Here is a 229,419-nt window from a genome sequence, read left to right on the forward strand (position 1 = left end):
ATGCGCCAATGATAGTGTGAGGTCTCCTCATGTGAAAGTAGGTCATCGCCAGGGTTTTATTAGTAAGAAAGCGGCTTTTTAGCCGCTTTTTTTTTGATTTATAAAAACAAAAATTAATGTTTTTATTGAATTCCTTGTCCTAAATATTTCATACATTATTTGCATTTGGATTTTCTTCCACATCTCCATTTAATTATTATTAAAACCACGCAGCTCGATCATTATTAAATCTCGGGTTACACTGAATTTAAAATATTCAGGTAATATTCCTATGAAAAAAAATTTTATTATTTACGGATCTTATGGGTATACAGGTAATTTAATTGCGCGACATGGCATAGAGCAAGGATTAAAACCCATTCTAGCGGGTAGAAATGAAGAGAAATTAAAACATCAGGCTAATCTACTCGATTTAGATTATCGAGTGTTTGATGTCCTTGATCTCGAGCAAACGAAAAGAGCACTACAGGATGTTATTGCCGTAATTCACTGCGCAGGACCTTTCAAGCACACCTTTGAAAATATGGCAAAGGCATGTCTTGCTGTTAAAACTCATTATGTGGATATCACTGGTGAGGTGAGGGTAATCGAAAAACTCATGCAATTAAATGATCAAGCTAAAAAAGCAGGGATTATGTTATTGCCTGGTGCTGGTTTTGATGTAGTCCCTAGTGACTGCTTGGCTTTGTATTTGCTTCGTCACTTACCCGATGCAAAAAAGTTAGTTCTTGCCATTAGTGGCTTTCAAAAAGACAGTAATGTGTCTATTTCCCATGGTACAGCTAAAACGATGATTGAAGATATGCCTGAAGGATCTCTGATACGGAGCAATGGGAAATTAAAAAAGGTTCCCTTTTGTTGGAAAACTCAGACTTTTGATTTTGGCTCTTCAAAATATCGAGTATGTGGCATCATATCATGGGGCGATTTGGCTTCGGCATGGTGGTCTACCAAGATCCCGAATATAGAAACTTACATGGCCCTTCCTAAGGGATTAATTCGATTTAGAAGATTAATTAATCTCTTTAAAAATGTTTTGTATTGGGCTCCCCTAAAAAATTACATCCTACATAAAATAGATAAATTACCTCCGGGTCCTAATGATCAACAAAGACAGAATGCAATAGTAAAAATTTATGGTGAGGTCACGAATGATTCAGGAAAAAAGACAATAGCATTAATGACAACCCCTAATGGATACACTTTAACCGCGCTGACCACTATCATTATTATAAAACACATATTGGCAGGTCATGCGCCAAGTGGCTTCCAAACTCCAGCTCAAGCCTACACCGAAGATTTAATTATGAATATCCCTGAAGTGACTCGAGTTATAATAATTGATAGTATTCCCTAACTTATTGGCTGAAAAATAGATATAATTTGTTTTTTCTCGCCAAGAAGTCTAAAAAATTTAAGACAGTTTTAAGGAATAAAAAATGTTAGAAAAAAGGCTGGATAATATAGAAGCAGAGATTAAAAGTATTGGTCTCATTAAAGCTGAGTTAGATGAAGTGAGCGGTCGTTTTCAAGCAATTATTGAACAAATGGAAAAACATCTAGATAATCTTGAAAAAAAAATAGATTTAGCCGAAGTTAAAAAAGTAGAAAATAATAATGGAGAGTTGCTAAGTACTTATGGGATTTTGAAACGTACTCAAAATCAAGAGGAATATTCTGATAAATTGTCAGGACGTCTCGAAGTATAATATTAAAGGTTTAAGGAATTAAATATTTATAATGCCAATGAAGATTCATGATACATTGGCATTTTTCATTAATGAAATGCAATAAGATTATTTAAGTTCGTTTTGGATTTTTTCCCCTTGATCTAAATGCATTTGGATGTGTGAGCGTGTAGATTCTACAAAACTTTTTAAAGTGGGATTAGATACATTAGGTAATATTTTATTATCTACCATGTTTAAAACATCAGTATGACCTTTCACCATGGCTTTCATATAGGCTTTATCAAAATCTTTCCCATTCAAAGAAGACAGTTTATGCAACTCTTGTTCTCCTTTCTTTTGCAGAGATTTAGCTTTGTCATTTTTTATGGGAGTAATCCCTAGTTTTTTAGCCAGTTTTGATCCTTCATTTAGATTTTGAGTGTGTTGTTTTTTTAGCATTTTCGCGTAACTTTTTACTTGAGGATTTGAAGATTTTTTCATAGCTAATTCTGCAGCAGCTATTTCGTTTTTATTGACCACACTTAAAGTACCTAAAATTTCCCCTTCTTTTTTGTTTGGCTTTTGCATATGTTCTGAGGACATATTTGTAGTGTTTTCGGCATAAGAACCTTGAGTGAAAATTAAGGCTCCAACGAAAAAATAAAGAAAGAACGATAAATATTTTACTGATTTCATAATGCATTCCTTTGTTAAATGGGTCATGTAGAAATATCTCAAATAGAGCAGGGATATTCTAGAATAACTTTATAATGAAATACACTATAATTTGATATTAAGGTTACTATGTAGATACTGGATTTTAAAAAGAAAAATTATCAGTTGCTATAATAAAAGAAAGTAATCAATTGAGCTTTTCAAATGAAAAGTAATAAGGAAATTGCAAATCATCTATACCAGTTTTCGGAATTGCTTGAAGCTTCAGGGGCTAATCCTTATCGAGTTCGTTCCTATAGACGCGCTGCCCATGTTGTCTTAAATTTAGAAAAGCCGCTTGTGACATTGGTTCAAGAACATTTTAATATGACTTCTCTTCCCTGGATAGGAAAAGGGATTGCAGAGGTTCTCAATAAAATTATTCATACCGATGAAGAGCCAATCTTAAAAATACATCCAGAAAAGAAAAGTATAAGCGAGTTAAAAGCAATACCAGGGTTAGGTGAAAAGCGAATTGAACTCCTTAATAAAAAATACAATATCACAACCAAAAGAGAGTTACTAAAAGCTCTGCAATCCAATCAGCTAAACGAATTAAAATGGATGAATAAAAACCTAATCGATGCCATTAAAAGTAAGGTTCCAGTCACTCGGGCAAAGAGTTTCATTAGGCTTTATCATGCCATACCTATTATCGAATTGTTAATGAAACATTTAAAGGAACTTCCAGGAGTCAAAAACATTGAGTGGGCTGGAGATTTGCGTCGAAAGAAGGAAACTTTTGAACAAATAGATATTCTCATAGAAGCGAACCAACCTTCTAAAATGATACAGCAGTTTATCAATTTCCAGGAAGTTTCCGATGTTTATTTTATTAGAAGTCATTTTATTAGCGTGAAGTTATGGTCCGGTATGAAAGTTAACTTACATTTCGTTTCCAAAAAATCGTTTGGATCTGCTTTAATTCACCTAACTGGAAATATCATTCATGTGCAACAATTAGAACAATTGGCCTTAGAGAGACAGTATCGCTTGACTCCTAAAGGCCTTTTTAGAGATAAAAATTATATTGCAGGTGAACAAGAGATAGATGTATATCAAAAACTTGGTTTACCTTTTATAGAGCCCGAATTAAGAGAAGGGACGGATGAAATAATCCAGGCTAAAAAAGATAAATTACCCAAGCTCATTAGTTCCAATGATATAAAAGGCGATTTACATTCCCATACTACCGAAACAGATGGCACGGAAACATTAGAAATGATGGCTAAAGCAGCTGAAGAAATGGGTTATGAATATTTTGCAATTACGGATCACTCGCAAAATCTTGCTATTACTAATGGGCTTAATAAAAGACGTTTACTTCAACAAATAAAACAAATTGATAAATTAAATTCCAAATCAGATAGGATTCTGATTCTTAAATCCATTGAGGTGGACATTCTCGAAGATGGTTCATTAGACTTGCCAAATGAGGTATTAAAAGAATTAGACATTGTAGTTTGCTCTATCCATTCCAAATTCAAACTTCCAGAACAAATACAAACAGAACGCATTTTGAGAGCCATGGATAATCCCTATTTTAATATACTGGGACATGCCACAGGGAGACTGATTCGATCCCGTCCCCCATATGCTATAGATATGGAGAAAGTTTTGAACAAAGCCAAAGAAAATGGGTGCTTTATCGAGGTAAATTCGCAACCCTATCGATTGGATATCAATGATATTTATTGCAAAATGGCTAAGAAGAAGGGGGTTAAAGTAGCAATCTCCAGTGATGCGCACAGCATCCGTGGCCTTAATTTCATACAATGGGGTGTATATCAGGCACGACGCGGATGGTTAGAAAAAAAAGATGTCCTCAATACTTATCCCTGGGATACATTGAAAAAAATACTGAGAAGAGATTAAGGACGCTCCCAGCTTATAATGCATTCCCATCACAATTAGTGAGCTCTTCTTTCTATAGGATGTTCTAGCTTACTCTTGTGAGATACATGGGAGGAAGGTATTTTTTCCTTCGTTTCGTTAGCGGCTTTTTTGGCGTTTTTCAAATCTTCTTCTAATGAGTCTGCCATATTTCTCAAAATTTTAATTAGCCGTTTCTTTTGTGCGTTTGTAGAAATATTCCATTCTTCTTTGTTTGCCCGCTCATGGGCCAGTTTAAATTTAAATCCATGCATTTCAGTAGTATAATCATTTGCATTTAATTTCTCTACCACTTGATCCGCCAATATATACCAATGGTATTTAGTGCCCACTGGAACTCCAGATCCCTCGGGAGCATGGCCTTTTCTCCTTTTTGTTACTGCATAATGAATTTCCCATTTGTCTGGAGTGATCTTGGTTTCTTTCCATTGTCCTTGATCATAGAGCCATGAATGGCTACGTCCCACTTTCATTCCCGTATAAACATGACCATGAAATTCTTTAAATTGATTGTAAGATTCTGGTGGTTTTTCAGTGGATTTTGTCTCTTTCTTCATTTTATTTCCCCTTCATATTTTGTTCTCTCATAGAGAAATAATCGGGCATTCGTTTCAAATGATATTCATACTAATACTATTAATATTAGTTCAAAATAGATAGAAACCAGGTATAAGGCACACAAATGATTTAAATAAGAGGTTCCAAACTATTGGACCACTCTTGACATTGTTGGGCCACCACTTGATGCAAAGAATTTGTTGTGTGATAAATATCAATTAATTGCTTCGCATCGTTATCTCTTGTGGAAACATCATTTTTTAATAATTCGAGAAAGGGAGCATTTTGTAATTGATGCGCGTATTTTTTTATTTTTCCTAAAGTTGTTAAAATATCTTCAGCGATGAATCGATGCCGTTTGGTAAAAGGATTGATAAATCGGCCTTTAAATCCATACCTGCTCGATTGAAAACGATTATAATTATATAGCAAGTATAAATCTTGATTTATTTTTAAAGGCTTTTCTTTTAATAGATATAGGGATAACGTTTGTATGTAAGCACCGAGCAGAATAGCTTTTTTTAAAGTGAGTGGGGTATCACAAACCCTAATTTCAACGGTTCCTAAATGCGGCCTTGGTCTGATATCCCATAAGAAATCATTCATATTTTTAATAACACCTAAGCGTTTCATTTTATGGAAATACTGGGAAAAATCCTCCCAATTTAATAATAAAGGTACTACGCCGCATAAAGGGAAAGTATTAAAAACTGTTGTTCGGGTTGAAACAAAACCTGTTTCTACACCCAAATAGAAGGGAGAAGAGGCGGAGATGGCAATGAAGTGAGGTACAAACCGAGCCAGTGCATGTGTTAGGTAAAGTGCATCTTCAGCATCTCTGCATCCTATGTGAATATGCTGTCCAAATACAGTCGCTCTCTTTGCAAGATAAGTGTATTCTTTTGCAAAATTAATGTTTGCTTTGGTAGAGTAAATCTCCTGGGTAGTCCAAGATTGGAACGGATGCGTTCCTCCACCACAGAAAGATATATTTAAATCCAAAGCCTTTAAAGAAAGAAAATTATATATTTGATGTAATTCGATATACATACTTGTAAGATCATGATGCACCGAAGAATTGATTTCAATCATGCTTTGGGTTAGCTCAGGCTTAATTTTTAGCCGATATTTAGTCCCTTTAATATGAGATAAAACTTCTTTAGCGCATGAAGATAAGGAAAATGATGATTTGTCGATAATTTGAAATTCCAATTCTATGCCAATGGATACTTCTGAGGATTCGTTGAATGATAATGCTTTCATATTAACTTTCTCAAAGAGCTTTCACGTAGATGATTTACTATTTAATGTAAATACTATTATCGACTTTCATTTTTATAGAATGGAGACTGCTTATTTTCTAGATTCTATTCTTTAATAAGCAGTCCTAGAGCTAACGCTTTTTTCGATTAGCCTCTAATTTTAGCCCATAAATAACCAATTCCAGCAGCAATTAATACAGAACCTAGCGGTTTTTCTTTTATTTTTCCTGCTAAATTATTGGCAAAATCTTCGAGTGATTGTTCAAATTCGGATGCTTTGTCCATACCCTCATCATACATTTCTCTAGCTTTTCTTTTACCTTCATCAATGAGTAAATTTGATCCTTGCTTTAAATGATCCTTTGCTCTATTTACGGATGGATTTTTAGCAAAATCGTCCATGATGTTCTCCTAAAAAAGTAGTCAAATTAATCTATCGCTTATAATTAGTAAGCATGAAAAATAAAATTAATACTATAAATATTTCTTATAAATTTTAAAAAATATACATAAATTTAAGAAAAAAAGCCACATATGTGGCTTCTGAATAATTCAATTTATTTTTTTAAAAAAGTAGATAAAAGATAGCCTATACCCCCAGCTATTAGTAAGGATGTTAAAGGTTTTTCTTTTACTTTTTCAATAAATACTTGGGCATATTCTTCGACATATTCTTCTAAATGATTTAATTTTTCTTTCCCTTCTTCGTACATTTCGCTAACTGATTCTTTTACTTGTTCCTTCATATTTTCGGACTTTTCTTTTAAATTTGAATTCATATCGTTAAATTTATTTTTTAAATTGTCCTTATCCATATTTAAATTATCCATTTTTTTCTCCAAATCATTATTGAAATATCTTATTGCACCATATAAAGCGTAGCCGTATATTGATTTTTGTCAAAATTTTAAAAGACCTCCCATGGATCATGGAATAAAATATTTGTCTTAAAATAAAAACAGGAATAGCGAACTATAATATAAAGAAAAATAGTATTTTGTAATCTTGAGTATGACCTTGATTTTTCTATTTAAAAAGGAGATTTGCCATGAGTAAAGGTGATAAATCCAGTTATACAGACAAACAAAAACGTCAAGCAAAACATATTGAAGATTCCTATGAGAAAAAAGGCGTCTCAAAAAAAGAATCAGAAGAACGTGCCTGGCGTACAGTGAATAAACAAGACCACGGTGGAAAAAAGAAATAAATCATTCAAAAGGCCTTGGATAAAAAGGCCTTTTTTATACTAAGGCTTATTTGATATACGGGTATAAGCAAGATTGATACGAAATAATTAAATCATTCATATCTGTAGGACAGTCCAGTAGCAATTAAAATTTACAATTAAGACTAGAAGTGTTTAGGGAAAGTATTTATAAAAATGAGTTCTTCCTGTAGCATAGATAAGGATAATGATAAAATTATAAAAAATAATCTCTTAAGTTTTTTTGAAGAAAAATAGATACATTTGAATTAAAATTAAAAAAGGAATTTAAATCTCTAATAAATTATCTAATGCGATGAATCATTTTAAGGGGACTTGCTCGTTCTAAAATTTAATATTTCAAGATTATTTAATTAACAGGATTTAAGATGAATCAACAGGAATTGAAAACGCTAATCTCTTTTTTAAAGTTCAACCATCTAAAATTAAGTACAGCGGAATCCTGCACTTCCGGGTACATTATTCACCTTTTAAGTAAAGTCCCTAAAAGTGGTGAAGTTTTAGATACGGGGTTTGTGGCTTATTCTGAAGAAGCCAAACTAAAAATTTTAGGGGTTAAAAAGAAAACAATAGAGCAATTTAATTTAACCAGTGAAGAGGTAGCACGAGAAATGGTCCAGGGTGCACTTCAATATACAAGTGCAAACATTGCTGTGGCTACTACTGGTATTGCTGGTAATAAACCCATGGATGGGATAACTCCAGGAACAATTTGTTTTGCTTGGATGATTAAAAATAATTCTAAAAAAATTCTCTTTTCTGAAACAATTGTATTTTCAGGTTCAAAATCGCAGAAGCAAAAATTAGCTGCTTTTTATGCTTTAGAACAGATTCCTTTTTATTTTAATCAATTTGCCGGGAACCACCAATGAAAAAAACCAAGTTTTTAAGCCGCCTTGGTCCTGGGCTAATTACTGGTATTTCTGATAATGATCCCTCTGGAATTGCAACATGTGCCCAATCGGGCGCAAAATTTGGTTTTGGCCAATTATGGTCTGTTTTGCTAATGGTTCCCCTTATGGTTGCGATTCAAGAAATCTGTGCACGAATTGGCGCAGTTAAAAATAAAGGTATAGCATCCATTATTCAAAAGTATTACGGTAATAAAATCCTAATACCCTTAGCTATATTATTGTTTACAGCAAACACTATCAATTTAGGAGCTGATTTAGGGGCTATGTCCGCATCTCTGAGCCTTATTATTCCTGTAAACAATATTTTTGCCTTAAGCTTTTTTACGTTAGTAATCCTTTTTTCTATTATTTACTTTCCCTATAAGAAATACGTACAAATTTTAAAATGGCTATGCCTATTTATTCTGGTTTATCCGGTTTCTCTTTTTATCGTGAAAACACCGTGGTTAGAGCTTATAAAAAGTACATTCATTCCGGGAATCACTTTTTCCACTGATTATTTTATGATGTTAACCGCATTATTTGGTACATCAATTTCCCCCTATATGTTTATTTGGCAAGCTTCTCAAGAGGCAGAAGAAAATCACAGAATGAAAATTCCTCAATCCAATGGTTTGGCGCGTATTTCTAATGTTAGACTCTATTCCTTGAGGAAGGATAATTTCATCGGAATGGTCCTATCTCAAATTTGTACTTGGTCTATTATTGCTGTTATTGCTATTACTTTACATACTCATGGCATCCAGAATATTAATACTGCAGCTGACGCAGCAAAGGCGTTAGAACCTATTGTCCAGGGCTTTCCCTATGCTGGATATATCGCAAAATTCATCTTTTCATTAGGCGTAATTGGACTTGGACTACTCGGTGTTCCTGTCTTGGCTATTTCTTCTTCTTATGCTCTAACCATAATATTTAACCGCAAGACAGGCCTTTTTCATGATTTTAATGAAGCAAAATGGTTTTATGGAATTATTATTTTATCGACGTTAATAGGTTTGGCTATGAACCTATTAAAAATAAATGTAATTAAAGCGCTCATTGTTTCTGCGGTAATAAACTGTATTGTCGCGTTGCCTCTTATCATTATCATCCTCCTCATAGCCAATAATAAAAAAATTATGCAGCAATTCACAAATACCTTATTGTCCAATGTTTTTGGATGGCTCACTTTTTTTTTGATGGCTTTTTCTACATGTCTGATGTTTTATTCTTTTTTCTCTTCGTGATCTATAAGACCAATTTGACGCGTTTTAGGTAAATATTCGGAGTATTTTTCTCGTAAAATATTAAAAAAATCTTCACGAAGTTCAGCCCGAAAATCTGAAATTTTTTCACCATGGGTGGTGCTTACCTGGACGCGAACCTGAACTGAATTTTCATTGAGTTTGTTCACTAAAATTTTTTTAATGTTTCCATCCCAATAAGTGGAGTGATTTAAAACTTCATCCAATTCTTGTCGTAGTACTGATATGGGAAGCATGTAATCAACATAGAAATAAATACTGGTAATTAAACTATTTTCCTTCCTTCCTAAGCTTTCCACTTTATTTTCTAAAAAATAGCTTATAGGCATGATCAAATAGTGGTTGTCCTTCATTCTTAGCCGAACATTTGTTAAGGTAATTTCCTCAACGATTGCCCACTTATCCTGGATAAATAAAGTATCCCCAATTTTTATGGAACCATTTAAAATAATCCAAAATCCCGAGAATACCGCACTTAATGTTTTTTGACCTGCGAATCCTATGATGGCAGTTATAAACCCTGCAGATGCCAAAAGGCTCAACCCCATACTCCGCACATTACTAAAACTCATTAGAATCGCTGCTAGGGCAATAATTCCAATCACTATAAAACCAATGTTTTTAAGCATATGGGTTTTTGTATAGATTTCCGTGATATGGATCCGTGTTTCTTCTGATAAAGACAGCATTTTCTGTTCATAAAATTCTTCAAGCGTATTCAAAATTTCTATTCCAACCCAGCTTATGGACAAAATAAGAGATATTGTAAAAATTTTATTGGTATACATAAGAACATTTTTTGATGGTATCGCAATGGAAAATAGAATATTTCCCCAAATAAGAATAAAAATAATTTTTGCACTTTCTCTAAAGCTTTGTAAGATGAGTGCAATAGGCGGATTGGACAATCCTACTTTTTGCATATAAAAAACACAGGTAAAGACTAGAATATTATAAAATGCTAATAAAACTGAAGTAATTAGCAATATATTTGCCAATTTTGCACTGCCAATCACTACAAAATACCACCCGGGTAGCATGGAATAGAAGTCTTGAAGACTTACAAATAAAAAAAGTAAACTCGCACATACCAGCATGATCGGCCATTTTATCGACCGCCATATAATTCGTTCTCTTAAATTCTTTTTCTTGATAATTGTTTTCATATTTTTTTTATAATCTAATCAAAAACATTTAAGTAAATAACGACTTAATAAAATTATAGGCTTTAAATGTTAAAAATAGAGCGGTACGTAAAATATAATAAAGAAAGCATAGGTAAATAATTATCAGAACAAGTGCGCCAAAGATAAGCAATGCATCTCTTTTAATTATACCCATAGATAAAATGATAATGGACGAGGAAGAAACTAAATCGACGTAAGGAATTGGAAGCATTAGCAAAATACTTAAAATTAAAATAAATAAGATAAAAAAATACTTCATGTAGTAAGAACTTACCCATAGACCTCTTTTTTTTATGTATTTTTCCAAATACGCTACATAGGGTATTATTTTTAATATTCCTTTTTTAAGGTTATTTGGTACTTTTTGTTTTGTAAGCTTTGCGGGGAACCACATCTTATTTTTTCCAAGGAATAGCTGAATACAAATCAAAGCAATACAGGCTCCAAAAAGAGCAGAAAAGCCCGGGATAAATGATAATGGCGTGGCAGGAGGAATAGCCAACAGGATTATTAAAAAGAAATTATCTTTTTTATGAAAATCGTGTAATAGCTGATCAAATGTAACTTCTCTAGTTATTTTTGATGATAAATTTTTTAACCGCGCTGATATTTTCAAAGTAATCACCTACGATTTGATTTATATTTTTTGAATTTGGAAAAAATCATTAATTAAATGAATCTTAATAGTAATTTATTAAATTATTAAAAATATAATATCTGATAGTGATATCAGTGATTTATATGGATTTATTAATTTTTTTTTCATTATTTTTATTAAAGTTTAGACAATAACTTATTAATAAACTAAGAAAATTTATAAATATTTTATGTGGTTCATAGTCTACTTACTTAAGTTAATCTATTATTAGGAGAGATGTATCTTATTAGTTTATTTTTAAAAGGAATTGATTATGAATTTACTTCTTCTCATTGTTTTAATTGTGATTCTTTTAGCTGTTTTGCCTACATGGCCCTACAGTTCTGGATGGGGTTATTATCCAAGTGGAGGAGTTGGGCTAATCCTTCTTATTTTAATCATCGTATTACTTACCCGAGGTGCTTAACAAAAACCTCTATATATATAACGGGAGATGAATATGGAACATTTCAACATTGTCAAAACAGAAGATGTGATAGGGAAAGAAGTAAAATCTCCTGAACTGGAATCTTTAGGTGAAATAAAAGAAATAGTGATGGATAAACTTTCCGGCCAAACTCGCTATGTGGTTTTGGCTTTTGGAGGCTTTTTAGGTATGGGGAGCGAGTATTTTGCTTTTCCATGGAAAAGTATAAGTTACAATGAAAACGAAGATTGTTTTATTCTTAATGTGGATAAATCAAAATTAAAAAGAGAATATGGATTTGATAAAGATCATTGGCCTGACATGGCAACCTGGCCCACCACGATTGACAGCTATTATGATCGCTTATCCTAAGAAGTATTCCTTTTTGACCTTTTAAAAGCACTGATTATTTCAGTGCTTTTTTTAATTCCTGAGAAAATTACCCTTTGAAATATTAATTTCATTTTTATAAGTTTCATTCAAATCGACAGTCCAGAAACTAGGATTGTTGGGGGGAAATATTTTTAGATTTCCTTTATACATTTTTGGTTCTGGAAACCTCGGAATCTTTCCTAAAGGGTTTATAATATCCACTCTGGGTGAGCATAAATGATAGGTGAGCAGGCACATTGTACTTAGAGGATTCACAGATAACAATGGGAGGAATCCAGGATTTAATTTATTATGAATGATGTTATTTATAGTTCCTTTATTTAAAGGGAGCGAAATGGAGATTAATTTCTCGGTGTTTAATACAAATCGAAGTTCACTGAATTTTTTCTGGTTATCCCAGGCCAAATGGCACCAAAAACCATATAAAAAATTATCACTCCATTTTAAATCAGGTGTTTCAATATAAATGGACCATTCTGGAAGTGAATAAAACAAAGATTCATTTAAATTATTTTTTTCACTATGTTCGGTAATTTTTTCATAAAAATTTTTGTTAAATCGGTAAATTCCTTGAGTGTAACGCCACGTACCTACTGCGGCTAATAAAGAAGCTTCTTGTTTTTGGTAGGGTTTTAAATAAGATGTATTATATTCTCTCGAAATAATTCCTTGCCATGCATCATTGGGAAGAAAACACCAAGAAGGCCATTCGCATTTGAAATAGTTTTGCTCCCTGAATTGCGTGATTAAATTCCATGCGTTTGGAAACTTTTGAGATAGGTTTATTAAACAGTCATGAGGTTCCATTTTTTTTATCCTTAATCTCATCCTGATAAGTTAAGTATAAAATAAATTAATTTTTTGTTCGAAGTTTTGAGATTTTATTTAATAAATTCTTTTGAATTATCTTAACCCACATGCAGATGATTATTTGATGCAGGTTGAAAAGTGTACTACTTTATCTAGGTGAGCAATTAATGCTCTTTAACTTCAAAGGAGATGATGAATATGAAAACACAAAATAAAAACATGAAGGGCGGAAACAAAGGCGGCACTACAACACCACATAAAAGTGCATCTAAAGGGCATCATTTAACTGATGCTGATCGTAAAAAAGGAGGGGAACATTCTCGTGGCAAGTAGCAATCAGCTCAAAGCAGGGTGTATTAACACACCCTGTTTTCAAGAAAATTATTGGGATTCTAGAGCTACTAAAACTCAATTTTCATATGTGAATGGTGTTTTTTATAATTTATTAATTGTTCAATTAAGACTTGATTAAAATCTGGAATATCTTCTGGTTTTCTGCTGGTAACTATATTTCTGTCTTGGACTACAGAACGATTAATCCAGGTTCCACCTGCATTAATTAAATCTATTTTTATTGAAGGCCAGGAAGTCAGACGTCTTGCATTGATTATTTTTGCATTTATAAGAAGCCATGGGCCATGGCAAATAGCACCAATTACTTTGTGATGTTCATGTATGTTTTTAATAAAATCTATTGCTTCAGGAATTGTGCGTAATGTATCAGGATTCCTTACTCCGCCAGGTAACAGTAAGGCATCATATTCATTAGGATTTGCATTTTCCAAAAAAACATCCACTTTAAAAAAATCTGCTTTTTCTGTGTGATTCCATCCTTGCACGGATGCCTTATTTGAAATGAGGAAGGTTTGGGCTCCCAAGCTTTGTAAGGCCTCTCTTGGTTTTACCATCTCGACTTGTTCAAAACCATCGGTTAACAGAATAGCTATTTTAAGACCATCAAGTGACGCCATAGTTTCAATCCTTGTAAAGTTTATAGAGCACCATCATGACCAATTATGATTCAAGCAATAATTTAAATATTACACTATAAAATGAAGGAATTTCGTAAATCGATCGAATTTCTGTTGACCAAAGTTGAAATTATTCTATTATTTTTTCATAAATTTATTTATTTTATTTAAAAAAGGTACTGATTTTTATAATATATTTTTTTAATTTTCTTTAGAAAGATTTAATAATTTCTATCACAAAAAGAGAATTTTTTGTCTCGAATAACTCTAATATTTTCATTTAAATAGTGAAAAAAATATTTTCTATAACAACCTTGTTTTGGCTTCTAATTAAACTAAACTTAGTTAAAGCTGGAATAACTCAGGATTAATGGAGAATAATCATGAAAGCACTATGTTGGCATGGAAAGCATGATGTAAAAGTGGAGAGTGTTCCTGAGCCTTATCTTATAAATAAGCAGGATGCAATCATTAAAATTACTGCGACAGCAATTTGTGGGTCAGATTTACACCTTTATGATGATTTAATGCCTACAATGGAGTCAGGAGATATCTTAGGCCATGAATTTATGGGTGAAGTGGTCGACCTTGCTAAAGGAAATAAAAAATTAAAAATAGGGGATAAAGTTGTAGTCCCATTTACCATTTCTTGCGGCCAATGTTCCTTTTGCAAAAGAAAATTATTTTCTTTATGTGAATGTTCTAACCCTAATAATGAATTGGCAAGACAACAATTAGGACAATCTCCTGCAGGATTATTTGGGTATTCTCACCTACTTGGAGGATATCCAGGCGGCCAAGCTGAATTTGTTCGAGTTCCTTATTCGGATATAGGACCTATTAAAGTACCCTCTGATATACCAGATGAGCAGGTTCTGTTTTTAAGTGATATCTTACCCACCGGTTATATGGCGGCAGAAAATTGCCAAATTAAAGATGGTGATACTGTTGCTATCTGGGGTTGTGGTCCGGTAGGACAATTTGCAATACAGAGTGCCTGGATGCTAGGAGCTGGACGAGTCATTGCGATTGATTGTGTTGCAGAACGCTTAAGGCTTGCTCAAACTTATGGGCATGCAGAGACAATCAATTTTAAAAATGAAGATGTTTATGATGCATTAATGGTAATGACTAAAGGGAAAGGGCCAGATGCATGTATTGATGCAGTAGGGTGCGAAGCCCATGTAGGTCCTACCCTTGATTCTATTATGGATCGGGTAAAACAGGCAACATTTTTAACTTCGGGACGAGCCCATGTCCTCAGGGAAGCTATAGAGTGTTGTGCCAAAGGAGGCACAGTATCCGTACCCGGAGTTTATGTAGGAAATTTAGATAACATTCCTTTTGGGACTGCGATGAATAAAGGATTGACTTTCAAAATGGGTCAAACTCATGTCCCCCGCTATACAGAGCTTCTGTTAAACAAGATATTGGAAGGTGATATAGATCCTACAAAGATTATCACTCATCGGATTAAATTAAAGGATGCCCCTCGAGCTTATGAATTATTTAATGAAAAATCAGATGGTTGCATCAAAGTTGTCATGACACCATAAAGGGAGATGAGTTATGGATATCTATAAATATTTAAAATTAGACCATGAGCATGTAAACCATTTATTTAAACAATTTGAAGATTCGGAGGTTCTGGAACGTAAACAGCAAATTGTTTCTTTAATTTGTCAAGAGCTTCTTGTACACGCTCATTCGGAACAGGAAACTTTTTATAAAGCATTAAAAAATTATGATACCACTCAAGATGAAGCCAACCATGGATACAAGGAGCATAAAGAAATAGAAGACCAGATTGGTCTCATTCTCCACTCAAAAGAATTTGGTTCTTCCTGGATAAAAAAAGTTGAAAAATTAAAAGAAATTGTACAACACCACGTCCATGAGGAAGAGGGTACTATGTTCTCTAAAGCTCAAAAAGTATTGTCTGATGAGGAGGCTTATGTATTGAAAGAACAAATGCATTATTTAAAACAACATCTTTTACTCTCGTTACAAAAAGAAAAACCAGCAAAAAAGGCAGCAACAAAACCACAAAAAGCAAAAATTAAAAAAGCGTCTCAAAAACATATGGTGAAAAAAGATGACTCACGGTCTAGACTTCATCATTGAAGTTCCCAGAAGGATTTTGAAATAATGATTGAAAGAGATAATTTAAAAAAATCTGATAATTATGCGATAAAACAAGGAGAGTATGATGCAAAATTCCAATTCAAATTTATTTAATAAAATGAACCACCCCCTAAAGCAAATTGCTGAATTAAATGTGAAAACATTTCAGGACATGTTTAATCCTGAAGAGCTCACATCAGCCCATGATCCCAAATCATTCATGGAACGCAATGTCCAAATGTTTATAAGTAACGGCCATAAAAGTTTGGATTACATGTCACAGCTCTTTAACATTTTTGAAGATTCATGGATGAATATATCTTCTGAAGCAAATCAAAGAGCACAAGAGTTTTCCCAACAATCAAAAAAAATGACAAGCAATATGGCAAGCAACATGGAAAGGTCCATGAAAAATAAATCTCAAAGTGCCTCTGGGAGTGGATCTTCGTCTGCTTCTAGTAGAGGATCTTCCAGAGGTACTTCTTCTTCATCTGGAAAAGGAGCCTCAGCTGGAAGAGGATCTTCATCAGGTAAAAATCAATCGAATGAATCCTCAAAAAGAAATTTCTCCTCAGGTGAAAACTCCAGTCAGAATCAAAAAGGCGATGGGAGTAGATAAAGAACACTCATGATATTGAACAATTTAAATCCAATAAAAAATCTAATCATTTGATTCATCTGAAATGATTAGATTTTTTTAGTGAAAGTGATTTACCTGCATACATTTCGCAGTACAGTTCCATGCTGTCTTTCCTGGAATTGTATTGATGGATAGCGTGGGTAATTAGGCTAATCGATATAATTTAATTGGATTATCGCGATGTTTCAGAATGGCATTCCCTACAAATACCCCTTGAATATGAGGTACTTCTTTCATTGCATCTTCTGAGATGAGCACATGAGAATGATAGGTTTTATTTAACTGTTCTATATGGGCAGCTGAATTGACTACATCCCCAATGATTGTATATTCTTGACGTTTTTTTGTACCAATAGTGCCTGTCACCGCATAACCAAAGTGTAAACCAATTCCTAATTTTAAATCAGGTAAGTTCCCCTTTTTTATTTCCTCTTCAGTACGTTTTATTATTTCCATTGCAGCAGTTACAGCATTAGCGACATCAGTTCCACTCGAAAGAGGGGCACCAAATACGGCCATGAAACCGTCCCCCAAGAATTTATTTATAATTCCTTTATTATCTTGAATGATTTTGACCATATGTTTAAACAATTGATTTAAATAATTGACGACTATAGAAGGGTCGTTTTGCTCAGAGAAATGAGAAAAATTTCTAATATCTAAAAACATAATGCAGACAGGGATGTATTCACTGGATTTACCATCCTTAGATAACAATTTAGCAGCAACTTCAGGTGAAACATGCCGGCCAAATATGCTTTCAATTCGATCCCTTTCTTTTTGTGCATCAAAAGAAGCAAACAGCTGTTTTTTGATTTGAGTTGTAACAAAACCAGTAACAAAACCACTTATCAATATAATAAATCCGCGTGATGTGAATGCAAATCCTGCTACTAAATAATAAGGAATATTATGGATATTTGTATACTTTAAGACGTAATAGGACATGCCCCAATACTCAAGAGCTGCAACCATCCCGGAAAAACGGCATATCCATTCGTTCAATGTTAAGGAAGAAAGAATAATAAAAATAAAATAGAGCAAAACAGGCGGCATCAAAAGGACATATACAGGGGTTTGGAAGTTACAAGCTATGATGATTCCTAAAGTCGGAATATTTATTTCAATAAATGCATCAAAATAACGCAAGATTATAGGTAAATTTTTTTTATGGACAATATATTTGTTAATGACAATGCGCATTAGAAGAAAATAGAGGGCTGCACTTGATAAATAAGCAGGTAAAAGTAAGGCAAATAACCTGTCATTTTGAAAAAACACCTCTGGGTAAAATAAAATAAAGATTAGCCACATGAGGGATAAAAGTGTAAAAACAATAAATAAAATTGTCGTTCTTAATCTTTCTGTTTTTAAAATTTCTTCTTCCAAAGGTGTTTGCATGAAGTGATCCATTGTTTTATTATTTCTTATATTTTAGATCAAAAATTAACCAATCGATTTCCGGGAATTTCAAAGAATTAAAGCCCAAGTAGAGAATACTTAGTATTTTCGGATTGAATTTTATAGCCATCTTTCTTAACTCGAAAAAAGATAACTTGAAATGAGGAACAAAGATTTTTTTAAGAATTACAATGAGGCCAAATACTTGTCTTTAATACGAACATAGTGATGCGCTGAATACTCAAGCGACTCTAGTTCCTTATCTGTCAATGTCCTTATCTTTTTAGCTGGGTTACCAAGGTATAAATAACCACTTTCCAACACTTTACCAGGAGCAACTAACGATCCAGCTGCAACCATGACATGGTGCTGAATGTGTACTTTATCCAAAATTAACGCCCCCATACCAATAAGACAGAAATCATCAATGGTACAGGCGTGTAATACTGCTTTATGGCCTATAGTTATACCTTGACCCAATGCTAGAGGCTGACCTCCTGGAGTATAGGGGCCATCGTGCGTCGCATGCAAAATTGCGCCATCTTGAATGCTGCATGCATGGCCAATTTTAATTGAATTCACATCTCCGCGTAAAACAGCCATAGGCCAAACAGAAACATCATCACCTAATAAAACATCGCCAATCACCACGGCTTTAGGATCTATATAGACTCTCTGACCTAAAATCGGAGATTTACCTTGAAAATGTCGAACCGAATCATTCATAGTCAAACCATAGTTACCAATTCTTCAGCACTCGTAGGATGTATGGCAACTGTATTATCAAAATCTTTTTTACAGGCACCCATTTTTACCGCCACACCAAAACCCTGAAGCATTTCATCTGCTGCAATTCCAATAATATGCAGGCCTATTATTTTCTCTTCTAAACCCAGAGTCACTAATTTCATGACGGTAGGTGTTTTTTCTTTCGCAAACGCGTCGAACATTGGTGTAAAACGGGTTTGATAAATTTTAATCTGCTCTTTACCATACTTTTCTATAGCTTCTTGTTCACTTAATCCAACAGTCCCTATAGGTGGATGACTAAAAATAACAGTGCAGATATTCTCGTAGTCTAGACGTGCTTCAGGCTGGTTTCCAAAAAGGCGATCTGCCAGTCTACGTCCTGCTGCAATGGCTACAGGAGTAAGAGCAGGTGCATCAGTCACGTCTCCAATAGCATAAATACCCGCAATGCTGGTATTCTGAAATGCATCGACTAAAACCAATCCCTCAGTATTCGTATTCACATTAATTTTGTCTAAGTTTAACCCTGAAGTTCTTGGTTTTCTTCCCACTGCGGTAATGATGATGTCAATATCTTGAATGATAGAGCCATGGGTACAGACAATGGATTTTTTCCCATCACTGTGTAAGTTAATTTCCTGAGCCTTATGATCGGGGTGAATATGAATCCCTTGCTGTTTCATGATTTCCAATAAAGTATCGCCCAAGATAGAATCAAAACGGGATAACGGTCGAGAGCCTCTCATGAGTAAATGGGTTTCACTCCCTAAGCTGTTTAGCACCCCAGCCAATTCCACCCCGATGTATCCGCTGCCAATTATGGCTACTTTTTCGGGTTGTTTCGTTAAGGCAAAGAAACCGTCTGAATCAATTGTATGCTGTCCGCCGTGTATCGTGGATTGAGAGGGTTCTCCGCCAGTGGCAATGATGATATGTTCTGCCTGGTATAACACATGATTGACCTGAATTGTATGGGCATCCTGAAAACTGCCAATTCCCTTGACTAAGGATATATTGAATTGGTTGAAACGCTTTGTGTAATTCTCTCTGAGTCGCTCTATATAAGCATTGCGCTTACTGACCAAGGTATTCCAATCAAACGAAGATGAACTTAAGTTAAATCCATATTCAGGGGCATGATGGATGTATTCCATTATCATGGAGGCATTAAACATGACTTTTTTAGGGACACAACCCAAGTTAACGCAGGTACCCCCTAAGTTACTGGACTCTATTACAGCGACCTTGGCACCATATTTTGCTGCCCGCACAGCACTGGCAATACCGCCGCTGCCGCCTCCGAGCACAATAAGATCAAATTGATTTTTTTTCATAGACAATTTTTAATAAATAAGTTTATATTATCAGGAACCGTCCAACTAACCAACCTATATAAAAAGTGCCTAGATAAAATCTAACCAAATGGCTTTCTGCTGATATCTTGACAGGCTCTAGTGTTCATTTGTACTAAAACATCTTTTCAAATTGCTTTGATTAAAAAGTTTTCTCTGTTCTCTTACTTACGCCATATCTGATGTTTCGGAGTTAGATTTGAAGTCGCTATTTAGCATTACCTACATTTTTTGTTATAGAAAAGAGTTTTTGTCTGCGAGCTTGAATAAGGAGATTCATATGTCTGCGTCGATTAAGATTCGTCATTTAGTTTTCCTGGGAGATAGTTTAAAAAAATCTCAAGTCCAGAGGATTATATTCTTAAATTAGGTCATGCTGTTTCTAAAAATCTTAATGCTCAGAAACTGCTAGCACATTAATTTAATGTCAAAATGAAGCAAATTCATGGGAACCCGAAATTTGCTTCATTCCATAAAGTTATTCTATTGTCACCTTAAATTCCACATCCACATTGCCGCGAATTGCATTAGAGTAGGGGCAAACCTCATGAGCTTTGGCTACTAAATCTTCTGCCTCTTTCTGACTTAATCCAGTCAAATGAGTATGCATTTCTACGCCCAATTTAAAACCTTTCTCAGGTGTGGTGTAAAGAGAAACTTGAGACAGAATGGATGCATCTTTCAATGGAATTTTTTGTAAACTTGCAACATGACGCATTGCACTCTCAAAACATGCAGCATAACCTGCAGCAAATAATTCTTCAGGATTTGTACCTCCACCTTGGCCTCCTAATTCTGCTGGTTTTGCTAAATCTAACCTTAATAAACCATCAGAAGTTTCTATGTGCCCATTTCTTCCACCATGTGTCCGTGCTGTAGCGGTATAGAGTGCTTTCATTTTTAGATCCCTTAAAAGTAAAAAATACCAAAGTTAGAATTGATTAATCCATTTGTCAATTAGGGAGAAATGTTATAAATAGTTTGGCACTCATGTTTTGGCACCTTGGAACTGGTTACCCCATAGAAAGAACCTTTATTCAAAAAATGACATATTTTTTTGGTATCCCATTGATTGAGACACTGGGATAATATTTGGTGCTGACAAGAAGGAAAAATAGCATTGGGTGCTTTAATCGCATGGTATTGCAGGTTTTTCCATTGGTTAGTATCCTTGGTGTAATAAGTAGAATAATCTTTTATTCTCATATTATTCCCCATATGAAATATTTTCATCCCTGGATAATTATGATGGATACGGCTAATAGCTGGAGTAGAAAAAGCATAAACATTCGTTCCATCATTTAATTTTAATCTTCTGATCTCATCCATGTGGGTATGTCCTGTAAGAAGGGTAATTTCCTTAAAAGATTTTTTATTGGAATTTAATATTTTAATAAACTCTTTCAAATATGCTTTATGCCATATGGTCTCACCCCTATAGGAAGTGCCAGGCGGTTCATGCATGGCAATGAGCAGTTGTTTTGAATGAAGTTTTTTTAATTGCTGGTTTAACCAAGAAAGTTGAATGGATGCATCATGTTCTTGATGAGGATATCTTGCAAGTATCGGTGTATTTGTCCATTGGGTTGCATTGAGAACGATCAATATAATATTTTTATTTCCAGGGATTACATAGCTGGAATAATATCCATCGTGATACATGTGGCTTTTATCTATTATTAATTCTTTGCAATAAGCACAAGCTCCATTCCATTTTGACGTTAAATTTAAGGGAGAAACACCATTTCTTTCAAAGGGTTGATAATTTCCAAGCAAGGAATCATTATTTCCTGGAATATAAAATAAAGGTTTCTGAGCTTTATCATGATGGTATAATTCTGCAAAGACTGTTTTTTCGAAGGCTTCTTTTTGTGGGAAATTCCATAATGAGTGTGTCGGTAAATCGCCCAAGCAAAGAATAAAATCTACTTGTTTGCTTAATGTCTTAAACTTATTCATTGTAATTTCTAGAAACTCTGTTCCCGTATCTTCTCCATCGCGAGATAAATTATTGTTCCCATAATGGATGTCACTTATTGTTAAAAAACTAGGTGCAGCCAATACAGTATTAAAAAAACAAAAAATCAATAAAAAAAATACCACAAATAAATGCAATGGGATCTCCAATTTAATCTTCTGGCCATTTATGCCCCAGGTAAGAGCTCTTTAAAATTTTCTTTAAGCTGCTTCACGAATACTCCAGATTCTGTGATTGCTATCCAAAATATCGGATGTTTGCAACCATAAAAGGGTAGGGCTTCCAGAAAGATTTATGGGGATCGACTGGGCGGACAAAAGCACTGCAAAAGGATATTTTTTAATTACAGCTTGTAATGCGGACCACACTTTATGCGGGTCAGCCTGATTGTCCTTTACTATAAGCTCATTATTTCTATAGACAACATGCACAGGTTGTTCTTTAAGTGCATTTCGTATTGCGGATTCCAAGCGTCTCCATTTAGCTTGATGTGTTTTTTGCTTATCAGATTGTGTAGGATTTAACTGAAAACTGATACGTTGATGTGGGGAAAAAACACGGCTCAATCGGCTGCTTTCTGGACTTTTCTTTAAGAAATAGGTGCATAATGCATCTAATATAGGTCTGCCCGGACCAGATGCTTTACCTGGTTGTCTATTGACATAGAGTGCAAAAGCCAAAGTATGGCCATTTGCGGCATATAAATAACCTGATAAACTATTGATACCAGTCATGGTACCGGTTTTTGCCCGTACAAAGCCCTGCTGGGTGGGAATACGAAATCTTTTTTGTAAAGTTCCATCCCGTCCAGATATAGGTAATGCAGAAATATATTCATAGGACATTGGAAAACGTTGGTACAGAAATTTTAAAAGAGATATGGTTTGTTCAGGAGTCACTAAACTGTAGCGGGATAACCCTGAACCATCTGTAAAAATGGCATTAGAAAAATCAATTCCAGTTTGTGATTGTAAAAAATTTTTTATGAGCGGTTGCGCTTCTCTCCAGTTGACTGGTGCTCCATTAATTTTTTCCGCAGCATGCAAATACAAGCTGTCTGCATAGAGATTATCAGAAGGTTTTAAGGTATCTGCCATCAATTGGGATACGGGTTTAGAGTATTGTGTGGCAATGATTAAAGAACCCGGAGGGGTCTTACCTAATTGTACCTCGCCATTGATCTGAATATGGGTTTTTGCGAGTTGATCTCGAATCATGGCTTGAGCATACAATAAAGGGTTTTTTATCGCCAAACGTTGTTGGATAGCCCATTGCCCAATCCCAACACATCCTCGAACGGTTAAATGATTGTCTTTATCCAAACTAAAACCTACCCCACAGCCTTTGGTATTATTGTTGGTTGTCGCCTGATTATTTAAAAGAATTCCACCGCCGCCATCATCTACTTCTACTACTGCAGGATCGCCCGCTTTAACGCCAGGATTTACAGTGACAGTCAAACGATTAGAATCAACCATAACAGGAGCATTTGGTGCACCATAACTGTAGGATAAATCCGTTATGAGCCAACCAGGCGGGTAGGGATCAACTTCAGCCAAACTGCTGTCGATGAATACGTTTCCTTGAATGGTATTGATATCCCATTCCTTTAATGTAGAAAGTAATGTTTTTAAATCGTTGCGGTTGAATGAGGGATCGCCGCTCAACTTCACATAAACATTTCCTTGAAGTATGCCCTGTTGTATTTTTCCTCCGCTCACGCTTAATTGGTTTTTGAAACGATAATCTGGACCGAGAACCATCAACGCTGCTGCTTCCGAAAATAATTTGAGATTACTCGCTGGAATATACAAACGTTGGGGATTCCGGCTGTAAAGCGTCTGTCCCGAAGTCAGGTCAAAAACTACTGCGCCCAGATTCACATTAGGGTTAATATGCTTAATTAATTTATCCACTTCTCCCTGAATACTTATTCCATGAGATAAGGTCGATAATGCCAATAAAAACACGCCAGTTAATGTGCTTTTCATCGTTGCCATTCCTTTTTTTTGAGCCTATCCTGAGTAAATATGGAGAAATATCGCTTAATCATAACGTAAGCCCAATCGCTCCAAAAGTCCTGCAAGAGTGTCATTATTAAAAAATTTTACTTGCAACCACCCTCCATCACCTTCATTGACTATTTGTACAGGTGCCCCTACCTGCTCTGCCAAAATGGTCTGTAATCGCTCAATATCCCGATCATTTTTGGAATTTTGCGAAGGAACAGATGCTTTATTTTTGTGGGTTTTTACAGCATATTCTAATTGCCGTACGGACCATTGTTCGGTGATAGTTTGCCCTGCAAAATATTCCTGTTGCGCTGGATTTAATCCTACTAGAACACGGGCGTGCCCAAGAGATAAGCTTTTATCACAAATCATATTTTTTATATTGTTACTTAAGCTCAATAAACGAATAATATTGGCAATGTGGCTACGCGACTTCCCCACTAATGTGGCGAGCTCATCTTGATGATAATTAAATTCATCAATAAGACGGCGATACGCACTAGCCTCTTCGATTAAATTTAAATCTTCCCTTTGAATATTTTCAATCAAAGTGAGTGCACAAGCTTGCTTGTCAGTATAGTGCCCAATCAGGCAAGGAATGGTTTTCAATCCTGCCATTTTCGCAGCGCGCCATCGCCTTTCTCCAGCGATGATTTCATAACTCTGCTTTGCAATTATTCTTACGAGGATTGGTTCAATTAAGCCGTGGGATGCAATGGATTCGGCGAGTTCTTTTAATGTTGTCACATTAAAATCCTGCCGTGGTTGATATTGCCCTGCTTGAATATTTTCTATGGGTATATGATGAAGTTCAACGTGCATCGAAAATAGTATTGGATTGAATGGGTGTAAATTGTTTCATATTTTATTGTGAATAGAAATAGAGTTGTAACAATGCAGGAGCTTTAAACACTTCAAGCATCGATGATTGGGCAAAAATCTCTCTCCCAGGGGGGGGAGAACTATAACATAGATGTGTCATCTCCCTCTCCCGCTTCGAGAGAGGGTATTGAAAAGCTTTTTTCTTTAAAACAAACCATAAAGAATTGCGGAAATAGCAATAATCCCAATACAAGTAGTAAATAGATTACTCGCCCGATCGGATTGATATTTTTTCATGGCAGGAATTTTAGCAATCGCATACATCGGCATAATGAAAAGTAAAATTGCAATAATTGGACCACCAAGCGTTTCAATCATTTTTAAAATATTGGGATTAATGGTGGCAACAATCCAACACGTTAAAACCATAAAAATTTCTATAATCAACTGTAATTTATCTTTACTTATTGTTTTTCCTGTGGGTTTTAACATATTGACAATAATACTTCCTAAACCTTCCTTAGCCCCTAAATAATGTCCCAAAAAGGATTTGGAAATCGCAATAAAAGCGATAACAGGAGCAATACAGGCAATTAAAGGGGTTTTAAAATGATTCGCCAGGTAGGAAAGGATAGAAATATTTTGTTGTTTTGCCTGTAGAAGATCTTGAGGGGAGAGACTAAAAACACAGCTAAAAACAAATAACATCACTGAAAAAACCATTAGTAAATGGCTGTAACGCATGATGGTGGTACTGTTACGTTCCGCATGCATACCATGTTTTTCTTTTTGATTGACTGCAAACGAGGAAATAATTGGGGAATGGTTAAAGGAAAAGACCATCACGGGAATGACCAACCATAGAGTCATGAGAAGGCCGTGTCCACCGTTAGCCTGCAATGAATTGCCTTGTTGCAAGATAGCACTATTCCAGTTGGGAATTAAATAAATAGATAAAAATAATAGGATACTGGCGAAGGGATAAACCAAAACAGACATCGACTTGACGATGATTTCCTGCCCAAAACGAATGATGATCATCAGTGCAAGAATAAGTAGGATGGAGAGAACTACTCTAGGAGGTGCAGACATACCCAATTGATTCACAATGAAACTTTCAGTGGTATTGGTAATGGCGACACTGTACATCAACAAAATCGGATAAATGGCAAAAAAATATAAGCCGGTCAGTATCCTTCCTGAAAAAGTGCCAAAGTGTTCTTCAACAACTTCTGTAATATCTTTTTGAGATGAAGAACCTGATAACACAAAGCGGCATAATGCACGATGTGAGAAATGAGTCAAAGGAAAGGCCAGCACAGCCATAATAATTAAAGGCCAAATCCCATTAAGTCCCGCATCTATGGGAAGAAAAAGAGTTCCTGCACCTACAGCAGTACCGTAAAGACTTAACATCCACACGGTATCATGTTTTGTCCATGAATCCTTTTTATTTAATGCATGAGATGAAAGTATCGCTGCAGATTCTTTTGATGACATTTATACATCCTTTATAATCCAAATTGTACAATATTAACACTGAGAATTTATTATTTCAACAAATAATGAGGCTCAGGGTATGCTTCGCGAGTACTTTATACCATTTTGGGCTTAATATTCCAGTTTTGTGCCGTAGAGTCGATCACCTGCATCACCCAAACCGGGTATGATATAACCTTTTTCATTGATTTGTTCATCAATTGCTGCGGTGTAAATGGGAACATCAGGATGCTCCTCATGAAATGCAGCGATTCCCTCAGGAGCGGCCAACAAACAGAGAAATTTGATGGATTTGGGTTCGATTATTTTAATTTCTTTAACTGCAGCAATGGCAGAGTTTCCTGTAGCCAACATAGGATCAACGACAATAACATCTCTATCACGAGTATGTTCTGGAAGCTTGATATAGTATTCCACAGCCTCTAAGGTTTTAGGATCACGATACAAACCAATATGACCAATCCTTGCCGTAGGTACCAACTGAAGCATGCCATCGACCAAGCCATTGCCTGCGCGAAGTATTGAAACAAAAACCATTTTTTTCCCTTTTAAAACAGGCGATTTCATTACAGCGAGCGGTGTTTCTATTTCTTGATATTCCATTTCCAAATCACGGGTGATTTCATAAGCGAGAAGCATACTGATTTCATGCATCAAGCTACGAAATTTTACGCTGCTTGTGTCTTTTAGGCGCATAATCGTGAGTTTATGCTGAATTAAGGGATGATTTACTACAACAACTTGCTGGTTATTCATTTTAACTCCAACTGCGGTTAGATAAAAATTTGGCTTATTTAAAAAACTGTTCCATCACTAATAATTTGTATTGGTGGAATACCCTGGGGACGTTTTTGCTTTGCAATCCTTCGCCCTGCTTCCCAAGTACCGCCTTGCAGGATTTTAGCCAAAGGAAGAGCTTCGGTGTTTTTTTGCAGTTTCTTTCGAATTAACAAAGATAATTCATCTAATAAAGCGATGGTTAAAGCTCGCCACTCCACAATAATTTCTGAATCAGGGGTAAATGCTTTGCTGAGGTTGTTGCTATTTTTTACCTGAAGCAATCCGCAATCAATGAATAAACCTCCATTTCGATATTCTGGTAATCCAGTGAGATCATCCAGGTCGGTTACTGTAATTTTTGCTTGTTCTAATGGTTCAATTAAAGAATAGGTTAACCATTGAGACAACTTATGGAAGGGCACAAATTCAGATCCTGGATCATCAGTTTTTAGGGGTGGATACAGCCATACATCTCCTAAGGGAACTCCCTGAAATAAAGTTCTGGCAGGCCATATTTCATTAAAAGTATTGAGTACTTCTTTAAAAATTTGCAATGTACTCAACGTGTTATTCACTGCCAAAGAGCAGATATAGGAAAAAAAGTTACCTAAGCGCCCCTCTTGTCCGAATAGGCTTTCTTTTTTTAAGATTAAGTCTCCAAGACGATTGAGCAGAGTGACTCGTCCTGTAATACCTTCCAAGGGATTCCGGGGTGTAATTTGAAAAGTTTCAGCTAAATCATTTTGGTTAAAAGACACTAATTTTGTTGCATCGACCCTTAATGGTTCTGCAGGATTTGCACTTAAAGTCCCTTTTTGATAGAGAGACAAACTTGCCAGAGCAAGTCCCTCCGAGCGAGAATATTCAATGCCAGTCTCAGAGTCTAGATACCGCCAATGTTGTCCGGCACCAGCATCAAGAAGCACACTGATGATAACCAGTTCATAAAGAATTTTCCCTCGTTCTTCTGCAGGTAAAATTCCGAATGGTTCTATCATTTTTTGTATTCGATTCCTGCCTCCCACTTCGAAATGACGCCAGCGGCTGTGATATGGAATATCGAGGTTTGGATAATTATCTTCGATGACTTCAATCACAAAAGAAGCAGTACTGGTCATCTTTTCAGGATCTAAAGCAAAATTGAGTGATTGATTGTGTTTTACGCGTTCCAAAATAGCCTGAGCCCGTGCACGAATGGTATGGGGATTTTTTAAAACAGCCAATACTTGTTCTATTTCCTGTTCATTACTCATTAAGATCACGTCCTTTTGTTTTTGCAAGTTCATTAATGTCTACAATCCGATCAGGTGAATAATAACCTGCAGCTCTTTTGGCATACATTTCTACTTGGGCATCAGGGGGAATGAGGTTCTCAGGAATCGTCACTCGTTCTGTAACCTGAATTCCAGATTTAAGCAGTGCATCATATTTCATATTGGACATGGAAACAAAGCGGTGAATTTTGGTTATCCCAAGCCAATGTAACACATCAGACATAAGCTCCTGGAAACGCATGTCTTGAACTCCTGCAACACACTCTGTTCTTTCAAAGTATTTTGCTGCAGTATCTCCACCTTTTTGTCTTTTTCGAGCGTTATAAACTAAAAATTTGGTCACTTCACCTAAAGCGCGTCCTTCTTTACGATTATATATAATTAAACCGGCTCCGCCTTTCTGGGCTGACTCAATGGATAATTCTATTCCATGGACTAAATAAGGCCTACAGGTACAAATATCTGAACCAAAGACATCAGAGCCATTGCATTCATCATGTATCCGGCAGGTGAGTTCTATTTTTGGATCATGGATGGTGGTGACATCACCAAAAAAATAGGCGGTTAGACCTCCTATTGGAGGTAGAAAAACATCCAAATCAGAACGGGTGACCAGTTCTGGGAACATCCCAGCTGTTTGTTCAAAGAGAGTGCGGCGCAAAAGAGATTCAGAAACGCCAAAACGCTCAGCGATACCAGGTAAATACCAAACAGGTTCCAGGGCCGCTTTAGTAACCGCAACATCACCAGATTCTTTTAGGATTTTTCCATCGGGGATAAGCCGGCCGTTTTGAATTGCGTTTTGCATCTCAGGAATATTGATATGCGCTTTTGTCACCGCAATTGTAGGACGAATATCATAACCCGCTCGAATTTCATCAGCGAAGACCTCGGCTACAAGATGTCCCCAAGGATCTAGGGAAACTATTCTTTGTGGATCGCACCACTGAGGGTGAGGTCCTATAGCCACGGGAGGTGTCGTATCTGTCAGGTCAGGAACATGCTCAGGATCCAAGACTCCCGCAGCCACAGCCAGAGCTCTATAAACGGAGTATGATCCAGAATGGGTACCCACAGCATTACGGTTTTTTATATTGGTCAAAGATGCGATAACCGGTCCACGTTCCTTAGGATTTTCTGCCGCCCATTTTATTTTTAAAGGTGCAGCAGTATGTCCAGAAGGATGGGAGGATAATACGATATGTCCTTTGGATTTTTTTTTTGATTCTTCTTGTACCATGGTATTAATCCTTTAAGTGACGACACTTGATTAATCCATCATAGCAGAAGAAATTATCAGGTAGAAAGTACTATTTTCCTTATTATTTAGATAGGTAAACAAGACTCATTGTACTGGAATAATATTCTGGTTATCATGCTTTGTTTTTAAAATGCTCTTGAAAGAATGGTTGGATCCTATATTGGAAGGGAGCGTTATTTTGGTCTGCTGATAGCACCTGGTTTTAATCTGAAATCATATTAAGGAAAAGTATCATGAATATTTTAATTGGTTGCTTAATTGTTGCCATTTTAATTCCCTATGTACTCAAAATGGTGGTTGCCCATTTTATGCAAAAAGAAGGAAAATACGACAATCATTATCCTCGGGTTCAACAAGCGAGATTACAAGGCATGGGCGCACGGGCGGTTGCTGCGCATCAAAACAGTTTTGAATCATTGCTTCTTTTTGCAACTGCAGTATTAACTGCTATGGCTACCAAGCACACCGGGGCTACCATACAGCTTTTAGCTATTATTTTTATTCTGACGCGAATTATATATAGTTATTTTTACTTAGCCGACAAATCCACTTTAAGATCAGCGACTTGGTTTGTAGGTTTTATTTGTTGTTTGGCTATTTTGGTATTTTGTATGATCTAAAACAATTTAAAAATCATAAGCACTGTCATTAATTTAAAGTTAGGGCTTTGAATGCATAAAGAAAAAGAGGTTCCGCAGGTTTCTTTACAACCATTATTGATTTTTGTCGTTTTAATGCTCATGGTTTTGATGCAAATGACTACAGATCAATACATCCCCTCATTACCTGCAATCACAAAAATATTTCATAGCAGTGAAGCATCCAGTCAATTAACTCTATCTCTTTTTATGCTGGGGTTAGGTATGTCCCATGTGTTTTATGGGCCTTTATCCGATAAAATAGGACGCAAACCACCGCTTATGTTTGGTGTAGGACTCAGTATATTGGGTAGTTTATGTTGTTTTCTCGCTCCTACAGTTTTAGTCTTAATCATTGGTCGCTTTATACAAGGTTTTGGAATTGGGTGCTGTGGTTCCGTGGGGCGCTCTTTAGTCCGTGATCTTTTCACTGATAGAATATTATCAAAAATAGGATCCTATGTTGGTATTGTGAGCGTTTTTATTATGGTTGCCTCACCAGTTCTTGGCGGATATATTCAGGAACATTTCGGTTGGCGTTTCAATTTTTTATTTTTATTCATTTTTGGTATCGGTATCTGGATTTTAGCATGGTGCACATTACCAGAAACAAACCATCATCTTAACCCTGACGCTATTAAATTTAGAGTCATGCGAGAAAATTACTCTATTCTTTTAAAGTCAAAAGTATTTTTAGGTTATGCATTGTGTGCGTGCCTTGCTTCTGCTGGTTTGATTGGCTATTTAGCAATAGCCCCATTTCTTTTTCAAGATGTATTAGGTCTCAGCCCTATTGAATTCGGACAATTGACCATTTTTATTGCAGGAGCGATTTGCATCAGCGGAATTATTAACAGCCAAATGGTCATGAACAAGGGTGTATCTTACATGGTATTCTTTGGAATTGTGTTCATGCTAATGGGTGGTTTTATTTTGCTGATTCTCGCGATTTTAGGATTGCAAAATGTGCTTTCTATCATGATACCCGTTTCAATATTTAGTATGGGGTTAGGCTTTACTTTTATTAATGCATTTGCAGGAGCATTTCATCCATTTCCTAAAATGGCTGGAACAGTAGGGGCTTTATATGCGTGCATGCAGGATTTAAGTGCCGCATTATCCAGTGGCATTATTGCATTTGGTAAATGGTATGACCAACTCTCCTTAGCGATTATTTTGATTATTTTAGGCCTTGGTTCTTTCGCCTCATGGTATTATCTTGCTTCAAAAGATGTTTAAAAGGGTGTTGTATTATGAAAATTACTGATGTTGAATTAAAAAATATTATCTCCAAATTGTCTGGTTCCAAACCTGAAGAAATTCATGACGAAACAGCATTAATTGAAGATCTGCACTTGGATTCTTTAAAAATTGTCGAGTTATTAGCCGTTTTGGCTGAAGAATATAATTTAAATGTCACTGAAGAAGATGCAATGAATTTCCATACATACAGGGATTTATTTGTTTTTACCCAGACACAGGATTGATTTGCTGTTGTGATTTACAGGACTTATAGAAATTAAAAATTCTCTGGGTGAGGAATCTTTAATCCGGGTTCCAGCGCATGCTTTCACCCAGATTTGAGAAAGAATCAAACATTAAAATTTAAATATAGGATTTAAATTATTTTCTTTATCCAACTGGGTGAAATAGGATAGAAGCATGTAAAGGACTAAAGCACCTGTGATCACACTTCCACCAAATAGCATCATATTCTTTGAAGAATAATTAAGGTCAAATTTCTTTTTGGGTACAGGTAGGGCGACTTTATACCATTCATGATCAGAAGAAAACAAAGCGGCGGAAGGATCTATCTTTTGATAACGATTTAACAAGTGTTCCCATTGTGTTCTATGGATTTTTTGTTGCGATACCGCTTCTTCTTTTAATAAAACACTACTACTTTTTTGAAGATCGGATTGCTTTAAAAATGTTTCATATTTCTTATGCAATGTTAATATGGGGGTTGCAAACTCCTCATCGCAGTAGCGAGTTGTGGCATTCTTTTTTAATATAATCCGTGCATGAATGGGAATAGTGGAGGGAAGCTCCATATCGGGATTTTCTTTAATGCTTTTGGCTAAATCTAAAATATGTAACGCAATGGCAGCACTGTCGTATTCACATTGCTCCTGGACTTTACTTTTTGGTCTGGAAGGGGTAGAGCAATCAATTTGTGCTGCTTCTCCTATTTTATTCAGTAGCGCTAATTGCTCTGCTACTCTCTCTTTCACTCCAGAATGAATATTATTTTCGGAAAGAAGCCATCCTGCATAGGCTCTCACATATTCCTGTTCCATATAAAATTTGGTTTGGTCTAAGAGAATTTTAAAATGATGTTGATCTTCAGCACCTTGTTTTGGATTGTCTATTAATTCAAGAAGTTGTCTTGCAAATTCCAATAATTCATTCACTTCATTAAAAACTAGTTTTGCATTGAGACGTGCATCTGGACCTACACCTAATGTGGCTAATGAGACATATTTTTTAATTTGAACATCAATTAATTCACATAAAAATTCAAATAATTCTTTCTTTTCTTTCATCATTCTATCCATTATAAAAGTAGGTGACCTAGGTTATTCGATGATTTCCATCGATGCAAATAAAACATGTATTTTCTTCCTTCTCATATCCTTCTTTTCCTTTATTTCAGTCAAACAGATATATAATAAAATAAGAAGGCGCTTCTCAGGAGAAACATGGAAACCAATCGTGGCTTATCGGTAACAACCCAGTCATTTGAAGTCATAGAAAGCATCAACCATTTTCATCAACACGTTTTAGGAGCTGGTAAAGAACCTCATTTGATATTGGATGCTGTGAAAAATTACCCCGGTAATTTTCTTCTGCAGGTTTATGCTGCTGCTTTTTTTCTTTATGGCCAAACTGATATTGCCACAACAATGGCTAATGATCATTTAACTGAAGCTGAAAAATTAATGCATCCAGTGAATTTAAGAGAGAAATTGACTTATCAAGCAGTAAAAGCTTGGATGAATTTAGAATATGAAAGTGCCTTAACTATTTTTACCGCTTTGACGGAGCTTTATCCGCGAGATACTTTAGCTGCAAAATTTGCAGAATGGTTATTTTATTGTGCTGGTCAAGCTTATAATGGGCACTCCTATTTGCATTTTTGTGATCGCATCTCGGCACATAATCAAGATGAATCCCATTTCATTGCGATGCATTCGTTTGCCGCGGAATTATCAGGACATTTCACCCAATCGCTTCGTTTGGCAGAAAATGCTTTGTCCCTTGAACCACTAACCCCTTGGGCGCACCATACCCTTGCTCACATTTTTCTCAATACAAATAATAGTGACAAAGGGATAGCCAATTTAGAAACATTTCGAAGTAGTTGGGATAACATTTCTTCACTACTTCGTGGACATAATTGCTGGCATCTTGCGTTATTTTATTTGTCATTACGCCGGGAAAAGAAAATTATGAAGTTATATTCCTATATTTTTGGTAACACTCCCGAATTGATAACAGAACAAATTGATGCCATCTCTTTACTATGGCGCATGGATATGGCAGGTTTACCACAATTGGAGAAATATAGGGTTCTTGGAAGTTATTTGGATGAAATCCCTCCTATGCAATATACCGGGTTTAATACAGTGCACTATATTTACTGTCTTTCTCGTTTGGGGCAGCAAGATAGAGTGCAAAAATGCCTTCAACTCATTGAAAATTATGGAATGAACCTTCCAAGAGGATATAAACAAACACTCTGGCTTACCGTTATTCTCCCTTTGAGCAAGGGGATTCATGATTTTGTGTATCAGGATTTTAAATCCGCTTGCGAATGGATCACTCCCTGTATCTCGAGATATACGGAAATTGGTGGGAGCGATGCACAATCAGAAATTCTGGCACAAACTTATTTGCTTTGTCTTCTCAAGAGCGATAAAAAGAGCGAGGCAAAAAAATTTTTTGATTTTCATCTGGCACATTATCAAGCAAGCGCCCTTGCAGAATATTGGTTCAGTTCCTATTGATCTGAATACCTGGCACAAATATGAGTTTTTTGGAAAAACACAACAGAAGTGGATCCTCCATGCTTCAAATGACTTCCAAAAGTGCACAAGCGGCAATTCCCCCTCCGCCAGCTGCAACGAGCAAAACTTTATCTTCTGCTTTGATGTTTGCATTGATGCGAAGATAATCTAAAGCGATGCCAACGCTCGCCCCAGAAGTATTTCCGGTTTCTTCCACAGTTTTGATGAGACGATCTTCAAAAAAACCCAGTTGCTTCGCAACAGATAAAATCAAATTTTTATTCCCCTGATGAGGTACTAACCATTGGATATCGGCGGTGCTGAGATTTATCGACTTTAAAAACTGTTTCGCTCCATCGACCATCCCATGCACCGCTTTAACAAATAAAGCGGTGTTTTCCTTAATCGTAATGTACAATTGTTCTGGATTTTTGCATTGATTAGCCGGCAATCTTGAGCCTCCAGCAGGTGTCGATACGGTATCACTGACTTCACCATCGGCAAATAAAGCAGAAGCAATAATTCGAAATTCTGCACCTTCCTTTTCGGGGGATATAATACAGGCAGCGGCTCCATCTCCAAAAAGGACGCTGGTCGCAAAATTAGTTTTATTTAAAAATTTTGAACGTATCTCACTTGCAATTAATAAAACAGAGCTTGTACTTGCTTGAGCTAATGCTGTGCTTGTGTGCAAACCCACAATGAACCCTGCGCATGCTGCGCCAATATCAAAAGCGCCAGTATTTTGTAATCCCAAACGATGCTGGACCAAAGGACTTGTAGGAGGCGCCAGATAATCACCCGAAATTGTAGCCAAAATGATTTGATTGATTTTATTTTTTTCCATAGGCTTTGCAGCAAAAAGTTTTTCAGCTGCAAGAACAGCTAAATCACTACATGCCTGTTCTTCATTAACCCAACGCCTGGTTCTAATTCCTGTCGAGAAACTGATTAATGCTGGATTTTGCGAGCTCTTCATCCAATCAAGTATGTCTTGGTTACTTATCACCCGTTCTGGCAGAGCGCTAAATGGACCTTTGAGATAAATATTCTTTTCAGTACAGAGTAAATTCATGATGAGAACATTCCTTCGGAACGCAGAAGTGGTAAACCCCCGCTGACAGTGATTACGGATCCCGACATAAATGAATTGGGTGATAATAAGGGATCTAATGCTTCTGCAATTTGTTCTGCTTCTCCCATTTTGCCCTGAGGAATTATTTGTTCCATTCTTTTTTGATATGCGGGTTTGCTCCAGAATTGCTCTGTTCTTGAGGTTTTCACCAACCCCACACGCACAATATTTGATAAAATATTGTTGGCGCTATAATCTACTGCAAGATTAAGAAATAACCCTTCAAGCGCTGCTTTGGTGGCACAATAAGCACCATAGCGACTGGTGCCGGATATTGCTGAAAGACTGGAAATAAGAATCAAGCGTCCAAATTGGTTGGATAGAAAAGCAGGTAATAATTGATGAATGAGCCAGAGGTTGCCATGTAAATTATTATCTATATAGCTTCTTAGTGCAGGATAAGGCAGTGCATGTAACTTGCGAAGATGGCTGACACGGGTAAAGGCATTGAATATGACTCCATCTAAAGGTTCTTGTAGCAAATTCTCAAGATCTTCTTTGCTGCTTTCGGGATTGGAAAAATGATAAACAAGACCTCTAACCTGCATCTCTTGTTGGTGGTATTTATTTAATGTCTTGGTAAGACTTTCCTGACTGGAGCTGGTGATAATAATCTTATCTCCAAATTGTACTCGTCTTTTGGCTATGGCCATACCGATATCGGATGAACCACCTGTAATCAAAATATTCATTGTGCTCCCAATTCAATTAAATGCTTTTCTAGCGTGGCAATAGACTCATAGTGTTCTTTAATTAAAGGTATCACTGGAATTTTAATTTGAAACTCTTGTTCCAGTTCAATGATAAGTAAAGCCAACATCAGACTATCTAAACCTCCTTGTTCCAGTGACGCCTCTTTCTCATGGGGAAGATGAGCCAGGCCAATTTTTGATAGCGTATTGTAAATTCTTTCAGTGAGCATCTCATTCTTCCTTATGGGTTAAAACCAGAGTTTTTCTGTCCAGTTTTCCGTGGGGATTACGGGGCAATTTATCAAATAATTGTGCTTTTATCGGAAGTTTTTTAGGCAAAAAGTAATCTTTTATTTGTACTGTAAGCATTTCTTCTGTTGTATTGGATGGAAAATGATTTTTTTCAAAACAAGCCAATAATCGTATGCCATATAGTTCGTCGACCAAGGGGATTACCAGAACTTCTTTCATTCCCTGGAGATCACAAATTGTACGCTCTATTTCAATTAAATTGATTTTTTCACCTGCAATATTGACGATGTAATCCAATCGCCCTTTGATAGCTATCAAGCCTGAAGACAATTGCTCTGCCAAATCCCCAGTATAAAACCAACCGTCTTTCGTCAGAGCTTGTTCTTCACCAAGATAACCTAACATCAATTGTGGGCCCTTAATGAGTAATTCATTTTCTTTAGATAGATTGACTTGCCAATCACCTATTGGATAGCCAGCAAAGTCTGTAAGAAAGAGAGGATCTTGACTGGAATAAGTTAATACTCTCGGTGAAGCTTCTGTCAAACCGTAATTATTATAAATGATTGCTTTGGGAAAAGTTTGCATCAAACGATCACGCATCGAGACATTCAATGGAGCTCCAGCAGAGACAATCGATCTGATTTTGGCTGCACTTTCGGGAAAGAGCATTGCCATTTTTTGAATAGCGACCCAATGAGACGGTACCCCGCTCCACATTTGAGGGATTGAGCTTGTTTCTAACACATTTTTAATATCGGTAAACTGGGTCATTATGTGTGTTTTTATGCCTGCGCATAAGCCAGGTAATAATTGGCCAAGCAAGCCGAAAGAATAAGACAATGGTAAAAATAGTAATTGATCCTTGATTCGGGAAAATTCCAGGGCTTGAATCACCGCATTACAATTAGCCATAATGTTTTTAAGCGAAAGCTGCACTGCTTTCATTGATCCCGTACTGCCTGAGGTAAAAAGTACCAGGGCAAGATCAGGATGATGTTGGATCAAATGATCTTCTTTCATTTCCAGAAGTTCCCCTTGATCGTCAACAGTCATACTCCGGCCTAGAATGTCTCTTTTGCTCTTTTCAGAATCACCAACAGTCATAAGCGCTACCGGTTTATTGATATTCAAAGCCGCTAATAATTGAATGATGAATATTGAATTCGGTTGGGCTGTTAATACCAAAATTCCAGAAGGCAATTTTTTAAGTGCCAATTCCATTTTGAGAACTGCTGTTTCTAAATCGGCAAAGCTGAAACATTGATCCCCAAATTGTAAAGCGATTTTATACTTACGATCGTGAGAGAAAAACTGCATGATTTTAATCCTTAACCTTCTTCAGCTGCCAGGAAGATATTATCGGCATTGTCTCATCCAATAAATTATTCTTGCAGAAATTACGGCGTATTTTCCCACTTGTGGTGTAGGGAATTGTTTTGATGGGTATTAGAATAATATGATGAATTTCTAGCTGATGAGCATGATAAACCAGTTCGAAAATGGTATTAAATAAAATATCTTGTTCCTCAACGCTCATAAAACGGTTTTTTACTTCACATAAAACGGTGAGTTCATATTCATGTTGGCTTTGAATGACAAAAGCAGCGCATTTACCAAGAATGTTTTGAATTGGGGCATTTTGAATCGTGTATTCAATATCCTGGGGATAATGATTTTTACCATAGAGTATGATCAAATCTTTAATGCGACCAGTCACATATAATTCATTATCGTGAATAAAACCTAAATCACCAGTCCTTAGATAGAGTTGATTGCTGTCATCATTGGCTATTTTACCATGGAAGACAAATTGTGTTTCTTCCTCTTGTTGCCAATACCCTTGTGCAATACTGGCACTTGATACCCATATTTCTCCTATTTGATCTTCTTCACAAAGTGTATTTTTATCCGGATCAACAATTTTCACTGTTTGTATGAACTGGCCGCAACTCACCAAACTGAGGTTGTCTGCACTTCCTTCTGCAGCAAAACTTACCCGATGGTTCTGATACGATTCTTTAGCTAAGCTAAGGGAGCGATAGGAGGTATTTGGTATCGAGCCTGTAACTAATAAAGTAGCTTCAGCAAGGCCATAGCATGGAAAAAAAGATTCTTTTCGAAATCCATAATTTTTAAATGCCTGATAGAAATGTTCCAAGGTTTCTTTTCTAATCGGTTCTGCTCCATTAGACGCAATTTGCCAGCAGCTTAGATCCAGATCTTTTTTCTTCTCCTCCTTAATACGTTTGACACAATAATCGTAAGCAAAATTAGGGCTACCGCTTATGGTGGCTTTATAGTTGCTAATATTTTGTAGCCAGGAAAGAGGATTTTGTAAAAAGGAAAATGGAGACATCAAATAGGCAGGAACACCTGCATAGATGGGAGTTAAAATATAACCGATTAACCCCATATCATGATGCGGGGGAAGCCAGCTAAAGGATATGGATTCTTCATTTAATCTAAAAACGGTATCTATTTTTTGGATGTTATCTACTAAATTATTATGAGTCACGATGACCCCTTTGGGATGCATTGTCGATCCAGAGGTGTATTGTAGAAAAGCGACATCATGCCCACGAATTTGCGGAGGTTGCCATAAAGAGCTCATTTGCAACTGTATAGTCTCTATCGCGAAGCAAGGAACTTGGTGAAAATGAGTATTTCCATTTTGATCTGTCTTGGCAAATTTATTGAAGTGATGCTCAGTCATCATCGCTAAAAAAGGGTTTGCATTTTGGATAATCCTGAATGCCTTGTCGATTAATTTAGTTTGAGCAGGGGGATAAATAGGAACTGCAATACATCCTGCATAAAGACAGCCAAAAAAAGCCTGGATTAAAGGTAATCCAGGTGAAAATAGTAATAAAATTCTATCACCAGGTTTTGCCCCACTCAATTGTAAATACGCTGCAATAGCCTTTGCATGTTCATCCAGCTCCGCATATGTCATTTTTTCTTCTTGTTCTTTATTGATGAAAGTACAAGTAAGTTGATTTGAAGTATGAATCGCTCGATATTGAACTGCGTCCACTAAAGAGGCATTGTCATAAAACTTTTTATACATTGGACTAGATATCCTATTTTTTTTGAAAATGCAGAATTTGCCCTGCATAGGAGAGGCCTCCTCCCACACTGAACATCAGTATTTTCCCAGATCGGTGAAACATTTTTTCTTCAACTGCTCTAGCCAGGGAATAGAGAATGGAAGCGCCGCCAATATTTCCAATCTGGTCGGAATCCCAAATAACTTCTTTATTGCTCAACCGGTTTTCCTGGAGAACCTGCATCATCAATTTACGATTCACCTGATGGGGGATAATCCAGGTAATCTCATCACGGTCTTCTATCGTGGGTAGTAAATGAGTCAATATCTGCTGATATTTGGCATAAGCGAGTTCTTTCATGAGTGTTTCATCACCAATCAAGTGATACCCTATAGTGTCAATTTGTTCTTTGGTGGGCGGAAAAACACCTTGTGTGGTGAAAGCTTCTACATATTTCCCATCCGTTGAAAATAAGGTTTTTTCTACTGTGAAAGAACCTGTTTCTTTTTTTTCCAGGAAGAGGGCTGCTGCCCCATCTGCCAAGCCAATCCATGTTTTTTCGTTTTCAGGATCTATGACTTTGGATAAGGTCTCAGCGCAACTGACAAGAATATTGCGGTATCCTAAAGCCATTAATGCATAGGCAAGATGAAGCGTTGCTAGAGAAGTGGAACATCCCGTTTTTAAATCATAAGCAGGGGCTTCGATTCCCAAACTGCCAAGAACCGCAGCAGCCTGCGATCCTGTAAAGCGCTTGTTCGTAGTGGAGCCTAATAAAAAAGCATCTATTTTATGGTGGGAAATTTTTTTAATGAGTTGTTCCACTGCCTCTGTTGCTAATGATTCTGCTGTTGAATTTCTTGATTGATTAAGACATTCCCAAGGTTTATGGCACCAATATCTGGAATAAAAACCAAATTCTTCACCAATTTTTTCTGCAAATTTCTCTAAAAAAGATAAAGGGTAATTCGATGTTCTTGGGAAATTTTGTAAAATTTCCAAATTGGTCACGGGAGGGGAATCAGGAAGAACTCGTGCTGCAGCATGGATGTCAAAACGAATGTTGGGATGTAAAATGTCCATACAACTACCTTTTTTATACTCTTTTTATTCAAAGTATGTGATTGGAAGAAGTGCCTATTATAACCATTTTTAAAGAAGAAAATTGACCCTAGTAACTACGAAGTGTATATTTTATGTAAATTTATTAAAAAAATGAGTAACCAATGTCTTCATCGTCTGTTGATAAAACCACGATGAAATGGATAGAAAATTTTGTTGATAAACACAGTTTTCTTCCTTTACTTTCCGATCAAATGATTCAGCAACCTCTTTTACAATACGGGGCTGAAGTCATCACGGGTTTAGCTAAGGTCAACAACAGGCCCGTTGCGGTCTATGCCCATGATAATTCGGTGAATCGCGGCTATATTACGAGCTATGGAGCAAAAAAAATTATCCGGCTTATGGATCGGGCAAAAGACTTACGTATACCCATTATTGCATTTTTAGCGTCCCCAGGTATTTCTTTAGAAGAAAATTTGCTAAGTGGCGATGAATATACCCATATTATTACTCGTAACATTATGTTGTCTGGCATGATTCCGCAATTCGCTGTTCTAATGGCACCCACCTTGGGAGCACCTGCTTATTCTGCAGTATTGATGGATTTGCTTTTTTTTAACAAGCATCGGAGTTATTTGATGGTTACGAGTCCTATGGTGGTGCAGCAGGCCATAGGTGAAAAAGTCAGTATGGGTGAATTAGGCGGTTCTTCCATGCATGCAAGCATTACCGGTATCGCTGATTTTGTGGATGACAGTATTAGTGCGCAAATGAATCATGTCAAAGCCATGCTTCAATTTTTTCCCTCACATCATGAGGAATGCCCACCAATTCATCAGGTTTTAGAACCTTCCCAACCATTACCCGCTATTCCTTCTGATCCAAGGATTCCTTTTAATATGCTGGATCTTGTCCAAGCCATTGTAGACAACTCGGAGGTATGGCAATACAAAAGCATGTATGGCCAAGCCATGATCTGCGCTTTTGTACGCATTCATGGGCATGCACTAGGTATTATTGCAAACCAGAGCATTCGCTTTAGTGGCGCCATTGATTCAGATGCAGCTCAGAAATCCGCTAAATTTATTCGAATATGTGATGCGTATCGTATTCCTGTACTCACATTAATTGATGTTCCAGGATTTATGCCCGGTAAACGAGAGGAGCAGAAAGGATTATTACAGCACGGTGCCCGATTATGCAGTGCAATGCAAACACGGGTACCGAGAATGAGCGTGATTGTGCGGAAATGTTACGGGGCAGCAGCATTTCTGATGATGCAAACCTCATCCCAAAAGGGGGATTTGGTGTTGGCTTTGGAAACGGCCACTTTGGGGGTTATGGGCAAAGAAGCGACCCAAAAAGTCAAAAAAAATGATAGGAAAGATGCTGGAGAGGAGAAACGCCAAATCACCGATTTATCATCCATAGACCCTTCTTTGATGGAGGCTTATGCATCTGGTTTAATTGATGAAATAATTACTCCGCAGCAAATACGCGGTCGATTAGCTCAGCATATGGAGTTTTTATATCGAAAACTAAATAATTCGACGAAAGTCCACCGCTCTCTTATCGAGTGAAGAAATTTATGGCTTCTTATCTTGATTTACAGCAATTAATTCATTCATTCGAAGACCATTTAGGAAATCCTGCCGATCAAAAAAATCTGATAAATTTTCAAGAAAGCTTACGCTTCGATGAACAAGAGGCGCTTGCTTGGCCACAAATTCAGATGATTCAGCAATGGGGCTTTATGGAGCATTTAATACCAAAGTCTCTTGATGGACACTTTATATCACTCGATAGCGCTTATTTATTAGTGAAGTCTATGAGTAGGCGTGATTTAACCCTCGGCATTGCCTTAGGATTGCCCTTTCTCGGCGCTTTGCCAATTTGGATAGCAGGTAACGAAAGTCAGAAAAAAGATTTGGCTGCATCCCTTCGACGTGGGGAGATTATAGCTTGCGCTTTAACTGAAGAAGAGCATGGCTCCGACCTTATGGCAAATGAGGTGTTTGCAAAACCTTGCAAGTCAGGTTGGAAATTATCTGGAAGAAAATGGTGCATTAATTTTGCTACCCAAGGGCATCGAGTGACGATTCTTTGCCGTACTCATGAGCGAGGAGGGCCTTTAGGTTTTTCCCTCTTCTCTTTAGATAAATCGAAAATTGAATCGGGTTTTATGCCCCTACCCAAACTTCCAACTCATGGTGTTAAAGGGCTAGATATCAGTGGTTTTACTTTGGATAAAGTTTTTTTACCTCAAAATGCATTAATTGGTCATGAAAAACGTGGATTAGAAATTATTTATAAAACTTTGCAGGTGTCACGAACTTTATGCGCTTCCTTTTCAGTAGGTGCTGCAGACACTGCTTTGAGGTTCGCACTGGATTTTTCTAAAAAAAGGCAACTGTATGGTCATTCTGCCTATGAAATCCCTGTTGTCAGACAGCGCCTTGGAGAACAGTTTATCCTATTACTCATTGCCGATTGTACCGCTTTGAGCGTTGCGCGTGCGGCTTCTGTCAATCCCGAAAAATTATCCTTCTGGTCTGCGATTATTAAATTTCTCGTTCCTAAAATATCAGAACGTGTGGTCAATGAATGTGGCGTAATATTGGGGGCGCGCTCTTATTTACGCACCACAGAATGGGCCATATTCGAAAAAATAAGGCGTGATATTCCAGTAGTAGGTTTATTCGACGGCAGTAGCGAAGTCAATTTATCGGTAATTGCAGGCAGCCTCTTACCTCAAGCAAAGATGAGAGGGAGTGGTCTTGCAAGTAATTCACAAAAATTAGAATCTATTTTTAATCTTAACTGTGTTTCCCCAGAATTTCTTATGACAGGTTTAGGATTATTCACACAAACTGAAGATGATATTGTAGCTGGCTTATCTGCTTTAAAATCGAAGAAAATAGAGTCATTAGTTCAGGCAGTTTGTACTGAATTAAATCGCTTGGATGCACAAGTATTAAGTTTGCATCAAGACAAACAATTCGATCCACGCAGTCTTACAGCATTTCGCCTTGCAGAAGACTATTGCTGGATTTTCGCTGCAAGCTGCTGCCTGCATTTTTGGTATCATAATGAAGAAATGTTGCGCAAGGAATCCCTGCGATTAGATTGGCTTCATTTTACAATTCAACTGGTGCTTAAACAATTAAACCCAAATAGGCCTCATGCAACCCACCTATTTGATTCTATGGCAGAACTCTTGGTCCAGTTTTATTCAGGACATAAAATGTTTTCTGTGGTTCCTATTAAAATACCCCAATAAAGTGCCTCGCTAATTTCGACGTTTGGGGTTATTATTGCGGTTTGCATTCATTTGGCTCGTTATGAGAATGAATTTGAAAAGAATATTAATTGCAGCGATGAATCGAAAAAGATATCGGTCATTTATTCACGATACCGAAAATCCTGATCTTGCTCGAGAACGACTATGGCAACATGAAATTTTACCTCTTTTAAAACAATCCTCATACTGGTCCTCTAAGCTACAAAACAATTTGAATGAATTTCCAATTACAACGTATGAGGATTATGAAAAGGAACTTGTAACGGCACAACACAGTTTGATCCAACCATTCAATGGAGAAAAATTAATATTTTGGTCTGAGACTTCAGGAACAGCTGGCGCTCGCAAATTTTTTCCGATAACCGCCTCTTTCCAGAAGCAGTTTCAGCGTACAATGCCGCCCTATATTTATTCTCTAACACAGCGCCATCCACAATTATTCAAAGAAAAAATTCTGTATTTGGTTGCTTTAGATGCTCATCGTCATTCCCCAGCGGGCATCCCTTCGGGATGGATTAGTCACTTTAATTACCGCAATCTACCCCCTTTTATTAAACGTTTTTATGCCATGCCGGATGAACTGTTTGATAATATGGAAAACTACAAGCAATGGTCCGCTTTGTATGCTTTGGCCACTGATCTGAGTGCACTATTTGCAGTGACTCCTATGGTTATCCATAGTTTATTTGAAAAATGCCTTAAAAATTTCAAAATTTATTTACCTTTTTTACTGGGCGAGAAGAATGTACCAGCCCATTTACCCCAATTAAAAATCACGAAAAAGCGTCAAGCATATCTGCGGCAATTAGCACAAAGTAATCCCCGTTTTTTTAAAGAATTTTGGCCCTCCTTGAATGTGGTGGGATGCTGGATCTCCGGTTTATGTGAATTTCCCGCCGAACAATTGCAGAAGTCATTAGGCAGCGGAATTGAAATGGTGGATGGTACTTTTTCTGCTACTGAAGGATGGCTCACCGTACCTATGGATAACAAACCGGGAGGTTTTTTGCATCCGGGGGCACATATTGTAGAATTCATTGAGGAAGGGAAAAGCATCAAACCCGAAAATCTTTTGCAATCCTGGGAAATTGAAAAGGGGAAAAAATATGAGGTTTTCTTAACCACAGCGATGGGGTTTGTGCGATACCAATTAAAAGATGTTGTGGCATGTACTGGTTTTTTAAATAAAGCACCAAGGCTTGAGTTTTGTTACAAAACCCAGATGATTATATTAGAAGGTTGTTCGGTATCAAGCCAAGAGTTGCAAGACATGTTGCAGGAGATATCTTTTGAAATGGCTCCTTATTGGTACTTTGCCCGTAATGGGTTGGGGAATAGACTTGTTTTAGTCACGGATGATGCAACTCAAATATCCGAATCAGCTCTGATACACATGCACCAGTATTTAGTGCAGGTGAATGAGAATTATGCTCTTGGTGCGAAAAATGAAGAGATTCTACCTATTGTTTTATTACAATTGCCCCTACAGGAATTGGTAGCAGACAATCATGCCCAAACAAAACCTAAATTAATTTCGAAACAAGTCATAACTTACAAATAATTCTTTAAGGATGTCCGCCAATTATCGTAACTTTTACTCTACCCAAGGCAATATAATGACAAACAAAAAAAAATACAAAAGCAAAAAAACGCCATCAAAAAAAGAGTTATCACCGGCTCTGCTTTTGACGACAGATTTACTCTCGGTTTTTTTTAGTTTAATGCCTGGTGTGGCTGCTATTAGCTTAACAGGGTTATTTGTATTTCATGGATATGTCATTACTTGGCTGGTTTTACCATTAGCTCCATTTGTATTGTGTGCTACTTTTATCTTTATTATTGCAACCATTAGAATGTGTTTGCCTCAATTAAAACCAGGAAAATATAAACGGGAAATGAATAAGATGACCTTCGCATGGTTTTGTCATTTTGCTCTAACTCGTTCTGCTAAAATAACAGGCTTAATTCCCCTGATACAAACATTTAATATAACAAAATTCCTATACTGGCGTGCATTAGGTGCAAAAGTTTCTTTCCAGATAGTAAATTCATTTGATATCGATTTCGTCGATTGCCCTCTAATTACCATAGGAAAAAATGTCACCCTCGGAAGTGGTGTGTCAATTAGTTGTCACTCGGATGTGGGTAATTTACTTATTCTTGCTCCTGTCCTCATTGAGGATAATGTTTTTGTTGGTATGGCGACTGCGATTGGCCCTGCAACAACGATTAAAAAAGGATGCTGGATTGGTTATGGAAACACCTTTGTAAATCAGGTAGTAGAAGAAAATACACGTTTAGGGAATGTAAGGCCAACACCGGATATGGAATAATTAAATATTTTTCATTTTTTTTGAATTTTGCTTTACTTGAGCAATTGATAAATATTATGGTGTTATTTTAATGCCTGTTTTTGTAAAATAAATTTAATAATAAAAATAAAGAATTTATCTATCTACTATGCTGAGTAAAACAGAACTTTTCAAAAGATGGCGAGGAAGTTTATTTGATTCAGAGCAACATGTTCTGAAATCAGTTTTACTTATTTCAGATTATATTGATTCCGTAGAAGATATTGAGGATATTCAAACGCATTCGCAACAAAAATATAATGATTTTAATATTTATAAAGCCCGTGCATGGGGAACAGCGGCTTTTGTTAAGTTGATTATCGATGAAGCATTGGCTGTACTACCGGAGACTGCTAAAAAAGAGAGAGTTCTTTTAGCCGACTCGAGTAAGATTTTATCTTCTTTGTATCACAATTGGAAAGTCAATACCAAAGTCAATGTTCAAGGTTTAATTGAGAATATGGGAGAATTAATTTCTCTAGACAGCATTCCTTTCCCAGATAAAAAACAATTGAAACAATTTCTTTTTTCTTCCTACATGTTTTTACATATTGCCAAAATTGCCCTAAGTGAGATAGAGAATACCTGGAAGGCGCAATTAATTAATTATTTTGTTGATCTACAACAAATCAAAAACCAATTGGACTATTTTATGCAAAAAATAGAAGAAAAGATGGTCCATTTAAAACACGAACTGAGTCTTCAGAACAATAGAGCACCTGATCCCTTGCAAGCAGCAAAAGACCTCTTGTGTAAGCGATATGTGAAGGTATTGGGATTAAATTCATTACCTCTTAAAAAAAATCCACCCATCCAATCTGATGTGAGAAATATCGAGATCCGAAAAGGGTCAAGGTTTTATCCAACTGAAAAACCAATGAAAAACAATATCTTAGAAAATCTTACTTTGCTCGAAGAAGATATAGAACGAGTTTCTTCCGGTATTTTTAGCCTGATAAAACAAAGAAATAAAAAAGAAGAGCTAGAGTCAAAAATTGAAGCACTAAATACGCTTCTTGCTTCTGCTGAAGCAAATGACACCCGAATTACAGGAAGAAAATATTTTATCGATTTTATTGAGGACGGAGCAATTTCCCCTTTATTTCAAACTCTTTTAGAAAACGCCGAAGAACAGGCAAGAATACAGTTTCTAGAAAAAATAAAACACTTAAAAAGCATTGTTGAGGCGCCTCACCTTACTACAGAAGTACTCAATGGCGTAAGCTGGGTTACTACTCCTATTACTGTAGTTTACCGTACTGCGACACCTCAACTCTTGCAAAATATGATCACGACGACGCTACCATCTACCCTGGATGGTATTTGTAAAGAGGAGCTTAAAACTCTGGTAAACGCTTGTTTGCTGGCTCTTCATAACAAACTCAAAGAAAAAGAAAGCAGAATTGCCGCGATTAACAATCGTTTTTTTAATCAGGATGAAGAACTAAAAATTTATATGGTGAAAGAAAGTTCTGAAAAACTGGTTGAGCTACAGGAAGCGAACAATGCATTGAGAGAGGCAGTAATATCCAGTAGAAGATTACTTACCGCAATAAAAGAAAACTCGATATTTCTTCAGAACCTAAAAACATACAGTCACACTTTATCAGAATTTATTTTTTTACATAATAATTGGCTCGTAAAAATTAGTAATTATTTAGCCAGATTCTTTTCTTTTTTTAAAACGCAAACAGCTAAAATGATTGATGATGCTGCTGTTTGGAAAGATAAAGTAGATGCTCTCGCCACTGAATATCAGGCTGTTGTAGAACAAGGAATTCAAAAAATTGAGCATATCCCCCATTTGGATGCGACCATTAAAACACATATAAAAAATCAATTTAGAGTTGAAGAGCGAAAGTTGCGGCTAGAAAAACAAAATAATATTAACCCTCATAGCCGCTATGTCCGGTTGTTAATGAGTAAGTTACCTTCCTTGTTTGCGGCACATACTTCTTCGGATAAAGAAAAAAAAGTTGAAGTGGAACAAGAAGCTGAAAAAATGCCATTAAATATCTCTAATGCCATTTGTTAAGCAACTCCCCTAGCTCATCTCCTTTTCCTGTTGTAAAACAGTCCATATAAACTTCAATCATTCTCAAAGAAATAAAGAGCTTGCTTTTTGTAATCGTCATGTTTAAAGTTCGATCACCCTATCTAATTATGGAGGATTTAAATGTTGGGTTTTTTTAATACAGAAAATAGATGGCGTGCTGCAATGCAGGCTACCAATACTCTTATGCTCTTGATAACTGCTTCCAAAATCATTTCTGATCCGGAAACAGCTTGGGAAAATGGTTTTGAAATCGCATTGCTTGCCCTAAATATAGTTACTTTTAGTAAAAATGATAATGCCTTGATGAGTATAGGTAATGCTGCGCTTAATTTTACAGGGTTAGGTACTGCATATGCAGGGGCAACATCAGTCTGTGCTTCAACGTCACTTTTAGAGAATGCAGGAAATGCTTTGTTGCATCTCACCAATGCAGTGACAAGCATTTGCTATAATCATGAAGAAACAAACTCAGCGCAGCAATCAAGAGCAAATTCGATGTAAGTCAAAAAATCTACTATTCCCGTACATGCGGGAATAAATCATCTTATTCGAACATATTTGAAATTCGATTGCCTAAATATTTTTTATTCTAACCCACCACAGAGAGCAGAGTTTATAAGCTCAGAGGTAGATATTTCATTACATAAGAACCTTATTAGTAAGTTCACTATTTAAAGCCGTATCTGTTTGGTGTAGATGAGCTATCTTCTTTCCTGCTTTGATGTCTTCAACATGCGCCCAAGCTAAATTGGCCCTCTCGGCTACTATTGCTTGATTTACAGTATGAACAGCTTGTTTGAGGAATTTAAACACTGAATCGCTACTATTTAAAGATGAGTTGTCACAATAATCAGTAAAATGCATCACTAAAGCCATCATCCTTTCTCGTGGATTCTCATATTTACCCAGTATATTCAACCATATGGTTGCAATGGCTGCATATTCCCTACATAAAAACTCCCCATTGTCTTTTCTGTATAAATTTTGACATGATTGCCCTAAAAAGAAGTCTAACCCGGCCTCAAAATCATCAAGCAATTGAACAGGATCTATTGGCTTATTCAAAAAGGGATTGGAGACGGAAGGGGCATATAAGGAGGAAAGTAGAGAAAATTGACCTTTTTCTTTATCCAAGTCTAAGGAGGAACGAAATATACTGTTCCTTACTTTTGTATTCAATTGATTTGCAACGAGTTCCTGCTTCTCACCAATAAAGTCTTGAGTCTCAAAATCAAGAGTATAATTGTTATTTACCTTTTGACTACGCGCTACAAGAAATTGCAGAGCAGAGGACATAAAGAAAGCTAAAGGCGCTTTATGCTCATACTCAGCCAGCAATAAAGTGATATTGGCATAGCCTACATTGGAACCCAATGAAGCTGCTTTGAGATAATTGTTGAATGCTTTTGAGAAATCACCCTGCTTCTTATAGAAGTGCCCCAATTCCACATAAGCCAGAGCAAAGCCCAATTCTCCTGCCTTATTTAAATTTTCAATGATAATTTCGTTCTTGTTACTCAATGTACCTGATGAAAACAATTCGTGTAAAACAAGCATTGCTTTGCTGAAGTAGGAAATTGCTTCGTAGTAGTCTTCACGGGAATCCTCTTCGGCAAAATAATGTTTTGGAGGTGACAAGATGTTTTGCACCATTTGTAGTTGGAACGTGTTAATTTGTGATAAATTTTGCATAATCGAAGGTATAAACTGCTTCAATTGTGTTATTTTCTCCCTTTGCTCTATTAATATTTCCTGTTCTTCTTTGGTAATACCTTGATCCATGTAGTTCTCAATCAATTCTTGATATTCATCAAATAAATGATTAATTTTTTGAATGGCTGTATCATTTGACTGCTTCCCATTTTTACAAAGTAATAAAATGTTAATCATTTGTTGTGCCAAAGCACTGGCTTTATCATAAGCCTCACCAAGTTGAGGCGTTTTTTCTTGCTTCAAAAGGCGTTCCAGATTTTTTAAAGATTCCTTATATGGTTTTCCTTCTATATTTGAACTGTCTAATTGTTTCAGGGCCAATAAAGAATACAAATGATATAACCTAGGATCTGCAGGACTATGTGCTGTTTCTATATAATCAACAAACTCTTGGATTTTTCTTGATTTTTTTAGAGGATCTTCCCAGGACAACGCTTCATAATAATCTTCTATTAAATAATTGTTATAAAACTCGGGGGTAAAGGTATAGGTGGGGATGCTTCTCAAAATGTTCAATAAAGATTTAAATAATTGGGTACTCTCCATTTCAAGTGCCCCTTCACCACTGCGAATTTTTTTAGGTATTGCAGGAGATAAAGTATGAGCATCGCTTATCGTTAAAAGTTCATCCGCTATCTCTTCAATAGATTTATCTCTACAATCTAAATGGTAAATTCCTTGTTCATCTTTCCACGACGTTTGCATGGGTGGGGCTTTATCCAGCACGTGAGTGAGTGCTTTTTCACCGTAACTTAATCCGCTATAACAATGGACGCAAGAAATTTCTTGATTGAGTTGTTTTTTTAGTAACGGGAGTATCTTTTCCAGATGAGCTTGGCCCACAATGACAATAGAGGTATTTTCATTTGCTTGAGCCATTTTAATGATATGACTGGTCATCTTTTCATCTCTTTCGGGATCGGTCATGATTGCTTGCAAGTCGGTATGTCCTGGTAAACTCTGCAATACCTTATCAATCGCATAGAATTGCAACTTGAATTCCTTAAGTTGATAAAGCATATCCAGTTTGAGTTGCAGTTGATATACCTGTTGGATCATGAATTCGACTGCAGATAATTGGCTTTCAATTTGCAATGAATTTTTGTCGAAATTAAGTTTTGAAATGGCTTCCGAATATTCTTTAACTGATTTTTCTAAATGTTGTATTGTTTCATCAATTGTGGCTAAGTTCTCCGGAAGTTCGATACCTAAAGCAGATACTTTTGCTTCTGGATGTTCTATTAAATGTAAGGTGATGATCTCAGCAATTGAGTCAAGATGAGATTCGCCGATGATAATAAGTCTGCCCATAAAGGTTTAAAATAATTATCTATTGAATATAAAAAGATTAGTACAATTTTAATTATTGTTCATATTTTTGAGAAAACATATATTTTCTAATCAGTCCAAATCTGCTTATTTACTGGATTTTATCTATACCGCTATTGCCCTAATATGCCTTTAATCACCTATTATTTTTCATAAAACCTTATAAATGTATTAAATAGATACATTGCAATAAATTATTTTGGTCTATATTAAAAATACAGGATTTGAACAAATAAAAATAAGGACAAATCATGAGTGCTCTCCTGCTTTTGTTTTTAGCAGTAACTGCAAGTTATTTCCCGCAAGTGCCTGTGAGTATTCCCCAAACAAAAGAAATGAACCATGATGTGTACTTACTCAACCAAATAGCGCCCTTATCAGGGACAGAGCAAGTGAATGCATTTACATTAAATGAAATTAAATCCATGTTAATACAAGAAGCGCCTCATTTAAATCCACTTGTTATCAATAAAGCACTTACTACTTTAAAGTGCGCTACAGAATACAATGTGGATCATAATAATATTCTCACAATTATTGATTACTCATTGCCTTCGAATGAAAAACGCTTTTGGGTTTTTGATCTCAATACAAGAAAGTTACTGTTTCATACCTATGTATCACACGGAATCAAGTCCGGCGCTTTAATGACCAGCTATTTTTCTAATAAATTTAACAGCAAAGCCAGCAGCATTGGAGTCTATCAGACTAAGGAGGCCTATTATGGCCGAGATGGACTTTCATTGCGTTTGGATGGATTGGATAGAAGTTTTAATGATAACGCTTCAGGCAGGGCAGTCGTGATGCATTCTGGATGGTACGTTCAGGAAGATTTTATTAAAAAATATGGAAGGCCGGGTAGAAGCTGGGGTTGCCCCGCACTTCCGTTAGATCATTCAAATGAGATTATTAAAACCATAAAAGATAAATCGCTCTTAGTCATTTATTACCCTAGTGATGCATGGTTTACTAAATCCAAATTTTTAAATTGCGATAAAATTGCCACAACGCCATCAGACAATAAGATCACGCTACAAATACCTCCAACTGCTCCGGATGATCATCGTGATGCTATTTTATTTGTAGACAGAGGTTATAAAGGCAGCAAACACGCTGAGACAAAACCAGTTGCAGTGATTTCTGCAGATGCTTATCAACAAATTTTTCATACTCAAGCACCATTAACACGAATGCTGCGACGCCAGATTAATAACGCGGAGTACATAGCCCTTAATGCCAATGAATTGTTTTATATATCCAAAGTAACCCATTCCAATACAATTCCCGGGCAAATAGAGGGAATTGATGAGATACGTTTCGTTATCCCTACACTAAAAATGGTTCGAGGTGGTTATTGGGAAACGCAAATGCAATTTGTTGATCTAGGTAAAATTAAGGAAGTGAAATTAAATGGCGATACCATTAGAGACAATTCTCTTGCGAATAGTTTTACCATTTATTTTGAGGGGAAACCCGCAATTAATTTAAATCCGCATAATGAATTTATCCGTTGGGTAGGATTATAACTCTTTCATTTTATATGGAAACAGGCATATTCATATCACATGGTATGGGAGTTACACTGCTTCCTTTTCTTGATGATTTAAATCAGGATTAGAGTCATCAAGTTCAAGCCACATTGCATTTAAAATAGCAAAAAAACAAGCTAAGCCTGTACCTAAAATCCAAGAAAAATACCACATCATTGACTCCTAATAAGACGTATCAAGATTTTTTGTAATTGTCTCTTCTGTGATTTTACCTCGCAAAACGCGATAGACCCAGGCGGTATAAAGTAAAACGACAGGTAATAAAATAATAGTGGCCGCCAGCATAATAAATAAAGTCAATTGACTGGAAGAACTGTCCCAGACCAACAAACTCTGTTCTGGATGCGATGAGGAAGGAAGTATGAAGGGGAACATGCTAACTCCCACAGTGCCTATGATTCCGGCGACAAAAAGGGCGCTGGAAATAAAAGCAGTTTTTACGTGTTTTGCATTAATAATGCAGAAGAGGGATGCGAGAATACCCATTGCTGGGACACATAAGGTAACAGGTAGATTTCGATAATTTGTAAACCAGGCATCAGCTTGCTGGATCACAGTCTTATAATGTGGATTTGATGGACCATCATGAAGGACTACACCTGTCAAACTAAATCCATTAATACCATAATGGAGCCAGATTCCGGCGCTTATAAAGGTTAACAAACTCAGCAATGCGCAAATTTTTCCTGCTTTCCTGGCGCGGAGTTGAATCAATCCTGTTGTTTTTAGATTAAGAAAAAAAGCACCGTGCATGGCCAGCATGAGTAGAGACAATAAACCACAAAGAAGTGCAAAAGGATTTAACAAATCCAAAAAGCTCCCTGTGTAAAATGGTCGTAAATAGTCATCAAAATAAAAAGGGACGCCTTGTAAAACATTACCCAAAGCTACCCCAAATATAAGTGCAGGTACAAAACCACCGACAAATAAAGCGTAGTCCCAACAAGAACGCCATTTTGGGTTCAATAATTTTGATCGATATTTAAAGCCTACAGGACGTAAAATAAGAGCCAGCAAAACCAGGAGCATCGCATAATAAAAACCAGAGAAAGAGAGGGCATATAAAGCTGGCCAAGCAGCAAAAATAGCCCCCCCTCCAAGAATAAACCAAACTTGATTTCCTTCCCATGTGGCGCCAATGCTATTAATTAGAACACGCCTTTCGATATCTGTTTTTGCAATCCACGGTAGCCACATGGCCACACCTAAATCAAATCCATCCATAATAGCAAAGCCAATGAGTAATACACCCAGCAGGAGCCACCAAATGATTCTTAATGTTTCATAATCTAAAGGCATACCAATCTCCTAATGAGTTAAATTATCAGGACCAAGACGAATGTATTTTACCATTAAGAAAATTTCCACTATGGCAAGTATTGTATAAAAGAGAATAAAACCAGTGATGGATGTAAGTACTTGAGTCGTACTTAAACTCGATGTGGCCATTGCTGTAGGTAAGATATCCTGTACTACCCAAGGTTGGCGGCCGTATTCTGCTACAACCCAACCCAATTCAGCAGCGATCCAGGGGAGGGGTAGGGCGTAAAAAGCCATACGCAAATACCAACGTGTCGTATGTAGTTTACGTTTCATTGATAAATAGAAACCCGTTGCAAATAGAAGAATAAAGTAGAAGCCGCAAGCAACCATGATCCGGAAGGAGAAAAATAAAGGAGTAACACGAGGTTTTAGATCATGAGCTGCTTGATTGATTTGATCTTCTGTTGCATCAATGACTTTTTCTGTATATTTTTTCAAGAGTAAACCGTAGCCTAAATATTTGCTGTGTGCTTTAAAATCGACTTTTGCTTGAGCATCTTGAGGATCTCTTTGTAGTCTGGTTAGGGCTTCGTAAGCAAGCATTCCCTCCTTAATCCGCTCCTTACCTTGATCAATTAACTCGGAAATACCCTGTAAGGGTTGAGTAAAAGTACGAGTTGCGATTAAACCTAATACGTAAGGGATATTGATTGCATAATCCGTTTTCATGGTTTGTTCATTGGGGATACCAAACACTGTGAGACCAGCAGGGGCTTTCTCGGTATGCCACATTGCTTCAATAACAGCGAATTTCATTTTTTGATTTTCATTATCTAGATGGCCGCTCTCATCACCCAGGACCACGACAGCCAGAGCCGATGCAAGGCCAAAGCTTGCTGCTACGGTCATGGAGCGTTTTGCAAACTGGATATTTCTTCCACGTAATAAAAAGTAGGCGCTAATTGATAAAACAAAAATGGAACCTGTAACATACCCAGCGCTAATTGTATGAACAAATTTAGCTTGGGCAACTGGATTAAACATGACAGCAACAAAATCAGTTACTTCCATGCGCATGGTTTGAAAATTAAATTCGGCACCTACAGGGTTTTGCATCCAACCATTCGCAATTAAAATCCATAATGCAGAAAGATTAGTACCTAAAGCAAGCAGCCAAGTACAAAACATATGTTTCACACGGGATAATTTGTCCCATCCGAAAAAAAATAAACCCACAAAAGTAGCTTCTAAAAAGAAAGCCATAAGTCCTTCAATGGCTAATGGGGCACCAAATACATCGCCAACATAATGAGAGTAATAAGCCCAATTGGTGCCAAATTGAAACTCCATAGTCAGGCCGGTAGCTACTCCTAAAACAAAATTAATTCCGAAAAGAATTCCCCAATACTTAACCATCTGGCGCCAGATATCCCGACCTGTCATCACATAGATTGTCTCCATAATGGCAAGAATGAGGGATAAACCTAAAGTGAGGGGAACAAAAAGAAAATGGTAAAGCGCTGTTAGAGCAAATTGTAAACGGGAAAGATCAACGAGATCACTGCCAGGAATCATTGCCTACCTCACTTGTCAAATACTGTCAGATAAAATCCTTACCAAATATTTCCATGTTATTGCTTAGTAAATACTATGGATTTCCTTAGTTCCATTTTCCTTAGGAAAAAGATATTCTTCTTTTTGAATCGCACCTAATAGCCATTGTTCATTGGTCTGGTGGGATTTTTCTACATTTTTAAAGCATAAAAACCATAATAATATCAACAAGCTGAATTTGATACTCACAGTGATTAGAATATCACGAGTTAATGGCTTGATCATGTAAGTTAACTCTCATTTCATTTATCCACCATTCCATATTTTAAAGATTGAGCAATAACGGATGCTTTTTGGATCATCTCAACAGCTACGTCTGATGGCAAGTATTTCATTGATTCTTCTTGGAATAAGCTTAGCCAACGATCGAAATGTTTCGTTTCCAATTGCGTGAATTGCTTCAGTAGCACATGTTTTTGATAGGCATTACCGTGATATTCATTGGTTTTCAACATGATACTGTTCCAAAATTTACAAAGGAGGGGAATATGCTCATCCCAATTTACTTGGGCTACTTCGTTAAAGATTGGACCAAGCAGATCATCTTTTTGTATTTTTTGATAAAAATGTGTGACAAGATTTTCGATATGTATTTTATTCAGCTCAGTCATACTGCTACTCGCTGAGAATCAAACTGGCCAGATCTTAATAAAGTTTCATTTCAAATACAACTTTAAATGAAAATTTATTTTTATGCTCCTTTTCATTAATTAGCTCAAATAGGTGCTAGACACTTACTGTGTTTTTCGTCTTGGGCGTTATACAGGTCAAATCCTACAAATGAACTGAAAATGTATCATTTCTTTTTATTTGATGTATTCAAATGCAAAATTTTATTCTTGCGCAATAAGAAAAAGATGCGATTTAGATGATTATTTTATTATTTTTCCTGTTATTGCCACGCAAAAAAATGACTCAAGTGAGCACGTTCCAAGTAGTTAAATATTGAGCAGACATGTTATTATTGAGGCTTATTTAAGCTATAATTAGTGTATAAAACTGAGTAAATATAGGAAGTAATTATGAGCAGAAATATGATTAAAATCATGCGCACTACATTTTTTGCTCTGGGTCTATTTATGGCCGGAATGAGCTTTGCGTATGCCGGTTGGCATGGCGGTGGCCATCATGGCGGTTGGCATGGCGGTGGTTGGCATGGCTGGCATGGTGGTGGTTGGCACGGCGGTGGATGGCATGGCAATGGCTGGGGTGGCTTTGGACTCGGTGTAGGTACTGGTTTATTAATTGGGGCTCCTCTGCTTTATAATAATAATTATTATGACAATTATTATTATCCCTCTTGTCAGACGGTACGCGTATGTAATCGATATGGGCATTGCTGGTTACAAGAATCCTGCTATTAATAAAATAATCATACTATTTTAAACCCACTTACTCGTGTGGGTTTTTTTATTATATGTGCAAAAACTACCCTATGGACGACATGTTGCTCTCAGGGATGTCGCCTACTGCCCCTTGCTACTCACCCATACTCGGTGTATGTTGAATAGGAATGGATTGTTAGTTGGGGAGTTGAAATGGAATCAACGATCGAAATTATTGGCTATGTAGCCTGTTGTCTTGTTCTGGCGACTTTCTATGTCAAAAGGATTTTGACATTACGCCTTATTGCGCTCTGCTCCAATGTGGCTTTTATTCTATATGCTCTTGGGAGTACCCTTTATCCAATATTCGTTTTGCATTCGTTATTATTGCCATTAAATTTGTATCGAATTTTTGAAATTAAAAAAAGGACCATTGAAACATAACGATGGAGGGTGTCCTATTTTTGAGCTAATAAATTATTCTATGGTGCTTAAGAAATAGTTAAGGAATTGTAAATAAACGTTACATGATGTTAAAGAAAATCCTAAGCTGATATCATGGACTATTTATAATCACCAATAGATAAATTATGGCCGACTTAGGACTTTCCCTACAAAAAGATCCATTTGATAATCACCAGGAACTTATTGATAGTAATCCTTGTGGATTGTGTAGAGAGGCAGGTTCTCCTGTTTGTAATGGCCATGGCGCAGGAAAACGAAATAGCGGCGGCTCAGGAAAAGATTATTCTCTTAAAAAGAAATCTGAACCTCAGATATCGGAACAAAACAATTTAATCTTAAAAATCCAGGCACTTATTGACCGTACTTTACCGAATTTATCAGTCGATAAACTGTTACCGACCTCTGAAGCACCAGAACCTGATTTATTCGAATTGGAAGAGATGTCTGAGTTTCTGGAAATCATTCCTGATAGAGATGGATATCTTATGATTCGTCCTAAGCCCAATTTTTTGCTATATAGTGAAAAGGACATCAAAGAACTCATCGAGAGATTAAAAATGGCTTTTGAGCAGTTTAAAATCGCCTTAAAAAATGAAAGTATTGTGTTAGATGATTTCTCAGTGACATTGAATCACGATCAATTAATTGTGCGAGAGGCATTTATTAACGAGCTTGTGAGCAGAAACTTACTTCCTAGAGTTTATGCGCCTCACCTGGAATTAGAGAACAAACCCGCGCACCATCCTTTTACCCCAATACCGAAACCCTCATTCCGTAGTAAAGAAAGGAAAGAAAAAGAAGAAAAAAATGTAACAAAAAAGGAGATGAACTTCGAATCGGAGGAAAACAGTGGATTTAATCCATCCCCCAAGCCCTCTTTTTCTTTTTCTTTGACAAAGCTTTTTGGTGGGCGCCCTTAATTTTAAGTCTTAAGCATAGTTAAAGCACTTTGGTATCTGCTTGCCTCATTATTTATTCTTCTTTTCAAGTTCAATAAGCCATTGCTTACGGGCGATTCCCCCCCCATAGCCTCCCAATTGCCCATTCGAGTTAATGATTCGATGACATGGAACAATGATAGAAAGAGGGTTTGCTCCATTGGCATTGGCGACCGCCCTGCATGCTGTAGGTTTACCCAATGCTTGAGCTTGTTCTGCATAACTTCTTGTTTCACCATAAGGAATAAGTGTTAAGGCATGCCAAGCCATTTTTTGAAAAGGACTTCCTACCATGTGGATGGGCGTAAGAAATTTTTTTAAGCTTCCCGCAAAATAGGATTTGAGTTCATTTTCTATGGAATGAATAGGGGTATTTTCTCCCGGTACAATGGCTGCATTCAATTGATGCCTTAATCGTTCTATTTCCCGTTCCAAACCTCTTCTATCAACAAATTCCAAAAGGTATAAACCTTCTTCATCTGCGACTGCCAGCATAGGTCCAAGGGGGGAATCAAACCAGGATGCTTTCAAAAGAGTAAGTTGTTTTGAACTCGCTGACGGTAAGGACCCCATTATTTTTGAAAAAGCATCACGAAAACCACTGCTGGATTCATATCCTATGTTAAATTGTGTTTCAGTGACCAAAGTACCTTCTCTTATCTGTTTCATGGCTATTCCCATTCTTCTTGCCCGTGCATAGGCAACAAAAGTCATTCCAAAGCGCTTTTTAAATTGCCTGCGTGCTGTTGATGTATCCGCGCCGAATTCTGAAAAATCACGATCCCTCCATCTTTTCTCAGGTTGGGCTTCAACGGCTGCAATAAGTTTTTCAATTAAGCTGGAAGCCTGGTTTGGATGGACCAAGGGCCTACAACGCTTGCAAGGTCTATAAGAAGCAAGGAGAGCATCTTGAACTGTCTGAAAAAATTCACAATTTTCAAATTTTGGCTTTTTAGCCGGGCAGCTGGGACGACAAAATATCCCTGTAGATTTAACACCAACATAGAAAATACCTTCATATTTCGAATCTTTTATAAGTAAGGCGCGATAATATTTTTTTTTAACTGCATCTGAGAACATAAATTACCCAATTCAACTGTCATTGTATCACTAGATAATATAGCTCTTTTAAATCAAAGTGCGACCGAAATTCAGGCATTATATTTTTTGTTATGCTGAGACATTGAGTCCATTAAAACAAACCGGTTCTTTTATTTCCCCCTGGGCAGGTAAAACGACTTGTACCATGCCGCATTCGTCTGTCCTATACATCGGAATATTTAAAGATTTCATACTGGTCACAGTTTTTGCATGCGGAAAATGAAAACGATTATCAAATCCCAGTGATGCTATAGCATAATGTGGTGCAACTTCCAACAAGAATCGATAAGATGAAGATGTTTTACTCCCATGATGTGGTAAAATTAAAAAACTGGATGCGAGTTGTGTTCCATAATTTTTTATCAAATAATCCTCGGCTTTTCTCTCAATATCTCCCGGTAATAAAATACTTCCAGCCATAGTACTTACTCGCAGAATACAAGAGTTATTATTTTTATTGTTAAAATGGGTTTTAATAGGAAAAAAGCGAAATTCAATCCCATCCCAGTGCCATTTCGGATATAAATGACAATTGAGGCCATGAGGGTATTCTTTAGGTTCATTCACAATCAGTTGATCTACTTGCATTTCTTTTTCTATTGATTTAAGTCCACCCCGGTGATCTTTATCGGGGTGACTTATGATGATGGTATCAATCTTGGATATCCCTAAATATTTCAGGTAGGGAACAACAACCATTTTTCCCAAATCATTTCCTTTAAAAAATTGATCTCCAGTGTCATAGATTATTGTATGGTGGCGACTTCTTATGGCTACTGATAAGCCTTGGCCTACATCCAGAATGTCAACGATTGCCTCACCAAAATGTGGCGTAGGACGGGAAAGAAAAAAAGGAATTATCATCCATAACAGAGCAATCACCTTAAAAGGTTTCACAGGCAGTGAAATCCATATCAAGATACCACCCATTAAAAGAAGGGCAATTCCTATATCAGGAAGATAACAATTGAGATTTATTATGGCCAAACGTTCAATGAGCCATAAACCTTTAAATAAAATAGCGATGAGCCAGGATAATAATTTCATCAATAGGCTTGCAATACCCCAGGAAGAAAACACCATCGTAATCAATGCTAAGGGAACAATTAAAAAGCCTACCAAGGGAATGGCAAATAAATTTGCCAGGAAGCCATTAATAGAGCCATATGAATACCAATATAGGGTTAAAGGCATCAGTCCAATGAGACAACTCAACTGCAAGGCTAAATTTGCTTTATAACCTTGTAATTTCCAGCGTTGTTGCGTTAATAACAAACAGGCTACGGCAAAAAAAGAAAAATAAAAACCTTGCATAAACACAGCATGCGGTTCGATACACAGAACACCCATCATCGCATAACGCCAGATTTGCCATGCTGAAAAACGTCTTTTTCCTAAACGGTACAGTGTGTAAAAAAAACATCCAATGAGAGCTCTTTGAACGGGCGGAGCAAATCCAGCCAAAAAAGAATAGAATAGTGCTGCGATAAGACCGCATATACTGGCAATATAAGGTGCGGGAACATACAAACAGCAACGAGCATTTAGCGACCAAATTCGTCGAGCGAACCAAAAGATTATTCCAGAGATCAAGGCAATATGTTCTCCTGAAATTCCAAAGAGATGTGTGGTTCCAGTACGTCTAAATAAATCCCAATTTTGCTGGCTTATATGATTTGTAACATTTAAAGTTAAAGCTTCAACAATCCCGGCTGTAGCGCGATCAGGTGCCAATCGATTGATTTTATTGCTTAGATACTCGCGTATACTTAGCCAGCTCCAAATGGGATACGCCTCTAATTTTAATGGGGTTTGTTTTGAGAGAATATAACCTGTCCATTGAATATGACGTGCAGAAAGCATACCGACATAATCTGAACTTCCAGAGTTAAGATAATTTCTAGGCTTTTTTAATTTCACTGTGAACTGCCATTTTTGACCCGTATGTAATCTGATGGCATTTTGATACCAGGATAGTTGAATCAATCCTTGAGCGGGCTGATTGTCTATTTGCTCCAGAGAAAATAAAAATTGGGTTTTTGTAAAATCCCGATTGGGGATAGAGGATATGGTTCCTCTCACGACTGCTTTGGGGATTACTGAAAGCTCAGGTATTCCTTTAGGATTGATAAAAAATTGGTGCAATCCTGCGAGAAGAAGACCTAAGATAAAAAACAGAAAAAAGGAATATCTCGAATGAATGTGAAAGCAGAGTAATGTAAATACAGGTAAAGAATGATTTAACGTATATAAATAAAGTATGCCCGTAAAAAAGCAAAAAATTTCCATTTCATATTTCAGTTGGACTTTCCATTAAAGAGGCATAGTAGATAAACGTGTTTTTTTTGTAAAGTAATTTATTGTGTGTTGGACATAGGGTAAGGAGAAATGTACCTTCTTAGGGAATAGATTTCCAAGTTACTGGGATATCAGGGGTTCCAACAAACAGTTTGTGCTGTGCCACCAGAATCTACTGCGGTTTTTGTATTTGCCTGATCTACAGTCATGCTGGCACAGGTGGTATCTTCTGCTTGACCGCCAATAGGTGTTGCAGTCAATGTATAAGTTGTTGCCCCAAGATTGGTCAAAGTAATACTGTAGAAGCCCTGCGGAGAAATTTGCGGAAATGCAGGCAGCGAACCGCATGGCGCATTATAGGAAAAATTTTGAGAATAACATCGTTCCAATGTGATCTGATCCTGAGCTAAAGTGGCCAGGGCATCAGAACGACGGGACTTAAGAAGAAAACTGACATAAGAGGGATATGCAATGGTCGCCAAGATACCGATGATGAGTACTGCTATCATTAATTCAATAAGGGTGAAGCCATTTTTTTGCTGATTATTCATGAGTTATTCCTATTACAATTGTCATCCATTTTTCTAAAAAAAAGTGCTATGACTTCATGATTGAATCCATTCCTTTATCTATTGCATTTGTACTGTACTTTGTAACATCACAGTTGTATTTCCATTAGCACCTATTGCTCGGGCGGTAATGCGATAAATACGAGTCGGCGTTTTCATATTTTGACCCGGTTTGGTAATCGAGGGTAATTGCTCAATGATATAACTTGCTTGAGAGGTAGAATAGCCTTGAAAACCATTAATGACGGCTGAGGGGCTGGACCAATTAGCAGTGGACCATAAAGGCGGATCAGCTGGATTCAGTATATATAATCCATTGCTGTTTTGTATAAAGTTGGTCGGATTGTAGGTTCCCTTAATCAAATTATTTATTCCTCCATTTAAGGCGCCTTCTGTTTTTTCCAAACTGATTTCAGTATCTGTCGCATTGGCTGCGATGCGTGTCTCGGTTGTATTCATTGATACATTAGCAAGTGCCAGTGCAGTCATAATAATTAATAAAACTAAAGTTAATAGTAAAACATACCCATTCTCTTGCTTTGAGCGTGCTTTTTTCGGAGTGAACCTAGGTACTATGGATCGAATTAGATGATTGGTTTTTCCTTTGTTCATGTCGTTGAGTTCCTTAAAGCGATGTTAATTTCATACACATGACGCAAACGGTTATCATTTGGCACCGTAACTTGTGTATCTAATACCGTATACTGTGTTGTATTGTTATTACCGGAAGCAACTTGTCCTTCTATTAAAAAACCAATTCGAATGGCATAGACTTGCGACCAGTTTGTGACAGCATTGGCGGATACGTATTGAGAAATTGAACCATTGCCACCGATACCATATTGAACCTTCATCACCTCAACTCCTGGAACTAATGCCTGGATATTCCACCCAGCGCTCGTTAAAATACCCCGCATTAGGGCACTTTGTCCGCCTTGACCTTGAGCTACAAAAAAAGCGGTTTGTTGCATGGGTATAAATTGGGCTCCTGGTTGAAAAGATACAGGGAACGTTGAGGAAGAATTCGCATAAGGTCCCGAGCCTCCAGCATGAGAAATCGTTGTGCCTGAAACTCCGGTGACTAAAAAGATAGAGGATTTAACACAATCTGATATCGCTGCGAATTGTCCCGCAGTAAGATTTAAATCGGTCGTTTGTTGTACAGTAAAGGAGTCGCTCGCTGCATCAATGGTCGTGATTGAGACAGGAAAACTCCCTGGGGTTGCGCCAAGCACCACCAAAACATCGCTTGTATTTTGCACATTTCCTGCCAATGTTGTATCCAAAGGCGGGGTCCAATCCCCTGGGTTATTGTCATTATTGGGGTTAGCTTGAGTGATGACAATGGTACCATTTTGGCTATAACCGCTAAGTAATGCTGGATTGGCATTGAGTGAACCAAGAGGGTTTGATCCACCTCCATTTAAATTGGACATGCTGGTACTGAGAGAACCACATCCAAAAAATCCTGCAGATCGGATTATAGGAGTTACTAAATTTGCAATAGCGTTTTCTGTGCTTTGTATCAGAGCTTGTGAGTTGGTGGTTTTATACATTCGAGTCTGTGTCACATAAATTTCCATAACTGCATAACTGAGTAACAAGCCAATGACGGTTGCAATCATTAACTCGATTAAAGAAAAACCCTGTTGCTGTATTTTATAATGGTTCATAATTGGCTTTGAATAGTAAGTTGTACATAGTTAGGGTTAGAAGCAGGAGCAGAGCTTGCTCCAACCACGTTTTGTGCCAGGCTGTCATCCCATTGCACAGTGACAGTAATTAAGGTGTTTCCACCAGATGGAGCAGAAGTGATTGAACCGCTACCGCCAGGTAGCTTACTTACGTCTTGGGTAAGCCAATGCCATGTGTCATAAGAGGCCAATTGCGAACTGGAACAAGCAGACTGATTGCACATGATTCCAGGAGGGGATACAGGTGAGGGTGGACCGCTGCTGCTGATATTCGAGATATTGTAATTCCCATTAATCGCCGCTTGATAATTTGCTCTAATTTTGTCAAATATATCATAAATGCACTGTACGGCCTGTTGTTTCGCATAGCTGGAGTTATTCGCTTTACTTGAAGTGATAAGCAGACCTGCAATACCAAGCATTCCAATAGCCAAAATTACAAATGCAATGAGTACTTCAATTAAAGTCAATCCTTTTTGATTTGCACCGCATTTCCCTATGTCATCCATAAGTAATCTCCCTTAAGGACATGTAAGTGCACTGTTATCCCAAACAGCTTGTCCTGCTGTAGCGCTTGATTGGACAAATCCAGTTGCTAAGACCTGGATGGAACGGGCAAATGTTCCACCTCTACCGTCACAAAATTTAAATTGGCTTGGAGTAGTAGTTAATCCATGGGTATCAAATACAACATTAGCTACATTTCCAGTAAGTACAGGATCGGACGGCGTAAATTGTTGGCTTTGCAACAAAGTACTCACACCTGCTGTAGGTTGTGTGACGATTATCCAACCTGCTCGCCAGTTGGCACCGCAAGTTGTCGATTGCGCTGCCCCAAATGGGCAAATCATCACATTCATCGATTCATTAAGTGCATAATTGCGCCCATAATTCAGTGCATTCACTAACAAATCGGTGTAGGCTATCAAGCGGTTATTCATTAATATGTTGCTTAAGGCAGGAATCGCGATAACCAAAGCGACACAAAGTACCAATAAGGTCACCAGGAGTTCTATTAAGGTGAACGCGGTTATTTTAACTAACATAGCTTTCAAAATCCTGTTTTGACGAAGTCCGTAATTAATCCTACATATCTATAGTTTAGGATAAAGCTAAAATATTTACCAAAATCTCAGGAGTGACTGATGGATAGGCCATATTCACCTACGTAAATAATAATTTGTACTTTTAATAGAATGTATGGTTTTTCTAATCCCAAGCTAATTGATCCATTTCCTGGTCCTTTGTATTTTTGGGATGCCGATGGGATGGTTTATAGTGTGCATATAGATTGTGTTTGGAGCATTGTATCGGGTATTTAAAAGTTTTTAATGCTTTCTCTAAATGGACAAAGTGATATCCTTTTCTTTTGTATAAGCGGATAATATCTGGTAATACATATGCATTCAGTAAATTGGCATGAATCAATAAAATCTGGGCTTGACTGGTATTTTGGTGTAATTGACTGAGTTCTTCGGCACGAAGTGTTTGTTGCCAAATGAAATCCAGATAAAAAGGTTTCAATTCTTCAAGATAGGCACGTCTCTTCATTTCATTGACTGATAAAAGCCTTTGATTAAAAATAAAATCTTTGGAATCAATTGTGATAGGCGCAACCTGATATCTTTTTTGTGCAAGGTAACAAAGTACCTCCTCTTTCTTTTGTCCAGAACTCATTGCTAAATAAGGATACCGGAAATATTTAGGTTCCGTTAAGACAGGAAGTAAAATCTTATCAGCTTTCCTAATCTCCTTAATATACTCTTCGGCCTCCATTTTATTTAAATTAGCATGGGAGAGCGTGTGGTTACCTAATCCAAAGCCTGCTTTCCGAAATTTTTGCAAAATGTCCCAATTGTTTTTCCGTACCTCACTGGCAATGATAAACCCCGTTGCAGGCACTCGTTCCTTAACCATAGTCTCGATCATCATATTTAAATGAAAGTTTCGGTATTCACCAACAAAAGGCAAGTCATCGATAGTTATGGATATCATTTTTTTATGTGACCTGAATGGTTTACCAGAATTTCTTTGTTTTCTCTTTAAAAGCTCTGATGTGTCATTTTCTGAACTCAAAACACTCGGGCTGTTGGGAGTAGTGTCCGTGGAAAACCGATGTTCTAATGCAAAACTGAGATTATGACTGGCTAATAAGAGGATCAGTCCCCACGAAAATTTATTATTTATTAAGTTTAGGTTCATCAGAGCAAGGTACAAACAATTTTAGAAACAAGCATTGTAACAAAAAATTAGACGAAATGGCTTATTTGAAACGAGGTAGTTGATAAATAATAAAAGACAAGGTGAACAAAATGTTAATTATTTGTTCACCTATATCTGGGAAGATCTTAAAAGGCCTGGATAGAAGGATTAATGAACAACTTTGGATGACCCGCTCTTATGTTCGAGATCCTCGTCTTCTTCTTCCTCTTCATCATCTTTCTTGGCACCAAATATGGTTAAACCCAATTTAGATGAAAGGCCGCCCAAGTAACCTTTAGCGGGTTTTTCTGGACCTTTTGTTTCTTTTTTGAATTCTTCAACATTCGTTTCTAAAGCTTTCTTGCGGCAATCTAAAATCATGTCGATGAATAGGTTAAAGGTGGCTTTTAAATTGAAATCAGCGATTGGTGAGAAAATATGTTTGCTTCGAATCGCTTTCTTATTATTCTCAACTTTTGGAGTAACAGTCATAAACTGTACAAACTGTGTTGCTGATGTAACTAAAGCTTCAACATCTTGTTGGCTTACAACATCTACGGCAAGAATACCATTTAAGCCTTTTTTCTTCGTTTTACCCATTAAGATGACGGAATTTTCTTTATTATAAACCAGAGAACCTTTGTATTCATTTTCAATCTGCTGACGGACTAAATGCATAGAACCTGCAAGAATCGCTACTTTCTCTGATTCTTCAAGCGCAGCAGTTTTTAAAGTGCTTCGGGTTGTATTTAAATATTGAAGTTGAGCAATTCGATTTTTAGAGGTTAGTTTTTCAATTTTAGAAACATTCTTATCGGCAAGCTCTTCTTTTATTAATTCATCAATGTCTGCATTAAGCTTGTCCCAACCACCAAATCGTGCAGTTGCAGAGAAGGGCGCTTTTTTAGCGGGTTCGAAGCTATCAAGCTCAGCTTCACCTTCACCATCCATAGTGAAAGAAGCAACGATTGCTTTTTGAGCTTCATTTTCCAATTGATAGGAAGTTTGAATCAATTTGTCTAAATGTTCTGTTGGAACTTCTGTCAGCATGTGGTGTTTCGCAAAGCCTTTGCGAGAATCATGATCAATAAATATCTGATTTAAGAAAGCATTTAGCGCTGTATAAAATTTAGCGGTTTGATATAAATCGGGTTTGTCCTCTGCTTTAACATCTTCACCAATCCCTATCACATCTTTTAGACGAGCGCTGAGTAATCCAGATGATTCAAGTCGTCCTCGATTGTTTTCGATGTCCTGAATGACTGTGAACATGGCACCATAAAAAACATGAACAAGATTTGAGGGGACGTGAGTTTTTTTGCTTACTTGCAGTTCTAACTGTTCCAATATTGACGTGAGAAATTGAAGTTCAAATTTCCGGTGTGGATTGGTAAGGTCTTGAATTTTACCCTTATTTTCGCGTTTTAATATGATATCAACGGTATCATTAAAATGCTTTTTTAATTCACTGAGATCCTTTAGTACAAACGTCATGTTAGCCTCCAAATTTCCAATGGATAAATAATGTAAGTTCTTCTTACAAGGCCTCAGTGTAAACTAAAGTAAACCGCTCGTCATGTATTTTCATTATACAATTTAGCTCTTTTAATAAAATATATTAAAATTCAGAATCTTAACCCCATTTTTTTACGCAATATTTGGTTTAAATTTAACCAATAAACATAAAAAAATTGTAATAATTAAAATAATAGGTAATATTTCTGACATTTTTACTTTTGGACTTCATCAAGATAGTCTATTGGGTAATGTGGCATTGTGGCTTTCGCAGGAAGTAACTTGACCAATTTACAAAAGAGGAAACTTTTAACGAGGTCTTTTTTGAATAATGTAAACGAGAAGCAATCCCAGCAACAATTTTTTAATAATGCTTTATTTGCATTAATTTTTCTTTTGGTTTGTCGCGTCATTTCCATGTGTTTCATTCCATTAAATGATGTTTCCGAAGCACGTTATGCCGAGATTGCCCGAAAAATGCTGGAGACCGGAAATTGGGTTACTCCACTCCATGACTATGGTGTACCTTTTTGGGCAAAACCTCCTTTATCTACTTGGCTTTCTGCATTCTCGATGAAGCTTTTTGGAATCAACGAGTTCGCTGTCCGTTTACCGGGTCTACTCTTATCATTGGCTACTCTATGGCTTATTTGGGATTTGACTAGAAAACATAGTGGTTCCGTCATTGCGATGATGACTGCCTTAGTTCTTGCTGGAACATTGGATTTTTTCCTTAATGCAGGAACAGTAATGACTGATCCCTCATTAGTTTTTTGCGTTATTTTAGTTCTGGTTTCCTTTTGGCGAGCGGTAATTGAAAAAAGCACACCTTGGTCTTATGTTTTTTTTATTGGATTAGGATTAGGCTTATTAGCGAAAGGTCCTGTGGCTGTAGTTTTGGCAGGCATGCCCATATTCTTTTGGGTTTTATTAAGGAATCAGTGGCGGAATTTATGGGAACATTTGCCATGGATACCAGGTATTGTCCTAATGTTTGCCATTGCATTGCCTTGGTATATTTGGGCTGAAATTAGAACGCCCGGCTTTCTCGATTATTTTATTGTAGGAGAGAATTTTAACCGGTTTTTAAAACCCGGTTGGGCAGGTGATAAATATGGCTATGCGCATCAGCAACCCTGGGGAATGATATGGGTGTACGCAGCGACTGGGATTTTCCCATGGTGTTTACTCGGAGCAGCATGGTTTATCAAGTGCAGGCATCATGTCATCAAAGTTTTTAATGATCGGGATGGATGGTTGAGTTATTTTTTTCTATGTACTGTGATCCCTTTATTCTTTTTTACCTTTTCAAGAAATATAATTTACACCTATATATTTCCGAGTCTTCCAGTTTTTTCTATATTTTTTGTTGAATATTGGCACCGGGTAGGCGTTTTGCTTAAAGCAGAACAGCTGGTCATTGGATTGTCTGTAATCGTGGGTATTATCTTTCTTTGCGCCACCCTGGCATTTAATGCAATACCAGAATTAGTTTCCAAAACTGAAAAACCTGTTGCTTTGTTATGGTTAAAACAAAATCCACAGATGGGGAGCTTTTTAATTTATTGGGATTTTAAAACAGAATTTTCCGCCCAATTCTATTCAAACGGCCGGGTAAAACATGCTTTGAATAGTAATGAACTGTGCCAGTTGCTGTTCAATGGCAAAGAAAACTATTTAGCAATAAAACCCACGGACACTAACGAAGTATTACCAGGTTTGTTTTCGAAAATGGTTTTTGTCCAGCGTGTTTTTGCAGGTGATAAACCTTACTTTTTGATGCGTATTCCTGTTTCTGTCAAGGAATATTGTATCACGGAGGGATTAAGCCAGGCAGGTGGAGCTGGACTTAACAAACAATGATATGAACAATGGTTTTGTGATATCGAATTTAAATTCAACCTTGTTCAATAAAGATACCAATTTATTTAGAGTTTTGATATAATCAGCCGCAATTTTTAAGCCATAGGAGGAACTGTGTCGCAATCTGTTGCAGTAGATTCGAGATCTTTTGTCCCCCGTGGTGATTTAATGGCCTGGATTGTTTGTCTTTCTGCCGGGTTATTTTTTTTCTATGAATTTTTTCAGTTGAATATTTTTGATGTCATCAATCAACCCTTGCGTGATGATTTTCATATTAATGCAACTCAATTGAGTTGGATGTCCAGCGCTTATTTATGGGCTGATATTCTATTTCTTTTACCTGCGGGAATTATTCTTGATCGCTTCTCGACACGCACAGTCATTTTAAGCGCCATGTTTGTTTGTGTTATTGGTACTGTTGGCTTTGCTTTAACCCATTCGTTTGTAGTCGCTTCATTCTGCCATTTTCTTTCTGGAATCGGTAATGCTTTTTGCTTTCTATCCTGTGTGGTTTTGGTGTCACATTGGTTTCCCCCAAGAAGACAAGCTCTTGTCATAGGCTCTTTGGTAACCATGGCTTTTGTTGGCGGAATGATGGCTCATACTCCTTTTGCCTATCTTTACGAACTATTTGGATGGCGTAAAGCTTTACTAATTGACGGTGCGGTAGGTGCCGGATTATTGTTCTGGATTTATCAAATGGTAAGCGATAAACCTAAAGATTCACCCGTTAAGACCTCCACAAATCAGGAACAAATTTTATCAGGATTTATCAAGGCATTGACTAATTCACAAAATTGGTTGGCAGGATTTTATACATCCTTTCTTAATTTACCTATTATGGTTCTATGTGCATTATGGGGTGCGAGCTATCTTCAAGCAGTACACCACTTACCTGAAATGGCTGCCAGCAACGTAGTGAGTTTAATCTTTATGGGCAGTGTCATAGGTTGTCCGTTGGCTGGATGGCTATCTGATTCACAAGGCAGACGAAAACCCCTGATGATAGCAGGTGCCATTGCGACACTTATAACCACCATTCCCTTATTTTTGAATGTATCTTTATCACAATCCACATTAAGCATTATCTTTTTTGCTTTAGGTTTTTTTACAAGCACGCAGGTCATTTCCTACCCTTTAATTGCGGAAAGCAATCCTTCTGAAAACACAGGGGCTTCGACAGGCATTGCTTCAGTCATTATTATGGGCGGTGGCGGAGTAGGGCAAGTGCTCTATGGCTGGTTAATCGCACATCATGCAGGTGGCACAGTGCTTACTTATTCTTTGGCTGATTTTAAATATGCCATGTGGATGTTTCCTATTACCACAGTTTTGGCTTTAATCGCCGTATTATTAACCCGCGAAACAAATTGCAAGCGGTAAAGCTTAGGAGTAAAAATGCAAGTGGTGGATGAATTTCAAAGATATAATGTGATGAAATCGTCATTATTACCCTGGATGGTATGTTTTGCTGCCACTTTATTCTTTTTTTATGAGTTCATTCAGGGAAATATGTTTGCATCTATTGCTGCAAACATCATGCAAGACTATGAAATCCAAGCCGATAAAATGGCTTGGTTATCCAGCATTTACTATCTTTCCAATGTGCTGTTTCTCTTTGTGGCAGGAATAGTGCTGGATAGGTTCTCTATAAAAAACACATTATTGATTGCGATGTTTTTATGTGTGGCGAGCACTTTTCTTTTGGCTTACTCTCATTCGTTTTATATGGCATTATTTTGCCGTTTTGTGACCGGGATTGGTAGTGCATTTTGTTTCCTGGGTCCAGTCCGTCTGGCATCGCATTGGTTTCCGCCAAAACGTATGGCATTGGTCACTGGGGCTATCGTCACTATGGCCATGGCTGGAGGGATGTTGGCACAATACCCCTTAACCCAGTTAGTCCTTCTCGTGGGTTGGCGTCAAGCAGTGCAGGATGTAGGCTTACTTGGTTTAACCATGTTGATTGTTATGTTTTTCTGGATAAAAGAAAGACCGCATGCCGCAGCTAAGGAAGTTCCTGCACCCATTAATATTTTATCCGCTGCTAAAAAAGCCTATTTGAATACTCAATATTTACGTGCTGCCCTTTATGCAAGCTTGATGAACATGGCCATTGCAGTATTTGGTGCGATGATGGGTACGTTATATCTGGTTCAACGGTTAGAAATTAACGCATCTGAAGCATCACTAATTAATAGCATGTTATTTTTAGGTTCGATTATCGGCTCACCTTTAGTTGGATGGATCTCGGATAAAATGGGTTTACGTGTTTTACCTATGAAAATGGGTGTGCTTGCTTCTTTACTCGTTTTAATCGCCATACTGTATCTTCCCGTTTCTTATAGTCTGATGGCATTTTTGTTTTTCTTACTTGGTTTTTTTACTTCAGCACAAGTCATCAGTTATGCATTAGTGGCTGAAAGCAGCTCGCCTGCTATGACCGCAACCGCTGTAAGTGTTATTTCCATTTTGATACAGGGCGGATATATTGTATATCAAAATATGTTTAGTTATTTACTTACCAGCCATGGTGAAATGCATATGTCAAACGGCACTCCCGTGTATTTACTCAGTGCATATCAGTATGCTGCGGTGATATTGCCAATAGGCTTGATTATCGCTTTTCTCATGCTATTGGGTTTAAAAGAAACCCGTTGCCAAAATATTGAGGGTTAAGATGACCGGGAAAGTTTGTATATTACTCATGGATTCTTTTGGGATAGGCGCTAGTTTAGATGCGGATCGTTATGGTGATGAGGGGGCGAATACCTTTCTCCATATTCATCAGGCATGTGAGCTGGGAGAATGCGATAGTATTGGAGTGCGACAAGGTCCATTGAAGATACCAAATTTGGCTAAATTGGGACTCTATCATGCTGCATTAGCCAGTTGTGGACTCCGTTTTGTGGAATTGTCTTCGTTTTCTGATCCCGAAGGGTATTATGGCTACGCAGTGGAGCAGAGCTTAGGAAAAGATACTCCAAGCGGGCATTGGGAATTAGCAGGGGTCCCTGTTACCTTCGAATGGGGTTATTTCCCCGATCAACCGTTTTGCTTTCCAAAAAAATTAATTGATGAATTCATTCATCGTGCTGGCATACCCGGCGTGCTCGGTGAAAAACATGCTTCCGGAACCACAATTCTTGAAGAGCTTGGTGAAGAGCATATGCAAAGTGGTAAGCCCATTGTTTATACTTCTGCAGACAGCGTATTTCAAATTGCTGCACACGAAGAAAGTTTTGGTTTGCAGCGTCTATATGAGATCTGTGACATTGCGCGTTCCTTAGTAGATGAATATCAGATTGGGCGTGTCATTGCCCGACCTTTCATTGGTCAGCCAGGATCCTTCAAACGCACGTTTAACCGTAAGGATTATGCGACTTTGCCTCCTGCTAAAACTTTGCTTGATTATATGAAAGAGGCGGGTCGGGAAGTAATCGCACTAGGGAAAATCGCTGATATTTATGCACATCAAGGTATTACTCAAGTCATAAAAGCGGACGGGAATATGGCTTTATTTGATGCCACTTTAAATGCCATGAAGAACGCTCCTGAAGGCAGTTTGGTGTTCACTAATTTTGTTGACTTTGATTCATCATACGGCCATCGACGGGATGTGATTGGCTATGCACAGGCGCTGGAAGCGTTTGACGCACGTCTTCCAGAACTTACCGCTATATTGAAACCAGAAGATATAGTCGTCATTGCCGCAGATCATGGATGCGATCCGACTTTTGCTGGCTCAGATCACACAAGAGAGCATATCCCCGTATTAGTATATGGCCCAAACCTTAATAGTCGATTTATTGGACGTAGGGATACCTTTGCGGACATTGGTCAAAGTATTGCTCAGTATCTTGGTTTGCCGAATTTGTCCCATGGCATTTCATTTTTTATCTAATTTTTTCAGGTCTTGATGGGTGGATCAAGCATCTATCAATACCTGATACAACAAATTATTCTTTTTATACCCTTGTTTTTTCATGCATCATCCCCATTTATGTGATTCCTGTTTGATTTGAGGATTTTAATTTTGGAACAATTTCATGGCACAACCATACTCTCAGTAAGACGAGGAAACCAAGTAGTTATTGGTGGCGATGGCCAAGTAACTTTAGGCAACACCGTAATGAAAGGTAATGCGCGTAAGGTGCGGCGCCTCTATAAAGATCAGGTTATTGCAGGTTTTGCTGGCGGTACTGCGGATGCATTTACTCTATTTGAACGTTTTGAAAGTAAACTGGAAATGCATCAAGGACATTTGGTCCGTGCGGCAGTTGAACTGGCTAAAGATTGGCGAACCGACAGAATGTTGCGTCGTCTTGAAGCAGTTCTTGCAGTGGCGGACGTTAAATCTTCCCTAATTATTACTGGGAATGGCGATGTAATCGAACCAGAAAATAGCTTGATTGCTATCGGCTCAGGAGGTCCTTTCGCCCAGGCAGCGGCACGCGCATTGATGGAAAATACAAAATTATCCGCAATGGAAATTGTACGTAAAGCATTAACTATTGCTGGAGATATTTGTATTTATACCAATAACAATTTAACTATAGAAGAATTAAATCATGGCAACAAATAACAGCATGGCGACTACTCCTCGTGAGATTGTCCGAGAGGTAATGACCCCTCGTGAAATTGTCCAGGAACTGGATAAATATATTATTGGCCAAGATAATGCGAAAAGAGCGGTAGCAATAGCATTGCGTAATCGTTGGCGGCGAATGAATATCACCGATCCCGCTTTGCGCAACGAAATTATGCCAAAAAATATTCTTATGATTGGGCCAACTGGAGTGGGTAAAACTGAAATTGCCCGCAGACTGGCTAAGCTGGCGCGCGCTCCATTTATCAAGGTTGAGGCTACAAAATTTACTGAAGTCGGCTATGTAGGTCGAGATGTCGATTCGATTTTACGGGATTTAGCAGACATTGCAGTAAAACAAGAACGTGAATACGCGATGAAAAAAGTAGAACATTTAGCTGAAGATGCCGCTGAAGAGCGTATTCTGGATGTATTACTTCCACCTGCACGCGGTAGTTTAACCCCAAGTGAAAAAGACAGTACTGCCCGACAGGTTTTCAGGAAACAACTGCGGGAAGGAATCCTCAATGACAATGAAATTGAGATTGAAATTTCAGCATCTCCGATAGGAATTGAAATTATGGCTCCTCCTGGAATGGAAGAAATGACGAACCAGCTGCAATCCATGTTTCAACAAGTTGGCACCCACAGAACGAAAACACGGAAAATGACTATTGCTAAGGCAATGAAAATTTTACGCGAAGAAGAGGCAGCCAAACTAATTAATGAAGATGACATTAAAATTCGGGCCATCGAAAATGTAGAACAAAATGGAATTGTATTTATAGATGAGTTAGATAAAGTAGCACGAAGAGCCGAAAACAGCGGCGGTGGGGACGTCTCCCGAGAAGGTGTACAAAGAGATCTACTGCCATTAGTTGAAGGAACATCCGTTACGACTAAATACGGTATGATTCGATCAGATCATATCCTATTCATTGCCTCTGGTGCCTTCCATGTAGCCAAGCCTTCTGACTTAATTGCTGAGTTGCAAGGTAGATTGCCCATTCGAGTCGAATTGTCAGCCCTTTCGGTTGACGATTTTGTACGAATTCTTACAGAGCCTACTGCATCATTGACTTTACAATATAGTGCATTAATGGCTACAGAAGGTCTCACCTTAACTTTTGATGAGACTGGGATAAAACGAATTGCCGAAGTGGCATGGCAAGTGAATGAGCGCACAGAAAATATAGGCGCGCGTCGATTGTATACCGTAATGGAACGTTTATTAGAAGTTGTTTCATTTGACGCTACAGATAAATCTGGTGAATCAGTCCATGTGGATAAAGCCTATGTTGAAAAAAATCTAGGACAGCTGGTTGCTGATGAAGATTTAGCTCGTTATATTCTTTAAGTTAAAGAAATCTTGTTGAAACGCACCTCGAATAAGAGGCACGCTCATTTCAGTTGCGTTTCACCAAGCTTAATCATTTAGTTATCTACGCACCATTTGTTTTCTTGAATTCATTCAAATTTTTTTCCCTTCTTGAACAATTGAAACAAAAGCATAATGCATTGTTTCTCCTCCCATTGAGTGACTTGTATATTTCTATAGTTAAGCATCGCTTTGGAACAATGTTTTGTCAGGATGTGTGAATGTTTTTTCATGATGACATTTCTAGCATTTGTGATTTTGCAAAAAGTCTTGATTCGAAAAAAAAAATAGTATGTGATAAAAAAGAAGGTGCAAGTTCTAAAAACAGATGTCTCATGGAGGAGAAGAAAATGTCACATAATTTAAATTCTATTGCTACTATCAGTGAAAAGCTTGAGCTTTTAGAAGAAGAAGTGGATAATTCTTCAAAAAATTATGGGCCTCATTCTTCGAGTGAAGGTGTCAAGGCATATTCTTTTTTTAAATGCTCAAGACGCAGTTCAATTTTTCCCGACCCCTATACCAAAATTTGGAATAATACTCATGGAGGCTCAAACACGAAACGTATTAAGGCATTGCTTTTAGATTACACCAAAGAGAATTGTGTATTCGGTTCCTTTATTGGCCGTTTGATTTCGGGTCATTGGAATAGACACCATGTCCAATCAGTCAGTAAAATTATCGCAAAAATTTCCATTAAAAATTATTATGATTCTGCTGAGGATATTGTCTCTGAGCTTAAAACCTTAAAACCTGAAAAGGGGGGATCTTTGTACCAACGAATCAAATATATTGAAAAAAAATTAGAAGACCAATTAAATTATGATTATAAATTTTTTAATCTATGACAACCTGTTGAGTTCCTGGCAATTATCCGAATAAACTTGAATGCCCTGCCTTGAACTCAATGATGTTCATGATGATGGAGTTGTTTTGATGTCTAATCCTTATATTTTGGTATTATATTACTCGCGTACCGGTTCTGTGGCTCAGCTGGCACAATTTATAGCGCGAGGCATTGAACGTGTTGCAGGTATTGAAGCACGAATTAGAACCGTCCCACCTGTTTCTACAACATGTGAGGCAGTGGATAAAGCCATTCCAGATCAAGGGGCACCCTACGTCACTTTGGATGATTTACGTCAGTGTCATGGTCTTGCTTTAGGCAGTCCTACCCGCTTTGGGAATATGGCGGCTCCCATGAAATATTTCCTGGATACAACGTCATCTTTATGGCTGGCCGGTGATCTCATTGATAAACCTGCTTGTGTGTTTTCTTCTTCAGCCAGCATGCATGGAGGTCAAGAAACTACTTTGTTGAGCATGATGTTGCCATTAATACATCAGGGAATGATTTTATTAGGCGTTCCCTATTCTGAACCGTCATTAAATAATACAATGAGTGGGGGAACACCCTATGGCGTGACTCATGTTTCGGGTGTGGCAAATGATCGCGATCTGAGCCAGGATGAAATCAATATGGCAAAACACTTAGGGGAGCGGTTGGCTCGTGTTGCTCTTCAGCTAGACAAAAAATAATGAACTATGGGAGCCGCTCACATCCTTCAGTTCATGTCGAGAAAATGGAGCGATTCCCTTCATGTGTATTTCTCTAAGCTACAATAAATAAAAGAGTTTAAAAAATGAAAGTAATTAGTTTTAATGCCAATGGTATCCGTTCTGCGGCACGTAATGGTTTTTATGAATGGCTTGCAATGCAAAATGCTGATTTTGTTTGTATCCAAGAAACAAAGGCACATCCAGAACAGTTAATACCTGAAGAATTGTACTATCCACGGGATTATTTTTGCGAGTATTTTTCTGCGCAAAAGAAAGGTTATAGTGGTGTAGCCATTTATGCACGCCATAAACCTCTTCGTGTTGTTAAAGGAATTGGTTATGATTATTGTGACAATGAAGGGCGATATATCCAGTTTGATTATCCGAAACTCAGTATCGTTTCGCTTTACTTGCCTTCAGGAACAAGTGGTGAAGATCGGCAGACCGTAAAGTACAGTTTTCTTGAACAATTTGCCCAGCATTTATTGCAATTAAAAAATGAAGGTCGAGAACTTATCATTTGTGGTGATTATAATATCGCGCACAAACAGATTGATTTAAAAAATTGGCGAGGAAATCAAAAAAACTCTGGGTTTTTACCTGAAGAGCGAGCATGGATGGATGGATTATTTGGTTCGATGGGCTTCATTGATGCATTTCGCGTCCACAATCAGCAGGAAGAACAATATACCTGGTGGTCTTTTAGAGGACGAGCATGGGAAAAAAATGTAGGATGGAGAATTGATTATCAGGTAGTTACCCCAGGCCTAACGGAACATGTGATTGACAGTCGAATCTTTCGAGAGCCTCGTTTATCGGATCACGCCCCTTTATTGATTGAATATAAAGGAGAATGGCATGCTTAAGTTAGCCAGCTGGAATGTCAATTCTTTGAAAATTAGACTCGATCAGGTATTAGGCTGGTTTGACGCGAATCGCGTTGATGTTTTAGCCATGCAAGAAACCAAATTGATTGATGATAATTTCCCTGCTACTACTTTTACGGAAAGAGGTTATCATGTCATATACTCGGGACAGAAGTCTTACAACGGGGTTGCAGTTATCAGTCGATATCCTTTCTCTGATGTTCTCAAAGATATCCCTGCATTTGCTGATCCCCAGCGTCGCATTTTAGTGGTAACTGTTGCGGGTATCCGGTTAATCAATTTGTATGTGCCCAATGGATCGGATTTAACATCAGATAAATATCAATACAAACTCAATTGGTTGCAAAAGGTTACTGCCTTTATTCAACAGGAAATAAGCCTTTATCCAAATGTTGCTGTGGTTGGTGATTTTAATATTGCTCCAGAAGATCGGGATGTTCATGATCCGGCTGAATTCCTGAACTCTGTGTTCGTAAGTCCGGCGGAGCGAGAAGCATTTACTCAATTATTACAACTTGGTCTGCATGATAGTTTTAGAAATTTTATGCAGGACGATAAAGCATTTAGTTGGTGGGATTACCGTGCCGCTGCGTTTCGACGCAACAGGGGGTTGCGCATTGATCATATTTTATTAAGTAAATCGCTGAATAAATTATGCAGGCAATCTGTGATTGATAAAGAACCTCGTAAGGCTGAAAGACCTTCTGACCATGCGCCGGTTTGGGTTGAATTAGACTTAAATCACAGTATCAGTTAGGACCCGTGTTATAATCAGTGTCGAATTGAGAGAGATCTGTAGGAACTTCATCATTGTTTAGTTTTTCAAGTTGGATACTCGTCTCTTTTTTGGAAACTTCTGCCGTTTTGGGATTTGTTGGCTCATTTGTATCAAGATGAGTTAATACAAGACCATATGTACTGGTGGTTTGATGCGTTTCTTCCATACACAAGATTTCTTTTAAATAAGTAATAATCAATTCTGCTGATAATTTCTGTCCATCACTGAATTCATATTCAGGATGTTTTGCTAGTATGAATTCTGCAATTCGTGATGAATTGAACGCTGTCCCTATGGAATTTATTTGTCTTTGCAATAGTTTAATATTATTGGATGAGTAAGACTCATCCTTTATATCCGAAAGTTTCATGAGATAGGTATGACCTTTATTAACTTCATTGAGAGCGGTTTGATATTCCTGATAAAGATTACCCAGATCGCTCCAACTTTTGATTTTCCCTAAAAATTTGATTTCTGCAAAATCTTTAGCATATTCCGATAAAAATACTTCCATTCCTTTGTGTACTGACATTTTAGGCTGATCTCTTATCTCTAAAAAATTAGATGCAGATTCTAGTTGCCCATCAAGGCAGTAACCTAAAAAATTGCCACTCCATTCATAAAGTAGATCGGCTTTTTTTGCTCGATCATATTGAGAAATAAAAGAATCAATAATTCCATTTAAACCATCAGGCAAGCTCACATGGGAATAAGCGTGATTGAGTGGGGCGTAGGGGTCTATATGGAGATCGATACCGTCTATAGACAATAAGTGAGGCTGTGCCGGATTCTTCTTTATGTATCCAAATCCTACACCTATATAAGATCTTTTATTTTCCGTTAATTTGATGATGGCATCTAAACAAGGGAAGTTGGAAATTCCATTTTTTTTACAATCTTCAGCAATTTCATTCAATTTTATAATTCGATCTCTGTCATTTTTTTGTTCTTCTCCTTGTTTTGAATCGGAATTTTTTATTTCGATTTCAATTTTTTTCCTAGCTTCTTTTACTGATCTGGTCTCTTTGTCAGTTGAAGATTTTCGAGTAATGAAATCTGTAAATTTTTTAAAATTAGATTTTTTGTGAAAAAAGTCTTTGAACTCTATCTCCAGTAGGTTCTGCAACTTCCCATCAAGTGGAGGATATTTTTTTATTATTTCAAGAAAGTTTGGTTTTTTGAATTCTGCATTTAGCTTATTATTAGGAAATTTTTTTTCAAAATCCTTTAAGAAATCACTTAAAGGGCGTTGGCTAAATTCACTACCGAAAGGTGTTTCTTTTTTTAATTCTTTCAAAAATTCTAAAATATCTCTAGAAGGTTTTTGCTTTGATAATACAGAAAATAAACTATTTTTTTGGCGGAAAGCAATTGCGGATTCTTTATCATGTTTTTGCCTATCTGCGGCTTCGTCATCATTTGCAGTGCTTAACAGTCCGGTTAACCTGATGACTGTCTCCTCGGAACGATCAGGTAACTGATGTCCATCAGTAGGAACTATATCTTCGATAATTAGCTCAATTATATTTGCAGAACTATGGACACCACCGATGTTTTTATCTTTATGCTGTGTTCCTGAACCACATGTAATATCATAACCATATAAAATTCCATCTTCGATACATTGATTAATTTGCTTTATGGCTTCTGGATAATCTTCGCCTAAAGAATCCATAATATGTACTTTTTTCTTTTCTCTATCAATGACTATGGCTACCGAATGCTCCCCCAGTTTTGTTGGCAAGGAAAAAAAGACATAACGAGGTTCTGATTTAGAAAAATCGATACCCTTATCTTCTAATTGATTGGATAAATTAAAGTTTTTTCCTACTACGTCTGGTTCAACCATAATTGAAGTAAAATTATTTAAACCTAGGCCTCTCAGAACTCTTGAGGCGCTGTTCACAATGGATGAATTATCAAAGTTTATATTTCTTTTTATATAGGCATCACCACGTTTAAGTTGAATTTCACGGTCAAGATCATCAAAGGGCTTATATTTAATAGGCATATTAAAGTACAATTAGATATATATGTTAACATTATAGTCTATTATTAGTACTTGAATCCGGGAAAACCGCTGTGTAGGACGGATAATTTAATATGCTTAGAGAAGATGCTGTTTACCTATAAACTTTTCCTGGGTTAATGAAATAGCTTTAGGTTGCACCAAATAGGCAAATCAGTTAACAGCTATTACTATAAAAATTGCTTTAAATGGATTTTTCTGATATTGTTTTGCGTCATTTGCATCGAGTATGGTGCCTGACATACGGTTCAGGTGGCGATACTCATTTAAACTATAGAGAGTAGTATTATGAAGGCATCAATCCATCCAGATTATAAAACAGTTAAGGTCATATGCAGTTGCGGAGAAGAATTCGAAACTCGTTCAACCTTGTGTAAAGATTTGAACATTGAAGTATGTTCTCAATGCCATCCTTTTTATACTGGCAAGCAAAAATTGGTAGATACTGGCGGTCGTGTTCAAAAATTCCGTGATCGTTATAACAAGCGTGCTACGCAAACTGAAAAATAGAAAAAATAAGGCGCATTTTGCGCCTTATTTATATACTTCGCTCGAAGTATAACTTATTGACATATTGATCCTGCAATGCTAATTTGCGGTAGTTTTAGGTTCTTGATGTCCAATTCTTGCCTCAATTCAAATCATTTCATGACTGTTACTTAGATCCATTTAATCGGTACAGTCAGTATTTGCATGTGTCTATGACACTTGATTGAGCAATGGGTTGATAACTTTAGAAAAGTAGTTCAACTTGCTTTTCCGAAAGAATAGGGGTTAGTAGGATTTTTAGGCCTTACTTTAAGTTTTGTTTGATATGAAAAGAGAGTGAGTATTTTGGATAATGAAGTTTTAAAGCAGAGCGCGTTAGATTATCACGAGTTTCCAACTCCTGGAAAACTTGGTGTCCACGTTACCAAACCAACGGACTCTCAGAGTGATTTATCACTGGCATATACACCCGGTGTTGCGGCGCCAGTCATTGCCATAGCAGAAAATCCTGAAGATGCTTATCGATATACCAATAAAGGAAACCTGGTTGCAGTAATGACTAATGGGACTGCGGTATTGGGTTTAGGTGATCTCGGCCCACTTGCCAGTAAGCCCGTTATGGAAGGTAAAGCAGTCTTATTCAAGCGTTTTGCAGGAATTGATGTATTCGATATAGAAATTGATGCGCACGATGTACAAGCTTTTATTGGTACTGCAAAACGCATCGCACCGACCTTCGGCGGAATTAATTTAGAAGATCTCAAAGCGCCTGAATGTTTTGAAATTGAGCAAGCATTAATTGATCAATTAAACATTCCAGTTTTCCACGATGACCAGCATGGTACGGCCATTGTCGTTGCAGCAGGATTACTTAATGCGCTTGAACTGCAACAAAAAGAAATATCAGAAGCGAAAATTGTTTGTATCGGTGCAGGGGCAGCGGGAATTGCTTCCATGCGGCTTCTTGTTGCATTGGGTGCGCGTAAAGAAAATATGTTACTTTTAGATACCAAGGGAGTGATTCATTCGGGGCGTGCTGATCTTAATGCATATAAATTTGCTTTTGCCCGCACTACCGATTGTCGTACTTTAGCGGATGCACTTGTTGATGCGGATGTATTTATCGGTGTTGCAAAACCTGATTTATTAGATGCTGATTTGTTAAAATTAATGGCACCGCGACCAGTTATCTTCGCTTTATCCAACCCCGATCCTGAAATTAGGCCTGAATTGGCGTTTCAAATCCGCGATGATTTGGTTATTGCTACGGGTCGAAGTGACTATCCCAATCAAGTGAACAATGTTTTATGTTTTCCCTATATATTTCGAGGCGCATTGGATGTGCGTGCTAAATGTATTAATCAATCGATGCAAATTGCAGCAGTGGAAGCGATTCGGCAGCTGGTGCATGAGCCCGTCCCCCAGGTAGTCAAGGATAATTACCCAGGTGTTACGCATTGGGATTTTGGCCCTAACTACATTATTCCCAAACCTATAGATCCTCGTTTAAGAGAACGAGTGCCTGCTGCTGTAGCTCAGGCTGCAATAGCAAGCGGCGCGATTAAGTAGTTGTTATTTAGAATAAAGTAGCTTCCTGATTGCATTTAGGAATCTCAAGGTGTAGCAGTATGCCGTATGAGAGGCACTAGCTTGTGCTCAGGAAAACAGGTGAATTAATTGAATAAGAGTGTTCACTGTTGAATGAAACAGTGTTTGCTCTTGCTCAACCAAATAGTAAGGAGATTACTTTGCTTTCTGAAAACCGAAGAAATAACGCTTTAATTGGATGGCTTATATGTGGTCTTGGAGCGCTATTTTACAGTTATGAATATTTGCTTCGTATCGCGCCGAGTGCCATGGAAGCTGCGTTGCGTGAGCATTTTAATTTATCAGCAACAGGATTTGGTCATATTTCTTCCGTCTATTATTATGCCTACGTACCGATGCAATTACCTGTTGGTATTATGATGGACCGTTATGGCCCACGAAGGTTGTTAACCTTTGCCTGTTTGGTATGTGTCATAGGAACTTTTTTATTTACAAGCACTACATCCTTTTGGGTTGCCGCTTCAGGTCGTTTTTTAGTCGGATTAGGGTCAGCTTTTGCTTTTGTTGGTGTTTTAAAGCTCGCTACAATTTGGTTGCCAGAAAACAAATTGGCTATGGTTTCCGGTATTACTTCAGCTTTGGGAACAGTAGGTGCAATGCTTGGAGATAATTTTCTAGAAATATTTGTAACAAGAATTGGTTGGATCAAAACCTTAAACATGACCGCCTTATTTGGAATTTTATTAACCTTTCTTTTATGGTTAGGCATTCACGATAAAAAAGGACGTTACAGACAAAGTGGTACTGTATCTACTTTTAAAAGAGGCTTGGTTGACCTAAATATTATTATGAGTAACAGACAAATCTGGATTAACGGCTTATACGGTTGCATGGTTTATTTACCGACTACAGTTTTTGCTGAACTCTGGGGTATCCCTTATTTAAGGAGTGCCCATGGTTTGTCTGCGCACGCTGCAGGTTTGGCGAATTCATTACTTTTCTTAGGTTTTACTATAGGTGCGCCGCTCATGGGCTATTTTTCGGACCGGATCGCCCGCAGAAAATTGCCTATGCTTATGGGCGCCAGCATTGCTACGGTATTAATGCTGGTCATTCTTTATTTCCCTGGATTAAATGAAACTAATGTACAGATCCTCATGTTCTTCTTAGGCTTATGTTATAGCGCACAAGCGATTGTATTTGCAGTCGGAAGAGAGTTAAGTCCTGGTGAAGCAGCTGGTACTGCAATGGCATTTACCAATATGGTGGTGATGCTTGGTGGGATGTTATTACAGCCTTTGGTAGGACATTTATTAGATTTTAGTTATTCATTGCGGAGCGGTGCTTCGATTTCTTCAGCTTTAGTTGTAGAAAATGTAAATAAGTTATACAACATAACCGACTATCGCATAGCGCTGGCTTTTATACCCATTAGCATGTTTATTGCTGCTTTATTAACTTTCTTCTTAAGGGAAACTCACGCTCATGCACCTAAATAATATCGTTTCAAGAAAACAATTGTTCTTTGGCATGTTTATTTGCTTTATTGGAGCTATTTTTTATTGCTATGAATTTATATTACGAATAATTCCTGGCGTCTTACAGACTGAGCTAAGTACGGCGTTAGGACACATATCGGCGACGACTTTTGGGCAAATATCTGCTTTATATTATTTTGCATATTCACCCATGCAAATGCCCGTAGGAATGCTTATGGATAGATTCGGTCCCCGGCGACTTTTAACCTTTGCCTGTCTCTGTTGTACCGTTGGTTCCTGGATGTTTACTTTGACTTCGTCCATGTTTCTGGTTGGGGCGGGACGTTTTCTCGTAGGTTTTGGATCTTCATTTGCATTTGTAGGCGTATTGTCTCTTGCATTGCATTGGCTCCCACGGCGTTATTTTTCATTGGTCGCAGGATTAATGACCACTCTAGGGATGTTAGGCCTTGTTTATGGTGAAGTGAAGATAACAGAATGGTCTGAGAGCATTGGTTGGGAACATGTATTATTTTTAATTGCGATTGTTGGCTCCGGTTTAAGTGTATTGATGTTCTTGGTGGTACGTGATGGCCCTAAAGGTCACCAGTCTAATAAGCATCCTCTTCCTGAATTTTTTAGAAATGTTTTGAAAGTGTTAATGTCGCCAGAAGTTTGGGTCATTGGATTTGTCGGGGCATGTTTGTATACCTCTTTGTCTGTATTCGGTGAATTGTGGGGAAAAACTTATCTAGAGCAAGCCCATCATTTAACTAAAGTAGAAGCAGCTAAAACAGTCTCCGCAGTATTTCTAGGTTGGGCTGTAGGTGCGCCTATCGCTGGATACTTATCAGATCATACCGGAAGACGTTTATTACCTTTGGTATTAGGTGCCATATTGGCCTTAATTTGTATTAGTCTTGTATTATATTGTCCTGGTTTGTCCTACGTGAGCTTAAATATTTTACTGTTTCTTTATGGTGTTTTTAGTGCGACAGAAATTATTGTATTTATTATGGCGAAAGAATGTAGTGGAGCCCAACTGTCAGGTACAGTATTTGCAGCAACCAATATGATAGTGACTCTTGCAGGAGTTATCTTCCAGCCATTAGTCGGTAAACTTCTGGATACCTTTGGCGATAGCGGTATTGTGGAGGGAGAGCATATCTATACCAATGTGGACTACCAAGTCGCATTATCCATATTACCTCTTTCACTATTATTGGTTACTATTCTGGCTTTTTTTATTAAAGACCATAAAGATCATCCTGTCGAAGCGACGACTTAGAATGAGTTCTTTCGCGCAGTGGAGCTTATTTTTTACTGCGCTTTAAAGCGCTTTCGGAAATCAATTAAATATTGCAAGTAACTCTTTAACTGGTTGGCGGAGAGAGGCTTGGCAATTTATAAAGCGTGATACTGGGAAGCTTATAATTTCCGCTTTTCGATAATGATATCGGGTAAACTCAGTATCATGGTTTGAGAGTATCACGGGTATTCCTTTGGCCGCGGTTTCTTGAGCCAATTCTGTTAATTCTATTTGATCTTCCGTTGTAAATATTTTTTTCGTATAAGGCAAGTGGGGTGATTTTTCTGAAAGAGGAACATAGGGTGGATCACAATAAATTACATCTCCGCGTTCAGCTTGTTCAAAAGTTTTTCTAAAATCATTATGAATAAATTTTGCTTGTTGGCTTTTGAGATAGAAAAACTGCATTTCTTTATAAGGAAAATAAGGCTTGGTGTAAAGTCCAAAAGGAACATTATAGATTCCTTTAGAATTGTATCGACATAATCCATTATAACCATGACGATTTAAATAAAGAAAAAATGCCGCTTTTTGTGGCGTATTGGCTAAAGTATTGAAATCAGATCTGATTTGATAATATTTTTCTTTATTGTTGAACTCAGGGCAAAAGAACTTCTCACAGAAATTAATAAACGATTTTCCTTGATTCTGTAAGGTAGTATAAAGCGAGATTAAATCAAAATTACTTTCAGCCAATAAATAAGACGAATACTGGGTATTCATAAAAATGACGCCTGAACCCGCGAAAGGTTCAATTAAGCGTTTCCCTGGTGGAAGAAAGGGAATTATATTTTGAAGGCAGTTGTATTTACTTCCTGCCCATTTGAGGAAAGGTCTGATTTTAACCATAGATTTTACCACGATTTATTCAGAACGAAGTATTGCTTATTTTAAGGAAAAAAAACAGAATTTTTTATTCGGTTTAATTTGAGCAAAACTTTATATGCTTTTTATTTTACAAACCAGTCATTTATTTTTATCATTGATTATTGAAACGAAATTCAATGAGAAGCTGTGATGAGTCAACGAGGAGGTAAAAGGGAGGGAGCAGGTCGCCCTTTAGGACGTGGAAAATTTGGATTAGAACCTACTAAAGCGATCCGGATTCCTATTTCTCGGCTTTCGGAAATTCACGCATTATTAGAAAAAGAATCTCAAAATTACAAATTACCACTGTATTCCAGCAAGGTCCAAGCAGGATTCCCTTCTCCCGGAGATGATTATATTGAAAAGTACCTGGATTTAAATCAGCAATTGATAAAACATCCTGCTACAACTTTTATCCTAACAGCTACAGGGGATTCGATGATTGGTGCAGGTATTCATTCTGGTGATCTTTTACTTGTTGATAAAAGCCTGGAAGCGCAACATGGGAAAATTGTGATTGCCGCACTTAATGGAGAGTTGACTGTTAAGCGTTTATCCAAACAAGGAGCGCGCGTGCAGTTAATTCCTGAAAATCCAAAATATAAACCCATTGATATTACTGAAGAGGAAGATTTAATTATTTGTGGCGTGGTGACCTTTGTTATCCATAGGCCAGAATAGATTTTTCCTGATCCGGTGAATAGGGCTTTACCCCTGGATGCTTTAGAATTTTGGTTATTTCTAATCAAACAAAGTATTCTAATCTTTGATCCTAGAGACCATGATAATCATTAGGGTAGGCAAAAAAAATCGATCATGCTACACACGACTCCAAATAATAGGAAATAAAGGATGATCCATGGGCGCTCCTGACGGAAGCTCATCACTTAAACCTGGAAAATCAGGTGAGGTTGTCCATTGGCGTGGTGCATGAGTGATGTCATCACCCAAAAAGCGTACAGAAAAAACTCTTCTTCTGAGGTTGTGACCTACACCACCTGCAGAATGAAGGGTCAGCATATGAAAACAAACCACATCACCTGGCGTTATCTGCCATCCTAAAATAGGATAATCTTCCCGTTTGGCATCAATATCCGGTAAGTCAGCAAGACTACCCTCAGGGAACCATTTTGTTTGATTGTCCTTAAAAGAACGAGGCATGAGCCAAGGCCCTAAATGAGAGCTTGCAATAAACTCTAAAGTCGATTCATAAGGGACAGGGTCAATTGGAATCCATAAACTGCAGTTTTGTAGCCCTTCAATATTATAATAGGGTTGGTCTTGATGCCAAGGAGTACGTTGCCGGGTTCCCGATTCTTTAACAAGAAGATGATCATGATAAAGGCGTGTTATTTTGCTTTTTCATCAGTTTACCTGCAATAAGGCTTACGGGAGATTTAAAAATAAACTGTTAATAATAAGAATTCATTTGCCATGTGCAAAAATCTTCAATAAATAACCCAGGATCATCTTCTTCACTGGCAATCTTGGCTCTACGGCTTGGATATTTCAAATTGAATTCAATGCCTTCAACCAATAAATCAATTTCTTCGGAGGTGAGCATGTTGCGAATACAGACAGCACCATATTTTTGATAAGAATCTATTAGAGCTGGGGTAACAGCTGCATCAACACGTTGAATCATTTGTTTAGAAAATGGAGTGCTGTTCATGTTCACAAAGAAATGAAATGGTTCGGAATAATGGTACTAAAATTTTGTGGAAAGAACCATTATTGTAAGGGCTCCAAAAAAATAAAGTAAAACATTTATTATATGAAAAAACATGAGCACGAGAAAAAGTTATGCTATTTTACCCTTTTGTCGTAAAAAGGATTTGAGGTGCAGGATTTATCTTTAAATTCTAGCGAAAGAAAAATAATTTTTCTTGCTTCTTTGGGTGGCGCTTTAGAATTCTATGATTTTGTTATTTACGTGATTTTCGCACCCATAATCAGTCAAATTTTTTTTCCGGAAACAGACAGATTGGCCTCGCTGATGAGTATTTATGCTGTCTTTGCGATTGGCTATTTAATTCGTCCACTAGGGGGAATTGGTTTTAGCCATTTTGGTGATAAATACGGTCGAAAAAAAACATTTATTTTTTCAGTTATTTTAATGGCTGTGCCAACAGTTCTCATCGGGTTTCTACCTACTTACCAACACATAGGTATCTTGTCGAGTATCCTGTTAATCACTTTACGTCTATTGCAAGGTTTGTCCATTGGGGGTGAGATTCCAGGAGCGCTCACCTTCACTTGCGAACATGTAAATCCCCGCTCAAGGGCACTTGCTTGCGGACTAATTTTTTCCTTTCTCAATTTGGGTATTTTTTTTGGGGCTTTAATCAGTTTAATTCTTACTCGTTATCTTACAACTGTTCAACTAGCAAGTTTTGGCTGGCGTATTCCCTTTATCATAGGGGGGCTGCTTGGAATATTCAGTTTTTACATTCGAAAGCAATTGGTAGAAAGCCCTTTATTCCTGGCATTTAAAAACGCAACAGAAAATACAAGAATTCCTTTTATTGAAGCAATGACTTTATATTGGAGAAAAATTTTACAAGGTGTCGGGATTACATGTCTGGGTTCAGTCATGATCAATTTAATCTTTCTGTATATGCCAACTTACCTTTCCACAATTTTGGTTTATCCTAAGCAACAAGCGGCATGCTACAATACAATTAATTTAGGCTTATATTCTTTACTGCTTATTTTGATTTGCTGGCTCAGTGATCGAATAGGGCGGCGATTCATTCTTTTCATTGGAATAACCGGTTTTATTTTATTAAGTTATCCTTTATTTGTCATTTTATCTTGGCAGACGACATCATCACTCATCATGGCATTTTCAATTTTTGCCCTTTTAAGCAGTTTAATCATGGTTTATCCAAGTATATTGGTTGAATTATTTCCAGTCTCCATTCGTTATACAGGAATAGCTATTTCGTATAATCTTGCATTTGCATTTTTTGGTGGATTGACTCCGTTTATTGCCACCTTTTTAATTGAGAAATACCACAATGCACTGGCACCCAGCTATTATCTTACTTTGACTGCAATGCTGTGTTTTATTGCACTATTAACCATTAAAAAACTCTTTGTCGAAACGGAGACTTCCCCATGATCCCTGTTGTTAGAATAGTTTACTTTTTCATTCTATTTTTATTGTTTTCTTTAGCTCATGCCGTTCGTCCTTTTATTATTGATACGGATGTGGGAATTGATGATGAGCTGGCGATTCTGTATTTATTAGCGCAAAAAGACATCGAAATTCAAGCGATCACAATAGCGGGTACTGGAGAGGCTCACTGTGCATCGGGATTAAAAAACATAGCTGGTTTGCTGTCCTTAATGCATCATGAAAACATTCCCTTGGCTTGCGGCAGGGAATCACCGATGTTTGGCATGCATCAATTTCCGGATTGGCTGAGAGAACTTGCAGATAATTTGGCTGGCGCTTCCGATTTACTGCCCAAAGTAAAAATTTCTTCCTCACAAACAGCGATGAAATTGTTGGAATCCACATTAAACAATTCAAAAGAACCCGTAGAAATTTTGGCAATTGGCCCCTTAACGAATCTTGGTGAGTTAGTGGAACAAATGCCAGAATTAAAAAACAAGATAAAAATGATTTACCTCATGGGTGGGGCGGTGAACACCGCTGGAAATTTGGTTGAGGTGGACAATACAATTAAAAATACTACGGCCGAATGGAATATATATGTGGATCCGCATGCCGCAGATAAAGTATTTCGTTCAGGAATACCCATTACCATGGTCGGGCTGGATGTGACCAATCAAGTTCCTGTCACCAAGGAATTTTATTTAAAGTTGAAAGAAAATCAAAACAGTTTGGCCCATCAATTTTTTTATGAGCTTTTTCACCGTAATGAAGCTGAAATCTTTGAACATAAGTGGTATTTCTGGGATGTACTTTCTGCAGTGGTTGCCTATGACCCCTCTATTGTTGAATCGACAAATAAGAAGTTGCGCGTGGTTTTAAGTCCGGAAGAACAATCAGGTACTACAGTCATTGATGCCAAGGGCAATATCGTGCGTGTATGTACTTCGGTAAATCGGGAGCAGTTGGAGAATATTTTGCTGGATACATTAAAAAAGACGTAACCATTCCATGAAAGGGGCGCAGCATCACTGGTGATATGGATTCCGGTTTTGCTGCGCATTTAATTAAATTTTATTTAGGAACAGAACGCTCTTCCTCAAAAAATGTTACTTTCCCTGTCTTGATATCATGTACTCCTGCGACAATCCCGATTTGCTTTTTACTGATTAATTCTTTTATGACTGGACTTCGCTCCTGGATCTCTTTGACCACATTCAGGGCATTGGCTTTAGCAATGGCATCAATTAACTTGGGATCAGCGCAATTTTTTATTCCCTGTTGCTGCATACTGGTTTGGACTACCTGTTTGATTTTATCTAAAACGTCTGTCAAATGCCCAAGTTGAGCACCCTCACAGGCACCTACTACTGCACCGCAAGAGGTATGTGCTAATACGACAATAAGCCGCGATCCCACTACTTGAGTTGCAAACTCCATGCTCCCTAAAATATCATCATTCAGCACATTTCCAGCGACACGTAAGGTAAAAAGATCTGCCAGGCCTTGATCAAAAAAGAATTCAGGAACACTGCGTGAGTCCATGCAATTAAGTATGACGGCAAATGGATACTGCCCAAAAGAAGATTGATGGGCTTGTTTTAGATAATCTCTTGTTATTGGAGTGTTGTTTAAAAAACGTTGATTTCCCTCTTTCAAACGCATTAACGCTTGCTTGGGTGTCATTTGCTGTTGTTTTTCTTGCGTTATCGTTTTGCTTAAAATAGGCGCTTCCTTGATTGCCTCACCGGCGGCTATGCTATTAAAAGAACTAAAACAAAATGCTAAAGCCAAAATCTGTGCAGAATATTTCATAGCTAACTCCGTTTTGTTGTTATCGTCATCCTGTATAAGGATGATAACTTAATTTGCAAAACCCATATACTCTTTTGCAGAATTCTTCATGAATAAAAATTTTTAATTCGTCAATTTTATGCCCTTGAATTTCTCTAAGTCGACATTATTTATTGGATGTAAGCAAATTTTTAGGAGAAGGTTATGAATATTTTAAGACGTGATTATTTTCCTGTATCTAATGAAATTGGTTCGCTTCTAGATAATTTTTTTAGAGGGCAACAAGCGGACTCCTCTATAGTAGACACCAGTACCTGGGCTCCCCCTGTTGATATTAAAGAAGAAAAAGAGCGGTTTTTAGTTCTTGCAGATATTCCAGGAGTAAACAAAGAAGACATTCAAATTTCTTTGGAGCATAACATTTTAACACTGCGGGGAGAGCGTCATTTCGAAAAAACAGAAAATAAAAATGGCTATACACGTGTAGAACGTTCTCAGGGCCAATTTTATCGTCGTTTTAGCTTACCCCAAACTGCGGATGATAAAAAAATAAGTGCTAAATACAAGCATGGAGTTTTGGAAATTTCTATTCCTAAGAAAGAAATGGCTGTAGAGAAAAAAATTGATATCACTGTAGAGGAATAACTCGGGCCTCATGTTTGCAGAGGTATACAGAATTTTCTGTATACCTCCCATGAAACTTTATGTAAAGCAATTTTAAAAATGATCAAGATTCTATTCTGTCCCGAGCAAATCTTGAAGTGAAATGAAGGATGGATTCCCCCCCTTCGCGGGAATGACATAGGTTAGAAATCATGTGATTTAATTCATATCATTCCCGCGCAGGCGGGAATCCGTTTCATAAACAAGGTGAGAAATTCAAGCAAAGGGACATTTTCCAAAAATGAAGTAAAATCTATGAAAATACGTCATTGCGGGTCAATATGACACATCTCTTTTGGACAAGGAGAAAACTCGAATGCGATGTTTGTCCGGATCTAGGGCTACAAGTGTATAGCCAAAATCCATACGCGTCGGAGATTGTGCTATAGTGATTCCTTGCTGTTGCCACCTTGAATATAATTCATCAATCATGTGATCTGCTGCTACCTGTAATGACAGTTCACCGCCACCACCCAGGGCTGATGCATCAGGCTCCACGGTATGTTTAGACCATAAGCCCAAACGTAAACCTGATTTTAAAGAAAACATGACAAATGTAGGGGAGGATTCAATAGGTTGGCTCTTGAGTAACCCTTCATAAAATGAGGCGCTAACCAAGGGATTGGCAACGTAAAAAATAATTAAATTAGGATCAAGATTCATGTGACACTCCGATTAAAGTTATGGAGATTTGAGTCTAAGGGATGATGATGACAGTTCTTGTCAGCAGTGATTTGACTGGAGGGAGCTATAGCTAACAATAAAAATTAATGATTTAATATCGCCAAACTATCCTGCCGAACGAGTAGGGATTCGATTATTTAAAAGGATGTTGCTGATGAATAAATTCTATGTTGATCCTGATATAGCTAAAGCTTCTACCTTACCTGCAGATTTTTATACCTCTTTAGAATGTTTTGAACAAGCAAAAGAAAAAATATTTGCCCGCACTTGGCAGTTTTGTTTCAGTTCTGAAAATTTGCGATTGGACAAGCAATTAGTACCTTTTACATTGTTACCTGGATTGCTCGATGAACCTTTATTGTTCGTCCGCGATGAACAAGACAATTTTCTATGCATGAGCAACGTATGTACTCATCGCGGTAATATTTTAGTAGAAGCGCCTTGCTCCGCTGAAAAAATAAAATGTGCCTACCATGGACGCCGATTTAGTCTCTCCGGAGAATTCTTGCATATGCCTGAATTCGAAAAAACGTGCAATTTTCCATCGGCGAAGGACAATTTACCCCGGATTCCATTTGATCACTTGGACCCATTCCTTTTTGCTTCATTAGCACCTCAGGTTTCCTTTAAGGAGGTATTTGCAGACATTAAAGAACGTCTTTTCTGGTTGCCCATAGAAAAAATGCGTCTCGATACAAATCGCTCGCGTGATTACTTGGTTAAGGCACATTGGGCTTTATATTGTGAAAATTACCTCGAGGCACTGCATATTCCTTTTGTTCACCATTCATTGAGAAAAGTAATTGATTGCACCAGCTATACTACAGAGCTTTATCGTTATTGTAATTTGCAGTTGGCTTTAGCAAGTCACGGCGAAGAAAGTTTTGTATTGCCAAAAGATTCACCTGACTATGGCAAACAGGTGGCTGCCTATTATTATTGGATTTTTCCAAACACGATGTTGAATTTTTATCCATGGGGATGCTCTGTAAATGTAGTGAAACCTTTAGGCCCTGAATTAACAAAAGTATCATTTTTAACTTTTGTACTCGATGAAACCAAATTGGGTAAAGGAGCTGGTGGGGATTTGGATAAAGTAGAACGGGAAGATGAAGCCGTTGTCGAATCGGTACAACGGGGAATTCGCTCGCGATTTTATACTGCAGGTCGATTTTCTCCGACAAAGGAACAGGGTACGCATCATTTTCAAAGATTATTGTGTGAATACCTCAATGAGTAGCCAATAAATTTTTGTTCATAACATGAGATGAAATTTGTCTCAATTCAAGGATTGAATGATGCACAAATTAGAACATGTGCCTTCACTGCAACGTCAACTTAATGCACGGATTTTGGGAATGATCACATTGGGAGGATCGATTGGAACCGGTATTTTCCTGGCGAGTGGAAGTGCTTTATCCTTAGCTGGTCCTGGCGGAACTCTGCTTGCTTATTTTATTATGGGCATCATGGTGTATTTTTTAATGACAGGACTTGGTGAAATGGCTGCATTTATGCCGACCACCGGTTCATTTTATGTTTATGCTTCTCATTTTTTTGATAAATCTTTAGGATACGCCCTGGGCTGGAATTACTGGTATAGTTGTGCCATTTATATCGCTTCAGAAATATCCGCTTCGGCACTTATCATGCATTATTGGTTTCCCAATAGTCCTTCTTTTCTGTGGTGCTCAGTTTCTCTCCTTTTAATTATTGCTTTTAATGCCATTTCGACTAAAGCGTTCGGTGAGGTAGAGTATTGGCTTTCATTTATCAAGATTTCAGTCATTATTTTATTTATCTTCACCGGTATTTTTTTGGTGATGGGGTTTACGGACTATAAAGCGGGTGGTTTCCAAAATTGGCGTATTGGCGATGGCCCTTTTCATAGCGGATGGGCTGGAGTCTTGGGTGCTTTTGTTGCTGCAGGTTTCTCTTTTCAAGGTACCGAGTTAATTGGTGTTGCTGCTGGGGAAAGCGCTCAACCTGCCAAAACAGTGCCTAAGGCAATTAAAATGGTTTTTTGGCGAATATTAATTTTTTTTATTTTATCGCTTTTTATTATTAGTTTGTTAATACCATATACTTCATCGCAATTAACAAGCTCCGATGTTGTCATGAGCCCATTTACTTTGGTATTTCAGCAATATGATAAAGTTTTTGCAGCAATGGTTATGAATGCAATTATTTTGATAGCGATCATATCAACAGCCAATTCAAGTATGTATGTCGGCAGTAGAATGCTATGGCATCTTGCCAAAGAGGGGCATGTCCCCCGAATTTTTTCTGTGGTCAATCATCGAGGCATTCCGATTTATGCATTGGCTTTAACCAGTGCAGTGGCCATGTTGGCATTTTTATCTTCCATTTTTGGTAATGGTACGGTGTATTTTTGGTTACTTAATGCCACCAGCCTTTCTGGTTTTATAGCGTGGATGGGTATTGCGATGAGCCATTACCGATTTCGCAAAGCTTATATACACCAGGGCAAGGATAAAGCCAAGCTACCCTATTTGGCTAAAGGATATCCCTTTGGACCCTTATTTGCTTTTGGCGTATGCATCATAGTTATCAGCGGACAGAATTATTCCGCTTTGATGGCAAATTCTATCGATTGGTATGGTCTTTTCATTTCCTATATTGGTATTCCACTTTTTGTATTAATATGGCTAGGTCATAAATGGATAAATAAGACTAAAATTATCCCTTTAAACGAGTGTAAGTTTGATTGTGATTGATATTAATATATTTATTATAAATATTAGGGAAAAAATTTGGTGCAGAGTGAAATTCGAACAAACATTATCATTGTAGGCGGTGGGGCTGGCGGGATGGAGCTGGCTGCTTCGCTTGGCTATAAATATAGAAATTCCAACAAATCAATTACTCTTGTGGATTGTTCCCCTACTCATATTTGGAAACCTCTTTTGCATGAGGTGGCAGCAGGCAGTTTATTTACCAATGAAAATGAAATTGATTATCTAGCATATGCGGCTTCCCACCATTTCCATTTTGTATTGGGAGCCTTCGAAGGTTTGGATCGAAACAAAAAAGAAATTTATCTGGCTCCTTTTTACAGTCATAACCAGGAAATACTTCCTAAACGAACTCTCTCTTATGATGTTTTAATCATCGCCGTTGGAAGTGTCGCTAATGATTTCAGTATACCCGGTGTTCGTGAGCATTGTTTGTTTTTGGATAATCTGCATCAGGCTGTTTATTTTCATCGCGAATTACTTAATCATTTCATGCGTCTTTCCCAGCAAAAACAACAGAAGCAATTTGATTTGGTTGTCGTTGGTGGGGGTGCTACAGGAATTGAATTGGTTGCCGAATTGAATCATTCCATCCATGAAATCATCAATTATGGGATTGGCATTCAGCCAGAAATTGTTTCCTTTACTTTAGTTGAAGCAGCCAACAGATTGTTGACTGCGCTTCCAGAGGAGCTCTCTGAAAAGGTATTGGCAGAATTGAACCGTATGGGGGTCAAGGTCAGTATGAATGAGCAAGTTAATGAAGTAACAAATAAAGGATTGAACACAAAATCAGGGCAATTTATTCGCGCAGATCTTGTTGTTTGGACTGCAGGTATTAAGGCGCCGGATTTTTTATCACATCTAGACGGATTGGAGGTAAATCCAAGCAACCAACTGTTAGTGAAACAAACATTGCAAACTACATTGGATGATTCAATTTTTGTTTTAGGCGATTGCGCGAGTTGTCCGCAAAAGAATACAGATAGACCAGTGCCCCCGAGGGCGCAAGCAGCTCATCAACAGGCTAAATTTTTATATAAGAATTTAGATTTGTATTTAGAAGGGAAATCCCTCCCTTTTTATTCGTATCGCGATCATGGTTCATTAGTGACCTTAAGTCATCATGTAGTGGGTAGCCTCATGGGTAAAATGACCCAAAAATTTATGATAGAAGGTAAATTGGCCCGCCTCTTCTACTTGTCTTTGTACAAACAACACCAAGTGTCTTTATATGGATGGTGGCGGGTTTTTTTACTTACTCTCTCCAATGTGCTGAGCCGCAAAGTAAAACCGAGACTTAAATTACATTAAATTTTGATTTAGAAGTAAAAAATTAAATTGCAGGTTTCATCGCTTCTTTTTCTTCAATGATAAAAAATGCTATAAAATAAATCGACAAATACAATTACCGGAAGCCTCAATGTGGGATCTGAATACAAAAGCCTATTCAAAACGTTTATCCAAGATTAAACCTTACCTCAAGAACAAAAAATTTATAGATTCAAAGGACATCCTCAACGTACTTTCTCATATGATTCAGTCCGGCGATCGCGTATGTATTGAAGGAGACAATCAGAAACAAGCGAATTTTTTAGCTGCAGCTATAACTCAATTCAACCCGGAGCAAGTGAATCGTTTACATATGATTCAGTCTGCTATTGCTTTACCTGAGCATTTGGATGTGTTTGAAAAAAAGATTGCAAACCGTATTGATTTTGCTTATTCAGGACCTCAATCCATTCGTCTTGCGAATATGGTAAAAAATAAAAAAATTGAGATTGGAAATATCCATACGTATAACGAACTTTTTGCACGGTTGCTAACCGATCTGACGCCTCATGTCTGTTTACTTATGGCAGATAAAGCAGACAAGCAAGGAAATTTATTTACTGGAGCCAATACAGAAGATACGCCGGCTATTATAGAAGCCACTCATTTTAAAAATGGTGTGGTGGTGGTGCAAGTCAACGAGATAGTGGAGAATTTACCGCGTGTTGATATTCCTGCAGATTGGGTTGATGTTATAGTTCAAGGACCTGAACCATCTTATATTGAGCCTCTGTTCACCCGTGATCCGGCACAAATTGATGAAATGAAAATACTTATGGCCATGATGGTCATTAAAGGAATTTATGCGCCTTATCACGTTAATATTCTTAATCATGGTGTAGGCTTTAATACTTGTGCCATTGAATTACTGTTGCCTACCTACGCCAAATCTTTAGGTTTAAAAGGTAAAATATGCCAGCATTGGGTTGTTAATCCTTTACCCACTTTAATACCAGCGATAGAGTCGGGCTTTGTGAAATCAATTTATTCATTCGGGGGAGAAGTAGGAATGAGTCGATACGCAGCTGCTCGTCCCGATGTCTTTTTTACTGGTCATGATGGGAACTTGCGTTCCAATCGTATGTTCGGTCAACTTGCCGGGCATTATGCGTGTGATGCTTTTGTTGGCGCCACTTTGCAGATGGATTTGGAAGGAAACAGCTCCACAGCTATTGAGGGACGAATTGCAGGATTCGGGGGGGCACCCAATATGGGCTGTGATGCACCAGGACGCCGTCATTCTTCTTATGCTTGGTTGAAAGCAGGCCAAGAACGTTGTGAAGCCTTAAATTTAAAAATGCCGCGCGGAAGAAAACTGGTGGTGCAAATGGTAGAAACCTTCCAGAGTTCGTCACAACCTACGTTTGTAGAAAAACTGGATGCTTGGGCTTTGCAACAATCCATGAATGCCGATTTGCCAGCAGTCATGATTTACGGTGACGATGTGAGTCATATCGTCACTGAAGAAGGTATTGCCAATCTCCTTATGTGCCGCAATCTTGAGGAGCGTGAGCAAGCCATTCGAGGCATTGCAGGTTATACTGAAGTGGGAATCATGAGGGATAAGAAAAAAGTAGAGGATTTACGCCATCGTGGCGTAATTCAGCGACCGGAAGATTTAAAAATCAAAACATCGGATGCAACCAGAGAATTATTGGCAGCCAAATCCATTCGTGATCTGGTTGATTACTCCAAAGGCTTATATGAACCACCGGTCAAATTTAGAAATTGGTAGGACAAAAAAATGGAACAAATGGAATTTCGTTTTAAACTTCCTGGAAAGCGGTTACACGGCAAAAAAACTGTTTGCGGCGTGGTAGGCTCCGGTAATTTGGAAGTCATTATTGACGAAAATATTACAGAAGAAACTCTATTTACCATTCAAACTGCAGTGGATCATTATAAGACGGTGTGGAAAATGGTGATAGAAGATTTTGTCAAGCAATATCAACCAGTCGGTTTGCTTTTCACCTTAAATGATAATGGGGCGACGCCTGCGGTTGTGTTATTGCGTTTAGGTCAGGCTCTAGATGAATTTCAAGGAAATCATAAGCCAGGATCAAATTATGAAGAACTTGATGCTCGCGAACGAATTCAAGCAATTTTTGATGAGAATTCATTTCAAGAGTGGCTTGCTGACGAAAATCACTACAGTCCTTACTTGGCTGCGTTAAACCTACCTGCCCAAGCAGATGATGGCATTGTCATAGGTTCAGCTTCCTTACAAAAAAACAAAGTATTGGTTGCTTCCCAGCAAAAAGATTTTATGGGTGGTGGAGTTGGAGAAATTCATGGTGCGAAACTTACTGGTCTTTTTAAAGCGGCAATTGCATCTCAAGTTAAGGCAGTTGTTCTTTTGATTGATAGTGGCGGTGTTCGTTTACACGAAGCGAATGCTGGAGAAATAGCCATTTCCGAAACAATTCGCGCTTTATTTGAGGCACGGCAGCATGGAATAACCACCATAGGCATCATTTGTGGTAAAAACGGCGCTTTTGGTGGAATGGGGATCATTTCAGCATGTTTGGACTATCTCATCATTAATGAAGGGGGGCGGATCGGAGTATCTGGACCCGAAGTGATTCAGGCAGTCGCAGGAACAAATGCCTTTAACGCTCAAGACAGGGCGTTAGTGTGGCGGGTTTATGGAGGTAAAACCCGCTATTTACAAGGTATAGCTCCGTGTTACGTCGGTAAGGATGTTGCTGAAATTCGCGCGCAGCTGATTATTTCCTTGGATAAAAAAGTTCCAATCAATCTGAACTCAATAAAGCAAAAACACACTTTATTGAAAAAACGTTTACAGGATACCCAAGGCTTTCAGGAAGAAGGCGCTTACCTGAATCATGTAGAACCCAAATATGCGCCAACCATATTCGATATGAAAGATCAGGAATTTATTAAAGCAGCCAAGACGATAAAAAAGAAATTGGAATAAATGGTAGTTTACTTTGATTCAGCAAGGAAGACATGAAAGAAAACAGCTGATAAATGCTTGATATGATTTCAGAAGGAATAACAAAATGGTTTCACTAAAGGAGCTTCTCCAGCACATTTTTTCTCAGGAAATTAAGTTGACAGAAAACCACGCCATTGTGTATGGCAAGGGAACATTAAATAATCTGCCCATACATATTCTTGGAGTCAAGGAGCCTATATTTTTTGGCGTAGAGCAAGCCTTGATAATGGCCCAGCATGTTATTGAAATACTTGAAAGTGGATCTAAAGATCCTGTTTTACTTCTGGTTGATGTTGCTGGGCAAGAACTCACCATGCATGACGAATGGTTGGGAATGCAACAATATTACGGTCATTTACTGGAATGTCTAGAGTGTTTGCGCCAACAAGGAAATATTTTGGTTTCACTGGTTTCCAATCAGGCATTAGGAGGGGCTTTTATCGCTTATGGGTTAATGGCGGATACAATTTTAGCATTACCTGAGGCATCTTTAGCCGTGATGTGGTTAGAAGGTATTGCTAAGGTCACCAAAATTGAGTTAAGTACACTTCAGGAACTCAGTAAGACTTTACCTGTTTTTGCACCCGGAGTGCATAATTTTTACGCTCTTGGCGGATTGCATGACATTGTTGCTCCTTCAGAGCTTGCTCAAAAAATATATTGGGCCATTCAGAATAAAAACACCCAAGATAATAGGGCGCGTTTAGGTAGTGAGCGTGGGGGTAGGAAGTTTGCTTATTCCATTATCAATAAAGTAGCTCATCACTGATGAATGCGCAAAGACATCATTTAATTTATCTTAAACCTAATGCAACATTTCGTTTCGCTTCTTATCAGGGAAATAGAATATTGATCGAAGAACAGATTAAAAGTTGGTTGACTCTCGAAAGGCCTTTAATTTATACCAAACAATTAGTTGCTCAAGCATCAATTCATCTAGGGTTAACCTTGTTGCATCATAATAAAAAGCATCGAATTGGTTTACAGGTTGAGTTGCAATGTGTAAAAAAAACTCAACCACTCCCGCAGCTTATCAAGCTGCATGAATTTTTTTTATTAAAATATGGGATAGAAGGCCTCGAATCAATTCTTAGATTATCTCCAATTCAAAATATTGGTGTTTATGGCTCATTTTTATTCCACTATTTATCCAATCTCCCTTTTGTGACTGCTCAATCGGACCTGGATATTCTCATCCAATACGAACAATTTTCCCTGGATGACTTGCATCAACTTATGGCCCTGTTAGCTCATAAATTTTGCCGTAACATGGATGGAGAGGTTCGATTTCCTCTATTTGGAGATATATCCATTAAAGAACTAATTGATGTTTCTGCAAAGAAATTAATATGTAAAAGCAGGGATAATGTTTTTTTATTGTCACGGTTTGAACTTTATGAATGCTATCCTTTATTGTGAAAGAACAATCGCCAGAATGGCAGTTAGAGCGCTTTATTTAGAGGTGCGCGCGCATCCAAAACCTGGATTAGTCAGCTTTAAAGATGCAGGTGCGCATTCAGATATGAATGGCGAGACATTGTTTCGTAGCTTATTTACCTTACGCCATTATTTTTATCATATTACACGAGCAGGATTAACAAAAGGTTCATTCGAGGAGTTAAAGCAACTTGCGATTGAAGCAGAAAAAAGGATGCTTGAAAAGACTCAAGGTATCAATACACATCGCGGTGCTATTTTCGCTTTGGGCATTTTCTGTGTTTCTGTTAGGAGATTGGCTCACCAAAAAAAACAATTTACACCAGAGGAGCTTCAACATCAAATATTAAAAGATTGGCCTAGACATCTGGAGAATCATCATGAAAATCCAGGAAGTCATGGGAGTTTAGTGCGAAAAAGATACCAGGTGATTGATGCCAGACATATGGCAATGAGGGGATATGATATCATTTTTCGAATACTTCCATCTTTTATATCCCTTTTTCTTAAAACGAAATCTCTGAATGCAGTGTGTTTGTTTGCGTACTCTAAACTGTTACTTCATCTGGACGATACCAATATTCTTTATAGAAAAGGAAAAAAAGCTCTGGATTTTGCCAAATGCCAAGTAAAAGAATTATTGTCAATTCAGTGTTTACAAGCTCGTCAGGAAAGGGGTGGTGAATTACATCAACTTTTTTCTAATGCGGGAATTAGCCCGGGAGGAGTGGCTGATTTAATTAGTGTTTTATTGTTTTTAAGCCAACTGTTCTGCGAAGAGTTACGAAATTATTCTCTTTCCAAAGATAATTTTATCGAGCAATAAAAAATATTCTTATCGCAAAAAATTTTAAAAAATACAACTATACTATAGTCAAGGCATGTTGTTTTTTGGAATGGGAGAAAGTAAATGGAAGCGCATAATTATCTATCTCAAGCAGAAATTATACCCATACTTTCTCGTGCGACTATTTTTACAGGAATTGGTCATATCGAGCAGAAGATGCTTGCAGATAAATGTATTATTACCAGCAACAGACCCGAAGAAATCGTCATAGAACAAGGAGAAATAGGGGATAAGCTTTATATTATTATTCGTGGTACTGTGCAAGTTTCTATTAAGACCCAATCCATGGGCTGGAAACGAATCAATACCTTAGGTCCAGGAGATGTATTCGGGGAAATAGCAATTCTTCGTAACATACGTAGAACGGCGCGTATTAGTACAATTACAGCATGTCAATTTCTTACAATTAGTGCTGCAGACTTTTTGGCAGTTTATCAATATTTCCCTGCGCGTGCGCGTGACAATATTCAATTGGTTGTTGCAAAACGGTTGCAACAAAGCGGTGCTCATATTCGTTTGTAAATTAACCCGAGTTCTAGTTCATTTTTTAACTCAATGAAACGATGTCTTAGGGCTTTGACGCAGTGAAGCACTTAAGAGGTAGTTTCTGAACAGGTGCTGACAAACACCTAAGCGGGTTGCGATTAAAAAATGGAAAATAATTTTTTTCATATTACTTTAGGATTTATAGAAGGATTTGGCTTAATTATTTCCCCATGTATTCTGCCAATTCTTCCTATTTTTTTAGCGGGTTCACTGACCGGTTCCAAAAGAAGACCGATAGGAATTATTGTCGGTTTTATTTTATTTTTTTCATTATTCGTATTTTTTTCCCATCAGTTAGTCCAGTACTTAAATCTAGATTTTAACGTGGTGCGAGTTTTCGGCTATGTGATTTTGCTCCTGTTAGGTGCCATTATGATATCCAATTACTTAACGGAACAATTTGGCAGAATCACGCAAGGATTTGCTCGAATCGGTACTTTTTTTACTTCAGCCAGTAAGCCGGAAGGAGGCTTTTGGAATGGACTTTTTTTTGGAGGAGTCATTGCCATTATTTGGACTCCATGCGCTGGACCAATTCTAGCAGCGATTATTGTACAAACTGCATTACAGAAAACAACACTGGTAAGTTTTTTTACGTTGATGGCTTTTGCTTTAGGTGCTGCCATCCCCATGTTTATTATTTCTTTATACGGAAAAAAAATAGTTACAACATTTTCCTTTTTTAAGGCACATACCACGATGCTTCGAAAGTTTTTAGGTGGCATCATCATCGCTAGCGTGGTGTATATGGTTTACTTTGAAGGGAATGTAGTCTCTTCTTCCGTAATGCCTCAAACTGGAATAAAAACATCCAATTCGCTGATTAACGGTTTATGGTTTACTTACCCTGCACCTCCGATACAAGGAATAGAAACATGGATAAATTCTCCGCCTTTACGATTAGATGATTTGCAAGGAAAAGTCGTTTTAATTGATTTTTGGACCTATTCGTGTATCAATTGTTTACGCACCTTGCCTTACCTCAAAGATTGGTACACGCGATACCATGATAAAGGGTTGGTCATTATTGGTATTCATACTCCTGAGTTCAATTTTGAAAAAAGTGTGGATAATGTTAAGGCGGCAGTACAAAGATATGGAATTCTTTATCCTGTAGCACTGGATAATCAATTTACAACATGGAGAAACTATGAAAACCATTACTGGCCTGCTCATTATTTAATAAATAAAAAAGGCGAAATCGTTTATAAGTGTTTTGGGGAGGGTGAATATGATGTCATGGAGAACAACATTCGCTTTTTATTAGGGATAAAAGATTTAAGTACCCTAAAGGCTTTAAAGGATGTTTCATTCAATCTGACTCAGACACCTGAAACTTATTTGGGTTATGCAAAATCAAATTCAGATTACGGTCCTAAGTTAATTCAAGATAAATCCGCTTCCTATCATTTTCCTAATCAATTACCTACAAACAGTTGGGGTTTGGAGGGGCTATGGCAAGCGGGTAGGGAATTTGTCCTTGCTAAAGAAGCCAATGCGTCTGTCAAGATTCAATTTAATGCGCGCAAAGTATTTGCAGTTATGGGTAATAGTACCAACAAGCCGATTCAAATAAAGGTTAGGCTTATCGATGACTCTGGCCGAATGATTTCCGAAAATAAACTGACCGTGAACAAATTTGCACTGTATGAACTAATCTCAGAAAAGAAATTTACCCATGGTTATGTGCAGATAATTACCAGTGAGCCGGGTGTGATGTTGTATACTTTTACTTTCGGAAGCTAATGTGAATTTTAGTCAAAGGGACATAAAGGACATTTTGTAATATCTATTTTTTGATAATAGAAAGAATTTTTTTTACTTCAGCGACAACCTTCCCCTCTTCATCCGTTATAGGAACCATAAATTCTGACTCTATTTTTTTTGCTTCATTCACTTCAAGCCGTATTTTTTCTACATGCTCCGGAGTTAATTTAAATTGTGCGTAGAGCGTTCCTTTGGCAGGTATTTTGTAGCGAATAGATGCTGACTTGTCCCAAACAATATACCCCTTGCCCAATAAATTCATTAACATCAACATATAAAAAGGATCAGTCATCGAGTACATTGAACCGCCAAAATGCGTTCCTACATAATTTTTATTCCAAAATCGCATTTTCATCTGTACAAGAATATATGTACCATCAAGATGATATTTTTTGACGCTAATGCCTGCGCCCCAAAAAGGTGGCCAAAAACGTATCATTTTTAATAACAATGAGAATTTCATGTGGGGTATCCCTTAAAAGGAGGGGCAATGGAGCAATGTCTATTTTTCATTGAATGTCTGTTTCAGTCAACACATATTATATACTTCACTTTTTTTTTAATCTAAAAAATAAGGTTTGTCTATGAGCCCTGGTATTATGAAACAAATTATTCTTCTTTCTGTGATGCTCCCCCTGACGGGAATGGCCCAAAATAAAGATTCTTATCTTCCTCCCTTATTTACCGAAAGCCATAGACTTTCAAAAATAGAAGCACTATTTCCCTTAATTGACGCAATGTATCAGGAATATTCCAGGAAAAACCATGTGCCAGGTTATAGCTACGGGATTATATTAGATGGAAATCTGGTGCATACAGGAAATGGCGGCTATATCAATTTAGAAAAAAAGATTCCCGTTGATTCCCAATCTATGTTCCGCATTGCATCGATGACTAAAAGTTTCACAGCTATGGCCATTTTAAAACTTAGGGATGAGGGTAAATTAAAGTTAGATGATCCCGCTTTTTTTTATATTCCCGAACTGAAAAATCAAAAGTTAACTCAAGATGCGCCAGAAATAACGATTCGTGATTTATTAACCCATGCAGCAGGGTTTCCTGAAGATAATCCCTGGGGAGATAGAAATTTAAATAAAACCGATGATGAGTTAACCTCTTTAGTACAGAAAGGAATTTCTTTATCTAATGCTCCCGGTACATCATTTGAATACAGTAACCTTGGATTTGCTCTTTTAGGTTTAATTATCAAGAAAGCATCGGGAATGACCTATCAAGAATACATTGCCTCTAATTTTTGGCAACCCTTAGGTATGAAACAGGCAGCCTGGGAGTTTACCCAGGTTCCTGCGAATCAACTGGCTCATGGCTATCAATGGCGGAGTGGACAATGGCAAGAGGAGCCGCTATTGCATGACGGCAGTTATGCTTCTATGGGCGGGATGATTACTTCTCTGGAATCCTTTAGTGCTTACGTTGCTTTACATCAATCTGCATGGCCTCCCCGTGATGATGCTGAAAAAGGCCCTATAAAAAGAAGTTCCATCAGGGAAATGCACCAACCTTGGCGGTTGTATGCCCTGGATACAAAATCAAATGTTCATGGTAAAGAATGCCCCACAATAAATGCTTATGGTTATGGTTTACGATGGTCCAGAGATTGCAATGATAAAATTGCCATTGGACATAGTGGCGGGTTACCTGGGTTTGGAAGTAACTGGTTCATATTGCCTGAATATGGTATCGGTGTGGTCTTGTTGACCAACGTGACCTATGCTGCGGCAGATAAAATAAATAACAAGGCAGTCAATGAGCTCATTAAAAATGCCCATCTAGAACCGAGGAAACTGCCTCCTTCAAAAATTTTGAGGGAACGACAGATGGCATTAATGAAATTACTTCCTGAGTGGAGCAATGCCTCTGCAAGCGGATTATTCGCTCCTAACTTTTTCCTAGACTCACCAATGGACTCATTGAAAAAGAATACCCATGAGCTTTTTGCCAAGGCAGGTAAAATTCTCCATGTAGGGGAGGTTATTCCAGAAAATCAATTGCGTGGATCATTTATGGTCAAAGGTGTAAAAACAAATCTCAAAATTAGTTTTACATTATCACCAGAAAATCCCGCATTGATCCAAAAATTTGAAATAGAAGAAAAAGTCTAAACTACTGCAGATCTTTCTGGAAATATTTGCCTTGAACAAGATCTGCTGGATGCCGCGAGCAAGTCGCGGCACGTAGATAGGGGGCACTATTGTGTAATGTCTACCATGAGCGGATAACGCATTTCAAAACCTCTCTTCGCCTACGTGCCGTAACTTGCTCGCGGCATCCAGGTAAGGGAATTAACTTCCAAATATTTCGCATTGCAATTATTTCATTAATGAACGGCTAATGAAATGTAATATTTTACTGGAACAAGAAAATTTAAAATATCCTCATGAGTGCCCACCCTTCACCTACGTGCCGCGACTTGTTCGCGGCCTCTATTTATTGATATCCTGCTACACGAGTGAACCATTTTGAGGGTTGGGTGTTGGATGATAACAATTGATTTTTTGCACAATAATATTGAGGCAGTTCCCGAACTGGCTTTAATGTGGCAAGAGGGACTGGGAAAAATTTGGTTACCTGGCATACCTCTTGAGGAGGTACAACAACGATTTAGAGGGCATGCAAATCAAGATAAATTGCCGATTACCTTTGTAGCATATGATCATGGGAAACCCGTAGGCATGTGCAGCCTCCGCGACAACGATGGAATTCGTCACCATTTAACACCTTGGTTGGGTTCTTTAACTGTTAAACCTGGATATCAAAGTCGAGGACTGGGAAGAGATCTCATAGAAAAAACCAAAGACCAAGCAAAAAAAATGGGATATGAAAGGCTCTATCTTTTTGCTTTTGATAAAACGATCCCGAATTACTATCAATCCTTGGGTTGGCAAATTATGGATTCCGACCATTTTAAAGGACACCTTGTAACAGTCATGCAAATTCTACTTTAAATCAGATGGTTCACGCCTTTTATTCAAGCTTTGAGGAATACCAGTGAAAGTTATATTATTTTGTAAATATTCTGTTTCTTGCTCTCCTTTCTTTGCATTTTTAAAAGTTATTGACTAGCCTTTATTTGGGTTTAAGAAATTTTAATGTCCAAAAAACGTTAGGAGAATAAAAAATGAATAGAAATATTTTTCAAGGAAAATGGACTGAAATTAAAGGTCAAATGAAACAGGCTTGGGGAAAGCTCACTGATGATGATTTGACTCAAATTGAAGGCAATCAAGAAGAAATTTACGGCAAATTAAGAAAGCATTATGGCTATTCACAAGATGAAGCTAAGAAAGCTGTAGAAGATTTCCAGAAAAAAATTCATCATTAAAATTCAGACCTGGTTATAGGGAGCTATCCACCATGGAAGACAGAGGGATTGTAAAATCTGGTGAGCTGATTAAAGCTCAGGTTAGAAATCCAGCTCATGAAAATTTAGGTGAGATTGCTGAAGTTGTTATCGACAAGCAAACTGGAAAAGTCAATTATTTAGTATTGGACTTTGGAGGTTTTCTAGGGTTTGGTAATAAATATTTTGCAGTGCCCTGGAATTTGTTTTTGTACGATAATGAAGAGGACTGTTTTATTCTTAATGTAGAGAAACAGCGTTTAAAAGATGCGCCGGGGTTTGACAAAGAGCATTGGCCTAATTTCTCTGCACCAGAGTTTAAAACATCCATAACTGGGTTCTACACAGGGAGGTAACATCATGAAGTTATTCATTGGAACATTGTTTAGTGCATTGGTAATGTTTTCTTTCAATACATTTGCTGATGACACTACAAATAATTCGAGCTCTAACACTACTACAAGCTCGAGTTCAAATGCAAATGGTAATAAAAAGACTTCAATGAATGGAAATTGGGTCTGTACTACTAATGCAAGCTCAAGTGACAATAAGAAAGATCAAGATGCCGATAATAAAATGTCACAAGCTGCAGGCTCTGCTTCCAAATCATTTGCTTTTGCATCAAAACATTGCCGCGATTGCACAAAAATTACTTGTGAAGTGAAAGAATAATCTGCTTGCCTGTCTACTTGCCTGTATTCCCTTTTTAGGAATGCAGGCTCATTTTTAATTTTTTTTAAAAATTAATGCATTCCATAGTTCACCCCAGTTCATAAATAAATTATTTTTAATTTGAAGAATTTAATAATTCTTTCTATGCTAAAAAAGAGTTTTTAGTAATTCATGCCAAGGAATGCGAATGAACATTTTAAAAACACAAGTTTTGAAAGGCCCTAATTATTGGTCAAACTATAGAAAAGAGCTTGTTGTTATAACCCTGGATTTAGGAAAATATGAAGAGCTACCCACGAATCTCTTAGTTGGGTTTAAAGAACGATTGATAGACAATCTACCAAGCCTATACAGTCATCGTTGTTCATTAGGGATTGAAGGTGGATTTTTAAAAAGGATAGAGCAAGGTACCTGGTTAGGTCATGTGATTGAACATGTGGCTTTAGAGTTGCAATGCCTGGCAGGTATGGATTGTGGATATGGCCGGACTTATGGAACTCACGACTATGGCATTTATGAAGTCATATTCGCTTTCCAAATTGAAGAAGCAGGTTTACATGCAGGAAAAGTTGCAGTGGATTTTATTCATGCCCTCGCAGAAGGAAAGCCCTACTCTTTAGGTAAAGAAATCAATTTTTTAAAAGAGATTTATAGAAAAAAAGGACTGGGGCCAAGTACTCAATCACTTGTTGATGAAGCAAAAAAAAGAAAAATTCCTTGGAAACGTCACGGTAATACTTCTCTCATTACATTCGGATATGGAAGAAATCAAAAAAAAATTTGGGCTTCGATATCTTCAAAAACAAGTTCAATCGGCGTGGATATCGCTTGCGATAAACAGTTGACGAAACAAATTCTGAGTTCACATTTTATACCGACACCTTACGGATTGATTATCAAGGATAAAGAAGGCCTCCATGAAGCGATCAAACAACTGGGATACCCTTTGGCAATAAAGCCTTACAATGGAAATCATGGAAAAGGGGTGACTACAAATATTACTGATTTAGAAAAAGCAAATTTTGGATATGATTTTGCTAAAAAATTCTCTGATGAATTAATTGTAGAACGCTTCGTGAAAGGAAATGATTATCGATTTTTAGTGGTTAATTATAAAGTGGTTGCCGTAGCCGAACGTACTCCTGCGAGAATTATTGGAGACGGAAAACTTTCCATTAACCAGTTAATTCAGCTGGCGAATGAAGACCCAAACCGAGGGGAATCCCACGAAAATTTACTTACAAAAATTAAACTCGATGAATCCTCATTTTCTATTTTACAAAAAAATAATCTCACATTAGAAAGTATTTTACCCAAGGATAAAATTTTAATTTTAAAAGAAACTGCTAACCTAAGTTCTGGGGGAACAGCACGGGATGTAACCGATACAGTGCATCCCTTTAACCTGTTTCTTGCAGAACGGGTCGCACGACTAGTCAATTTGGATATTTGTGGCATTGATGTCATTTCAAACGATATCAGCTGTCCTCTGGATGAAAATAACGGAGCCATTATTGAGGTCAACGCAGGACCAGGACTAAGGATGCACTTATCACCTTATGAAGGTACGCCACGGAACGTAGCAGAACCAATTCTGAATATGCTTTATCCCCCTAATCTGCCTTCTAGAATCCCAATTGTTGCTGTGACGGGAACTAATGGAAAAACTTCTGTAGTTCGATTGATAGCTCATCTTGCCCGTTGTGCAAATCATCACACGGGCTACACGACTACAGAAGGGATATATATCAATAATCGCTTAATTTTTAAAGGAGATTGCAGCGGCCCTGCCAGCGCGCAAGTTGTTTTGTATGATCCCGAAGTTGATTATGCGGTACTCGAGTGTGCTCGGGGAGGAATCTTGCGTTCAGGTCTCGGTTTTGATGAATGCGACATTAGTGTGATCACGAACATTACAGAAGACCATCTGGGTTTAAATGGCATTCATTCTCTTGAAGATCTGGCTGAAGTAAAAGCGGTTGTTGCACGCAGCACGAAAGAAACAGGCTATGCCATTTTAAATGCAGATGATGATTTAACTTATCATTTGAAAAAGGATTTAATCTGCCACATCGCTTTATTTGCTATGTCTGCAAGTTCCCGTATTCAGTCACACTGTAACTTAGGGGGATTGGCTGCTTATCTTGATGAAGGAAACATTGTGGTCCAAAAGGGGCTTGAACGCATTGTTCTGGCAGATATACGTTCCATTCCCCTCAGTTTTCAAGGTACAGCAACAAGTATGATTGCGAATATCCTTGCGGCAACACTGGCAGGCTTTATCAGCAATTTTTCTCAAGAGAAAATAGTCCAAGCACTGCAAATCTTCTATCCTACTGTTGAAAATCTTCCAGGTAGAATGAATCTTTTCAAATTCCCCAATTTCCAGGTCATGATCGATTACGCACATAATCCAGGTGCATTTTGTGAATTAAAAAATTATCTTAATTCAATTGATAGTGTAAAAAAAATTGGAATTATAGGCGCTGCTGGTGACCGACGAGATGAGGACATTGAAAATTTAGCCTACCATGCTGCTTCAATGTTTGATGAAATTGTTATTCGTCATGACAAAGATGGAAGAGGACGAACTCCTCATGAAATGAATCGTCTCTTGGTTGCAGGGATCCAAAAATCAAATTTTAATCCCATTTTAAATATCATTTCAGATGAAATTGAGGCAATGGAACATGTTATGAAAGTAGCAGAACCGAATACTTTTATTTTTTGCGCTGTTGAAAATGTATTTGAGGCTACCAACTTCCTTAGGAGAAAAGAAAAAGAAATTATGGTAGTTAAAGAGGTGTATGATGGCACCTAAAGCTAAATTATTAATTATTGGCGGCGCTGAAGATAAAGGTCCTAATGAGCCTTTGTCTCCATTGGATTTAACCGAGCAAAAAAAAGAATTCACTCGTTATGAAATCCTCAGTGAGTTATTGCCACCATCAAATAAGAAAATAGAAATCATTACCACAGGTTCTGAAATACAAGATGAGGTGAAAAAGGAATATCAAAAAGTATTTCATGATATGGGATATACCAATATAGGTTTTATCCCTATTAAAAATAGAATTGAAGCACGAAATGATGACTATTTGAAAAGAGCAGAGGATGCAGGTGCCATATTTTTTACAGGGGGAGATCAATTTCGTTTATCCACCATATTGGGTGGCACTCCGATTATTGAAATTATTAAAAATAGATATATGAAGGATAATAATTTTATTGTTGCTGGAACCAGTGCAGGAGCCATGGTCATGGGAACAGTCATGATAACAGGAGGAGGGTTATCTGAAGCATTAAGATACAGGAATTTATTAACTACTTCCGGCTTAGGAATTTTACAATCTTGTATCATCGATACTCATTTCATTAAAAGAGGACGATTTAGTAGGCTTGCCCATGCAATTATTATGAACCCAGAGCAATTAGGTATTGGTTTAGGAGAGGATACTGCCCTGGTAATCCAAAATGGGACCAATGCAGAGTGTTATGGTTCTGGTATGGTGGTGATTATCGATGGGAGAAACATTGATCAAACGAATATTACTGAGGTAGAAGAAGGAGAAGCAGTTTTTGTAGAAAATTTAATTGTTCATCTTTTAGTAAAGGGTTGTCGATTTTCCATTGCCAATCGTTCTCTGGCAAATCCGGCAATACCCAAACAGTTTAAGTAATGGAAGAATTTAATGAACAAAATTGCAATAGCGGTACATGGTGGTGCGAGTGAAGATTATCCTTTTTTACAAGAACATCATCAAGAATTTGAGAAAGGACTGGCAAAAGCAATTGAAATGGGGTATTCAATCCTTGAAAAAGGTGGCTCCGCATTAGACGCAGTAGAAGAGTCAGTAAAAATTTTAGAAGATAATCCTTTGTTTAATGCCGGAAGAGGCTCTGCCTTAAACTGTCGGGGTGAGGTTGAAATGGATGCCTCCATTATGAATGGAGAGAATTTAGATGCTGGCGGCGTTTCAATGGTGCGTACCGTTAAGAACCCTATTAGCCTTGCTCGTTTAATTATGGAGAAAACCAATCATGTTTTTCTTTCAGGTTATGGCGCTTTAGAAATAGCAAATAAATATGGTATGGACAGGGAGCCGGAATCTTTTTTCATTACCTCGCATCAACATGAAGAATATTTAAGACTGAATAAAATAGAAACATTGGAAGACATACAAAATAAAAAAATGAGAGGGACTGTAGGTGCGGTAGCTTTAGATTTAAAAGGGAATCTTGCAGCAGGGACATCAACAGGTGGAACCAGTAACTGCCTTCCAGGCCGGATTGGTGATAGTTGTATCATCGGTGCGGGTTGCTATGCCAACAATAACACATGCGCTGTTTCTGGAACGGGTGAAGGTGAATATTTAATTCGAGGTGTTATTGGACATACCATATCTATGATGGTTGAATTTAATAGGCCAATACAGGAAGCATGTGATTATGTAATCCATGAGCGCAATAAGTCCCTACGAGGAGAAATGGGTGTTATTGCACTAAATAAGAATGGGGAATTTGGTATTTCATTTAACACTGAAATCATGAAAAGAGCCTGGAAAAGCTCATCACAAGACATGCAAATTAAACTTTTCGATTAAAGAAAAAAACCCGGGTAAAAATCCGGGTTTCATATCATTTTTTTAAAAGATTTTTTATACAGGGGGTGGTCCACGGCGTGCAACCAGACCCATAACGAGAAATATAACAAAAATAACAAGAAATATAAAAAATAGAATTTTCGCAATTCCTGCAGCAGCTACTGCAATACCGCCAAAACCAAAAGCAGCGGCAATGATTGCAATAATGAAAAATATTAAGGCCCAGCCTAGCATGATAACCTCCTTGCATTTTTATTTTAATTAAAACATCCACTTACAAATAGTATAGTCTATATTTGCATTTATAAAAGAATAGAGAAAACCTTGAAATTGTTCTGGAAAACCGCATAAGCAATCGAGCGGGTCAGTTTGTGGTTAAACCACACTCAATTGCTCGTCGAATTCAGTAAAAAGGGTCAATGAGCATTTTGATGATAAGTTGGGTAACCTGCACCAGTTTTTCATGGTCCGATTAGGCCAGCAGGTTTTCTTAACTAATGAATGCAATAATAAGTAAACTGACCGCAACACATCCGATTAAAGCGAGGCTTGAATTACCTCCGGGCAGTAGATGATTGTCTGCGGCGACTAAACTGACCTTACGCCCTCTCCAAGCCATAATGGAAGGAAGGAGTAATAATAAAATAACGCAGCAAATACCCGCATAACTTAAAGCATGTAAATAGATTCCCGGATTTAACAAAACTACAGCAAGTGGCGGAAGAAACGTTAGGGCCAACGTATATTTCCCTTGATACCCGGATTTTTCCAGTTTTAATCCATCTGCAAGAAAATCAAATAACCCAAGGGAAACCCCTAAAAAGGCAGTCAGCATGCATATGGAGGTAAAAAAGCCAAAGAAACCGCTAATCCATTGATTTTGTACTGATTGGCTTAAGGCTTCCGTTAATCCGCTGGTGGCATGATCGGAATTCATAAGTGCAAGTAAACCGTTTTCTCCTTCCCGAGAAACCACCCCCATGATGACTGCATCCCAAACAATATAACAAATCAGTGGGATAAGTGAGCCTAAGAGAATGACGCGTTTGAGACTACGGATGTCGTCGCCAAAATAGTCACGTAAACTGGGTATGATGGATGCATAACCGAAAGAAGTAATTAAAATCATTAAAGTGCCAGTAAATGCTCTGGCTGATCCACCTGTTAACCCTAGAGGGGAAGCATGCGGACTGATAATAGCAATTAATAAAATATAAATACCTAATTTACCAAACATCAACCCTCGATTGACATAATCTACAGAACGTATTCCTTTATAAACAATCAAACCAAATAAAAATGTAAACAGGATTGCAGTGACACTTGGTGGTAAATCAATATGCAACTTATGTAATAGGCTATTTAGTACATCACTTCCTCCTGAGATATAAGCTGAAAGAAGGGTATAAAGTAAAAAAAGATAAGTAATCCAGGCAATAATTTGACCAGGTAAACCTAAGGTGGATTTAGCCATGGAAATCATATTACTTCCTGCAGGCAGGCGTAGATTAACTTCCAACATTAATAAGGCGCCTGCAGTCATAACCAACCAACAAAATAATAAGAAGAAAATTGAATTTCCAAATCCTACTTCTGCTGTGGAGACTGGCAATGCAAGCATGCCTCCTCCAATAGAGGTCCCTACTATAAGTAATATTCCGCCTATTAGTTTTGAATTGATCATGAAAATATTAATCCAAAATTGTATAAAATTAATCCAATATGATACTTCGTTATCCACTTCAAGTCAATTTATGACAGAGGGCTTGGGGACATGTACTATCCCTAGGGATTATACTAATTTGTAAATTTCATAAGTTAATAACCCAACAGAAATGGCAACAACCGCGCCTTGAGTCCATTTACCTCCAGGAACTAAAAAAGCAGAATGATAATTCTTTCTACCAAAATAACACATAAGTGCGGGCAAAAGTAGTAGCAGGATAATACAAAAAATACCTGCATATCCTAAGGCATGGATGTATGCACCAGGATAATAAATGACTATCAGCAGCGGAGGTGCAAATGTAAGCAAAAACAATCCAATTCCATGGCTTCCTCGTTCACGCATTTTTAATCCGTCTGCTAGAAAACTATACAAACATAATGACACCCCCAGAAAAGCAGTGAGCATGCAAATTGAAGTGAAAAAATTAAATAGGGCGCTAATGATTGAATTTTGCACTTTAGCAGAGAGTAAGCCTGCCAATGCGCTTGTGGTATGTGGATTTTGCATTAAACTTTCAAGATTCTGACTGCCTTCAGAAGGGAGGGCGCCCATGATTACCAGATCCCAGGCCAAATAACAAATGAGGGGAATCAGGGACCCAATAAAAATAACCTTTTTTAACTGTTTGATGTCATCGTCAAAATAATCCCGTAGGTTGGGGACAATAATGGCGAAACCAAAAGAAGTAATTAAGATCATAATGGCGCCACTAATATATTTCACATCGCCATGGCGCAAATGCTGGATTTCAATATGCGGAGCAATGAGTACTACTAATAAGACGTAAACCGCTAATTTGCCGAACATTAATCCGCGATTCACATAATCAACATAGCGGATTCCCCCATAAACCACCAATCCAAAAATGAGTGTAAATAAAAAGCTGGCTTGCCAATCAGCGAGATGGAATCCAATTTTTAAAAGCAGACTGTTTAATACATCTGCCCCTCCGGAAATGTATGCCGACAAGAGGGTATAAAGTAAAAAAAGATAACTCACCCAGGCAGCAAGCAGACCTAAATTACCTAAAGTCGCTTGGGCCATAGAAACCATGTGTTTTCCTCTGGGTAAATAAAGGTTGGCTTCGAGAATAAAAAAAGCCCCTAAAGTCATGATGACCCAGCACAGGAAAAGAAAGATGGAAGATTGCCAAAACCCGGTAGCGGCATTGGCAACAGGTAAAGCGAGCATTCCCCCGCCTATAGAAGTGCCTACAATTAAAAGAATTCCACCGATAAATCTAGAACGCATTACTCGCCTACTTCATTGAATATACTACCGGTGATGGTACTGGAGCTGGACAGGTTGCACAAGTCTTAATACCATAATTATTGAACCATTGTATTTCAATGCGTCTATTAAATGCACTACCATGAATTAGTTTATTATCACCAACGTCATTTTTGTCGCCATACCCTTCAGCTTTAAGAAGTTGTGCTGGTACATTGTTGGCCCATAGGAAGGTTAGCATGGTTTCCGCTTGGGCTTGGGATAGTAATTTTTTGTGACGGCGTGTTCCCACATTATCTGTAAATCCCGCCACATAAACAGGGCTGTTCGGGTAAAATTTTAACAATCTGACGATGTTTTCTAATCCCGGATAACAGACTTCGTTCAGACGAGGACTTTCGAACATGAAATATTTATCTACCGGTACGATCAAAGTTATCGTATCGCCATATTGCACATATTCAATATTTTCTTTGTTCAATTCTTTAATAATGCTGCGTCTGCTCGCTTTGTAAAAGCCAACCATAGCGCCAGCAGTACCTCCCACAACAGTACCTGCCAAAGCACCAGCAACATGTCCGGTTGCTGCAGCGCCCACAGCAGTACCTACGACGGCTCCGGTTACCACTCTTCTTGGCATTGGGTGCACTGGTTTGAAATTATTATAAGGCGGATGAAAGCAACTACTTAGTAAACATGTAATTAAACTGCAGCAAAGAATTCGTGTCTTAACTAATTTGAGTGACATGTTCACTCCCTTGTCCTGTGATTTTATCATTATTAAACATCTAGTTAAATTTCGCAATGACGTCATGGGGATTATCAGACTCAGGAGAGCAACAGGAGATGTTCCCAGTGCTCTTCTGGTGAGTAAAGAAAATGAGACGAGCATCTTGAATTTAGATGCAGCAAAATACCTCTTCTTCCACTTCGCCTGGTTTTTCTTCTTTTTGCTGTTGACGTGCGGGCGTGAAGAATGAGATCAAACTCAATTCATTAGTATATTCCGCTTCATGACGACCAAAAGTTTTAAACTCTGAGAAGCAAGATAAAGCTTTATAAGCAGCAGCGATCATAGCACCAACTATGGTTATTCCTACCGCAACACCTAATACGGGTTGAACAATAAGAACAGGCAAGGCAATTCCAAAAATTCCTGCATAAAGTGAAAACGCTGTAGCAGCATAGAACAAAAGTTCGCAAGCTTTTGCAAGGTTATGAAATAAAACCCCTATTTTTCTTGATTCACATGAACTACTGATTTGATCGATACATTCTTTTGAATTTAAAGGTTTATTTTTAACTTGTTTTAAATGATTAATAAAAAATTCGTAGCTTGTGGCAATTTGATCTGCTTTTTTAGCCGAAACAACTTTTGTATAGGATAGGTTGTAATAATCTTTTACAGCTTTTATTTGCTGATTTATTTTAAATCCGGGATTTTGATCAGCAAACAGTTTATCTAACTCTTGATCGCATTCGTGTAAGCGTGCTTCTAAAATTCTGTGATTAAAAGGCATGATTCGTCTCTTATTTTTATTATTTGCAGGAAAACCATGGAGTTTAAAACCAGTCCAAAGGATTGAATGGTTTATTCGTCTTATATCATAATTAACAGGAAATCGACATTAAAATTTCCTTATTAGATTTTTAAATCAATATGATAACTTATTCTTCTCCCTGAAATCGGCATAAATTCTGATAATCGCATTGTTGACAAATAGAGGCCTGAGCAGGATTGGGTATACAAACTCCTTCTTGGAATTCTGTAGCTAACTCATTCAACTTCATTTGCCAACTCGTGATACATCCATCCCATGTTTCTTCTTTTTTTATTGGGGATATCCCGTTTATATTGTATTTTTCTTCGCTTATTCCCATACAGCTAATTTTCCCTGATTTCAATTGCAGGAGCAAAAGGGTATTAATTTGATCATCCAAAAGTGCGTATAGCAATAATTGAGATTCTTTCGGACGTTCCTCATTCCATGGTTTGCTTGCAGGTAGTGTACTTTTATAATCTATCACCCATTTTTTGTCTTCGACCTGGTCCAAACGATCAATACGTACTTTAAAATTCATCCCTGCCAACTGAAGTTCATAGTCTTGTTCCAGGGCAAGCACTTTAAAAGGAGGGCGCTGTTTTTCCCATTCAAGACAGTGTTGCACCAATCTTTTTAAGCGTAAGTACTCCACTTCCTGGAGGGAATCTGTCAAAGCATCGTTTTTTTCTTTATTTAACCATTGCAAAGTGGCATATATGGCATGATTGATGTGTTCTTCCAAAATATCAGGTGCAAGATGAAGTAAATTATTTTGATTCTCTAATCTTTTCCATAACAACTCCATAACCTGGTGAAGTATCCGTCCACGTTCTTTATTATCAATACCATCTTTGGTGGTTAACGAAGTTTTAGCTCGAAGTCGATGTTCTGCAAATGCTTTAAAAGGGCATTTGGCTTGATTCGAAAGAATTGCTGTGCCACCAGGTATCTGCTCATAGGGTAAAACAGGAATTTCAAAAATTTCCTCATCCAGGGATAATGCAGATGATTTTTTTACTTCATGAGGAATTTGGTATGGTTGGAAGTCAGGAAAATCCATGATTAAGGAACAAGGTAAATTCGGGGTATCTGCCTGCAGTAGAGGATAACTGAATACAACATGTTGGGCACTTCTTTGTAAGCGATGTAGCATCAATTTGGCGAATTGTAATTCACGCTCAGGCAAACTGTGGGGCATGCCCAGTTCCCGTTGCAGGTGCGGTGGAATAAAGGCAGATAAATGTACTTTCTGCGGCAGACATTGATCGGTTAATCCCATGACCCATAAATTATCGAATTCACATCCTGAGGCCTCCAACAATCCAGAAATTTGTATTGGGGCGTTCGTTTTCTGAGCCTGGAAAATGGTATTTTCTGTGAGAAATTTTACTGCTTCAAGCGCCTCTAACTTCGTAAAACGTGCACCAAGCAGCGCAAATTGCCGAAGTTCATCAAATATTGCTATAAAACGATTCAGGCACTGATAATTCCCTGAACTCAGTGTGTAATCTCCAGGAAACCCTAATATGGCTAAACGATGTTGAAAAAAAAGAATCCATTCCTGTATGGAGGCTTCTTGAGGATAGGGATTTAATTGAGACAATAAACTCGCTAGTTTTGGTGAATGGGCATGCAAATCTTCTCTCAATGCTTTAAAAGATATCCAATGATTTTCCAGGAGATTTCCTTCTTGTAAATAGTCGGAGCGCGCTAAGAACTCCTCTTTAGACCCGCTGATATAGGGAGATTGCAAAAGCAAACCCACTTCATGTGGCGTGAGGTAGGAGTCATCGATATTTAACCAGCATAAGGCGTGAGACACCATAGGAAATTGACTTAAAGGTTGCCCCAGAGAGATATTATAGATTGATGGATCAAAATGTTGGGCCAAAATTCTTTTTAAAGGATGATATTCTTCCTCTAAGTTAGGAACTACCACACCGATTCGTTGTTTCCCCTCCTCTATTTTTGTTTGCAACCAGGCAATGAGATGTTGATACTCTTCCAGGTTATCTTGGGCTGCAAAGACCAGTGTTTGCGAGAGTTTTTCCCCTAAATCATATCTATATTGTGTGAATCCCTTATGGGATAAATATTCCTGTAACCGGACCTGTTGCGGCGTAAAATCATCAAAGCAGACCCAAACGATATTTTGATGAAACAAGCAACTGTAGTTCTTAATTAAATAAGGTATTAATTGAAATTCGTGAATTAAATGTTTTTGTTGTAGCTGTTCATCGAATAATTGCCACCATTTTTGAAAATGTCGCGTTTGTTCCGTGTAATGAAAACAGGGGTCATCACTGTTTAACTGCCATAATTGACATCGTTCCCAGGCACTTAGAACTGCTTCGAGCAGTCCCTCACTGTAAGTGATGTATGTCTCAGCCTGAATTATTTTACGCCATAAATATTTGCATTGAGTGTTATTTATTAAGATAGGATGATTTTGTTCTGGATTAGTAAAATGGAGCTGCTCATAGGCCTTAACCAATGCGACTCGATAGGGCATGCATTTGGGTTTTTCTAAAGTTGGTTTGTTGCATTTGGTAACGTATTGTTCAATTATGGCATCACTGAGCCGGTTATTGGGCGTAAGAACAGTAGTTTTTTGGGCTAGAAGAAAAAAAAGGTGTTCTTTATCGGAGAAAGTAAGCATCAGAAGAAGATCCCAATAGGAAATACCTTAAGATAAGGCATGTTTCATTTATTTTTATAGTGACATTCTACGTTTAGAACCCAAAGAAAAGAATAGTTTTTATTTTGAGACGTTAGATTTTTCGACTGAAAATTTGTATTTTATTTGCGAGAAAGTTCATGATCTTGTGGTTGAGACCTGGGGTAAAGACATTTAAGAGCAAAGAATTGATTAAGATTTTTTGCGCTGCAGAGTACGTGTTCTCGATACAGTTTTTGTTTTTCTTTTTTCTTCCTTTGTTGGACTTGCTACATTAATATATCGGGGAAGACGATGGCTTTTCCGTTGGTCGGTATGTAACACATGATAGACAAATTGACCGCGTAGATAAATAGAAGCCAGGCCTGAAGCAATAGCCAGTAAAAATCCGAAAAGTATATAACTATAGCCTAAAACAAGGAGATAGGCGGAAATAAAATCATGAGCATTCGCTATGGCCATTGATGGATTTTCAGAGGTATACATAAAGAAAAGTAGCCCTAAATCAAAAAATGGTAGCGAGAGAAGGACCATGATAAAGCCTAGGAAAAATGTTTTAAGTTTATATGGACGGGGGCAATGAACAATATTTTTACCAAAAATTGCGCCTGTAATCGAAGCCACCACCATACCTAAAATAATTGCCTCAAATAAAGGCACAAGCTCTTTAATGCCAATTATGGTAAGAAAACCGTTGATCAGTATTGTTCCAACAACCGAGAGTAACCCATAAAAGACTGTCGCCAACAAACGTGGATTGGGAAATTCAAGTGCAAGATCTTGTTTATTTGTTTTATGATACATTTAAGCACTCCATAGCCTCATATATATATATTAATATTTTAGTATAAATATTATTCTCGCGTCGTATTTTCTTGATTTATTTCTCATTCACTTGTTCCTGCTTCAAAATGATGGGTTTCCTTTATTTTATGGGGTGTATGAACCTGATAATTTGTATATACTAAGAGAAATAATTATTGCTTTTGAATATGAAAAAATTTGGTCATTTTATTTTAAAATTGTTTGGTTGGAAGGTCGTGGGCGAATTACCGCCAGATAAAAAATATATGGTGGTCGTAGCGCCTCATACCAGTAATTGGGATTTTGCTGTTGGTTTATTCGCTCGTTTTTCAGTCGGTGTAAAAATTAATTTTCTAGCAAAAAACCAACTGTTTTTTTTCCCTTTAGGTCTATTATTAAGGATATTAGGCGGTGCGCCTGTGAATCGTTCGAAAAAGAATAATACGGTTGAACAAGTAGTAGAAATATTTCGTTCTCGGGACGAATTTAAACTTGCGATTACCCCTGAAGGAACCCGGGGTCCCGTCACGCGTTGGAAAGAAGGGTTTTATCATATCGCATGTCAGGCAAAATTACCCATTGTTATGGTTGCCCCAGATTATTCCACTAAGGAACTCAGAATACACGAGAAGTTTCAACCCTCAGGGGATATTGATACTGACTTTCCAAAAATCCTTGATTTTTTTAGAACGATTAAGGGTCGTTATCCCAAAGAAATTCCCGTTTATTTCCCGAAAAAAATAAAGAGTAAACTGGAACTGGAGGCCCTCCCGGAAGAGTAGCAAAACTTATGGATTCTTGCTTACCAAGACAATAACACGTCTAACATTCTATTCCCATTTTTGGGGGATTCATTAATTTCCCTTTGAATCATCCCTGATTGAGTCATTATTTTGAGGCAGTCAATTTTAGATTAATTATTCTTGTAAATGTTTTACCATTTTGAACATTTTGAATGACTCACCATTGCCTAATAAAAAACTCTCCGGTGCAATAAGTTGATAGCCACAATTTCGATACAACTTGACACCGGTTAATGTGGCCATCATTTCCAGCTTTGAAAAGCCATAAGCTTTAGCTTGTTTCTCACAATAGGTTAAAAGTTTTTTTCCCAATCCTTGTCGAGCATAACTTGGATGTACAAAAAAAGCTCTGATCTTGGCAAAATCCAATTTGGGGTTTAAAAAACCGTTTTCACGAACGCTACATTGATCCCCTCCAAATAATGTTTTTCGACGACTCCATCCGCCGCATGCTATGAAGGTTCCTTCTTGTTCCATCACATAGTACGTTTTATCCTGAACAAGTTCTCTATCTACACCAAATATGTACTGAATTGCGCCTTCAATTTCATGAGGGGAATAGTCTATTTTACCTAACTCACGTGCTGATAAGTCGATCAGTTCATTCAAGGTATTTATTTCATCAATTTGAGCCACTCTTATCATTATAGATTCCTTTTAAGTCATATTAATAAATTATGAATGTAACACGAAATAAAAATAAATAAATTTTTAATTTGCTGATGTTTTATTTCATTTTATAATGGAAAATTTATGATTATTGGTAATATATGAAAAAAATTGATGTACAGAAATCCTCGGAAAGTGATAATGACTCGGTGTATTTAGATAAAATTGATCGAAAAATTTTAAATTTATTGCAACAAGACAATCAAATAACTAATCTGGCTCTTGCTGAAAAAATTGGAATTTCTCCGCCTCCCTGTTTTCGTAGAGTAAAACGCTTGCGTGATGAGGGTATTATTGTTAAGGATGTTTCCCTGGTCGATCCTTTTAAAGCGGGGCGAGGTCTTATTGTTTTTGCAAATATTACTCTAGAAAAGCAGCGAGAGGATTTATTAACGCATTTTGAGCGCAAAATGGCGGAGCAAGAAGAAGTGAAACAATGCTATTTTGTCTCTGGAGAAACAGATTATTTGTTAATTATTCATGTAACCGATATACATCATTACAATGAATTTGCGCGAAGAGTATTTGCTAATGAAGCAAATATTAAAGTATTCCGAAGCAGCTTTTGTCTTAATCGTACTAAATACAACACGAATATTCACTTCCCTGAGGAATAAGTGATATAAATTTTGAAACCCGGGTTTTGCTGCGCTTAACCCAGGCTATATCCTGATAAAATTATTTTTTTAAAACCGACTTCCCAGCATATGGCAATGATGCCAATTCCTGAATGCGCAATAACTGGTTGTACTTTGCAACACGATCAGTACGGCATAGGGACCCCGTCTTAATTTGGCCACATCCGGTCGCCACTGCAAGATCGGCAATAAAGGTATCTTCTGTTTCACCAGAGCGATGAGACATGACGCAACGATATCCATGCTGCTGGGCAAGACGGATGGTTTGCCATGTTTCGCTTAAGGTCCCTATCTGATTGACCTTAATTAAAATCGCATTCCCAATCTTTTGAGTGATGCCTTCTTGTAAAATTTTTGGATTGGTTACAAAAACATCATCACCTACTAATTGAATTTTATCGCCTAATTGTGACGTTAGATGTTTCCACCCACTCCAATCTTTTTCATCCAGACCATCTTCAATACTTAATATAGGATAATTCACTACCAGGTTTTCATAATACTCAATGAGTTGCAATGAACTGAATTTTTGATTCTCTGAGGCCATATGATACATTCCGTCATGGTACAGCTCGGAAGCAGCAACATCTAATGCCAACATGATCTCATCACCTAACCGATAACCTGTTTTTTCAATTGCTTCACAAAGTAGATCCAGTGCTTGCCGGTTGGATTTTATATTAGGTGCAAATCCTCCTTCATCTCCTACTGCAGTATTTAAACCTTGTTTCTTTAAAACAGATTTTAATCCGTGGAATATTTCAGTCCCCATTTGCAAAGCAGTAGGAAAATCAGAGGCTCCTGTAGGCATGATCATGAATTCTTGGATATCCACATTATTATCGGCATGAGCTCCCCCATTTAAAATATTCATCATAGGAACTGGCATGCACATTTTTTCACCCTGATTTAATGAAGCATACAAGGGTAATTTATGCTCATTTGCTCGAGCTCTAGCTGCTGCAAGAGAAACTGCGAGAATTGCATTAGCTCCGAGATGAGATTTATTTTCCGTCCCGTCCAATTGGCATAATTTAAGATCTAATGCGGTCTGATCTTCAACAGAAAAAAGATGTAATGCCTGATTTATCTCGTTATTCACATGGGTAACAGCTTGCTGGACTCCTTTTCCAAGATAACGTGTCACCTGACCATCGCGTAGTTCACAGGCCTCCCGACTTCCTGTGGATGCTCCTGAAGGTACACTGGCTCTTCCTTGGACACCATTTTTTAAAATAACATCTGCCTCCACCGTAGGATTGCCCCGAGAGTCTAGAATTTCACGCGCTTGAATTTTTGTAATTTGCATGTTGAGTCCTGATTGCGATTAAATTTCATTCTGAAAAGCAGGGAGACAATCCCTGCTTTGTCAAAAGAAGTATTGTTTTGATATGCACAGGATTTGTCAAGAGATTGATTTTTTTCCTGCTGCCACTTCTTCAAGAAATGCATATTCCTTTGCGGTCTCCTGGGATTGACAGAAGCCAAAAAGGCAGCTAATCGCCCATTTAATTTTTTGAAACAAGGATTCATCTTGATTTTCAATATTTTTTATATGAAGGGTAGTTTGAATTTTATTTAAAATATCACGTCCCGGAATTTTGCCGATTTGCTCTAGGTAGCTTTTTATTTCATAAATACCATGCGGAATGGAAACTTTTTTATCACCTGCGATTAATTTGTAATTTGAGCCAAAATATCCGAGCGCCCAAGGATAAGAATTCTTTTTCAATGCCCTATCTATTTTTTTATCAAGATAAAAGTTTATTTTGATTAACAGATCATGGATTACTTCATTTTCTTTTCCTTCAATAAAACGTTGAAGACCCACTTCGGAAACTTGCAATTTGAGCGCAGTAAAAACCTTAGTTAGTTCAGTTGTATATTCTTGTGTTGCTAAAAGGGAGGCGAATTCTTTAATGATTTCAGGGTCATTATCGGTTATTTCTACGAGTTGATGATTAGGGATTTTTATTATTAGTTTGGGTGTTTGAAGAATAAGTAAAACAGAAGACTTATTCTTCAGGACTTCCTGAAATAATTGGGTTGAATCCAAAGAATATAAATATTGTAACGATTTCGCCCGCTCAATTTGCAATTGGATATTTTCAATATATTTCTTCTGTCGCTCATTTTCACTGATAATGCGTGACTTGAGGTATTCACCATCTTCCCCGTAATAGCTTACATCCTTGATTCTATTTTGATTTGTTATGATTTGCTCTTCGACTTGTTCGATTGTTTTTTCTAATAAAGTACAAAGAGCTCCATAATCCTGGTTTAATTTTTCTATTCTTGTTTTAACATGGGCTCTAAAAAATCCACAGTCCAAAGTGAAACTGTTGTGCTGTCTTTTTAATTCCTCTAAGCTATATTTTGGTGGTGTGGCGATTGAATGGGGAGCAGAATTTTCACTTTTAAAATACATATTGACTCTCGATCCATCCGCAGGTAACAGTATAATATCAAAATGTTTATAATGAATACATAAAATGAATTCATTTAATATTGGTCAAGAGATACGTAAAACATGTGAAACAATTCGCTTAGGTCATACATCGGAACATTATTAAAAGAAACTAACCGCGCCAAGTTCTAATAAAGCATTAGATAGTGGAAGTAAAGGTAAACCTAAAATAGTATCTTCATTTCCTATCACCTGTTTGAATAGCCACTTGCCCTGGCTTTCATACTGATAACCACCGCAGCTATGGTAAGGTTTCTCAGTTCGTAAATAATCCTCAATCATGCTTTCAGTTAAATCATGTAGTGTTAAATAAGCTGTTTCATGATGTTGCCAAAGCAATTGATCATTCTTTGCAATGCAAATACAGGAAATCTGTAAGTGCTCTTTACCACTAAGTAAACGCAATTGCGCTACAGCCTTAGAATGGTTTAAAGGTTTATTCAATAAGGTATGATCCAGCAGGCAAAGTTGATCTGCACCGATGATGAAATGCTCAGGATGCTTTTTGCTTACATCCAAGGCTTTATTAGCTGCAAGCGCATAACCTAATTCTAATTTATGGTTTGTATCAAAAGATGCCTTAATTGCTTCTTCATCACAATGAGAGGGCACTACAGAAAATTCAATCCCCAAAGATTGAAGTAGTTTGAACCGTATGGATGAACTCGAAGCAAGAATGATTGGTTTTTGATGTAAAAATTTAGACATACACAGCAACCAATGCCATAAGTAAAAAGCCAATGATAACAAAACTGAAATCTTTGAGATTGCAGCACCGTTCTACCATCACACACCGTTCTAAACCATGCAATGTGCCCAGATACAAAAATGTTCCTGCTGAAGCAGCAATTAAAATAGGATCAAAAACAGAATTAGTTTCCACTCCATGACCAAAATACCAACCGAGATAAATTCCGAGAGGAGTCATTAAACTGAACAATATAAAAAATAAAAGGCTGGTATTCATATTCATAGAGCTTTTATTTAATTGAACTGCAACAGCGAAGCTTTCTGCCCATTTATGCGTGATAATTGCAAGAAAAATCATGATTATCATGGAATTATATTGAGACAATCCCAAGGCAGCTCCCAGCATGATGGAGTGAACAGAGAGCATGCCCCATGCCAGTATGGCAAAAGCCGGATGTTTCGTATTATGGTGATAAAGCTCTTTACCCAAATGTTCGAACCAGAGGAAAATTAAAAATACTGCTCCGGTAATGATAAAGGCGAAAGGATAATGGTAGCCCATCTTTTTAAATAAAGAGTTTGCATCAGGAAGCATATGTAATAATCCTGCTCCCAAAAAAACCCCAGTAGCAAGGGTTTCTCCTACGGGAAAATCTATATGCTGGTCCTCTTTTATACGTTTTCTAAAGGGATACCAGCCCGCAATTAAAATGACTATGAAAATTGAGAATGCAAAAAAAATCTTTAAACTGGTAGCTGATACCATTGTTTATCCTGTTATTGACTCGAAACTTATTGTCTGGATTTTAGCCTGAGTGAAGTATAACGAAACCTGATTTTAAAGAAGATTTCTATCTGAATACTCCAGGTTCCGCTATGCGTCCCCATATTTTCAAACACCAGCAACAACCAAAGTTAATTAAAATCGGTAGTTTAGTTGTGATACATGGCCTCATGCAAGCTAAATAAACGAACTTCTACAATATCAGACTGCAGCTGTAAAGCTAAAATCACTCGATGACGCAATTCCTGCCATTGGGTAAAAGTTTCGTCACATATTATATCAATTCCAATTTTTCCGTCCAAATAATGCAGATTCCAAAATAAAATTTGAGGAAAATCAATATGTACTGCATTCAGTAAACCCTTTAATACCTTTCGGCTGGGTAAATGTAGCGAAGGACTGGAGCGTTCATCATCTTCTGGGTCCACATGAACAATGACGTCTTTGACACTTTCTATTTGATCGATGAGCGCATGGTGAACATGTTGGGCTATGTAGTGTCCCTCAGAGACTGAGATTTTTGGTGAAACTAAAATATGTACATCAATTAATACATCCTCTCCCATAGAACGGGTTCTTAATTGATGTATTTTTTCAACGCCGTCTACACCTTGTATTACTTCTTCAATTTTACTCGTCAATTCTGGGCTGACTGCAGTATCGACCAATTCTTTAACACTATTCCATGCATAATCCCATCCCATTTTAACTATCAAAAGACCGACGATAATTGCAGCTAGGGCATCAAGGGCGCTGTAACCAAGAATACTGCCAATTAAACCGATTAAAACAACAAGAGAAGCCGCCGCATCCGAGCGATGATGCCAGGCGTTTGCTTTAATTAATTTAGAATTGATCTTCCTGCCAATGTATAGAGTGTAGTGAAATAAAATCTCGTTACTCATAATGGAAATAAAGATGATAGGAAGAGTGAGCCAATTGGGTTTTATATAATTGGAATGGAGCAAATCATATATAGAGTCCCAGGCAATCCCAATACCCGCAGAAATCAGTAAAAGTGATAACAATAAAGTTGCAGCGGTTTCGATTCGCTGATGGCCATAAGGATGGCTTTCGTCTGCATCAAAACTGCCATATTTTGAAGCAAATAAAACCATCACATCTGTAAGTAGATCCGATAAGGAATGAACTCCATCCGCAACAAGTGCGTGGGAGTGAAAAAAATACCCCCCAATCAGTTTAATAATACCAAGCATTGCATTTGAAATAGCACCTAAGAGCGTTACCTTTTTTGCTTGCCAGTATCTGTCGTGATGCGCCATTTTAATATTTAAAAAAGGAAACTTGAATTTAAACTCTTTAGCGATTCTAAGTTTCAATATTAATTCATTGGTACCTATTTAAGCATGCTTCTGATTTTTTTTATATTAAAAGTTTTTCAAAAGGGGGGACGAGCAACATCCCTGATAACGCGGCGGAATATTCATTGGATGATGATTTTATAGAAGCTCCAATCTTTGCACACAAAGTTATCCACAGATTTATGAAGATAAATCGGGGTGGGTAGGGCATAAGAAAAACATATAACTGGCTTAAAAATAAAGATTTTTTTTAAATAATGGGAGATAATCTTGTGTATGGAATAAAAAGTTATCCACAGAATTCTTTGGATGAGTTGAACGAAACGGCTTCATATAGTAACAAAGAAAAAATTAAAAAACAGTATTGACATGAAAATTGCCCATAAAAAATTTTGAAGAAAATTTTCTATTAGAACTAACTCTGATGGATAACCTTTCTATCTAAAATTTTTAGAGAGCACTTTGGCGGTTTCTGGAGCAGGCGTAACCAATCATATTTTACAAGGGGATCTACATCATGTTCACAGGATTATCCACAGATTTTGTGGATAAATGATTTATCACCTAAATATTAAAAGTCAGTAAAAGCCCTATAGGATAAGGATCATTGTTATTTTCAAAAAAAGTGATTTTTTATTAAACGCTATGATTTGAGAAGTTATCCACAGGATGCGTTTTGGAGGAAATATATTGCTGTTGGGAGCTGAGTAAAGAAAAAAACAATCTTGAATTAAATGTTTTTAAGTTGTTCATTCAGAGTTTGGGATTAAGTTGTTGAAAGAAAATTGAAAGAAGCACGTTGTGAGGTTTTGAAGCAATTGGAAATTCTTCTTATTTTACAAGTCGTTCTCTATTCTGTACACAGAGTTATTCACAAATTTTGTGGATAATTTTTTTTGATTCAAATCTCAATTCAATGAATTATAACCCTTTATAATAGTAGGATTTGTGCTGGAGTTGATGCATATATGGCTGAATTGTAAAATCCAGACCAAAAAAGTTATCCACAGAGTGGGAATTGAAGGGTAGAGAATATGCCCTACCATATTAGCAAAGATAAAAATAAAAAACAGTCTTGACTTGGTCCTTTTTTACAATATTTTATCCTTGTAAAAACTGTTCAAAATGACCTAACCAACGTTGCGTGATTTCCCGGGCAGTTAGGGGCGAATTTTTCATAAGATTTTTAGCAATTGCAGACAAAAGAGGGAGGATACCGCTATCGCGTTGAATGTCTGCAATTTTAAATTGCCGATAACCCGTTTGACGCGTTCCAAGAACTTCGCCTGCACCTCTTAACTCCATATCTTTCTCAGCAATAATGAAGCCATCTTGAGTTTCACGCATAATTTTTAATCGTTCTGCACTTTGATGAGAGAGGGGAAATTGATAAAGCAAGATGCAATGAGATTGAATATTGCCTCTCCCCACCCGACCTCTTAATTGGTGTAGTTGAGATAAACCAAGTCGCTCTGCATTTTCAATAATCATAAGGCTTGCATTAGGGACATCTACGCCCACTTCGATGACTGTAGTGGCCACTAATAAATTTATTTCACCACTTTTAAATGCAGCCATGGTTGCCTCTTTTTCCAATGGTTTCATTCGCCCATGGACAAGGCCTACCCGTGCACCGGGAAGTTGTTCTTGTAAAGTACGTGCTGTTTCCGTAGCTGCCATGCATTGTAATTTTTCGGATTCTTCGATTAAAGTACATACCCAATAAATTTGTCGCCCACTCTCGAGCGCAACATGTAATCTTTCAATCACTATTTCTCGTTTACTCTGGTTTAATACAGCGGTTTTGATCGGTGTACGGCCAGGAGGTAGCTCATCAATAATGGAAATATCTAAATGAGCAAAGTGCGTCATAGAGAGTGTGCGAGGAATTGGTGTTGCGGTCATTAATAATTGATGGGGCAATAAATTATTTTGTTGGCCCTTTTGTTGTAAAAGCAAACGCTGCGTTACCCCGAACCGATGCTGTTCATCAATAATAACGAGACCTAAGCGGGAAAACTTGACTGTATCTTGGAATAATGCATGTGTTCCTATGACCATGTCACAGCTGTGATCTGCAAGTGAAGCAAATGCCATTCGCCTTTCGCTCAGTTTCATTTTTCCACTGAGTCTTAATAAGCGAATACCCAAAGGTTCTAGCCACCGAATAAAATTATGGGTATGTTGTTCAGTAAGTAAGTCAGTGGGTGCCATGAAAGCTACTTGTAGTCCATTGCTGATTGCTTGCAACGCTGCAAGAGCTGCTATCAGTGTTTTTCCTGCACCTACATCGCCTTGTACCAAACGCAACATCGGTTTGGTTTTCATTAAATCTTGGCTGATTTCATCTGCTACACGATACTGTGCTTTAGTCAGTTCAAATGGAAGCGAATCTAGAAAGCGCTGGATTCGATTTTTATCAGCCGTTAAAGCAGTTGCATGGAGTGAATTTCTTGATTCCCTGGCAAATTGCATACTGAGATGTTGTGCCAATAATTCATCAAAAACCAAGCGTTTGAGCGCAGGGTGGCTACCCTGTTCCAGAGATTGAATTGGAATATCTGGAGGAGGATTATGCAGCAATTGAATTGCTTCCCCGAAGGGCAAAAAATTATAAGTTTGCAACTGTTCTGGATGCATCCATTCCAACTGTGCAAGGTCCTGTTGACAACTTTTCAAGGCGATATTGACCAATTGCCTTAACCGAGTTTGACTTAAACCCAATGTACTTGGATAAATTGGGGTAAGGGTTTCATTCACCTGAAATTCATTTTTATCCTGAAGTAATTGATATTCAGGATGGATCATTGTGAGGATATTATTAAATTCACGGATTTCACCAAAGGCAATAATCATGTTACTGTTGTTGAAATTATGGATTTGATTTTTATTAAAATGAAAAAACTGCAGTTTTATTAATCCTGTTTTATCTTCAACATAACAATTTAATATGGCACGTTTTCCTGCTTTGATTTCCGTTTTACATACTTGCCCCGCAATCACACACCATTCATTTGCACGAAGATCTTGAATGGGTGTTATCCGGGTTCGGTCTTGATAACGGTAGGGTAAGTGGAAAAGCAAATCCCGAACTGAATGGATGCCGCATTTGGCAAGTTTTGATGCGAGTGCAGGTCCGATACCGGTTAAATTGTCACAAGGTTTAGATAACACTGCATTCATGAGTTTAGATAGGGTATTTAAGTGTAACCTATAGTTGGTTTGGTAACAAATTTACTGGTTTAAGGAAAATTCAATTTGTGTTGGATAAGCGATAAACCTTTTCATATGGTACAAAAAAGCGCATAATAGCATCATTTTTTTATGGAAAACTGAGTCGCATGAAACATACTATAGAGCAGCTTTTAAAACACGCTTTAATTTCATTACAAAAGTCAGGCGAAGTACCTGCTGATTTGGATATTGAAATCAAAGTAGATCGTTCAAAAGATTCCGCTCATGGTGATTATGCCAGTAATTTAGCTTTAATATTAGCAAAACCATGTCGTCAGGCGCCCCGCAAAATTGCTGAATTATTAATGCAAGCAATACCTGCTGATCCCTCAATAGAAAAAATTGAAATTGCCGGAGCAGGTTTTATTAATTTCTTTATTCGTAGCAGTTCCCGTTCTCAGATTATTGGTGAAATACTGGATAAAGGTGAACTTTTTGGACGCAGTACAGTGGGGCAAAATCAAAAAGTGCTCGTCGAGTTCGTTTCTGCGAATCCAACTGGCCCTTTACATGTAGGTCATGGCAGAGGCGCAGCTTTTGGCGCAACTTTAGGGAATGTTTTAAAGGCAGCAGGTTATGATGTGACATTAGAATATTATGTCAATGATGCGGGACGACAAATGAATATTCTCGCTGCCAGCGTATGGTTGCGTTATTTGGAGCTGGCTCAGGAACCTGTGGTTATCCCTGCCAATGCCTATAAAGGAGAATATGTTTCTCAAATTGCGCATCAATTTTTTACAGAACATGGTAAGGAATACGTACATCCTTGGGTTACTGTGGTTGAAGGTTTACCTCTAGATGAACCGCATGGCGGAGATAAAGAAATTTATATCGATTCTTTAGTCAACCGGGCAAAGCAGCTGTTAGGGATTGAGATTTTCGCTCTGTTTCATCAGCATGCATTAAATACAGTTCTTGACGACATCAAAGATGATCTAGCAGAATTTGGTGTAAAATATGACAGTTGGTTTTCCGAACAATCCCTTTTTGAAGATGGTTCAATTCAGAAAGGAATTCAAGCGCTTAAAGACAGTGGCCATACTTTTGAAAAAGAAGGCGCACTTTGGTTCAGGGCAACAGATTTTGGAGATGAAAAAGATAGGGTATTGGTGCGTGCAAATGGCCATACCACTTATTTTGCTTCTGATGTAGCTTATCATTGGAATAAATATGACAGAGGTTATGACCGGGTCATTGATATTTTTGGCGCAGATCACCATGGATATATCACCAGGCTGCGTGCGGTGGTGAACGCTTTAGGACATGATGAAAGTGCACTGGATGTATTATTAGTTCAATTTGCCATTTTATATCGAGGTTCTGAGCGAGTACAAATGTCGACACGTAGTGGTTCCTTTGTCACCTTAAGGGAGTTGCGCCAAGAGGTAGGCAATGATGCAGCGCGATATTTTTATGTTTCTCGCAAGTCAGAACAACATATGGATTTTGATTTGGATTTGGCCAAATCAGAGTCAGGCGATAATCCAGTTTATTACATTCAGTATGCTCATGCACGCATATGTTCTGTATTGAGACAGTTGAAAGAACGAGGTTTATTTTGGGATAAGACGATTGGGTTGAAACATATTAATTTGTTAAACGAATCCCATGAAACCCACCTGGTTTCTTTAATTAGCCGTTATCCAGAAATTATAGAATTGGCGGCTGCTCATTGCGAACCGCATCAAGTAGCGTATTATTTACGTGAAGTAGCCAATGGGTTGCATAGTTATTATAATGCTGTTCCACTTTTGTGTGAGCAAGAGCAATTACGATGCGCACGCCTTTGTTTACTCGAAGCAGTGCGGCAAGTAATAAAAAATGGTTTGGATTTATTGGGCGTATCAGCTCCTGAGAGTATGTGATGACAAAAGAATATGGAAATAGGCGTTCTTCACGGTCGCGCGGTGGTGCATCGAACCAGTTTCTCGTGATGACGCTCACTTTTTTAGTAGGGTATTTGACTGCTTCTTTCTTCGATATTGAGACATTAAGCCATTGGATAAACTCCCAAGTTGTGGCGCATCAAGAAATTAAAAAAGAGCCTGCGAAACATCAGGCCCAAAATTCAGCGATCCCACCAAAACCCAAATTTGAATTTTATACTCTTTTGACAAATGAAAAAGTTCCTAATTCACAACCCAACGCGAATACTGCAGCACCTTCCCCCACTGCGACAAATCCAGCTGTAGCAACGCCATCATCCGCGTCAATTACAACACCTAATGTGAAGACAGCTTCGGTGAATGTGGCCAATGCAGCCACTTCGGCAGCAGCACAAGTAAAAAACAATTCTTCGAAAATTCAACATTCACTGGGGGTTAATAAAAATGCAACTGTAAGATCGAACGCGACAATTGAAAAAGGTAAATTTTTAGTTCAGGTTGCCTCCTTCAAAGCACGTAAAGATGCAGAGCAAATGAAGGGTACATTAATACTGAAAGGGTTTAGCGTCTATATTATCCCTGTAAGCCATGCGCTTAAGGGTAATTGGTTCCGGGTAGTGGTGGGACCTTATCCAAATCGTTCCCTCGCCCAACAAGCCCAAATCGCTTTGGCGAAAAATGAACGTTTACATGGTATGGTTACAGCGGGTGGGTGATTGTTCGTTCTCTTGTTTGAACTGGATTAACGGCGAACAATGACTTGAATATTTTTTGCATTTTTAACGGCGTGGGGTTTACTCACCCCCACTGTAATCTTTGATACTTTAAATTGTCTTTTTATTTGATCGGCAATTTCATTAGCTACCGTTTCAATGAGTTGAAAGCATTTAGATTGAACATAATCAGTCACATGGGCACAAAGCGCCGCATAATCTATGGTTTTATTCAAATTTTCCTGACACGCACTGAAATCAGTCTCAATTTCAATATCAATTAATAATTGTTGATTAATGCGTTGTTCCCAGGCGTAAACACCAATTTTGGTACTGACCTGAAGCTCTTTAATATTTAGAGAGTCCAATATAAAAATTTCCTTCTCAAACTATGAACCCAGGATTTTATCTAAATAATTAACCTAAAGTATAGAGTATTTGCTATTTTCTCTCCTCCTCAGCTTATCGCAGCACAAGAACATAGCCTGCGGCTCCAGGAAATATTGATTAATGACTCAATGGATTCTCTGCTGGGTTTGGAGGAGTATCTGATTTGGAACATAAGCTCATGGCTGCATGTAAACCGAGCAAGGGTAGGGACAGAGCGAGAGTAACCGCCAAACTGACAATCATTTTAGCCAATAATATCGGGGCTGCGACAGTCCCTGCCATGACTCTTAGTGATGTATGCACCTCTTCATTTAATGCCACACGCCACAACGAAGAAGCCAGAATAGGAACAAGAGTCACATCAATGAGGCCTAAAGCAGGTAAGCCTGAAAATTCATCATCAAACTGGTTGCCCGACATGGCATGGAACGTGCTCTCGAAACGAGTCATTAAACTGGAAGAGGGAGAAAATAGTAAACGCAAATGATTGTATCTGCTTTCACTTATGAATTGACTTATCTTTTTGACACTGAATTTATGGATATCCTCTTGTGTTAATATTTGAGATCGAATCTGTTGTTCTTTAGTATCCAAAGATAATTTTACTATAGATGTTTGCCTTTCTTCAGCTTGATGCTGTGGAAAAGTGTAATTGACTGCTCCAGCAATCAATTGCCCCATAACCACAGAACCCTGCTCGTTAGGTTCAATTTGCATGGTGTGGTTTCCACCTAAAGGATTTAAAGACGAAGTGACGTCCACAAAAACAATTTCTTTTTCTTTTGAGGCGGCATAAGTTAATATGTCGCGATACAGATCATTCATGGTCTCTTCAACCATAGTAAAAGGATCGCGTCCTTTTCCTTCAGCTCGCGCCAGATGAGAAAATCCAGTATAGATAAAATATGGCGTGAGTTTCGTGATTGAAGGATAATATTGGGACAATAAGACGATCCGGCTAAGTTGTGGATTATTTTGAATTAATTCATCAATAATTTTTTTATAATCCTCCAATATCTTCTTCTTCACTTCCTCAAAGCTCTGTGAAATTGAAAGTTTTGCTTTTTCCGGGGTTATTCTTAAAAGGAGTTCCGTGGTATTCATTTCCCTTAGTAGTGTATTTGCTAACGCTTCCCGATAATTATTGCCCCCTACACTTAATACAGCAACATCAGGTTGCCATGCTGCAACTGCATTCAGTTGATGTACCTCTTCTCCCTTGTGATCCTCATCAATTGGAAGAACCTTGGCGAGCGAACAAGGCTCCATTAGATCATCAGTTGTCGCACCATCTACCGCAAAATTTCCAATATCATAGGATTCTGATCCATGAGAAAGGGCAACTGCAGTTTGATGGGTTACTGTATGCGTCTTCTGAGAATAAGGTTTGTTTTTATCAACCCAATATCCATTATCCAAAGTAGAGTCACCCAATAAAGCAACTTTCTTTGGTTTTTGAGTATTTCCTTGCACGTGCTTTACTCTGCCTGTGTCTTGGGGATACCCTGGTGCTATTGCTTGAGAAGAATTTTTAACCAATCCCATAACGCATCTCTTTGTATCAAAATGTATGTAGATTATTATTATACAAATGATTCATAAATAAATCATAATTTATAGTGAATTTTTTTAGAGCAGAGATCTTTGTAAATATGTTAGCATAAGCACATTTTAAAATTCCGGGATAGTATGATGTATGATCTGAATCAATCTTTGTTCCTTCGGGCTTTAAGAAGACAACCCGTGGAAAGGACTCCGGTATGGCTGATGCGTCAAGCTGGTCGTTATTTACCTGAATATCGAAAGACTCGAGAACAAGCAGGGGATTTTTTAAGCCTGTGCAAAAATCCAGAACTTGCTTGTGAAGTCACTTTACAGCCTTTGCGGCGTTTTGACTTGGACGCAGCTATTTTATTTTCTGATATTTTGACCATCCCGGATGCGATGGGATTAGGATTGTATTTTGCCGAAGGTGAAGGACCTTGTTTTCAACATCCATTACGCAATGCACAGGCCATTGAGAATTTACAAATTCCAGAAATGAATTCATTGTCCTATGTTATGGACGCAGTCCAGCTTATTCGTCAAGAAATGCCAAAAGAGCTTCCTTTGATTGGTTTTGCGGGCAGTCCTTGGACCTTGGCTTGTTATATGGTTGAAGGGAAAAGCACCAGAGAGTTTAAACGCGTGTTGCAAATGGTCTACTCGGATAGTAATGTGGCACATTTATTACTGCAAAAACTCGCTGTTTCAGTTACCCATTATTTATGTGCGCAGATTGAGGCTGGAGTTAATGCCGTGATGATTTTTGATACTTGGGGCGGAATTTTGACTCCAGTAAATTATCAACAATTTTCCCTCGCCTATATGGATCAAATCATAAAACAAATAAAAAAAATCTATCCTGAGATCCCCATCATTTTATTTACCAAAGGTGGTGGTCAATGGTTAGAAAAAATGACTGGCACAGGTTGCGATGCATTAGGGATTGATTGGACCTGTGACTTAGGTCAGGCACGTCAAAGAGTAGGGGAGCAAGTATCCTTGCAAGGAAATCTGGATCCGGTGGTCTTATTGACATCCAAAAAATGTATTAGGGAACAAGTAAAACAAGTATTAGAATCCTTCGGATTCGGGACAGGACACGTGTTTAATTTGGGGCATGGAATAACGCCGGATGTTCCTCCGGAACATGTCGCTGCCATGATTGAGGCTGTTCATGAGTTGAGTCCTCAGTTTCATCAAGTATAACGGTAAAAAGCAGTTCAGGAGTTAAGAGCTGCGTTGTTGTTATTCACAACGGGTATACAAAAAGCTTTAAAATAATTTAAATTGTGTTAATATTAATCAGTTTTAATGATTAATAATTGATGTATGCGCCAGAAAATTACTCAACCTATTTTTAATACTCAACTCAATCCCCCTGTTGATGGCAGGGGAGATATTAAAGTTTTTGTTTTCCAGCCCGATGGACATTTTTTATCATCTTCTTTTACGGAACGTTTACATTTATTAGAAACAAGAATTCTTCTGGCAAAAAAATCATTAGAGGAAGAAGGCAATCTGGAAAACACAATTCCGGGGGATAAAATTAAAAAATCGAAAAGATCCTGGTCAATTTTTTCTAAAAAACAAAATCAATCTAAAGAAAAGAACAAGTCAGCCAATACACTCATAGAGAAACCACCGAAAGCAATATTCGTAGCTCCTGAATATTTATTCAAAGACGAGTCGCAATTCAGTTTTAAAAAATACTACACACAAGGGCAAAAAAATGAATTTAAAACCAAATTGCAAGAGCTCTCTTTGGATACAGACATGTTGATTGTACCCGGTACAATTTGTTGGTACAAAAAAGCAAAAAGTGAGTCGAACAATTATTTTCGGAATACTGCTTATTTTTTCTATCATGGACAGGTTGAAAAATACAAAAAAAGATACCCTCATGGGATGTTTGATTTTGACTACACTGATGAAGGCTTTTTGGATTTATTAGATTTTCGTCGATCTTATTTCAAGTCCGGATATCAGGATAATCCAGTGAAAGACTTTTCTGGAATGAAGATAGGTGTTGAAATTTGTTATGATAGTGTACAAAGTTCGTTGTCTCAGCATGTTTTTGCCACCAAAGAAGTAATCCATGTTCAACTTATCATCGCCGATGGTGCAAATGAAGCGGTTCATGTCACAACACCAGGGACACTTTTAATAAAGGTAGAAAAAAATCCAAGCTTAACGGAGATAGGTACAATACAGTGTACGGACTCTGATGATGTAAATAAATTACAACCCGCTTTTTCTTTGGGCGATGCAGGAGTAAAAGATTTAACTTGTTTTAAATTTAACAAATGAGTCATTGAAAGGGCCTGCGGTTGATATAAAAACTTTCCTGAATGAATGAAAAGAGGCCGAATGACAAAAATAATATTCTATCTATAAATGTCCTATGACTTTTAATTTTTTTCTACAAGCCTCACGTGATGTACCGTCTCTCTCTAATTGCCTCTTATTAAGCTATAAACAATTTGTATTGTGCATATACAAATTATCAATTTTACTGGCATAGCTGAAGATTATAAAATGCTCTAATAGTACTTAAATTAAACATATAGGAGCAGCTATGATAGAGAAGACAGATAATTTAGAAACATCACCGGGTACTGAAACCAGTTATTCAGGAACTATTGAATATAACCCCGTTGTAAGTACTTCAATGGAAGAAGAAAACAATAATACGGGGGAGCGGGTTGCAGGAAACGTCTCCACCGTTTCACGGGTTCCAAATAATGAGACAACCATGCTCCATGTGGTTACCCTATCCAATAGGAAGTATACGGAAGACATGCTTCTAAACCGTATAGAGGAGACAGGTTTATTGGATGACTATATGGCTGGTATGAAAATGAAGCAGAAGAGTAGGGATTGGATTGAGTGTTTCTCAAGAGATGCTCTGGTGCAAATATTTACTACATTTCCTGCAGTCTATGAGAGTTGTTATCATCACATGAGTGACTCTCTAGGGCCTGTTGTAAAAGATGTTCGCTTGTTTGATGATACATTTTGTAATCTTTTTGAAAATGTATTGGAAAAGGCCAAGAATATTAATCTGAAGCATGGTTGGGCATGGGGTAATGATACTCCTGAATTCCATGAATTTGAATTTGCTATATCGTTGTTAGATACCTTTTTGCAAGAGGATTCTCGAGCAGCCACACGTAATGAATTATCTTTATCACACGTATTAAACAAATTCGCCGATTCTGAATTTGTTAATTTAAATAACTGTGGATTAGGTTCTGTTTGCGATCAGTTACAAAAAATTAAAGATGGACGATGTAGTGCGGGATTTCCAGAGCAATTATCCAGAATTTATACAGCTCTTTCACTTGCGCGAACCGTACTTTTTTATGGAAATGTGATTGCAAAACAGCAAAAGGAAGGAAGTAACTGCAGAGTTTGGGATAAATGCAGCGCTGCTACATTTTTCAAAATGAAAAAAGTACTCAGAGAGGAATTGGAAGCGCCCTTGTATCATGGTCATATTGATACAGAAGCGACTAAAAGTCTACTCACGAAGGAAGGCGACTATTTGGCCAGATATTCCTCTAATCAGAAGAGCTATTATTTCTCCGTTTTGGTAGATGTGTCGCACGGTATCAAAAATGTCCAGAACATTGTAATTCCACCGAATAAAGTGGAGACTTGGTTAAAAAATCCACTGGCGAACTGTGAAGAAATAGAAGGATACATTCACCAAACATTAACCAGACAGCAACAGTCAGACAAAATGCATGAGGCACTCAAGCAAGTTCTGGGTCATTTTTTAGCTAAAGTGAGCTATTCTCCAGTGCTTAATCCTTTACGCGACTTGGATGTGTTTTATACTTCCTCCAGAGCAGGTTAATCCTGCTTTGTTTGAGAAACACTAAATAAAAAATACTTATTTTTAAAGAGAAATTAAAATGAACCCCGGTAATCAAATGAAAATCATGATTCATCAGGATTTAGAAAATAAAGAATTCGAAGCAATTTTGGAGGATGCCCGTAATGAGCTTTTGAAAGCCATTACTTTGAATTTAGATACGATTGATCCCAAACTTCCAACTACAATAATTCAAGAAAGGATCAATTCTATATTTTCTATTTTATCTTCATCCATTGTAAATTTATCGGATGTCAGTGCCGACATTCATGATTATAGAAGCAGATTAAGGTCCCTTGTTGTGCTTCATGATTCCATGCAACCCAATATGTTCTCAAAACTTGCGAAAACAGGTTTATTTAGTAATACTCGTGAGCAAATTAAAGGAATGTTAAATGGGGTACATCATAATATTCGAGAAACAATAGATCCTTTTATAAACAATTATCTGGCAGCACAAAGAGATCTTCTAGCAAGCTACATCGCCATGCATAATGCCTTAGAACTCTCTGAAAGAATGCAAGAAATGAGACACAAATACCCTGATGCTCAGCTTGAAATTATAATTTTAAAAAGACATGAGGTTTGTTCTGACCTTCACAAGGGATATGGTTTTAACCCGGATACTGGGCTTGATGCATTACATTTTCCACATGGTCAATCCGAGTTTGAATTATCTACCTCAAAAAGCGTACAAAACCAACAGTTACAGATTATGAAAAAGCTCGGTTACATCGATAGGGTAGAAATGATAGTTTCTCCGGTTAAGAGAGCCTATGAAACTGCCCTTTTTGCTACTTTTTCACCGGAGTTTGTAGATAAAGTGACGGTAGATAATTATTTCGCTGAAGAACAAATGAATACCACGCTTATTTCCAGTGGACGGGCATATCGTTTGCCTTCTGATGTAGCAAATGACTTTGTTGCGCGTGGATATAGAGATGTCAGACATGGAAAGGATTTTATCATCCATGGCGAAAATAAAATGTCATTTTTAGCAAGACGAAATGAAGCAGTGAGACGTCTATTATTTTCTGAAATTCAGAAAAAAAGTGGGGTCCCAATGAAAATTATAGTCGGGCATGGAGGAATGAATCATGGGATAATGGTTTATCTAAAAGAGAGTATAAAAAATAATAATATTCCGCCGAGTCCTAAAAAATTAGATTTTGGTGGACAATACAGCCTCATTATTGCTAAGGATAAAGACGGGCATATCCTCGCTTTAGATGATGTTGGTAAAATGAATCGATATGGGTTTATAGAGCAAAAATCTCGAGAACAAATAGCGGATACCAGTATAAAGGAATACATTGAATATTTAGAAAAGTCTATTCAAAATGCAACATCGATGGAACAAAAAGCCATGTTTCTCTTTCGACGTTGTATGATCGAACCTGATTTGAACAGTTTAATTCAACTTATTAATAAGGCGGAAAATCTTTCTTTGATGCTTGACATGCTCCCTTTATTTCAATGTGAGTCAACCGAGGATGTAGAACGTGCTGATTGTATGTTAGATATTTTGATAGAAGCTCATTACAAACAGGTGGAAAAAAGAATACAGGAACAAAAAAAATCGTTCACCTTCTGGATAACCTCAAGTATTTCCAATTATGCATCTGGAAAATTTCCCGAAACTCAAATAAAAATACTGGATCAATTACGTTTAATTAGGGCAAAAAAACCGGAAGATATCTTACAAGCCCTCGAAGATATTATGAATCAATCAGAAAAAGAATGTAAGGAAGGCAAAGTAACGAACCTGTGTCGCGCAAAAATCACCTTGGAACAAAGGAAAAAGGACTTGAACCCTATGCGCCCGGAAACCGATGCATCGGAATCCTTGAGCTTAATTTAATGAATTAGCTTGTACAAAAAAAAAGGACCAAGGTAAAATAACTGATAGTAAATATTGATCTAGATCGGGCCCCTCATGAAATCAATTTCTGATTTAAAACTTATCCTGGCCAGTGCATCACCAAGGCGCTTGCACATTTTGCAGGAGCATGGATTAGTTGCTGCAGTAATGCCTGCTCATATAGAAGAAATTCAGCAAAAGGACGAAAACGCAAAGGCATATGTCACTCGTTTAGCAAAAGAAAAGGCTTTTAAAGTTTTGCAACAAGTGAACTCTGAAAATACAGATATCATATTAGCAGCAGATACGACAGTGGCATACCAAAATCATATATTGGAAAAACCTCACGATGACGAGGATGCTTATAGAATGTTAAAGATGCTTAGTGGTAAGGCTCACGAGGTTTATACAGGATTTGCTTTAATTTTTTTACCCGAGCAAAGATGGATTATTGACTGTGTGATCACCCATATCACATTTCATCATCTCACAGAGCAGCAAATCAATAACTATATTGATTCCGGTGACCCATTTGATAAAGCAGGAGCTTATGGAATTCAAAATGTATTTGATACATTTGTAAAAGACATCAAAGGGTCCTATTACAACGTAATGGGCTTGCCCATAGAAGAAATTTTAAAAAAAATATCTTTTTAATATACCGGTCATGTTTCCTGTTGTAAAAGGACGAGAGCCAAAAAATTGGCTCAAATTTAATTAAAGTTAGGTTCTGAACTGTCGACTCAGCTGGATTGCCATTTCTATGGATTGTTCATAGTTGAGTCTAGGATCCACGAGACTATGATATGCTTTTTTCAGATCATCCGCGGCCAATCCCCGGGCACCTCCGATGCATTCAGTGACATCATCTCCAGTCAATTCAAAATGTACGCCGCCTAAGTAACTTCCCATATTGCGATGAATTTCCAGGGCTTGTTTGAGTTCTGATAAGATATTGTCAAAATGACGCGTTTTAATGCCATCTGCTGTGGTTTCTGTATTCCCATGCATGGGATCACAAGACCATGTTACAGGAACTTTCGTTTTTCTTACAGTCTCAATCAGGGGAGGAAGCAACTTATCAATATGCTGCGCTCCCAGTCGAGTATATAACAAGAGCCGACCTTCTTCTCGGTGGGGATTTGCTCTGGTTAATACTTCTTCTAACCATTGAGGCGTTGCACCAGGGCCAATTTTAATACCAATCGGATTTTCCAAACCACGAAGAAATTCCAAATGAGCACTGTCGATTTGAGCGGTGCGCATACCTATCCAGGGAAGGTGGGTAGAGAGATTATACCAGCGGCCATCATCCATTTGACGGGTTAATGCTTGTTCATAATGTAAATGCAGTGCTTCGTGAGAAGTATAAAAATCAACTTTAGATAAATTACTGGATTGTATTCCGCCAATTGTATTTAAAAAATCCAATGCGTCGGCAATAGAATTAACTAAAGATTGATATTCTTCTTTTTGCTTTGAGTGTTCCACAAAACCTAAATCCCACTGGTGGGGGTGATAAAGGCTGGCAAAGCCACTGTCGAGCAAACTGCGTATGAAATTTAAGGTAATGGCTGAGTAATTGTAAGCTTGCAATAAAAGCTTTGGGTTTGGCTCTCGTGCTTCTTGAGTAAATTCAGGAGAGTTAACCAGATCCCCTCGATAACTCGGCAAAGTGATTCCCTCAATGGTTTCATAATCCGAAGAGCGTGGTTTTGCATATTGTCCCGCAATGCGGCCTACACGAATGATGGGTTTTCTTAAACCATGCAGTAGAATTAAACTCATTTGTAAGAGAATTTTCAATTTATTGCTTATAATTTCTGAACGGCAATCATTAAAAGACTCCGCACAGTCGCCACCTTGAAGAATAAATGCCTCTCCCCGACCAGCACGTGCAATTTCATTTTTTAAATTGTTCACTTCACTCGAAGTAACGAGTGGAGGTAAAAGGCTCAGTTGTTCTACAATTTTATTTAACTGTTCTTTATCTGTATAGGTGGCAGCTTGTAAATACGAGTACTGGAGCCAAGAGTTAGGCGACCATTTTTGCATAAAAAACCCACATAATGATTGAGGTTTCTAGTATGGAATAAATGAACACATACTGCAAGCAGATATAGGCTTTCACTGTTTATGTAAATAAAAAAAATGCAAAGGCTTGAAATCTTTGCAGATGCCCCCATTTCTGTTTTTCAAATGGTTTGCTGTTGAAGAGGATAATTTTTATGAGTAAACAAGATAAAAAAAATTGGCATAAATTTAAAGAGGAACACCAATCTCAAGAATCTATAAATGAAGAGCAAACTGATGAGGGTATGGAAGATTCTCCAGAAGAAATAGAACATTCCGAGCCATCTTTAGATCATCCGAGTTATGTAGATTTAAGTGAAAAGCTTACTCTTGCAGAACAGCAAGCTCATGAAAACTGGGAAAAAGCAGTTCGGGCTCAAGCTGAATTGGACAACGTTCGCCGTCGCGCCGAGCGTGAAGTAGCTAATGCCCATCGTTATGGTGTAGAAAAATTAATTACTGACTTGTTACCAGTAATCGATAGTCTTGAACAAGCTTTGCAATTAGCTCAAAAGTCAGAAGACACATCCATGCGTGAGGGTCTTGATTTAACGCTCAAACTTTTTACAGACGTATTGAAAAAGTTTGAGGTGCAACAAATAGATCCTACTGGTATGCCTTTTGACCCACAGGTCCATGAAGCGATGTCAATGCAAGATGCACCCGATGCAGAGCCGAATACAGTGATAGCAGTATTCCAAAAAGGGTACACATTAAGTGATCGAGTGATTCGACCAGCGCGTGTCGTCGTATCTAAAAAATAAAAAGGCAAAATTTATGGGTTGAAATTGTTAGGGTATACCCCCATATAACAATCATCGCTTTAGAAAATTACTACTTTGGAGCAAGAATAGAATGGCTAAAATTATAGGAATAGACTTAGGAACCACCAACTCCTGTGTGGCGGTAATGGAAGGTGATAAACCTAAAGTTATTGAAAACAGTGAAGGTCATCGCACAACACCCTCAATCGTTGCATATACAGACGATGGAGAAGTATTGGTCGGTCAATCTGCAAAACGACAAGCAGTAACCAACCCTGATAATACTCTTTTTGCGATTAAACGCTTAATCGGACGTCGTTTTGATGATGCGGTTGTCCAAAAAGATATTAAGATGGTTCCCTACAAAATTATTAAAGCAGACAATGGCGATGCATGGGTTCGTGTGAAAGATCAGGATAAAGCGCCACCACAAATTTCTGCTGAAGTATTGCGTAAAATGAAAAAAACTGCGGAAGAATATCTTGGCGAAGAAGTGAAAGAAGCTGTAATTACTGTACCTGCTTACTTCAACGACTCTCAACGTCAAGCAACCAAAGATGCCGGCCGTATTGCAGGTCTTGAAGTCAAACGTATTATCAATGAACCTACTGCTGCGGCGCTCGCTTATGGTATGGATAAAAAACGCGGTGACTCTATCATTGCAGTTTATGACCTTGGGGGTGGTACTTTTGATATTTCAATTATTGAAATCGCAGAAGTGGATGGGGAACACCAGTTTGAAGTACTCGCAACAAATGGCGATACCTTCTTGGGTGGTGAGGATTTTGACTTGGCTTTAATTGAATATCTGGCTTCAGAGTTTAAGAAAGATTCAGGCATTGATTTACATAATGATCCCTTGGCCTTGCAACGGTTAAAAGATGCTGCTGAAAAAGCAAAAATCGAACTCTCTTCAGCGCAACAAACTGATGTGAATTTGCCTTATATCACTGCCGATGCATCTGGACCAAAACATTTAAACATCAAATTGACCCGTGCCAAATTGGAGTCTCTGGTTGAGAAACTGGTTGAACGTACTGTAGAGCCTTGCAAAATTGCATTAAAAGATGCTGGATTGAACGTGTCACAAATTAATGAAGTGATTTTGGTCGGTGGTCAAACCCGTATGCCTTTAGTACAGAAAACCGTTGAAGATTTTTTTGGTAAGGAACCTCGTAAAGACGTTAACCCAGATGAAGCTGTTGCTGTTGGCGCTGCAATCCAAGCAGCAGTATTATCTGGAGAAGTAAAAGATATTCTCTTGCTTGACGTAACGCCTTTATCTTTAGGTATTGAAACAATGGGTGGCGTGATGACCAAACTCATTGAAAAAAATACCACGATTCCTACTAAAGCAAATCAAGTTTTCTCAACAGCAGATGACAATCAAACTGCGGTGACTGTGCATGTATTGCAAGGAGAAAGGGAGCAAGCATCAGCAAATAAATCATTGGGTCGATTCGATTTAGGTGATATTCCTCCAGCACCGCGAGGCGTTCCCCAAATCGAAGTCACTTTCGACATCGATGCAAATGGTATCCTTAATGTTTCTGCTAAAGATAAGGCGACTGGTAAAGCTCAATCCATCGTGATTAAAGCTTCAAGTGGCTTGAGCGACGAAGAAGTGGAGGCGATGGTTAAAGATGCCAAATCCCACGCTGAAGAAGATAAGAAATTTAAGGAAATGGCTGAATTGCGAAACCAAGCAGATAGCTTAATCCACAGCTGTGAAAAATCGATGAAAGATTTGGCTTCTGATTTGGCTGAAGATGAGAAAAAAGGCATAGAAACAGCAATTTCCGAGTTAAAAGAAGCAATTCAAGGCAATGATAAAGCACACATTGAAGAAAAATTAAAAGTGCTAAGCGATGCTTCTGCAAAAATGGCTGAACGAGTTTATGCTAAAAAGTCAGCAGAGGGTCAAGCAGGCCAAGGGCAGACACAACAAGAGCAACCACAAACTCAAGAGTCAGCGAAACCGGATGAAGGTGTTGTGGATGCTGAGTTTGAAGAAGTCAAAGACGATAAGAAATAATTAATTTATATTGATTTAACCTAGGTGCTCTGTAGCCTGGGTGCAGCGAAGCGGAACCCAGGATAAATAACTTTTATTCCAGGGTTCCGCTTCGCTGCACCCAGGCTCCATTGTCCTTTATAATTTTTATATTGTGAGTAGTTATGGAACAGCGGGATTATTATGAACTTTTAGAAGTGAGTCGAACTGCCAGTGATGCTGAAATTAAAAAAGCATACCGCAGGTTGGCAATGAAATACCATCCAGATCGTAATCCTGGTGATTCTGCTGCAGAAGAAAAGTTTAAAGAAATTCAAAGCGCTTACAGTATTCTCTCTGATCCCCAAAAACGTGCTGCTTATGATCAATTTGGCCATGCAGGTGTTGATCCTTCGATGCGAGGTGGTGCAGGGGGTTTTGGAGGATTTGGCGGCTTTGGCGATGTTTTTGAGGATATTTTTGAAAATATCTTTTCAGGAGGGCGCGGTGCTGGAAGGCAATCCCGGGGCCAACGAGGCGCTGATTTGCAATTTAATGTGCAGCTAACCCTTGAAGAAGCGGCTTCAGGGAAAGAAGTGCAAATTACCGTTCCCAGACATGGTACATGTTCTACTTGCCACGGAAGCGGGGCTAAAAAAGGAACCCAGCCTAAAACTTGTGAAACCTGTAATGGCGTGGGGCAAGTGAGGATTCAACAAGGCTTTTTCTCCATTCAGCAAACCTGTCCAAGTTGTCATGGTGAAGGGAAAATTATTTCTGATCCCTGTTCTGACTGCCATGGTCAAGGCCGAGTACGCGAAAGTAAAAAACTTACTGTTAAAATTCCAGCCGGAGTTGATAATGGTGACCGAGTTCGCTTAAGTGGTGAAGGAGAAGCTGGAACTCATGGTGGTGGGCCAGGCGATTTATATGTTCAAATTAACATTAAAAAACATACTATATTTGAACGTCATGAAAATGATTTGCATTGTGAGGTACCAATCAGTTTTATCATTGCTGCGATGGGGGGCTCTATTGAGGTTCCAACCCTTGAAGGTCGAGTCACCTTAAAAATCCCGGAAGAGACGCAAACTGGAAAAGTATTTCGATTAAGAGGGAAAGGAATGAAGTCCGTACGTGGCCATGGCCAAGGTGATTTATTATGTAAAGTTGTAGTAGAAACTCCTGTGAATTTGTCTCGAGAGCAAAAAGATCTATTAACCAAATTCCAAGAATCCCTGGAAAATGCTAAAGGGAAACATTCTCCTCGTTCCAATTCTTGGTTTGCTGGTGTGAAAAAATTCTTTGAAGACATGAAATTTTAAGCCAAGTAAGTTACAATTGCTCATATTTAACTTATATGCGCATTAATTGGGCTTACTGGCCAACAATTTGTACTGCATTGTAGTCTGTGGAAAAGGAGCGAGAACCAGGATTGTGTTACAGAATATCGCCAGGCTACAAAGTCAACCAGTCCTCGTAAATGCCATTGAAAACTGACAAATAGAGTAGATCCATGATGAACCAACCAGCAATTTTAGTATTAGCCGATGGCACAGTATATGAGGGGACTTCAGTAGGAGCAACTGGTGATAGTGTCGGAGAGCTGGTTTTTAATACTTCTTTAACGGGTTATCAGGAAATGCTCACAGACCCATCATATGCTCGGCAAATTATCACTTTAACCACTGCTCATGTGGGAAATACAGGATGTACTCATGAAGATATGGAATCCAATAAAGTCTGGGCAGCAGGCTTGGTAATTCGTAACTCTTCGATAATCAGGAGCAATTATCGTGCAGAACAATCTCTTCCTGAATGGCTTAAAAAAAATGGAGTAGTTGCTATCGCTGGGATAGATACGCGAGATCTCACCTTGCGTTTGCGGGAGCATGGGGCAATCGGCGCTTGCATCAGCACTAATGTAGCGAATCCTGACCTTGTTTTAGCCAAAGCAAAATCATTTTCAGGACTGCAAGGCATGGATTTAGCAATAGAGGTTTCCAGAAAAACAACAGAGCGCTGGCATCAGGGACAAGGCGAATGGGGAAAAGGTTCTCAACCGCAGCAATATCATGTAGTCGCTTATGATTTCGGCGTGAAACACAATATTTTACGTATTCTACATGATAAAGGATGCCATTTAACTATAGTTCCCGCCACAACTCCTGCTGCTGAAGTGTTGGCCATGAATCCTGATGGAGTATTTCTATCGAATGGACCAGGTGATCCCGAGGCTTGTGATTATGCCATAAAGGCAACTCAGGAATTTTTAAAACAGAATATTCCTTTATTTGGTATTTGTCTGGGTTTTCAGATTTTAGCTTTAGCCTGTGGTGGCTTGACCAAAAAAATGAAATTCGGGCACCATGGATCTAATCATCCCGTTATCGAAACTGAAGGGAAAAAGCGTGTTTTTATAACCAGCCAAAATCATGGTTTTGCAGTGGATGAAGAGGGTTTGCCAGATTGTCTTGAGATCACCCACCGCTCTTTATTTGATAATACGCTACAAGGTATCCGCCATAAAGAGAAACCCGCATTAGGTTTTCAAGGACACCCTGAAGCAAGCCCTGGACCACATGATATAGAAATTATATTTAATGAATTTATACAATTGATGAACAGGACAGATAAATAATAGAGGATTTACTAATGAATGAAAGTCATGTCTTTACTTCTGAGTCCGTTTCAGAGGGACACCCGGACAAGATAGCGGATCAGATTTCTGACGCGATACTTGATGCGATTTTAATGCAAGACCCTTCTGCAAGAGTGGCTTGCGAAGTATTCGTTAAAACAGGTATGGTACTGGTTGGCGGCGAAATTACGACCAAAGCCTGGGTGGATGTGGAGGCTGTGACACGACAAGTAGTAAAAGATATAGGTTACAATAGTTCACAGATGGGGTTTGATTGGGAATCGTGTGCTGTTCTTTCTGCTATAGGAAAACAATCTCCTGATATTGCCCAAGGTGTAGATAATAATGAAACTAAAACGCTGGGCGCCGGAGATCAAGGTTTGATGTTTGGTTATGCCAGCCGGGAAACCGATGTTTTTATGCCTGCACCGATCGCCTATGCCCACCGTTTGATGGAAAAACAAGCTCATTTACGTAAATCAGGAACTTTGCCCTGGTTGCGTCCCGATGCAAAATGCCAAGTCACTTTGAAATATGAAAAAGGGATCCCGGTTGAGGTGGACACAGTAGTTTTTTCAACCCAGCATGCAGCTGACATTGATTATTCCAATTTAGTTGAAGCAGTGCGTGAGGAAGTTATTAAAACAACTTTACCGGGTGAATGGTTAACCTCTAGGACACGATATTTTATCAATCCAACAGGTCGATTTGTTATCGGTGGTCCCTTAGGCGATTGCGGATTAACCGGTCGAAAAATTATCGTGGATACTTATGGCGGCATGGCGCGGCATGGTGGTGGATGTTTCTCAGGTAAGGATCCCTCTAAAGTGGATCGTTCTGCGGCTTATGCTGCAAGGCATGTCGCAAAAAATATAGTCGCCGCTGGAATTGCTGATAAATGTGAGCTACAAATTTCTTATGCGATTGGCGTTGCAGAACCGACTTCAATTTTTGTAGAAACTTTCGGTACGGGGCGTTTGCCAGATAAAGAAATTATTGAACTTATCAACACCCATTTTGATTTAACGCCGCAAGGTATTATTGCACATCATGATTTGCTTCGTCCTATCTACAGACAAACAGCCACTTATGGCCATTACGGACGGGATAATTTTCCATGGGAGCGCCTGGATAAAGTCACGGAGCTTCGTAAAGCCTTATAAGGAGACACACTAATGGAACTAGTCAATAACTTAGGCAAAGAAGAGGGGATACAAGATTTTAAAGTTGCGGATATGTCGCTGGCTTCCTGGGGACGCAAAGAAATAGCGATTGCTGAAACTGAAATGCCAGGTCTCATGGCGCTTCGTGAAGAATTTGCTGGGTCTCAACCCTTAAAAGGGGCGCGTATCGCCGGTTGTTTGCACATGACCATTCAAACAGCAGTGCTGATTGAAACATTAATTGCTCTGGGCGCGGAAGTACGCTGGTCTTCTTGTAATATTTTTTCGACGCAAGATCATGCTGCTGCAGCTATAGCTGTTAAGGGAATTCCTGTTTTTGCCTGGAAAGGGGAAACAGAGGAAGAATATTGGTGGTGTGTTGAGCAAACACTTGTTGGACCAAACAATTGGACACCTAATTTATTATTGGATGATGGGGGCGATTTAACCCAAATCGTTCACCAAAAATATTCAAAATTATTATCGGATATTAGAGGAGTATCTGAGGAAACAACCACTGGCGTGGCTCGTTTGTATGAAATGGCCAAGAAAGGAGATTTACATATCCCAGCCATTAATGTGAATGATTCAGTAACTAAATCCAAATTTGATAATATGTACGGCTGCCGCGAGTCCCTGTTGGATGGATTGAAACGTGCTACTGATGTGATGATTGCTGGTAAGCTTGCTTTAATTTTGGGTTATGGCGATGTGGGCAAAGGCTGTGCCCAGGCATTACGAGGCCAAGGTGCCACTGTGTTAATTGCCGAGATTGATCCCATTTGTGCGCTTCAAGCAGCAATGGAAGGCTATCGTGTAGTAACCCTGGATGACGTTGCTGAACAGGTTGATATTGTAGTGACCGCTACTGGAAACTATCATGTAGTCAATCATGATCACATGAAAAGAATGAGGCATCAGGCTATTTTATGCAACATTGGTCATTTTGATTCCGAAATTGATGTACAAAGCTTAAAAAAATATCAATGGGAAAATATTAAACCACAGGTGGATCATATTATTTTTCCAGATGGAAAACGATTGATTCTTTTGGCTGAAGGCCGTTTGGTAAATTTAGGGTGCGCCACAGGCCATCCCAGTTTTGTGATGTCTACTTCATTTTCTAATCAAGTTTTGGCACAAATTGAATTGTTTCTAAATTCGGAACAATATGACAAACAAGTCTACGTCCTCCCTAAGTTATTGGATGAAAAAGTAGCTCGTTTACACCTGGATCGTATCGGAGCGAAATTAACTCAACTTACCAAAGAACAAGCAGATTATTTAGGCGTAAGTATCAATGGGCCTTTTAAAGCAGAACAATATCGTTATTGATGATTTGTATCATTGCTTAGGGGGATCTTCATAAGGTCTCCCTGTTTCTCAATAAAGCATTTGTTATTAAAGTTAACTGCAGCATTTTTAGTAACAAGCAAATGACCTAAGTTAATGAAAAATGTTTTTTATGAAAATAGTCTGAGTAAAGGGCTAAAGAAATTTACCATGTATCGGAGCGATCTTTTTGAGAAAAAAATTCATCAAGCCTACGTTGGGTCCCTGGGCTCACCCGTTCCGGCAGATTCCCATAATCACACCAGAGCATTTGTTCAATTTCAGGCGAATAGGCTTTCTCCGCGCTAAAATTTTTTATAATAAATATCACAGGATAATCATTGATTCCCATATAAGTATTCAGATAGATACCAAATAATTGTGGCTCCTCATTAGGTATGATTCCTACTTCTTCTTTTAATTCACGTATCAATGCTTCTTGAGCAGACTCACCTTTTTTGACACCTCCCCCCGGTAAATGCCAATGTGGTTGGTACGTGTGCTTGACTAAAAGAATTTGATTGGATTCATTTAAAATCAATGCTCGGGCACCCAAAGTTTTTATGCCGGACAAAGATTGAAATTTTCGAATGCAGAGAGTGGCCGTTTTAAAAAATAAATGTTTTAGTTTCATGGGTTTTAGAAAAACAAAAAGATAGAGAAAGTATAGTAGGACAAGAAAGAGATTAAAATCTTAAGTTTAAAACATTAAGTATAGGAGACTAACATTTTGAGATTTGTTTGATCTTGTTTCCCTCAATGTCTTATTGCATACTGAATTGCAATGCATTTTATAAGGAGATAGTTGCATGTTTAAATCAGTGATTTTGGGTTTAAGTTTATTATCTAATGTACAGCATGGGTTCGCATCATCCAATCATGATGTGCGAGTGATAATTAAATATAAAGAGCATATAAAAAATATATCAACTTTAAAATCACAAATAAAAAACATAACTCAATTGCCGGTAAAAGAGTTAAACCCTATGGCAAATGACGCATATGTTTTGGTTTTAGATGCAACACATTCTTCCTTGAATAAAAAAGAAGAGGAAGATAGGATCTCATTCATTTTAGAACGTCTTCGAAAAACCCCCCAAGTCTTATATGCTGTAAAAGATAGGATTAGTTATTTTAAACCTGTTCCTGATCCCGAAATTTTGGGTAATGGAAATATATTATCTCATGAAAGCCAATGGGATGAGTTTGCCCGACCTGCAGGAATTATGCTGGAATCAAAGCCGGGATTTAGAGATGGCGCTTGGGCATATACCACAGGAATCTCTAAAAAACCAATAGTCATTGCGGTATTGGATACAGGTATTGCTTTGAATGATAGCCTCATCAATAACCTGGTAAAAGATGGAGAAGGTAACTTATGGGGTTGGAACTTTGCAGGTAATAACAAGAATTTAATAGATGAAACCCGATCTTATCATGGCACCCATGTGGCTGGGACTATTGCGGGTTATGGAAATATTATGAGTGGTATGGGAGAGGATTTAAAAATACTTCCTTTAAAAATTCCAGCTGCCAATGGGATGTTTTATGAAAGTTCAGTCATCAATGCAATTTATTGGGCTGTTGGTGGTGAGATTCCTGGCGTGCCCACAAACATTCATCCGGCAAAAATATTAAATATGAGTTTCGGTGTCGACAAAGGACCAAAAGAAGAAATTGATTACTGCGATCAAGCCCTGCAAGAAGCAGTATCTTTTGCACGCAGCAAAGGAGCAGTGTTGGCTGTAGCTGCCGGAAATGACAATTTATGGGAACATTTTAATGCGCCTGCTATTTGCAATGGAACAATTAAGGTCGCTTCGACTGGACCTGAAGGCCTCAGGTCTTATTTCTCAAACTATGGTCCCAGTATAACTCTTGCCGCTCCAGGAGGAGACAAACGTTATGGCATGTGGGGTGGAATTTTATCCACTGTAAATCCCGGAGGAGGGTATAGTGGTTCAGGGTTCGATTTTTATCAGGGGACCAGTATGGCTACACCGCATGTAGCTGGAGTAGCAGGTTTAATTTTAGCAGCCAGTGACACTTCATTATGTCCAGAGCAAGTCGAGCAAATACTTTATACAACGACTCATGATTTTGGAACGAGTACCGATCCAAATAAATCCTGTGTTGGCAAAAAGCCCTGTGGTCATGGAATTTTAGATGCAGAAAATGCAGTGAAGACAGCTGCAGCGGGTTATGATCTTTTATTTTCAGCGCCTCAAATAGAACAACTGGTGATAAAAGGGTGTAAGGAAGAGTCAGTATCTTCCAACAAAACTCGCATTGTTTTTAGAGGAGGAATTTGGATTCAAAACAATTGTGGTGGGGTAGAAATCATACAAAGACCTCAGATAATACAAACCAAAGAGGGAGAAATTATAGCCAATTATGGGGATGTAAGTTATCGTCTGGATCAAACTGCTTACAAATCATGTCAGGTCATTGGTTATGATGGAGTGGGATGTTATTTGTAGTTCCATTATTTGCCTCTCTTATAATGAGCGAGGCAAATAGATCTATAATTTATAAGAACTCATTGAATTTAATCTTTATATGAAATCCCCTAAAAATTTTCATCATTTTGATGAATTTTACGTTTTTTACTTAAGTGAACACCAAAGTTTCCTCTGTCGCCGGTTTCATGTCATTGGTACTTCGTTAGCTATTTTGTGTTTTCTTCTCTTTGTGATGACTTTTCAATGGTATTGGCTTATTCTGATGTTTATTTCTGGATATGGATTTGCATGGATCGGCCATCTTGTTTTTGAAAAAAATAAACCAGCCACATGGAATTACCCTATTTACAGTCTCATGGGGGATTTTGTGATGCTTTGGCAAATTATCAATGGACAATTAAAAATTTAATGATGGCAGCGGCTATCGTCTTTCTGTATTTTTGATTCAATATAGTCTAAATTTCAAATAAATAATCTGTGTAAGGATTGTGCAATGATACTCGAAAGTCCAGCATTTGCTCATAATTCGTTTATCCCAAAAGAGTATACTTGCAAGGGTGCTGATCTCTCCCCTCCAATGATATGGAAAAGACCACCGAAAGAAACAAAATCTTTTGTCTTGATCATGGAAGATCCTGATGCGCCTATGGGCATATGGGTCCATTGGATTTTATTTAATTTACCCGATAGTTGTCATGAGCTCAAACAAGGGATAGATATTCCTTCCAAAGCCATTAGTGCGCGAAACAGTTGGGGTAAAAAAGGATATGGAGGTCCTTGTCCGCCCAGTGGGACCCATCGTTATTTCTTTAGGCTCTATGCCTTAGATATCCTCTTAACGCTGGGAGAGGATGCAACGAAAAAAGAAATAGAAATGGCACTGCAAAACCATATTATTGAACAGACTGAATTAGTTGGAAAATGCAGTCATTCATTGTAAAAATTTATCATATTTGTGCAATAACAAATCCTGGATTTTTCTTTCGCCTGAACCCAGGATTTAAAAATTTTTATCTTAATTAAATCGTGCAATAGTTAAACCACAACATTCCTGAGTTACATCATTGAGGTGTTCTACGACGGAAGCCAAGCATCGCGTAATTAAATTGATGGGGTTAAAAATGATCGAAGCAAGTCCTGCACAAGTGGCAATAATTCCCATTGTTAAATCGATTACGGTGTTTGCTGCAGCGGATTTGAACGCAGAACAGGTGTTGGAGCTAATTCCTGATCCCGGCGCAAAAATTGCCAGCAACAATGCAGGTACTAATAATAATGCTGTAGCTGCTAAATAAATAAAACTTTTCAAGAAGAACAATATCGCATTGACGCCTAACCAGAGTGGACTATATAGTGGGCGAACAAGCAATTCAGTAAAATCACCTATTCTATGAATTGGATGAAAGTAATTTGGATTTGGAATTGGAATCAAATCGGCATATTTTCGTCTCAAATCAGAATATTGCTCCCAATACAAACCGACTTTTGAAAAAAAACTACTCATAAAAATTCCCTCTCTTAATAATTTAGGCGCGTATCATGCCAAGTTATAAAAAGAAAAGAAATATTAAAAAATAATTATCCTAAAAAAAACCGGAACCAACACAATTGAATCCGGATTTAATGGACTTATGACGAAATTTTCCCACAAGCAATACGGTCGCCGCCTCCACCTAGAGGGGGGGTATCGCTATAATTATCTCCACCTTGGTGTATCATGATGGCATGGCCTTGGATGTCTGATGTTTTCAAACGAGGAGCAAGGGTCGGGATGTTTGCGTTACCATGATCATCCACAACTAATACAGGTAAATCACCCAAATGTCCTTCTCCATAGGGGCCAAGATGTTTATTGGTATTCTCTGGATCTAAATGACTGCCTGCTTTTTTTGCATGATCCCCGCAGTCTGGGTGTTGATGAATATGAAAACCATGGGTTCCTGAAGGAAGACTGGTTAATTGCGGTTTAATCAATAAACCGTATTTGTTGTCTTCGAAGACAATTTTCCCTACAGAAGCTCCCTCAGTGGTAGAGACATCGACTACTACGGTTCCTGCTGAAGCCATCGAGGATATAATGAAGGTAACAGCACTTAAAATTAAATTTTGTTTTTTTTTGAATTTAATCATACACAATCCTTTTTAGTGACAATTTTTTTATTCTAACATAGCATATCACCTATTAATCAGAATTTAAAAATGTGAGTAATTTATTCCTCTTGAGAATAAATGATATCATTAAGGGCTTGATAATGAGTAATCATGTAATATCCAAAATACGAACAGCGACATTAGCGGATGCAAGTGCTATAGCGCAAATTCATATTTGTTCCTGGCAAAAGATGTATCGAGATTTCATTCCTGAAATTATATTACAAAATTTATCCCTACAAGAGCGGACGCACCAATGGCAAGTTCTAATAGAACAAGAAGGCTGTGTTTTGGTTATAGAAATCAATAATCAAATCGTAGGATTTGCGAGCATTTGTCCTTTTCGTGATTTTAGTGCAGACCGTTTAATGGGTGAAATTAGCGCAATTTATTTACACCCAGACTATTGGCGAAAGGGATTAGGGACCCAATTATGCGAGGCGGCAATTTCTGAACTGTCAAAACAGGGATATCAAAAAATACTTTTATGGATATTTGAAGCAAACATACAAGCACAGAAGTTCTATGATGCACTAGGTTTTGAAGCGACTGATAACACCAAGTTAGAAGAGTTTTATGAAGGTGGGGCTTTACTTAAAGAGGTTCTTTATCAAAAAGTTATATAAATAAAACGAGGGCCTTTGTGTTTAAATGCCGAGCTGTTGGATGCCGCGAACAAGTCGCGGCACGTAGGTGAGATGCAGAGTGGGCAATGAAATGATTTTTTGCTCTTTTACAATTTACTCGCCGGTGGTTTCATATCTAAAAATCTCGAAGAGTAGTATGAGAAACTGGGTCAGGAAAAGTAGCCATTGATAATTATATATCCTCCATATAAGAATACTCCTGCATGGTATTTAAAGCCGCATTTTATTCATAAATCCTATTTTAAATAAATAATATGTTTGTTTTAATGCCGAGCTGTTGGATGCCGCGAACAAGTCGCGGCGTAGGTGAGGTGCAGTGGGCAATAAAAATGATTTTTTGCTCTTTTACAATTTACTCGCCGGTGGTTTCATATATCAAACTTTTGAAAAGTAGTATGGGAAACTGGGTCAGGAAAAGGTAGCCATTAATATAAATTATATATTCTCCATTAAAAATACTCCTGCATCCAGGAAATGGTTATTTAAAGCTGCCTTTACATAAATCCTATTTAAATAAATAACATGTTGTTTAAATGCTGAGCTGTTGGATGCCGCGAACAAGTCGCGGCACGTAGGTGAGATGCAGAGTGGGCAATGAAATGATTTTTTGCTCTTTTACATTTTATTCGCCGGTGGTTTCATATCTAAAAATCATCGAAGGTTGGTATGGGAAACTGGGTCAGGAAAAGTAGCCGTTAATAATTAATATGTCCTCCATTAAGAATACTCCTGCATCAGGAAATGGTATTTAAAGCCGCCTTTTCATAAATCCTATTTAAATGATAACATGTTTGTTTAAATGCCGAGCTGTTGGAGGCCGCGAACAAGTCGCGCACGTAGGTGAGGTGCAGTGGGCAATAAAAATGATTTTTTGCTCTTTTACAATTTACTCACCGGTGGTTTCGTATCTAAAAATCATCGAAGGGTGGTATGGGAAACTGGTCAGGAAAAGTAGCCATTAGTGCAATTATATGTGCCTCTATTAAAAATAGTCCTCATCTACGTGCCGCGACTTGTTCGCGGCATCCATGAAATGTTTCATCTAAGTCGATTGATTCATAAATCTTATTTTTAAATAAATAACCTGCTTGAAAGTGACGCGTCGGTTAGTTATCTGATAGGATTATCACCCCATTCAAATTGTTGCATGGGCTCCATGATTTACCAGTAAAGCAGATATCTCATTTTTAATCTCGAGGTTTGGAATCATTTCGCATATTTTAAGAGGAGTATATCCTTTGTTGTCTTTGGCATTTATATCTATATTAATATTTTCAATTAGCCAACGCACAGTATCTAATTGTCTCGCTTTTACTGAGTGATGTAAAACACTATATCCTAGTGAATCAGTAAGGGTGAAATCAGCATGATGATGCAAAAGAATTTGCATTGCTTCGATCCTGCCTGATTCAGCTGCAAGCATGAGTGGCGTTCTTCCCATCTTATCAAGAACATTAATATTGGGGGCTAATTTACTACATTCTTCCATTATCGCATTATGTGCATAGAGAGCTGCATAATGCATTGCTGTCCAACCTTTACTGTCGGTTAGCATGGCTACATCTTTAAAATGTAATAGAGGTATCACACTTTGAATTCGATTGTTTAAAATGGCTGTATGTATGGGATAGTGGCTATGATTATTCTTTAGGTAACACAGATCGGGGTTGGTTAATAAAATATCTTGAATTAATGTATCAAAACCATGGAGGGCCATCTGATGTAGCACGGTATTACCATGAACATCTTGGTGATTTATAAACTGAAAACCTTCATTTTTTAAAAGATTGAAAATTCTTATTTTATTTTGTCTCATATGAGGTGTATGAATACTTGGCAAAATTAAAGCGCTAAACAAAGGATATTGTTTTTGTTGATTTAGAACTCCTATCTCAGCTCCCGCCGCTAATAAAGTCTGTACAGTTTGATAATGTCCCTCTATAGCAGCGAGATGTAATGGAAAAAGTCCCTGAGCGTTTTTCGTATTCACATTATTTTTATCTGTATTTAAGGATAATAGCACTCGGTCAAAACCCATAGAAGCGAGCGCGGATATGAGATTTTCTCCGTCTAATACTGGATTCGACTTTGTTAATTCCTGAGAGAGTAGAGGTAGAATTGATTCTAAATAGTATTCACTAACACGCTTGATTTGTTCGAATTGTTTCTGCTCAGTACCAGAAAAATATAAATCGCTAGAAATATGTTCCACAAACCACTGTTGCAATCTCTTCAATTGTTCTGCCGTAGATTGATCAGAGTGAATTCCTATTTTCTTGCATAATAAATTAAAATTCATGTTTTATCGTTTCCTTAAAATTTATTTTGAATTTCTTCTTTATTTTCCTTTTGTATGCTTTCCTCAGTAGTCTTGTGTTTTTGTAAAGTATCCTTAAACTTTTTGAAGCCATTGAAGCTATTGGCCGCTTTATTCAGATCGATATTCCCTTCAGATGTTAAATAGGTTTTGCCTCCCCAATGGCGATGTGATGCAATGGCCTGTTCTACTTTGGTTAGTGATTTAGACTCAATAAGATTGCAGCGTTCTTCCAGAGGTAATTCTCTCATTTGCTGCTCAATTCGATTCGCTTTTGCCTTCATACCTATTGTAAAAAAACCTGCCCCTTCTCTGAAATCCTTAATTATCTTCCTTACTTCTCGTGCTACCGTATCCGCTTTTAAGTTTTGAACCATTAATTCCATTTCTTTTAAAATCCTTGTACGTTCATCAGGGTCATCAGGGTCTTTTGTCTTGTTAATCTGTTGTTGTTTTTCCCGAATATATTGATTCATTACTTTATCATTTTCACCATATTTTAATGCCTTAAGATCAGTGAGAACATCTTTAAAGTCTGGATTATTTAGCATAAACAGGCGGTCTAGGGCTTCTCTTACAGGCATTCTCTTTGCAGGGTTTGACTGAACAAGCCCTTCAATCAACTCTCGATATTCAGGGTTTTTTTTAAAAAAATCATGTGTAAAATCAAATTTTTTACCATTATATCCTTCCTCAAATTTATATGTGATAAAAGAATATAAGTTTTTTCCAAGCGTATAAGCATGAGCGGCATCGGCAGATAATGAGAAAAATCCACCAAGTTCTGGAGGAGAAAAACCGTCTGAATACGTTAATTCATAATATTTATTTTCAGGTAGGCCTGAATCGTACCTCCCTTTTTTATCTATATAAACAAAACTTTTGGTATCAGCAATGAAAATTCTGTTATTGTCATCAACTAACCAGTTAGTAAACTTTGCATCCGGAAACATACATCCTGCTTCCTCAATATCCAGGAAGGTACTTGCCATTTGTTCAAAAATTTCACCAACACTATCCTCTAGATCTTGCATATATTCCATTTTAGACCTGTAATCCTCAAGGCTTCCATTGGTGCAATATTCCACCACAGCAATTGTTCTTACTATCCTTTTTCCTTTAACAACACATTGTGCCTGTCTTTCGGCATCATTGGGTGCAATCTGGTCACCTAATCTGTCGCGTAAATGAGATTCAACATCTTTGGGCATGTCCAACCGACAGTCAACTTTTAAAACTACTTCTTCATTGTTGATAATGTTTGTCACTTTAAAATTTTTGGAATTGCTGCCACCCAAATATTGAATTTGATGGTTTTTAAGAAAAACACGAAATCGCTTTGCCTCTTCACTGTCATCATCTAAAGAGTAAAGATTTGCCAGTTCACTGTCTTCTCCCACAATCTTTGCTTGGCTACCAGGTAACAAAATAGCAAGGAGCTTATCTACTTTTTCTGGCGACATATTCGCGATGAGTTCTGACAGAGGGGAAGAGCGCTCTTTTGAAGTATCTAGAGATTTGATGCCCAGGGTTTCATATTGATGTTTGATTTCTTTGAAAAGAGTCGCATGGGCAGCAAGGAAACCCGGAGATTTTGCTAAATGTGAAGAGGGATATTTATCTTCAATCCTTTTTATTCTTTTTTGAATATCTTGCAATATTAATAATTTTTTTTCGTTTCCAGCTTCTTGGTTATATTGTTGAATAAGTTCATTTACTTGATCTCTGAATAGAAGCATATCTTTGTGAGGCAACTTACCTGCTTTAAATGGAGGAAGTAATGGCATTGGCCTTTGTTCAGTAAGAAGGCCTTTTCTCTGTTCATTTAATCGCTTAGCAAGCATGATATTTCTCTCATTGATACATCTCTTCATTCAGGTATTCTAGTCTCAAGTGGAGACTACTCATGTGCCTTAATGAAGATCAGAAACCAATTATTTGTTTAAAAAACGCTTTATTTGTTTCTTTAATCATTATATATGAGAAAAATTACGCGAATATTAACTCGACTTTAATCCTGACATTATCTTTCTGGAAAATAACTGATGGCGCTGTAGATTCAAAATGAAACTGATCAAGCATGATGAGACTTTTATAGATTGTTGTTTGTCGTTATGTTGCAGACAGTATGAATGTACATGACGCCATTAATTTGCCGGACAAAGGGTTAATTCGAACAAAAAATCTTTAAAATTAACAACTAAGTGCCGCAAAAAGTTTGATAAACCCTTTCCTCAGGTAACGGCAAATCTTGCAATTTTTCGGTATTTTTCTGTTGTTGATAAGGATTTTTCAAGACAGCTAATAGTGTATTCATTAAAGTGTTGTCCTGGTTTTCAACCAGATTCTTTATGGCTTTTTCAACCAGGTGATTTCTTGGAATATATGCAGGATTTACTTGGTTCATCTCGTTTTTTATTGTATGGATATCTAAATGTTGATTTTTAATATGGGTTAACCACTCGGAAACCCAGAGTTCACTTTTCGATTGATCACCTAATGTTTTGATTAATTCTTTTTGCTGACGCGCACAATCGATAGCTTGGCTCATCAGCCTAAATGTATTGGTATAATCAGGTTTGTATTGTTGTAACAGCCCAAAAAAATTTTTAATTAATTCCGTTGATGGAAAATTTTCTTGGAGAATTCCTATTTTTTTTCTTATTTTTTGATTCCAATACTGGGAAAAAATTCCTGTAAATGAGTTGAGAGCTTCCTGAATTTGTTCGAGGGCATCTTTGTTGTTCAATAAGGGAAGTAAGGTTAGGCTCAATTGGGCCAAATTCCATTTTGCAATTGTAGCCTGGTTTCCAAATGCATAGCGTCCCCCTCGATCAATAGAGCTGAATACAGTTCCAATATCAAATTCATCCATAAAAGCACACGGGCCATAATCGATCGTTTCACCTGAAATGGTCATATTGTCTGTATTCATAACCCCATGAATAAAACCGACTCCCATCCAATCCGCAATAAGTCTTGCTTGCCTGTCCACTACCTTCTTAAAGAACTCAAGATAAGGATTTGCACTGGCAATGAGCTCAGGATAATGACGTTCAATTGCATAGTTTGCCAGAGATCGCAGTAATTGAAAGTTATCCTTTTGAGCCGCAGCATATTCAAAGGAGCCCACTCTTAAACTACTGGATGCAACACGAGTTAATACCCCTAATGGTACAGGTCCGTCTTGCCTTAATATCATCTCTTTACTTGCTACAGCAGCCAGGCAACGAGTGGTTGGAATGTTTAAACCATACATGGCTTCACTTATCAAATATTCTCTTAATACAGAAGAGAGTGGGGCTCTACCATCACCCATTCGAGAAAACATGGTTTTTCCTGACCCCTTAAGTTGAATATCCCAACACTTTTCATCATGGCTGGATATTTCGCCAATAAGCACGGCACGCCCATCGCCCAAAAGAGGAACATAGTATCCAAATTGATGTCCTGAATAGGCTAATGCAATACTTTTTAAATGTTTTGGAACAGTGTTTCCAGCATAGAAGGATATCATCTCCTTTTTATTGGAAAGAGGACAATTGTGTGGGGCAAGGTAAGAAGCTAGTTCATGATTGAATAAAAGTAAATATGGATTTTCAATGGGTGTGGGCTCAATCACTTCATAAAATTGAGAGGGTAATTCTAAATAAGAGCTGCGGCGGATATAAGGTATTAGATTGAGTAAGTTCATAGATATTTTAAAAATTCTTTAATTGAATGGATGTAAAATCTTAAATAAAGACAAGCTTTGATGTCGCTGTAATAATTTCAGATTCCTAATAGCTATTATAGTGCTTACCGCTTTTTAAAGCGATTTTCTTTACTGATTGGTTAATCGGTAAATTAATAGAGCTGCACGTTGAGTTTGTATTGTTAAGGAAGGTATTTCCAGAGTTTCTTTTGCAGAATGTGCTCCTGTTCCTACGGGTCCTAATCCTGCTAATCCTCCCTCTACAAGGGATGCAATATGCGATATATCGCCTGCACCTCTCGAACCGGGATCCAGAGGCAGTACCATTCCTTGTCCTAAATCTTCGCTGACTTTGCCATAAAGCCGTAATAAGGATTCATTCGCAGTAGAAGGGGGCATACTGGGTATTCCTTCTTGAAACTTGATAGAAGATGAGGTACCTGGCAAGTGATCTGCAACAACATCCGTAATCTTTTTTTCGGCTTCATTTTTTTGATCTTCTGTAATAAAACGTAAATCTCCATTCGCTGTCGCAATTTTTGCAATAACATTTCCTTTGCCAAATACCTCACCCTCACTGTTATTTATAGGTTTAATCGTTGTACCACCTAAAATTAAAGCGGGATTAAAAGTTAAAAAGTGTTCTCCGCTGAGTTTAGTACGCATGGTATTAAGAATTCTCACTAATTCAAAAATAGCGCCATAACCTGCTTTTTTTTGAAAAATTTCAGAGGAATGCGCCTCATTACCAGTAGCTTCTATGGTCCAGTGGATAATACCTCGACGAGCAACGGTTGCTGTATCTTGAGTTATGGACCACTCAAAATCTAAAGCGATCTCACTATTTTTTGCTGCATCCATCAAAGGCTTTCTTGAAATGGAAGTGGGCTTTCCTGAATCCTCTTCATCTCCAGTCAGCACAACCGTTATAGTAGCGTCATCTAAAGCATGCACTTCTTTCAAAGCTTCTAATGCATAAAGGAGAACAACGACGCCTCCTTTATCATCTATAACTCCTGGACCTGTAGCAAATAACCCTTTTTGTTCAAAATGTTTAAATGAATTGTTTGCGGGAAATACCGTATCGAGATGACCTATTAACAATAATTTTTTAGCTTTGCGCCCATGATGTTGTGCAACTAATGTTCCTGCCCGGTGCATATAGGATGGTTCATTAATCCAAAAAGTTTTAAATCCAAGTTGGTCCAGACGTAGACGCACTATATTTCCCACTTTGTCTATACCTTTCAGGTTTGTCGTTCCACTGTTTGTATTGACTAACTTTTTCAATAATACAAGCTGTTTTGAAGATTGCTGAGAAATATATTGGACCATTTCGCTTTCTATCGCAGTGAGATTATTGGCATTTGCGTTTTGTAGCAGATTGAATATAAGGAATGAAATGCCAAAAAATTTACTCATCGATTTATTTTCCACTTTGTTTTTGGAAAGTAATCATACACTGTTTGTGAGTAAAAATTAGAATAAAATTTTTGTTTTTTGATTTGGTATTTAAGACTGGTTTATTAAAACAAGGGTACGTTCACATGGGGGATAACCTTGTTGAAATATTTCCTTGAGTATTCGATCACAACGGCAAGCCAGTGTTTCAAAATTTGTACATGCTCTGTCTTGATGCCAAAGGAAAAAAGCAGCTTCTCGGAATAAGGTGAGACTTGATGCCAATTTTTTGGCATCTGTATCCCCATGCATTAGGGTTACAATAGGCGTATTTCTTTTTAATTGCTGTTCCAGTACCTGCGTAATTGCATCATAATTTTGAAAGAGTATTGTATTCTGTAAATATTCACAGGCTTCTTTAAAATTCAGAATACCAAATTGGTGCGCTATTGGGCTAAAACCAAGCTGTTTGAGCTGAGGAAATATATACCATATCCAATGACTCAACTTCCTTCCAGAGTTTAGTTCCTGATAAGCTTGCTGGAATGCAATATATCCATCTACACCCTGTTGTGCATCAATAAAACGTTGCATACTGTCCATAAGAAAGCCTTAATGAGTACTTAGTATCCTACTGGTTTAGCTCTTGCTTTAGGACAACCTGGAAGTAAATGCTTACTTCAAAGCCCGTCGGTAATGGGCTTCTTGTAAACGCAGAGCAAATTTTTCGTCCGACTCACCTGGCTCGGCTTGTAGCTCATCCAGATTTTCAAGATTTTCAATTTTGTTTTTAACTTTAGAAAAAAAACCTGGAGTAGATGCTGCGTCCATTAATTCTCTTACATTTCTTCGATACGCCCCAACTTTATCGCCTTCCTGTTGCGTGCTTACAGTAGCTTCTATGATTTGTTCTTCTTTAGGTGACAGTTCTTTATGATGCAGAGGAGGGATATCAGCCTCGACATCGAGATCAAAATGCTCTTCTTTAGCTTTTGGCAATCGTTGTATACTCGTTGTCCAATGTGCATTACCTTCATTATATAATGTCACCGTAGGATATAAGGGATTATCACGTCCGTCCATTTGACCTACTACATGCAGATTGACATGAAGCTGATCCGCTATTTCTTTTAAGTCATAATGGGTAGCCCATCTTCCTTGTTCTTCAATCTTTTCCACACCCTTTAAAATAATTGAGTCGGGATTTGCTTCTTTATTTAAAATAATGTCTCGGACTAAAACTTCTTTTATATAGTCCTTTTCTATTTTTTGCGCTTCTTTAGCACCTTTATTTTTAATCCTGGCTTCAATGACTTTAGCAGTTTCTTCTGCCAGTCTGCGAACTTCCGGAGAAAAAGCCAATTCATTAAATTGGCTTATTTTAGCCAATGAGTCTTTCCCCCTGTCCAGGTAAAAATCAACTATTTCTGCAAATTTGCAATATATAGGGGTTGAGTCAATTTTGCCACGCTCATCTTGTAACACATCTTCTGCTGATAACCTGAAAATAGGCTCATTTTGATAAATATTGCATGCGATACTCCGCAAACTCATTTGTAGTTTGAACATGAGCTCGCGATGTTCTTTTTTATAATTACCAGAGGAGGTGTATAACTCATTTAAATCAATACCAAGAATTTCTTCCAGGTCGACTAATCCTGGACTTTGTACTTTCCAATGTTGATAAATGGTACTAGTTTCAGTAAGCGCATGCTGTTTTTGAATGATATCAATTAATCCTACAGCCAAGGCATAAAACCCACAATCGCCGCCTCCTGGATTATCGATTTTAATACGATTTGGCCTTTTTATTTTGCTTAGCATGATATCTGCTCTATGGTTACTGTATATAAGGAAAATTATACAGGATAAAAATTAAGTAATTATTATGTGTTTCATTTTACCAAAAATATCCAATATTGAACACCCAAGAGTTACTGAGGTTCTTTCATCTTTATCCATTTTTTTATTTCACCACGCGTTTCATCGATTACTTTGATCATTTGTTGATATAATTTTTCTAATAAATCACGTTGTCCTAATTTCCTGTAACCTTCTAAATATTGGCATGCCATTTTCAATCGGAAGGCGCCAACATAAACAACTCCTCCTTTGAGCTTATGGGCTAGTTTTTGAATTTTTTCCCAATCATAGTCATCATGTGCTTTCATGAGTTGTTCCATATCTTCTTCTAATGATTGATGGAGCATGAGCTTTAGCATCTCGCAAAGAGTCGATTCTGTACCTGTTGTTTTAATCCCTTCTCGGATATCTAGTATTGGAAATTCTGTTAATTCAAAAAGCTGCTCTTCTGTTGATGGAAAATCAATGAAGTGATCTTTAGTAAGTATTCCTTTTTCCCGATTTATAGATGGGATAAAACTATTCAGAATATCATGGCAATTTTTTTGGGTTAAAGGCTTGCTAAGTACCGCATTCATCCCGGATTCAATACAGCGCTGTTTGTTTTCTTCCCCAATATGGGCTGTTAGGGCCACGATGGGTGTGTGAAGATTTTTTGCGATTTCCTGGACACGAATGTGGTGGGTTACCTGATAGCCATCCATATCAGGTAAACCGATGTCCATAAAGATTAAATCATATTTATTTTTCTTCCAGTACTGTAATGCAGATTGGCCGTCCACGGCTAAATCTACATGACAATTACAGCGATTCAGCATTTCTTTTGCTATCGTTTGGGCAATGGTATTGTCTTCAACAAGTAAAATGCGGTACTTAAATGGTTTGGTCACTGAATTCCTGCTTTCATTGTTGTTTTTAAATTTCGATTCATAGCTTGGAATATCGGTTTCAATAAGATCTTGCTCAATACCTGTGTCATCTTCCAAAAGAGCTGTTTTCAGGGGGACAATGCACGTAAATTTTGTACCTTTTGCAATGGAACTCTCAACATAAATCTCTCCTTCTAATTCATCAATAAACTGTTTGATGACCGCAAGCCCTAGTCCCGCTCCTTTATAGATACCTTTGTAGGAAGGGGTTAAACGTTTAAATTGCAGAAAAATTTCTTGTTGTTTGTCTTTAGGTATACCCATCCCACTGTCTTCAACAATCAATTTAATGACCACTTCCCGATTCTCCTTTTTTGCCAATTCTGCTGACAATCGGACATATCCTGTGTCAGTAAAATTTAAAGAGTTGGCAACCAATTCTAGTAAAATGCGATGGATACGCACGGGGTCACCAATAAGATATAGGGGTATAGCAGTATCAAAATTCATGGATAAATTGAGATGTTTTGCAGCAGCTTTGGCTTTATTCAGATCAATAACGTGTTGAATAATCTTTTTTAAAAGGAATTTTTTTCGTACTTTAGGCACTTCCCCGGAACTTACATGGATTGCCTCAAGAACTTCATCCATAAAATCAAGCAAAGCATGGCTTGAAGCCACCAAATTGTCTGCATATTCTTTAATCTGGGTGTCATTTGCTTCAGATTTAATCAGATCTGCAAATCCAACAATTCCTGTGAGGGGCGTGCGAATATCATGGCGCATGTTTTCAAGAAATTCTGTTTTTGCAAGGTTTGCTGCTTCAGCTTTCTCTTTAGCTATTTTCAGTTCGGCTTCAATTTTTTTCCTATCAGTAATATTAATTGAAATACCCAGTACTCCGGTTACTTCGCCTTTTTTATTACGCATAGGTGATTTATGGCTTAGGAAAATGGCATTTTTACCGTTCACCAAAGCCACTTCTTCAATAATTTCTGTTTCGCCTGTTTGCATAATATAAAGATCATTTTGGCGAAATAACTGGGCTTGGTTTTCTCCCCAGGGTAAATCGAAATCTGTCTTACCTATCAGTTCATAACCATATTGAAATCCCACACTTTGCGCTTGCCGATTGTTACACCCAAGGTACACTCCATTTTTATCTTTCCAATAAACGTGTCCAGGCATACTGGCTAACATGTTTTCTAATGTTGAAAGAGTATTTTCCTGACTTGCAAGCAGGTCTGCTTCTTGTTGTTTTCTGTGGGTTATATTCAGGGAAATTCCGATAATACCCATCACCTTTCCTTGGGCATCATGCAAGGGTGTTTTTCGCGTTAATACAACGACTTGTTTTCCATTAGCTATGGTTCCAGTTTCTTCTAACTCTAAGGAAGAATTTAAGGTCATGACTTTCAGGTCATTTGCACGGATGGTATCAGCAGAAGCGGCCCAGGGCAGATCAAAATCTGTTTTACCCACGATGGATGTTACGCCTGCCATCTCCAGCATGGTGTCATTACACCCTAAATATACTCCACTCCTGTCTTTCCAGTAGATACTACCAGGCAATTCTTTTATGATGCTTGCGAGAATAGAGGGGTTTGCTTCAACAATTGATGGAGCAGATGATTTTTTTAAATTACTGCTTTTCATTTTGGGTTTCTTTTCTGCCATAAGCTGCTCTCATTTTATTCTTAAAGTTATAGACCTTATAAGGACTCCATACAAGATTAAAGAGTGATTTAATGAACCTATTTCATTTTTTAAGTGCATTTTATTTTTCTTGATAAATTTTCTTCCTAAGCCTTTAATTAAAGATGGTTTGTTTTACTGGGAGCAAGCAATGCCGGTTAGTAAAGAATGCATGAAACTACTACAAAATATGGTAGATCATTATGGACTGGAAGGGAAAGCGGATAAGGATTATGGAGCACTCCATCATTTATTAAAAGATTTTTTACTTCTCGTCATACAGCATCAACAAAATCATAAAGATGAACGCGTTATTGCTTTTTTAAGTAATTCGGCGCTCATTTTAGAAGAGAATTCCTGTTTTGTAGCGGCATGCAGAAAAATGATCCTGGATTATCATCAAAAAACACATGCTTTAGATTCCATGCTGGATATGGATTTAAACATTCATTCCGAATTGGATGAATCTTGGGGAAAATTTCACGAATCCAACCCTATACCATCTTTAGAACCTTCACGGTTCTTTCAAGAATTGCAAATTGCGGTTGCGAAACGGGCACAAAGAATGGTTGAGAGAGATGTAATAAAATCTAATCCATAATGGCATTGTCCGAATATGGATTATCTCAATAAAACGAGCTCCTCTTATTACCCCAAAAGAGCTCGAATAATTTTTAATTTCCATTGAGTATATGGTCTATATTTTACTGGAAGTTCGAACCAAAAAGGTCGCTTTAATATACTTTTGAAATGACTAAATGTATTGAAACCAGCTTCGCCATGGTAACTTCCCATGCCACTTTCTCCAACACCACCAAAGGGTAGGTTGGAATTGCTGATATGCATGATGACATCATTAATACAACCTCCTCCAAAGGAGATATCTTGTAAAATCTTGTTTTGTACCTGGGTATTTTTTCCAAAGACATACAGAGACAGAGGACGGGGCCTGGCTTTTATTTCATTGATAACAAGCTGCAGATCAGTAAAAGGGATTACAGGTAAAATTGGACCAAAAATCTCTTCTTTCATGACGTCATCTGTAAAACTGACATCTTTAAGAATGGTGGGTTCAATATAGTTTTCTGACTCGATGACTATGCCCCCTGCATAAATTTTTTGGGGATCGATAAGCTGTTTTAGACGTTGAACATGTTTTTGATTAATAATCCTAATGTAACTTTCACTTTCGAGAGGATTCGGGCCGATGACTTCTTTAATTTGTTGTTTCAGTTCCTCCAGGAAAGATGGATAGATGGCTTTTTCAACTAAAAGATAATCCGGTGCAATACAGGTTTGTCCTGCGTTTAAAAATTTACCCCATACAATTCTCTGCGCGGAGATTTTGGGATCTGCATCAGCAAAAACCAGGCAAGGACTTTTGCCGCCTAATTCTAAAGTAACTGGGGTTAAGTGTTCTGCAGCAGCTTTTGCGACAATTTTTCCTACGGCGGTACTGCCGGTAAAAAATATTTTATCAAAACGAAAACCCAGAAGCTCTTGTGTTATTTCAGCACCGCCTTCTGCAACATACAAATAAGCTGGATCAAAGTTTTGATTAATAATTTGAGCCAGGACAGAAGAAGTATTTTTGGGTAATTCACTTGGTTTGATAATACACGTATTTCCTGCTGCCATAGCTGCAACTAAAGGGCTTAACGTGAGTTGATAAGGGTAATTCCATGCACCAATAATTAATGTTGTGCCATAAGGTTCAGGAAGGATAAAACTTTTACCAGGCTGAAGAACCAGTAAAGTCCGCGCGGGTTTGGGTTTTGCCCATTTGTAAACGGTTTTGATGGCCTTATCAATCTCATGATAGGTAAGGGCAAGCTCCGTTAAGTAAGTTTCAAAGGGAGATTTTTTGATATCCGAATAAAGTGCGTTGTATAAATTTTGTTCATTTTCCTTTAGAATTTTTTTTAGTTTTTGGAGTTGTTGAATACGGAAATCAATGGCTTTAGCTTGTCCGATTGTTGCAAATTTTCTCTGCTCTTCAACAACAGTGTGAATATTCATGAATGCACCTGGAATAAGAATTTATTATTTATCAGTAAAATAAATCATTCTAGTGAAGTCTCACTGTTTTAGCTAGGGATCTGTCTCTCGTAATCATTTTTTTTAAAGTATGGCTGGAGCGTCCCTACGCGCATGGCCAGTAATACTTCAATAGTCTTTAGGTCAAAATATCTTTGATGAGCAGTTATTTTATTTTGGGTAATGTTTGTCGACGTCCATCCATGGTTCAAATTCCACAAACCCTTATTATTGTTCAGATTTTTTTCAAGTCAATTGGATAAGATGCGCGAGTTGCTGTGCATCATGCGGCGCAACGGCCTTTTGATCATTATCTAAATAGCAAAAAATTCGTTTTACCTGTTTTTGCCAATGTGCAAATTTTTGCGCGTAGTTTAAAAGAGTCCTTTCTTCATAATGGCCATAATATGGCTGAGGATTGGGTCCATGCAACCTGATGTAGATGAAGTCACTGGTTATAATTTCAGGGCATTGATACCCTCTATAATCGTAAAAACAAAGTGCAATATTATTTTTTGCAAGTAAATTATATATTTCATCACACAGCCAAGTTTTATTTCTGAATTCAAACGTGTATTGAAACGAATCCGGTAAAAGATTTATAAAAATTTCCAATCGCTTAGAATTCATCGGCCAATAAGGAGGAAGTTGAAATAAAATAGGTCCTAATTTTTCATCAAATTTTTCTAAAACTTGAAGCAAATAATTCACGCTTTCTTGAGCATCTTTTAACATTTTTACATGGGTTAAAAAGCGACTGGCTTTACATGAAAAAATAAATTGACCGGGAGTCATTTCTTTCCATTTCTCCACTGATTTTATGCTAGGTACTCTATAAAAACTGCTGTTTAGTTCTACTGTATTGAAAATACTTGCGTAATAGGTCAGTTCATTTTTTGCTGCAAGAGATTTTGGATAGAAAATTTCTTTCCAACCTTCATAAACCCACCCTGAAGTACCTATATGAGCAAATGCCATGCCTGTCCTTGTGCAAATACTAATCGTGGTAAGAAATTCCTAACATATTTAAGCCGCGTTCAATGTCGTCAGCAACCATCGGCCTTGATAATAAATATTCCCCTGTATGTTCAGTAATTTCCTCCTGGGCGAAACTTAAAGCGTCTTCCCATTCATCTTGAGTGTAATCACCTCGACCTAGGTACATTAATGCTACTAGTGTTGCTTGTTGGTCTGAACGCAAGTTATTAATGTATTCAATGGTTTCTTGATAAACGGCATCATCTTGATGATCAGCTAATACATAAAGTGAATCCATATCATCTGTGACTTCAGGAAAACTGACTTCTTCTTTGACTTGAAATTGGCGCGCTTTATCAAGCAGATCACAAATTGTTTCTGTATCTAGATTCAACATGTTTCTCTCCTTATTTTATTTATGCTATTTGCTCCAATAATAATAGCTTAAATAAAAATATAGTTGATTCATCGCATTCCTCAAGCTTAGGAGTAAAAGAGCCTCAAATGATGACTCTCATATATCTCGAGTTTCTCGCTTTGAATGGTGATTGCTACAATGGGAGAATCAAAGAAAAAAGCTGTAGAACTCATCTGAGTTCTACAGCCAAAGTATAAGTATTAACATAGGTAAGGGGATAAAGTTTTTTCGTCTTCTGATTCCAGTTCGGTTTTAAAAGTCAATTGCGAATAGACATGATTATCTAACATATAAACGGTTGAAAGAACTTGGCTTTCAAATAATGACATCAGCTGTCTTCGAGTTATTCTATCAGCTAAGTCATTAATTTGAGTTCGCAACATAATTAAACCTTGCCAATCAAACTTGTTTTTCCTTTCAATACTAAAATTACTATTGAGGTCTTTAGCGCTACTCTCGAATTGACCAATTGTTTGGATTATAAGTGCAAATTGCTTTATGTCAGATGCAAAATTAAATCTGCAAGCAATTTTAGGATGATATCCAGCAATTTGTTTAAAAATGTTATCCTGATAGCGCTGCATCAGTTTAACTTTTTCATTGTCCATAGGCAGTTGTTTTATTGATCGATGGACTTGAGAAAGAAATGAAAAATCAAGTGTTAACGACTTTTCAAAATATTGGGCTTTGCTGCGGCAATAATCTATTACGGTTTGTTCTAATAGCTGTAAATTTTTTTCTATCATATTATTTTCTTATATAGTTTTTAAGTCGGCAAATTGTACCTAGTTTTTAGTTGAAATCAATGTTGTTTTTATGTACACGATAGATAAATTTTATAAAAAAAAATTTATCTTATTTTGGAAAAAAAATATGAATAAATAGAGAAATTTAATTGCTTTATTCAAGACAATAACTATATTTAATATATTATTTCACTTAATTCTTTGATGAAATGCTACGGAGGGTATTCACATGAAAAGTCCAAATGAAAAACCATCATTCAATCTAAATGGTGAGCAAGAGTCTGCAACAAGCCAATTTATAGAAGAAAGTAAGAAAAAGGCAAGTGAGTTGTATGATGAAGGAATGAATAAAGCTGCTGAAGTAGGAGAAAGTGTCAAGGAATATTCCGATCGTGTATTAATGAAAGTACAGGAAAATCCTTTAACTTCCATTTTAATTGCTGGCGGTATCGGTTTTCTTCTATCTCGTTTAATGAAAAAATAATGGAAGCGCTAAAACAATTAGAAGCATTGATTACTGCAAAGATCTCAGTAATCAAAACAGTTTGTTCATTAATCCGTCTTGAAGCAAGACTGGCCGGACTTAGTGTACTGCCTTTGCTGGTGAACGTATGCCTTTTATTCGTTGTATTGCTTACCATATCGTTCACCGTGACATCCTTGATAGGATGTCTCGTGTACATTATGTCCGGGTATTTTGTGGTTTCTGCTTCTAACCGTTTTTTAATTTCTATTGTTGTAGTGTTGCTGCTCAATGTAGGATTTTTAATTGGTTTGATAAAATATTTATCTTTCAATATTAAAAATATGAGTTTTCAAAAAACCCGAAATTATTTTTCACAAACGAGAGTTCAACATGAAAAACTCGAGGAAGCAGATAATAGCGCAAATTGAATTGCTTGATAGAGTATTATACGCTCAGCAAAATGAGGTCATGGAGCATGAAGAATATTTTGAAAAAACCAAAATAACCCTGAATTATTTCAAAACGATAGCACTTCTGGTCACTGCCTTTTTAGCGGGATGGACAATAGATCGCATGCAAATGGGCAATAAAGTGATGCGTCAATTAGTGGATGTTGGAAAATTGGCTTTGCTTACATCTGCTAAAACAACATTAGTTTCCCTATTTAATAATAATGGCAGACCGAATTAATCGACCTACCAAATAGGTCGATCTGAGGCAGAATAACCTCCATCAATAGTTATCATAGATCCTGTGATAAAATCAGACCCTTTTGAAGCAAGGAATACAGCTAAAGGGCCAATATCTTGAGGAAGCCCCCATCGTCCTAAGGGTGTTCTTTTTCTGATTTCATCACCCCGGGGAGTTTGAGGTAATGAACCATTGATGGCGGTTTCAAACCAACCTGGTAAAATAGCATTTACTTGGATGTTCCATGGGCCTAGTTCTAAGGCTAGCGAACGAGTTAGACCCAATATACCTGTTTTTGTCGTAGCATATCCTATCGAATTAGGATGGCCAAATAGAGAATACATAGAACCCACATTAATGATCTTCCCATAACGTTGGTTCTTCATAAGACGAGAAGCATTTTGAGAGCAAAGAAAAACCGAACTAAGATTGGTTCGGATAAGATAATCCCAGTCCTTCAGTGAAAGTTCTGAAAGATGCTGATCTTCATAGGTTCCAGCATTGTTAATTAAAACATCTAATTTCTTGTATTTTTGGAATATGGTTTGGAAACCCTGCTGAATACTTTCTTCACTGCTCACATCCATAATAAGCGGGATTAAATCTTTTGATTCGGCTTGCTTTAGCTTTTCCTGATTTCGACCGCAGACTATGACTTGAGCACCCGACTCACGCAGGGCGAGTGCCATGGCCAGGCCTAAGCCCCCATCTCCACCTGTAACTAAAGCAACCTTTTTATCCAAATCATTCTTTGTTTTCATAATAATCATGTACTTTTTGAATTGCGGTTAAGAAATCATCCAGATCGTTCCTTTCTAAAGTGGGTGATAATGCGATGTCAAGATAAGATCCAATATGCTTAAAACTTTTGGGGTGAAGATTGGGAATTTCTGCTTTGGGAACATTCTCGAATAAGTAAGACCAGTCCCAAAATCTGCGTACATTGGTTTTATTAAGATCTCCCAGGGCTTTGGTGTCGATTCCCTCTGCAGTAAGTGCTTCGGCAAACCAACAGCAGTCTTCTATAGACCCGTCTAATTCCAAAAGTAAATTATCCCCCAGAGGGAATGCTGTTTCATGCCAACTTTCTCTAGGCCTTAGACATCTCAAATGTTCCATTCCTTGTCTCACATAAGAATAATTTTGTGATAGTAAACCAAGGCGTTTGTCTAGTTTCTTTAATTGGGACAAACCCAAAGCACCACGAATTTCATCGAGACGGAAATTAAATACAGGAATGGATGTAAAATCAATGGCGCATTGTTGATTTAAAAAATGTTTTTCAAACATGCGTTCATAAGCTCCTGACAAAATAACGCATTTTAAAAAGAGATCCTTGTCATCCGTTAATATAAATCCTCCTTCCCCTGTATTGAGTGATTTATCTGATTGAGTACTAAAGGCCCCGGCAATACCATAGGTACCCAGATATTTATCCTCTAATTTACATCCAAGGCTAGGGACAGCATCTTCTATGACAGGAACACCATGCCGTTGCGCCAGCTCCAGAATCTGGGGAAGGGGTGCAGGAAAACCCCTCATGTGCACTACAACTAAAGCTTTCATTTGTGTAATTTTTTTCTCGAGGTCTGCCATATCAATATGGAGATTGCGATCGACCTCAATAAGAAGGGGCTTCAATTTGGCTTGAATAATCGCACTAGGCGTGGCAGTGAAGGAATATGCAGGGCATCCCACCAATGAATCATTCGGTAAGTCAAGGGCCATGAGGGGTAATGAAATGGCAGCGGTGCCTGAGCTTACAGCCAGAGCATATTCAGAGCTGAAATATTCTTTTAATCCTTCTTCAAATTGGCCTACTCGGGTGTGTTTAAGCTCACGATTGTCATAACGAAACAAACGTTTGCTTTTAATGACCTCTAAAACCAACTCCATATCTTCATCATCAATTATCACATTGCCCTTATCGTAAGTTGGCCAAGGTTTGTCGCGAATGGGAGAACCGCCGTGTACTGCTAATTTTTCGAAAGAAAGGTTTTCTCTTCTAATGCTACTACTCATATTACTTGTCTCCATGAATGCTGTTAGGATTGCAGATTTTATTTGCTACTTTTTATCAAGCCACAAACGAAAGCGAACTAAAGATTTATTTCCAAAAAACTATCTTATTGTTACGATCCCCCTCAAAAAAAAATTGAAATGGAGTGCCTTTTTCTCATCCAAAAATCACATTCTTCACCTTTGGTGGGCACAAATAACGTTTATAAAAAATAACCTAGGAAATTGAGATGAATTCACTGAAAGAAAGGTTTTATAATCGGGTCCTGAATGTATAAAAACACCTGCAAGCATATTTTCCTCGGAGTCTTTAAAAAAAATATCTATCATTGAATTTTTAAAATATTCCCTGTCGATACGATGAAGCGCAATAGATGGGCAAAGAGTTACAAAAAATATCCAATAAATTCTCATTTTTGATTATTTTAGGCTTAACTCATCGTCCCGGCTCAAAAAACTATAAATTCAATTATAGAGCATAAAGTATAAAAAATGGACAATAAATTAAATAAAAATTTTAAAATGGCAGGAAGTTAGTTAAAAGACAGAATTTGTAAAAAAAATAAAGGTCTTATTTCTTACGCCTTATTATTTTAGAAGCAAGTATTTATTTTCAATTGAATGGAGCACAATACATGAATTCCATAAGAAATTTAGGGATTCGTTGCGCCAACCAGTCTTGTTTTTTTTCCGCAATAAACCCTACATGTCCTCCATGTTTACTTAATTCCAGAACAATATCTGAAGACAACTCATTTTTACTAGGAATGATATCTGGCGTCATAAACGGATCATCTAAAGCGTGAATAATTAATGTAGGGGTGGCGATTTGGGATAAATACTGCCGCGAACTGGATTTTTTATAGTAATCTGCCGCGTTAACAAACCCATGTAAAGGAGCGGTAATTTGTTCATCAAATTCATAAAGATTTTTTATTGAGTACAATTTCTCTTTTGTGAGGGGTAATTCCTTGTTAATGACATCTAATTTCAGCAAGAAACTGGTTCGTAACTTGTCAATTAAATGCGACTGATAAATTCTGGAAAATCCTTTATTGATCCTTTGGACCACGTTGTGCAGTTGGAAAGGGACTGAGATGGCTATGGCTGCATCGATTAAATTTTGGGAACCTGTTTCACCGAGCCATTTAAGTAAGATATTTCCTCCTAATGAAATCCCTACAACTGCTTTTTTGGTGTTGGGTTCCCTTAGTTTGAGTTCATTGAGAAAATATGCGAAATCCGATGTATCCCCTCCATGATAAGAGCGGGGGAGACGATTAGGTTCACTTGCCCCGCGTAAATTCATCAAGACAGCACGATACCCTGATTGATTAAATGCATTAATTAAAGTGGTCACGTAAGCTGAATTGATATCACCACCTAATCCATGAAGTAGGATGACTAAAGGAGAAGTACTCTTTAAACCGTTAGTTTTCCACGCTAAATCAATAAAGTCCCCATCTGGTAATTCGAGCCGTTCGAAGGAATCTACATGAATATTTTCTTTATGAGTTAATGTGCGGTACAGAGTTTGCCCGTGGTTATTGATGAGCCACCAGGCAGGTTTAAAATCGCTGTTTATGATCATTCTCTGATACCTAAATTTATAAGGACAACTTTTACTGTTCACTTAATTGATAAGTATAAGTGAATAAGAAAGGATAATAAATGGAGACTAGGAGTTTAAATTTTTAAGTACTTGATAAGAAAGATTATTATTTTATTTTTATCAAATTATTTCGGAGCGTTTACAATGGAGTTTTTGCAAAAACAGTCGACCAAATGATCATTCACCATCCCAATTGCCTGCATATAGGCATAAATAATTTTTGATCCGACAAAACTCATTCCCCTCTTTTTCAAGTCTTTAGATAGAGCATCGGATTCTTGTGTATGTGTCGGAATGTCTTGCATGCTTTTGGGATAATTGATTTTTGGTTTTCCACCCACAAATTGCCATACATATTTGTCGAAGGAACTGAACTCTTCCGCAATTTTTAAAAAAGTTATTGCGTTTTTACGTGCAGAAAATATTTTAATGCGATTGCGAATTATCTCTGAATTAGTCATTAATTCATGTAATTCTTCATCCGACATAACCGCTACATCTTTTGGATTAAATTGTTTGAACGCCTTTCGATAAGCTTCGCGGCGTTTGAGAATGGTTTCCCAGCTTAATCCCGCCTGAGCGCCTTCTAACAGAAGCATTTCAAAGTGTTTTTGGTCCTGATGAACGGGAATACCCCATTCCGAATCATGGTACTGTTGATAAAAAGATTTGCCAATGCCTACCCAGGGACAACGGTTCATGATGAATGATTCTCCATCGTAATTTAGACTCTGATTTTATTTAAGTTTTTTTCTGGCTGCAAGCAAGTGTCATAATCTAATATGCCTACCCATTGGATTTGTCCAGGTGTATGGCTTTAGATGAATTTATGGATCCCGCGGACAAGCCGCGGGACGTTGGCAGCAGAAAGGATAGATTAGAGAGGTAGGAGCAAGGTCGCAAAAGGTTTGGAGCAGGGTGGCAAAGGTTTGGAGGAAGGTGGCAAAGGTTTGGAGGAAGGTGGCAAAGGTGGAGGAAGGTGGCAAAGGTGAGGGCGAAGCTACAGAGGTTGAAAAGGAAGGTTCTTAACCACCCTATCTCTGCCTACGCCCCGCGGCGTGTCCGCGGGGTCGAGAATTGAATTGATTCCTGGATGACAAGGAGCAAAATCTGTTGCGACATAGGAAGAGTAAGATTTGAAATGTTGTCATCCAATTTATTTATTATTAAATGGCTGTTGATTAGCGAAATATTTTTTCGTCTTGTATTTGTTCAGGAATGCCTTAAAATTCACTACAAAGCTACCATTATAATATTTAGAGAATTTCATGTCCGATTTTTATCAGGATTTTAATACACGTCGTACTTTCGCGATCATATCTCACCCTGATGCGGGAAAAACAACAGTAACCGAGAAATTGCTTTTGTTTGGCGGTGCGATTCAGTTGGCAGGAACCGTGAAAGGGCGTAAGGCTGATCGGCATGCGACTTCAGATTGGATGGAGATGGAAAAAGAGCGGGGAATTTCGATTACGACTTCCGTAATGCAATTTGTCCATAACCAGCATGTGATGAACCTGCTTGACACCCCAGGGCATGAAGACTTTTCGGAGGATACCTATCGTACACTGACTGCAGTAGATTCAGCCCTCATGGTTATTGATGTTGCAAAAGGTGTCGAGGAGCGGACGGTAAAATTAATGGAAGTATGCCGTTTACGTGACACACCGATTATGACATTTATTAACAAATTGGATCGTGAAGGTCGCGATCCCATTGATTTGCTTGACGAAGTAGAGTCTGTTTTAGGTATTCAATGTGCACCGGTCACTTGGCCAGTTGGTATGGGAAAACGTTTTAAAGGGATTTACCACCGCTACGAGGATATAGTTTATCTTTACCAGCCCGGTAAAAATGCGCAAAAACAAGAAGCCACACAAATAAAAGGTTTAGACAATCCCTTATTGGACGAGTTATTAGGTGATAGCGCTCAGGAACTTCGTGACGAGATTGAGCTTGTGAAAGGTGCTTCTCATGAATTTAATCTGGAAGACTATTTAGCAGGTAAAATGACGCCGGTTTATTTTGGTTCAGCCATTAATAATTTTGGCATTAAAGAATTGCTGGATGATTACGTCCGGTATGCTCCTGGACCGCAATCCAGAGAAGCTCAAGAGCGAATTGTTTCTCCAAAAGAAGATGCTTTTTCCGGATTTGTTTTTAAAATTCAGGCCAATATGGATCCAAAGCATAGAGATAGGATTGCTTTTTTACGCATTTGTTCAGGCGCTTATAGAAAAGGAATGAAAATCAATCACTTACGGATAGGGAAAGAAGTACAGATCTCAAATGCTCTAACGTTCATGGCAGGCGATCGTTCTCACACAGAAATTGCCTTACCTGGAGATATTATTGGATTACATAATCATGGGACAATCCGTATAGGCGATACCTTTACTCAAGGTGAGCAATTAAAATTCACAGGCATTCCCAATTTTGCTCCGGAACTTTTCCGGTTGGTTCGTCTTAAAGATCCTTTGAAGAGTAAGGCTTTACTCAAGGGGTTAATTGAATTATCAGAAGAGGGCGCAACACAAGTATTTCGCCCCTTGAACAGCAATCAATTAATTCTTGGGGCAGTGGGCATTCTGCAATTTGATGTAGTGGCTCATCGATTAAAGCATGAATATAAGGTGGATTGTATTTATGAAACAGTGAATGTCGCCTGCGCTCGTTGGGTTTATTCTGATGATGATAAGGCAATGAATGAATTTCGAACTAAAGCATATGATTATTTGGCTTTGGATGGAAGTGATGCTTTGATGTATCTTGCGCCTACTCGAGTAAATTTAACGATGGCTGAAGAAAGGTATCCCAAGATTCAGTTCCATGGGACAAGAGAACATTAAAAAAGCGCTACATCATTCATTATTCTAAAGATTATAGCCGGTGAGCCCAGGTGAAATGCAGAATATCAACATCCTGGGTTTCGCAATGCTCACCCAGGTATTACTGTCTAAAAATTCAGGATCAAGCAGTACATGTTGCTTTAACTGTATGTTGTCCTAAATTGGTAATTTCGACTTTGGCGCCTGACTCTGCAGTAATCTTCAGATTCTCACCTGAGTGAACTGTAATTCGTAGAGATTCTCCTGCTGACAAATCAATATCATTGATTTTTCCTTTTTTAGCTATGGCGACAATGTAAAGTTCATTTCCATCATCTACGGTATCTATCTTGCAATTGGCTTCTACCGACCAGAATAGATAATTCAGAAAAAGTTGAGGATCATTGCTAGGCAACTCATATTCAATTAAAACTCCTCTTTGGAGCATGTGACTTTCCATAGAATAAGCGCTTGTGCTTATAGAGCTGATGAAGCATAACAACCCCAGTCCAAATTTTCGTAGCATTATATATAACTCCGTCATGATAATAACGGAGCTAAGATACATTTATTTTGAATGTATGGCAAATTAACATTCATATATTCGGATAGGAAAACAATTGTGTTTCTAAAACTGACCCAAGTGTTTCCCAAGAAGATTTATAATGTTTCTAACGCTTTCGCAATGGACTCAGTCATCATTTTCGCATCGCCAAAGAGCATGTAGGTATTGTCATGGTAAAAAAGATCATTTTCAACCCCAGCATATCCTGGAGCCATGCTTCGTTTCACAAATAACACATTTCTGGCCTTCTCTACTTCCAAAACGGGCATACCATAAATGGGCGATCCCGGATCTGTTTTTGCTGCAGGATTGGTTATATCATTGGCTCCAATCACATAAGCAACGTCACAGCTTGAGAAGTCACGGTTGATTTCACTCTGTTCAAAAACTATATCATAAGGAATATTTGCTTCAGCAAGGAGTACATTCATATGACCAGGCATCCTTCCAGCTACAGGATGGATGGCAAAGCGAACTTTGATATTTCGATGCGCCAAGGCATCCACTAATTCTTTGACGGCGTGTTGCGCATGGGCTACTGCCATACCATAACCTGGAATGATGATGACATCTTTAGCATTGCTTAGAAGAAAAGCTGCATCTTCTCCATTCCCTTGGCGTACTGTTCTTAAATCTTGGCCAGCATTTGTTTGTGAACTAGAGGTTGAGGACTGAATCCCTCCGAAAATCACATTAAAAATAGAACGGTTCATTCCGACACACATGATGTAACTCAGGATGGCGCCGCTAGCACCTACTAATGCCCCGGTAATGACCAAAAGATGGTTGCTGAGTGTAAATCCAATCCCTGCCGCGGCCCATCCTGAATAGGAGTTCAGCATAGAAATCACCACCGGCATATCCGCCCCACCAATAGGAATAATGAGTAATACGCCAATCAAAAAAGACAGTCCAGCCATGACACTAAAAAACGTTAAGGTTTGATTGGTAAAAAACAAGCCTAATAAAATAAGGATTGCCAGGGCAGTAATCAGATTAATCACATTATGACCCACCAATTTAATCGGTTTACCCGACATAATTCCTTGTAGTTTAAGGAAGGCAATAATCGAGCCTGAGAAGGTAATCGCCCCAATAATTAATCCGAGACTCATCTCAATGAGGCTGGCTTTCGCAATATCTCCTGGCATGCCAATATGGAATGAAGCAGGGGACAAGAAAGCACAAAAAGCAACTAAAACAGCTGCCATCCCGACTAATGAATGGAATGCTGCAACCAGTTGAGGAATAGCAGTCATATTGATTTTATAGGCGATAAAGGTTCCTATGACGCCGCCTGCAATCATTAAACCAATAAGGAGGGGTTGATGGTAGGTTGTGGGCATCACCAAGGTAGAACCCACAGCGAGAACCATACCGGCAATACCCAGTAGATTCCCTCTCCTTGCTGATGCTGGACTCGCTAATCCTTTGAGTGCCAGGATAAAACACACAGCAGATAATAAATAAAATAAAGGAACCAGGGTTGTCATAAGAAATCATCCTTAAAATGTGTCACAGTTAGGCTTTGTAATGCCTTAATTTTTTCAAATTCTAGAATTTAGCTATAAATCCAGATGTGTTCTACTCAATTTACAGATTCTAGGTATCCTAAGATCCATTCCCTCATGAATGACTGATAACTTATTTTTTGTACATACGCAGCATACGTTGGGTCACAACAAACCCACCAAAAATATTAATAGAGGTTATAAAAATTGCTAATCCACCTATCCAAGTAATTTTTCCAGTCAATTGACTGCCCGCAGCGATGAGGGCGCCTAACACAATAATGCTGGATATGGCGTTGGTTACTGACATCAAGGGGGTGTGTAAAGCAGGAGTAACTTTCCATACCACATAGTATCCGACAAAGCAGGCCAAAACGAATATCGTCAGTATTGTAATGTAGGGATTACCTAAACTATTTATCTCATGCATTTTGCGTCTCCTTAACTTTCTTGAAGGGGAAGTATTGATTTTGATGGCAAAGGGTTGCTTCTTGAATGATTTCATCATCCGGGTTTAAGCTTAATTCCGGGGGATTTGGCGCTAATAGATTAACAAGATGTACCAGATTGTTGGCATAAAGCTCACTTGCAGTAGCTGCAACCAGTCCTGCCATGTTACTTAAACCGATGATTGTCACTTCTCCATGTTTGATGGTTTTATCCAAAATGCTAAGCTCGCAGTTACCCCCACGAGATGTAGCTAGATCGACAACTATAGAGCCAGGTTTCATTTGCTCTATAGTTTTTCGATACAATAAAATGGGGGCATTTTTACCGGGTATCAGTGCTGTTGAGATGACAATATCTGCTAATTTGGCATATTTATCGATTAATTCCGCTTGAAGTTGTTTGTATTCCTCGCTTGTTTCGGAGGCATAGCCGCCTTTAGTTTCGCTGTCTTCATTTTGGCCTACCTCAATAAACTCTGCACCTAAACTTTCTACTTGTTCTTTAGCTGCTCGACGTACATCAAAGGCATAAACAACAGCGCCCAAACGTTTTGCTGTTGCAATAGCCTGCAATCCAGCAACTCCTGCACCCAAAATAAGGATTTTTGCTGGTTGAATCATTCCTGCAGCAGTCATCATCATGGGAATGGCTCTGTGAAATTGGGTACATGCTTCTAAAACTGCTCTATAACCAGCCAGGTTAGATTGTGATGAGAGGCTATCCATACTTTGAGCGCGACTGATACGTGGTATCAGATTCATTGAGAACAGCGTCATTTTATTTTGATTACACCAGGAAATTAATTCGTTTTCCGATTCATTGTCGATGTGACCGATAATTAAGGCGCCTTCAGAGAGTCCCGCTAATCCTTTGGGTTCTGGTTCATTAATGCATAAAAGAACGTTGGCTCTTGAAAGGATATTTTTTTTATCCTGTATCTGTACTCCGACTTGTTCATATTCTTTGTCGCTGAAACCAGCAGCAAGACCGGCATTTTTTTCGATAGCGACTTCAAAGCCAGATTTTATGAAATGTTTTGCTGAACTGGGAGTAATGGCTACGCGGGTTTCATTACCTGACTCCCGTAAGGTGGCGATGATCATGGGTAAATCCTTTTTACCTAAATAGTTCCATCCTATTGTAATTTAGGCTGATTTTCCATACTCACTTTGGATATTTTATTAAGAAAAGACCTTGAGGAGAGATGATACCTTGCTCTCTCAAGCTGAAAATTGTGACAATCCTGAATTATTATCAGGTATAGATATTAAAATAGAATAAGATATTTTATTTGTCCTTATATTCTTCTTGTAAACTGTCTACTTCCAAAGCCAATGCAATTTGATGGGCGCATGACTCTAAAAGCTGGATTTTTTCAGGGGTTGAGAAATTGTGCTTATCCAAAGGGAGAACCCTTAATACGCCTATGGTCCCTTTTGTCCCTGTTAATGGAATAAATAATGCCGGGGAAAAGGAAAGGGTATCTGTTCCCCATCCAGCTTTTTGGCCTAACTCAAATACCCATTGTGCAATACTATATTCTTTTTCATCAAGTTCCTGATTTGTTTTTGCTCTGGCACGCACGATGAGATGTCCGTTTTTAGGTAAAAGGGCAATAATTTCACAGTGAAATATTTCGGAAATATAATTCACTCCTATCCTTAGCAATCGGATTATTCCCCGTGTTCTCGATAATCTGCGTGTTAGGGTATATAAAGCAGATGTTTGATATTCTGCAAGATGCGTCATTTCTGACTGACGACGAGTGACAATCGTTAATTGGCACATAATAAGCGCTAAAATAAACATCAAGACCAAAGTGAAAAAATAATCGGCTTTATCAATGAAAAAATTATAGAAGGGTGGAATAAATAAATAATCATAGGCCAAAATACTTAGAATAACCCCTAAAATTGCAGGACCAGGTCGTCCTAAAATCGCAATAGAAATTATTCCGATTAAATATACAAGTATTAAACTACTTTCATTAACCAAAGAGTAAATTAGAGAGTTAATCATTGTTGTGAGCACAACAATGCTGAATGATAAAGAATAATAAAGCCAGGGAGCCATAGGCTTGACTAGAGCTCTCTTTTTTGATTTTTTAGCTCTTTCAGTCATCGTATATACATCAATTTCTCCACTATAACGTAATACTTCATCTGCCAGGTTTCGAAAGAAAAAATTTCTCCAGCGATTTCGAATTTGTTTGCAAATCATAATTAATGTGACATTTTGTTCTCTTGAAAAATTTATAATTTCTTTAACCAGGTCATATCCCATTAAAATGTGAGTTTCCGCGCCCATCTGTTCTGCAAAAAATAAATTTTTTATTGCTTGATTTCTTTGCATTCTGGATAATTGCGTTCGAGTCGAGTCGACATAAATGGCTATCCAATCTGCCTGCAAACTTGTAGCCATTTGTTTGGCTGCACGGATTAATTTATGAGATTCTGGTCCGGGTCCCACGCAAACCAGTATTTTTTCCATAATAGGCCAGATATGTCTAATTCCCTGCCCTTGCCTGTACAAAAGTACCTGCGTATTCACTCGTTTTGCTAAAGTACGCAAGGCCAATTCACGCAGGGCCATTAAATTACCTTTACGAAAATAAGACTCTGCAGCCAAAAGAGCTTGTTTGGGAACATAAACTTTACCTTCAGCGAGACGCTTTAATAAATCTTCAGGGGCTAAATCCACCAACTCGATGGTATTCGCTCTTTCTATCATGGCATCTGGAACAGTTTCCTGGATACGTGCATGGATAATTTGTGAGACATCATCATTGAGGCTTTCTATGTGCTGTACATTAAGGGTTGTATAAACATCTATGCCACGATCAAGTATTTCTTTAATGTCTTGCCAGCGTTTTTTATGGCGTAAACCGCTGACATTGGTATGAGCCATTTCATCCATGAGAATTAAACCCGGATTCCTTTTCAATGCGGCTTCCAGATCAAATTCTTGTAGTTTTTTTCCATGATAATCCACTGTGATTTTGGGTAATACTACAAAATTTTTTAGAATCTCTTCAATTTCTATGCGCCCATGTGACTCGACAATTCCAACAACAATATCGAGACCCTTGGCTTGCTCATCCAATGCTTCATGAAGCATGGAGTGAGTTTTTCCAACACCTGGGGCAGCTCCAAGATATATCTTAAGTTTCCCGCCTTGTATTTGACGTTCTTCTTCGATTACCTGTTGTAATAAAGCATTTGGATCGGGTCGCTTGTAGGTCATTTAGAGGTCCTTATATGATCCAGAGCTAAATTCAGCTCTAATACATTGATTCTAGGCTCTCCAAAAAGATGCAAGGTTCTTTCTTTAATAAATTGATTCACTAAGGCTTGAATTTCTTTTTCTGATAAATGGCGTACTTTGGCAATACGAGGAATTTGATAATAAGCTGCCAAGGGACTAATTTCGGGATCAAGCCCGCTAGCAGATGCTGTGACTAAATCTACTGGGACTAATGGATTGTTTTTGGGGAGGGGCTGCGCCATTGAATTTTTTTGACGTAAAAGGTCCATTCGATTATTTAAAACGGATAAAAATTGAGGGTTAGATGGGCCCATATTAGACCCCGCGGAATTTGCTGCATTATAGGGAAAATGGGGGGTGGCTGAAGGACGTCCCCAAAAATATTCAGGTGTATCAAAGTACTGTCCAATTAATAGGGATCCTATGGGTTTATGATTCACCTGCAACAGACTTCCATTTGCTTGAAAAGGGAATAAAATTTGGGCTATCAAAGTCACTACAGCCGGATAAATCAATCCAGTTAATACCGAAAATAGGAGCAAAAATATCAAAGAAGTTTTAATTTGCCTGAGCGCGGCTATGATCATTTCTTATCCTCTTAATCCTAGAAAAGTCAGGAGCATATCAATTGCTTTAATACCGAGAAAAGGAGCAATTAATCCTCCTAGTCCATAGAAAAGCACATTATTTTGTAAAAGGCGTTCTGCGGGAAGGCGTCTGTATTTCACACCTCGTAAGGCTAGAGGTATAAGAAATATAATAATGATTGCATTAAAAATAACTGTTGAAAGGATTGCCGTTTTTGATGTACTTAAATGCATGATGTTGAGCATATTAAGCGTGGGATAAGTACTTGCAAATGCTGCAGGTAAAATGGCAAAGTATTTTGCAATATCATTGGCCATACTGAATGTTGTCAACGCTCCCCGGGTCATAAGGAGTTGTTTTCCAATTTCGACTACTTCAATTAATTTAGTAGGGTTTGAATCCAAATCAACCAAATTGCCCGCTTCTTTAGCAGCTTGGGTTCCACTATTCATTGCAACAGCCACATCTGCTTGAGCCAGTGCAGGGGCATCATTGGTTCCATCACCAGTCATGGCAACTAAATGGCCTTGTGATTGCATGTCACGAATCAATTTTAATTTATCTTCAGGTTTTGCATTAGCAAGAAAATCATCTACTCCTGCTTCACCAGCAATTGAAGCTGCAGTAAGCGGATTATCCCCTGTGACCATGATGGTCTTAATTCCCATTTGCCTTAACTGAGCAAACCGTTCTCGAATGCCGCCTTTGATAATATCTTTGAGCCAGATGATACCTAATACTTTTGCTCCCTCTGTAACGACCAGAGCAGTTCCTCCTTGACGGGAAATAATTTCTACATTCTTTATTACGTTTTCTGGGATGCCTGCTCCTAAATGGTTAAGATATTCTTCGATTGCTTGAGCAGATCCTTTACGAATTTGCCGTGAACCAAAATTTGCTCCACTCATTCGTGTTTGTGCTGTAAAAGGAATAAATGTGGCTTTTAAATGCGCAAGCGTTCTGCCACGTAATTTATATTTTCTTTTTGCAAGAACAACAATACTTCGGCCCTCGGGTGTTTCATCCGCTAAAGAAGCTAATTGAGCCGCGTCTGCCAGTTCCTTGATATCGACTCCTTGTGCCGGTATAAATTCGGTTGCTTGTCGGTTACCTAGTGTAATGGTTCCTGTTTTATCTAGTAAGAGGAGATCAACATCCCCAGCAGCTTCAACGGCACGTCCCGATAAGGCGATGACATTAGCCTGGATCATGCGGTCCATGCCCGCAATTCCTATTGCAGAAAGCAGGGCGCCTATACTTGTGGGGGCGAGACAAACAAAGAGTGCCAGGAGTACTGTGATTGAAATTGTTTCTCCGGATTTGGTGACGGAGACACTATATATAGAAAAAGAGAGCAAGGTGCTACATACTATAAGAAAAACAATGGTTAAAGCTGCCAGTAAAATAGTCAAGGCCAATTCATTGGGTGTTTTTAGTCTTTTTGCACCTTCAACCAGAGCAATCATGCGATCTAGAAATGTTTCTCCCGGATTGGAAGTAATACGAATTATCAACCAATCTGAGAGAACTTGAGTCCCTCCTGTCACTGCACTTCGATCCCCTCCGCTTTCTCGAATAACTGGCGCACTTTCTCCGGTTATCGCACTTTCATTGACGGAAGCTATTCCTTCAATCACCTCACCATCACTTGGTATGAAATCACCGGATTCAACCAATACCAAATCACCAGCACGTAAGCGGATGGATGGGATAATTGTAAATTTGGATTGTTTACTACCCTTTGTTAATCTTTTGGCTTGTATTTCTTGACGTGCACGCCTTAATTCTTGAGCTTGGGCTTTACCTCGACCTTCTGCCATCGCTTCTGCGAAATTAGCAAAAAGGAGGGTAAACCAGAGCCATAAACTTATATTAAATATAAATGAGACTGGAGCATCTTGATCCCCAAATAAAGCTTTAATGAAAAGTACCGTTGTAAGAATTGAGCTGATATATACCGTAAACATAACAGGATTTTTTATTTGAACCTGTGGCTTTAATTTAAAAAAAGACTCACATAAGGCATTTTTGATAATATGAAAATCCCAAATAGAATGTGACTTAATGGCCATACTTCCCCCAAAGCATTAACTGTTCTACGATAGGTCCAAGCGCGAGTGCGGGTAAGAAAGACAATGCCCCTAAAACAATGACAATACAAACCACTAATATGACAAAAAGAGGGGTATGCGTGGGTAAAGTACCCAGGCTAATGGGAATACGTTTTTTCTTAACCAGCGAGCCAGCAATAGCAAGCGCAGGAATGGCAAGCCAATAACGACTTACCAGCATCAAAATCCCACCTAAAATATTATAAAAGGATGTATTTGACTTTAAACCGGCAAAAGAGCTGCCATTATTATTTCCCAACGAGGTAAATGCATAGAGTATTTCTGTAAAACCATGAGCACCAGGATTCGAGATTGAAGAAATCCCTAAAGGAGATACAACGGCAAAAGCTGTCGAGATTAAAACAATTAAAGGCATGATTAATACAGCAAGTGAGGCCATTTTCATTTCATAGGGTTCAATTTTTTTTCCTAAATATTCAGGTGTTCTGCCTACCATGAGCCCTGTAACAAATACAGTAAGAATGATCAACATCAACATACCGTATAATCCTGAGCCTACACCGCCAAAACTGACTTCACCTAAATGCATCATCCATAAAGGAATCATGCCGCCAAGAGGTGTAAATGAATCGAGCATGGAATTCACTGAACCATTTGCCGATGCAGTCGTCGCTGTTGCCCAGATCGCTGAATTAACAATACCAAAACGTGTCTCTTTGCCTTCCATATTTCCAGCAGGATATAATTCCGATTGGGCAATAGTATCAATACCCATTTGTCGAAAGGCGGGGTTTCCCGCTTGTTCAATCAAAACTTCCAAAAATAAACAAGGAACAAATAAGACAGACATGGACACCAATATTGCCCAACCTTGCCTTTTATCACGTACCATAGAACCAAATGTAAAACATAAAGCTGCTGGAATAAGTAAAATCGCGATCATTTCCAAAAAGTTAGTTATAGGCGTAGGGTTCTCAAAAGGATGCGCGGAATTGGTATTAAAAACCCCCCCACCATTAGTTCCTAATTGTTTGATGGCAATATGGGAAGCTACAGGACCCATAGGAATGACTTGCTCACTCACTGTGACAGGCTCTATTGTCGTGTTATTTATGGCTGTTTTTTGGTAGGTGAAGGGATGGAGGAGAGAAATTTTCTGATAAGGTTTAAAATTCTGTATCACACCTTGAGAGCATAAGATGAGCGAAAAAATGAATGAAAGGGGCAGTAGGATATAAATAATACCACGAACAGTATCTACCCAAAAATTACCCAGGCTTCTACTTTCATGTTTTACAATACCTCTTATGATTGCGATTAATAAGGACATGCCGGAAGCTGCAGAAATAAAATTTTGTACTGTTAGCGCAAACATTTGCGTGAAATAACTTATGGTCATCTCGCCACCATAAGCTTGCCAATTAGAATTAGTGGCAAAACTAACCGCAGTATTGAAAGCAAGATCTGGGCTGGGCGAGGTGAATCCTTGAGGGTTTAATGGAAGATAAAATTGAATCCGTTGGATTAAATAAACGACAAGTATGCCCATCATATTTATATAGAGCATACAGCATAAATAACTCCGCCAACCCATCTCTTCTCCAGGATGGATTCCACAGAGGTTATAAATTAATTTTTCAAGAGGTTTTAAAATAAAATCTAAATAGCAGTGTTTTCCTTGATATACCCGTGACATATACAGGCCTAAAGGTCTTACCAGAAGCAGTAAAAAAAGTAGGTACAATACAATTTGCAACAAACCAGCTTTTGTCATAAGGCTTCCATTCCCAATTTAAATTGTATCTTTGGATTAGAATAATTCAGGTTTGAACAATACAAATAATAAATAGATTAATAGACCGATAACTATTAATCCACAGCTTAAATATAAGCTCATATTTCGCTCCTGGATAAATAGTCAAAAAATCTAATTAGGCCAAATGACAGGCTAAAAAAGACTAGGACCAGTAAAATTAACAAAATATCCATACGATCAAACCGTCCATCTCAAGCAGTGCATTAAAAAAATATAGATACTATAAGGTTCTGATTATAGTAGATATAAATAAAAAAAACAGCGAATTGTATGTGCTTATTTGGTTAAATTATTGCGTAAATAGGGTTGCCAGTGGGGTATTCGGTCAATAAAAAAGGCGTATTCAATACGCCTTTTTACTGGAAATTTGGTTAGACAGTAAAATTGAGTACAGTCCTTTTTTAACAAGGTGGACTCCTCTGGAGTGTTTTAGGCTTCTTAGTACATGCTAAGCTTGCACACCGCACTCTCTGTCTGGCTTCCAAGTAATCAATGTTGGCTGAACAATGTGTACTGTCTATGATTCTATGATAGGCCACTCTAGGTTCTAATGCCACATAATTTCTCTGATTTTTTGCAAAGAATTCGTTAAAGTTGACATTCCTTGAATTAAATTCATACAAAACAAGAGAAAAGACCTCTTAACTGATGTCCGTACCACAAAGGATGGGATGTGATATACCCATGATTTAATGGGTTCTTTGTATCCCAAAGAAGGGCACCCCTACAAAAGGCCTTCTTTTTGCGTAGGCTTTTGCATTTTTTCCTTTTTGCAGGAAAATTTGGGTATAATAAAGTCTTCCTTGTTTGTCACGGGCAACGCCAATACCGGTTAAATGGTAATTACCTACAATATTTCTTCGATGTCCTGGACTTTTAATCCACCCATTGACTACGATTTTTGCTGTTTTATAATTGTACGCCACATTTTCGGCTCCGCCGCCTACGTATTTAATTTGTCGACGAAGATTGGCAATACGTTTTTCAAAACCTTGATGGCCAAAAGGCATGCGGTGGTTGGCCATATCCAAAGAGTGTTTTTGGGCCTGGATTACAATCTTTTTATCCATAGTAAGCTTGGATAAACCATGTTTTTGTCGGTACTCATTAATATAAAATAATACTGCATTTTGAATATCGGCATCCTTTTCAATATTTTTTACGGGCGCTGCATGTACTAGAGAAGCTAGGTTTAAAAAAATTATAAATAAAATAATTAGTTTGTTTCTGGTAGACATAAATTCAATTTTTTTATAGAAATAGAAGGGAATAGTGACTAAAAATAAGGCATTTGTCCAGTGTTTATGTATCTTCAATAACTAAAAAGTAATCAAAACGCATATAAATTATTTAAAACAGGCAAAGTTAATGAGTTAAGTTAGCTATTGCGTCTTGTAAATCCTCTACTTCACCGGAATAATGGAAGTAAATGCGTTTTTTTGCACAATCGATAATACAAAGCGGTTCCTGAGGCCGATCATCAAATTGCTTGAATATCCAAAAAATTCCTTCGCTATGTTTAGTTTCTATCTCTTTGAGCAAATCAACCATTTTATCTTTTTCAAGGGCATTATGGGGACAATTTAAACCTGATGATGCGCCATGCGTTATTTTATAGGCGTAATGTTGTTCTTTCATGATAACTCCCTTTGACCACTGTGAGTAATAAAAATGGTTAGTTTAAATTATAGTCTAATTTGCTCGTTTCAATTCATGACTTATATTTCAATAAAATTTTATGAAGCGGTATGACAAAGCTTTTTTACTGGCTTTAGAATCATAGAGTTGTCATTTTAGGACAAATAATATTTCTGGAATGTTATAGATTAACAGATAAGCCAACGAGTACGGCATGTAATGTGGGTATGTTGGATAATTGCTCTTTTTGATTGAAAGTATCGAGATGGAAATTAGGACCGTGGCCGCTGAATATCCCCTGATATAATAAGTTGAGGTTCGCCAATGCAGTAATAGGATATCCAAAGCCTGCCTGGATTTCACCTGCTAATTGGGAAATATCATTAAGGGGAGTTCGATGATCCTGCCAATGCCTGTAGGCCAATCCTCCTTTTAATTGAGCAAAAAAAGAAGTATTACCCAAGGGATCGCTTTTGGAGGTAATCAATAAATCCAGTGTCGGGGCAAGAGTGGTATGTATGGGAAGCCATTTTTTTATGACCTGTAAGGTTTCTTTGGGCATATTTAATTTGATTCGTGTACCGGTTTGCAGACCTAACTCTAATCCCAAAGCAACATTGCCTGCAAGTATCATTTCATTGGCTAACGCAAGCCGACCTATTGGTGGATGTGTGTCTTGGGATGTGATTTGATAACTACCTGTGCCCGCACTGGCAGTAATAGACCATGGCTGATCTTGTGAAGTTGATTGAGGGAAATAGCTGCCCGCTATCGCATTAAATGATAATAAGAATCCTATTATAATTAATTTCATATGCTATATCCCTAATGAATTGATCATAATCTCTTGCAAGCCCACAAATAAAAATTTTCAGTTTCATTACTGCAAAAGCGCTTATGGGAATATTTAACATAAAAAAAAGACAGAGTTATCAGTATACTTCCTGCCTTTAAATTAAATTTGGCGGAGAGAGAGGGATTCGAACCCTCGATACGTTGCCGTATACACACTTTCCAGGCGTGCGCCTTCGACCGCTCGGCCATCTCTCCAATTCGGGCAAGCTTATACAGGTCAGATAATAAAATCAACCCTGTGTTGTACTAAATTTATAACTTAATGATATCTTAAACCGTTATTGTATATACTATGAATGAAAGCAATCTAAAAAACATACAATTTTCGTGTTATTTAGACATAAAATAATTGCATCAAATGTCATTTTAAAAGGGATGAAATCATGTTAGCAAGAACTTCTATTTTTATCGCCAGTCTTATTTCATCAAGTTCCCCATGGGCTGCTATTACATGTTATTACACTTTAGTTAAAGACAATTGCTGGACTAAATACGATGTATCAGTAGACATTATGGATGCTGCAACCAATAAAATTTTAACGACCATTACCGTACCTAATGGAAAATCCTGGAGTCGCCAAACTTTTCCTTGTGATCCTGGACAAAAATTAATATATCGTGCTCAATTTTCTCCAGTTTTTTGGGAAAGCGATAAAGGTAAAACTTATACGGCTAAAAATTACTGGTCTTTACCCAACTCAGTAAATCCTGGTGATTCTGCTTGGAATTTGACCGTTTGTTATCCGAATGACTTTTCACTAGTCCCTTTACCTCCAGATGCATCAGGAAGTTGCAGCTGTAATTTTAATGGTATTCCTGAAATTCCTCCCAAAAAGATATAAATGGCATTAATTTTTATCTTTATGTATGATTCTCGCTAACATTTCAACTTATTTAGGAAAAGGTTTCCTTCTTGTTGACGGAGCGACTTATGATTACCCTCAGAAATAAAATTGGCCAAATGATAGTCATGGGGTTTGATGGATGTGATATTCATGAAAAAAGCCCTATAGCAAATTGGTTATCAACAGATGGATTGGGTGGCGTTTTATTATTTGATCAAGATCATGCGACTGGATTGTATGGAAAAAATTTGAAGAACCAGGCTCAAATAAAACGATTAACCCATCAACTCAATTATTTTTCATCGGAAATAAATTACAAGAATAATGATTTACCCTTGTTGATTGCCATAGATTACGAGGGTGGAGCAATTGATCGTTTGGCTCGGGTAGAAGGATGTATGCCCACCATGAGTGCATCGAGCATGGCCCATTTATCTCCAGAGGCCTTAAAAGGTGAATTGACACAAATGGCATTTACATTAAAATCCTTAGGTTTTAATCTTAATTTTGCTCCAGTTGTCGATTTAAATTTACAAGAAGAACAAGGAATTATTGGACATTTACAGCGTAGTTTTTCTGCAGATCATAAAGAAGTCATTCGTTTAGCCCAAAAGTTTGTCGAAATTTTTTATCAGCATGGTATTGCGTGTTGTTATAAACATTTCCCGGGCCATGGCAGCGCTTTAGGTGATACGCATAAAGGGTTTGTCGATGTCACAAGTACTTTTCAAAAAGAAGAGTTAATTCCATATTATCAGCTAGTCCGAGATACTTATAAACCGACTATGATAATGACTGCCCATGTGGTGAACAAACAACTTGATAAGCAAGGCTTGCCTGCTACTTTATCGTATGAAATCTTAACCGGGATCTTGCGCGAGACTATAGATTACGATGGAGTCATTATTGCAGATGATTTACAAATGCAGGCAATCACTGATCATTATTCCTTAGAAGAAGCACTTTGTCTGACCATCAACGCGGGTGCAGATATGCTCATTTTTGCAAATCAATTGTCAAAAATTACAGCGCCGGAATTAATTGAAATGATTGAGCGTTTAATTTTCGAGCAAAAAATTGAGCAAGAACGTATTGAAGATGCTTATCGTCGGATTATTCGCTTCAAGCAACAAATTGATTGTATTGAATTAGTCGATTGATTATCTTGGTATTCAAATTCCTTGAGTGAATATATTCTTTGTGTTAGAATATTTCTCATTGTTTATAATTTAATCAGCCTAAAAAAGGTTATTATGGTAACTCACCTGAAGAAAGCATCTCATCGCTCAACCCTCGCTCAGTTTAAACTCGTTTCTTGTTGTTGCTGCTAATTCCCTCTTTTTCTTTTTAACCTTTTGTTTGTTAAGGATTGATATCATGTGTGCAGCACATCAACAAAAAAAATTAATTTTTAGTACCCCTTTAATTTACGCTGTAATGATTGCCTTGGGTATCATAAGCGGGATGTCCCATATTGCTGTTTTAAAAGAGACGGGACTACTCATTTCTGATTTATTCATCAAACTATTCAAGTGCATTAGTTTACCAATTATCTCTTTGTCCATCATTGTTACATTGGCGAATTATAAAACTGATGGTTTTATGAAAAAAATATGGCAGCGGACAATTAAGTATACATTTTCTACAACCGTAGTTGCGGCGATTATCAGCTGCTTACTTTATTTATTTATTCAACCCAGCTCCGTTCAGGTTAATTTAGATGCACAAAGCACCAAAGCAACGAGCTGTTTAGGTTATCTAGGATACCTGGCAAATATCATACCCACCAACTTGCTATCTCCTTTTCTTGAGCAACAAGTCATGGGTGTCCTTTTTCTCAGTATCATTATAGGTATTGCAGTACGCCAAATACCTGATGAGGAGTCTCGTAATACCCTCACGCATTTTTTCCGTGGTGCGCATGGTATGTTTTTAGTTATAACTCGCTGGATCATTAGAATTATTCCAATAGGTTTATTTGGGTTCATTACTTCTACGGTTGTTCAATTACAATCAGGGATGGATATTAAAGGAATTGGTGAGTATTTATTAATTGTAGTCTTAGCGAATTTAGTTCAAGGTTTTGTGATATTACCTTTGTGGTTGAAAATGAATAAAATTCAACCTTTTACAACAATGCGCGCAATGCTCCCTGCCTTATCCGTAGCTTTTTTCTCAAAATCTTCGGTCGGGACTTTGCCTGTTACGATGAATACTATAGAAAAAAACTTACAAGTAAAACCTTCAGTAAGCCGTTTTGTTTTACCTTTATGCACCAGCATTAACATGAATGGGTGCGCTGCTTTCATTTTTGCAACAGTTATCTATTTAATGCAAAATCATGGAATGCCCATTTCTTACGGCACTATGGTTTTATGGATATTTGTCGCTACGGTTGCTGCCATTGGGAATGCGGGTGTGCCTATGGGATGTTTCTTTCTGAGTATCAGTTTGTTGTCTAGTATGAATGTTCCTATTGTGCTTATGGGTGTGATTTTACCATTTTATGGTTTAATTGATATGTTGGAAACTGCTTTAAATGTTTGGTCTGACGCGTGCGTCACTAAAATTGTAAATGATAAAGCTCTTGCGGAGGAGCAGGGTGCAGAACCTTTAAAACCGAGGAAAGTGTCTGCATATGAACCTGAGTTAGGATAAATTGCAATCGTTTTTCTGATTTAGAGCAGTAGCCTGGTTGCTGGCAACCAGGTATTGATTCACATCCTGAGTCCATTTAGCACTTTACTATGAGGCCTCTTCTGGATAATTTGTTTCCCCGTCAATCATTCCTGAAGGATTCAAGCATCTATGATTGTCGTAGGGTTCACAAAAATGTGCAAAATATTGTTTAAAATTCGAAACAAATAGTTCCTCATTTTCCATAAGAAAAATTTTTTCCGGTTGCAATTCGACGAAATTCGAGTCTCTTAAAACTGCTTTGTACATTGAACCCATATGTAATGAAATCCATTTATCGATAAATGGAAGTATTTTATTGGGGTCGGTACTAAAAAAATTTTCATAAATATCACTGAATAGCTTGTTCTTTATCTCATAATTACTTTTAAAATAAGCGTTTCCTTTATCTTTTTTATATTCTATAAATGGTGGCCGGTTGCGTTTTTTTTTCATTCCGGCGGCAATCTCCAATGAAACAATTACCCCTTTCGCTGATTCAATTTTATATTTCGTTCCTAGTAGGTCCGAACCATTATATTTATTCAGATAAGATTCTAAATAGGTAATTGCTTCATCACTAACCGGATCGAAATAACTGTTGATGATAAATTGGGTTGCCAGTTTTGTTTCTGGATGGTAGTAACAGCTAATGTATATGGCATAAGTAAATTTCTCATTGACAATGTGCTGTACTAAAATCTGATCAATCTGCTCATTTACTTCATCGCAGCTGATTTGTTGATTTTCAATTGTTTTATCCATACGAATAATTTGAGTGGGATAATCCATGCTTCGCGCATTAGAATGACCTGATGTTAAATTATCCATTTCGTTAGAGTAGGTGATGATGTGCTTATTCTTATTATCCGGATTTTGTGAAATCGACAATGCGGTCACATCAGAGGAAGTTTGGCTGAATACACTGAACGGTATTAAGATGAAGGGGGCAACTAAATAATTAAATTTCATATAAAACTCCTTTTTTGTCAGCCTATATTGCATCCTGCAATATATAATGGAAAAGAGTATATTTTTGAGTATAGTTGAGTGAATGAAATTTATTCTTTATGTCTGAGGCAATGTCATAAAAATGTAAGGAATGGAGTGAACAATTTAAAATTGGAGATGATCAGGAGGTTTGATTTATTCATATCCAAATACGCTTCTGCCGCCATATTGTGAAGAAACTTTCTTCTCGTGATTCATGATGTCTTCTAAACTGGGACCTTTAATAATGTAATCCTCTAACTTGAGTGCTTGTGTATCCAGCCTTTTAATTGCATCCAATTTTTCACTTTGACCAAGCTTGGCTTTTTGGACAGCGGTTTTTAAAACACGTAGGGTTTCATCATAAACCTTTAGAGGAACCGGAAAAGGGTGGCGGTCCTTACCCCCATGAGCTAAAGAAAAACGAGCCGGATCAGAAAATCGATAAGGTGCCCCATGAATGACCTCCGCCACCATGGAAAGCGCTAAAATTGTTCTGGCACCGACACCGGGTGTTAATAGAAGCTCTGAGAAATCTTCTGGGCCCCGATCAATAGCAGCAGCAATATTGCCATGCAAACGGCGTAAAGAAATATTTTCTGCCCTCACATCGTGATGCATCGGCATATCAAGATGAGGTAATGAAAGCTGTTCTGTTTCTCTTGCTATGGATTTCTCCCGTTTGGAAACTTCTGCAAGAATATGTTCCGGGGAACTGGTTTTCAAAAGCTCGATTTGTTTCATCCGAGAAAGCTGGGCTCTTTGATCAGTTAAATTAATAATATTGCCTTGCTGAGGGCCTTCAATCGCTGTATGTGGTGCCTCAATGAAGCTATTCAATCCTTCAGATAACCAGTGATATCGCCGTGCCTGTTTGTTTGACGTGTTCATCCCCTGTTGAATGACTGCCCATTTACCCTCATCGGTCACAATAAATCCATGTAAGTAGAGATCAAACCCATCTTGGATAGCCGCACTGTCGACTTTAGCAACCAAACGGCTGGTTTGTGCCAATTGTTGACCATCAAATCCTACTTGTGAGCCTATCGTTATTAATTCATGAGGTGTTTGACGTGAGTATTTGCCTCTTCCGCCACAAACATGAATACCTAATTCTTTGGACAGGGGCGTTAGCCCCCTTTTTAAAGCACCAATAACACTTGTTGTAATTCCGGATGAATGCCAGTCCATTCCCATAACTGCACCAAAAGATTGAAACCAAAAAGGGTGTGCCAGCCGACGCAAGAATTCGTCTCGTCCGTAATGATAAATAATTGCTTGGGTAATCACTGAACCAAGTTTCGTCATACGATCTGCCAGCCATGCAGGAACATGACCGTAATGTAAAGGAAGATTGGCACTGCCAGTTTTTTGGGCCATATGCTTATATATTATCATCGGAGTCTGGCAGAATTATAGTGCCTGTGTCCAAATTTTCCAATGATAAGAAAATTTTCTTTCAGAAAGCGGCATTTGAACGACAGATAATATTTATATACAAATAAAGCAAATGTGATTATATTAAATCTGAAAAAACTTGTACTGAATTGGATTACTTAGAGACTACTCGTTTTTTCTAAAACTTCTTTTTATAGAAGTACGGCTCCAATGATAAGGAACTCTCATTATATTTTTATTTTTAGGGAATAAAATGAAGAAAATATACGCAATTGTTAGCCCTGCATATACTAAGGTAGGTGATGGTTTTACCGACTTGGCATCTTATTTTGCTTTACCATTTCATACTGTCGCATTTGAACAAATTTCTGGATATTCCTTAGGTCATAAAGTTTTGTTTACAGAAAGCTTAGAGACTGCCAAAGGTATGTTAGAAAGTGGAATTCAGACATCAAAATCTGACGCAAAAACGGCAATTCAAAAGGCGATCATTGAATTAGATGCAGATGATGAAGAAAAGATCACGGGCTTTAATAAAATCTACACAGTTGATTATGATAAACGCTATGAACAAGCAGAAAACAATTTCTTTAAATCCTTACGGATACCCAAGTGGAGTGAAAGAGCAATAAATGCTCAAAATGAGGCAACATCCGGTGCTCTTGATGAAATGAATATTCAATATCAACAAACAAAGCAAGCAACACCGGAACCTGCATTAACGTAGAACATCCAACCCGGGTTTGGGTATACTTTCGGGTTTCGCTTATCCTGTTCTTTATTTTACATCTTATCAGGTAAGAATCCACCAGCTTGCATTTGCCACATGCGGCAGTAATGACTGGGTGTCTTCAAAAGTTCATCGTGTGAGCCGTCCTCAATAATTCGTCCCTTATCAAAAACCAAAATACGATCCATTTCCGATAAAGTGGAAAGACGATGGGCCACAACGATTGTGGTTCTGTTTTGCATTAAAAGATGTAAACCATCCTGAATTAATTTTTCCGTCAAAGAATCCAATGCGGAAGTTGCTTCGTCCAAAATTAAAATAGGCGCATTTTTTAAGATGGCTCGGGCAATAGCAATACGTTGGCGTTGACCACCTGATAATTTGATTCCACGTTCACCAACCAGTGCCTCATATTTTTCCGGGAGTCGAGAAATAAATTCATGACAATGCGCTTTTTTGGATGCAGAGATGACCTCTGCATCACTCGCGTCAATTCGACCATAACGGATATTATCCATTAAGGTGCGATGAAATAAGGTCACATCTTGCGGAATCATCGCAATGTTTGCACGCAAAGAGTCTTGGGTTACGTCACGAATATCTTTGTCATCAATCAGAATTTGTCCGGATTCAACATCAAAAATACGGAGAATCAGATTGACGAAAGTGCTTTTCCCCGATCCAGATAAGCCAACCAGACCCACTTTTTGTCCCGGTTTAATGATCACGGATTTGTTTTTAAAAAGATGCGCTCCTTCATCATAATGAAAGCTCACATTTTTAAACTCAATTTGACCCCGGCTTACAATTAAAGATTGTGCATCTGGCTTATCCCTAATCTCATGAAGTTCTGCTATCAATGTTAAAGCTTGTTTGCATTTACCCAATTCCTCTGCAAAGAGAACAAATTGGCTTGCCAGATACCATAAGTTATAAAAAATACTAATCGAAAGAGATATAATAAAGCTAAAATCACCAATGGTTACCTGATTTTTACTATACATGATGACAAGCATGTATAAATTGGTGGCGATGAGCACAATGATACTTGCATCCCAAAAGGCACGCATTTTTAAAATCGTCCATTGCATGGCCTGATCTTTATTAGTTGTATCTTGGACGGTATTTTCAATTAATTGATTTTCAAAGCTTGCTCTGGAAAATAGGCGAAGATTTGAAATGTTGCTAATGCTATCCACTATTTTCCCAACCAAGGTTGTTTTACTGGTCGCGAATGAATTGGACAAATCCTGTATGGAATTAAAGTAAATAAATGCGATTCCTAAGAAAACAGTAGCCCAAATAAATAATATTAATGCAAATACAGGATGGATTAGCAGCATACTGATTATTGCAATAATAAGACCTACAATTTGAGCTGCTGCATCATCCATCGTTGTAAAAATTGCAACGGTGCCTGCAGTCATGTCAGAAATTTTATTGGCTAAACTCCCAGCAAAATTATTTTGAAAATAACGATGCGAATGCTGATTTAAATAGGAAAACATTTGATTCACAAGATCATAGCGGATGTATGGAAATAATTTTAAACGAAACCAATCCGAAAGCCGCATATCCATGGCAATCAATATCCATAAAGAAATATATACTAGAATATAGGGTTTGATCGCGTTGAATATTGCAGATTTGTCACCAGAAAATGCAGCGACTTCATCAATAATTAGTTTCAGCACATAAGGGGAGAGCGCATTATTGATTCCCCAGTAAGTCGCTGTCAATAATAATCCAAGTACATACAATTTGTATGATTTGAGTAAACTTTTAAAAAGTTTATAAATTGAAATATCTTTATTGTTCATAATATTACTCAGTTTAAAATGTACTATATGAGCTTAATAAACCTTCTTTAATCTCATATTCTTTAGTGATGTGAATTGCTTTTAAAAAATCAAAATCATGAGAAATCACTATGATGGCCCCAGGATACTCCTGAAGGACTTCAATAACATGAGATCGGGTTTCACGATCCAGGTTATTAGTTACTTCGTCCAAAATAAGTAATTTGGGTGTCATCGCTGCAATTTGTGCTAAAGAGAGCCTTACTTTCTCTCCACCGGATAACGTGGAAATTAAGGCATTTATTTCTTCATTTTTGCGAAATAAGAAATCATTTAAGTAGTCTCTAATTTCTGCACTGGATTTACCGCGCAACAAATTGCTGATAAAGTCCCATACGGTTTTATCTGCCGGCAAAGTTTTATAATGCTGATCGAGATAACCCATTTCATTTTGCTGCAATACATCCCAACTCCCTGTTTTGATGACAGAGCGATTACCTAAAATTGCTTTCAGAATAGTTGATTTTCCTGAACCATTATTCCCATGAATAGCAATTCGTTCTTGTGCTTTTATTGAAAAAGACAAATCATGTAACATGGGTTTGTTTTTTTCATAACCCACTGTGCCTTCACTCACTGTTACCAAAGTTTGACTCGTTTTGATCCCCCGAACCGCAAACTTGGGATGGATGATTTCAGGGATATAAAGAGCGGATAAGCGCTCGGTCAATTTCTGTTTCTTCTGGTGGATTGCACTTTTTCTTCGCCCCGATGTTTCTTGTGCATTTCTTGCTTTACTTTGGGAGACAATGGTAGGCCACTTCCTTTGTCGAATGTGCTTTTCTCCTTGAGCTCTACTGCGCTTTGCTCGAGATTGTTCTCTCATCATCTCTGCATGTATTTGTTTTTTTTCACGAATTAAATGGGCAATTTCTCCCTCAATGGCACTACATTGTATGTTTATTTCTCTCATATAATCTTCATAACTTCCTGTAAAGACATGTATTTTGTTTTGGTCAATATGCCAAATGGTATCCACAATAGTTTGAAGTAATTCAATATCGTGAGTCACTATCATCAATGTTCCTTTATAATCGGCAAGCATCCTCATTAAAGATCGACGATGATTTCGATCGAGATGATTGCTTGGTTCATCAAGCATGAGTAAATTTGGGTCAGAAGCCAAGGCTTGGGTGAACAATTGATGAAAGCGTTGTCCCCCGCTTAATGATTCGAACTCGTCAATGACTTGAGGGACATAACCTATTCTTATCTCTTTGGGAAAATGGATCTCTCCTTCAGAGGATTCAGTTATTTGAGCGAGTATTTTTAATAATGTGGACTTTCCAGCCCCATTTCGCCCAATGATTGCAATCCGGCTGCCATATGAAATTTGGCCACTAAAATCTAAAAAACAGGTTTTGTGTGGCAAAGTAAAGCAAAGGTTTTTAAATTGAATAGGCTTGTGCATCATATATCTCATTAAGTAGTTTGAATGGGCAGTTTGGTGACTGCTGTTGTCATTGCCCAATGCTTAGGGCGTACTTAAGAGATAATTTCCATGATGTGTTAAGCCTCTTTAAAATGATGTGCTTGTCTTGATATTGGGTATAATCATACCCGATTGCATGATTATATGTCAATCGAGAAGATAGAGCCATATTTTAAAAATTAAAGATAGGTAGAAACTTAACTTAATTCTTCCAAATCGGGTATGAGTTCCTTGCAATGTCTCATAACTCTTTGTTCCACTGGAGGCAATTGCAAATAATCACCATACTGTTGTATCAGAAAAGATTCTGCATTTTGAGGGATATTGAATTCTTTCGTTTCAAAAGGAACACGTTGAAAAGGGTAAATTTCGTCTCTTTTAATTAGGTTTTTACCGACACAATTATATCCACGACCTATATAAGGGCTTTTACTGGTATTTGCTTGCTGAATAATTTTTTGTAGGCACAATTCAAGCAAAGGTCTTGGCAGGAATGAGGCGATAAATTTATAAAGTGTTGGGTAATGACCAATTTTTACTTTGCTGTATTTGGTACTTAACAATCTTGAAAGTTTTTTGGCATAAAACTTGTAGCGTTTACGCTGCTTTGGATCGAGCGGCATCGTGTCATAAACAAACACATCAATGAAGATCCCCTGGATATACGGTTCGTTACCTTTTTCATGTTTTTCAATAAAACGGCTGGATCGATCTCGGATTTTTAGAGGGGTTGCCATATTAAAATAACCCGGATCGCTGTGGATTGTTTGTAACCACATCCATTCTGGAATTTCTTGGGGGGCTACACGTAAAAATTGTTCATAACTTGCGCGGGGCATGGCAATATCTACATCGTCATCCCAGGGAATAAATCCTTGATGCCGAACTGCACCCAAGAGCGTACCAGCATCAAGCCAGTAATCCAACTGATGTTTATGACAAATGGAATCCACCACTTCCAGCATGTTAAGCATTTTTAATTGAGCTTGGCGTAACCTGCCATCCTGCAGTGCTGTATCTGCTGAATAAGAATTCGGATTTTTTGCTAATGTCATGAATTAAGTTCTGTTTAAATGACAACAAGACTATATTAGCAAAATAATTCAAAATCATTAACTAAAAAAATTGATGCAAACACGAATAGAAATCCTATTTTATTCCATTATAGATCTCTTTATCATTTAACCCTTTGATGTATCTTAATTTTTATGGAGAGCCATGATTCATTTATTCACAGACATTTGGCCTATGTTAATTCAATATAAAAATGCCAATGCACGAACTCGTACCAATCTGGTGAAGAAGGAGATAGAACATCTGACGAACCTCTCCGGCAAAATCTCCCTTAAAGATCATGCGAAGCATCATTATAAGGTTTTGGCTTATGCAGCCACTTTAATCGCTTATGCTGATGTATTATTTCGAATGGAAAATCAAATGTATTTTGATATTTTATTTGATTTTTATTCTATGGAAATGGATGAAAAATTAAATGACTGGTTTGAATTTGGAACAACTCCAGGTCATATGAGACTGAAACATCCACTTATAAAATATACACCTGAGATTTGGGAAAAATTTCGGGTGGCCCAAAAAGCACACTTAAAGAAAAATAATAAGTTACATCTTTTTAATTTGGAGCAGCTTGATATTTATCATCCACCTGCGAATCAGTTATATCCGATCCAAATTCAAATGGGAGGGCACCTTTATAACGAAGCAGTTGATAGAATCCATGTGGATGCCCACGGACATATTCGATTTGCGCATCTTCATGGATTTTATCTTTTACCTGGTGGAGGGATGCTTGAAAAACCGGATGATGCAAACATTGATGATTGGCGATGCAAAATGTTGGAGGAACATCTAGAGGAGGAACATGCCAATCTTTATTTAAAAGCAGCTGAATATTACAACCAAATTTCTCAAATCGATTTTCATAAGATCTTAATAAAAATCTGTTCAAGCCATGAAGCTCAGAACTTAACTCATGAATTGCGGGAAAAATTAAAATCCATTATTTTATCTTCAGAAAGCAACTCCCACTGCTTAAAAAATATGATTTCGGAACTCGATCACCACATAGACCTTGTTCAGAAAAGTAGAAGGAACGCATCCAGGGTCCAGGAGGAAGAAAAGCAAAACAGGGCGCAAAATTTTTATAAATCTTTAATCACATTGCGTGCTCTTGTGCAGGTTCAGACATTCAAATTAACGCCTTTATTTAGCAAGGCATTAAATTATCTGAAGAAAAATACAGTGTGTGTCAACATTCAGCAATATCTGGATACCCGTGTACTGGGTGGGTTTCAATTATCACACTGCTTTATCTTAACGGGGCAGCCTCTAGAAGATTGGTTTAGTACGCAATTTCAGGGAGTTAAGGGCCAATTTGGCGACGATATCTCCGCTTCAGCGATAGTACGATTGACCTTGCTTGAAGCATTAGAAAGTTTTAAAAAAATAAAGTTCTCCCATCTTTTAAATGGATTGGCTGCATATGATGAAGGTATCAATAGGGGAGTCCTTCTCATTGAAAATATTTGGGATGAAGCGCAATTTATCCAAGCGCGCCAAAAGTTGTGCGTAGAGGCTGCTTCTTTTATGAAGAAATAGTCTCTAATCAAGTGCTTGTATTTCTGCCTGCGAAAGAGTGTGCGCAATGTCCCTATCATATTTCATCATTCAGGCATTGATTTATGAATAATTAAAAACGAAAATAACGGTTGTGTTTTCTCCTTAGCAATTCAATGAGCCTTTTATGTCAGATGGGATAAATCATTATTACCTTCAAACTATGGGAATCGACCGATGGGTGTTACGACAATCGCGTCGTTCCAATGAGCAGGATTTGTCTCAATTAGCCAAAGAGGTCGCTGAGTGCACTCGATGCCCTTTACATAAAACGCGAACACAAACTGTTTTCTTTCGGGGAAGTGTTAAAGCAAAGTTGATGATTGTAGGGGAAGCTCCTGGATTTTATGAAGATCAGCAAGGCCTTCCCTTCGTGGGCAAAGCAGGAAGTTTGCTGAACCAAATGCTCCAGGGCATCGGTATGGTGGAAGACGATGTTTATATAGCCAATGTATTAAAATGTAGACCCCCAGATAATCGCGATCCTCAACCAGAGGAAATTGTACAATGCAGTGCATTTTTAAAGCGTCAAATTGAACTGGTGCAGCCAAGCCTTATTTTGGCATTAGGACGTTTTGCAGGACAATTTTTACTGAATCAATCGCTTCCGCTCAAGCAATTACGTAATTCAGTACACTACTACAATAAAATACCGTTCATAGTAAGCTATCATCCAGCTTATCTTTTACGCAATCCTGCGGATAAGAAAAAAGCTTATCAGGATTTATTAAAGACAAAAATATTATTAGGGGCCGGGCGCTAAAATATCCATGTCGAAAGTATGCATTTGTGGTCCTTAGCAGGCATCGCATTTATATGTGCCGCTTGGTTGGATGCCGCGAACAAGTCGCGGCACGTAGACAGGGAAATAGATAGAAAAATTTATTTTTGCTCTGTGACATTCAAACTTTGCTGGTTGAATTTCGTGAGCAAGTACACAGCAGATGCTGATGGGAAACGGAAAGAATGCCCTACATTTGGATGCCGCGAACAAGTCGCGGCACGTAGACAGGGAAATGAATAGAAAAATTTATTTTTGCTCTGTGACATTGAAACTTTATTTTTGCTCTTTTCCATTACCTGTTATCCTGTGACATATAGTGGATCGCCTGAACGAAGGCTTCATCAGAACAATTTTTTTGGGGAACATCGGCTTCCTTACATAAACCTTCATGAGGCATCAATCCTTTCCCTTGCTTGATGCTGTTTAATAAATAATCCATTCCGGTTTTATATTCTGCAGGATTCTTTTTTGATTCCATTTCAGCATTTTTCAAACGTAAGTCCCAGTCTTTTTTATCGAAGGCAGCAGGGGCTTTCATCCCGATTGCAAATTGAGGTGCATGACAATGGTAACAGGTGATTTCATAAGTCTTTTTTCCCAAATCATTAGCCCAAAGCAAAGTCGTGATACTAGATAATAAAATAACCAATAATTTGTTCATGATGTTCCCTCTTTAATCTGTTCTTTAATCCCGGTCTAAAATTTAAATTGCTAAAAAATCTTATATTTCTTTATTTTTCTAATTCTTTGCTCACGTGGTTAAAAGAATACTATAATTTACATGCATCTATTGGTTTGAACTACGGATAATCAAAAGGGTCAAAAGGAATTTGAATATGAAAGGAACCAAAAAAACGTATGTCCCGCCTCATTCCGGATTGAAAAATCAATCTGCCTCACTTTATGAGATTAAACCCGAATACTCCAGTTACATGAATCAATTGGATGATTTCTTTTATTTTATTAATAAATTATATCAGGCAAATCTTGGCAAAATAACTATGGGTATGAGTCCTGCAGTCATCGGCACTGCTTATTGTGCCTGGCTTTTACAACTCGCTCAATCACCAGGCCATTTAATGGCATTGGCTTCTTATCCAGCCACACATGCTGATGAGTTTTTAGCTCATTTATTATGTCACAAACAACCAGCAGAAGGTAAGGATGTTCGATTTCATAAAGAGAATTGGCAATTAATGCCTTGGAGATTGTATGCAGAAGTTTTTCTCCAGTTTGAAGAATGGTGTCGTTATGCCACCCGGAAAGTTCCTGGACTTTCGAAACGATCAGAACGCACCGTGTCTTTTTGCATTCGCCAATTGCTTGATGCCCTTTCTCCTTCAAATTTTGTGATGACCAACCCCGATCTTTTTTATGAAACCATCCATTCAGGAGGGGCTAATTTAATCCAGGGTACCGAACTTGCGATAGAACATACCATGAGAAGATTGGCAGGATTGCCTCCTCCGGGCGCTGGGAAATTCAAACCTGGAAAGAATGTTGCAATCACTCCAGGTAAAATTATATATAAAAACCACTTGATAGAATTAATTCAATATAAGCCCCAAACGAAAACAGTATATAAAGAACCCATATTGATAATCCCCGCCTGGATAATGAAATATTATATTTTGGATTTATCACCCAATAATTCTTTGGTGAAATGGCTGGTTGGGCAGGGACATACTGTCTTTATTATATCTTGGCTTAATCCAGATGAAGAGGATCGGGATTTAGGCATGGATGACTATTATCGGCTTGGTGCAATGGCAGCAATCGATGCGGTCAGTGATATTTTTCCCAAAACAAAAATTCATTTGATGGGATATTGCCTTGGGGGAACTCTTGCCATGATTACAGCGGCTGCGATGGCCAGGGATAAAGACCATCGACTTAAAAGCCTCTCCCTGCTGGCGGCACAAGGAGATTTTACGAAAGCGGGTGAACTCATGCTGTTTATCACTGAAAGTGAAATTGCTTTTCTCAAAAATATGATGTGGGAAAAAGGGTATCTTGATCCAAAACATATGGCAGGTTCTTTTCAAATGTTGCGTACCTATGATTTGATTTGGTCTAAAATGATTGATGATTATATGACGGGTAAAAAGCGCGGTATGATCGATTTGCTTGCCTGGAATGCCGATTCAACGCGTATGCCTTATAAAATGCATACAGAATATCTTGAGAAACTTTTTCTTCAAAACGACTTCGCAGAAGGACATTTCCGCGTGGAAGAGGATATAGTGGCGCCCAGAAATGTCCATTTACCCATTTTCGCGGTGAGTACAGAACATGATCATATTGCTCCCTGGGAATCCGTATATAAAATTCATCTGATGATGCCTACTGATATTACTTTTGTCCTGACCAGTGGAGGACACAATGCAGGAATAGTGAGTGAGCCCAATCACCCGGGTCGGTATTATTCCATTTTGGAAAGTAAAAAAAACATGCCTTATATTGGACCTAAAAAATGGCTTACCAAAGCGAGAAAAAGAGATGGTTCCTGGTGGATAGCATGGCATGATTGGTTAGTACTGCATAGTTCAAAAAGACGTGTTTCTCCGCCTCATCTCGATACGTCACTACCTAATGCACCGGGTGAGTATGTGATGCAAAAATAAGAAGAAACTCATAAAGATTGAAGGATTTTTAGTTACATCTTGGTTGCCGTATTTGAATGTGTTAAATTTTTGCTTTTTAATACTTTATTGAGGCTCTATGATGAATAAAAAATCCCTTTCTGCGCTCTGTTGTCTCCTTTTAGGTTCTATAAATGCGTTTGCCAATCCATTGCCTTTAAAGACGAATTTTAAAAAAATTTATTGCGGTAATCAGGAATTTTTAGGCAACAGCGCGACCAAAAGACCTCATCTCCATTGTGGTGAATCCTTTCTAGCTTATAAAAAGGCCAATGGCGATCACACCAATATTACAGATTTTGGAACCTGTAATCGTACAAATGCAGTTTTTGACGATATTAAATCAAATAAAAATGCATTTGCTGATTATCAGGGGATCTATAATGCTCTTGTATTATTCCACCAAGCGGGTTGTCCCAATCAATTCAAAAGAAAATAGCACCATTAAACCCATTTATAAATGGCTCTAGAGATAACTTGTTTCTACACCCAATCGAAATTATTTGGAGAGTGGGTGTAGGGGGGATTGATATTAATAATAGTTTACTGCCGGGTTTTTGAATGTCTCTATCATTTTATATTCATTGGAGAAGTGAATGAGCAGCTGATAAATATTTAAGGAAAATTCTTTTTTTAATAAAAATAAATTTTGTTAATCAATCCTTAAGCTTATTTGTTTTACACTAATAAAAAGCGAAGAGGAGACTGCCATGTCAAATAAAAAATTAACTGAACGTTTGAACTATGAACTTGACGAACTTGGTGTTCCTGCCTTAATGACAGAGCGCGTCCAAGCGTGTTCTAAGATGTTTGAATTACCTAAATACAAAATTGAAGCTTTATTACATGGGGTTGCTTTAGATGGCACAACCATGCAAAGAATTGCCGAAGAGCTTGAGGTCAGCCCCGATTGGTTATTCGGTGGCACCGAAGAAAAAACCACACATTAATCAACTTTGGTTGGGCCTTTGGCCCAACTTCCCACGAACCACCTATAGACAACAGGTAAAACCGGATTAAAAAAGGTCTTAATTTCTTTCATAAATGCGGATTATTTCTTTTTGTATCTGGTATGATAAAGCGCTAATTGATTCTTCTACCCAATCAGAAATTTTCTGATTTATAGTAATTCCATCAATTTCAATCCCGTAAAATATTACATTTTTGGGTAATTCACCCAGCACACAAGCCAATTGCAATGCATGAGGAACACTCATTCCATGAGTTGAAAACTGCTTTTTAGGCTCTAAAACATCTTCTTTTTGAAACTGGTGAATGGTACCCACGGGGCTTCCAGATTTGACTGCATCAATAATAAAAACTGTATCGAACCCTTCGAGCAACTCAATGAGGCGAACTCCTGGCCGATCATGGCTTTCAAGGATTAAATAAGGCATTATTTCCGGATAGAATGAGAGCAACTGTTTTAGCCTTTCTATGACCATCCATCCCGCTTGATCGTCCCCAAAAGGAGAACCTATGCCTAAAACCTTTATGATCATTGGCGATTGACTTTTAAAGTTAGAAAATGGGTCGAACAGGAAATGCAGGGATCATAATTGCGAATAATCATTTCACTGTAGGTGCGTAACAACGTTTCATCCTGATGTAATCCGTATTGCATCAAAGAAATACGTAAATCTTCTTCAACCCTTGCCTGATTTTGACTTGTTGGGGGAACAATCCGGGCAGATTGAACCAAACCTTGTTCATCTAATTGAAAATGTTGCCATAAAGTCCCACGAGGGGCTTCGGTGCACCCAAATCCGCTCCCTGCGCGTGGTTTAACTGTTGGATGGGCTTTCTCTGGAATTTCATAAAGTTCCATAATGCGTATGGATTCTAAGACACAAAAGTAGATTTCGACCGCCCGGGCTATAATACTGTGGTACATATTACGAGTTGGAAAATTTATGTTTAATTCTTGTAAAAGTAGATGAATGGGTACTGGAAGGTGTCCAAAACAATTATTAACTCGGGAAAGGGGACCCACTAAATAAGTTTTTTTATGTAGTAAACAATGCAGCGCTGTGGAGTAGGGCACTTGTTTTTCTTTGAAATAATTATCAAATTCATCAATGCTGATATTTAACCCCTGGTCGGAAACCAATCTGCCTTCATTGAAGGGATATTCTGTTGGATGATAAAGAGACACACAGGTAAACTCATGCGCATTATTGGGAAGTGGCAGCTGTGCGAGCCAGCGGATTAATGCCTCACAATCTTCAATTCGTGCTTTTGCTTTCTCTAAAAGAGAATGTATTTCTCCAGGTTGAGGCGCCCTATAAAAACCGCCTATACAAGCACCCACTGGATGAATGGAACGGCCGCCAAATAATTTAATGAGATCATTGCCAAAAGATTGTAAACGAATGCCCCTTCTGACCTCTTCGGGATAACTTTTTGCCATTTCGGGCGCCGATTTAAATCCTAAAAAATCGGGTAAAGCTAAAAAATGAATGTGCATGCTATGACTTTCTAACCATTCACCGCAATAGAATAGACGGCGCATCTCACGAACCCAGGAAGTGGGTTGAATACCAAAACATTGTTCTATAGCCTGGGTTGCGCTCATCTGATAAGCAACAGGACAAATCCCACAAATACGCGCAACAAAATCCAAAACATCATCGTAGCTTCTTCCTTCAAGAAATTTTTCAAACAAACGGGGAGGTTCATAAATTTTTAACTGTAATTTGCTAATTTTGTTGTTCCGAATGTGCAACTCAAGTGCTCCCTCACCTTCAACTCGTGCCAAAATGGGAACATTAATGGAAATTTCATGATTCATTGCTGATTTTAATTCCCTTAAAGTAAGCGCCTGCTTTGTGGAAAGCAGGCGCTTGATTATTAATATGTAAAAATTTTTGCGCAATCGCCTCTTTTGATAATCCTAAATGTTCAAACCAGTTCCCCAAAGATTGTGTATTTGGATTTTCTTGAGGACCATAACATGCATAACAGCCTCGTCCAACAGAGGGGCAGAGAGAGCCACACCCTAGTTTGGTTACCGGTCCCATACAGGGTTGTTTTTTGGTTACCAGAACACAGACATTTCCTTTACGCTTGCACTCCATACATTCAGAATCTTTTTTGATGCGTGGCGTTGAATTGAATAATAAAGAACGAACGGTTTCGAGCACTTGCTTGCCATTCACAGGACAGCCCCATAATTCCCAGTCAACTCGCACGTGATGGGCAATGGGCGTGGATGTACTTAGACTTTTAATGTATTTTGGTGAGGCGTATATCTGACTAATCCATTCTTTAGCGTCCGCGGCATTACGTAATGCTTGGACGCCCCCTGCAGTAGCACAAGCACCGATGGTGATAATGTACTTACTGTTTTGTCGAATTTTTTTTATGCGTTGTTCTTCATCAGGGGTAGAGATACTTCCTTCAACAAAGGCAATATCGACCTTTTCATCTATTCCAATAGCGCCTGCTTCCGAAAAATGAACCATATCCACGAGTTCGGATAAGGTAAGTAAATCCTCTCCGGCATTTAAAAAAGCCAATTGACATCCGTCGCAAGAGGTAAATTTATGTACGGCCAATCTTGGCTTCATGTTCGTTAAAATCCTGGTTCATTAAATAAATGCTTTATTTCAGTATAAGCAAATACAGGGCCATCTTTACATATAAATAAACCCCCATATTGGCAATGACCACATTGTCCAACCCCACATTCCATATTTCTTTCCATGCTTAAATAAATATCTTTTTCTGAAATTTTTCTCTGTTTGAATATTTTAACAGCAGTATTCATCATCATTTCGGGACCGCACATCATCACGATGGTATTTTCTGGATTTATAGAAAGTGGGTCAATCATATCGGTCACGTATCCAACTGACCATGGCCACTTTGGTCCAGCCTGATCTGCGGCAATATGAATGACCGTATTGGGTGATTTTTGCCAGCTGGAATATTGTTTTCTAAAAATAAAGTCATCACTGTGTTTGACGCCTTGTAAGATGCTTAAATGGCCATAGTGCGTTCTGCGAGCTAATATATATTCGATAATTGATACTGAAGGAGCACAACCTAAGCCTCCGGTAAGCACTATCACATCTTTCCCCTTTGTTTGTTCGAGTGGCCAGCCGCGCCCGTAAGGACCACGAACCCCAATTTGGTCTCCTTGCTGAAGTTTTTGCAAGGTTTTAGTGACTCTCCCGATGGCGCGGATGGTATGCGTGAGAATATCTTTATTTTCTGGATCAGAGACAATAGAGATGGCCACTTCACCTACACCATATAGGTAGAGCATATTAAATTGACCTGGGGAAAAGAGAAATTGTTGATGATGTTCAGGATTGTCAAAACGTAAATGCAAGGTAAAAATCGTCGAGGATTCTTCAATTTTTTCAACAACCGTTGCTGCAAGCGGTAAATAGGGATCAAGGCAGAGTGGCTTCATTTTTCTTTGACCTTTATATTGGATTCCCCTGAAATTGCCGCCAATTCCTCAGTGATATCAATACCCACGGGGCACCATGTAATGCAGCGGCCACAGCCGACACAACCGCTCGTATCGAACTGGTCAAACCAACTGCCTACTTTATGCGTTAGCCATTGTCTATACCGTTTACGCGTATCGTCACGAATTACTGCCCCACTTAAATAACTGTGGCCTGCGGTAAAGCAGGAATCCCATTCACGTTGGTGTTCGCTGCTTGAGCCATCTAAGGCAGGTTTTTCTGCTTCACTGTGGCAAAAACAAGTGGGGCAGACTGAGGTGCAGTTCCCACAAGACAAACATCGTTCTGCCACATCTTCCCATCTTGGATGATTTAAATTGGAAAATAATAAATCCCGCAAACCCAATTGATTATTCAAGGGTATTCTCTTGGTCTGCATCGCGGCTGCTTCTTTCACTTGCTGGTCTGCCTTTTTGCATTGGTTGGTTTTGGCTTCTGCTAATGCGAGTGTATCTATTATCGTTTGTCCCCTTTCGCTGCCGCTCTCCACTTTAAACCCGTCATCAATTTCAGTCAGGAGAATATCAAATGAATGCTGAACTTCAGGTCCAGTGCCTGCGGACACACAAAAACAATTATTCGAGGAATAGGAACAATTGACCGCAATGATGAATAATTGTTGACGGCGTTTTGTATAACGGGGATCAGGATGGGCACTTTCAATAAATACTTTATCTTGTATCTTCATTGCTGCAATATCACAAGCCCGTGCTCCGATAATTGCAATGGGCCGTTCATCGGATTGATGCGGTTGAAAAATTAATTGACCATCAGCATCCCGAGTGACTTTCCACACTGTTTCTTGAGGCTTAAATAAAAGAGGTTTTATCGCTTGTGGTCCATTGGCAAAAGCAAATGCTTTTTGCTCGTTAAGTTGTTCTAACTCATAACCACCAGGAGTTTGATGATCCCGTATTCCCCAAGGAAGTTGATTTACATCTGCAAGTAGATCATAAACAATAGCTCCATCGCGTACTTGGGGTCCGACACAGGAGTAGCCTGCGTTGTACAAAGCACCTAGGAGATCCTGTAATTTTAAATGAGGCATGAAATAGCTTGTTTTATTTTCCATACAACTCCTGTAGCTGGGTAAGTAAGTCTCTTTAACCTAGATTTTCTTCCATTGATTATGAGTTGATTTATCCCCTATTCAGATAAGACAAGTTTTCTCAATTAACATTCCACTTTGTTTTTGAGATGGATTCCCGCCTGCGCGGGAATGACAAGGATCTGAGTCATTTGTAAGATGTGTTCCCCTTAGCAATGATGACAAAAATTCTGGACATTCACGCGTAGGCGGTATCCATCTATCCAAACAATTCAATGGTCAAATCAAACAACAGAACCCCCTGTCATTCCTACGCAGGCGGGAATCCATCAATCTACACAATCCAATGGCCAGATCAAACAACAGGAGATAACCCCTGCCATTCCCGCGCAGGCGGGAATCCATTTACCAAAACAATCCAATGGCCAAATAAAACAATAGGAGATAACCCACCTGCCATTCCCGCGCAGGCGGGAATCCATTTATCAACTCAATTCAAAGTCCAAATTCACCCAATGAGAAAGCTCTCCACTATGTCATTCCCGCGCAGGCGGGAATCCATCTATCTACACAATCCAATGGCCAGATCAAACAACAGGAGATAACCCCACCTGCCATTCCCGCGCAGGCGGGAATCCATTTATCAACTCAATTCAAAGTCCAAATTCACCCAATGAGAAAGCTCTCCACTATGTCATTCCCGCGCAGGCGGGAATCCATCTATCTACACAATCCAATGGCCAGATCAAACAACAGGAGATAACCCCACCTGTCATTCCCGCGCAGGCGGGAATCCATCTATCTACACATCCAATGGCCAGATCAAACAACAGGAGATAACCCCACCTGCCATTCCCGCGCAGGCGGGAATCCATTTATCAACTCAATTCAAAGTCCAAATTCACCCAATGAGAAAGCTCTCCACTATGTCATTCCCGCGTAGGCGGGAATCCATCTATCCACACAATCCAATGGCCAAATTAACAAGAGCAGATAACCCACCTGCGCAGGCGGGAATCCATTTATCAAAACAATCCAATGGCTAAATTGATCCAATGCGGATTCTTTTCCTCTATTAAATTTATTTTCCATTGTCTGTTCCACTTCTTAATCTGTTTTTCTCGTCTAATAGCCTCATTCACATCAGAATGCGCCTCATAATAAACAAGGTTATGGACCTTATATTTTTTTGTAAATCCCTCGACTAAATCATTACAATGTTGATAGAACCGTTGTTCTAAATTCCTCGTGACTCCGACATATAATGTCCCATATTTTTCGCTCGCTAACAAATAAACATAGTACTGTTTTTCTTCCATGGCTGTATCCATTAAACTCGCTTTGCTCCAACATTTCCTAAGATGGAGCATCGTTCTCTAACAAATCCGCGGCAACTGCTCACCCGTTAACCAATCAACAATTCTCATTCCTCCGAATTTCGTTTTAAGCTGTACCAAATGACGAGGGTCCTCGATGACTTCGCCAATAATTTCTGCATGTTGTCCCAAAGGATGAGCTCGCATTGAGTTTAAAAGGATTTCAGCATCCCCAGGCGCACAAATCGCCACTAATTTTCCTTCATTGGCAACATACAGGACATCAAGACCTAATAACTCGCAGGCACTTGCTACTTCAGTGCGTATGGGAATTTTATTTTCATCAAGTATGAACCCCACCTGAGATTGCATTGCAAATTCATTTAAGGTCGTTGCCAAACCTCCGCGAGTTGGATCGCGTAAGCAATGGATATCGGGTACTGCTCGAACCATGTGGGCGACCAAATCATGGAGTGGCGCACTGTCCGATTGAATATGGGTTTGAAACTGTAAATTATTCCTATGCGCCATAATGGTAACCCCATGGTCGCCCATATAGCCGCTGACTAGGACGCGGTCTCCAGGCTTGGCTCGATTTCCGGAAATATTGAGCCCTTCAGGAACCACTCCTATTCCTGTTGTAGTGATGAAAACCCCATCTCCTTTTCCTCGCTCAACTACTTTAGTGTCCCCTGCAATAATAGAAACTTGAGCTTCTTTTGCAGCATTTGCCATGGAATCAACAATTTTTTGCAAGTCAGCAAGGGCAAAACCTTCTTCCAAAATAAAACTTGCCGTTAAGTACAAAGGCTTGGCACCCGACATCACAAGGTCATTCACTGTACCATGGACTGATAAGGACCCAATATTGCCGCCGGGAAAAAATAAAGGCGAAATGACATGGGCATCGGTTGTCATCACCATCCGTCCTGGAAATACAGCAAAACACGCACAATCATTTCCTGCGGAAAGCCATGGGTTGTCGAAAGCAGATAAAAATATTTGCTCAATGAGTTGTACCATGGCTCGACCCCCGCTGCCATGATTTAGATTAATCACTCCTTTTTTCATTTTGAGTTTTGGTGCTTTTATTTTTTTGGTCGCTACTGCTTCAATATTCATTTATCCGTCCATAAGCATATACTGCCGCACATGCTCCTTCTGAAGAAACCATACAAGAACCCAATGGATTTTCCGGGGTGCATGCTTTAGCAAATAATTTACATTCTTTGGGTTTTTTTACCCCACGAAGAACCTCACCACAAAGACATTGCTTGTGTTCTTGGGAAATAAACTCGGGGATACTGAATCTGTTTTCCGCGTCAAACGCAGCGTATTCTTTTCTAATTTTTAGAGCGCTTTGAGGAATAAAACCTAACCCACGCCACTCAAATTGATCACGTAATTCAAATACCTCAGCCATTATCTTTTGTGATATTTGGTTTCCCATACGCTGGACGGCTCGAGTGTACTGAATTTCTACGTCACAACGTTGTTCATTGATTTGTTGCAGGAGCATTAAAATTGAATGCAACACATCTAAAGGTTCAAATCCTGAAATAACAATGGGTTTATTATATTTTTGACAGATAGTTTCGTAGGGTTTACTTCCAATAACAATACTGACATGGGCAGGACCTATAAATCCATCGAGTGTCACTTCATCCGATTGCAGTAAATGATCCATCGGCACGGGGGTGACAACATGATTACAAAAGACACTGAAATTGCCCAGATTTAATTGTTTTGCTTGATGAATGACCAAGGCGGTTGGTGGCGTCGTGGTTTCAAAGCCAATGGCAAAAAATACAATTTCTTTTTTCGGGTTTTCCTGAGCAATTTTCAAGGCATCTTGTGCTGAGTAGATCATACGTACATCAGCTCCCGTAGCTTTGGCCTGTAACAGGTTTCTTTGTCCGGAGCCGGGAACACGCAACATGTCCGCATAACTGCAAAGAATCACGTCCGGTAGAGAAGCCAATGCAATCGCTTTGTCTGTTATCGACATGGGTAAAACACAGACTGGACACCCCGGGCCATGAATCATTTCTACATTGGCAGGGAGTAAACTTGGAATACCATAACGATGAATGGCATGTGTATGGCCGCCACAAAATTCCATAAATTGATAGCAACGATCAGGATCAGCATGTAGTGCAATATCGCGTGCAAGAACTGTCGCATAATCTCCATTTCTAAAGTCTTCAATGTATTTCATGATGCTTCCTGCGCCATTCGCGCGAATAAACCAAGGGTCTTTTGCGCTTCGTGTTCATCAAGACGGGTTAAAGCGTAGCCCACATGAATAATCACATAATCTCCTAGAGACACTTCCTCCAATAAAGCAGTCGAAATCTCCTTAGAGATCCCGCCTATGTTGACCACGGCTCGGTCATCATCAAGAATTTGGGTAATTTGTGCGGGTAAAGCCAAACACATAAAATATCCTTTCCATCACCTGGCCGAGTTTCATTAAGCGCTACCCAGCTCCTAAAACAAATTGCCGGCTATCCATGCTTGCCCTAAAGAAATTCCCCCATCATTTGCGGGTAGTATTCTCGGTAAAAAAGAGGTAATGCCGGATTGCTTCAAGTTTTTGGTTAATCCATCAGCTAAAATTCGATTTATAAAACAACCGCCGCTCAATACTACCATATCAATTTTTCTTTCTCGACACGTTTCCGTGATCCACGAGGTGAGCCCAGAAATAAGAGTCCCATGAAATAAATTGGCGCCAGAGACTGGATCAATCGCCCTTGCGAGAAAATCAAGGGTAGGTGTCATATCGAAAAAATTCCCTTGTATTCTCCACCCCTGAGCAAGAGTTTGTACCTTTGTCACCAAACTTTCCAGACGCATTGCAGCGTGTCCTTCATACTCCGACATTAACTGAATGCCCAGCAATGCGCTGGCTGCATCAAACAAGCGGCCGCAACTGCTTGTTTCTGGACTATTTATTTTTTTATCTAAAATTTGCTGGATTAAGCGTGATTGAGGAAACTCAGAAAATCGGCGCTCAATTTCATGGCCCAAACCCAAATAATGCAAAATACTTGCCGCCATTCTCCAAGGCTCCCGTGCTGCAGCTTCTCCACCAGGTTGCGACAATGGGAGAAAAGAGCCTATACGAGAAAACCTGTTTTTCTCTACAAAGAACAGCTCCCCACCCCATGATTCCCCTTGGGTGCCATACCCGTATCCATCAAGCGCTAAACCCAATACTGGATTTTGTATGCCTTGTTCTGCAATGACAGACGCTAAGTGCGCATGATGATGTTGAACTGCGAATGCTGGAATTTCATAGTTTTTTGCAAACCGTGTGGTATAAAAATCAGGATGCATGTCATGAGCAATCCGTTCGGGCGTGATGCCAAGAAAATCTAACCAATGTTCCAAAGATTCATGGAAAAATTCAATGGTTGCTTTGTTATTTAAACTACCAATATATTGGGACACAAAAGCTTCATCACCGCGTGTGATGCAAAAAGTATTCTTTAGATGACCGCCTAAAGCCAGCGTAGGCGGAATAGAATAGGGGAGTTGAATGGGTGTCGGTACAAACCCTCGGGCCCGGCGAATGAATATCGGAGTATCTTGGACAAAGCGCAGGACCGAATCATCAGCGCGCGTCACGATATGACGATTATAGGAAATGATTTTATCGGCAATTTCACTGAGCTCTTGCTCTGCACTTGAGTTTTCAATAATGAGTGGTTCGCCCCCTAAATTGGCACTGGTTACCACTAAAATGGTTTCTTGGATTTGATCTAACCATGACAAACCTTCTTTATTTCCGGAGAACGCATGAAATAGTAAATAATGTATTGGGGAATTAGGAAGCATTATTCCTAAAGTATTTAAACCGGGGGCGACTCCATCTAATTCTTTCAATCCGGCATTTTTTTGTAGCAATACGATTGGACGCGCATTACTTTCTAATAGTTCTTGCTCTTTTGAGTTGATTGTCACTATACGTTTTGCACTGAGGCTGTTCGCAACCATGAGTGCAAAAGGCTTTGCATCCCGGTTTTTTCTTAACCTTAATTTGGCGACAGTTTCCTCATTGCGCGCATCACAAATCAATTGATAACCGCCCACCCCTTTTAAAGCAATGATTTCTCCCTGTAATATCCAGTTGGCTATTTCATCTATAGAACAGGATAGTTGAGGACCGCAATGGCAACAGGCAGTGGGTTGTGCATGATAGCGTCTGTTTTCGGGGTTGTTGTAATCTGCTTGGCATTCCAGGCATAAAGGGAATGCATCCATTGAAGTTTGCTCCCGATCGTAAGGAAGCTTTCGCGTGATGGTGAAGCGCGGCCCACACTGGGTACAGTTTAAAAAAGGGTAAAGAAAATACCTACTTTGGGAATCAAACAATTCTTTGAGGCAGTCAGAGCAAATACTGCCATCTGGAGTGATCATCGTATTTGCTTGGCCAGACTGACTTTGATGTATTTTAAAAATGGATTCGTTGGCAGTGGGTGCAATAAATTCTTGATGGATACGACTTATTTTGGCAAGCGGCGGTAAGTTTCCCTGCAAGTGATGCAAAAAATCACCTGCTAATTTTCCTTGTACTTCAATCAAAACACCAGAAGCATTATTTTGAATCCAACCCGTTAAACCAAGCTGTTGGGCAATACGATATGCACAAGGCCTAAAACCCACACCCTGAACTTGACCCTGGATCGCTATTCTAAGGCGTTGCATGGTTTATATGGGTTTTCTTTGTTTTTGCTTTAACCAATGATACCAATTTTGTAAACCCTCGCCCTGGGTGGCAGAAAGATGAATGGTCTCTATATCAGGATTGATTCGCCGTGCGTAATCGATACACTGGTCCATATCAAAAGATACATAAGGCAGCAGGTCTGTTTTGGTGATGATCATGAGATCGGCACAGCGAAACATATCCGGGTATTTCAAAGGCTTATTATCGCCCTCGGTCACTGAAAGAATGACAATTTTGAATTGCTCACCCAAGTCAAATAACGCAGGACAAACCAGATTACCGACATTCTCGATGATGAGAAGCGAATTTTCTTTTAAAGAAAGTTCTTCTAAAGCATGACCCACCATATGTGCATCCAGATGGCAGGTTTTTCCGGTATTAATTTGTATGGCAATTCCGCCGCTGGACTTAATCAATTCTGCATCATGATTGGTTTGTTGATCGCCAACGATCACGCTGATATCCAATTCATGCTGTAAATCGGAAATTGTTTTTGCCAAAAGCGTTGTTTTTCCAGAACCCGGGCTGGACATAATATTTAGCGCCAAAACATTTTTTTTTGTTAAAAAAGTTTGATTGTTCTGAGCATATTTCTGATTTTGGGCTAATATATTTTGCTCTACATGAATGAGATGCTCTTCATGATGATGGTGTGCGTGGCCATGCATTTTTTCATGCGTAGGGTGCTCCATTTCATGATGTTCTTCAGAACAACCGCAAATGCCACACATTATTCTACCTCCATCGACTTAACCCGTAATTCTTCCCCTTGGACTACTTTAAGTGCATGACTGCCACAATTCCGGCAGGCATCATAATATTGTGTTAAAGGGCTTCTTTTTTGGCAGGATTCACAAATGGCCTCACCCGGTGTCTCTACAATCAAAAGCTCTGCATGTTCCGCGAGTGTCCCTGCTGCAATTAAATTAAAACAAAACATTAAAGATTTTTTTTCAATAGCCGCTAGCTGGCCAATTTCTAAAACAATTTTTTTTATCCGTGTGCACTGAGTAGTATTGGCTTTTTGTTTGATGATTTCAAGAATATTGCGGCATAGCCATAATTCATGCATTTCTTGAGCTCACATTATTGGTATATTTTTAATATATTAAACAAACCAATCAATAAACTAAAGCCGGCAATGGTTAATCCTGCCAAACGAGAGAGTGCAAGAGATATTAAATCTGCGCGTTGGATTAAGGATGAAACAAATAATCCATTGAAGCCATCTGAAACCATCATACCCAACATAAAAAAAGTTCCAAGAATGCCGGAAAATACCCATCCAGCCATTGCCCGTGCCGAAAGAGAAAATAAAACCACTTGACTTACAGTATCAAAGGAAAGGGCAAAAAGGGCGCCAATCAATATGATAAAAAAAGGATTGATGGAGGGGTGGATTAATTTGGTGGCGAAATAATTTTTTAATCCTTTAGGCAGGGTGGAGGAAGAGGGGCCTTGGATCACACTCCAGAGATTCAGTAAGCCAAAAAGTACTAAAAAAGTAATGGAAATACTATTGCCTAACCCCTCGAGCCATTGTGGAACCTCTATGGGTTTCATGCCATTGCCAATGATTAAGCTGACTAAAATGACGACCAGGCCATGGCCAAGAGAAAATAAAAATCCGACAATTTTCGCAAGAGTTCGACGTGTACGGACAATCCTCGCTACCGAGTCAATGGTTGCTAGATGATCCAAATCAAAGCCATGACGGAGGCCCAAAGCAAAAGCCATAGCGATTAAAAGAAACCCAGATCCTGTCATACGATAATCCATTTATTCTTTTTGTAGAGCCCGGTAGTTTGCAACCGGTATTATCCTGATGTGATTTACCTACTCCAGCAACTCCAAGACTTTTTCAGGCGGCCGCCCAATAATGGCTTTATTCTTGTAAGTCACTATAGGTCTTTGCATTAAAATCGGTTCTTTGTGCATCGCCTGGAGTATCTGATCTTCATTCTCTAACGAAAGTCTGAGATCTTTAAATACTTTCTCATCAGTACGAACAAACTCTTGTAATGGGAAATGTGCTTTTAAAGAGTGCAATTGCTCAAGGGAGAGGGGCGTTTTAAGGTATTCGACCACAACTGGCTCATAACCTTTGCTTCGAAGCAGTTCCAAAGCTTGTCTTGATTTGGAACAACGGGGATTGTGATAGATGGTAATTTCTTGCATTTTTTAGTGTTTTTGGGAAATATAATATGAAATATAACCTTTTTTTTAAATTTAATCATTTAATTCTGATTAATTAAAATAAAGAAGCGCGTTTAGAAATGTTATCGATTGCTTCTGGGGTCAATAAGTTTTTGAATGAAAGAATGAACCAAAGGATTTAATGGGAAAAGTTGGGCAGAAGCCCAACTTTTTAAATTTTCAAGGAGGTATCTACATCAGGTGCATCATCTATTTTTATTTTTGCTCTTAAAACATTTTTAAAGTTTTCTTGTACATTTTCATCTTTAATTACAGCAGATGAATCAAGCGTTGTATCAATCAAGAAACCTTTAGCTGCTAGACCAACCCATTTCAGGGCATTATTTAACTTATCTTTAATAAAATTCCAAATGGTAGGTTCAGAAGCTAATTTTTTATAATTATTTTTCATTACCAACTGGCAACTAGTAAGGAATTTAGCGAGGGCATCCTCTTTTTTATAGTTTTTCTGAAATTCAACTAAGCTCATACTTAGTTCTACTGCCATTTTCTGTCTTATTAAATCTGTTCCCAAACCTATTTCACCTTTAAAAGAATTGAGAGACTCTACAAGCTCAACCACAGATTCAATCGCCGGGGGGACATTTTTAATTCTTTTTAATGCCCTTTTTGCTTCCTTTACTCCCTCTGTTATTTGAGGATCCTCTTCGGCCTGCACCTGGACTTGAGCAGCCTTTAGTTGTTTCCAAATCCCATGCTGTCCCAAAATATCACTCATTGCTTCTTTTTTTCTTTGTTCTATTTCTTCTTTCTTTAATTGTGCTTCTTTTCTAGCTTTACCCTTTTCTAGAGCTGCGTTGACCCTACTTTTTTGGTCAGAGGCATAAGCATCTGAGAACTTACCTTTTCTACTTCTCTCGCGATTACTAAATGACATAAAAAATTCCTCAATTAAACCCAATTGTACTCAATTATAAATCATTAAGATTACAAAATACACATAAATTAATAGACCATGCCAAAAAACATAAAAAAGGGTTCAAATAGCTTAAATTATTTTATGAGTACTATGTGCTCACCATATGATCATATTGATTTATTTAATTTAATATTGATTTAATATTTTCTTAATATTTAATTTGTATAATGAGAGTGTCAGAAATAAAAAAATACAAATGGAAGGTTAATTAAATAAACAGTAAGATGATATTAAATGCAACGTGTGCTATAAATAGTAATAGTAATTAAATTTTTGGAGGCTTATTATGTCTTGGTTCAAAGGTGCTGGAAAAAAAATAGAAGAAGGGATTGGTAAAGTTAAAAAGGGTGTGCGTGGTTTAAATGCTGAATTGAATGATGAAAGTCCTGTTCATAAATCAGTACAAAATCTATATACTAGAATAGAAACAGTTTTTAATAGAGAAAAGGAAGATCTTCCTCAGGATGTAAAAGAGGCTGCTCGAGGTATGCTTCGTGAATTGAGAGGCCTTTTAGATGCAGACTCTAAAAATGGTTGGGCAAAAGCTCCAAAGTTTCAACATCAATTAGCTGAGCAAGCTATTGAGGTTATTCATAAATATCAACCTAAAATGGAAGCTTCCCCTGGTTTTTTCAACCGAATTGCGGCTCATATAAATAACTTTATAGAAGAGCTCACTGGGTATAAGGATCTTTTTGAGGTTGAAAAAAGTGAATTCGGTGCTGATGCTGAAGTTCAAAAATATAAAGATTCAATTCGAGGTTTGAAGGCTGATCTTGAGAATAAAGCGCAGCAAAGAGAAGAAGAGGATAGAGGTTATACTCCCTAGTAGTTGCTGAGGATAATTTTTCTCCAAAAATTAATCACTGAATGATCTATTTCAAACTTAATAAAGGGGTGGCATAGCCACCCTTTTCTTTTATACACTACAATTTCCATTAATGACACAATTTACCAAACTCTTCGCAAAGTTAAAATTGTTATTCTGATCGTGAATCACTTCCCAATCAAATACCCCTAAAACAGGATAAGTTCTTGGAGGAACATAAGCGTCACAGCTTGAAGAACTCTTCACACCAGTGCGTAAACATTGAATGGCCCGTTTGATGTTAGGAATCAAGGCCGCAGGAGGCCATCGCTTTGGCCTGAGGCATTAGGCGCAGGGTATCCAAGCACTACCTGGTATGGTTTGAGATAACTGATGTAGGGTTGGAATCCTGTTTTGGCCCTGAAGAAGTGGTTGCTGGCCAGTTCTCGAGAAGATCTGTTGCCATAGCAACTGAAGCATTGGGGCTGCTGGTGTTCTTAGGATCATTACAAATCAAGTCAATTCCAAAGGTACATCCTGCATATACATTTGAATGCCAACCCAGGCTAAAAAATCGTAGGTTTTTCCATTAGCATTTGCGGAACACAGATTTTACATTCCAGGTCCTTTATAGTCGAAATCATCTTCATCTTTTATAGTTATTGAATTTTTTACTTGATCAAATCTTTCCTTTACAGATTGATTTTTAAGTACAGAAGAAGCATCGAGTCTAGTATCCACAAACTTACCATCAGGCTTTAATCCAAAGAATTTACAAACATCATTCATTTTACCCTTAATAGCATTCCATATAGTAGGATCGGCAGCCATTTGTTTATAATGCTCATTTATAATGGCACCACAATTTGTTAGAAAAGCATCTCTTGCATTACGGTGTTTTTCATCTTGATCATTATATTCTGCGCTAAACTTGCCGTTATCTATTGCATTTAAAAAAATATAGACTTGATCTTTCAAATCCAATGCCATTTGTTTCCTAGCCTCATTATTTTTTGGTTTAATTTCACCTTGTATATTATTTAGGATATCAATCAAATCAAAAACAGCAAGTACTGATTCTGGGTAAGCTCCTTCACTATCAACATTTCTATGAGCATCTATATGCTTTCTTGCTTGCACTATTTGCATTTGTAGCGCTGCATCTTGATTCGGATTAACTTTTTGCTCTACACTTTCTTCTCTTATCGTTTGCTTTTCTTTGTTGAACATAAACCTTCTCCTCGAATAATCAAACTCTTATAATTATAAGACAATGTATAAAATAAATACACAAGCTACAATAATGTGTCGTAGCAAAGTGAAAATGTCACATTCTTAGCAAAGTAAAAATGTCACAAACCTTTTTAACTCGCCTTGTTAAAGCATTGCGTTTATTTTTCATTATAACCACTCAAGCAAGGTTTGATTAACAGATCATCTTTTTAATATTTATTTTTTTGATCATTAAACTGTAATCTTGGGATGAAATAAACGGTTAGTCTAAATAGCATAGAGAAATCTAGATGGGTTCCGCAGAGCAGAACCCAGTGATTTAGTTAATTACAATTATTATTCTTCACACAATTCACCAAACTCTTAGCAAAGTTAAAGTTGTTATTTTGATCATGAATCACTTCCCAATCAAATACTCCGCCAAATCCAGGATAAGTTCTTGGGGGAACATAAGTGTCACAACTTGAAGAACTCTTCACTCCAGTGCGTAAACATTGAATGGCCCGTTTGATGTTAGGAATCACGGCCGCAGGGGAGCCATCGCTTTGGCCTGAAGCATTAGGCGCAGGGTATCCAAGCACTACTTGAGATGGTTTGAGATAACTGATATAGGGTTGGAACCCTGTTCTTTGCCCTGAAGAAGTGGTTGCAGGCCAGTTCTCGAGAAGGTCGGTTGCCATGGCAACTGAAGCATTGGGGCTACTGGTGTTATTGGGATCATAACAAATCAAGTCAATTCCAAAGGTACACCCTGCATTGTACATTTGAATGCCAACCCAGGCTAAAGAATCGTGGGTTTGCATCACTAATGATGCATAGTTCCCCCAAGTTGCATCAAACCCGGAGGTTGCAGCAACATTTGCCGTTTGTGGTGTCAGGGTTATCAATAAATTGGGATGCTTTTCATGCATGGTATTGATGATATGGGCTAAAACCGCAATATCCCCAGTAGGGTTGGTAAAAGTACCTCCTGCGTTTATTCCATGCTCGATATCAATATCAAAACCATCAAATTGATATTGCGTCATCAGGTTTTCCAATGAACTGATAAAGGTTTGCTCAAAGGCTGTTGGAGAAGAAGCAGCAGCCACCACCTGATGAAAATCTACTGTGGTATTGGGAATGCTCGTTAAAGCCCCACCTAATGACAGTAATACTTTAATACCTGCAGCATGCAATGACTGAATGTAGCTTGCAGATACGGTATCGAAGGCAGGGGTGATTTGACCTGGAGATGACGTACTAAACACCCCAAACGCTACCTGAATGTGCGTATAACCCGCATTCGCTAATTCTGTCGCGGGAGGAGGGGTAACCCAACCCGGTAAATAACCGATGATTCTGCCGCCACTAGTTGAACTTTGCGTATACGTAATGGTCTCAATAGCAGAAGATGATGCAGTTAGCGGTTGTGGCAAGTAACTCACAGTATAACCATTCACTGATGTGGCGCTGACGGTGTAAATGGCACCATCGGTTAGGCTCACATTACCAGATCCTGAACCATTATTTAAAGAAATCGTTTCAGTGACAGGGGAACCACTACCATTTGGGGTGAAAGTAACATTCACTGAAGAAAGGGAAGAGGGCGCCCCATTCACGGTTACAGGAATACTGTCTTGAGCAACTTGGGTACAATTATAAGACAGTTGTACTGTTGGTGCTAAAGTCGCTGCTGTTGCTGATGTCGGTGCAAAAGTAGCCGTACAATTATAACCATTAAACGCAATGGCGGGAGTTGAGAAAGTATAACTCACCCCATTGGCAAGCTGGTTCACGGTATTGGTAGTGTTCCAATTCACTTGCGCTGTGGTCGCGCTTTGAGTGTCCGTACGCGTCAAAGTCACAGTAGGCTTTCCTGTATAACCCGATAATTGCGAAGGCAGTGCTGCCAGATTGATTTTTATGCTTCCTGTAGTTTGTGTTGCAGTATAGGTTAAGGTGGAGGAAACTGTAGTACCGGAACTTACAGTTAAGTTTGCAGGATTTGCAACGCCTTGATACACCGTTCCGCTACTGTCGGTTACTGTAGTTGGGGATACGGTATAATTACCAGCAGCTAACCCAGAAACAAGTTGCTGTCCTGACCAGGGAACCTGAACTGCGCTTACGGTTTGCCCATTGGACATTAAATTTACGAGGGCATAGGGTTGAGCTACATTGGCAGGTTGTGACGTTGCATTAATTAAATTAATGTTTCCTGTTGCTACAGGGGAGCTCAAATAAACAAGAACACTATTGGCCACATAATCCGCTTGAGGTGCCCCATAGATAATGGTAAAAGAACTTCCCTTAGGCAGCTTACTGTTGGCGCCTGAATAGGTCGGGAATTGTAAAGAAAGAGTGGATAAATAGGTGCCGCCACTTTGTGATTGCGATGTAATTTGCAAATTATTCACGGGATAAGATAATGGTGAAAAATTCCCCCAAAATGAAGTGTTCAGGCTACTTTTGTTTGAAAAAGTTATGGTCGAATTTTGAAAATCAACTGTTTGCGCACAATTGTTGGTTAGTTTCAATGAAACCGTTTGCCAGTGACTTGTTCCCGTGGCGCTGAATTGGCCTGTGACACATGAAGTTGGCTGAGGGGCCACAATCGGCGTTTGAGCAGATACCTGATTATAAAAAACCAAGCAACTCACTAATAATCCTATTTTTTTCATATAGTTCCTTTATTTTGTCTAAGTTTTTATAGGGGATTTTTTACAATAAATACCTTTGGTGTTGAATGCAAGATTTAATAGAGGTTCTTTAAAAGAAAATGGTCTGGATGTGTTAAGTTGTTATTAAGTTAAAGATATAAAAGGGATGTTTTTCAACTAGGTACACCTTCCCCATAGCCCTGGTTTTTAAAAAAATGCTGGATCCCGCGAACAAGTCGCGGGACGTAGAGCATCAGGCAGTGACGTAGAGTGTAGAGCAGTGACGTAGAGTGTAGGGCAG

At 38.0% G+C, this 229,419-nt stretch carries 214 protein-coding genes, 1 tRNA gene, 1 other RNA gene and 1 pseudogene; 97 read left to right on the forward strand and 120 right to left on the reverse strand.

All coding sequences use genetic code 11. The annotated features are described in order from the left end of the window. Positions 1–271 precede the first annotated feature (271 nt). Both BU07_RS0106005 and BU07_RS0106010 read left to right on the forward strand, forming a co-directional pair. Positions 272–1,357: a saccharopine dehydrogenase family protein gene (locus BU07_RS0106005; RefSeq protein ID WP_031564230.1), complete on the forward strand. Its 1,086-nt coding sequence runs from the start codon at positions 272–274 to the stop codon at positions 1,355–1,357. Between the two features lie 82 nt (positions 1,358–1,439). Then, positions 1,440–1,709, forward strand: a complete 270-nt coding sequence (locus tag BU07_RS0106010) for a hypothetical protein (RefSeq protein ID WP_031564231.1) — start codon at positions 1,440–1,442, stop codon at positions 1,707–1,709. Positions 1,710–1,796: 87 nt separating this feature from the next. Here the strand turns inward: BU07_RS0106010 and BU07_RS0106015 are convergent, their stop codons facing one another. Continuing rightward, positions 1,797–2,366, reverse strand: a complete 570-nt coding sequence (locus tag BU07_RS0106015; RefSeq protein WP_051635490.1) for a DUF4142 domain-containing protein — start codon at positions 2,364–2,366, stop codon at positions 1,797–1,799. Positions 2,367–2,549: 183 nt separating this feature from the next. On the opposite strand from BU07_RS0106015, the gene BU07_RS0106020 reads away from it, so the two are divergent. Next, entirely contained in the window at positions 2,550–4,259 is a 1,710-nt protein-coding gene (locus BU07_RS0106020; protein WP_031564236.1) for a DNA polymerase/3'-5' exonuclease PolX, read from the forward strand. Positions 4,260–4,294: 35 nt separating this feature from the next. On the opposite strand, the gene BU07_RS16965 is transcribed toward BU07_RS0106020, so the two are convergent. From BU07_RS16965 to BU07_RS0106040, 4 genes are all read right to left on the reverse strand, one after another. Next, positions 4,295–4,834, reverse strand: coding sequence for a hypothetical protein (locus tag BU07_RS16965; RefSeq protein WP_051635491.1), 540 nt, complete (start codon positions 4,832–4,834; stop codon positions 4,295–4,297). Between the two features lie 130 nt (positions 4,835–4,964). Beyond that, complete coding sequence (locus BU07_RS0106030; RefSeq protein WP_031564240.1) at positions 4,965–6,098, reverse strand: YbdK family carboxylate-amine ligase; 1,134 nt, start codon at positions 6,096–6,098, stop codon at positions 4,965–4,967. A gap of 146 nt (positions 6,099–6,244) precedes the next feature. Further along, positions 6,245–6,499, reverse strand: coding sequence for a hypothetical protein (locus BU07_RS0106035; RefSeq protein WP_031564241.1), 255 nt, complete (start codon positions 6,497–6,499; stop codon positions 6,245–6,247). 155 nt (positions 6,500–6,654) lie between these two features. Next, entirely contained in the window at positions 6,655–6,927 is a 273-nt protein-coding gene (locus tag BU07_RS0106040; RefSeq protein WP_031564242.1) for a hypothetical protein, read from the reverse strand. A gap of 218 nt (positions 6,928–7,145) precedes the next feature. On the opposite strand from BU07_RS0106040, the gene BU07_RS17540 reads away from it, so the two are divergent. From BU07_RS17540 to BU07_RS0106055, 3 genes are all read left to right on the forward strand, one after another. Next, positions 7,146–7,304 (forward strand): hypothetical protein, encoded by a 159-nt coding sequence (locus BU07_RS17540; protein WP_031564244.1) that lies wholly within the window; start codon positions 7,146–7,148, stop codon positions 7,302–7,304. Positions 7,305–7,690: 386 nt separating this feature from the next. After that, positions 7,691–8,194, forward strand: a complete 504-nt coding sequence (locus BU07_RS0106050) for a CinA family protein (RefSeq protein ID WP_031564246.1) — start codon at positions 7,691–7,693, stop codon at positions 8,192–8,194. Further along, positions 8,191–9,465, forward strand: coding sequence for an NRAMP family divalent metal transporter (locus BU07_RS0106055; RefSeq protein WP_031564247.1), 1,275 nt, complete (start codon positions 8,191–8,193; stop codon positions 9,463–9,465). The genes BU07_RS0106050 and BU07_RS0106055 overlap by 4 nt, the downstream gene beginning before the upstream one ends. Here the strand turns inward: BU07_RS0106055 and BU07_RS0106060 are convergent. Both BU07_RS0106060 and BU07_RS0106065 read right to left on the reverse strand, forming a co-directional pair. Beyond that, on the reverse strand, positions 9,444–10,649 hold the full coding sequence (locus BU07_RS0106060; protein ID WP_031564250.1) for a mechanosensitive ion channel family protein: 1,206 nt from the start codon (positions 10,647–10,649) through the stop codon (positions 9,444–9,446). The two genes, BU07_RS0106055 and BU07_RS0106060, sit on opposite strands and share 22 nt — an antisense overlap. 28 nt (positions 10,650–10,677) lie before the next feature. Beyond that, complete coding sequence (locus BU07_RS0106065) at positions 10,678–11,286, reverse strand: exopolysaccharide biosynthesis protein (RefSeq protein ID WP_031564251.1); 609 nt, start codon at positions 11,284–11,286, stop codon at positions 10,678–10,680. 295 nt (positions 11,287–11,581) lie between these two features. Between BU07_RS0106065 and BU07_RS17205 the strand changes: the two genes are divergently transcribed. Continuing rightward, positions 11,582–11,734, forward strand: coding sequence for a DUF3309 family protein (locus tag BU07_RS17205; protein ID WP_084157807.1), 153 nt, complete (start codon positions 11,582–11,584; stop codon positions 11,732–11,734). A 33-nt stretch (positions 11,735–11,767) separates the two neighbouring features. Next, the gene (locus BU07_RS0106075) at positions 11,768–12,106 is read left to right on the forward strand and encodes a PRC-barrel domain-containing protein (RefSeq protein WP_031564253.1); all 339 of its coding nucleotides are present in this window, start codon (positions 11,768–11,770) and stop codon (positions 12,104–12,106) included. 51 nt (positions 12,107–12,157) lie between these two features. Here the strand turns inward: BU07_RS0106075 and BU07_RS0106080 are convergent, their stop codons facing one another. Beyond that, positions 12,158–12,934: an AcrVA2 family anti-CRISPR protein gene (locus tag BU07_RS0106080; RefSeq protein WP_031564257.1), complete on the reverse strand. Its 777-nt coding sequence runs from the start codon at positions 12,932–12,934 to the stop codon at positions 12,158–12,160. 201 nt (positions 12,935–13,135) lie between these two features. On the opposite strand from BU07_RS0106080, the gene BU07_RS17800 reads away from it, so the two are divergent. Then, the gene (locus tag BU07_RS17800; RefSeq protein ID WP_278030591.1) at positions 13,136–13,270 is read left to right on the forward strand and encodes a hypothetical protein; all 135 of its coding nucleotides are present in this window, start codon (positions 13,136–13,138) and stop codon (positions 13,268–13,270) included. Positions 13,271–13,338: 68 nt separating this feature from the next. Here BU07_RS17800 and BU07_RS0106090 read toward each other — a convergent pair whose 3' ends face one another. Next, positions 13,339–13,908: a type 1 glutamine amidotransferase domain-containing protein gene (locus tag BU07_RS0106090; protein WP_031564259.1), complete on the reverse strand. Its 570-nt coding sequence runs from the start codon at positions 13,906–13,908 to the stop codon at positions 13,339–13,341. Positions 13,909–14,291: 383 nt separating this feature from the next. Between BU07_RS0106090 and BU07_RS0106095 the strand changes: the two genes are divergently transcribed. The 3 genes from BU07_RS0106095 to BU07_RS16970 all read left to right on the forward strand — a co-directional run bounded on the left by BU07_RS0106095 (position 14,292) and on the right by BU07_RS16970 (position 16,651). After that, on the forward strand, positions 14,292–15,464 hold the full coding sequence (locus tag BU07_RS0106095) for a zinc-dependent alcohol dehydrogenase (protein ID WP_031564261.1): 1,173 nt from the start codon (positions 14,292–14,294) through the stop codon (positions 15,462–15,464). A gap of 13 nt (positions 15,465–15,477) precedes the next feature. Continuing rightward, positions 15,478–16,032 (forward strand): hemerythrin domain-containing protein, encoded by a 555-nt coding sequence (locus BU07_RS0106100; RefSeq protein ID WP_031564263.1) that lies wholly within the window; start codon positions 15,478–15,480, stop codon positions 16,030–16,032. Positions 16,033–16,114: 82 nt separating this feature from the next. Continuing rightward, positions 16,115–16,651 carry a hypothetical protein gene (locus BU07_RS16970; protein ID WP_133134430.1) on the forward strand — a complete coding sequence of 179 codons (537 nt, stop codon included), beginning with the start codon at positions 16,115–16,117 and terminating at the stop codon, positions 16,649–16,651. A 165-nt stretch (positions 16,652–16,816) separates the two neighbouring features. On the opposite strand, the gene BU07_RS0106115 is transcribed toward BU07_RS16970, so the two are convergent. The 11 genes from BU07_RS0106115 to BU07_RS0106165 all read right to left on the reverse strand — a co-directional run bounded on the left by BU07_RS0106115 (position 16,817) and on the right by BU07_RS0106165 (position 29,781). Then, positions 16,817–18,073 carry an adenylate/guanylate cyclase domain-containing protein gene (locus BU07_RS0106115; RefSeq protein WP_031564268.1) on the reverse strand — a complete coding sequence of 419 codons (1,257 nt, stop codon included), beginning with the start codon at positions 18,071–18,073 and terminating at the stop codon, positions 16,817–16,819. Positions 18,074–18,259: 186 nt separating this feature from the next. Beyond that, the gene (locus tag BU07_RS0106120; protein ID WP_031564270.1) at positions 18,260–18,799 is read right to left on the reverse strand and encodes a gamma carbonic anhydrase family protein; all 540 of its coding nucleotides are present in this window, start codon (positions 18,797–18,799) and stop codon (positions 18,260–18,262) included. A 2-nt stretch (positions 18,800–18,801) separates the two neighbouring features. Beyond that, entirely contained in the window at positions 18,802–20,157 is a 1,356-nt protein-coding gene (gorA, locus tag BU07_RS0106125) for a glutathione-disulfide reductase (protein WP_031564272.1), read from the reverse strand. Positions 20,158–20,653: 496 nt separating this feature from the next. Beyond that, entirely contained in the window at positions 20,654–21,073 is a 420-nt protein-coding gene (locus BU07_RS0106130; RefSeq protein WP_031564274.1) for an organic hydroperoxide resistance protein, read from the reverse strand. A gap of 59 nt (positions 21,074–21,132) precedes the next feature. Beyond that, positions 21,133–22,290, reverse strand: coding sequence for a metallophosphoesterase (locus tag BU07_RS0106135; protein WP_035899018.1), 1,158 nt, complete (start codon positions 22,288–22,290; stop codon positions 21,133–21,135). 63 nt (positions 22,291–22,353) lie between these two features. Then, the gene (gene dacB / locus BU07_RS0106140; protein WP_031564279.1) at positions 22,354–24,144 is read right to left on the reverse strand and encodes a D-alanyl-D-alanine carboxypeptidase/D-alanyl-D-alanine endopeptidase; all 1,791 of its coding nucleotides are present in this window, start codon (positions 24,142–24,144) and stop codon (positions 22,354–22,356) included. 54 nt (positions 24,145–24,198) lie between these two features. Then, positions 24,199–24,987 carry a ParB/RepB/Spo0J family partition protein gene (locus BU07_RS0106145; RefSeq protein ID WP_031564281.1) on the reverse strand — a complete coding sequence of 263 codons (789 nt, stop codon included), beginning with the start codon at positions 24,985–24,987 and terminating at the stop codon, positions 24,199–24,201. Positions 24,988–25,191: 204 nt separating this feature from the next. After that, positions 25,192–26,487, reverse strand: a complete 1,296-nt coding sequence (locus tag BU07_RS0106150) for a serine/threonine transporter (protein WP_031564283.1) — start codon at positions 26,485–26,487, stop codon at positions 25,192–25,194. Between the two features lie 111 nt (positions 26,488–26,598). Further along, entirely contained in the window at positions 26,599–27,243 is a 645-nt protein-coding gene (gene upp / locus BU07_RS0106155; protein ID WP_031564285.1) for a uracil phosphoribosyltransferase, read from the reverse strand. Positions 27,244–27,281: 38 nt separating this feature from the next. After that, positions 27,282–28,520 (reverse strand): URC4/urg3 family protein, encoded by a 1,239-nt coding sequence (locus BU07_RS0106160; RefSeq protein WP_031564287.1) that lies wholly within the window; start codon positions 28,518–28,520, stop codon positions 27,282–27,284. Further along, positions 28,513–29,781, reverse strand: a complete 1,269-nt coding sequence (locus BU07_RS0106165) for a GTP cyclohydrolase II (RefSeq protein WP_031564289.1) — start codon at positions 29,779–29,781, stop codon at positions 28,513–28,515. The genes BU07_RS0106160 and BU07_RS0106165 overlap by 8 nt, the downstream gene beginning before the upstream one ends. 254 nt (positions 29,782–30,035) lie before the next feature. Here BU07_RS0106165 and BU07_RS0106170 point away from each other — a divergent pair, with 254 nt between their 5' ends. From BU07_RS0106170 to BU07_RS0106180, 3 genes are read left to right on the forward strand one after another with little or no spacing between them, the layout of a single operon-like run. Beyond that, complete coding sequence (locus tag BU07_RS0106170) at positions 30,036–30,422, forward strand: MAPEG family protein (protein WP_031564291.1); 387 nt, start codon at positions 30,036–30,038, stop codon at positions 30,420–30,422. Positions 30,423–30,473: 51 nt separating this feature from the next. Continuing rightward, on the forward strand, positions 30,474–31,679 hold the full coding sequence (locus tag BU07_RS0106175) for a multidrug effflux MFS transporter (protein WP_031564293.1): 1,206 nt from the start codon (positions 30,474–30,476) through the stop codon (positions 31,677–31,679). Positions 31,680–31,693: 14 nt separating this feature from the next. After that, on the forward strand, positions 31,694–31,927 hold the full coding sequence (locus BU07_RS0106180) for an acyl carrier protein (protein ID WP_031564296.1): 234 nt from the start codon (positions 31,694–31,696) through the stop codon (positions 31,925–31,927). A 111-nt stretch (positions 31,928–32,038) separates the two neighbouring features. On the opposite strand, the gene BU07_RS0106185 is transcribed toward BU07_RS0106180, so the two are convergent. Next, complete coding sequence (locus BU07_RS0106185) at positions 32,039–32,989, reverse strand: hypothetical protein (protein ID WP_242601840.1); 951 nt, start codon at positions 32,987–32,989, stop codon at positions 32,039–32,041. A gap of 153 nt (positions 32,990–33,142) precedes the next feature. On the opposite strand from BU07_RS0106185, the gene BU07_RS0106190 reads away from it, so the two are divergent. Further along, positions 33,143–34,450, forward strand: coding sequence for a tetratricopeptide repeat protein (locus BU07_RS0106190; protein WP_031564300.1), 1,308 nt, complete (start codon positions 33,143–33,145; stop codon positions 34,448–34,450). A gap of 64 nt (positions 34,451–34,514) precedes the next feature. On the opposite strand, the gene BU07_RS0106195 is transcribed toward BU07_RS0106190, so the two are convergent. From BU07_RS0106195 to BU07_RS0106220, 6 genes are read right to left on the reverse strand one after another with little or no spacing between them, the layout of a single operon-like run. Then, the gene (locus BU07_RS0106195; protein ID WP_031564302.1) at positions 34,515–35,525 is read right to left on the reverse strand and encodes a 3-oxoacyl-ACP synthase III family protein; all 1,011 of its coding nucleotides are present in this window, start codon (positions 35,523–35,525) and stop codon (positions 34,515–34,517) included. Next, positions 35,522–36,277: an SDR family NAD(P)-dependent oxidoreductase gene (locus tag BU07_RS0106200; protein ID WP_031564304.1), complete on the reverse strand. Its 756-nt coding sequence runs from the start codon at positions 36,275–36,277 to the stop codon at positions 35,522–35,524. Before BU07_RS0106200 ends, BU07_RS0106195 begins: the two co-directional genes overlap by 4 nt. Further along, positions 36,274–36,507, reverse strand: coding sequence for an acyl carrier protein (locus BU07_RS0106205; protein ID WP_031564306.1), 234 nt, complete (start codon positions 36,505–36,507; stop codon positions 36,274–36,276). Before BU07_RS0106205 ends, BU07_RS0106200 begins: the two co-directional genes overlap by 4 nt. 1 nt (position 36,508) lies before the next feature. After that, positions 36,509–37,849 carry a class I adenylate-forming enzyme family protein gene (locus tag BU07_RS0106210; protein WP_031564309.1) on the reverse strand — a complete coding sequence of 447 codons (1,341 nt, stop codon included), beginning with the start codon at positions 37,847–37,849 and terminating at the stop codon, positions 36,509–36,511. Between the two features lie 4 nt (positions 37,850–37,853). Further along, positions 37,854–39,599, reverse strand: a complete 1,746-nt coding sequence (locus BU07_RS0106215; RefSeq protein WP_031564310.1) for a fatty acyl-AMP ligase — start codon at positions 39,597–39,599, stop codon at positions 37,854–37,856. Positions 39,600–39,612: 13 nt separating this feature from the next. After that, complete coding sequence (locus BU07_RS0106220) at positions 39,613–40,662, reverse strand: 3-oxoacyl-ACP synthase III family protein (protein WP_031564312.1); 1,050 nt, start codon at positions 40,660–40,662, stop codon at positions 39,613–39,615. Positions 40,663–40,805: 143 nt separating this feature from the next. Between BU07_RS0106220 and BU07_RS0106225 the strand changes: the two genes are divergently transcribed. The 6 genes from BU07_RS0106225 to BU07_RS0106250 all read left to right on the forward strand — a co-directional run bounded on the left by BU07_RS0106225 (position 40,806) and on the right by BU07_RS0106250 (position 48,853). Next, positions 40,806–42,224: an acyl-CoA carboxylase subunit beta gene (locus BU07_RS0106225; protein ID WP_031564316.1), complete on the forward strand. Its 1,419-nt coding sequence runs from the start codon at positions 40,806–40,808 to the stop codon at positions 42,222–42,224. Positions 42,225–42,232: 8 nt separating this feature from the next. Then, positions 42,233–43,924, forward strand: coding sequence for an acyl-CoA dehydrogenase family protein (locus BU07_RS0106230; protein WP_031564318.1), 1,692 nt, complete (start codon positions 42,233–42,235; stop codon positions 43,922–43,924). Positions 43,925–43,991: 67 nt separating this feature from the next. Beyond that, positions 43,992–45,506, forward strand: coding sequence for a GH3 family acyl-acid amido synthetase (locus BU07_RS0106235; RefSeq protein WP_031564320.1), 1,515 nt, complete (start codon positions 43,992–43,994; stop codon positions 45,504–45,506). A 55-nt stretch (positions 45,507–45,561) separates the two neighbouring features. Next, positions 45,562–46,278, forward strand: coding sequence for a hypothetical protein (locus BU07_RS0106240; protein WP_031564322.1), 717 nt, complete (start codon positions 45,562–45,564; stop codon positions 46,276–46,278). 127 nt (positions 46,279–46,405) lie between these two features. After that, on the forward strand, positions 46,406–48,331 hold the full coding sequence (locus BU07_RS0106245; protein WP_031564324.1) for a hypothetical protein: 1,926 nt from the start codon (positions 46,406–46,408) through the stop codon (positions 48,329–48,331). Positions 48,332–48,472: 141 nt separating this feature from the next. Then, positions 48,473–48,853, forward strand: coding sequence for a hypothetical protein (locus BU07_RS0106250; RefSeq protein WP_031564326.1), 381 nt, complete (start codon positions 48,473–48,475; stop codon positions 48,851–48,853). Between the two features lie 138 nt (positions 48,854–48,991). On the opposite strand, the gene BU07_RS0106255 is transcribed toward BU07_RS0106250, so the two are convergent. Continuing rightward, positions 48,992–51,376, reverse strand: a complete 2,385-nt coding sequence (locus BU07_RS0106255; RefSeq protein ID WP_031564327.1) for an SEL1-like repeat protein — start codon at positions 51,374–51,376, stop codon at positions 48,992–48,994. A gap of 269 nt (positions 51,377–51,645) precedes the next feature. Between BU07_RS0106255 and BU07_RS0106265 the strand changes: the two genes are divergently transcribed. Next, positions 51,646–52,920, forward strand: coding sequence for a murein L,D-transpeptidase catalytic domain family protein (locus tag BU07_RS0106265; RefSeq protein WP_031564329.1), 1,275 nt, complete (start codon positions 51,646–51,648; stop codon positions 52,918–52,920). Positions 52,921–52,971: 51 nt separating this feature from the next. Here the strand turns inward: BU07_RS0106265 and cydX are convergent, their stop codons facing one another. The 5 genes from cydX to BU07_RS0106290 all read right to left on the reverse strand — a co-directional run bounded on the left by cydX (position 52,972) and on the right by BU07_RS0106290 (position 56,432). Beyond that, complete coding sequence (gene cydX, locus BU07_RS17210) at positions 52,972–53,100, reverse strand: cytochrome bd-I oxidase subunit CydX (RefSeq protein WP_207384415.1); 129 nt, start codon at positions 53,098–53,100, stop codon at positions 52,972–52,974. Positions 53,101–53,106: 6 nt separating this feature from the next. Further along, complete coding sequence (cydB, locus tag BU07_RS0106275; RefSeq protein ID WP_031564334.1) at positions 53,107–54,243, reverse strand: cytochrome d ubiquinol oxidase subunit II; 1,137 nt, start codon at positions 54,241–54,243, stop codon at positions 53,107–53,109. A 9-nt stretch (positions 54,244–54,252) separates the two neighbouring features. Next, on the reverse strand, positions 54,253–55,782 hold the full coding sequence (locus BU07_RS0106280; protein ID WP_031564337.1) for a cytochrome ubiquinol oxidase subunit I: 1,530 nt from the start codon (positions 55,780–55,782) through the stop codon (positions 54,253–54,255). A gap of 63 nt (positions 55,783–55,845) precedes the next feature. Beyond that, positions 55,846–56,046, reverse strand: coding sequence for a cytochrome oxidase putative small subunit CydP (cydP, locus tag BU07_RS0106285; protein WP_031564339.1), 201 nt, complete (start codon positions 56,044–56,046; stop codon positions 55,846–55,848). A gap of 17 nt (positions 56,047–56,063) precedes the next feature. Further along, entirely contained in the window at positions 56,064–56,432 is a 369-nt protein-coding gene (locus BU07_RS0106290; protein WP_031564341.1) for a group III truncated hemoglobin, read from the reverse strand. A gap of 411 nt (positions 56,433–56,843) precedes the next feature. Here BU07_RS0106290 and BU07_RS0106295 point away from each other — a divergent pair, with 411 nt between their 5' ends. The 3 genes from BU07_RS0106295 to BU07_RS16975 all read left to right on the forward strand — a co-directional run bounded on the left by BU07_RS0106295 (position 56,844) and on the right by BU07_RS16975 (position 58,531). Beyond that, positions 56,844–57,185, forward strand: a complete 342-nt coding sequence (locus BU07_RS0106295; RefSeq protein ID WP_031564343.1) for a hypothetical protein — start codon at positions 56,844–56,846, stop codon at positions 57,183–57,185. Positions 57,186–57,359: 174 nt separating this feature from the next. Beyond that, complete coding sequence (locus BU07_RS0106300; RefSeq protein ID WP_031564345.1) at positions 57,360–57,590, forward strand: hypothetical protein; 231 nt, start codon at positions 57,360–57,362, stop codon at positions 57,588–57,590. A 146-nt stretch (positions 57,591–57,736) separates the two neighbouring features. Then, positions 57,737–58,531: a hypothetical protein gene (locus BU07_RS16975; RefSeq protein ID WP_051635493.1), complete on the forward strand. Its 795-nt coding sequence runs from the start codon at positions 57,737–57,739 to the stop codon at positions 58,529–58,531. A gap of 48 nt (positions 58,532–58,579) precedes the next feature. Here the strand turns inward: BU07_RS16975 and BU07_RS0106310 are convergent, their stop codons facing one another. The 9 genes from BU07_RS0106310 to BU07_RS0106350 all read right to left on the reverse strand — a co-directional run bounded on the left by BU07_RS0106310 (position 58,580) and on the right by BU07_RS0106350 (position 67,907). Beyond that, positions 58,580–59,629, reverse strand: coding sequence for a bifunctional transcriptional activator/DNA repair enzyme AdaA (locus BU07_RS0106310; RefSeq protein WP_031564350.1), 1,050 nt, complete (start codon positions 59,627–59,629; stop codon positions 58,580–58,582). Between the two features lie 90 nt (positions 59,630–59,719). Then, entirely contained in the window at positions 59,720–61,939 is a 2,220-nt protein-coding gene (locus tag BU07_RS0106315) for a DNA internalization-related competence protein ComEC/Rec2 (protein WP_031564352.1), read from the reverse strand. A 140-nt stretch (positions 61,940–62,079) separates the two neighbouring features. After that, positions 62,080–62,499: a type IV pilin protein gene (locus tag BU07_RS0106320; protein WP_031564355.1), complete on the reverse strand. Its 420-nt coding sequence runs from the start codon at positions 62,497–62,499 to the stop codon at positions 62,080–62,082. A gap of 78 nt (positions 62,500–62,577) precedes the next feature. Beyond that, on the reverse strand, positions 62,578–63,129 hold the full coding sequence (locus tag BU07_RS0106325) for a pilus assembly PilX family protein (protein WP_084157809.1): 552 nt from the start codon (positions 63,127–63,129) through the stop codon (positions 62,578–62,580). Continuing rightward, positions 63,126–64,190: a PilW family protein gene (locus tag BU07_RS0106330; RefSeq protein WP_031564358.1), complete on the reverse strand. Its 1,065-nt coding sequence runs from the start codon at positions 64,188–64,190 to the stop codon at positions 63,126–63,128. Before BU07_RS0106330 ends, BU07_RS0106325 begins: the two co-directional genes overlap by 4 nt. Next, the gene (pilV, locus tag BU07_RS0106335; RefSeq protein WP_031564360.1) at positions 64,187–64,720 is read right to left on the reverse strand and encodes a type IV pilus modification protein PilV; all 534 of its coding nucleotides are present in this window, start codon (positions 64,718–64,720) and stop codon (positions 64,187–64,189) included. The genes BU07_RS0106330 and pilV overlap by 4 nt, the downstream gene beginning before the upstream one ends. A gap of 12 nt (positions 64,721–64,732) precedes the next feature. Further along, on the reverse strand, positions 64,733–65,257 hold the full coding sequence (locus tag BU07_RS0106340; protein ID WP_031564361.1) for a GspH/FimT family protein: 525 nt from the start codon (positions 65,255–65,257) through the stop codon (positions 64,733–64,735). A gap of 163 nt (positions 65,258–65,420) precedes the next feature. Continuing rightward, entirely contained in the window at positions 65,421–66,413 is a 993-nt protein-coding gene (locus tag BU07_RS0106345; protein WP_031564363.1) for a polysaccharide deacetylase family protein, read from the reverse strand. Positions 66,414–66,581: 168 nt separating this feature from the next. Next, entirely contained in the window at positions 66,582–67,907 is a 1,326-nt protein-coding gene (locus BU07_RS0106350; protein ID WP_031564366.1) for a hypothetical protein, read from the reverse strand. A gap of 345 nt (positions 67,908–68,252) precedes the next feature. Between BU07_RS0106350 and BU07_RS0106355 the strand changes: the two genes are divergently transcribed. The 10 genes from BU07_RS0106355 to xth all read left to right on the forward strand — a co-directional run bounded on the left by BU07_RS0106355 (position 68,253) and on the right by xth (position 78,961). After that, entirely contained in the window at positions 68,253–69,791 is a 1,539-nt protein-coding gene (locus tag BU07_RS0106355; RefSeq protein WP_051635550.1) for an ArnT family glycosyltransferase, read from the forward strand. A 114-nt stretch (positions 69,792–69,905) separates the two neighbouring features. Then, positions 69,906–71,174, forward strand: a complete 1,269-nt coding sequence (locus BU07_RS0106360; protein WP_031564369.1) for an MFS transporter — start codon at positions 69,906–69,908, stop codon at positions 71,172–71,174. A 15-nt stretch (positions 71,175–71,189) separates the two neighbouring features. Next, the gene (locus BU07_RS0106365) at positions 71,190–72,470 is read left to right on the forward strand and encodes an MFS transporter (RefSeq protein ID WP_031564372.1); all 1,281 of its coding nucleotides are present in this window, start codon (positions 71,190–71,192) and stop codon (positions 72,468–72,470) included. 1 nt (position 72,471) lies between these two features. Next, positions 72,472–73,695, forward strand: a complete 1,224-nt coding sequence (locus BU07_RS0106370; protein ID WP_031564374.1) for a phosphopentomutase — start codon at positions 72,472–72,474, stop codon at positions 73,693–73,695. A 132-nt stretch (positions 73,696–73,827) separates the two neighbouring features. Further along, on the forward strand, positions 73,828–74,376 hold the full coding sequence (gene hslV / locus BU07_RS0106375) for an ATP-dependent protease subunit HslV (RefSeq protein WP_031564375.1): 549 nt from the start codon (positions 73,828–73,830) through the stop codon (positions 74,374–74,376). Further along, entirely contained in the window at positions 74,363–75,736 is a 1,374-nt protein-coding gene (hslU, locus tag BU07_RS0106380) for an ATP-dependent protease ATPase subunit HslU (RefSeq protein WP_172459792.1), read from the forward strand. Before hslV ends, hslU begins: the two co-directional genes overlap by 14 nt. Before the next feature lie 371 nt (positions 75,737–76,107). Continuing rightward, entirely contained in the window at positions 76,108–76,605 is a 498-nt protein-coding gene (locus BU07_RS0106385) for a DUF5617 domain-containing protein (protein WP_031564379.1), read from the forward strand. An 88-nt stretch (positions 76,606–76,693) separates the two neighbouring features. After that, positions 76,694–77,296 carry an NAD(P)H:quinone oxidoreductase gene (wrbA, locus tag BU07_RS0106390; protein WP_031564381.1) on the forward strand — a complete coding sequence of 201 codons (603 nt, stop codon included), beginning with the start codon at positions 76,694–76,696 and terminating at the stop codon, positions 77,294–77,296. A 104-nt stretch (positions 77,297–77,400) separates the two neighbouring features. Further along, a complete protein-coding gene (locus tag BU07_RS0106395) occupies positions 77,401–78,183 on the forward strand; it encodes an exodeoxyribonuclease III (protein ID WP_031564383.1) in 783 nt (260 codons plus the stop codon). Continuing rightward, a complete protein-coding gene (xth, locus tag BU07_RS0106400; RefSeq protein WP_031564385.1) occupies positions 78,176–78,961 on the forward strand; it encodes an exodeoxyribonuclease III in 786 nt (261 codons plus the stop codon). Before BU07_RS0106395 ends, xth begins: the two co-directional genes overlap by 8 nt. Here the strand turns inward: xth and BU07_RS0106405 are convergent. Continuing rightward, entirely contained in the window at positions 78,954–80,993 is a 2,040-nt protein-coding gene (locus BU07_RS0106405; RefSeq protein ID WP_051635494.1) for a hypothetical protein, read from the reverse strand. The genes xth and BU07_RS0106405 overlap by 8 nt on opposite strands. Positions 80,994–81,299: 306 nt before the next feature. Here BU07_RS0106405 and rpmE point away from each other — a divergent pair, with 306 nt between their 5' ends. The 4 genes from rpmE to BU07_RS0106425 all read left to right on the forward strand — a co-directional run bounded on the left by rpmE (position 81,300) and on the right by BU07_RS0106425 (position 85,814). Further along, complete coding sequence (gene rpmE / locus BU07_RS0106410; protein ID WP_031564388.1) at positions 81,300–81,521, forward strand: 50S ribosomal protein L31; 222 nt, start codon at positions 81,300–81,302, stop codon at positions 81,519–81,521. A 324-nt stretch (positions 81,522–81,845) separates the two neighbouring features. Continuing rightward, positions 81,846–83,069 (forward strand): malic enzyme-like NAD(P)-binding protein, encoded by a 1,224-nt coding sequence (locus BU07_RS0106415; protein WP_031564390.1) that lies wholly within the window; start codon positions 81,846–81,848, stop codon positions 83,067–83,069. A gap of 179 nt (positions 83,070–83,248) precedes the next feature. Next, positions 83,249–84,547, forward strand: coding sequence for an MFS transporter (locus BU07_RS0106420; protein WP_031564392.1), 1,299 nt, complete (start codon positions 83,249–83,251; stop codon positions 84,545–84,547). Further along, positions 84,534–85,814, forward strand: a complete 1,281-nt coding sequence (locus BU07_RS0106425) for an MFS transporter (protein ID WP_031564394.1) — start codon at positions 84,534–84,536, stop codon at positions 85,812–85,814. Before BU07_RS0106420 ends, BU07_RS0106425 begins: the two co-directional genes overlap by 14 nt. Before the next feature lie 60 nt (positions 85,815–85,874). Here BU07_RS0106425 and BU07_RS0106430 read toward each other — a convergent pair whose 3' ends face one another. After that, the gene (locus tag BU07_RS0106430; protein WP_031564397.1) at positions 85,875–86,684 is read right to left on the reverse strand and encodes a Dam family site-specific DNA-(adenine-N6)-methyltransferase; all 810 of its coding nucleotides are present in this window, start codon (positions 86,682–86,684) and stop codon (positions 85,875–85,877) included. A 168-nt stretch (positions 86,685–86,852) separates the two neighbouring features. Between BU07_RS0106430 and BU07_RS0106435 the strand changes: the two genes are divergently transcribed. Continuing rightward, positions 86,853–87,383, forward strand: a complete 531-nt coding sequence (locus BU07_RS0106435; protein WP_031564399.1) for a LexA family protein — start codon at positions 86,853–86,855, stop codon at positions 87,381–87,383. Between the two features lie 138 nt (positions 87,384–87,521). Here the strand turns inward: BU07_RS0106435 and BU07_RS16715 are convergent. Further along, positions 87,522–88,347 (reverse strand): annotated as a pseudogene (locus BU07_RS16715) (phytanoyl-CoA dioxygenase family protein). 195 nt (positions 88,348–88,542) lie between these two features. Between BU07_RS16715 and BU07_RS0106445 the strand changes: the two are divergent. Next, the gene (locus tag BU07_RS0106445) at positions 88,543–89,826 is read left to right on the forward strand and encodes an MFS transporter (protein ID WP_031564401.1); all 1,284 of its coding nucleotides are present in this window, start codon (positions 88,543–88,545) and stop codon (positions 89,824–89,826) included. Further along, complete coding sequence (locus BU07_RS0106450; protein WP_031564403.1) at positions 89,823–90,827, forward strand: nucleoside hydrolase; 1,005 nt, start codon at positions 89,823–89,825, stop codon at positions 90,825–90,827. Before BU07_RS0106445 ends, BU07_RS0106450 begins: the two co-directional genes overlap by 4 nt. A gap of 70 nt (positions 90,828–90,897) precedes the next feature. Here the strand turns inward: BU07_RS0106450 and BU07_RS0106455 are convergent, their stop codons facing one another. Continuing rightward, complete coding sequence (locus BU07_RS0106455; protein ID WP_031564405.1) at positions 90,898–91,638, reverse strand: carbonic anhydrase family protein; 741 nt, start codon at positions 91,636–91,638, stop codon at positions 90,898–90,900. 183 nt (positions 91,639–91,821) lie between these two features. Here BU07_RS0106455 and BU07_RS0106460 point away from each other — a divergent pair, with 183 nt between their 5' ends. Continuing rightward, a complete protein-coding gene (locus BU07_RS0106460) occupies positions 91,822–92,262 on the forward strand; it encodes an Hsp20/alpha crystallin family protein (RefSeq protein WP_031564407.1) in 441 nt (146 codons plus the stop codon). A gap of 294 nt (positions 92,263–92,556) precedes the next feature. Here the strand turns inward: BU07_RS0106460 and BU07_RS0106465 are convergent, their stop codons facing one another. Continuing rightward, positions 92,557–92,943, reverse strand: a complete 387-nt coding sequence (locus BU07_RS0106465; protein WP_031564410.1) for a VOC family protein — start codon at positions 92,941–92,943, stop codon at positions 92,557–92,559. A 175-nt stretch (positions 92,944–93,118) separates the two neighbouring features. Here BU07_RS0106465 and BU07_RS0106470 point away from each other — a divergent pair, with 175 nt between their 5' ends. The 10 genes from BU07_RS0106470 to BU07_RS0106515 all read left to right on the forward strand — a co-directional run bounded on the left by BU07_RS0106470 (position 93,119) and on the right by BU07_RS0106515 (position 104,587). Next, positions 93,119–94,204 carry an SRPBCC family protein gene (locus tag BU07_RS0106470; RefSeq protein WP_031564413.1) on the forward strand — a complete coding sequence of 362 codons (1,086 nt, stop codon included), beginning with the start codon at positions 93,119–93,121 and terminating at the stop codon, positions 94,202–94,204. Between the two features lie 55 nt (positions 94,205–94,259). Further along, entirely contained in the window at positions 94,260–95,702 is a 1,443-nt protein-coding gene (locus tag BU07_RS0106475; protein WP_242601841.1) for an amino acid permease, read from the forward strand. Positions 95,703–95,741: 39 nt separating this feature from the next. Next, positions 95,742–97,034, forward strand: coding sequence for an NAD(P)/FAD-dependent oxidoreductase (locus BU07_RS0106480; protein WP_084157810.1), 1,293 nt, complete (start codon positions 95,742–95,744; stop codon positions 97,032–97,034). 109 nt (positions 97,035–97,143) lie between these two features. Continuing rightward, entirely contained in the window at positions 97,144–98,787 is a 1,644-nt protein-coding gene (gene mdcA / locus BU07_RS0106485) for a malonate decarboxylase subunit alpha (protein WP_031564419.1), read from the forward strand. Positions 98,788–98,796: 9 nt separating this feature from the next. Beyond that, positions 98,797–99,990: a biotin-independent malonate decarboxylase subunit beta gene (locus BU07_RS0106490; protein ID WP_031564421.1), complete on the forward strand. Its 1,194-nt coding sequence runs from the start codon at positions 98,797–98,799 to the stop codon at positions 99,988–99,990. Between the two features lie 85 nt (positions 99,991–100,075). Further along, the gene (locus BU07_RS0106495; protein WP_031564424.1) at positions 100,076–100,780 is read left to right on the forward strand and encodes a biotin-independent malonate decarboxylase subunit gamma; all 705 of its coding nucleotides are present in this window, start codon (positions 100,076–100,078) and stop codon (positions 100,778–100,780) included. Beyond that, positions 100,780–101,430, forward strand: a complete 651-nt coding sequence (mdcG, locus tag BU07_RS0106500) for a malonate decarboxylase holo-[acyl-carrier-protein] synthase (RefSeq protein WP_031564426.1) — start codon at positions 100,780–100,782, stop codon at positions 101,428–101,430. The genes BU07_RS0106495 and mdcG overlap by 1 nt, the downstream gene beginning before the upstream one ends. A gap of 16 nt (positions 101,431–101,446) precedes the next feature. Then, on the forward strand, positions 101,447–102,274 hold the full coding sequence (locus tag BU07_RS0106505; RefSeq protein WP_242601842.1) for a triphosphoribosyl-dephospho-CoA synthase: 828 nt from the start codon (positions 101,447–101,449) through the stop codon (positions 102,272–102,274). 84 nt (positions 102,275–102,358) lie between these two features. Beyond that, positions 102,359–102,817 carry a cyclic nucleotide-binding domain-containing protein gene (locus BU07_RS0106510; protein ID WP_031564430.1) on the forward strand — a complete coding sequence of 153 codons (459 nt, stop codon included), beginning with the start codon at positions 102,359–102,361 and terminating at the stop codon, positions 102,815–102,817. A gap of 129 nt (positions 102,818–102,946) precedes the next feature. Further along, positions 102,947–104,587 carry a cytochrome c biogenesis protein DipZ gene (locus BU07_RS0106515; RefSeq protein ID WP_031564432.1) on the forward strand — a complete coding sequence of 547 codons (1,641 nt, stop codon included), beginning with the start codon at positions 102,947–102,949 and terminating at the stop codon, positions 104,585–104,587. Positions 104,588–104,630: 43 nt separating this feature from the next. Here BU07_RS0106515 and BU07_RS0106520 read toward each other — a convergent pair whose 3' ends face one another. Next, positions 104,631–105,071, reverse strand: coding sequence for a DUF4442 domain-containing protein (locus tag BU07_RS0106520; RefSeq protein WP_031564433.1), 441 nt, complete (start codon positions 105,069–105,071; stop codon positions 104,631–104,633). 121 nt (positions 105,072–105,192) lie between these two features. Here BU07_RS0106520 and BU07_RS0106525 point away from each other — a divergent pair, with 121 nt between their 5' ends. The 8 genes from BU07_RS0106525 (at position 105,193) to BU07_RS0106560 (ending at position 113,245) form a co-directional block, all read left to right on the forward strand. Further along, entirely contained in the window at positions 105,193–106,731 is a 1,539-nt protein-coding gene (locus tag BU07_RS0106525) for a serine hydrolase domain-containing protein (protein ID WP_031564435.1), read from the forward strand. Between the two features lie 375 nt (positions 106,732–107,106). After that, positions 107,107–107,574: a GNAT family N-acetyltransferase gene (locus BU07_RS0106530; RefSeq protein ID WP_031564437.1), complete on the forward strand. Its 468-nt coding sequence runs from the start codon at positions 107,107–107,109 to the stop codon at positions 107,572–107,574. Positions 107,575–107,747: 173 nt separating this feature from the next. Continuing rightward, a complete protein-coding gene (locus tag BU07_RS0106535; RefSeq protein ID WP_031564438.1) occupies positions 107,748–107,951 on the forward strand; it encodes a CsbD family protein in 204 nt (67 codons plus the stop codon). 32 nt (positions 107,952–107,983) lie between these two features. Next, positions 107,984–108,325 carry a PRC-barrel domain-containing protein gene (locus BU07_RS0106540; protein WP_031564440.1) on the forward strand — a complete coding sequence of 114 codons (342 nt, stop codon included), beginning with the start codon at positions 107,984–107,986 and terminating at the stop codon, positions 108,323–108,325. Between the two features lie 4 nt (positions 108,326–108,329). Further along, positions 108,330–108,641 (forward strand): hypothetical protein, encoded by a 312-nt coding sequence (locus BU07_RS0106545; RefSeq protein ID WP_031564442.1) that lies wholly within the window; start codon positions 108,330–108,332, stop codon positions 108,639–108,641. A 187-nt stretch (positions 108,642–108,828) separates the two neighbouring features. Next, entirely contained in the window at positions 108,829–111,462 is a 2,634-nt protein-coding gene (gene cphA / locus BU07_RS0106550; protein ID WP_031564445.1) for a cyanophycin synthetase, read from the forward strand. Next, a complete protein-coding gene (locus BU07_RS0106555; protein WP_242601843.1) occupies positions 111,449–112,321 on the forward strand; it encodes a cyanophycinase in 873 nt (290 codons plus the stop codon). The genes cphA and BU07_RS0106555 overlap by 14 nt, the downstream gene beginning before the upstream one ends. A gap of 12 nt (positions 112,322–112,333) precedes the next feature. After that, the gene (locus BU07_RS0106560) at positions 112,334–113,245 is read left to right on the forward strand and encodes an isoaspartyl peptidase/L-asparaginase family protein (protein WP_031564450.1); all 912 of its coding nucleotides are present in this window, start codon (positions 112,334–112,336) and stop codon (positions 113,243–113,245) included. A 54-nt stretch (positions 113,246–113,299) separates the two neighbouring features. Here the strand turns inward: BU07_RS0106560 and BU07_RS0106565 are convergent, their stop codons facing one another. The 7 genes from BU07_RS0106565 to BU07_RS0106595 form a co-directional block, all read right to left on the reverse strand. Further along, positions 113,300–113,479, reverse strand: a complete 180-nt coding sequence (locus tag BU07_RS0106565; RefSeq protein WP_031564452.1) for a DUF1328 family protein — start codon at positions 113,477–113,479, stop codon at positions 113,300–113,302. Between the two features lie 256 nt (positions 113,480–113,735). After that, a complete protein-coding gene (locus BU07_RS0106570; protein WP_031564454.1) occupies positions 113,736–114,929 on the reverse strand; it encodes an amino acid permease in 1,194 nt (397 codons plus the stop codon). Between the two features lie 108 nt (positions 114,930–115,037). Then, the gene (locus tag BU07_RS0106575; RefSeq protein ID WP_031564456.1) at positions 115,038–116,225 is read right to left on the reverse strand and encodes an amino acid permease; all 1,188 of its coding nucleotides are present in this window, start codon (positions 116,223–116,225) and stop codon (positions 115,038–115,040) included. Positions 116,226–116,232: 7 nt separating this feature from the next. Then, positions 116,233–116,952, reverse strand: a complete 720-nt coding sequence (gene cmpA / locus BU07_RS0106580; RefSeq protein ID WP_031564458.1) for a C-OmpA-like family protein CmpA — start codon at positions 116,950–116,952, stop codon at positions 116,233–116,235. A 151-nt stretch (positions 116,953–117,103) separates the two neighbouring features. Then, complete coding sequence (locus tag BU07_RS0106585; protein WP_031564460.1) at positions 117,104–117,724, reverse strand: DUF5638 domain-containing protein; 621 nt, start codon at positions 117,722–117,724, stop codon at positions 117,104–117,106. Positions 117,725–117,872: 148 nt separating this feature from the next. Beyond that, entirely contained in the window at positions 117,873–120,407 is a 2,535-nt protein-coding gene (locus tag BU07_RS0106590) for a PD-(D/E)XK nuclease family protein (RefSeq protein ID WP_031564462.1), read from the reverse strand. Between the two features lie 210 nt (positions 120,408–120,617). Next, positions 120,618–121,229: a hypothetical protein gene (locus BU07_RS0106595; RefSeq protein WP_031564464.1), complete on the reverse strand. Its 612-nt coding sequence runs from the start codon at positions 121,227–121,229 to the stop codon at positions 120,618–120,620. 188 nt (positions 121,230–121,417) lie between these two features. Between BU07_RS0106595 and BU07_RS0106600 the strand changes: the two genes are divergently transcribed. Continuing rightward, on the forward strand, positions 121,418–122,011 hold the full coding sequence (locus tag BU07_RS0106600) for a 1-acyl-sn-glycerol-3-phosphate acyltransferase (protein ID WP_051635495.1): 594 nt from the start codon (positions 121,418–121,420) through the stop codon (positions 122,009–122,011). A 135-nt stretch (positions 122,012–122,146) separates the two neighbouring features. Here BU07_RS0106600 and BU07_RS0106605 read toward each other — a convergent pair whose 3' ends face one another. Next, on the reverse strand, positions 122,147–122,677 hold the full coding sequence (locus BU07_RS0106605) for a GNAT family N-acetyltransferase (RefSeq protein WP_031564469.1): 531 nt from the start codon (positions 122,675–122,677) through the stop codon (positions 122,147–122,149). A 125-nt stretch (positions 122,678–122,802) separates the two neighbouring features. On the opposite strand from BU07_RS0106605, the gene BU07_RS0106610 reads away from it, so the two are divergent. Then, positions 122,803–123,318, forward strand: coding sequence for an Lrp/AsnC family transcriptional regulator (locus BU07_RS0106610; RefSeq protein WP_031564471.1), 516 nt, complete (start codon positions 122,803–122,805; stop codon positions 123,316–123,318). Between the two features lie 61 nt (positions 123,319–123,379). Here the strand turns inward: BU07_RS0106610 and eno are convergent, their stop codons facing one another. The 6 genes from eno to recG form a co-directional block, all read right to left on the reverse strand. Next, on the reverse strand, positions 123,380–124,648 hold the full coding sequence (gene eno, locus BU07_RS0106615; protein ID WP_031564474.1) for a phosphopyruvate hydratase: 1,269 nt from the start codon (positions 124,646–124,648) through the stop codon (positions 123,380–123,382). Positions 124,649–124,744: 96 nt separating this feature from the next. Further along, positions 124,745–125,767 carry a hypothetical protein gene (locus BU07_RS0106620; protein WP_031564476.1) on the reverse strand — a complete coding sequence of 341 codons (1,023 nt, stop codon included), beginning with the start codon at positions 125,765–125,767 and terminating at the stop codon, positions 124,745–124,747. 141 nt (positions 125,768–125,908) lie between these two features. Further along, positions 125,909–126,514 (reverse strand): Maf family protein, encoded by a 606-nt coding sequence (locus BU07_RS0106625; RefSeq protein ID WP_031564478.1) that lies wholly within the window; start codon positions 126,512–126,514, stop codon positions 125,909–125,911. Continuing rightward, complete coding sequence (locus BU07_RS0106630) at positions 126,507–127,262, reverse strand: ZIP family metal transporter (RefSeq protein ID WP_031564480.1); 756 nt, start codon at positions 127,260–127,262, stop codon at positions 126,507–126,509. Before BU07_RS0106630 ends, BU07_RS0106625 begins: the two co-directional genes overlap by 8 nt. A 167-nt stretch (positions 127,263–127,429) precedes the next feature. After that, positions 127,430–128,563, reverse strand: a complete 1,134-nt coding sequence (locus BU07_RS0106635) for a cation diffusion facilitator family transporter (protein ID WP_031564482.1) — start codon at positions 128,561–128,563, stop codon at positions 127,430–127,432. A gap of 1,140 nt (positions 128,564–129,703) precedes the next feature. Continuing rightward, positions 129,704–131,776, reverse strand: a complete 2,073-nt coding sequence (recG, locus tag BU07_RS0106640) for an ATP-dependent DNA helicase RecG (RefSeq protein WP_031564484.1) — start codon at positions 131,774–131,776, stop codon at positions 129,704–129,706. Between the two features lie 167 nt (positions 131,777–131,943). Here recG and argS point away from each other — a divergent pair, with 167 nt between their 5' ends. Both argS and BU07_RS0106650 read left to right on the forward strand, forming a co-directional pair. After that, positions 131,944–133,704 carry an arginine--tRNA ligase gene (gene argS / locus BU07_RS0106645; protein WP_031564486.1) on the forward strand — a complete coding sequence of 587 codons (1,761 nt, stop codon included), beginning with the start codon at positions 131,944–131,946 and terminating at the stop codon, positions 133,702–133,704. Further along, positions 133,704–134,441 carry an SPOR domain-containing protein gene (locus BU07_RS0106650; RefSeq protein ID WP_031564488.1) on the forward strand — a complete coding sequence of 246 codons (738 nt, stop codon included), beginning with the start codon at positions 133,704–133,706 and terminating at the stop codon, positions 134,439–134,441. Before argS ends, BU07_RS0106650 begins: the two co-directional genes overlap by 1 nt. 26 nt (positions 134,442–134,467) lie before the next feature. Here the strand turns inward: BU07_RS0106650 and folB are convergent, their stop codons facing one another. Together folB and BU07_RS0106660 are read right to left on the reverse strand one after the other, a co-directional pair. Beyond that, positions 134,468–134,806, reverse strand: a complete 339-nt coding sequence (gene folB / locus BU07_RS0106655; protein ID WP_031564489.1) for a dihydroneopterin aldolase — start codon at positions 134,804–134,806, stop codon at positions 134,468–134,470. Positions 134,807–134,945: 139 nt separating this feature from the next. Beyond that, positions 134,946–136,373 carry an SGNH/GDSL hydrolase family protein gene (locus BU07_RS0106660; RefSeq protein WP_051635496.1) on the reverse strand — a complete coding sequence of 476 codons (1,428 nt, stop codon included), beginning with the start codon at positions 136,371–136,373 and terminating at the stop codon, positions 134,946–134,948. A gap of 147 nt (positions 136,374–136,520) precedes the next feature. On the opposite strand from BU07_RS0106660, the gene hemE reads away from it, so the two are divergent. The 5 genes from hemE (at position 136,521) to BU07_RS0106685 (ending at position 142,768) form a co-directional block, all read left to right on the forward strand. Beyond that, positions 136,521–137,579: a uroporphyrinogen decarboxylase gene (gene hemE / locus BU07_RS0106665; RefSeq protein ID WP_031564493.1), complete on the forward strand. Its 1,059-nt coding sequence runs from the start codon at positions 136,521–136,523 to the stop codon at positions 137,577–137,579. Positions 137,580–137,702: 123 nt separating this feature from the next. After that, the gene (locus BU07_RS0106670) at positions 137,703–138,680 is read left to right on the forward strand and encodes a carbon-nitrogen hydrolase family protein (protein WP_051635497.1); all 978 of its coding nucleotides are present in this window, start codon (positions 137,703–137,705) and stop codon (positions 138,678–138,680) included. A gap of 268 nt (positions 138,681–138,948) precedes the next feature. Beyond that, a complete protein-coding gene (locus tag BU07_RS0106675) occupies positions 138,949–140,232 on the forward strand; it encodes an SH2 domain-containing protein (protein ID WP_031564496.1) in 1,284 nt (427 codons plus the stop codon). A gap of 58 nt (positions 140,233–140,290) precedes the next feature. Further along, positions 140,291–142,111: a hypothetical protein gene (locus tag BU07_RS0106680; protein ID WP_031564498.1), complete on the forward strand. Its 1,821-nt coding sequence runs from the start codon at positions 140,291–140,293 to the stop codon at positions 142,109–142,111. Between the two features lie 75 nt (positions 142,112–142,186). Further along, positions 142,187–142,768 (forward strand): Maf family protein, encoded by a 582-nt coding sequence (locus BU07_RS0106685; protein WP_031564501.1) that lies wholly within the window; start codon positions 142,187–142,189, stop codon positions 142,766–142,768. Between the two features lie 66 nt (positions 142,769–142,834). Here BU07_RS0106685 and BU07_RS0106690 read toward each other — a convergent pair whose 3' ends face one another. Continuing rightward, a complete protein-coding gene (locus BU07_RS0106690) occupies positions 142,835–144,166 on the reverse strand; it encodes a 3-deoxy-7-phosphoheptulonate synthase class II (RefSeq protein ID WP_031564503.1) in 1,332 nt (443 codons plus the stop codon). Positions 144,167–144,339: 173 nt separating this feature from the next. On the opposite strand from BU07_RS0106690, the gene grpE reads away from it, so the two are divergent. From grpE to ahcY, 6 genes are all read left to right on the forward strand, one after another. Continuing rightward, positions 144,340–144,948, forward strand: coding sequence for a nucleotide exchange factor GrpE (gene grpE / locus BU07_RS0106695; protein WP_031564505.1), 609 nt, complete (start codon positions 144,340–144,342; stop codon positions 144,946–144,948). A gap of 91 nt (positions 144,949–145,039) precedes the next feature. Next, positions 145,040–146,983, forward strand: a complete 1,944-nt coding sequence (dnaK, locus tag BU07_RS0106700; protein ID WP_031564507.1) for a molecular chaperone DnaK — start codon at positions 145,040–145,042, stop codon at positions 146,981–146,983. A 143-nt stretch (positions 146,984–147,126) separates the two neighbouring features. Continuing rightward, on the forward strand, positions 147,127–148,266 hold the full coding sequence (dnaJ, locus tag BU07_RS0106705; RefSeq protein ID WP_031564509.1) for a molecular chaperone DnaJ: 1,140 nt from the start codon (positions 147,127–147,129) through the stop codon (positions 148,264–148,266). Positions 148,267–148,457: 191 nt separating this feature from the next. Then, positions 148,458–149,582, forward strand: a complete 1,125-nt coding sequence (gene carA, locus BU07_RS0106710) for a glutamine-hydrolyzing carbamoyl-phosphate synthase small subunit (RefSeq protein WP_031564510.1) — start codon at positions 148,458–148,460, stop codon at positions 149,580–149,582. A gap of 14 nt (positions 149,583–149,596) precedes the next feature. After that, complete coding sequence (metK, locus tag BU07_RS0106715; protein ID WP_031564514.1) at positions 149,597–150,745, forward strand: methionine adenosyltransferase; 1,149 nt, start codon at positions 149,597–149,599, stop codon at positions 150,743–150,745. 12 nt (positions 150,746–150,757) lie between these two features. Continuing rightward, on the forward strand, positions 150,758–152,080 hold the full coding sequence (gene ahcY, locus BU07_RS0106720; RefSeq protein ID WP_031564516.1) for an adenosylhomocysteinase: 1,323 nt from the start codon (positions 150,758–150,760) through the stop codon (positions 152,078–152,080). 163 nt (positions 152,081–152,243) lie between these two features. Here ahcY and BU07_RS0106725 read toward each other — a convergent pair whose 3' ends face one another. After that, positions 152,244–152,711, reverse strand: a complete 468-nt coding sequence (locus BU07_RS0106725) for an NUDIX domain-containing protein (RefSeq protein ID WP_031564518.1) — start codon at positions 152,709–152,711, stop codon at positions 152,244–152,246. Between the two features lie 175 nt (positions 152,712–152,886). Here BU07_RS0106725 and BU07_RS0106730 point away from each other — a divergent pair, with 175 nt between their 5' ends. From BU07_RS0106730 to BU07_RS0106740, 3 genes are all read left to right on the forward strand, one after another. Further along, entirely contained in the window at positions 152,887–154,557 is a 1,671-nt protein-coding gene (locus BU07_RS0106730) for a S8 family serine peptidase (RefSeq protein ID WP_031564520.1), read from the forward strand. A 79-nt stretch (positions 154,558–154,636) separates the two neighbouring features. Further along, entirely contained in the window at positions 154,637–154,948 is a 312-nt protein-coding gene (locus BU07_RS0106735; RefSeq protein WP_031564523.1) for an Mpo1-like protein, read from the forward strand. A gap of 84 nt (positions 154,949–155,032) precedes the next feature. Beyond that, positions 155,033–155,479 carry a YbhB/YbcL family Raf kinase inhibitor-like protein gene (locus BU07_RS0106740; RefSeq protein WP_031564526.1) on the forward strand — a complete coding sequence of 149 codons (447 nt, stop codon included), beginning with the start codon at positions 155,033–155,035 and terminating at the stop codon, positions 155,477–155,479. A gap of 75 nt (positions 155,480–155,554) precedes the next feature. On the opposite strand, the gene BU07_RS0106745 is transcribed toward BU07_RS0106740, so the two are convergent. Together BU07_RS0106745 and BU07_RS0106750 are read right to left on the reverse strand one after the other, a co-directional pair. Continuing rightward, on the reverse strand, positions 155,555–156,043 hold the full coding sequence (locus BU07_RS0106745) for a hypothetical protein (protein WP_031564528.1): 489 nt from the start codon (positions 156,041–156,043) through the stop codon (positions 155,555–155,557). A gap of 125 nt (positions 156,044–156,168) precedes the next feature. After that, complete coding sequence (locus BU07_RS0106750) at positions 156,169–156,669, reverse strand: superoxide dismutase family protein (protein ID WP_031564530.1); 501 nt, start codon at positions 156,667–156,669, stop codon at positions 156,169–156,171. A gap of 122 nt (positions 156,670–156,791) precedes the next feature. Between BU07_RS0106750 and BU07_RS0106755 the strand changes: the two genes are divergently transcribed. Beyond that, positions 156,792–157,316 carry a GNAT family N-acetyltransferase gene (locus BU07_RS0106755; RefSeq protein WP_031564532.1) on the forward strand — a complete coding sequence of 175 codons (525 nt, stop codon included), beginning with the start codon at positions 156,792–156,794 and terminating at the stop codon, positions 157,314–157,316. Between the two features lie 1,156 nt (positions 157,317–158,472). Here the strand turns inward: BU07_RS0106755 and BU07_RS0106760 are convergent. The 7 genes from BU07_RS0106760 to BU07_RS0106800 all read right to left on the reverse strand — a co-directional run bounded on the left by BU07_RS0106760 (position 158,473) and on the right by BU07_RS0106800 (position 169,158). Further along, on the reverse strand, positions 158,473–159,636 hold the full coding sequence (locus tag BU07_RS0106760) for an ankyrin repeat domain-containing protein (protein WP_031564534.1): 1,164 nt from the start codon (positions 159,634–159,636) through the stop codon (positions 158,473–158,475). A gap of 14 nt (positions 159,637–159,650) precedes the next feature. Further along, positions 159,651–161,312 carry a protein kinase family protein gene (locus BU07_RS0106765; RefSeq protein ID WP_133134431.1) on the reverse strand — a complete coding sequence of 554 codons (1,662 nt, stop codon included), beginning with the start codon at positions 161,310–161,312 and terminating at the stop codon, positions 159,651–159,653. 542 nt (positions 161,313–161,854) lie between these two features. Further along, complete coding sequence (locus BU07_RS0106775; RefSeq protein WP_031564539.1) at positions 161,855–163,348, reverse strand: protein adenylyltransferase SelO; 1,494 nt, start codon at positions 163,346–163,348, stop codon at positions 161,855–161,857. Positions 163,349–163,477: 129 nt separating this feature from the next. Then, positions 163,478–164,770 carry a M20/M25/M40 family metallo-hydrolase gene (locus tag BU07_RS0106780; RefSeq protein WP_031564542.1) on the reverse strand — a complete coding sequence of 431 codons (1,293 nt, stop codon included), beginning with the start codon at positions 164,768–164,770 and terminating at the stop codon, positions 163,478–163,480. A 90-nt stretch (positions 164,771–164,860) separates the two neighbouring features. Continuing rightward, complete coding sequence (locus tag BU07_RS0106790; RefSeq protein WP_031564544.1) at positions 164,861–165,352, reverse strand: DUF1810 family protein; 492 nt, start codon at positions 165,350–165,352, stop codon at positions 164,861–164,863. 72 nt (positions 165,353–165,424) lie between these two features. Continuing rightward, positions 165,425–166,573 (reverse strand): hypothetical protein, encoded by a 1,149-nt coding sequence (locus tag BU07_RS0106795; RefSeq protein WP_035899020.1) that lies wholly within the window; start codon positions 166,571–166,573, stop codon positions 165,425–165,427. A 110-nt stretch (positions 166,574–166,683) separates the two neighbouring features. After that, complete coding sequence (locus BU07_RS0106800) at positions 166,684–169,158, reverse strand: PAS domain-containing sensor histidine kinase (RefSeq protein WP_031564548.1); 2,475 nt, start codon at positions 169,156–169,158, stop codon at positions 166,684–166,686. Between the two features lie 169 nt (positions 169,159–169,327). On the opposite strand from BU07_RS0106800, the gene BU07_RS0106805 reads away from it, so the two are divergent. Beyond that, positions 169,328–169,777 (forward strand): hypothetical protein, encoded by a 450-nt coding sequence (locus BU07_RS0106805; protein ID WP_031564551.1) that lies wholly within the window; start codon positions 169,328–169,330, stop codon positions 169,775–169,777. Between the two features lie 47 nt (positions 169,778–169,824). Here the strand turns inward: BU07_RS0106805 and BU07_RS0106810 are convergent, their stop codons facing one another. The 4 genes from BU07_RS0106810 to BU07_RS0106825 all read right to left on the reverse strand — a co-directional run bounded on the left by BU07_RS0106810 (position 169,825) and on the right by BU07_RS0106825 (position 173,355). Then, entirely contained in the window at positions 169,825–171,195 is a 1,371-nt protein-coding gene (locus BU07_RS0106810) for an aldehyde dehydrogenase (RefSeq protein WP_031564552.1), read from the reverse strand. A 264-nt stretch (positions 171,196–171,459) separates the two neighbouring features. Continuing rightward, a complete protein-coding gene (locus tag BU07_RS0106815) occupies positions 171,460–172,191 on the reverse strand; it encodes a DUF72 domain-containing protein (protein WP_031564554.1) in 732 nt (243 codons plus the stop codon). A gap of 19 nt (positions 172,192–172,210) precedes the next feature. Further along, positions 172,211–172,588 carry a DUF3775 domain-containing protein gene (locus BU07_RS0106820; protein ID WP_031564556.1) on the reverse strand — a complete coding sequence of 126 codons (378 nt, stop codon included), beginning with the start codon at positions 172,586–172,588 and terminating at the stop codon, positions 172,211–172,213. A gap of 221 nt (positions 172,589–172,809) precedes the next feature. Next, the gene (locus BU07_RS0106825) at positions 172,810–173,355 is read right to left on the reverse strand and encodes a hypothetical protein (RefSeq protein ID WP_031564558.1); all 546 of its coding nucleotides are present in this window, start codon (positions 173,353–173,355) and stop codon (positions 172,810–172,812) included. Positions 173,356–173,584: 229 nt separating this feature from the next. On the opposite strand from BU07_RS0106825, the gene BU07_RS0106830 reads away from it, so the two are divergent. The 3 genes from BU07_RS0106830 to BU07_RS0106840 are packed head-to-tail and all read left to right on the forward strand — an operon-like array spanning position 173,585 to position 174,511. Beyond that, positions 173,585–173,839 (forward strand): ElaB/YgaM/YqjD family protein, encoded by a 255-nt coding sequence (locus BU07_RS0106830; RefSeq protein WP_031564560.1) that lies wholly within the window; start codon positions 173,585–173,587, stop codon positions 173,837–173,839. Then, positions 173,839–174,249: a hypothetical protein gene (locus BU07_RS0106835; RefSeq protein ID WP_031564561.1), complete on the forward strand. Its 411-nt coding sequence runs from the start codon at positions 173,839–173,841 to the stop codon at positions 174,247–174,249. Before BU07_RS0106830 ends, BU07_RS0106835 begins: the two co-directional genes overlap by 1 nt. Continuing rightward, on the forward strand, positions 174,212–174,511 hold the full coding sequence (locus BU07_RS0106840) for a hypothetical protein (protein WP_031564564.1): 300 nt from the start codon (positions 174,212–174,214) through the stop codon (positions 174,509–174,511). The genes BU07_RS0106835 and BU07_RS0106840 overlap by 38 nt, the downstream gene beginning before the upstream one ends. Positions 174,512–174,516: 5 nt before the next feature. Here the strand turns inward: BU07_RS0106840 and BU07_RS0106845 are convergent, their stop codons facing one another. From BU07_RS0106845 to BU07_RS0106865, 4 genes are all read right to left on the reverse strand, one after another. After that, positions 174,517–175,272 (reverse strand): SDR family NAD(P)-dependent oxidoreductase, encoded by a 756-nt coding sequence (locus BU07_RS0106845; protein ID WP_031564566.1) that lies wholly within the window; start codon positions 175,270–175,272, stop codon positions 174,517–174,519. Further along, positions 175,256–176,533, reverse strand: a complete 1,278-nt coding sequence (locus BU07_RS0106850; protein ID WP_051635500.1) for a DegT/DnrJ/EryC1/StrS family aminotransferase — start codon at positions 176,531–176,533, stop codon at positions 175,256–175,258. The genes BU07_RS0106845 and BU07_RS0106850 overlap by 17 nt, the downstream gene beginning before the upstream one ends. Positions 176,534–177,143: 610 nt before the next feature. Then, positions 177,144–178,121 carry a hydrolase gene (locus BU07_RS0106860; protein ID WP_031564572.1) on the reverse strand — a complete coding sequence of 326 codons (978 nt, stop codon included), beginning with the start codon at positions 178,119–178,121 and terminating at the stop codon, positions 177,144–177,146. A 146-nt stretch (positions 178,122–178,267) separates the two neighbouring features. Further along, positions 178,268–178,843, reverse strand: coding sequence for a DNA-3-methyladenine glycosylase I (locus BU07_RS0106865; RefSeq protein ID WP_031564575.1), 576 nt, complete (start codon positions 178,841–178,843; stop codon positions 178,268–178,270). 567 nt (positions 178,844–179,410) lie between these two features. Here BU07_RS0106865 and BU07_RS0106875 point away from each other — a divergent pair. Then, positions 179,411–180,991, forward strand: a complete 1,581-nt coding sequence (locus BU07_RS0106875) for a peptide chain release factor 3 (RefSeq protein ID WP_031564577.1) — start codon at positions 179,411–179,413, stop codon at positions 180,989–180,991. Positions 180,992–181,112: 121 nt separating this feature from the next. Here BU07_RS0106875 and BU07_RS0106880 read toward each other — a convergent pair whose 3' ends face one another. From BU07_RS0106880 to BU07_RS0106940, 14 genes are all read right to left on the reverse strand, one after another. After that, a complete protein-coding gene (locus tag BU07_RS0106880) occupies positions 181,113–181,418 on the reverse strand; it encodes a hypothetical protein (protein WP_341273450.1) in 306 nt (101 codons plus the stop codon). 212 nt (positions 181,419–181,630) lie between these two features. Further along, entirely contained in the window at positions 181,631–183,028 is a 1,398-nt protein-coding gene (locus BU07_RS0106885; RefSeq protein ID WP_031564582.1) for an NAD(P)(+) transhydrogenase (Re/Si-specific) subunit beta, read from the reverse strand. 151 nt (positions 183,029–183,179) lie between these two features. Beyond that, a complete protein-coding gene (locus BU07_RS0106890) occupies positions 183,180–183,476 on the reverse strand; it encodes a proton-translocating transhydrogenase family protein (protein ID WP_031564584.1) in 297 nt (98 codons plus the stop codon). Next, positions 183,469–184,599 carry a Re/Si-specific NAD(P)(+) transhydrogenase subunit alpha gene (locus BU07_RS0106895; protein ID WP_031564585.1) on the reverse strand — a complete coding sequence of 377 codons (1,131 nt, stop codon included), beginning with the start codon at positions 184,597–184,599 and terminating at the stop codon, positions 183,469–183,471. Before BU07_RS0106895 ends, BU07_RS0106890 begins: the two co-directional genes overlap by 8 nt. A 184-nt stretch (positions 184,600–184,783) precedes the next feature. Continuing rightward, entirely contained in the window at positions 184,784–186,739 is a 1,956-nt protein-coding gene (locus BU07_RS0106900) for a DUF4118 domain-containing protein (RefSeq protein ID WP_031564588.1), read from the reverse strand. Further along, on the reverse strand, positions 186,736–187,347 hold the full coding sequence (gene kdpC, locus BU07_RS0106905; protein ID WP_031564590.1) for a potassium-transporting ATPase subunit KdpC: 612 nt from the start codon (positions 187,345–187,347) through the stop codon (positions 186,736–186,738). The genes BU07_RS0106900 and kdpC overlap by 4 nt, the downstream gene beginning before the upstream one ends. Before the next feature lie 3 nt (positions 187,348–187,350). Continuing rightward, positions 187,351–189,420 (reverse strand): potassium-transporting ATPase subunit KdpB, encoded by a 2,070-nt coding sequence (kdpB, locus tag BU07_RS0106910; protein WP_031564592.1) that lies wholly within the window; start codon positions 189,418–189,420, stop codon positions 187,351–187,353. Beyond that, complete coding sequence (kdpA, locus tag BU07_RS0106915) at positions 189,410–191,194, reverse strand: potassium-transporting ATPase subunit KdpA (RefSeq protein WP_031564594.1); 1,785 nt, start codon at positions 191,192–191,194, stop codon at positions 189,410–189,412. The genes kdpB and kdpA overlap by 11 nt, the downstream gene beginning before the upstream one ends. Positions 191,195–191,230: 36 nt before the next feature. Then, complete coding sequence (locus BU07_RS17885; RefSeq protein ID WP_084157811.1) at positions 191,231–191,317, reverse strand: potassium-transporting ATPase subunit F; 87 nt, start codon at positions 191,315–191,317, stop codon at positions 191,231–191,233. A 293-nt stretch (positions 191,318–191,610) separates the two neighbouring features. After that, positions 191,611–191,754: non-coding RNA, 6S RNA (gene ssrS / locus BU07_RS17225), on the reverse strand. 171 nt (positions 191,755–191,925) lie between these two features. Then, entirely contained in the window at positions 191,926–192,474 is a 549-nt protein-coding gene (locus BU07_RS0106920; protein WP_031564596.1) for a CAP domain-containing protein, read from the reverse strand. A 127-nt stretch (positions 192,475–192,601) separates the two neighbouring features. Further along, on the reverse strand, positions 192,602–192,874 hold the full coding sequence (locus BU07_RS0106925) for a hypothetical protein (RefSeq protein WP_031564598.1): 273 nt from the start codon (positions 192,872–192,874) through the stop codon (positions 192,602–192,604). A gap of 181 nt (positions 192,875–193,055) precedes the next feature. Further along, entirely contained in the window at positions 193,056–193,688 is a 633-nt protein-coding gene (locus BU07_RS0106930; protein ID WP_031564600.1) for a hypothetical protein, read from the reverse strand. A gap of 148 nt (positions 193,689–193,836) precedes the next feature. After that, positions 193,837–193,924: transfer RNA gene (locus BU07_RS0106940), tRNA-Ser, on the reverse strand. 188 nt (positions 193,925–194,112) lie between these two features. On the opposite strand from BU07_RS0106940, the gene BU07_RS0106945 reads away from it, so the two are divergent. The 3 genes from BU07_RS0106945 to BU07_RS0106955 all read left to right on the forward strand — a co-directional run bounded on the left by BU07_RS0106945 (position 194,113) and on the right by BU07_RS0106955 (position 197,232). Continuing rightward, on the forward strand, positions 194,113–194,571 hold the full coding sequence (locus BU07_RS0106945) for a hypothetical protein (protein WP_031564602.1): 459 nt from the start codon (positions 194,113–194,115) through the stop codon (positions 194,569–194,571). A gap of 89 nt (positions 194,572–194,660) precedes the next feature. Then, positions 194,661–195,734 (forward strand): glycoside hydrolase family 3 N-terminal domain-containing protein, encoded by a 1,074-nt coding sequence (locus tag BU07_RS0106950; protein WP_031564605.1) that lies wholly within the window; start codon positions 194,661–194,663, stop codon positions 195,732–195,734. 217 nt (positions 195,735–195,951) lie between these two features. Then, entirely contained in the window at positions 195,952–197,232 is a 1,281-nt protein-coding gene (locus BU07_RS0106955) for a dicarboxylate/amino acid:cation symporter (RefSeq protein WP_031564607.1), read from the forward strand. 87 nt (positions 197,233–197,319) lie between these two features. On the opposite strand, the gene BU07_RS0106960 is transcribed toward BU07_RS0106955, so the two are convergent. Next, complete coding sequence (locus BU07_RS0106960; protein ID WP_031564609.1) at positions 197,320–198,222, reverse strand: Lpg0189 family type II secretion system effector; 903 nt, start codon at positions 198,220–198,222, stop codon at positions 197,320–197,322. Positions 198,223–198,396: 174 nt separating this feature from the next. Next, on the reverse strand, positions 198,397–199,620 hold the full coding sequence (locus BU07_RS0106965) for a DUF763 domain-containing protein (protein WP_031564611.1): 1,224 nt from the start codon (positions 199,618–199,620) through the stop codon (positions 198,397–198,399). A gap of 271 nt (positions 199,621–199,891) precedes the next feature. On the opposite strand from BU07_RS0106965, the gene BU07_RS0106970 reads away from it, so the two are divergent. After that, complete coding sequence (locus BU07_RS0106970; protein ID WP_031564612.1) at positions 199,892–200,365, forward strand: hypothetical protein; 474 nt, start codon at positions 199,892–199,894, stop codon at positions 200,363–200,365. A gap of 56 nt (positions 200,366–200,421) precedes the next feature. On the opposite strand, the gene BU07_RS0106975 is transcribed toward BU07_RS0106970, so the two are convergent. The 3 genes from BU07_RS0106975 to BU07_RS0106985 all read right to left on the reverse strand — a co-directional run bounded on the left by BU07_RS0106975 (position 200,422) and on the right by BU07_RS0106985 (position 204,714). Further along, positions 200,422–202,188, reverse strand: coding sequence for an ABC transporter ATP-binding protein (locus tag BU07_RS0106975; RefSeq protein ID WP_031564614.1), 1,767 nt, complete (start codon positions 202,186–202,188; stop codon positions 200,422–200,424). Positions 202,189–202,201: 13 nt separating this feature from the next. Next, positions 202,202–203,641, reverse strand: a complete 1,440-nt coding sequence (locus BU07_RS0106980) for an ABC-F family ATP-binding cassette domain-containing protein (protein ID WP_031564615.1) — start codon at positions 203,639–203,641, stop codon at positions 202,202–202,204. Between the two features lie 215 nt (positions 203,642–203,856). After that, positions 203,857–204,714 carry a LicD family protein gene (locus tag BU07_RS0106985; RefSeq protein WP_031564617.1) on the reverse strand — a complete coding sequence of 286 codons (858 nt, stop codon included), beginning with the start codon at positions 204,712–204,714 and terminating at the stop codon, positions 203,857–203,859. Positions 204,715–204,877: 163 nt separating this feature from the next. Between BU07_RS0106985 and BU07_RS0106990 the strand changes: the two genes are divergently transcribed. From BU07_RS0106990 to BU07_RS17395, 3 genes are all read left to right on the forward strand, one after another. Continuing rightward, positions 204,878–206,275: a hypothetical protein gene (locus BU07_RS0106990; RefSeq protein WP_031564619.1), complete on the forward strand. Its 1,398-nt coding sequence runs from the start codon at positions 204,878–204,880 to the stop codon at positions 206,273–206,275. 145 nt (positions 206,276–206,420) lie between these two features. Continuing rightward, positions 206,421–207,056, forward strand: a complete 636-nt coding sequence (locus tag BU07_RS0106995) for a uracil-DNA glycosylase (RefSeq protein ID WP_031564621.1) — start codon at positions 206,421–206,423, stop codon at positions 207,054–207,056. A gap of 18 nt (positions 207,057–207,074) precedes the next feature. Beyond that, positions 207,075–207,317 (forward strand): hypothetical protein, encoded by a 243-nt coding sequence (locus BU07_RS17395; protein ID WP_115262299.1) that lies wholly within the window; start codon positions 207,075–207,077, stop codon positions 207,315–207,317. Positions 207,318–207,369: 52 nt separating this feature from the next. Here the strand turns inward: BU07_RS17395 and BU07_RS0107005 are convergent, their stop codons facing one another. Next, positions 207,370–207,738: a c-type cytochrome gene (locus BU07_RS0107005; protein ID WP_031564625.1), complete on the reverse strand. Its 369-nt coding sequence runs from the start codon at positions 207,736–207,738 to the stop codon at positions 207,370–207,372. Between the two features lie 175 nt (positions 207,739–207,913). On the opposite strand from BU07_RS0107005, the gene BU07_RS0107010 reads away from it, so the two are divergent. The 3 genes from BU07_RS0107010 to BU07_RS0107020 all read left to right on the forward strand — a co-directional run bounded on the left by BU07_RS0107010 (position 207,914) and on the right by BU07_RS0107020 (position 210,669). Next, positions 207,914–209,701, forward strand: coding sequence for a PHA/PHB synthase family protein (locus BU07_RS0107010; RefSeq protein ID WP_031564627.1), 1,788 nt, complete (start codon positions 207,914–207,916; stop codon positions 209,699–209,701). A 97-nt stretch (positions 209,702–209,798) separates the two neighbouring features. Continuing rightward, positions 209,799–210,158, forward strand: a complete 360-nt coding sequence (locus BU07_RS0107015; RefSeq protein ID WP_242601845.1) for a hypothetical protein — start codon at positions 209,799–209,801, stop codon at positions 210,156–210,158. Between the two features lie 271 nt (positions 210,159–210,429). Next, positions 210,430–210,669 carry a hypothetical protein gene (locus tag BU07_RS0107020; RefSeq protein WP_031564631.1) on the forward strand — a complete coding sequence of 80 codons (240 nt, stop codon included), beginning with the start codon at positions 210,430–210,432 and terminating at the stop codon, positions 210,667–210,669. Positions 210,670–210,747: 78 nt separating this feature from the next. Here BU07_RS0107020 and BU07_RS0107030 read toward each other — a convergent pair whose 3' ends face one another. The 15 genes from BU07_RS0107030 to BU07_RS0107110 all read right to left on the reverse strand — a co-directional run bounded on the left by BU07_RS0107030 (position 210,748) and on the right by BU07_RS0107110 (position 224,393). Next, on the reverse strand, positions 210,748–211,221 hold the full coding sequence (locus BU07_RS0107030) for a hydrogenase maturation protease (RefSeq protein ID WP_031564633.1): 474 nt from the start codon (positions 211,219–211,221) through the stop codon (positions 210,748–210,750). Next, positions 211,218–212,510: a Ni/Fe hydrogenase subunit alpha gene (locus tag BU07_RS0107035; RefSeq protein ID WP_031564636.1), complete on the reverse strand. Its 1,293-nt coding sequence runs from the start codon at positions 212,508–212,510 to the stop codon at positions 211,218–211,220. Before BU07_RS0107035 ends, BU07_RS0107030 begins: the two co-directional genes overlap by 4 nt. Next, positions 212,500–213,288 carry an NADH-quinone oxidoreductase subunit B family protein gene (locus BU07_RS0107040; protein ID WP_031564638.1) on the reverse strand — a complete coding sequence of 263 codons (789 nt, stop codon included), beginning with the start codon at positions 213,286–213,288 and terminating at the stop codon, positions 212,500–212,502. Before BU07_RS0107040 ends, BU07_RS0107035 begins: the two co-directional genes overlap by 11 nt. Positions 213,289–213,293: 5 nt before the next feature. Next, positions 213,294–214,139, reverse strand: a complete 846-nt coding sequence (locus BU07_RS0107045) for an FAD/NAD(P)-binding protein (protein WP_031564640.1) — start codon at positions 214,137–214,139, stop codon at positions 213,294–213,296. Continuing rightward, on the reverse strand, positions 214,136–215,272 hold the full coding sequence (locus tag BU07_RS0107050; protein ID WP_031564642.1) for a 4Fe-4S dicluster domain-containing protein: 1,137 nt from the start codon (positions 215,270–215,272) through the stop codon (positions 214,136–214,138). The genes BU07_RS0107045 and BU07_RS0107050 overlap by 4 nt, the downstream gene beginning before the upstream one ends. 1,001 nt (positions 215,273–216,273) lie before the next feature. Continuing rightward, entirely contained in the window at positions 216,274–216,567 is a 294-nt protein-coding gene (locus BU07_RS0107065; protein ID WP_031564647.1) for a GIY-YIG nuclease family protein, read from the reverse strand. Between the two features lie 57 nt (positions 216,568–216,624). Beyond that, positions 216,625–217,686: a hydrogenase expression/formation protein HypE gene (gene hypE, locus BU07_RS0107070; RefSeq protein WP_031564649.1), complete on the reverse strand. Its 1,062-nt coding sequence runs from the start codon at positions 217,684–217,686 to the stop codon at positions 216,625–216,627. After that, positions 217,676–218,782: a hydrogenase formation protein HypD gene (gene hypD / locus BU07_RS0107075; protein WP_031564651.1), complete on the reverse strand. Its 1,107-nt coding sequence runs from the start codon at positions 218,780–218,782 to the stop codon at positions 217,676–217,678. Before hypD ends, hypE begins: the two co-directional genes overlap by 11 nt. Beyond that, positions 218,779–219,003, reverse strand: coding sequence for a HypC/HybG/HupF family hydrogenase formation chaperone (locus BU07_RS0107080; RefSeq protein WP_031564652.1), 225 nt, complete (start codon positions 219,001–219,003; stop codon positions 218,779–218,781). The genes hypD and BU07_RS0107080 overlap by 4 nt, the downstream gene beginning before the upstream one ends. A gap of 51 nt (positions 219,004–219,054) precedes the next feature. Beyond that, positions 219,055–221,277: a carbamoyltransferase HypF gene (gene hypF / locus BU07_RS0107085; protein ID WP_031564654.1), complete on the reverse strand. Its 2,223-nt coding sequence runs from the start codon at positions 221,275–221,277 to the stop codon at positions 219,055–219,057. A gap of 3 nt (positions 221,278–221,280) precedes the next feature. Beyond that, positions 221,281–222,030 (reverse strand): hydrogenase nickel incorporation protein HypB, encoded by a 750-nt coding sequence (gene hypB, locus BU07_RS0107090; protein ID WP_031564657.1) that lies wholly within the window; start codon positions 222,028–222,030, stop codon positions 221,281–221,283. Next, positions 222,030–222,371, reverse strand: a complete 342-nt coding sequence (gene hypA, locus BU07_RS0107095) for a hydrogenase maturation nickel metallochaperone HypA (protein WP_031564659.1) — start codon at positions 222,369–222,371, stop codon at positions 222,030–222,032. The genes hypB and hypA overlap by 1 nt, the downstream gene beginning before the upstream one ends. A gap of 14 nt (positions 222,372–222,385) precedes the next feature. Further along, positions 222,386–223,066 (reverse strand): HoxN/HupN/NixA family nickel/cobalt transporter, encoded by a 681-nt coding sequence (locus BU07_RS0107100; RefSeq protein WP_031564661.1) that lies wholly within the window; start codon positions 223,064–223,066, stop codon positions 222,386–222,388. 69 nt (positions 223,067–223,135) lie between these two features. After that, positions 223,136–223,477 (reverse strand): arsenate reductase (glutaredoxin), encoded by a 342-nt coding sequence (gene arsC / locus BU07_RS0107105; RefSeq protein WP_031564663.1) that lies wholly within the window; start codon positions 223,475–223,477, stop codon positions 223,136–223,138. Between the two features lie 190 nt (positions 223,478–223,667). Next, entirely contained in the window at positions 223,668–224,393 is a 726-nt protein-coding gene (locus BU07_RS0107110) for a hypothetical protein (RefSeq protein ID WP_031564665.1), read from the reverse strand. A gap of 328 nt (positions 224,394–224,721) precedes the next feature. On the opposite strand from BU07_RS0107110, the gene BU07_RS0107115 reads away from it, so the two are divergent. After that, on the forward strand, positions 224,722–225,264 hold the full coding sequence (locus BU07_RS0107115; RefSeq protein ID WP_031564667.1) for a hypothetical protein: 543 nt from the start codon (positions 224,722–224,724) through the stop codon (positions 225,262–225,264). 591 nt (positions 225,265–225,855) lie between these two features. Here BU07_RS0107115 and BU07_RS0107120 read toward each other — a convergent pair. Both BU07_RS0107120 and BU07_RS0107125 read right to left on the reverse strand, forming a co-directional pair. Next, entirely contained in the window at positions 225,856–226,473 is a 618-nt protein-coding gene (locus BU07_RS0107120; RefSeq protein ID WP_031564670.1) for a hypothetical protein, read from the reverse strand. A 326-nt stretch (positions 226,474–226,799) separates the two neighbouring features. Further along, a complete protein-coding gene (locus BU07_RS0107125; RefSeq protein ID WP_031564672.1) occupies positions 226,800–229,139 on the reverse strand; it encodes a glycosyl hydrolase family 18 protein in 2,340 nt (779 codons plus the stop codon). Positions 229,140–229,419: the final 280 nt, after the last annotated feature.

The organism is Legionella wadsworthii DSM 21896 = ATCC 33877 (assembly GCF_000701265.1).
In the GTDB taxonomy this organism is placed as follows: domain Bacteria; phylum Pseudomonadota; class Gammaproteobacteria; order Legionellales; family Legionellaceae; genus Legionella; species Legionella wadsworthii.

Coding starts and splice junctions, on each gene's coding strand:
- hypB (WP_031564657.1), bottom strand. CDS start 222,030: ATGTGTGGCATTTGCGGTTGTTCTGAAGAACATCATGAAATGGAGCAC.
- BU07_RS0106080 (WP_031564257.1), bottom strand. CDS start 12,934: ATGGAACCTCATGACTGTTTAATAAACCTATCTCAAAAGTTTCCAAAC.
- BU07_RS0106620 (WP_031564476.1), bottom strand. CDS start 125,767: ATGTATTTTAAAAGTGAAAATTCTGCTCCCCATTCAATCGCCACACCA.
- BU07_RS0106345 (WP_031564363.1), bottom strand. CDS start 66,413: ATGAACCTAAACTTAATAAATAATAAATTTTCGTGGGGACTGATCCTC.
- pilV (WP_031564360.1), bottom strand. CDS start 64,720: ATGGATGACATAGGGAAATGCGGTGCAAATCAAAAAGGATTGACTTTA.
- kdpC (WP_031564590.1), bottom strand. CDS start 187,347: ATGATCATAGCCGCGCTCAGGCAAATTAAAACTTCTTTGATATTTTTG.
- BU07_RS0106160 (WP_031564287.1), bottom strand. CDS start 28,520: ATGAGTAATGAACAGGAAATAGAACAAGTATTGGCTGTTTTAAAAAAT.
- BU07_RS0106955 (WP_031564607.1), top strand. CDS start 195,952: ATGTGTGCAGCACATCAACAAAAAAAATTAATTTTTAGTACCCCTTTA.
- BU07_RS0107035 (WP_031564636.1), bottom strand. CDS start 212,510: ATGAATCATGAAATTTCCATTAATGTTCCCATTTTGGCACGAGTTGAA.
- metK (WP_031564514.1), top strand. CDS start 149,597: ATGAATGAAAGTCATGTCTTTACTTCTGAGTCCGTTTCAGAGGGACAC.
- BU07_RS0106595 (WP_031564464.1), bottom strand. CDS start 121,229: ATGTATCATAAAACAAATAAACAAGATCTTGCACTTGAATTTCCCAAT.
- BU07_RS0106220 (WP_031564312.1), bottom strand. CDS start 40,662: ATGGACATTTTACATCCCAACATTCGTTTTGACATCCATGCTGCAGCA.
- BU07_RS0106230 (WP_031564318.1), top strand. CDS start 42,233: ATGGCTTCTTATCTTGATTTACAGCAATTAATTCATTCATTCGAAGAC.
- BU07_RS0106815 (WP_031564554.1), bottom strand. CDS start 172,191: ATGGCATTTGCTCATATAGGTACTTCAGGGTGGGTTTATGAAGGTTGG.
- BU07_RS0106660 (WP_051635496.1), bottom strand. CDS start 136,373: ATGGGATTGGTTAAAAATTCTTCTCAAGCAATAGCACCAGGGTATCCC.
- BU07_RS0106610 (WP_031564471.1), top strand. CDS start 122,803: ATGAAAAAAATTGATGTACAGAAATCCTCGGAAAGTGATAATGACTCG.
- BU07_RS0106505 (WP_242601842.1), top strand. CDS start 101,447: ATGGCAGTTAGAGCGCTTTATTTAGAGGTGCGCGCGCATCCAAAACCT.
- BU07_RS0106115 (WP_031564268.1), bottom strand. CDS start 18,073: ATGCAAACACCTTTGGAAGAAGAAATTTTAAAAACAGAAAGATTAAGA.
- BU07_RS0106795 (WP_035899020.1), bottom strand. CDS start 166,573: ATGCTAAGCAAAATAAAAAGGCCAAATCGTATTAAAATCGATAATCCA.
- BU07_RS0106430 (WP_031564397.1), bottom strand. CDS start 86,684: ATGGTTAAAATCAGACCTTTCCTCAAATGGGCAGGAAGTAAATACAAC.
- BU07_RS0106860 (WP_031564572.1), bottom strand. CDS start 178,121: ATGATCATAAACAGCGATTTTAAACCTGCCTGGTGGCTCATCAATAAC.
- xth (WP_031564385.1), top strand. CDS start 78,176: ATGCTTAAGTTAGCCAGCTGGAATGTCAATTCTTTGAAAATTAGACTC.
- dacB (WP_031564279.1), bottom strand. CDS start 24,144: ATGAAAAGCACATTAACTGGCGTGTTTTTATTGGCATTATCGACCTTA.
- BU07_RS0106820 (WP_031564556.1), bottom strand. CDS start 172,588: ATGTTGAATCTAGATACAGAAACAATTTGTGATCTGCTTGATAAAGCG.
- BU07_RS0106215 (WP_031564310.1), bottom strand. CDS start 39,599: ATGTATAAAAAGTTTTATGACAATGCCTCTTTAGTGGACGCAGTTCAA.
- BU07_RS0106605 (WP_031564469.1), bottom strand. CDS start 122,677: ATGATAAGAGTGGCTCAAATTGATGAAATAAATACCTTGAATGAACTG.
- BU07_RS0106330 (WP_031564358.1), bottom strand. CDS start 64,190: ATGAACCATTATAAAATACAGCAACAGGGTTTTTCTTTAATCGAGTTA.
- BU07_RS0106565 (WP_031564452.1), bottom strand. CDS start 113,479: ATGCTAGGCTGGGCCTTAATATTTTTCATTATTGCAATCATTGCCGCT.
- BU07_RS0106760 (WP_031564534.1), bottom strand. CDS start 159,636: ATGAATTTTAATTTATTATGCAAGAAAATAGGAATTCACTCTGATCAA.
- BU07_RS0106290 (WP_031564341.1), bottom strand. CDS start 56,432: ATGACTGAGCTGAATAAAATACATATCGAAAATCTTGTCACACATTTT.
- BU07_RS0107030 (WP_031564633.1), bottom strand. CDS start 211,221: ATGATCATAAAGGTTTTAGGCATAGGTTCTCCTTTTGGGGACGATCAA.
- BU07_RS16970 (WP_133134430.1), top strand. CDS start 16,115: ATGATGCAAAATTCCAATTCAAATTTATTTAATAAAATGAACCACCCC.
- BU07_RS0106755 (WP_031564532.1), top strand. CDS start 156,792: ATGAGTAATCATGTAATATCCAAAATACGAACAGCGACATTAGCGGAT.
- hypE (WP_031564649.1), bottom strand. CDS start 217,686: ATGAATATTGAAGCAGTAGCGACCAAAAAAATAAAAGCACCAAAACTC.
- BU07_RS0106880 (WP_341273450.1), bottom strand. CDS start 181,418: ATGCTCCAAAGAGGAGTTTTAATTGAATATGAGTTGCCTAGCAATGAT.
- BU07_RS0106685 (WP_031564501.1), top strand. CDS start 142,187: ATGAAATCAATTTCTGATTTAAAACTTATCCTGGCCAGTGCATCACCA.
- BU07_RS0106180 (WP_031564296.1), top strand. CDS start 31,694: ATGAAAATTACTGATGTTGAATTAAAAAATATTATCTCCAAATTGTCT.
- BU07_RS0106185 (WP_242601840.1), bottom strand. CDS start 32,989: ATGATGAAAGAAAAGAAAGAATTATTTGAATTTTTATGTGAATTAATT.
- BU07_RS0106210 (WP_031564309.1), bottom strand. CDS start 37,849: ATGCAGTTTTTCTCTCACGATCGTAAGTATAAAATCGCTTTACAATTT.
- BU07_RS0106735 (WP_031564523.1), top strand. CDS start 154,637: ATGAAATCCCCTAAAAATTTTCATCATTTTGATGAATTTTACGTTTTT.
- cydX (WP_207384415.1), bottom strand. CDS start 53,100: ATGATGTGGTATTTTTCTTGGATTTTAGGTACAGGCTTAGCTTGTTTT.
- BU07_RS0106490 (WP_031564421.1), top strand. CDS start 98,797: ATGGAACAAATGGAATTTCGTTTTAAACTTCCTGGAAAGCGGTTACAC.
- BU07_RS0107115 (WP_031564667.1), top strand. CDS start 224,722: ATGTCTTGGTTCAAAGGTGCTGGAAAAAAAATAGAAGAAGGGATTGGT.
- BU07_RS0106425 (WP_031564394.1), top strand. CDS start 84,534: ATGCACCTAAATAATATCGTTTCAAGAAAACAATTGTTCTTTGGCATG.
- BU07_RS0106900 (WP_031564588.1), bottom strand. CDS start 186,739: ATGACCTACAAGCGACCCGATCCAAATGCTTTATTACAACAGGTAATC.
- BU07_RS0106350 (WP_031564366.1), bottom strand. CDS start 67,907: ATGACGTTTGTACTAAAGGATCTCAGTGAATTAAAAAAGCATTTTAAT.
- BU07_RS0107050 (WP_031564642.1), bottom strand. CDS start 215,272: ATGGAAAATAAAACAAGCTATTTCATGCCTCATTTAAAATTACAGGAT.
- BU07_RS0107125 (WP_031564672.1), bottom strand. CDS start 229,139: ATGAAAAAAATAGGATTATTAGTGAGTTGCTTGGTTTTTTATAATCAG.
- BU07_RS0107040 (WP_031564638.1), bottom strand. CDS start 213,288: ATGAAGCCAAGATTGGCCGTACATAAATTTACCTCTTGCGACGGATGT.
- BU07_RS0106060 (WP_031564250.1), bottom strand. CDS start 10,649: ATGAAAACAATTATCAAGAAAAAGAATTTAAGAGAACGAATTATATGG.
- BU07_RS0106690 (WP_031564503.1), bottom strand. CDS start 144,166: ATGCAAAAATGGTCGCCTAACTCTTGGCTCCAGTACTCGTATTTACAA.
- BU07_RS0106320 (WP_031564355.1), bottom strand. CDS start 62,499: ATGAATAATCAGCAAAAAAATGGCTTCACCCTTATTGAATTAATGATA.
- BU07_RS0106460 (WP_031564407.1), top strand. CDS start 91,822: ATGAATATTTTAAGACGTGATTATTTTCCTGTATCTAATGAAATTGGT.
- BU07_RS0106295 (WP_031564343.1), top strand. CDS start 56,844: ATGAGCAGAAATATGATTAAAATCATGCGCACTACATTTTTTGCTCTG.
- upp (WP_031564285.1), bottom strand. CDS start 27,243: ATGAATAACCAGCAAGTTGTTGTAGTAAATCATCCCTTAATTCAGCAT.
- BU07_RS0106475 (WP_242601841.1), top strand. CDS start 94,260: ATGATGCACAAATTAGAACATGTGCCTTCACTGCAACGTCAACTTAAT.
- hemE (WP_031564493.1), top strand. CDS start 136,521: ATGTATGATCTGAATCAATCTTTGTTCCTTCGGGCTTTAAGAAGACAA.
- dnaJ (WP_031564509.1), top strand. CDS start 147,127: ATGGAACAGCGGGATTATTATGAACTTTTAGAAGTGAGTCGAACTGCC.
- BU07_RS0106845 (WP_031564566.1), bottom strand. CDS start 175,272: ATGAAAACAAAGAATGATTTGGATAAAAAGGTTGCTTTAGTTACAGGT.
- BU07_RS0106035 (WP_031564241.1), bottom strand. CDS start 6,499: ATGGACGATTTTGCTAAAAATCCATCCGTAAATAGAGCAAAGGATCAT.
- BU07_RS0106535 (WP_031564438.1), top strand. CDS start 107,748: ATGAATAGAAATATTTTTCAAGGAAAATGGACTGAAATTAAAGGTCAA.
- BU07_RS0106245 (WP_031564324.1), top strand. CDS start 46,406: ATGCTGAGTAAAACAGAACTTTTCAAAAGATGGCGAGGAAGTTTATTT.
- BU07_RS0106520 (WP_031564433.1), bottom strand. CDS start 105,071: ATGAAATTCTCATTGTTATTAAAAATGATACGTTTTTGGCCACCTTTT.
- BU07_RS17205 (WP_084157807.1), top strand. CDS start 11,582: ATGAATTTACTTCTTCTCATTGTTTTAATTGTGATTCTTTTAGCTGTT.
- BU07_RS17800 (WP_278030591.1), top strand. CDS start 13,136: ATGAAAACACAAAATAAAAACATGAAGGGCGGAAACAAAGGCGGCACT.
- BU07_RS0106875 (WP_031564577.1), top strand. CDS start 179,411: ATGTCCGATTTTTATCAGGATTTTAATACACGTCGTACTTTCGCGATC.
- BU07_RS0106395 (WP_031564383.1), top strand. CDS start 77,401: ATGAAAGTAATTAGTTTTAATGCCAATGGTATCCGTTCTGCGGCACGT.
- BU07_RS0106075 (WP_031564253.1), top strand. CDS start 11,768: ATGGAACATTTCAACATTGTCAAAACAGAAGATGTGATAGGGAAAGAA.
- BU07_RS0106600 (WP_051635495.1), top strand. CDS start 121,418: ATGAAAAAATTTGGTCATTTTATTTTAAAATTGTTTGGTTGGAAGGTC.
- cydB (WP_031564334.1), bottom strand. CDS start 54,243: ATGCCTTTAGATTATGAAACATTAAGAATCATTTGGTGGCTCCTGCTG.
- BU07_RS0106235 (WP_031564320.1), top strand. CDS start 43,992: ATGAATTTGAAAAGAATATTAATTGCAGCGATGAATCGAAAAAGATAT.
- BU07_RS0106225 (WP_031564316.1), top strand. CDS start 40,806: ATGTCTTCATCGTCTGTTGATAAAACCACGATGAAATGGATAGAAAAT.
- BU07_RS0107065 (WP_031564647.1), bottom strand. CDS start 216,567: ATGGAAGAAAAACAGTACTATGTTTATTTGTTAGCGAGCGAAAAATAT.
- BU07_RS0106830 (WP_031564560.1), top strand. CDS start 173,585: ATGAAAAGTCCAAATGAAAAACCATCATTCAATCTAAATGGTGAGCAA.
- BU07_RS0106340 (WP_031564361.1), bottom strand. CDS start 65,257: ATGTTAGTTAAAATAACCGCGTTCACCTTAATAGAACTCCTGGTGACC.
- BU07_RS0106590 (WP_031564462.1), bottom strand. CDS start 120,407: ATGCTTACTTTCTCCGATAAAGAACACCTTTTTTTTCTTCTAGCCCAA.
- BU07_RS17885 (WP_084157811.1), bottom strand. CDS start 191,317: ATGAGCTTATATTTAAGCTGTGGATTAATAGTTATCGGTCTATTAATC.
- wrbA (WP_031564381.1), top strand. CDS start 76,694: ATGTCTAATCCTTATATTTTGGTATTATATTACTCGCGTACCGGTTCT.
- BU07_RS0106985 (WP_031564617.1), bottom strand. CDS start 204,714: ATGACATTAGCAAAAAATCCGAATTCTTATTCAGCAGATACAGCACTG.
- BU07_RS0106840 (WP_031564564.1), top strand. CDS start 174,212: ATGAAAAACTCGAGGAAGCAGATAATAGCGCAAATTGAATTGCTTGAT.
- BU07_RS0106570 (WP_031564454.1), bottom strand. CDS start 114,929: ATGATCAATTCAAAACTAATAGGCGGAATATTACTTATAGTAGGGACC.
- BU07_RS0106435 (WP_031564399.1), top strand. CDS start 86,853: ATGAGTCAACGAGGAGGTAAAAGGGAGGGAGCAGGTCGCCCTTTAGGA.
- BU07_RS0106055 (WP_031564247.1), top strand. CDS start 8,191: ATGAAAAAAACCAAGTTTTTAAGCCGCCTTGGTCCTGGGCTAATTACT.
- BU07_RS0106190 (WP_031564300.1), top strand. CDS start 33,143: ATGGAAACCAATCGTGGCTTATCGGTAACAACCCAGTCATTTGAAGTC.
- BU07_RS0106625 (WP_031564478.1), bottom strand. CDS start 126,514: ATGTCTAAATTTTTACATCAAAAACCAATCATTCTTGCTTCGAGTTCA.
- BU07_RS0106040 (WP_031564242.1), bottom strand. CDS start 6,927: ATGGATAATTTAAATATGGATAAGGACAATTTAAAAAATAAATTTAAC.
- hypF (WP_031564654.1), bottom strand. CDS start 221,277: ATGCAACGCCTTAGAATAGCGATCCAGGGTCAAGTTCAGGGTGTGGGT.
- BU07_RS0107110 (WP_031564665.1), bottom strand. CDS start 224,393: ATGTCATTTAGTAATCGCGAGAGAAGTAGAAAAGGTAAGTTCTCAGAT.
- arsC (WP_031564663.1), bottom strand. CDS start 223,477: ATGCAAGAAATTACCATCTATCACAATCCCCGTTGTTCCAAATCAAGA.
- BU07_RS0106385 (WP_031564379.1), top strand. CDS start 76,108: ATGTCACATAATTTAAATTCTATTGCTACTATCAGTGAAAAGCTTGAG.
- BU07_RS0106515 (WP_031564432.1), top strand. CDS start 102,947: ATGGAAAATAATTTTTTTCATATTACTTTAGGATTTATAGAAGGATTT.
- gorA (WP_031564272.1), bottom strand. CDS start 20,157: ATGAAAAAAAATCAATTTGATCTTATTGTGCTCGGAGGCGGCAGCGGC.
- BU07_RS0106510 (WP_031564430.1), top strand. CDS start 102,359: ATGGAAGCGCATAATTATCTATCTCAAGCAGAAATTATACCCATACTT.
- BU07_RS0106165 (WP_031564289.1), bottom strand. CDS start 29,781: ATGGTACAAGAAGAATCAAAAAAAAAATCCAAAGGACATATCGTATTA.
- BU07_RS0106725 (WP_031564518.1), bottom strand. CDS start 152,711: ATGAAACTAAAACATTTATTTTTTAAAACGGCCACTCTCTGCATTCGA.
- BU07_RS0106365 (WP_031564372.1), top strand. CDS start 71,190: ATGCAAGTGGTGGATGAATTTCAAAGATATAATGTGATGAAATCGTCA.
- BU07_RS0106405 (WP_051635494.1), bottom strand. CDS start 80,993: ATGCCTATTAAATATAAGCCCTTTGATGATCTTGACCGTGAAATTCAA.
- BU07_RS0106120 (WP_031564270.1), bottom strand. CDS start 18,799: ATGAATGATTCGGTTCGACATTTTCAAGGTAAATCTCCGATTTTAGGT.
- BU07_RS0106990 (WP_031564619.1), top strand. CDS start 204,878: ATGATTCATTTATTCACAGACATTTGGCCTATGTTAATTCAATATAAA.
- BU07_RS0106020 (WP_031564236.1), top strand. CDS start 2,550: ATGAAAAGTAATAAGGAAATTGCAAATCATCTATACCAGTTTTCGGAA.
- BU07_RS0106310 (WP_031564350.1), bottom strand. CDS start 59,629: ATGTTCTCAGATGCAGTTAAAAAAAAATATTATCGCGCCTTACTTATA.
- BU07_RS0106775 (WP_031564539.1), bottom strand. CDS start 163,348: ATGAACTTACTCAATCTAATACCTTATATCCGCCGCAGCTCTTATTTA.
- BU07_RS0106250 (WP_031564326.1), top strand. CDS start 48,473: ATGTTGGGTTTTTTTAATACAGAAAATAGATGGCGTGCTGCAATGCAG.
- rpmE (WP_031564388.1), top strand. CDS start 81,300: ATGAAGGCATCAATCCATCCAGATTATAAAACAGTTAAGGTCATATGC.
- BU07_RS0106130 (WP_031564274.1), bottom strand. CDS start 21,073: ATGAAAGCACTCTATACCGCTACAGCACGGACACATGGTGGAAGAAAT.
- BU07_RS0106945 (WP_031564602.1), top strand. CDS start 194,113: ATGTTAGCAAGAACTTCTATTTTTATCGCCAGTCTTATTTCATCAAGT.
- BU07_RS0106650 (WP_031564488.1), top strand. CDS start 133,704: ATGACAAAAGAATATGGAAATAGGCGTTCTTCACGGTCGCGCGGTGGT.
- cydP (WP_031564339.1), bottom strand. CDS start 56,046: ATGATCAAGCCATTAACTCGTGATATTCTAATCACTGTGAGTATCAAA.
- BU07_RS0106370 (WP_031564374.1), top strand. CDS start 72,472: ATGACCGGGAAAGTTTGTATATTACTCATGGATTCTTTTGGGATAGGC.
- BU07_RS0106560 (WP_031564450.1), top strand. CDS start 112,334: ATGAACAAAATTGCAATAGCGGTACATGGTGGTGCGAGTGAAGATTAT.
- BU07_RS0106675 (WP_031564496.1), top strand. CDS start 138,949: ATGATAGAGAAGACAGATAATTTAGAAACATCACCGGGTACTGAAACC.
- BU07_RS0106925 (WP_031564598.1), bottom strand. CDS start 192,874: ATGAAAGAACAACATTACGCCTATAAAATAACGCATGGCGCATCATCA.
- BU07_RS0106850 (WP_051635500.1), bottom strand. CDS start 176,533: ATGAGTAGTAGCATTAGAAGAGAAAACCTTTCTTTCGAAAAATTAGCA.
- hypA (WP_031564659.1), bottom strand. CDS start 222,371: ATGCATGAATTATGGCTATGCCGCAATATTCTTGAAATCATCAAACAA.
- BU07_RS0106455 (WP_031564405.1), bottom strand. CDS start 91,638: ATGAAATATTCTGCACAGATTTTGGCTTTAGCATTTTGTTTTAGTTCT.
- BU07_RS0106240 (WP_031564322.1), top strand. CDS start 45,562: ATGACAAACAAAAAAAAATACAAAAGCAAAAAAACGCCATCAAAAAAA.
- BU07_RS0106965 (WP_031564611.1), bottom strand. CDS start 199,620: ATGGCCCAAAAAACTGGCAGTGCCAATCTTCCTTTACATTACGGTCAT.
- BU07_RS0107015 (WP_242601845.1), top strand. CDS start 209,799: ATGATGAATAAAAAATCCCTTTCTGCGCTCTGTTGTCTCCTTTTAGGT.
- BU07_RS0106835 (WP_031564561.1), top strand. CDS start 173,839: ATGGAAGCGCTAAAACAATTAGAAGCATTGATTACTGCAAAGATCTCA.
- BU07_RS0106470 (WP_031564413.1), top strand. CDS start 93,119: ATGAATAAATTCTATGTTGATCCTGATATAGCTAAAGCTTCTACCTTA.
- BU07_RS0106810 (WP_031564552.1), bottom strand. CDS start 171,195: ATGAATATTCACACTGTTGTTGAAGAGCAGAGAAAATTTGCAACAATC.
- BU07_RS0107120 (WP_031564670.1), bottom strand. CDS start 226,473: ATGTTCAACAAAGAAAAGCAAACGATAAGAGAAGAAAGTGTAGAGCAA.
- kdpB (WP_031564592.1), bottom strand. CDS start 189,420: ATGGCCATTAAGTCACATTCTATTTGGGATTTTCATATTATCAAAAAT.
- grpE (WP_031564505.1), top strand. CDS start 144,340: ATGAGTAAACAAGATAAAAAAAATTGGCATAAATTTAAAGAGGAACAC.
- BU07_RS0106150 (WP_031564283.1), bottom strand. CDS start 26,487: ATGTCATCAAAAGAATCTGCAGCGATACTTTCATCTCATGCATTAAAT.
- BU07_RS16965 (WP_051635491.1), bottom strand. CDS start 4,834: ATGAAGAAAGAGACAAAATCCACTGAAAAACCACCAGAATCTTACAAT.
- BU07_RS0106195 (WP_031564302.1), bottom strand. CDS start 35,525: ATGAATTTACTCTGTACTGAAAAGAATATTTATCTCAAAGGTCCATTT.
- BU07_RS0106825 (WP_031564558.1), bottom strand. CDS start 173,355: ATGATAGAAAAAAATTTACAGCTATTAGAACAAACCGTAATAGATTAT.
- cphA (WP_031564445.1), top strand. CDS start 108,829: ATGAACATTTTAAAAACACAAGTTTTGAAAGGCCCTAATTATTGGTCA.
- BU07_RS0107010 (WP_031564627.1), top strand. CDS start 207,914: ATGAAAGGAACCAAAAAAACGTATGTCCCGCCTCATTCCGGATTGAAA.
- BU07_RS0106495 (WP_031564424.1), top strand. CDS start 100,076: ATGGTTTCACTAAAGGAGCTTCTCCAGCACATTTTTTCTCAGGAAATT.
- BU07_RS0106005 (WP_031564230.1), top strand. CDS start 272: ATGAAAAAAAATTTTATTATTTACGGATCTTATGGGTATACAGGTAAT.
- BU07_RS0106970 (WP_031564612.1), top strand. CDS start 199,892: ATGAAGAAAATATACGCAATTGTTAGCCCTGCATATACTAAGGTAGGT.
- mdcG (WP_031564426.1), top strand. CDS start 100,780: ATGAATGCGCAAAGACATCATTTAATTTATCTTAAACCTAATGCAACA.
- BU07_RS0106095 (WP_031564261.1), top strand. CDS start 14,292: ATGAAAGCACTATGTTGGCATGGAAAGCATGATGTAAAAGTGGAGAGT.
- BU07_RS0106545 (WP_031564442.1), top strand. CDS start 108,330: ATGAAGTTATTCATTGGAACATTGTTTAGTGCATTGGTAATGTTTTCT.
- ahcY (WP_031564516.1), top strand. CDS start 150,758: ATGGAACTAGTCAATAACTTAGGCAAAGAAGAGGGGATACAAGATTTT.
- BU07_RS0106920 (WP_031564596.1), bottom strand. CDS start 192,474: ATGTCTACCAGAAACAAACTAATTATTTTATTTATAATTTTTTTAAAC.
- BU07_RS0106315 (WP_031564352.1), bottom strand. CDS start 61,939: ATGGAAATTTTTTGCTTTTTTACGGGCATACTTTATTTATATACGTTA.
- hslU (WP_172459792.1), top strand. CDS start 74,363: ATGGCAACAAATAACAGCATGGCGACTACTCCTCGTGAGATTGTCCGA.
- BU07_RS17395 (WP_115262299.1), top strand. CDS start 207,075: ATGCATTTGTGGTCCTTAGCAGGCATCGCATTTATATGTGCCGCTTGG.
- BU07_RS0106530 (WP_031564437.1), top strand. CDS start 107,107: ATGATAACAATTGATTTTTTGCACAATAATATTGAGGCAGTTCCCGAA.
- cmpA (WP_031564458.1), bottom strand. CDS start 116,952: ATGTCACTCAAATTAGTTAAGACACGAATTCTTTGCTGCAGTTTAATT.
- BU07_RS0106525 (WP_031564435.1), top strand. CDS start 105,193: ATGAGCCCTGGTATTATGAAACAAATTATTCTTCTTTCTGTGATGCTC.
- BU07_RS0106780 (WP_031564542.1), bottom strand. CDS start 164,770: ATGAGTAAATTTTTTGGCATTTCATTCCTTATATTCAATCTGCTACAA.
- BU07_RS0106740 (WP_031564526.1), top strand. CDS start 155,033: ATGATACTCGAAAGTCCAGCATTTGCTCATAATTCGTTTATCCCAAAA.
- BU07_RS0106895 (WP_031564585.1), bottom strand. CDS start 184,599: ATGATCATCGCCACCTTACGGGAGTCAGGTAATGAAACCCGCGTAGCC.
- BU07_RS0106465 (WP_031564410.1), bottom strand. CDS start 92,943: ATGAATCTTGATCCTAATTTAATTATTTTTTACGTTGCCAATCCCTTG.
- BU07_RS0106575 (WP_031564456.1), bottom strand. CDS start 116,225: ATGCGTTCTAGATTTATCGGTGGAATTCTTTTAATTGTAGGCACTTCT.
- BU07_RS0106280 (WP_031564337.1), bottom strand. CDS start 55,782: ATGATTCCTGGCAGTGATCTCGTTGATCTTTCCCGTTTACAATTTGCT.
- BU07_RS0106975 (WP_031564614.1), bottom strand. CDS start 202,188: ATGAACAATAAAGATATTTCAATTTATAAACTTTTTAAAAGTTTACTC.
- BU07_RS0106865 (WP_031564575.1), bottom strand. CDS start 178,843: ATGAACCGTTGTCCCTGGGTAGGCATTGGCAAATCTTTTTATCAACAG.
- BU07_RS0106885 (WP_031564582.1), bottom strand. CDS start 183,028: ATGACAACCCTGGTTCCTTTATTTTATTTATTATCTGCTGTGTGTTTT.
- BU07_RS0107005 (WP_031564625.1), bottom strand. CDS start 207,738: ATGAACAAATTATTGGTTATTTTATTATCTAGTATCACGACTTTGCTT.
- BU07_RS0106890 (WP_031564584.1), bottom strand. CDS start 183,476: ATGCATGAGATAAATAGTTTAGGTAATCCCTACATTACAATACTGACG.
- BU07_RS0106750 (WP_031564530.1), bottom strand. CDS start 156,669: ATGATTAAATTCAAAAAAAAACAAAATTTAATTTTAAGTGCTGTTACC.
- BU07_RS0106585 (WP_031564460.1), bottom strand. CDS start 117,724: ATGCCTTTTAATCACAGAATTTTAGAAGCACGCTTACACGAATGCGAT.
- mdcA (WP_031564419.1), top strand. CDS start 97,144: ATGTGGGATCTGAATACAAAAGCCTATTCAAAACGTTTATCCAAGATT.
- BU07_RS0106670 (WP_051635497.1), top strand. CDS start 137,703: ATGCGCCAGAAAATTACTCAACCTATTTTTAATACTCAACTCAATCCC.
- BU07_RS0106730 (WP_031564520.1), top strand. CDS start 152,887: ATGTTTAAATCAGTGATTTTGGGTTTAAGTTTATTATCTAATGTACAG.
- BU07_RS0106050 (WP_031564246.1), top strand. CDS start 7,691: ATGAATCAACAGGAATTGAAAACGCTAATCTCTTTTTTAAAGTTCAAC.
- BU07_RS0106300 (WP_031564345.1), top strand. CDS start 57,360: ATGGAATCAACGATCGAAATTATTGGCTATGTAGCCTGTTGTCTTGTT.
- BU07_RS0106325 (WP_084157809.1), bottom strand. CDS start 63,129: ATGAACAAAGGAAAAACCAATCATCTAATTCGATCCATAGTACCTAGG.
- BU07_RS0106635 (WP_031564482.1), bottom strand. CDS start 128,563: ATGGCGCATCACGACAGATACTGGCAAGCAAAAAAGGTAACGCTCTTA.
- BU07_RS0106980 (WP_031564615.1), bottom strand. CDS start 203,641: ATGATGCACAAGCCTATTCAATTTAAAAACCTTTGCTTTACTTTGCCA.
- BU07_RS0107020 (WP_031564631.1), top strand. CDS start 210,430: ATGTCAAATAAAAAATTAACTGAACGTTTGAACTATGAACTTGACGAA.
- BU07_RS0106255 (WP_031564327.1), bottom strand. CDS start 51,376: ATGGGCAGACTTATTATCATCGGCGAATCTCATCTTGACTCAATTGCT.
- BU07_RS0107080 (WP_031564652.1), bottom strand. CDS start 219,003: ATGTGTTTGGCTTTACCCGCACAAATTACCCAAATTCTTGATGATGAC.
- BU07_RS0106540 (WP_031564440.1), top strand. CDS start 107,984: ATGGAAGACAGAGGGATTGTAAAATCTGGTGAGCTGATTAAAGCTCAG.
- BU07_RS0106805 (WP_031564551.1), top strand. CDS start 169,328: ATGCCGGTTAGTAAAGAATGCATGAAACTACTACAAAATATGGTAGAT.
- BU07_RS0106010 (WP_031564231.1), top strand. CDS start 1,440: ATGTTAGAAAAAAGGCTGGATAATATAGAAGCAGAGATTAAAAGTATT.
- dnaK (WP_031564507.1), top strand. CDS start 145,040: ATGGCTAAAATTATAGGAATAGACTTAGGAACCACCAACTCCTGTGTG.
- BU07_RS0106175 (WP_031564293.1), top strand. CDS start 30,474: ATGCATAAAGAAAAAGAGGTTCCGCAGGTTTCTTTACAACCATTATTG.
- BU07_RS0106995 (WP_031564621.1), top strand. CDS start 206,421: ATGTCAGATGGGATAAATCATTATTACCTTCAAACTATGGGAATCGAC.
- BU07_RS0106170 (WP_031564291.1), top strand. CDS start 30,036: ATGAATATTTTAATTGGTTGCTTAATTGTTGCCATTTTAATTCCCTAT.
- BU07_RS0106205 (WP_031564306.1), bottom strand. CDS start 36,507: ATGCTCACTGAAAGAATTTACAATACGCTATCAAAAATTGGCCTGGCT.
- BU07_RS0107045 (WP_031564640.1), bottom strand. CDS start 214,139: ATGAAGCCACTCTGCCTTGATCCCTATTTACCGCTTGCAGCAACGGTT.
- BU07_RS0106950 (WP_031564605.1), top strand. CDS start 194,661: ATGATTACCCTCAGAAATAAAATTGGCCAAATGATAGTCATGGGGTTT.
- BU07_RS0106790 (WP_031564544.1), bottom strand. CDS start 165,352: ATGGACAGTATGCAACGTTTTATTGATGCACAACAGGGTGTAGATGGA.
- BU07_RS17540 (WP_031564244.1), top strand. CDS start 7,146: ATGAGTAAAGGTGATAAATCCAGTTATACAGACAAACAAAAACGTCAA.
- BU07_RS0106960 (WP_031564609.1), bottom strand. CDS start 198,222: ATGAAATTTAATTATTTAGTTGCCCCCTTCATCTTAATACCGTTCAGT.
- BU07_RS0106015 (WP_051635490.1), bottom strand. CDS start 2,366: ATGAAATCAGTAAAATATTTATCGTTCTTTCTTTATTTTTTCGTTGGA.
- BU07_RS0106450 (WP_031564403.1), top strand. CDS start 89,823: ATGATCCCTGTTGTTAGAATAGTTTACTTTTTCATTCTATTTTTATTG.
- BU07_RS0106930 (WP_031564600.1), bottom strand. CDS start 193,688: ATGAAATTAATTATAATAGGATTCTTATTATCATTTAATGCGATAGCG.
- argS (WP_031564486.1), top strand. CDS start 131,944: ATGAAACATACTATAGAGCAGCTTTTAAAACACGCTTTAATTTCATTA.
- BU07_RS16975 (WP_051635493.1), top strand. CDS start 57,737: ATGGCCGACTTAGGACTTTCCCTACAAAAAGATCCATTTGATAATCAC.
- BU07_RS0106030 (WP_031564240.1), bottom strand. CDS start 6,098: ATGAAAGCATTATCATTCAACGAATCCTCAGAAGTATCCATTGGCATA.
- BU07_RS0106630 (WP_031564480.1), bottom strand. CDS start 127,262: ATGGTATCAGCTACCAGTTTAAAGATTTTTTTTGCATTCTCAATTTTC.
- hypD (WP_031564651.1), bottom strand. CDS start 218,782: ATGAAATACATTGAAGACTTTAGAAATGGAGATTATGCGACAGTTCTT.
- BU07_RS0106100 (WP_031564263.1), top strand. CDS start 15,478: ATGGATATCTATAAATATTTAAAATTAGACCATGAGCATGTAAACCAT.
- kdpA (WP_031564594.1), bottom strand. CDS start 191,194: ATGACAAAAGCTGGTTTGTTGCAAATTGTATTGTACCTACTTTTTTTA.
- BU07_RS0107100 (WP_031564661.1), bottom strand. CDS start 223,066: ATGACAGGATCTGGGTTTCTTTTAATCGCTATGGCTTTTGCTTTGGGC.
- carA (WP_031564510.1), top strand. CDS start 148,458: ATGATGAACCAACCAGCAATTTTAGTATTAGCCGATGGCACAGTATAT.
- BU07_RS0106090 (WP_031564259.1), bottom strand. CDS start 13,908: ATGGCGTCACTTGATGGTCTTAAAATAGCTATTCTGTTAACCGATGGT.
- BU07_RS0106800 (WP_031564548.1), bottom strand. CDS start 169,158: ATGGCAGAAAAGAAACCCAAAATGAAAAGCAGTAATTTAAAAAAATCA.
- BU07_RS0106145 (WP_031564281.1), bottom strand. CDS start 24,987: ATGCACGTTGAACTTCATCATATACCCATAGAAAATATTCAAGCAGGG.
- eno (WP_031564474.1), bottom strand. CDS start 124,648: ATGCAAATTACAAAAATTCAAGCGCGTGAAATTCTAGACTCTCGGGGC.
- BU07_RS0106555 (WP_242601843.1), top strand. CDS start 111,449: ATGATGGCACCTAAAGCTAAATTATTAATTATTGGCGGCGCTGAAGAT.
- BU07_RS0106680 (WP_031564498.1), top strand. CDS start 140,291: ATGAACCCCGGTAATCAAATGAAAATCATGATTCATCAGGATTTAGAA.
- BU07_RS0106200 (WP_031564304.1), bottom strand. CDS start 36,277: ATGAATATTTTGATTACAGGTGGTTCATCCGATATCGGTATGGCCATA.
- BU07_RS0106265 (WP_031564329.1), top strand. CDS start 51,646: ATGAGTGCTCTCCTGCTTTTGTTTTTAGCAGTAACTGCAAGTTATTTC.
- BU07_RS0106745 (WP_031564528.1), bottom strand. CDS start 156,043: ATGAGTAGTTTTTTTTCAAAAGTCGGTTTGTATTGGGAGCAATATTCT.